The following is a 230686-nucleotide window of genomic DNA, read 5'->3' on the forward strand; positions in this document are numbered from 1 at the left end:
ATCTGCGCAGAAGCGTTGAGCAATGACTGCACACGCATTGCCGAGTTCGACCTGCCGGTGCGTGACGCCGGTGAGGAGGACTATCGCAAGGGTGTGGACGATTGGCACGATGCGATCGCCGCGACGTGGTCGCAGGAAATCGCGCGCCATCTCGGCGGGGAGGGACGCGTCGCCCTGCTGATCTGGGGCGATCCCTCGCTCTACGATTCGAGCCTGCGGATTGCGAGACGGCTCGATCCGTTGCCATCGATCGAGGTGATCCCGGGCATCACGTCGATCCAGGCGCTGTGCGCGGCGCATGCGCTGCCGCTCAATGAGATCGGCGAGCCGTTCCTCGTGACGACCGGCCGGCGGCTGCGCGATGGCGGCTGGCCGCCCGGCCTCGACACCGTGGTCGTGATGCTCGACGGCGGCGCCGCCTTCCAGACGCTGGATCCTGCCGGACTGCAAATCTGGTGGGGCGCCTATCTCGGCATGCCCGATCAGATCATCATGGCGGGGGAACTGGCAGAGGTGGGCCCTCGCATCGTCGCCGCGCGACGAGAGGCACGTGAGCGGCACGGCTGGATCATGGACAGCTATGTCCTGAAGCGGAGATCGTGATCCAGATTTTGCTCCGGCGGCATTCCATCCAGCGGGGCCGCTAGGTCTTCAACCCGCGAATCGAGGGCTGGATGGTCAGGCGGTAAGCGACAAGCTTGTCGCCATCGAACTGCTCGAGGGGCGTCTCGCAAACCGGGCAGCGATACTCGCCCTCGCTTCCTGACCCGGATGCCAGCTCAAGGCGTCGGAATCCAGCCCCGCAACGCGGGCATGTGACGTCGTCCTTCTTCATCAACTCACCCCAGAACAACACCGGCGCTCCTTTTAGCCCAGACCGCGCGGCGGAACTATGTTCATGGCCGGAGAGCTACCGGATCATTCGTGCATGGAAGCGGCGGTGCGTCGTCGAGCGGGCGACAGCGCAGCCGATCGCGCGGAGCCGATTTTCAACGCGTTATGCAAGTTCGGCAATGGGTTATGGCTCGGCTCTTAAAGAGCATGGGCCGCTGGACCGTGCAGCAATAGTGACTGCCATGTCGTTGTGTTCGAGAGAAATGCTGCGTCTGCTCAATACCACGCGCGATCGCCGGCACGCCCGAGGCCCACCGGCGATCAATCGCGATCAGCTATTGCCTGATCAGACGAACCACGTCCTGTCGCAGCAGGTAGAGCGAGACGGCGAGCAGGACGACGTCCTTCATCAGGAAGGGCACGTTACCGGTCATCGCGGGGAAGCCACCGGCGGCAACGTCCCAGCCATCGGGCATGAACGGAATGATGGTGACCGTCGCGATGAAGGTGCCTGTCGAGCCGAGGGCGCCGAGCACGCCGAGCCGCTTGTCCCAGAAGCCCGCGAGCAGCAGCGAACCGAACGTCCACTCAGAGGCGCCAAGGAAGTAGCTGGCGCCGGCGTGGCCGAACGCTGGATACAGCCACCAGATCAGCGGCCCGTTGCTGATGAACGGGACCAGCCGTTCGAACTCGTACGGAAACCACTTCTGGTAACCGAAGAACAGGAACATGATCACCATCGCAGCCCGGACGACGTGATAGTCGAGATCTTCCGCGAGCAGGCCGGACCTATGAAGCGCGCGGACAAGCGGATTTTGTGTGGTGTTGGCAAGCGTGGTCATGGTCGTGATCCTTTTCGCATGACATCGCCCGGTCGCTTCACGCGACTGCCGGGAAGTCGATGTCGGTGTCGTTGATGCGGTTGAAGACGTTGGTGAAGACCGTGGTCGCAAACGCCAGGCTGATCTCGACCAGTTGCGCGTCGCTGTAGCCGGCGGACTTGATCGCGGCGAAATCCTCGTCGCTGACGGTGCCGCTCGACTGCGCGAGCTTGCGCACGAAATGCACAAGCGCATCGCGCTTGGCGTCACCGGTCGGCGCGCCGTCGCGGATCTGCTTGAGCACATCGGCATTCACGCCGGCGAGCCTGGCGAGATGCGAGTGCGCGGCGACACAATAATCGCAGCCGCTGGCAGCGCTGATCACGAGCTTGACGATCTCCAGGTCGCGCCGGGGCAGGCTGCCGCCAGTCAGGACGGCATCGGCCGCGAGGATCGATTTGAGCGCGGCCGGACCGTGGGCGGCAATCGCCGCGTAGGTGTTCGGGACGGCGCCGATCGCCTTCTTGATCTGGGCGTAGATCTGGCCGGACGGGCCGGTAGCGGTTTCGAGATTGGGGGTTGAGAGGCGAGACATGGTGGCACTCCTTGTTTGGGGTGGTGAACGATTGCGGAGTGACAATAGGATCGAGATTTGAGACATTGAATGTTAATATTGCTCGTTTATATGCTCCATCGTCTCATGAACTGCTTCAGGGGAATTTGGCTATGGATTGGCTGAGCCGGCTGTTCGAGATGATGCCGGTGCGCGGGCGGCTCGACCTGCGCTGCAGCTACAGCGTGCCCTGGCGTATCGAGCAGGGACCGGGTGTAACCAGCGAAATCCCCTATCATGCGGTGCTTGCCGGCTCGGCGATCCTGGACGACGCCGCGGGCGGACGGCCGTTGCTGCTGAAGCCCGGCGACATCCTCCTGCTTCCCGGCAACCCGCGACACGTGATGCACGACGGAAGCGGGGCGACACCGCTGCCGGCGCGCAACCGGGCGGCGGAGAATTTCACGATCAGCGAAAACCTCGGATCGGACGAACGGCTTGACCTGTTGTGCGGGCACTTCGCGATTGCACCGCCACACGACCGTCTGTTGCGCGGTTATCTTCCGCCGCGCCTTGTCGTGCATGCCGGCACGCGTGCGGGAAAGGGAACGGCTGCACAGCTCGCCGGGCTCGTGTCGCTGATGCGCAGCGAAACGGCCGACGATCATCTGGGCGGCCACGCCATGCTGAATGCGCTATCCACGGCAATGTTCGCGCTTGTGCTGCGGCTTGCCAGCGAGACCGATGCAACGTCACGGGGACTTCTCGCCCTGGTCGGTGATCCCAGGCTCGCGCCGGCCGTGGTCGCCATGTTCAAGGAGCCCGCGCGCGCGTGGTCGCTGCCGGAGCTCGCACGGCTTTGCAACATGTCGCGCGCGACGCTGGCACGGCAGTTCCAGGACAAGCTCGGGCGATCGGCCAGCGATCTGCTCACCGATATCAGGATGACACTTGCGGCGAACGAGTTGAAGGGATCATCGCTTTCGACGGGCGCCGTGGCAGAGATGGTCGGGTATCAATCGGAGGCTGCCTTTCAGCGCGCCTTCAAGAGCCACATGGGCGTGACGCCGGCGCAGTGGCGAAAGACGCAGCCGCCGGAACAGGACGTGTCGTCGGAATCTGCCGTGCCGGCTGATCGGAAAGGCAGTTCGCCGACTGTGGATGCTTAGCGTCCTCCGTGCCTCGCGTACGTTTCGGTGCGCGAGGCGCAGAGGGCGCTCGATCAAGACTTGCGATGCCTTGCGTTGACCGCGATCGCGGCGGCGGCGGTGCGGTTCTCGACCCCGAGCTTGGCGTAGATCTGCTCGAGGTGCTTGTCGACGGTGCGCGGGCTGAGGCCGAGGATCTGCGCGATGTCGCGGTTGGTCTTGCCCTTGGACAGCCAGGACAGCACCTCGCCCTCGCGGGTGGTCAGGCCGAGCTCGCTGGAGAACTCGGCCGGCATGTCGCCGCTGGTGTCCTTGGCGAGCCGCAGCAGGAATTCGTTGGGCCCGAGCTTGCCCATATATTGCAGCCGAAGCTGTTCGTTGCCGGGGAACGACGCCACGGTCGCTGTCTTCTTTCCCGTGCCGCCCTTCTGCGCCTGCTCGAGCCATTGCGGCATCGGGTCCGGCAGCGCGAAATTGTCGGCGGCGTCGGCGAGCGTATCCGACAGCAGTCGCTGTGCCTGCGGCGTCGCCCACAGCAGCGCGCCGGCGCTGTTCACGGCGAGCAGATAGCGGCCGGAGACGTCGAGCGCCGCGCGGGCGCTTTGCGTCATCCGCGCATTGGCGAGATGGACCCGGATGCGCGCGAGCATCTCCTCGACCACGATCGGCTTCGTGACATAGTCGACGCCGCCGGCCTCCAGCCCGCGCACGATATGCTCGGTTTCGGCGAGGCCCGTCATGAAGATGATCGGCACGCCGTCGAGCCCTGCGTCGCGCTTCAGCCGCCGGCAGGTTTCGAAACCGTCCATGCCGGGCATCACGGCATCGAGCAACACGATATCGGGCGTGATCTGTTCGACGATGCGCATCGCCGAGGCGCCGTCGAGCGCGACCATCACGGTCATGCCAGCGCCGTCGAGCGCATCGGTCAAGAGACGCAACGTCTCGGGTGAGTCGTCGACGACGAGCGCGACGTCGCGCTTCTTCTGTTCAATGGTCATAGCTGTGCAATGTCTTCAACGTCGCCATATATTGATCGAGATCGAACCGGTCGATCAGTGTGCGCATCTGGCCGACGAAATCGGCATGTTCGGGACACTCATTGCCGATCTCGTCGAGCTTGAGCTGGATCGCCCTGACATAGCCGAGCTGGCCGAGGCTGATCAGCTCTTCGACATATTTCACCGGCGGCCGCGAACCGCTCTCGGGCTTCCATTGCGGAGGCGGGGCCGGCTCGGCCTCATACTGCCACTCGATCTTGAGCAACTGGCGGATGGTCTCGAGCAGCCGCGGGATGTCGATCGGCTTCATCAGGTAGCCGTCATGGAATGGCTGCGCCAGCGGCGCGCCATGAGCCTCCAGCGCGCTGGCCGAGATCATCAGGATCCGCGCCTGGTGATGGCCTTCGGAGCGCAGGGTTTCGGCGACCGTCCAGCCGTCCATGCCCGCCATCGAGATGTCGAGCAGAAATAAGTCCGGCCGGCAATGCTGTGCGAGGGCAAGGCAGCCCGGTCCGTCCGGCGCGCTGAGCAGGATGAAGCCGAGCGGCGTCAGGATCTCGCGCAACAGGTCGCGGTGGGTCGGGTCGTCGTCGGTGATCAGGATGGTCTTGCGCGGACCGTGATAGCCGTACACGGGAGCATCGACCGGTGCATCGCGCCGCGGATTGGTGACCTCCGACAGCAGCAGCTTGACGCGGAAGGTGCTGCCGGTGCCGACCGTGCTCAGGACCTTGATGTCGCCGCCCATCACGCCCGCGAGCAGGCGGCTGATGGTCAGGCCAAGCCCGGTGCCGGTCTGCGGCTGGGTGACGCCGAGCGCACCGCGCTCGAACGGCGCGAAGATCCGCTCGAGGTCGTCGGGCTGGATGCCCGGCCCGGTATCGATCACCTCGAACTCTGCGACCGGGCTGCGGTAATGCACCACGAACTGGACCTGGCCGGATTGCGTGAACTTGATCGCGTTCGACAGCAGGTTGATCAGGATCTGACGCAGCCGCTTCTCGTCGGCATAGACCACGACGGGCAGCACGGCAGGCCGTTTGAACACGAAGTCGATGCCTTTTGCTGCGGCTTGCAGGCGGAACATGCCGACCAGCTGCTCGAGGAAATCGTTCAGCCGCACTTCGTCGCGCGACAGGTAGAGCCGGCCGGCCTCGATCTTGGAGATATCGAGGATGCCGTCGATCAGCCCAGACAGATGATCGGCGCTGCGGCGGACGACGCGCACCTGCTCGCGCGGCCGCACCTGCAGGCTGTCGTCCTGCTCCAATAGCTGCGCGTAGCCGGAGATCGCATTCAGCGGCGAGCGAAGCTCGTGGCTGAGGCCCACGACGTAGCGGCTTTTGGCGAGATTGGCTGACTCGGCGACTTCCTTGGCGCGCTGCAGTTCGGCGTCGGTGCGCTTGTGGGCGTCGATCTCCTGGATTAGCAGCGTGGTCTGGCGGCGTGTTTCCGCTTCCGCGGCGCGCCGGCTTTGTTGCGCCAGCACGAACAGCCAGGCGACCACGCCGATGATGAGGGTCAGCGCAAAGAACACCTTCCAGAGCACGTCGGCCAGCAATTCATTGGCATGCACGGCCGCCGTGGTCTGCAGGTAGATCAGGCCGAGCACCAGCGCCACGAGGCCGGCTGAGACGGCGAACACGCCGAGGTAATGCCCGAGCTGTGAATTGATGCGGGCGTAGATCGGCTGCGGCATCACCTTGCCCAGCGCGTCCGAGACCTGTGCGCCGATCCGGCCATGCGGCTTGCAGAGGTCATGGCAGCGTGCGTCGAGCGAGCAGCACAGTGAGCAGATCGGGCCTGCATAGGCCGGGCAGGAAGCCATGTCCTCGGGCTCGAACGCATGCTCGCAGATGCAGCACTGGATCGACTCGATGTTCTGCCAGCTCCGCTTCGGCTTGCGGGCGATGTAGTACTTGCCGTCGGTGGCCCAGGCGATCAGGGGAGCCGTGACGAACGCGACCGCAAGCGCAACGAAGGCCGACAGCGCCTTCGCGGTCGGGCCGAACAGGCCGTAGAACGCGCTGATCGAGACCACGGTGGCGATCGTCATCGCGCCGACGCCGACCGGATTGATATCGCAGAGATGGGCGCGCTTGAACTCGATGTGCTGCGGCCGCAGGCCGAGCGGCTTGTTGACGACGAGATCGGCGACCAGCGCGCCGACCCAGGCGATCGCGACGTTGGAGTAGAGCGCGAGCGTCTGCTCCAGCGCCTTGTAGACACCGATCTCCATCAGCAGCAGCGCGACGACGACATTGAACACCAGCCACACCACGCGGCCCGGATGCGAGTGGGTGAGGCGGGAGAAGAAATTCGACCAGGCGATCGAGCCGGCATAGGCGTTGGTGACGTTGATCTTGACCTGCGACAGGATCACAAATGTCCCGGTCAGCGCCATTGCCAGATCCGGCTGCGACAGCACGTAGCGGAAGGCTTCGAGATACATGTTGGCCGGCTCGGCCGCGTGCTCGGCCGAGACGCCGTGGCTGAGCGCGAAGAAGGCCAGGAACGAACCGGCCAGCAGCTTGAGCGCGCCGAGCACGATCCAGCCGGGACCGGCGCTCAGCAGCGCGATCCACCAGGCCTTGCGCGAGGTGCGGCGGTCGCGCGGCAGAAAGCGCAGGAAGTCGACCTGCTCGCCGATCTGCGCCACCAGCGCGAACACGACGGAGGCGGCGGTGCCGAACAGCAGCAGGTCGAGAGTCCCTGCGGGATCGCCGTGATCGCCGGCGAATTTGCGCCACTCGGTGAAGGAATGCGGATTGGCCCAGGCGATCGCCGCGAACGGCATGATGTGGAGGATGATCCACAGCGGCTGGGTCCAGAGCTGGAAGCGGCTGATCAGCGTGATGCCGTAGATGACCAGCGGAATGATCACGACTGCGCTGATCAAATAGCCGATCGGTCGCGGGATGCCGAAGCACATGTCGAGCGCGCTGGCCAGGATCACCGCCTCGATCGCGAAGAAGATGAAGGTGAAGGAGGCGTAGATCAGCGAGGTGATGGTCGAGCCAATATAGCCGAAGCCGGCGCCGCGGGTCAGCAGGTCGATGTCGATGCCGCTTTTCGCGGCATGGTAGGCGATCGGCAGCCCGCAGAGGAAGATGATGACGCTGACGACCAGGATCGCGGCGGAGGCGTTCATCGCGCCGTAATTCAGCGTGATGGTGCCGCCGATCGCCTCCAGCGCGAGGAAGGAGATCGCGCCGAGCGCGGTGTTGGCGACGCGGGCGGCGGACCAGCGCCGCGCGCTCTTGGCGGTGAAGCGCAGCGCGTAGTCTTCCAGCGTCTGGTTGGCGACCCATTGATTGTACTGGCGCCTGACGCGGTCTATCCGCTGCCGCCCTGCCACTCGTTTGAACTCCTGGTCCACGATGCGCTGATCGCGGGCAAATCCCGTACCAAAAACCTACGTCGCTATTTTGCGGTGCAGTATACGCGATCTCACGTATCAGTGCGCTGCACAAAAGTGAGCAATCCTCGCCTGATCAATAAGCGTTCTCGAACCAGATGGGGTGCTCATGTCAGACGAACCAAAACCAGGCCTGAAGTCTCCGCTCCGACGCAAGCTCTTGATGGGAATGGCGGCATTGCCGGCCGTTTCGATGCTGGGCCGTCCGGCATTTGCCGACGTTCCTGCAACCTCTGCGGTCAATACCACGGGTCTTGCAGTCACCGATAGCGAAGTCACGGTCGGCATCCTGCATTCCGTCACCGGCACCATGGCGATCTCCGAGACCGGGTCGGTCGAGGCCGAGAAGCTCGCGATCGAGCAGATCAATGCCGCCGGCGGCGTGCTCGGCCGCAAGATCAAGTTCATCCAGGAAGACGGCGCCAGCGACTGGCCGACCTTCGCGGAAAAGGCCAAGAAGCTGCTGGTCAACGACAAATGCGCGGCCGTAATGGGCTGCTGGACCTCGGCCTCGCGCAAGGCGGTGCTGCCGGTGTTCGAGCAGTACAACGGCATGCTGTACTACCCGACCTTCTATGAAGGCCTCGAGCAGTCCAAGAACGTGATCTACACCGGGCAGGAGGCGACCCAGCAGATCATCGCCGGCCTCGACTGGGTCAACAAGACCAAGGGCGCCAAGAGCTTCTACCTGCTCGGCTCGGACTACATCTGGCCGCGCACCTCGAACAAGATCGCGCGCAAGCACATCGAGAACCATCTGCAGGGCTGCAAGGTGGTCGGCGAGGAATACTTCCCGCTCGGCTCGACCCAGTTCAACTCGGTCATCAACAAGATCAAGCTGACCAAGCCGGACGTGATCTACGCGATCATCGTCGGCGGCTCCAACGTCGCATTCTACAAGCAGCTCAAGGCGGCCGGCATCGACTTGTCCAAGCAGACGCTGCTCACGATCTCGGTCACCGAGGACGAGATCGACGGCATCGGCGGCGAGAACATCGCCGGCGCCTATGCCTGCATGAAATACTTCCAGTCGCTCGACAATCCGAACAACAAGGCCTTCGTGCCCGCCTTCAAGAAGATGTGGGGCGAGAAGACCGTGATCGGAGACGTCACCCAGGCTGCCTATCTCGGTCCGTGGCTGTGGAAGTTGACGGTGGAGAAGGCCGGCTCCTTCGACATCGACAAGGTGGCGGCCGCGTCGCCCGGCGTCGAGTTCAAGGGCGCGCCGGAAGGTTACGTCCGGATCCACGAGAATCATCACCTCTGGTCGAAGACCCGCGTCGGACGCGCCAAGGCCGACGGCCAGTACGAGCTGATCTACGAGACCGCCGATCTCGTCGAGCCGGATCCGTTCCCCAAGGGCTACCAGTGAGCCTGTAGCCCGCATGAGCGGGGCGATATGCGGGACCGTCCCGGGTATCGCACCCGCTCACCCGGGCTACGAAGCTCCACAACGCATCGTGGCGTGGACGTCATCGTCCACGCCGCGGAACGAGCGTCGCTTGACCGGCGGCGCGTGCCCCTTGGAATGACGGAGGACCAGATGTTCGGCGACTATTCGATCAGCGATCTCGGCGCCATCCTTGCGATGCAGGGATTTGCCGGGCTCATCCTGTTCTCCGTCTATGTGCTGATGGCGCTGGGGCTTGCCATCATCTTCGGCCAGATGGGCGTCATCAACATGGCCCATGGCGAGTTCATGATCCTGGGGGCGTACGTCACCTGGATGACGTCGAACGCCGTGCAGCACGTCGCGCCCTGGCTGTTCCCCGGTTACTTCTTCATCGCAATGATCCTCGCGTTCATTGCGTCAGGCGCGCTCGGCATGCTGGTCGAGTGGGCGCTGATACGCCATCTCTACAAGCGTCCGCTCGACACGCTGCTGGCGACCTGGGGCCTCAGCCTGATCCTGCAGCAGGCCTATCGTTCGGTCTTCGGCGCGCGCGAGGTCGGCGTCGAACTGCCGGAATGGATGATGGGCTCCTGGCAGGCGACCGACTCCATCCAGATTCCGATCAACGGCATGTTCGTGATGGCGCTGACCATCCTGATCACGATCGCGGTCGCCTATGTGCTGTTCTGGTCAAGCTGGGGCAAGCAGGTACGCGCCGTGGTGCAGAACCGCGTGATGGCGGGCGCCGTCGGCATCAACACCGAGAAGGTCGATCGTTACACCTTTGGCCTCGGCTGCGGCATCGCCGGGATCGCCGGCTCGGCCTTCACCATGATCGGCTCGACCGGACCGACCGCCGGCCAGCTCTACATCGTCGACACCTTCCTGGTCGTCGTGTTCGGCGGTGCGGCTTCGCTGTTCGGCACCATCGCCTCCGCCTTCTCGATCTCGCAGACCCAATCGACGCTGGAATTCTTCCTGTCGGGATCGATGGCCAAGGTGATCACGCTGCTGACGATCGTCGCGATCCTGATGGTGCGTCCGCAGGGGCTCTTCGCGCTCAAGGTCCGCAAATAAGAACAAGCAGGCTGGTCATGATCATCAACTCGCGCTTTTTCAATCGCTCCGAACTGCTCGGCTTCCTTGCGCTCGCAGTGCTGTTGTTTGTCATCCTGCCGCTGTCGCTGGATATCTTCCGCCTCAACCTCGTCGCCAAATATTTGACCTACGCCTTCGTCGGGATCGGCCTCGTGCTGTGCTGGGGCTATGGCGGCATCCTGAGCCTGGGGCAGGGCGTGTTCTTCGGCCTCGGCGGCTACTGCATGGCGATGTACCTCAAGCTCGAGGCGTCGTCGGTCGCGAACACCAAGATCCAGTCGACGCCGGGCATCCCCGACTTCATGGACTGGAACCAGCTCACCTCGCTGCCTTTCTTCTGGAAGCCGTTCCACAGCTTCCCGGTCACGCTGCTTGCGATCTTGCTGGTTCCCGCGGTCTTCGCGCTGATCATCGGTGCCGCGATGTTCAAGCGTCGGGTCGGCGGCGTGTACTTTGCCATCATCACGCAAGCGATCGCCGCGATCCTCACTATTCTGATTGTCGGGCAGCAAGGCTACACCGGTGGCATCAACGGCATTACCGACTTACGCACGCTGCACGGCTGGGACATCCGCACCGATCACGCCAAGTTCATTCTGTATTTCGTCGAGGTTGTGCTGCTGTTCGGCTGCATCTGCGTCGCGCAGTTCATCCGCCTGACAAAACTCGGGCGCATCCTGGTGGCAATGCGGGAGCAGGAGGATCGCGTGCGCTTCTCCGGTTACAGCGTCGCCAACTTCAAGATCTTCGCATTCTGCGCCGCGGCGGTGTTTGCTGCGATCGGCGGCGCCATGTTCACGCTCGAGGTCGGCTTCATGTCGCCGTCCTTCGTCGGCATCGTGCCGTCGATCGAGATGGTGATCTACACCGCGGTCGGCGGCCGGATGTCGATCTTCGGCGCAGTCTGGGGCGCGCTCCTGGTCAATTTCGCCAAGACCAGCCTCTCGGAGTCCTTCCCGCAGCTCTGGCTGTTCGGCCTCGGCGCGCTGTTCATCGCGGTCGTGCTCGCCTTCCCGAACGGGCTCTCCGGCATCTGGGCGGACCACGTCCAGCCGCGCATCGATCGCCTGCTGGCATCACGCAAATCGAAATCGGCGGCCGGCCTGATCGCCGACGGCGCACCGGCCGAGTGAGGAGGGATCATCATGCTCGTCGGCCATCAGCCCAAGGACTTCCTGCTCGCGGTCTCCGGTCTCACTGTGTCGTTCGATGGCTTCAAGGCCGTGAACGATCTCTCCTTCTATGTTGAGGAGAACGAGATCCGCGTCATCATCGGCCCGAACGGCGCCGGCAAGACCACGGTGCTCGACCTGATCTGCGGCAAGACCAGGGCGACGTCAGGCTCGATCCAGTTCCGTGGCCAGGAGCTGACCAGGTTGCGCGAGAACGAGATCGTGCAGGCCGGGGTGGGACGCAAGTTCCAGACGCCGTCGGTGTTCGAGGATCTCACCGTGTTCGAGAACCTCGAGATTTCCTTCCCGCGCGGCCGGACCGTGTTCGGCTCGTTGACCTTCCAGCGCGACGATACCGTCAGGCAGCGGGTCGAGGAGGTCGCCGAGATGATCTTCCTGAAGGACAAGCTCAACACCTATGCCGACCAGTTGAGCCATGGCCAGAAGCAGTGGCTCGAGATCGGCATGCTGCTGATCCAGGATCCGGACCTCTTGATGCTCGACGAGCCGGTCGCCGGCATGAGCGTGTCCGAGCGCGCCAAGACGGCCGAGCTGCTCAACCGCATCATCAAGGACCGTTCGGTGCTGGTGATCGAGCACGACATGAAGTTCGTCGAGGACATCGCGCACAAGGTCACGGTGCTGCACCAGGGACAGATCCTGTCCGAGGGAACGATGGAGCACGTCAAGAACGATCCGAAAGTCATCGAAGTGTATTTGGGCCACTGAGGAACCGGGACGATGCTGGCAATCAATGATCTTCACGTCGCCTATGGCCAGAGCGAGGTGCTGCACGGCCTCAACGTCTCGGTCGCGCCCAACGAGATCGTCGCGATCATGGGCCGCAACGGCATGGGCAAGACCACGCTGATGAAGTCGCTGATGGGCATCCTGCCGGCCAAGAGCGGCAAGGTGACCATGGACGGCACCGAGCTCGGCGCGATGAAGAGCTACGAGCGGGTCGCGAAGGGGCTCGCCTATGTGCCGCAGGGTCGCATGATCTTCTCCACGATGACGGTGAAGGAGAACATCGAGACCGGGCTCGTGGTGTCAGGCGGCTCCGAGGTACCGGGCGACATCTATGAGCTGTTTCCGGTGCTGCTCGAGATGAAGGGCCGCCGCGGCGGCAATCTCTCGGGTGGACAGCAGCAGCAGCTCGCGATCGCCCGCGCTCTGGCGACCAAGCCGAAGGTGCTGCTGCTGGACGAGCCGACCGAAGGCATCCAGCCGTCGATCATCAAGGACATGGCGCGCACCCTGAAGCGGATCCGCGACGAGCGCGGGCTGTCGATTGTGGTCTCCGAACAGGTCCTGAGCTTCGCGCTCGACATCGCCGACCGGGTGCTCGTCATCGAGAATGGCGAGATCGTCCGCGACGATCCGCGCGCCAGCGTCGATGCCGCGCAGATTTCCAAGTACCTGTCCGTCTAACTATCAGTAACCCAAGGGGAGCAATGCGATGCCAGATACACTGATCAAGGTCGATCTCAGCAAGTCGGCCTACGAAAACGACAAGATCCACAACCGCTGGCATCCGGAGGTTCCGATCGTCGAGTGGGTCAGCCCCGGCGAGGACTTCATCATCGAGACCGTCGACTGGACTGGTGGCTTCATCAAGAACAACGATTCGGCCGACGACGTGCGCGATATCGATCTGTCGATCGTGCACTTCCTGTCCGGCCCGATCGGCGTCAAGGGCGCCGAGCCTGGCGACCTCCTCGTCGTCGACCTGCTCGACGTCGGTCCCTTGAAGGAGAGCCTGTGGGGCTTCAACGGCTTCTTCTCCAAGCAGAATGGCGGCGGCTTCCTTACCGACCATTTCCCGCTGGCGCAGAAGTCGATCTGGGACATCAAGGGCCTCTACACCTCGTCGCGCCACGTCCCCGGCGTGAACTTCGCCGGCTTGATCCATCCCGGCCTGATCGGCTGTCTGCCCGACGCCAAGATGCTTGCCGCATGGAACGCGCGCGAAGCCGAACTGATCGCGACCAACCCGACCCGCGTGCCGGGCCTCGCCAACCCGCCGTTCGCGCCGACCGCCCATGCGGGCCAGGCCAAGGGCGACGTCAAGGCCAAGATCGGCCTCGAGGGCGCCCGCACCGTGCCGCCGCGCGAGCATGGCGGCAATTGCGACATCAAGGATCTGTCGCGCGGCTCGAAGATCTACTTCCCGGTTTATGTGCCGGGCGGCGGGCTCTCGATGGGCGATCTGCATTTCAGCCAGGGCGACGGCGAGATCACCTTCTGCGGCGCGATCGAAATGGCCGGCTGGCTGCACATCAAGGTCGACGTCATCAAGGACGGCGTCTCGAAATACGGCATCAAGAACCCCGTGTTCAAGCCGTCGCCGATCACGCCGAACTACAAGGATTACCTGATTTTCGAGGGCATCTCGGTCGACGAGGCCGGCAAGCAGCATTATCTCGACGTCCACATCGCCTATCGCCAGGCTTGCCTCAACGCGATCGAGTATCTGAAGAAGTTCGGCTACTCCGGCGCCCAGGCCTATTCGATCCTCGGCACCGCGCCGTGCCAGGGTCACATCTCCGGCGTCGTCGACGTGCCGAATGCCTGCGCCACGTTGTGGCTGCCGACGGAGATCTTCGACTTCGACGTCATGCCGTCGTCGGCGGGACCGATCAAGCACATCACGGGCGACGTGCAGATGCCAATCTCGCCGGACAAGTGATCCTTTTGGTGATCCCTGCGCGAAGGGTGCGGGACGGCTGCGTATTGGCCGCCCCGCATCCATCGCCGGATGTCACGCACGATTGCGCAAGGATGAAGGAAATGCCGATCTACGAATATCTCTGCAACGACTGCGGCCCGTTCACCGACATGCGGCCGATGGCGGAATGCGACCTGCCGCAGGACTGCCCGCAATGCGAGACGACGTCGCCGCGCGTGATCCTGACCGCGCCGGCGTTCTTCTGCATGCCCTCCGACAAGCGCAAGGCCCACGCCACCAACGAGCAGAGCCGCCACGCGCCGAAGACGCTCGATCAATACAAGGCGGCGCACGGCCCGGGCTGCGGCTGCTGCTCGACGGGAAGGAAGAAGCCGGCACGGCTGATGACCAAGACCAAGAGCGGCGCCAAGGGCTTTCCGACCGCGCGGCCCTGGATGATCAGCCATTAGAGCGTTTTCGAGCGAAGTGGATACCGGTTCGCGTTAAGAAAACGCGTCAAAACAAGAGTCTGGAGCCCGTCCCGATTCACTCGGAACGGGAAGGGCTCTAGAAGCGTGGCTGATCATCAGGCCTGTTCGGCGACCTTCAGGGCTTCGGTGCGGATTTCCTCGACCAGCCGTTCCTTCAGGGCGACGAATTCGGGCGTGGTCTTGATCTTGTAGGACCGGGGATGCGGCAGGTCGACTGCGATCTCGGCCTTGATGCGGCCCGGACGCGCGCTCATGACGATGACGCGGCTGCCGAGGAAGATCGCTTCCTCGATGTCGTGGGTGACGAACAGCACCGTTTTCTGGTCGCGCTCCCAGATCCCCAGCAGCATCTCCTGCATCAGCGCGCGCGTCTGGTTGTCCAGCGCGCCGAACGGCTCGTCGAGCAGCAGGATCTTCGGATCGTTGGCCAGCGCACGGGCAATCGCGGTGCGCTGCTGCATGCCGCCCGACAGCTGCTTGGGCCAGTGATTTTCGAAGCCCGATAGCCCGACCCGGCGAATGAACGCATCGGCGATCTCGTGGCGCTCCGCTTGCGACACGCCGCGCTCGCGCAGGCCGAAGGCGATATTCTCCCGCACCGTCAGCCACGGAAACAATGTGTAGGACTGAAACACCATGCCGCGATCGGCGCCGGGGCCGGTGATTTCGCGCCCGTCGAGCGTGACCCGTCCGCTGGTCGGCCGGTCGAGCCCGGCGATGATCCGGAGCAAAGTGGACTTTCCGCATCCGGAGGGGCCGAGGATGGTGACGAAGTCGTTGTTGCCGACGTCGAGCGTGGTCGGCTCGAGCGCTCTCGTCGGCGCGTTGCCGGCGCGGGCGGGGAAGGTTCGCGAGACCTGATCGATCCTGAGCGCGGTCATGCGAGCTTCCACGGGAACAGCCAGGCGTTGAAGGCCTTGAACAGGAAATCGGAGATCAGGCCGATCAGCCCGATCACGATGATGCCGAAGATGATCTGGCCCGTGTTGAGCAGCGCCTGGCTGTCGGTGATCATGTGTCCGATGCCGGATGATGAGCCGATCAATTCGGCCACGATGACGTAGGTCCAGGCCCAGCCCAGCACCAGCCGGAGGATTTCGGCAATCTCGGGCGCGGCGGAGGGCAGCAGCACGCGGCGGATGATGCCGCGGTCGCGGGCGCCGAGCGTGTAGGCGGCCTCCACCAGGTCGCGCCGTGTGGCACCGACGGTGACGGCGACCATCAGGATGATCTGAAATACTGCGCCGATGAAGATCACAAGCAGCTTCTGCAACTCACCGATGCCCGCCCACAGGATCAGCAGCGGGATGAAGGCGGATGCCGGCAGATAGCGCGCAAAGGACACAAAGGGCTCGAGAAAGGCCTCGATCGGCTTGTAAGCGCCCATCAGAACGCCGAGCGGCACCGCGATGACGGCAGCAAGCACAAACCCGCCGATCACGCGCCAGATCGTCATCCCGATGTCGAACAGAAAGCCCTGCTTTGCGAGCAGCTCATAGCCCTCCTGCACCATGGTCAGCGGGTTGGCGAGGAAGGTCCTCGACACATGGCCGCCGAACGTTGCCCAGGACCAGAGGGCGACGAACAGCACGAAGAAGGCGAGGCCATAGGCCACGCGCTGCTTCGATGTCGTGGGCTCGAGAGGACGCATCAAATGATCCGGAAGTAGCTTATGCGCCGGTCCCGCCCGCTGTGTCGCGAGGTGGGACCGGTCCAAATGGTTGCTGCGTTACTTGATGAAGCTTGCGTCGTAGATGTCTTCGACCTTCGGCGCGGCCTTGATGATGCCGACCTCGAGCAGGAGCTCGGCAGCGTCCTTGTTGAAGGTCAGGAAGTCGCCGGCGAAGAATTTCTGGTTGGCGGCCTTGTCCTGCCAGCGCAGGTACTTTGCCGAGTTGCCGAACTGCTCGCCGGTCTGCTTCACGTCAGCGCCCATGATCTCGTAGGACTTGGCCTGGTCCTTGGCGATCATGTCGAGCGCCTCGAAATAGCTGTTGGCAAGCGCCTGCGCCGCCTTCGGATTGTCGGTCAGGAATTTCGGCGTGCAGCCGAACGTATCCATCACGATCGGGTAGTCGAGCGTGGTCGCGATGATCTTGCCCTTGTCGGGAGCGGCGCGCACCGTCGACAGATAAGGCTCGTAGGTCATCGCGGCATCGTTCTGGCCGGAGACGAAGGCCTGCGCTGCGGCGGCCGGCTCCAGATTCACCACGGTGACGTCTTTCACCGTGAGGCCGTTCTTCTTCAGCATCCAGGCCAGCGCGAAATACGGAGAGGTGCCGGGCGCCGACGCCGCGACGGTCTTGCCCTTGAGGTCCTTGATCGCGGCGATGTCGTTGCGCACGGCCATGCCGTCGGCGCCATAGCTCTTGTCGAGTTGGAAGATTTGCTTGGTCGCGACGCCATTGGCGTTCCAGGAGATCCAGGTCTCGACCGTGGTGGCCGCGCACTGGATGTCGCCCGAGGCGATCGCGAGATGGCGGTCCTTCTGCGGAATCTTCTTCAGGGTCACGTCGAGGCCGTTCTTCTTGAAGATGCCGGCCTCCTTGGCGAGCGTCAGCGGCGCGAAGCCGGTCCATCCGGAGATGCCGACGCCGACCTTGACGTCATCCGCGAACGCGCCCGTGGACGCGAGCAACACTGCGATTGCGGGCAATAGCTTGAAGGAACGCATGATTGTCGACCCCTTGAACGATGGATTGAACCCAGTTGATGTCTTCACGTCAGTCGCGGCGGATTGCCGCATGAAGCATGTCGGCGGACGATGGCCCATGATGCATTGCATGAAATATGCCGCGCAAGCTGTCCTCAGCCTCCCTTGAAGCGGGCCACCAGGCGATGCGTCTCGCCTGGATAATGCAGCCGCACCGCCGTCAGCGTGCGCGCGCTGCGCCAGGTGTAGCGGTCGATCACGAGGCAGGGCGCCCCGACCGCGATGTCGAGCGCCTTTGCCGTGCGGTCGTCGGCGATGACGGCGCTGATCGTATGCTCGGCTTCGGTCCACGGCACATGGTGCAGCAGCCATGACCCCGGCGGTTCGCGGGCGAAGTCCGCGGTTGCAGCTTCCGGCACCGTGGAGAGATCGATCAGCCTGTCCTCGACGGCGAACGGCACATTGTCGGCGCTGTGCCGGCAGGCGATCGCGACTATCTTGCCGGCCGTGCTGACGCCGAGCCGGGCGCGATCGGCCGATGTCGCGGTACGGCGCCGGCATTCGATCAGCTGATAGCCGTAGCTGCGGCCGAGCGCGGTGATCTCGGCGCGGATGTCGGCGATCTTGAGCACCGCCGACAGATGCTGCGGACGGCGCACGAAGGTGCCGGCACGGCGCCGCCGCTCGATCAGGTCGGCCTGCGCCAGTTCCGACAACGCCTTGTTCACCGTCATGCGCGAGCAGCGATAGCGCGCCATCAGCTGGTGCTCGAACGGGATGCGATGCCCGGGCGGCCATTCGCCGGTCAGGATCCGCGTCTCGATGTCGAGCCGGATGCGCTTGTAGAGTGTCGGCTTGTTCGCCGCGCCGGGCTTGGCCTGGTCGGAGGCGAGGCTCATGCGACGAGCCTCCGCACGCTTGCATTGAACTGCTCGCGCGCCTTGTCGCGCAGCCGATGCCGTCCGCCCGCCACCACCTTGTCGCCGGCGGCCCAGACGCAATCGATCGCGTCGCTGCCGGTTGCAAACAGCCAGCCGTCGAGAACCGCATCGCCCGATCGTCCCGCGAGGGACGGATGCGCGGTGTCGAGGCTGACGATGTCGGCGCGCGCGCCGGGCGCAAGCCCGGCCTTGGTCCGTGCCAGAGCCTGCGCGCCGCCAGCGAGCGCCTGGTCGAACAGGGCGCGGCCGGTGGATGTGCCGGGACGCCCCGAGAGTACATTGCGCTCGCGGTGTTTCAGCCGCTGACCGTATTCGAGCTGGCGCAGCTCGTCGGCGACGCCGACCAGCACATTGGAATCGGTGCCGATGCCGAACCGGCCGCCCGCGGCGAGGAATTCGCGCGCCGAAAAGATGCCGTCGCCGAGACTTGCTTCGGTGACGGGGCAAAGGCCGGCAACCGCGCCGCTGCCGGCGAGTGCATTGACTTCCTGCTCCGTCATGTGGGTCGCGTGAATGAGGCACCAGCGCTGATCGACGGGCGCATGTTCGAGCAGCCATTGCACCGGCCGCTGTCCTGACCAGGCAAGGCAATCCTCCACCTCGCGCACCTGTTCGGCGGCGTGGATGTGGATCGGGTCCGCCCCGGCAAGCGGGATGATCGCCGCCAGCTCATCCGGCGCCACGGCGCGCAGGCTATGCGGAGCGATGCCGATGTTGGCGCCGGGAAGTTTTCGGATTGCCTCGCGCGAGGCGGCCATCAGCGCGGCGAACTGATCGACCGAGCAGATGAAGCGACGTTGCCCGGCATGCGGTGCGGCGCCGCCGAACGTGCTGTGAGCATAGAAACTTGGCAGCAGCGTGAGCCCGATGCCGGAGGCGTCGGCGGCCTCTGCGATGCGTATGGCCATCTCGGCGAGATTGGCGTAGGGCGCGCCGTCTCGATCATGATGCAGATAGTGAAACTCGCCGACACGGGTAAAGCCGCGCTCGAGCATCTCGACATAGAGCAGGGTCGCGACGGCTGTGACGTCGTCCGGCGTCATGGTCAGCGTGAAGCGATACATCGTCTCACGCCAGGTCCAGAACGTATCGGTCGTGTCGCCGCGCAGTTCGGCAAGGCCGGCCATGCCGCGCTGAAAGGCGTGGCTGTGCAGGCTCGCCAATCCCGGAACCGCCATTTGGTGACGTTCGTCGCCGGCGCCAGGCGCAACGCCCGCCGTCACCGAGGCGATCGCGCCATCGACAACGACGACTTGCACGTCATTGGCCCAGCCCGAAGGCAGCAGCGCGAATGCGAAATGCAGTCGTGTCATTTTTCCACGCCGGCTGGACAGAACCCGGACACGATTATATGTCTAGACATATAAGTCAAGCATCCCACCTCGAGGGGACGATCGCATGGCAGAGCGCTTCGACCGTATCTGGCACAACGCCCGGCTCGCCACGATGCGCAGCGACCGCACTGATCTCGGCGAGATCGAGCGGGGCCTGATCGCGGCGCGCGACGGCCGCATCGTCTATGCCGGCGTGCAGTCGGACTTTCCTGTGGATGCGGACGCCGTTGATCGGATCGATTGTGCCGGCCGCTGGATCACGCCTGGGCTCGTCGATTGCCACACCCATCTCGTCTTCGGCGGCGACCGCGCGCACGAGTTCGAGCTGCGCCTGAAGGGCGCGAGCTATGAGGAGATCGCGCGCGCCGGCGGCGGCATCGTCTCGACCGTTGCGGCGACGCGCAAGGCGACCGAGGCGGAGCTCGTCGCCGGCGCGCTGCCGCGGCTCGACGCGCTGATCGGCGAGGGCGCAACCACCGTCGAGATCAAGTCCGGCTATGGCCTCAATGCCGAGACCGAGATGCGGCAGCTTGCGGCGGCACGCAGCCTCGCCCGCCTGCGGCAGGTCGCGATCCGCACCTCTTTCCTCGGAGCGCATGCGCTGCCGCTGGAGGCCAATGGCGACAAGGACGGTTACATCGATCTGGTCTGCAACGAGATGCTGCCGGCCGTGGCCAAGGCCGGCCTTGCCGATGCCGTCGACGGCTTCATGGAGGGGATCGCGTTTTCCGGAGAGCAGACGGCACGGGTGTTCGAGGCGGCGCGTGCGCTCGGACTGCCGGTCAAGCTGCATGCGGATCAGCTGTCCAATCTCGGCGGCGCGGCGCTGGCCGCGAAATTCTCGGCGCTCTCGGCCGATCATCTCGAGCACACCGACGAAGCCGGCGCGGTGGCGATGGCGATGGCCGGCACCGTCGCGGTCCTGCTGCCCGGCGCGTTCTATTTCATTCGTGAAACGCACAAGCCGCCGGTCGAGCTGTTCCGTAGCCACGGTGTGAACATGGCGCTGGCGACCGATTGCAATCCTGGCAGCTCGCCGCTCACCTCGCTCCTGCTGGCGATGAACATGAGCGCAACGCTGTTCCGGATGACGGTCGCCGAATGCCTCACAGGGGTGACGCGGGAAGGGGCGCGCGCGCTCGGCATGCTCGCCGAGACCGGTACGTTAGAGGCCGGCAAGTGGTGCGATCTGGCGATCTGGGACATCGAGCGTCCGGCCGAACTGGTCTACCGCATCGGCTTCAACCCGCTGCACAGCCGGGTGTGGAGGGGGCAATGAGCGATCGGGATGCGCCTGTCGTCGTGACTCCCGGAACCGTCGGCCTCGACGTCCTGGTGCGCGTGCTCGCGGGCGCGCCCATCATGCTCGATCTATCGTGCTGGCCGCGCGTCGAGGCGGCCGCGGAGATCGTGGCGAAGGCGGCGCTTATCGACGTTCCCGTCTACGGCATCAATACCGGTTTCGGGAAGCTGGCATCGACGCGCATTGCGCCCGATCAAACCGCGCTGCTTCAGCGCAACCTCATCTTGTCGCACTGCTGTGGAGTCGGTCCGAACACGCCCGAGCCGATCGTGCGTTTGATGATGGCGTTGAAAGTGATTTCGCTCGGTCGCGGCGCATCCGGCGTGCGCCGCGAGGTGATCGAGCAGTTGCAGGGCATGCTGGCGCGCGGCGTTTATCCGCTGGTGCCGCAGCAGGGCTCGGTCGGTGCCTCCGGCGATCTCGCGCCGCTCGCTCACATGACCGCGGTCATGATCGGGGAGGGACAGGCAATCCTTGATGGCAAAGTCGTGCCGGGCCGCGAAGCGCTTGCGGTTGCCGGCCTCGCGCCCTTGACGCTCGGCCCGAAGGAGGGGCTCGCGCTGATCAACGGCACGCAGTTTTCCTCCGCCTACGCCATCTCCGGTCTGCTGCGTGCGCATCGCCTGGCGTGCGCCGCGCTGGTGACCGGTGCGCTGTCGGTCGATGCGGCGATGGCGTCGACGGTGCCGTTTCGTCCCGAGATTCAATCTTTGCGTGGCCATGACGGGCAGATCGCTGCGGCCGCCGCCCTGACCGCGCTGCTTGACGGCAGCGACATCAGGCAATCGCATCTCGAAGGCGACGAGCGCGTGCAGGATCCCTATTGCCTGCGCTGCCAGCCGCAGGTCGCGGGTGCTGTGCTCGACCTGCTCGCGCAAGCCGCCCGCGGGCTGACCGTTGAGGCCAATGCCGTCACCGACAATCCACTCGTCCTGGTCGAGACCGGCGAAATCGTGTCAGGCGGCAATTTCCACGCCGAGCCGGTGGCGTTCGCCGCCGACCAGATTGCGCTCGCGCTTTCGGAGATCGGGGCGACCAGCGAGCGGCGGATCGCGACCCTCGTCGATCCCGCCCTGAACTTCGGCCTGCCGCCGTTCCTGACGCCCGAACCCGGCATCAATTCCGGCTTCATGATCGCCGAGGTGACGGCGGCGGCGCTCTATGCCGAGAACAAGCAGCGTGCGATGCCGTGCTCGATCGATTCGACGCCGACCAGCGCCAACCAGGAAGATCACGTCTCGATGGCCGCGCATGCTGCGCGCCGGCTGTCCGATATGGCCGACAATCTCGCCGCCATCCTCGGCATCGAACTGCTGGTCGCCGCGCAGGGCATCACGCTGCGCGCGCCGCACTCAACGAGCGCGCCGCTCGCTGCGGTCATTGCCGCGCTCCGAGAGCAGGTTCCGGCGCTCGCCGCCGACCGCTACATGGCTGACGATCTCGCCAGGGCGGCCGCTCTGATCGAAGCCGACGCGCTGCCCGCCGCTGCGATCGCGGTGCTTCCGACCGATCCATTTCCAAGACTGACTTAGAAGACTTGCTTAGCAGGAACATCCGTCATGAACCGCCGACTGGATAACGAACGCATCATCCGTGCTCCCCGCGGCACCGACATCAGCGCCAAGAGCTGGCTGACGGAAGCACCGCTGCGCATGCTGATGAACAATCTGGACCCTGATGTCGCCGAGCGCCCGAGCGAGCTCGTGGTTTATGGCGGCATCGGCCGTGCGGCGCGCGACTGGGAGAGCTTTGATCGGATTGCCGCGTCCTTGCGCAAGCTCGAAGGCGACCAGACCCTGCTGGTGCAGTCCGGCAAGCCGGTCGGCATTTTCCGGACCCATGCCGACGCGCCGCGCGTACTGATCGCGAATTCCAACCTGGTGCCGCATTGGGCAACGCTCGATCATTTCAACGAGCTCGACCGGCAGGGCCTGATGATGTTCGGCCAGATGACGGCAGGCTCATGGATCTATATCGGCAGCCAGGGTATCGTGCAGGGGACCTATGAGACGTTCGTCGAGGTCGGCCGCCGGCATTATAGCGGCAGTCTCGCCGGCAAATGGATCCTGACGGCGGGCCTCGGCGGCATGGGCGGTGCCCAGCCGCTGGCCGCGACGATGGCCGGCGCCTCGATGCTCGCGGTCGAATGCCAGCCGAGCCGCATCGAGATGCGGCTGCGGACGGGCTACCTCGACCGCCAGGCGGCGACGCTCGATGACGCGCTCGCAATCATTGCTGAGGCGGTCAAGAGCCAGAAGCCGGTGTCGGTCGGCCTGCTCGGCAATGCGGCCGAGATCTTTCCCGAACTGGTGCACCGCGGCGTGCGCCCGGACATCGTCACCGACCAGACCAGCGCGCATGATCCGATCAACGGTTATTTGCCGAAGGGATGGACACTCGCCGATTGGGAAACCAAACGCGCGGGCGACCCGAAGGCCGTTGAGACGGCAGCCAAGACCTCGATGGTCGATCACGTCCAGGCCATGCTGGATTTTCACGCGCAGGGAATCCCGACGCTCGATTACGGCAACAACATCCGCCAGATGGCCAAGGACATGGGCCTGAAGCAGGCGTTCGATTTTCCAGGCTTCGTTCCGGCCTATATCCGTCCGCTGTTCTGCCGCGGCGTCGGGCCGTTCCGCTGGGCGGCGCTGTCGGGCGATCCCGAGGACATCTTCAAGACCGATGCAAAGGTCAAGGAGCTGATGCCCAACGACAGCCACCTGCACAACTGGCTCGACATGGCCAAGGCGCGCATCAAGTTTCAGGGACTGCCTGCGCGAATTTGCTGGGTCGGGCTCGGCGACCGCCATCGGCTTGGCCTTGCCTTCAACGAGATGGTGGCGCGCGGCGAGCTCAAGGCGCCGATCGTGATCGGCCGCGATCATCTCGACAGCGGCTCGGTGGCGAGCCCGAACCGCGAGACCGAGGCGATGCGCGACGGCTCCGACGCGGTGTCCGACTGGCCGCTGCTCAATGCACTGCTCAACTGCGCGAGCGGCGCCACCTGGGTGTCGCTGCATCACGGCGGCGGCGTCGGCATCGGCTATTCGCAGCACGCCGGCATGGTGATCGTCGCTGACGGCACGCCGGAGGCCGCGCGCCGGCTCGAGCGTGTGCTATGGAACGACCCGGCGACAGGCGTGATGCGCCACGCCGACGCCGGCTATGACACGGCGGTCGAATGCGCGCGCGCCAACCGGCTCGATCTGCCTAGCCTGCGCTGATAGGACCTCCTCGATCGGGAGTTGCGGCATCTCCCGACCGGGGCGCAGCTTAACGAGCAATCCCGTTGCAGCTCTCAACCTTCCGGTTGATGTACGCGAGGTGACCGGCCGGACATGCCTTGATACGGGAAATCGGCGGTGCAGCTACCGGAGATAGGTGGTCCGTGGAGCGCTGCGTCTGTGACCCGTCGCGGGTGACACATTAGTCTGCCTGCTTTCGCGTCAGCTTCGCTGACAGGATGAGCGGCCAGGGTCCTTGTCTCGCGGCAGATGGCATGCAAATCTTCCGCAGCCGGCAATGCTGTTCGAGAGCAACAAGAACAATAATCCCTCTCGTCCCTCCAATTCTGTCGAGGGCCTGATCATGTCGAACCTTACCCAAACGACATCCGCTCCGTGGCGGATAGGAGTGCTGTTCTCGCGAACCGGCTTCATGTCGGTCATCGAGGAGACCCAGTATCAGGGCACGCAACTCGCGATCGAAGAGGTGAATGAAGCGGGCGGCGTCTGCGGCCGCGAGCTGGTTCCCGTTGCCTATGACCCCGGATCGGACTCGGCCGCCTATGGTCATTACGCCAAGCGGCTGATGATCGAGGATCAGGTCAGCACGATCTTCGGCTGCTACACCTCGTCGAGCCGCAAGGCGGTGCTGCCGGTAGTCGAACGGCTGAACGGTCTGCTCTGGTATCCGACGCTTTACGAAGGGTTCGAGGCGTCGCCCAACGTCATCTACACCGGCGCCTCGCCGAACCAGAACAGCCTCGCGCTGTGCCGCTATTTGATGGATACGTTCGGAACGCGGTTCTATTTCGTGGGGTCCGACTACATCTATCCGCGCGAGTCCAACCGGGTGATGCGGGAGCTGCTCAAGAGCAACGGCGGCTCGGTGGTCGGCGAGCGCTATGTCAATGTTTACGCGCGCTGGCAGGATTTTGTGCCGATCATCCAGGATATCAAGCGTGTCAGGCCCGACGTGATCTTCTCGACCGTCGTTGGCGAGGGCACGGTGTTCCTTTATCAGGCCTATGCGAATGTCGGGCTCGATCCAAAGCAGGTGCCGATCGCCAGCCTGACCACGACGGAAGCGGAAATTGCCGCCATGGGCTTCGACGTCGGCGAGGGACACGTCACGGCCGCATCGTATTTCCAGGGCGTCGAGGGCAGCGCTAATAATGCGTTTGTGCAGCGCTTCAAGAAGCGGTTCGGCGCCGATATCTCAACCAACATGTGCGCCGAAGCATCCTATTTCCAGCTGCATTTGTTCGCGAAAGCGCTCGAGCAGGTCAATTCACTCGACACCGAAGTTCTCCGCTCGATGGTGTTCGGCACCAGCTTTGATGCACCGCAAGGTGCCGTCACCGTCAACCCGATGTCGGGTCATACCGACCTCTGGACCCGCATCGGGCGCGCCAACCGCCAGGGGCAGTTCGATGTCGTCAGCCAGTCGAAGGAGCCGGTGCATGCGGATCCGTTCCTGATCGGATATGGTCGTGCAACGCAAACAGGAAGCGTCCAATGAACGAAATGTCGCGTAAGCCGTCGCTGAGCCGAGACGTCGGCGGACGCAAGACCATGGTTCAGGAACTTGCCGATCTGTCGGCGGTGGTGGTCGCGCCGGTCGACGATCAGGTCGGCATGTTGCTGCGCGAGTTGCAGCGGTTCCGGATGCGGGTGAGGCAGGTCTGGCCGATGCCGGAGAGCGTGCCCGCCGATGCCGACGTGGTGTACTGCGAATATTCCCCTGACCTGGCGCGGCGCCTGCCATGGATTCCCGGCGACGCGCGCTCGGCGCTGGTTGTGATCCTGCCGGCGACGGAAACCGTTCACGCCGATGCGCTGTGTCATGCGACGCCGAACGCCGTGCTGCCGCGGCCGTTCACGCAGAATGCCGTGCTGTCCAGTCTCGTGCTGGCGCGCAGTCAATTTGGTTATGAACGGCGGCTTCGCAGCAAGATCGAGAAGCTCGATGACAATCTGCGCTCGATGCGCACGGTGGAGCGCGCCAAGGCGATCCTGATGGCGACGCGGCAGATGCCGGAAACCGAAGCCTATGGCTTCATCAGACGACAGGCGATGGATCGTCGCGTGTCGGCAAGTGCAGTCGCCGCGGCGATTGTTGACTCGTTCGAACTGCTTGGCTACGATCATCAACAGTAAGCCCCAATAGCGGGGCCGGCGGCGACAGCGCCGCCTTCGACACAACCGGCAACAAAGCCCTCCCAATGCTCGCGTAAGCGCGCATCGGGAGGGCTTTTTGTTTTTTCAGTCCTGAAGGGAGCTAGGGATGAGCATTTCACGGCGGACTTTGCTGAGGAATACCGCGGCGCTGGGCGCGTTTGCCGGCGCCGGACTGCCGCACATCTGGATCAAGAACGCCGACCTCGCTTACGCCGCCGGCGGCGAGATCAAGGTCGGCGTGCTGTTCTCGCTGACGGGAACGACCGCGATCATCGAGGAATCGCTCAACAAGGCGACGCTGCTCGCCATCGAGGAGATCAACGCCGCAGGCGGCATCAAGGGCAGCAAGATCGTGCCGATCGTCGAGGACCCCGCGTCCGATCCGGCGACCTTCTCGGAGAAGGCTCGCAAGCTCGTCGTCGGCGACAAATGCGTCAGTGTGTTCGGTTCCTACACCTCGGCAAGCCGCAAGGCGGTGCTGCCGGTGTTCGAGCGGCAGAACAATCTCTATTGGTATCCGACGCTCTATGAAGGCCGCGAGTGCTCGAAGAACGTCATCTACACCGGCGCGGTGCCGAACCAGCAGCAGGACGAGTTCGTGCCCTGGCTGGTCAAGAAGTTCGGCAAGAAGTTCTACCTGATCGGCTCCAACTACATCTATCCGAAGGAAGAGAACAACTACTGCAAGAAGCTGCTTGAGAAACTCAGCGGCGAGGTCGTGGCGGAAGAATATGTGCCGCTCGGCCATTCCGAATTCTCTTCCGTCATCAACAAGATCCGCTCGACTCAGCCGAACGTGATCTTTTCTACCGTGGTCGGCGATTCCGTGGTCGCGCTGCATCGTCAGTACAAGGCGGCCGGCCTCGATCCCGAGAAGATGCCGATGGCGAGTCTCACGACCTCCGAGAACGAAGTCGCTGCGATGGGCGGCGAGGCGGCCGCCGGTCACTTCACCTCGGCGCCTTACTTCATGGTGCACAAGTCGCCGGAGAACGAGAAGTTCGTCGAGGCTTACAAGAAGCGTTGGGGCGCCGACAAGGTGACGCATTTCGTGTCGGAGGCCTGCTACTTCCAGACCTACCTGTTCAAGCAGGCGGTCGAGAAGCTCGCGACCAGCGATCTCACGCCGCCGAACATCCGCGACGCGGTCAAGGGCCAGGAAGTGATTGCACCGCAGGGCAAGGTCCGGATCGAGCCGGAGAACCTGCACACCTGGCTGTGGCCCAAGATCGCGCAGGCGAAGTCGAACGGACAGTTCGAGATTCTCGTCGAGGCCAAGGAGTGGCTGAAGCCGGTGCCTTACGCGGCCTATCCCGGACAGTCATGCACCGAGAAGGGCTTGGTCGAGAAGAGCTGACGACGGGGGCTGACGAAGGCCGTCGGCGTGCGGCGCCGGCGGCCAGCGTCCCGAAACGAATGCTGCCTCTCGCACGAACGGGGGCGAGGGGCAGGGCGCACAACGCGAACATCGAAAGCGGATCCCGACGTGGACCAATTCATCGAACAAATCGTCACCGGCCTCAGCATCGGATCGATCCTGCTGCTGGTCGCGCTGGGCCTGTCGATCATCTACGGCTCGATGGGCATCATCAATCTCGCCCATGGCGAGTTCGTGATGCTGGGCGCTTACGCGGCCTGGGTGTTCCATACCTATCTCGGGCTCGGCCTGCTCGCGAGCCTGGTGCCGATCTTCTTCGTGGTCGCCGCGTTCGGCTGGGTCATTGAGCGTTACGTCCTGAGCCTGCTCAACAACCGGCCGCTGGACACGATCCTTGCGACCTGGGGCGTCGGCATCATGCTGCAGCAGGCGGTGCGGCTGATGGTCGGCAGCGAACTGCGCTACGTGCAGCTGCCGCCGGCGCTGTCCGACAGCATGGACGTGTTCGGCATCTCGGTATCATCCTATCGGGTGTTCCTGTTCGTGGTGTCGATCGCACTGTTCGTGGCGACCTGGTTGCTGATGAACCGCACCACGGTCGGAATGAAGCTACGCGCGATCATCCAGGACCGTTCCGTCGCTGCCTCGTTCGGCATCAACGCCAAACGGGTCTATGCGCTGACCTTCGCCTACGGTGCGGGCCTTGCGGGACTGGCTGGCGCGCTGGTGTCGCCGCTGAAGAGCGTGTCGCCCGATATGGGCACCGGCTATGTAGTCGATGCCTTCATGGTGGTGGTGCTCGGCGGCGTGCAGAGCCTCGCCGGCACCGTGGCGAGCGCCTTCATCCTCGGCGAGCTCTCCGGCGGCATTGCCTTCCTGCAGAACGACACGGTGGCCAAGGCAATCGTGCTGCTCGCCATCGTCGTGCTCATCCGTTTCCGCCCCGAGGGGCTTTTCACCGCACGCGTGCGGGCCTGAGACAGATCGCTCATCTATGCCGTCGCATGTTCCTAACTCCAGCGGATTGCAGCGCCTGATCGCGCAGCTTGCACCGTTGCTCATTGTCTCTGCCGTGGTGTTCGCGCTGCCGGTGCTGCTCAACAACGACTTCCTGCTCAACAAGGTCGCGCGTTATCTGGTGCTGGGCATCCTTACTGTGTCGCTCGGGCTGTCCTGGGGATTCGGCGGCATCCTGAATCTCGGCCAGGCGATGAGCTTCGGGCTCGGCTCCTACGCAATGGCAATGGCGCTCAAGCTCAAGACCGTCCCGGTGCACACCGGAGCGAGCGGACTGCCGGACTTCATGGTCTGGAATAATGTCCAGCATTTGCCGTGGTTCTGGGAGCCGTTCCGCTCGCTGACCTTCGCGATCGCCGCGGGCCTGATCGTGCCGGCGCTGGTTGCGGCGGCGCTCGGCTGGTTCATGTTCCGGGGCCGCGTCACCGGCGTCTATGTCTCGATCATCACGCTCGCCACCATGGTGGTGATCAATCTCGTGATCATCGACCAGCAGAGCTACACCGGCGGCTTCAACGGCATCACCGATCTCGCCCAGCTCGAGATCTTCGGCGTCGCGTTCGATGCCTATGGCCGGGCTACCTATTATCTCGTGGCCAGCTGTGTCCTGCTCAGCCTGCTTGTCGCCTTTGCCTTCACGAGAACCAAGGCCGGACTGATCGTGCAGGCGATCCGCGACCATGAGAGCAGGGTGCGCTACTTCGGCTACGACGTCGCGCTCTACCAGATCTTCGTGTTCGCGCTGTCGGCGGCGATCGCGGGCCTTGCCGGCATGCTCTACACGGTGGTGATGGAGTTTGCCTCGCCGACCTTCCTCGGCGTGCAGCTCTCTCTTTCGGTGGTGGTGTGGTGCGCGGTCGGCGGCCGGCAGAGCCTGGTCGGTGCGTTCCTTGGCGCAGTGCTGGTGGCGGGCATGCAGGGCGCGCTGTCGGAGTCAGCGGCGTTCCTGGAAACCTGGACGCTGGTGATGGGCGCGCTGTTCGTGCTCGTGGTGCTGTTTTTGCCGAAGGGGCTCGCCGGCCTTGCGCAGGTCGTGCTGCGCTGGATCGTGCAGCGCCGCCATGCGGCCGCGGGCGGGGTGGCGCAAGGCGTCGGCCAGACGGAGGGCAGCACATGAGCTCCCATCTCGATCTCCGCGACGTGTCGGTCAGCTTCAACGGTTTCAAGGCGCTCAATTCACTCAACATGAGCGTGCGCAAGGGCGAGCTGCGCTGCCTGATCGGGCCGAACGGCGCGGGCAAGACCACCGCGCTGGACATCATCTGCGGCAAGGTCAAGCCGAGCGCCGGCACGGTGAGCTTCGATGGCACCGCGCTGCAGGATCTTGAGGAATACGAAATCGCCCGCGCCGGCGTCGGCCGCAAATTCCAGGTGCCGAGCGTGTTCCGCGAGCTGTCGGTCTCCGAGAACCTCGAAGTGGCGCGGGCGCGTCGCACCTCCGTGCTTGGCAATTTGCGCTGGAACATCGGCAATTCAGGACGCGAGCATGTCGAGCGTCTGGCCGAGCTGGTCGGGCTCACCGAGCAGCTCGACCGGCCGGCCGCCTATCTGTCGCACGGTCAGACCCAGTGGCTGGAGATCGGCATGCTGGTCGCCCAGGACGCCGAGCTGATCCTGATGGACGAGCCTACCGCGGGCATGACGGCGCAGGAAACCCGCAAGACCGCCGAACTGTTCGCACGGCTGAAGGGCAAGCACACGCTGATCGTGGTCGAGCACGACATGGGCTTCGTCAAGGCGATCGGCGACATCATCTCCGTGATGCATATGGGCCAGATGCTGGCCGAGGGCACCGCGGCGGAAGTGGAGGCGCATCCGGAAGTGCGCCGCGCCTATCTCGGATCGGGAGGCATCAGCCATGCTTGAGCTGACCGACGTCGACGCCTTCTACGGCAACAGCCGCGCCCTGCAGGGCATCAACCTGATGGTTGGCAATGGCGAATTCCTCTCGGTGCTCGGCCGCAACGGCGTCGGCAAGACCACGCTGATGCGCAGCATCCTCGGCCTGATGGACCGGTGCACCGGACGGCTATCGCTCGACGGTGCCGACATCTCGCCGCTGCGGACCTATCAGCGCGCCAAGGCCGGTATTGCCTACGTGCCGCAGGGCCGCGGGATTTTGCCGCGCTTCACCGTGCGGGAGAACCTGACGCTCGGAACCTTCGCGGCGAAATCGGCCAACGGAATCGAGGAGTGGGTGCTCGAGCTGTTTCCGGTACTCAAGGACTTTCTCAATCGCTATGGCGGCAATCTCTCCGGCGGCCAGCAGCAGCAGCTTGCGATCGCGCGGGCGCTGCTGGCCAAGCCCAAGGTCATCCTGCTGGACGAGCCGACCGAGGGCATCCAGCCGAACATCGTCGAGCAGATCGAGGACGTGATCGTCAGTCTCAATCGCGAGCGCGGCATCACGGTCGTGCTGGTCGAACAGAATGTCGCGTTCGCGCGGCGCGCGTCTCACCGCTTCGCGCTGCTCGAAAAGGGACGCGTCGTCGCCAAGGGCGCGATCGGTGAGCTCACCGATGATCTCATCCAGCTGCACATGGCCGTGTAGCGGGAATTATCGCTCAGGAAAGGGAGTCGAGACATGTTGCATGGAGACATATCGAGCAGCAAGGACACGGTCGGCGTTGCCGTGGTGAACTACAAGATGCCGCGCCTGCACACCAAGGCCGAGGTGCTGGATAACGCGCGCAACATCGCCAAGATGGTCGAGGGCATGAAGCTCGGCCTTCCGGGCATGGACCTTGTGATCTTCCCGGAATACTCGACCCACGGCATCATGTACGACTCCAAGGAGATGTACGAGACGGCGTCGTCCGTGCCGGGCGAGGAGACCCGCATCTTCGCCGACGCCTGCCGCAAGGCGAAGGTCTGGGGCGTGTTCTCGCTGACCGGCGAGCGCCATGAGGAGCACCCCAACAAGGCGCCGTACAACACCCTGATCCTGATGAACGACAAGGGCGAGATCGTCCAGAAGTATCGCAAGATCATGCCGTGGGTGCCGATCGAGGGCTGGTATCCCGGCGATTGCACCTACGTCTCGGACGGGCCGAAGGGGCTGAAGATCAGCCTGATCATCTGCGACGACGGCAACTATCCGGAGATCTGGCGTGACTGCGCGATGCGCGGTGCCGAGCTGATCGTGCGCTGCCAGGGCTACATGTATCCGGCCAAGGAGCAGCAGATCCAGATATCGAAGTCGATGGCCTGGGCCAACAACTGCTACGTCGCGGTCGCCAACGCCTCTGGCTTCGACGGCGTCTATTCCTACTTCGGCCATTCCGCGCTCATCGGTTTCGACGGAAGGACGCTCGGCGAGTGCGGCACGGAGGAGAACGGCATCCAGTACGCGCAGCTCTCGGTGTCGCTGATCCGCGACGCCCGCCGCAACATGCAGTCGCAGAACCATCTCTTCAAGCTGATGCACCGCGGCTATACCGGCCTGATCAACTCCGGCGACGGCGATCGGGGGCACGCGGTCTGCCCCTACACCTTCTACAAGAACTGGATCACGGACCCCGAGGGCACCCGGGAAATGGTCGAGGCCATGACCCGTCCGACTGTCGGAACCGACGAATGCCCGATCGAGGGCATTCCGAACCAGAAAGTCGCACATCGTTGAGTGACATCGATAATCGGCGCCGGCGCGATGTTTCGCGCCGGCGTGGTTCGATGCAACGGCGGACACTTCCTCGCGGAGGAAACAGGGGGGACATCATGAGCGGTCAATCGAATAGCGGGCTGGTTCAGCAGACCGAAGGGCAGATCGACGACCTTCTCGGCCATGAATTCGAGCACGAGCCGGTACCGATGAGCGCTCGGCGCAGCGCCTTCTCGGTCACGATGGTGTGGCTGGGCTTTCCGATGATCATCACCGGCGCGATGACCGGATCGCTGCTGGTGCTGGGCATGGGGTTCAAGAATGCGCTGGTGGCGATGATCGTCGGCAATCTGATCATGTTCGCCTATGTCGGCGCGCTCGGCCTGATCGGCACGAGGCGAGGCATGAACTTCGCGCTGATCGCGAGTATCGTGTTCGGAAAGAAGGGCTATGTGCTGGCATCGGGTCTGCTGTCGACCCTGCTGCTCGGCTGGTATGCGGTGCAGACCGGCATCACCGGCGCATTGATCTCCTCAACCTACGGCCTCAACTATGTGGCGATGACCATCGTTGCCGGCGTGCTCTATATCGGGATCACCTTCGTCGGCGTGAAGGGACTGCACTGGATCGGGTTGGCGTCGGTGCCGCTGTTTGTCGTGCTCGGCCTCTGGGTCGCGGCCGATGCCGCCTCGACCACGACGTCAGCGGCGATCTTTGGCTATGCCGGCAATAATGGCGTCGCCAGCATGTCGATGGGCGTCGGGCTTACGGTGGTGCTCGCGCTGTTCATCGACGCAGGCACGGTGACGGCGGACTTCAATCGCTGGGCGCCGAGCACGCGGTCCTCGCTGTTTGCCACGTTCAGCGCGTTTCCGTTCGCCAATCTGGTCGCGATGCTGGTCGGCGGCGTGATGACGGCGGCGCTCGCCGTGCCGAACGCCAACCCGTTCGGTGTCGACAACATGTTTGGCTACATGAACGGCAAGCAGCTCACCTGGCTCAGCATCCTCGCATTCATCTTCCTCTATGCCAATCTCGGCTCGGTCTGCTCGCATTGCCTGTACAACGCGGCCACCGGCTGGTCGCGCATCCTCGGGACCAATATGCGGCTGATGGCGGTGGTGCTCGGCGCGCTTGGCATCCTGGTCGCTGCCGGCAATGTCTGGGCGTTCTTCATCCAGTGGCTGTCGCTGCTCGGCATCCTCGTGCCGCCGATCGGTGCGATCATTCTGGTCGATCAGTATCTGCTACGGGCCGAGGCGCGCGCGGACGTCGACTGGCGTGCGAAGCCGTTCATCGCCTGGGGCATCGGGTCGCTGTTTGCCTTTGCGGTTGAAAACCTGATGCCGGGACTGTCCACTGCGATCTCCGCCGCAGTGGTCGCAGGCATCGTGTACGGTGCGATCGCACGGGTGGATTCTCCGACTGAAAAGGTGGCGCGTCCGGCGTAAGCGATCAGCTCGATCAAGCAAGAAGGGTACATCAATGAGCGTCGACTATCAGATCCATGATCTCGGCAATTTGACCTTGCAGCGCGGCGCGACCATTCGCGACTGCAAGCTCGCCTACAAGACCTATGGCCAGCTCAACGCAGCCAAGGACAACGTCATCGTCTATCCGACCTGGTACTCCGGCCAGCACTACGACAATGAATGGCTGATCGGACCGGGCAGGGCGCTCGACCCGGCAAAGTACTTCATTATCATTCCGAACATGCTCGGCAACGGGCTGTCGTCGTCGCCGAGCAACACGCCGGAACCGTATAATGGACCGCGTTTCCCGCAGGTGACGGCCTATGACAATGTGCGCGCCCAGCATCGGCTGGTGACCGAGAAATTCGGCATCAAGCACATCTGTCTCGTGGTCGGCTGGTCGATGGGCGCGCTGCAGACGTTCCATTGGGGCGCGCTCTATCCGGATATGATGGATCTGTTGGCGCCGTTCTGCGGCTCGGCCAAATGCTCGCGGCACAACTTCGTGTTCCTCGAAGGCGTCAAGGCGGCACTCACGGCGGATGCTGCGTGGAAGGAAGGCTGGTACACCGACAAGCCGGCCCGCGGCCTGCGCGCCGCCGCGCGTGTCTATGCCGGCTGGGGCTTTTCGCAGGCCTTCTATCGCGAGCAGCTCGACATCAAGACGCTGGGCTATTCGTCGCTGGAGGATTTCCTGGTGGCATTCTGGGAAGGCTTCTTCCTGCCGAAGGATCCCAACAACCTGCTGACCATGCTGTGGACCTGGCAGCACGGCGACATCAGCGACAACGAAATCTACAACGGCGACTTCAAGGCCGCGCTGCGGGCGATCAAGGCCAAGGCCTATGTCATGCCGGGTCAGACCGATCTCTATTTCCCGCCGGAGGACAGCGCGTTCGAGGTCGAGAACATGCCGAACGCCAAGCTCGTGCCGGTACCGTCGATCTGGGGCCACTTCGCCGGCGGGCCGGGGACCAATCCGGTCGATGTCGACTTCATCGACAGCAAGCTCAAGGAGCTGCTCGCATCGTGATATCGACCGGTTGCGAACGGCTGCCTGCGCGATCATGGGAGGCGTGAGCTTGTCCAATCCCGCTTTGCTGCTTGATCAATACCGCATCCGGGAAGAGCCGTATTACCGGCCGCTCAAGGATGAGGTCGAACTGTTCGGTGCGGCCTATGCCAACCGCATGCCGGTGATGCTGAAAGGGCCCACCGGCTGCGGCAAGACCCGCTTCATCGAATATATGGCGTGGCGGCTCGGCCGCCCGCTGATCACGGTGGCCTGCCACGAGGACATGACGGCGGCGGATCTGGTGGGGCGCTGGCTGCTCGACGCAGAGGGCACGGTGTGGAGCGACGGGCCGCTCACCACAGCGGTGCGCCTTGGCGCGATCTGTTACCTCGACGAGATCGTCGAGGCGCGCCAGGACACGACGGTCGTGATCCATCCCTTGACCGACGATCGTCGTGTGCTGCCGCTGGAAAAGCGCGGTGAATTGATCCACGCCCATTCCGACTTCCAGCTCGTGATTTCCTACAATCCGGGCTACCAGAGCGCGATCAAGGACCTCAAGGAATCCACCAAGCAGCGCTTCGCGGCGCTGGATTTCGGCTATCCTGATCGGCCGGCCGAAACCGAGGTGGTGTCGCGCGAAGCCGGTATCGAGCCGAACCTCGCCGATCTCCTGGTGAAGATCGCCCAGCACAGCCGCAACCTGAAAGGCCAGGGGCTCGACGAAGGTGCCTCGACCCGGATGCTGGTCAATGCCGGCCGACTGATCGGATGCGGCATCAGCCTCGAAAAGGCCTGCGAGACCACGATCGTCGTTCCCCTGACCGATGATGCGGACACCAGGAACACGTTGCGCGACGTGATCTCGGCCTGTGGGTAAGTGGAAGATTGCAGGTGGCGGTCGCGCAAATCAGTTCGCTCGATAGCTTCCGGTCCGGACGTCGGCTTGCGGCACTCTTGCGCGGCCATGACGATGTAGCTGCGGCGGTGCAGACAGCGCGTACCGCTCTGCAGCGAACTGGTTGGTTCGATCACCTGGCGGTCTGGGACGAGGCCGTGCACGCCCTGTTCGAGGCCAATCTCGGTCAAGCCGTGGTGCAGGGTTTTCTGCGTCTATCGGAGCAATGGCCGGCGCAGCGATCGGCCGATGATCTGATCGCGATCGGCCGCGCGGTCAGGGACATCGGCTGCGGTGCCGGAAGCCGCGTCGCCCATGCCTTGCTGACCGAATTGTCCAAGGTGCTGCCCCGGCTTGCGGGTGCAGGAGAACTCACCGCGGTTCTCGCCGCGCTCGACGAACTCGCAGCCACCGGGCCGGAGTCGGCGGGGCTCGCGATCGGCCGGCTGGGGCAGTTTCTGACGCATGCCGGCGGCGAGGAGTTTGCGGCGTGGGTCTCCGCTGGCTTGCGCGCCAGTGGCAGTCGCGCATCGCGCCGCCGCGCCTATTTCGCGCTCGACGATCAGCTTTCGGCGCAGCTGTTCGCAGCCGGTCGGAGCGGGGATGATTTCGCGCGGCTGGAGAAGCGCCTCGCTGCAACCACGATCGCGTTGTGGAACAGAAAGCCGCGTTTCCGCAAACTTGCCGTTGCACCGACGCCGGTGCCGCGGCGGACCTCGCTCGCCGCCGGCCTCGTCGGTCTTCCGCAGACCTTTCCCGGCTTCGAGGGCGAGGCGGCCGACGCCGTCTATCTCGCGGCGGTCGCGCATGCCGGCGCGCATCTGGTGCATTCCACCGTCCGCTTTCCGGTGCGACGACTGAAGGCGCTGCAGATCGTGCTGGTCTCGCTGATCGAGGATGCCCGGGTCGAGGCGCTGGCGCTCTACCAGATGCCGGGGCTGCGCCGGCTGTGGCTGCCATTTCACAGCGCGACGCCAGCCGGCCAGGCAACCGCAGCCGGACTGATGATGCGGCTGGCGCGGGCGCTGATCGATCCCGATTATCAGGATCCGGATGCGTGGGTGACCAAGGGGCGGACGCTGTTTGCCGCTGCCGCCGGCCGCTGGACCGATCCCGCCATCAGCCGCGAGATCGGTGGTTTGCTCGGCAACGACATCGGGCAGATGCGGCTGCAGTTCAACGCCAAGAGCTACGTCGTCGAACCTGCCTATCGCGACGACAATCTGGCGCTGTGGGATTTCGGCGACCAGCGGGACAGTCCGGCCGAGACGATCGAACTTGCCGTCGATTCCGTCCGGATCGAGCGGCGCGACGATGCGGGTGGTCAGCCGGCCGACGACAACGCCAGGCCGGACGAGACGCTGCGCGCGAAGGCCAGCGCGGTAACGCTGCTGGACGGGTTTCCGGTCGCGACCTACCCGGAATGGGACTATGCGGCGCGTACCGAGCGGCCGGACTGGACCACGATTCTGGAAGCCGATGCCGCCGTTTCCGCACAGCCCTTCGATTCCTCGACGGACGCCGACGCGATGCGCTGGATCACGGAGTTGACCCGCGACGCGTCGATCGGCCGCCGGATCAGACACAAGGGCCAGCGCGACGGCGACGCGCTCGACATCGACGCGGCGATCGCCCTGACAATCGAGCGGCGCACCGGCAATATCAGCGAGCCCAGGGTCTACCAGCGCGATGCGCCGGGACCGCGCGATCTCGCCATCCTGCTGCTCTTGGACCTGTCGCAATCGACCGCCGACCGTGACCGCCGCGGCCGGACGGTCCTCGACGTCGAACGCAAGGCGGCTGCGATCATGGCGGCGGCGGTCGAGGCCGCCAATGATGCGATCGCGGTGCATGGTTTCAGCTCCGACGGCCGCGAGCGCGTGCGCTATCTGCGCATCAAGGGCTTTGCGGAGCCGATGGATGCCGTGGTTCGCGCGCGTCTAGCCGGCCTTGGTAGCAGCCATTCCACCCGGCTGGGCGCGGCATTGCGCCATGCCGGGGGCTACCTCGCGGAACGACGCGCGTTCCGGAAAGTGCTGCTGGTTCTGACCGACGGCGAGCCGTCCGACGTCGACGTGCCGGATGCGCAATATCTCGTCGAGGACGCCCGCCGGGCCGCGCAGCAGCTGCGGCGGCGCGGCACCGATATCTTTGCCTTCGGCATCGGTGAGCACAGATTTCCCCAGCTCGATCGGATTTTCGGCGAGCGCTATGCGCTCCGGGTGCCGCGCATCGAGGTGTTGCCGCAACGGGTGATGCAGCTCTACGCGGAACTGAAGAAATAGACGACCGGCTCTAGCCCGTTGCCCGGGGCAGGGAGCCCTTTGCGGTGATCTCCGCCGAGAGTTCCTCGATCGTCTTGCGCTGCTCCATGGCGGCGCGGCGGATCAGCGCAAAGGCCGCCGGCTCGGCCAGCGCATGGCTGTGCATGACCTGAAGGACCGCGGCAAGCACGACGCGGCGGGATCGCAGCCGCTGCTCCAGCTTGAGCACCTGCTGCTTGAGCTCGCTGGTGCGCTCGCTTCGCTCGAAAGCCAGGACGAGCGCGGCATAGATGCCGGCCGATCGCAGCGGCTTCACCAGGAATGACGCCGGATCGAGGTCGAGCACCAGCTTCAGACGGCTTGGCGTCTCGGTGCCGAGCAGGGCGATGACCGGGCTTCGTCCAAGCGACGTCTGCTGTGCCGGCGAGGTGAGCGGCAGGAACTCGTCATCGATCAGCGTCACGTCGGGACGGCAGTCGATACTGGCACCGGGCTCCCATATGACGATCTCGATCCCGAGGCGCTCGAACTGCCGCCTGACGATCGAGGCATCGCGCTCATCCTTGATGGCGACGAGCGCCTTGCGGCCCCGCAGCGAAAATGAAGACGGTTTGCTCATTTCACAACCCGCAAATGCGGCGCATTCGGCAACGTTCCATCCCTTGCCGGGCTGGCGGCGATGTCGAGCTGCGTCAGATAGGGATCCGGTCTAACCGGCGCTTCAGCTTCCCAGAAGATGTCAAACTGTCCTTCGGCGTTCGAGACGGCCAGCCGCGGCGTCAGGACGCAGTGGTTGTTGCTGCCGTCGATCCAGACCGGACCTTGCGGCGAATTGTAGCGATGGCCGGCCGCGGCGCGCCGCACCTCGCCGATATCGGATGTGCCCGCGCGCTGCAGCGCCCGGGCCAGCAGATAGACCGCGACATAGGCGGATTGCCCGTCGACGGACGGGCTGCTGTGCTCGCCGTGGCGCGCCTTCCAGCGCGCCACGAAGGCCCGGTTCTCGGGCAGGCGAATGCTCTCGAAATAGGCCGACGATGTGATGCATCCGGCCGATGCAGGACCCGCGATCTTGAGCTCGGGCTCGCACAGGCTGCAGCTCAGCATCGGGATCTCGAGGCCAGCCGCGGCGGTCGCCGCATGAAAGGCGCGGATGAAGTCGTAACTCGAACTGCCGACCAAGGTGTTGAAGACGACCGGCGGCCGGCGCCGCACGATCTCGTCCACGATGTGCGTGACCGCGCTTTCACCAAGTTCGAGCAGGCGTTCGGCGAGAATGCGTCCTTTGGCCGCCGTCACCAGCTCGCGGGTGACGCGATTGGTTTCCCAGGTCCAGACGTAGTTGGAGCCGACACAGAAGATCTCGCGCGACAGATTATCGAGCACGTAACGCACCAGCGGCAGTACGTTGTGATTGGGTGAGGCGCCTACATAGATGACATTGTCGGAGCATTCGAACCCCTCGTAGCGCGCCGGATACCAGAGCAGGCGGTCGGTACGCTCGACGATCGGCAGCACCTGCTTGCGCGAGGCCGAGGTGTAGCAGCCGATGATATGCTCGACGCCGACGTTGCGAATGAGGTCGTCGCAGACCGTGTGGTACTCCGAAATGATTCCGCGGGGATCGCGGACATGCGCCGATATCGCGAAGTCGAATTCGTCCTGATTGTTGATTTCGTCGACCGCCATCATGGCGCTCTTCAGGATCTCGCGTCCCATGGCCTGATAGGGCCCGTGCTGCGAGCAGATGATGCCGACTGGAATGGAGGGCTTGGTCATTGAGTACTTTCGGCCGCGCAACGCATCAAGGAAATCATCTTCGCAGAGGTCGGTGCAAGAGGTCATGCCGATTTGCTGCGCATGCACCTCGCGAAATTTGTGCAGCCAGCCTCGTTGACAACGCGCTGCACACCTCCTTAGAATTTTCTCCTACAGGGCTTCCTGTCGAACCTTGCGTGCGTCGATCTGGCCGATGACGTCCCGATCGCCGCGCAGAGTGCTCCGTTCGACCCCGGACCCATGCGATAGTTCATAGCTGCGGCATTTGGGCCATTCGTCACCTTCGTTTCGGAGGGGCGGGTGGCTTTTTGCTTTTGCCGCTAAACAAATTGGCGACACGTCCGTGCCGCCAAGCCGGAGGCGCATGCGCGGTGATGGGCAGTGCCTGCGCTTGCGTCATGTCAAGTGCGGGGATGAGAAACGATGCCGACGACGGATCTTCACTATCTCGGGCTCATTGAGATCGGGCAGCAAATCCAGGCCAAAAAGCTCTCGCCGGTCGAGGTGACGAAGGCGATGCTCGGGCGGATCGAGCAGCTCGACGGCAAGCTCAAGAGCTACGCCTATGTGATGGGCGAGGCGGCGCTGGCCGAAGCGGCCGCAGCCGAGAAGGACATCGCATCCGGCAAGATCAAGGGACCGCTCCACGGCGTGCCGATCGCCGTCAAGGATTTGTGCTGGGCCAAGGGCGCTCCGGCCGCGCATGGCATGACCATTCACCGGGACTTCCGGCCGAGCGAGGATGCCACGGTCGTCGCGAGATTGAAGGATGCCGGCGCTGTCATCCTCGGCAAGCTGCAGCAGACCGAGGGCGCCTATGCCGACCATCACCCGAAGATCGATCCGCCGAAGAATCCGTGGAATGCGGATTTGTGGTCGGGCGCATCGTCGAGCGGTTCCGGCGTCGCCACCGCCGCGGGGCTTTGCTTCGGCTCGCTTGGCACCGATACGGGCGGCTCGATCCGTTTTCCATCGGCCGCCAACGGCATCACCGGGCTGAAGCCGACCTGGGGACGCGTGAGCCGTTATGGCGCGTTCGAACTCGCGGCAACGCTCGATCACATCGGGCCGATGGCGCGCAGCGCGGCCGATTGCGGCGCGATCCTCGCCGTGATTGCCGGCCAGGATCCCAAGGACACCACCTCCGTGCCGCTGCCTGTGCCGAACTATCTCGCCGGCCTGTCCGGCGATTTGCGCGGCGTGACGATCGGGGTTGATCGGCGCTGGACCATCGAAGGCACCGACGAGGCTGCCGGCAAGGTGCGCAGCGAAGGGCTGCGCGTTGCTGCCGATCTGGGCGCGAAGATCAAGGACATCACGTTTCCTGATCCCAAGGCCGTCATCGAGGACTGGTTCCCCTTGTGCGGCATCGAAGTGGCGGTCGCGCACGAAGAGACCTATCCCGCACGCAAGGACGAATATGGTCCGGCGCTCGCCGGCCTGCTCGATCTCGGCCGGGCGCAATCCGGCATGAATTACCAGAAGATCGTGCTGCGGCGCGAAGCGTTCCGCGGCGCGGTGCGGCTGTTGTTCGAGACGGTCGATCTGATCGCCGTTCCGGCCCAGGCGTTCGCTGCGCCGACATTGGCCAAGATGGCGGCGCTGGGTGAGGATCCGTCGCTGATTACCGGGCTGCTGCGCTTCACCTGTCCGTTCGACATGACCGGCAGCCCAACCGTGACGCTTCCCGGTGGCTTCGCGCCGAACGGCGGGCCCGTCGCCTTCCAGTTCGTGGGCCGTCACTTCGACGAAACAAGCCTCGTTCGCGCGGGCGATGCCTTCCAGCGCGTCACCGACTGGCACAAGCGCCATCCCGCGATCTGAATTGAGGAGCCGACCGCATGACCGAAGATTGGTTGAAGAGTTCCATCATGGCCAAGCGCGCCCTTGCCAAGGGCGCGACCGGTACGACCCATAGCCTGACGATCGAGCAGCAGGGCGGCTTTCATTACGTCTATGGACCCTATGCCAAGCCGACCCTGTCGATCGATCCGGGCGGGGTCGTCGTTGTCGAAACCGAAGACGCCTTCGGCGGCGTGCTCACCAGCGAAAGCGACAGCCCTACGGCGAAGCTGAACTTCCCCTATCTGAACCCGCAATGCGGGCCGATCGCGGTCAAGGGCGCCAAGAAGGGCGATTGCCTCGCCGTCTATATCCGCGACGTCGAGACCCGCGGCGCGCAGCCGGCCGGAACGACCTGCATCATTCCGGAGTTCGGCGGCCTGGTCGGGACCGCATCCACGGCGCTGCTCAACCCGCCGCTGCCGGAACGCGTCAGGAAGCTGCATGTCGACCGCAACGGCGTGCGTTGGAACGACAAGATCACGCTGCCCTATGAACCGTTCATCGGCACGATCGGCGTCTCGCCAGAGATCGAGGCGATCTCCTCGCTGCAGCCCGATTATCACGGCGGCAACATGGACCTGCCCGACGTTGCACCGGGCGCGATCATCTATCTGCCGGTGCATGCCGAAGGCGGGCTGCTCTATGTCGGCGACTGCCACGCCACGCAGGGCGATGGCGAGCTCTCGGGCGTCGCGCTGGAGCAGCGCGCGACGGTGACGCTGCAGATCGATCTGATCAAGAACTGGAGCTTCGCCTGGCCGCGGCTCGAGACGCGCGACTTCATCATGACGATCGGCAGCGCGCGCCCGCTCGAGGACGCGGCGCGCATCGCCTATCGCGAGCTCGTGCGCTGGATGAACGCCGATTACGGCTTCGACGAGATCGACGCCTACATGCTGCTCAGCCAGGCCGGCCGCATGCGGCTCGGCAACATGGTCGATCCCAAATATACGATGGGGGCGTCGATCCTGAAGAATTACCTCAAGGCGTGACTTCAAACATCCTTCAACGACAGAGGACATCGCGATGTATTCGGGGCGTATAGTCGGAATGGCTTTGCTTGGTGCAATGCTCGGGACCGCGGCAATAGGTGCCGCCCAGGCGGCGGAGCCGCCGCTGAAGGTCGGCTTGCTGGAGGACGTCTCCGGCGATCTCGCCTTCATGGGCATGCCGAAGCTGCACGGCTCGCAGCTGGCGGTCGAGGAGATCAACAAGAGCGGCGGCATTCTCGGCCGGCAGATCGAGCTGATTCATCTCGATCCCCAGGGTGACAATGCCCGCTATCAGGAGTTCGGCCGCCGGCTGCTCAATCGCGACAAGGTCGACGTGCTGATCGGTGGCATCACCTCGGCATCGCGCGAGGCATTGCGCCCGATCGTCGATCGCACCACCACGCCGTACTTCTATACGAACCAGTATGAAGGCGGTGTCTGCGATGCCAGCATGATCAGCATGGGTGCGGTACCGGAGCAGCAGTTCTCGACCCTGATCCCCTGGATGGTCCAGAAGTTCGGCAAGAAGGTCTACGTCATCGCAGCCGACTACAATTTCGGCCAGATCTCCGCGGAGTGGAACCGCAAGATCATGAAGGACCTCGGCGGCGAGGTCGTGGGCGAGGAATTCATCCCGCTCGGCGTGTCGCAGTTCGCGCAGACGATCCAGAACATCCAGAAGGCGAAGCCGGACTGGCTGCTGACGATCAATGTCGGCGCGGCGCAGGACTCGTTCTTCGAACAGGCAGCCGCGGCCAACCTCAACCTGCCGATGGGCTCTTCGATCAAGATCATGCTCGGCTTCGAGCATAAGCGGTTCAAGCCGCCGGCGCTCAACAACATGCATGCGACCGCGAACTGGTTCGAGGAGATCGATACCCCCGAAGCCAACGACTTCAAGAAGCGCTGGCACGCAAAATTCCCCGATGAGCTTTACATCAACGACATGGGCTACAACGCCTACAACGCGCTCTACATGTACAAGGCGCTGGTCGAGAAGGCCAAGTCGACCAAGCTCGAGGACATGCGCAAGGTGATCGCAACGGGTGATGCCTGCATCGAGGCTCCCGAGGGCAAGGTCTGCATCGACCCGAAGAGCCAGCATACGTCGCACCGCATGCGCCTGATCTCGGTCGGGCCCAAGCATGAGGTGACGGTGGAGAAGGACTACGGCACGATCCAGCCATACTGGCTTGGCGAGATCGGCTGCGACCTCACCAAGAAGAACGACAAGGACCAGTACACGCCGAGTCATCTCCCCAGCAAATCGTGACGCGCGCAGGCACGAATCTTGCTCGTGTTGTGCATCACGACTTCGAAACCGAAACCGGCGCCGCAATGATGCGGCGCCGCGATCAGGGAGACCGGAATGTCGGCTGAACTCTTCTCGGTATTCTATCAGTTCGCCGATGTCTTCGCGTTCCTCATCCTGTCGGCGGCGGGCCTGGCCATCGTGTTCGGCATGATGGGCGTCATCAACATGGCGCATGGTGAGTTCATCATGTGCGGCGCCTACGTCACCGTAGGGCTCGTGAATCTCGGCGTCCCGCTTCCGATCGCGCAGATCATGGCCGCGCTGACGGCGGGGATCATCGGCATGATCGTCGAGTACCTCGTCGTGCGGCGCTTCTACAAGCGACCGCTCGACTCGTTGCTCGCGACCTGGGGCCTCAGTCTGATCGTGACGCAGTCGATGCTGCTGATCGTCGGCTCCGCGGTGCGCGGTATCGGTACGCCGGAAGGAAGCTTTGCGATCGGCGGCTACACGTTTTCGACCTACCGGCTGGTGCTGTTTGCCTGTGCGGTAGCGGTCCTGGCGGGCCTCTACATCATCTTCATGAAGACGCGCTTTGGCGTGATCGCCCGCGCCACGATGCAGAATGCGGCGATGGCCAAGGCGCTCGGCGCGCGCACCGGGCGGATCTATTCCATCAGCTTCGGTATCGGCACCGCGCTCGCGGGGCTCTGCGGCGCGCTCTACGCGCCGACCATGACGCTGATCCCGACCATGGGCGCGACCTTTGTGGTCGAGAGCTTCGTCACCGTGGTGATCGGCGGCGCCAATGTCCTGCTTGGAACTGCGCCGGCCGCGGTGTTCCTGGCGATGATCCGAATGGCATTGAATGCCAGCTACGGGCAGATCATCGGCCAGATCGGCATGCTGTTTGCTGTCATTCTGATCATACGTGTGCTGCCCGAGGGACTATCCAGCGTGCTGGTTCGTCGTGGGCGCTAGACGGGAATTTCTGATGCTGAAGCTGCTCGAGGGCCCGCAGACGCTCGGACGCGGGAAGATTTTCTGGTCCTGTTTCCTCGCCGTGCTGGCGGGGGCGCTGATCTATCCGCTGTTCGCCGATTCCTATGACGTCGGCAATTTCGCCTACTTCCTGATCTGGATATTCATGGCGCTCGGTCTCTGCCTGATGTGGGGATACGGCGGCATGCTGTCGTTCGGCCAGACCTTCTTCTTTGGCATCGCCGGCTACGGCTATGGCGTGCTCGCCATCAATATGGGCGGGGGAACGACCACGATCGCCGCGCTGGTTCTCTCCGTGGTCATCGCGATGATCGCGGCCGGGATCCTCGGTTACTTCATGATCTGGGGCGGCATCAGCGGGATTTTCTTCGGCATCGTGACGTTGTCGGCGACGCTAGTGCTTGCCTTCTTCCTCGGGCAGACCGCGGGGCCCGAATGGCATATCGGTCCGGCCCGGCTGAACGGCTTCAACGGCATGAAGGGAATGGACCCGCTCACGGTCGGCGACTTCGACATCGAGGGCTCGGCGCTCTATTACGTCATGATCGCGCTGATCGTGATCGTCTACATCGCGCTGCGCATGCTGGTGAACTCGAGCGTCGGCAACGTGATCGTGGCCACGCGGGAAAATCCGCAGCGCGCCGAGATGCTCGGCTATGACGTCCGCAAGTATCAGCTTCTGACCTTCGTGATCGGCAGCGGCCTCGCAGGGTTGAGCGGCGCACTGTACACGTCGTGGGGGCAGTTCATCACGCCATCCAGCATCGGCCTGCCGGCGGCGGCGATGCCGATCGTGTGGGTGGCGTTCTCCGGACGCAACGATCTGACCGCGACCTTGGTCGGATCGTTCCTGCTGCTGTTCGGCTTTCAGACCATCACGGTCTACAGCCAGCAGGCGGCGTTGGTGCTGATGGGCGTGCTGCTGCTCGCCACCGTGATGCTGGCGCCGCAGGGCTTTGTGCTCGGCATCGGCAAGCTCGTCGTCGATTGGTGGACCAGGCGTCGGCGCCGCGACGAAGCCCCCGCGCTGGCCGATACCGCCCGCCTGCAATCGGATGAGACCTGAATCATGGCGCTGGTCGATGTGAAAGGTGTCTCCAAGCGTTTCGGTGGTTTGACCGCCGTCTCCGACGTCGACCTGACGGTCAATGCCGGCGAGGTGCACTGCCTGATCGGGCCCAACGGGGCCGGGAAGAGCACGCTGTTCAAATTGATCGTCGGGCTCTATCCGCCGACCACGGGCAGCATCTTCTTCGACTCGATCGATATCACCGCCGAGCGGCCCTACGCGCGGGTGCAGCGCGGCATGAGCATCAAGATGCAGGCGCCGAGCGTGTTCAAGGAGCTGCCGGTGCGGCAGAACATCCAGATCGCGCTGCAGGAACGCATTTCGGGCGCGGAATGCCGTGCTGAAGAGGAGCGGCTGCTCGCATTGCTCAATCTGGCTGACGATAGCGGCAAGCTCGCCGGTGCGCTTTCGCACGGCCAGCAGCAATGGCTGGAGATCGGGATGGCGCTGGCGCTGCAGCCGCAGCTGCTGCTGCTGGACGAGCCGACCGCCGGCATGTCGCCGGAAGAGACTTTCAAGACCGGCGAGCTGATCAAGTCGTTCAATGCCGAGGGCATGACCGTCCTGGTCGTCGAGCACGACATGGCGTTCGTGCGTCAGGTCGCCCAGCGCGTTACCGTTCTGCATCTTGGCAAGATCTTCGCGCGCGGCAGCTTGGAGGCGATTTTGGAAGACGAGAAGGTCGCGGAAATCTATCTGGGTAAGACTCATGCCCACTGATCGCATCCTGGAGGTGTCGGGGCTTTGGGCGGGCTACGGCGCGACGCCGATCCTGCAAGGCGTCAGCATGTCGGTCTCGCGCGGCGAGATCGTCGGCGTGATCGGCCGCAACGGCGTCGGCAAGTCGACCCTGATGCGGTGCCTGATCGGTCTGCTGCAGACCTGGCGCGGCACCATCAGCTTCATGGATCAGGATGTCACGCAGCTCGAGGCCGATGCGCGGGCGCGCGCCGGCTTCGGCTACATCCCGCAGGGTCGCGACGTGTTTCCGCAAATGAGCGTCGAGGAGAATTTGCAGGTCGGCGAGTTGATCGGCGGGCCCGAAGGCAAGAAGCTGCCCGAGCTCGTCTACGAGTATTTTCCACGCCTGAGGGAGCGCCGGCGCCAGATCGCGGGCACCATGTCGGGCGGCGAGCAGCAGCAGCTTGCGATCGGCCGCGCGCTGATCGGCAATCCGGCGCTGATGATCCTCGACGAGCCGTCGGAGGGCATCCAGCCGTCGATCGTGCAGCATATTTGCGAGGCGCTGAAATCGTTCCGAGCGGAGCTCGGGACCACGATCGTGTTCGTGGAGCAGAACCTCGACACCATCCTGGAGATCGCGCAGCGCTGCTACATCATGGAGAAGGGCAAGATCACGCGATCGCTGGCCGGTGAGGAGGTCAACGCGGACAACGTTCGCGCGCAGCTGTTACTGTGATCGACCGCGCGATGCGGTGAAGATCAGTGCGTTGCATAATTGATAATAATGGAGGGAATGGACATGGATCTCGGACTCAAGGGAGCAAAGGTTCTCGTTACCGGCAGCACCAAGGGCATCGGCAGGGCGATCGCCGACACGTTCGCCGCCGAGGGCGCCAATGTCGGCATCTGTGCGCGCAACCAGGGCGACGTCGACGCTGCGGTCACAGCGCTCAAGGCCAAGGGCGTTTCGGCGTTCGGTAGTGCCGTCGACGTCTCTAACGGGCCGGCCCTGAAGGCCTGGGTCGCCGACATGGCGTCCAAGCTCGGCGGCATCGATGTCGTGGTCGCGAATGTCAGCGCGCTGTCGATCGGGCAGGACGAGGAGAGCTGGGAGAAGGAATTCTCCACCGACATGATGGGGACGGTGCGCCTCGTCAACGCGGCGATGCCGTATCTGGAGAAGAGCGGCGCCGCCGCGATCGTCACCATCTCGAGCGTGTCGGGACGCGAGGTCGATTTTGCCAGCGGTCCCTACGGTACGTTCAAGGCGGCGATCATCCACTACACGCAGGGCCTTGCCTACCAGCTCGCGGCCAAGGGCATCCGGGCCAATTCGGTATCACCGGGCAACACCTACTTCGAGGGTGGTGTCTGGAACATGATCAAGGACGGCAATCCCGAACTGTACAAGACCGCACTGGCGCTCAACCCGACCGGCCGCATGGGCACGCCGCAGGAGATGGCGAACGCCGCTGTGTTCCTGGCCAGCAAGGCGGCGAGCTTCATCACCGGGACCAACCTCGTGGTGGACGGCGCGTTGACGCGCGGCGTCCAGTTCTAGGCGGGGCGCGCCGTCAGCAGAGCCGCGAGATCGCCGCCCGCGGCGGCGGTCCGGACAGGCATATTCCGATAACAGCAGGGCATCAGATGTCAGCGGATTCATTGCACTACAAATCCATCACCGAAATCTCCGAGCTCATTCGCCGCAAGGAGGCGAAGCCGTCGGAGATCACCGAGGCAATGCTGGGCCGGATTGCGAAGCTGGATGGACAGTTTCACGGCTATGCGCTGGTCCTTGCGGAGCGGGCGATGGCCCAGGCCAAGCAGTACGATGCGGAGATCGCCAAGGGTGTCTGGCGCGGCCCGCTGCATGGCGTTCCGATCGGGCTGAAGGACCTCTGTTACACCTCGTTTGCGCCGACCGCGGGTGGCACGACGATCCACGCCAAGTTCGTGCCGTCCTTCAATGCCACGATCGTGGATCGGCTCGAAGTCGCCGGCGCGGTGACGCTCGGCAAGCTGAAGATGACGGAGGGCGCCTATACCAGCCATCATCCTGCAATCCAGGCCCCGCTCAACCCGTGGAATGTGAACTACTGGGTTGGCTCCTCCTCGACCGGATCGGGCGTCGCGACCTCAGCGGGGCTCTGCTACGGCTCGATCGGCAGCGACACCGGCGGCTCGATCCGCTTTCCGTCGGCGACCTGCGGGTTGACCGGGATCAAGCCGACCTGGGGGCGGGTCAGCCGGCACGGCGTCTTCCCGCTGGCCGACTCGCTCGATCACGTCGGGCCGATGTGCCGCAGCGCTGCGGATGCCGCGGCGATGCTCGGCGTCATCGCGGGCGCTGATATCAACGACCCGACCGCCTTGCGGGCTCCGGTGCCGAACTATCTGGCTGGAGCGGGCGACGGCATCAGGGGCCTCAGGATCGGTGTTGACCGCAGGTACACCCAGGAGGGCATCGATCGGCAGGTCGTCGCCGCGCTGGTGCAAGCCGAGCGCACGCTCGCCGATCTCGGCGCCGACATCCGCGAGGTGCATTTCCCGCCTTACCAGAAGCTCGTCAGCCAGTGGATTGCGATGTGCTCGGTCGAGACGGCTGAGGCGCATCTGGACACCTACCCGTCGCGCAAGTCGGAATACGGACCCGATCTCGCGCAGCTGATCGAGCAGGGCCGGGCGACGAGCGGCGTCGATATTGCGGCCATCCATCATGAACGGTTGAAGTTCAGCGGCAGCCTCGCCGCGATGTTCGAGGATATCGACCAGCTGCTGATCCCGACGATGCCGGTGCCGATCCCGACGCTCACCAAGATGAGCGAATACGGTGCCGACCCCAACGTCCTCCTGAGCATTCTGCGCTTCACGGCGGTGTTCGATTTCTCGGGCAGCCCGACCATCACGCTGCCGATGGGCATGGCCTCGGACCAGATGCCGCTCAGCATGCAACTGGTCGGCCCGCATCTGTCCGAGGACGTGCTGGTCCGCGCCGGCGCCGCGTTCCAGTCGGCGACGGATTGGCACACGCGGCGGCCGCCGATCGAATAAGGGCCCTCAACCGGTCTTGTCGACATTCCAGAACAGCGGCACCGGCGCCCGGACGATGTCCTTCAGCGCCTTGCGCGTCGCGGCCGGTTGATTGTACTGCCCGGTCGGGACGTGGGTGACCATCTCGTAGGCGCGTGCCTGGATCTTGTCGGCCAGCGCCTTCTGGTCCGGCGGCGCCGCGGCGCGGGCAAAGCTGTCGCGCAGCCGCTCGAGCTCGGCGTCCTCGACCCAGCCGAAGAAGCCGCCGTTCTTGCCCTTGCCGTTAACGCAGGCGTTGCCGATCGGATTGACAAGGTCGGCGCTGGCCCAGGTCGAATGGTAGAGTGACCAGCCGCCCTCGGCCGGCATCGACTGCTTGGCGCGCCGCGCCACCACCGAACCCCAATCCATCGCGAGCAGGTTGACGTTCATGCCGATCGAACGCAGCGCATCGGCGGTGACCGTGCCGAGCGCGGTGATGATCGGGGCGTCGGTCGCGTGCAGGATCGTGATCGGCTCGCCCTTGTAGCCGCCCTGCTTGAGCAGCTCCCTGGCTTTCGCGGTGTCCGCCTTGGTCGACCATCCGACCGCGCTTTCGAACGGCGTGCCGGCGACGAAGATTGCCGGCGTGATCTTGTAGTAATCGGGATTGCCGATCTGGGTGTCGAGCCAGTCCTTCTGGTTCACCGCGTGCAGCACGGCCTGGCGGATCTCCGGCCGGTCGAACGGCGGCACCAGCCAGTTCATCCGGCACATGCCGGAGAAGCCGAGCGTGTTGTAATCGGTCAGCTCGACATTGGAGGCGCGAGCAAGCATCGGATGATGGTCGTGCGGCGGCACCTCGAAATAGTCGATCTCGTCGTTGACAAGCGCGTTGGTCGCGATCTGGAAATCCGGCACGCTGATCCATTCGTAGCGGCCGATCTTGACGACCTTGCCGCCGCCGGTGCCGTCGGACGGCTCGTCGCGGGAAACGTAGTCGGGGTTTTTCTCATAGGCGGCCTTGACGCCGGGCTGGAATTCCGCCGTCACGAAGCGGAACGGTCCGGAGCCGAGATGATCTGATATGGCCTGGTCGGCGGGCGTCGCGGCGATCCGCGCCGGCACGATGAAGGGCACGTTGGCGGTTGGCTTGCCGAGCGCCGCCAGCACGAAGCCGCATGGCTCCCTCAGCACCATGCGGAAGCTGCGCTCGTCGACCGCCTTCAGTTCGGCAACGAATTCGAACAGTTTCTGGCCCATCGTGTCGCGCTTGGCCCAGCGCTGCAGCGAAGGGATGACGTCGACCGACGTCACCGCGCTGCCGTCATGGAATTTGAGGCCGGGCCGCAGGCGGAAAGTGTAGGTCACGCCGTCGGCGGAGACCTCCCAGGCCTCGACCATCTGCGGCTTGATCTCGAATTTCGAATTGGTCGAGAACAGCGTGTCGTAGATCATGTAGCCGTGGTTGCGCGCGGTCCACGCCGTCGTCATGATCGGATCGGTGACGCGCGGCGGCGCGTGCATGACGGCCGTGATCGTCTTCGAACTGGCCCGCGCGATGCGCGGCATCGCAATGCCGAGGCTTGCTCCCGCACTGATCTGCAACAGACGGCGGCGGTTGATCGGTGGTCCCATGGTGTCCCCCTGTCGCAATCGGTCAGCTCTTGCCGGCAAGCCTGGCCGCGATCGCGCGATAGCCGCGCATCCACATGTGATCGAGATCGAGATCCATCGGCAGCGGCTGCGAGGAGACGCGTGCGATCACGGTCTCATTGGCCGGATCGATGTAGATCCACTGGCCATGGATGCCGACCGCGGCAAACGGCGTTTCGCGTCGATCGAGCGTGTACCACTTGTTGCTGTAATTGCCGTTTGGAAACACTTTCGTCAGGTCGCCGCGCGACCAGGCCTCGGCATTGCCGTTCTGCCTGATGTCGTCGATCCACCAGCCGGGGACGACCTGTCGTCCGTTGCTGATGCCGTGATTGCGCATCATCTCGCCGAACCGGGTGAGATCCCGCAGTGTCGCGCAGATGCCGCCGGCGACGCGGCCGGCACCGCGTGAATCGACCGTGATGTAAGCGTCGTGCTCGGCGCCCATCGGCTGCCACAGATAGTGGGAGAGGATCTTTGCGTAGGACATGCCGCAGGCGCGCTCATAAACCCAGCCGAGCACGTCGGTGTTGGTCGAGACGTAGTGGAAGGTCTCTCCATGCGGTGCGCCGTTCGGCCGCAGCGTGCGCAGATAGTCGCGCAGATTGCTCGGCGGAATCGCCGGATCGGGCAGCTCCCAGCCGGTCGAGCGCCGGTAGTTGATGACGTCGCCGTCGCGCGCCATGTAATCCTCGTCGAAGCGGATGCCGACGGTCATGTCGAGCAGATGCCGCACCGTGCAGCTGCCGCCATAGACCGAGCCCTCCATCTCCGGGATGTAGCGCGTCACCGGCGCGTCGGGGTCGAGCTTGCCGTGATCGGCGAGGATGCCGCCGAGCGTTCCGGCGACCGACTTGCTGACAGAGAAGATCAGGTGCGGGGCATCGGGCGTCAGGCCATGGGCGTACCATTCGAACACGACCTGTCCGCGATGCGACACCACGATGCCGTCGGTGTGACTGGCGCGCAGCGCCTCGCCGACGCCGACCGTCTCGCCGCGCGGGTTGGCGAAGCTGACATCGTCGAGATAGCGCGGCGCAAAGGACAGCGGCGCCGGCGCTGCGGCGCGCGCGATGTTCGCGGTGGGCAGCAATTCGCGGACATTGCGGAATGCCCACTCGTTGAAGGGATGTTGGCGCCAGTTGGCGAGCGTGACCTGTTCGTCGGCCGCCGACGGGAAGGCGGCCATGATGCGACGCGAATTCATTCTTGATCCAGCAATGACATCGGATGATGCGCGAAAGTTCCGCATGGCTCGCGTCGCTCGCAATCAACCGGATGGTGGAGGGGGCCGTTGGGTTACTTCGGCGTAACCGTTTCCCCGGATGTGCGCTTCGTGCGTTTGGCCCGCAATTTGCTTGACTATGGCTCGCGCGTGCCTCAGCGTGACGGTTACGCGACGCGCAGACGTTCGCCATCGGGAAACATCGGGAGGTAGGTCATGATCGCGCTTCTGGGCCGACCGGATCCGGCAACCACGCAGGCCATTCAGTTCGCGCGCGGCATTCTCGAGGGGTCGGCGACCGCGTTCTACGAGGTCGACGGCAATTTGACCCTCAACCGCTTCGTGCTCTCTAGCAACGTGCCGCCGAGTTTTCACGACCAGTATCTTGCCGGCATGAACCGGCTCGATCCGTTGCATCCGCGCTCGGCGAGCAACCGGCCGATTGCGCGGCTGAGCACGGCGCTCGACCAATGCGCGACCCAGGAGGCGGCGACCTACCGCGCCTTCGCCGGCCAATGCGGCGTCGCCGACATGATCGAGTTCTTCTTCCGCCGCAACGACCGCATCGTCGCCGGAATGAGCGTGCTGTGGGCGCCGGGCTGCGCGATCCCCGACGGCAGCATGCACATTGCGGAGAAGATCCACGACTATCTCGAGTTCAACCTGACCAGTCGCCTGTCGTCGAATGCCGACGAGCCGGCGCGCTTTGGCCTGACCTCGCGCGAGATGGAAGTCGTCGAGCTGTTGTGCTGCGGCCGAACCAACCGCGAGATCGGCGAGTGCCTGAACATCGGCCTCGCGACGGTGAAGACGCATCTGATCCATATCTTCGAAAAGCTCGGCGTCGAGACCCGCTCCGCCGTCGTGGCGATGATGTCGCGGCCGCATTGAGGCGCGGGCTGTCGATTAGAGCCCGCGGCTCTTCCAGCACGTCGTCCCTGCGAAAGCAGCGACTCATACGCCGCGGCGGATTGTGAACGGGATTCGTTACTCCAGCGTCGTGAAACGATAAACATCGGTGGTTATGGGGCCCTGCTTTCGCAGGGACGACGATGAGGATGAATCGCAATTCAAGATGTCAAACGGCGCGGTGTCATCACCCGCGAATGCGCGCATGCGGGGGATCCAGTATTCCAGAGATGCCTGTGCTTGAATCGAGAGGCCGCGGCACACTGAATCGCCAGGTCGAGCCGGGCGATGACACCGAAGAATATGCCAGCACACAGCTCCCTCCACGTGTCGTCCCGGCGAAGGCCGGGACCCATAACCACAGGACTGGGTTGGTGAGGAAAGCCGTGGCCCCAGCGTCGCACAACAATCATCTTCAGTGGTTATGGGTCCCGGCCTGCGCCGGGACGACGATGAGGATGCTTCTCGCGCGAGACAATGCACCGCTACTGCGCACCCTTCTTCGGTGTCATCACCCGCGCATGCGCATGCGGGTGATCGAGTGGCGCTTCTGACAATGCGAAATATTCTTCGCGTGAAGGTTTGACAGGATTTGCTGAGTTGCCCGTCGAACTGATCTGTCGCTTCCGGAATTGGGCGGGACCGTCGCTCCGTGGGCCGAAGCGGCGATCCCTGATCGCGCGAGGTGCATGGTCGGGTGTGGGCAAAATGTCGGCCAATCCGCACGACTGGGGACATGATAGATCGACAAGCGCACGCGGCAATTGCCATTCTGGACTAGCCCCGAGTAACAGATTCAGCGGCAAGCATGCTCCACAGCGCAGAAGTAGTAGCGCGGCGCAGCAATCGCGGTTCCTGGTAGATGAGAGTCCGGAGAGAGGCATAACGTCATGGGTGGAGGCTGGCCGCTACTGCCTCCGAAGCCGCCGTCAGCCCCAGCTCACCCCCTGAGCTGGGGCGCCGGAGCGCACGAAGCGCAGGAGGGGTAGGCCAATCAGAGGCGCGAGCTGAGTTTCGTCGTCGCGGCCTTCGACGCTGCCTTTGACTTTGCGCGCGTCGTCACGCCATGTCTGGAAGATGCTGCGATTCGGGTATGTCGCTTGCCGGCCAGCTTTGTGTGCCTTGATACCGTACGATGAGCAGCATACTCCCGACCATCGACCGGTGCGAGATGCGCTGGGTCTCCATTCAAGTATGGACGTCCGACTCCGAACTGCTTTTCGTGCTCGTCGATCCATTTCCATAATCGCTTGGTCTCGGTTGCACGCTCCTCCTTGCTCCCGCCATTCATGCTGACGACGTCTGCGGCGAGCCCGTGACCATTGCCTCCACGCGAGCTGCCGCCGTGATAGGACTTGTCATTTGCGGCCTTCAGCCCGCTTGCAATCGATTGGCGGTAGTCATCGCGAAATCCGCTTGTGATCCCGGGTGCCAGTCCGGCCTGCTCCGCTGCGTGGAGCATATAGAACAGCTTTTGCTTGAAGGCTCGATCCATCCCTCCGATCACGTAATCCATCAGAGGCATGCGGGCTCTTTCTGCCGCCCTGGGGTCCTTCCATCCGAAGTCATTTTCGACCCGCTTCGGGATGCTGCGCGTGACCGTGATCAGCTTGCGCTTCCGTTTGATGATCACGTCCTTTTTTTCGTACACGACGATCCAGTCGGTCTTCGGCGCTCGCGTGTAGAGCGCGCCAAGGAACCGGTCGATGCACGCCTCGGCAACAAAGCATTCGTCCAGGACCAGAACTGTATCAATATTGTCCGGGGCGACCTTGAACGAGCCGGCAACGTTGGCCGTGGATACCTGCTCAGGTTGCTTCTCGCCTGGCGTCGTCGACGGAGCCTCGGGCGACGCTCGGTCCGCGTCCGGCAAGACACCTCCGTCGGCATCGGATTGAGCCGACGGTTCGGATGCCGTCACGGGTCGGCTCGACTCCTCATTGGGCGACGCCGCACGCACGTCGTGAACGACGGCGCAGCATGACAGTGAGACCAGAGACGAGGCAATGCGTAACCAACCAGCCCCCCAACCGAACCGACTTCGCCTGGCGCCATGAAGCTCTCTGAGAGATGACATCGGCATTGGCAATCGACATGAGCTAAATTGATCGTGGCAGCGTGCCATCGCGCTCCGGGCTTGGCAACCAGTTACCCACCACAGAATTGCCGCCGAGCACGCAACTATTCAGATAGGCCGAAAGAATTCCTCACGCGCAGGTTTGACAGGTTTTGCCCGGTTGCCGCCGGATCAATCCGCCGCGTCCGAGAGGTGTGACAACCCTCGTCCGTATTCACCGATCCACCGTTGGGTGGATTGCTGCCTGCCCGGTGGCCAAACGAGAGTCCTCCGCGAGGACCGGTGTCGTTTTCGACAATGTGGCGAGCGGCGGCCGCTCACAACATTGAAGGAAACGACATGCGCGATTTCATGGCCATCGGCCGTTCGGTGGCGGTTGCGGAGCGTGGCATGGCCGCGACCTCGCACCCGCAGGCGACGCTGGCCGCGGTCGAGATGCTGAAGGCCGGCGGCAATGCCGTCGATGCCGCGGTGGCGGCGGTCGCGGTGCAGGGCGTCGTCGAGCCGCAGATGACCGGGATCGGCGGCGACTGCTTCGCGCTGTATTCGCCTGACGCCGGCGAGCCGATCGCGCTGAACGGCTCGGGCCGCACGCCGGCCGCAACCGATGCCGAGAAATTTGCCGCGAGCGGCGCGCGCGACATTCCGCCGACCGCGCCCGAGGCCGTCACCGTGCCCGGCGCGATCGATGCGTGGTGCCGGCTGGTCGCCGATCATGGCAGCAGGTCCCTGGAGGAGATCTTCCGACCGGCGATCGCGGCTGCCGAGCGGGGCTTTTGCGTGACGCCCCGCGTCGCGGAGGACTGGCGCCGCTTCCGGGCCCGGATCCAGATCGACGGCAATGCGGCGGCGCAGTTCCTGCCCGGCGGCAAGGCGCCTGAGGTCGGCGACATCCGTACGCAACCCGCGCTCGGCCGCACCCTTCGCCGGATCGCGCAGCACGGACGCAACGCGTTCTACACGGGCGAGGCTGCCGACGAGATGGTGGCTATCTTGCGTGCCCTGGGCGGCGCCCACAGCACCGACGATTTCGCCGCCCAAGCCTCCGACTATGTGCACCCGATCTCGGCGCGCTACCACGACCACGACGTGGTCGAGTGCCCGCCGAACGGGCAGGGCCTGGCCGCACTGATGATCCTGCGGACGCTTGCAGGCTTCGATGTCGGCAAGCTCGGAGAGGCCGATCGCATCCATCTGCTGGCTGAAGCCACCAAGGCGGCCTACCGCGCGCGCGACGCCTTCTTTTGCGATCCCGCCACCAGCAAGGTCGATCCGGCCGCATTCCTTGCCGACGACTATATCGGGAGAATCCGTGGCAAGATCGACATGGGCCGCTCATCCGCGCCCGTGGCCTGGGACGATATCGAGCATCGCGACACCGTCTATGTCACGGTGGTCGACCGCGATCTCAACGCCGTATCGCTGATCAACTCGCTGTTCTATCCGTTCGGCAGCGGCATCTACGCCCCGAAATCGGGCATCCTGCTGCACAACCGCGGCTGGAGTTTTCGCGCCAAACCGGGACATCTCAATTCGCTCGGGCCGCGCAAGCGGCCGATGCATACGATCATTCCGGGCCTGCTGCGCAAGGACGGCAAGACCGTGATGTCGTTCGGCGTGATGGGCGGGCATTACCAGGCCGCGGGCCACGCCAATCTGCTGTCGAACATCTTCGACATGAAGATGAACATCCAGGCCGCGGCCGAGGCGCCGCGCTCCTTTGCCTTCGACGGCGCGCTGTCGCTGGAGACGACCGTTTCTCCCGGGATACGCGACGACCTTCGCGCCCGCGGCCACGATGCGCGGTTCTCGGAGGAGCCGATCGGCGGCTGTCAGGCGATCCGCATCGACCACGCCCGCGGCGTCCTGTTCGGCGCTTCGGACCACCGCAAGGACGGACTGGCGCTAGGGTTCTGAGGCGCGTCGCGCGGTTTCGGAATAATAGAATAGTAACGCTGATTTGCCCGACATGTCAAGTCGCCATGTCGAGTGCCGGCACGCCGCCGGCTACTGTGCATGGGGTTGTTTTCGATGTTTTGGCAGTGCGCCCCTGCGGAGGCAGGCAATACGCAATAGCCCTGCGCTCGCGGGGAAGCGGCGGAGCATCCACCGGACGGTGGATTGTTCCAAATGCCGACATGCCGAACGTTTGGCCATCATGCCGGCGTCGTGCGCGGTTCAGCCTTGTGCACCGCACGGTGAGAGGCTGATCGCTCCAGGCTTTCCCAATCGAGAAGTTTGATCTGTATGAACAGGACATTCGCCGACACGGTCTTCCGCAACGGCCGGATCTACACGTCGAACCGCGGGCAGCCCTGGGCAAGCTGCGCAGCCGTCAAGGCCGGCCGGTTCATCGCGGTGGGCGAGGAACGCGACGTCGCGGCGCTCATCGGCGAGGAAACGACGACCGTCGATCTCGGCGGACGCATGGCGATGCCGGGGATCGTCGACATCCACAATCACATCATGATGGGTGGACAGGCCGATCTTTACGAGCTGCGCTTCTCCAACGCCGACAGCATTCCAAGGATCGCCGAAACCCTGCACAAGGCCGCGTCAGCGGCTGCGCCGGGCGCCTGGATCGTCGGCGGGCAGTTCGGCAATAATCTCCTGAACGAGATGAACACCGCGGAGTCCTGCGCGCTGCTGGACGCTGCCTGCCTCGGGCATCCCGTCGTATTGCGCGACGACACCTATCATAATCGCTGGGCGAGCTCGGCGGCGCTGCGGCTGGCCGGCGTTGCGGCCGACACGGCTGATCCGACCGACGGCGAAATCGGCCGCGACCTCAAGACCGGAACGCTGACCGGTATCATGATCGAGGCCGCCTCCGGCCTGGTCGAGCGGGCGCTCGCGGCCTCCGGCCACTACACGGCCGAGATGGACCGCGCGGCGGTGGCGCGCTCGATCTCGGTGCTGAACGCCTATGGCGTCACCGCCTTCATCGACGCTGCCAGCATGCAGCCGATCATGGCGGCGCTGAAGGGGCTCGACGACCGCGGCGAGCTGACCGCCTGGGCGGTGTGCGCGATGCCGGTGGTCGAGCCGGGCTTCATGTTCGGCAAGGCTGGCGAGGAGCTGTTCGCGCTGCGCGAGGATTACCGCGGTGCGCATGTGAAGCCCGATTATGTCAAGGTGTTCCTCGACGGCGTGCCGGGCGCCAAGACCGCGGCCTTCCACGAGCCGTATGTGGCCGACCCGGTGCGCGGCTGCTGCTTCCGCGGCTCCACCATGCTGACCGTGCCGGACCTGATCCGTTGGCTCGGGCGCTGCGAGAAGCTCGGCCTTGCCGCGAAGATCCATTGCGCGGGCGACGCCGCGGTGACGCAGGCGCTCGACGCCATCGATGTCGTGCGCAGCTTCAACGGCCCGACCCATCTGATCCATCAGATCGCGCATGCGAGCTATATCGCGCCCGACGATGTCAAGCGCTTCGCCGAGCTCGGCGTCGCCGCCGACCTGTCGCCGATCATCTGGTATCCGACCATCTTCCTCGAGGCGCACAAGGCCGCGATGGGCGAGGAGCGCGCGCAGCGCTTCTGGCCGAACAAGGATTTGAAGGAAGCCGGCGCACTGATGGCCGGCGGCTCGGACTGGCCGGTGATCCCGATCCCCGACCCCTGGCAGGGCATCGAGGGCATGGTGACGCGGCAGAATCCGACCGGAGATTTTCCGGGCAAGTCGCTGTGGGCGGAGCAGGCGCTCGACCTCAAAACCGTGATCGACATCTACACAATCGACGCCGCGCGCGCGGCCGGCCTCGGCCAGTCGATCGGCTCGATCGAGGTCGGCAAATCCGCCGACCTCATCGTGCTCGACCAGATGATCTTCGACATCCCGCCGGATCAACTGGCCGATACGCGGGTCGAGCTGACCTTCTTCGAGGGCCGCAAGGTTTACGAGCGGGGCTCGTGATGGGCACGGCGGATCAGATCCCGGTCACGGTGCTGACCGGTTTCCTCGGCAGCGGCAAGACCACGGTGCTGAACCATTTGCTGCGCCAGCCAGAGCTCAATGGCGTCGTCGCCATCATCAACGAGTTCGGCGAGGTGGCGTTGGATCACCTTTTGGTCGAGAGCAGCGAGGACCGCCTGGCGCTGCTCGACAATGGCTGCATCTGCTGCTCGGTGCGCGAGGACCTGATCGAGACGCTGGCCGACCTCGCATCGCGCCGCGCTGACGGCACGATCCCGCCATTCCACCGGGTGCTGGTCGAGACCACCGGGCTCGCCGATCCCGTGCCCGTGCTGCACACGCTGATGACGGCGTCCGATATCGTCGGCCGCTACCGGATCGACGGCGTGGTCGCGACCGTCGATGCGGTTAATGGTACGCACACTCTTGCGGCGCACAGCGAAGCCGTCAGGCAGATCGCCGTCGCCGACCGGCTGCTCGTGACCAAGACCGACCTTGCCGCCGATGATGCACTGGCGCGGCTCGATGCGCAGCTTGCGGCGATCAATCCGGTCGCAACGCGCTCACACGTGCGGAACGGGATCGTCGATCCGGCAAAAGTCCTCGATGCCGGGCTGTTCGATCCGGCGGCGCGCTCCGCTGATGTGGTGCGCTGGTTCGATCTGGCAGCGCAGGCGGCGAACACGCCGCACCATCACGGGGATCACCATTGCGACGGCGAGGCGTGCAGCCACCACAGTCACCACGCGCACGACACCGGCGTATCGTCCTACAGCCTGATCATCGACGAGCCGATCCAGCGGGAGGCGTTCGCGCGCTGGCTCGATTATGTCGCGGCGCTTAGAGGCGAGGACCTGCTGCGCTTCAAGGCGATCGTGCATGTCGCCGGGCAGCCCGACGCGCCCATGGTGGTGCACGGCGTGCAGCACGTGTTCCATCCGCCGATCGCGCTTGCCGGCTGGCCGTCGGCGGACCGGCGCTCGCGGCTCGTCTTCATCGTGCGCGGCATCCCGCGCCAGATCATCGAAAACACCTTGTGCAAATTCGCCGCGGTGAGCCGTGCGGCGATCCAGCGATCTGCTGCGTGAGCCGCGGTCAGGCATTTTCATTGGTTGTGGAGGGAGAGGGACATGACTGAGACAAAGAACAATACGGCATCCGGCCGGCTCAATCGGCGCACGCTCTTGAAAGCGGCCGGTGCCACCGGTCTGGCATCGGCGATGAACGTGCCGCTGGTCAATGTCGCGCGGGCTGCCGGCAACACCATCAAGATCGGCTGGGTCGGCTGCCTCTCCGGCGTCCGCGCGCAGTTCGCCGAGCCCGATCCCTGGATCCATGAGCGCATCAAGGCGCGGCTGAAGGATGGTCTGAAGATCGGCGGCAAGACCTATCAGGTCGAGCTGGTGTTCAAGGACAATCAATCCGATCCGAACCGCTCGTCGGTGATCGCGAGCGAGCTGGTGCTGCGTGAGAAGTGCGACCTGATCCTGATCGAGGACGGCGACGCCCAGCCGCCGGTGCAGGAGCTCGCCGACGCCCGCGGCATTCCCACCATCTCGACCATGGTGCCGTGGCAGGGCTGGATGTTCCCGCGCAAGTCGACGCCGGACAAGGGTTTTCCCTACAGCTACCATTTCTTCTGGGGCGCCGACGACGTTGCGAAAAATTTCTTGGGCATGTGGCAGTCGGTCGACACCAACAAGAAGGTCGGCACGCTCTACATCGACAACCCGCCGGGCCAGGCGTTCTCCGATCCGAAGCTCGGCCTGCCGGCGGGCATCTCGGGAGCGGGCTATCAGGAGTTCTCGGCCGGCAAATTCCAGATCGCGACCGACGACTTCACCAACCAGATCGCGCTGTTCAAGAACAACGGCGTCGACATCGTCTCCGGCTTCACCTTCAGCAATCACTGGGTGACGCTGTGGAATCAGGCGGCGCAGGCCGGTTTCAAGCCGCAGATCTGCACGGTGGCGGCGGCCTTCCTGTTCCCGGCTGCGGTGAATGCGCTCGGCGATCGCGGCGACGGCATGTCGACCGAGGTGTGGTGGACGCCGGCCTATCCGTTCAAGTCCTCGCTGACCGGGCAGAGCGCTGGCGAGCTCGCCGCGGAGTGGGAGAAGACGACAGGCAAGCAGTGGACCCAGCCGATCGGCTACGCCCATGCGCTGTGGGAGGTCGGGCTCGCGGCGTTGCAGAACAGCGATCCCAAGGACAAGAACTCATTGCGAGATGCGATCGCCGGCCTCGACATGGAGACCGTGGTCGGCCGGGTCAAGTTCAAGGACAGCCCGATCAAGAACGTCGCGGTGACCTCGCTGTCGGGCGGGCAATGGCGCAAGGCCAAGGGCGGCAAGTCGAAATACGAGCTCCTGATCGTGCACAACGGAACGGCACCGTTCATCCCGAAGCAGGCCGATCTCCAGCTGCTCTCCAAGCTGGCCTGAGATGGCACCGCTTCTGCGCGTCAGCGGGCTGTCCAAGCGCTTCGGCGAGATCGTGGTCGCCGACAATGTCAGCTTCGCGCTGGCGCGCGGCGAGTGCCTCGGCGTGATCGGCCCGAACGGCGCCGGCAAGAGTTCGCTGCTCAACCTGATCGTCGGCCTGCTCACGGCCGACGGCGGCTCGATCATGCTCGACGACAGGGAGATATCAGGCCTGCCGCCGCACCGCCGGGCGCGGATGGGGCTCGGGCGAGCGTTCCAGATTCCGCAGCCGTTCCCGCATCTGTCGGTCTATGAGAACGCGCTGGTCGCGGCATCCTACGGCGCCGGCCTCACCGGCGAGGCGGCATCGAGCTGGACCATGGAGGTGCTGCAGCGCACCGGGCTCGACGCCAAGGCGGACAAGCTCGCCGGCGCATTGCCGCTGATCGACCGCAAGCGGCTGGAATTCGCCAAGGCGCTGGCCTCGAAGCCGAAACTGATCCTGCTCGACGAGATCGCGGCCGGTCTCACGGAGCCCGAGGTCGAGCGCCTCGTTGCCATCATCCAGTCGGTGAAGGCCGACCATGCCACGATCTGGATCGAGCACATTCCGCACGCGCTGCGCGCGGTGTCGGATCGCATCCTGGTGCTCGACTTCGGCCGCAAGGTGCTGGAGGGACCGCCGGCCGAGGTCATGGACAGCGCCGTGGTGCGCGAGATCTACATGGGATTGAAGGCCGATGGCGTTGCTTAATGTGAACGGCCTGCAAATCTTCTACGGCGACCTGCAAGCCGTGTTCGACATGAACTTCACCGTCGCGGACGGCGAGGCGGTGGCGCTGGTCGGCGCCAACGGCGCCGGCAAGTCGACGTTCCTGAAGGCGCTGGTCGGTCTCAACGAGGAGCGGCGCGGGGCCGTGCAGTTCGACGGCATCGATATCTCGCAGATGCCGGCCGAAGATGTGTCGCGGCTCGGCCTCATCATGGTGCCCGAGGGCCGCCTGCTGTTCGACTCGCTGACGATCGAGGAGAACCTCTTGATGGGCAGCGTCAATCGGCGCAAAGGCAGCTGGACCCTGCGGCGGGTGTTCGACCTGTTCCCGATCCTCGAGGAGCGGCGGCGGATGTTTCCCGGCCAGCTCTCCGGCGGCCAGCAACAAATGGCGGCGATCGGCCGCGCGCTGATGTCGAACCCGCGGCTCCTGCTGTGCGACGAGATCTCGCTCGGGCTCGCGCCGGTCGTAGTCGAGCAGATCTACCGCTCCTTTGCCGACATCCGCCGCGAGGGCACCGCGGTCGTGCTGGTCGAGCAGGACGTCAAGCGTGCGCTCGCGACCTCGGAGCGGATCTATTGCCTGTTGAAGGGGCGGGTGTCGCTGACCGGCCCGGCGCAAGGGTTGCAGCCGGAGCAGCTAACGCACGCCTATTTCGGTAACTAGCCAGGATTGGCACGACATGATCTGGGTTGAGACATTGATCAACGGGGCTCTGCTCGGCGGGCTCTATGGGCTGCTCGGCATCGGGCTCGCGCTGGTGTTCGGCGTGATGCGCGTCGTCAATATCGCCCATGGCGAGTTCATGGTGCTGAGCGCGTTCTGCGCCGTGCTGCTGGCCAACCTGTTTCCGCAGGTCTCGCCCCTCTTGATGCTGATCCCAGTGATCGCGCTGTCCTTTGCGGTCGGATGGCTCTACCAGGCCGCCATCGTCAACCGGGTGGTGACCTCGCCCGATCCGCTATCGCCGCTGCTGCTGACCTTCGGCGTTTCTGTCATTCTGCGTAACGTGATGGTCGAGGTGTTCGGCGCCGACGTGCGCAGCCTCCAGGTCGGCGAGCTCTCGCGCGCCAGCCTCGAGATCGCGGGCCTCAATATCGGCATCATGCCGCTGCTGACACTGGTGCTGGCCGCGCTGCTGTTCATGGCGCTGCAGCTCGTGTTGCGTCATACCGAGTTCGGCCGGATCGTGCGCGCCACCGCCGACCGCCGCGATATCGTTCGGCTGTCCGGCGTCAAGCCGGACCGGGTCTATAACTATGTCATGGGCCTGTCGCTCGCGCTCGGCGCGATCGGCGGCGTGCTGCTGGCGGTGCGCTCGAGCTTCACGCCGTTCTCGGGTGCCGAGCGGCTCCTGATCGCGTTCGAGGTCGTGGTGCTGGGCGGGCTCGGCTCGTTCTGGGGCGCGCTGCTCGGCGGCATCGCGCTCGGCATGGCGCAATTGATCGGGCTGAAAATCGATCCGAATGCCGGGCTGCTCTATGCGCACCTCCTGTTCTTCATCATGCTGCTGATCCGCCCGTCGGGTCTCGTGTCGAGCAGGGTGTGATGCCGATGCCGACACGTACCATTCTTGCGGCCTCTGCCATCGTGCTCGTCGCGGTGATTGCCGGCGCGCCCTTCGTGCTGAACGAGGGATTCCTGCGGCTCGCGACCGAGTGCCTACTCTTGCTGACGATGGCGCAGATGTGGAACCTGCTGGCGGGTTATGCCGGGCTGGTCTCGCTTGGCCACCAGGTCTTCATCGCCTTCGGCGCTTATGCGCTGTTCCTGACCTCGGGCTGGCTCGAGGTTACGCCGATCTGGGTGCTGCCGGTCGCGCCGCTGGTGGCGGGCGCCGTTGCAGCGATCATCGCCTTTCCGCTGTTTCGGCTTCGCGACGCCTATTTCTCGATTGCGATCTGGGTGTTCGCCGAGATCATCGGCGCGTTTACGATGAAGTCGCAGGCCGTCGGCGGCACGTCGGGCGTGCCGCTCGCGACCAGCAAGCTGATCGATTTCGACTGGTTCGAGCCGACGATGTTCTGGCTCGCCGGCGGCCTGACGCTCGTGACCATCGCGGCGCTGTACAGGATGATGACGTCGAGCTTCGGGCTCGGGCTGATGAGCGTGCGCGACAATGATCTTGCCGCGATGAGCGTCGGCGTTGACGTCCGGCACAATCGTTTCGTCGCCTTCGTGCTCTCGGCGGCGGGATGCGGGCTAGCCGGCGCGCTCAGCTTCATGGGCAATCTGTTCATCGCGCCGCTGGCGGCCTTCGACGTCAACTGGTCCGTCTACATGATGTTCATCGTGATCATCGGCGGTATCGGAACCCTGGAAGGCCCTATCCTCGGCGTCATCATCTTCTTCGGCCTGCGTGAGCTGATGACCGGCCCACTCGGCCTGTCCGGCGGCTGGTATCTGGTGGGGCTCGGCATCATCGCCGTCGTGGTGATGATCGTGGCGCCGCGCGGCCTCTGGCCGGCCTTGCGCGATCGCTTCGGCGTGCGGCTGCTCGATGTACACCGCGCCGCGCCACGCCCGGCCGCCGCCGCGATCCTGCCGGCGGCGTCGGAACAGGTTACCGGATGAAGAAGCGGGCCTTCACGTCGCCACCGTTGCTTGTATTCTGACAGTTCTGGCTTTGAGTGGAGGGCGGAATGGCTCTGATATCCCGGCATGGCGTGTGGGCAGTGGCCGGTCTGATGGTCGCGACATTGGCGGCGCCGCTGCCGGCGCAGGCCGAGCGGCGGATGTGGCCGCAAGCGGCCGCAACGCACCCGATGGACGGGCTCACCACCGACGAAATCCGCTCGGTCTCCGATATCCTGCGCGGCGCCGGCAAGCTCGACGATTCGGCGCGGGTCGTCTCGATGTCGGTCGAGGAGGATCCCAAGGACGAGGTACGGGCGTGGAAGCCCGGACAGCCCTTCACGCGGCGGGCCAGCGCGACGCTGCTGAGCGGCGCGCATCTCTACGAGGCCCATGTCGATCTCGCCGCGCGCAGCCTGCTCGGCTGGCAGGAAGTCAGGGATCACGAGGCTGCGCTGACCATCGATGAGCTGATCTCCGCCGGCGACCTGCCGAAGCAGGACCCGCGCTGGATCGCCGCGATGGCCAAGCGCGGCATCACCGATTTCCGCAACGTCATGTGTCTGCCGCTGACGGTCGGTCCGGTGAGCGACCCGGTCCTGAAAGGCCGCCGCCTGCTCAACGTTCCCTGTGTCGACACCACGGGCGCCGCCAACAATCTCTGGGGCAAGCCGATCGAGAACCTGTTCGCTCAGGTCGATCTCAAGAGCAAAACGGTGCTGTCGGTGACCGATCTCGGCGTGGTGCCGCCACCGCCGCAGACGCCCTCGCACGCCTATGCCGACTCCGGAACATATCGCAAGCCACCGAAGCCGATCGAAATCACCGCGCCTGAAGGCAGCAACGTGAAGGTGGAGGGCGGCCAGGTCCACTGGGACAACTGGTTGTTCCATGTCCGTCTCGAGCCGCGCGTCGGCGCCGTGCTGTCGCTGATCCGCTACGACGACCACGGCACGCTTCGCGACATCGCCTACCAGATTTCGGCGAGCGAGATGTTCGTGCCCTATATGGATCCGGCGCCGACCTGGTCGTTCCGCGCCTATATGGACATCGGTGAGTATGGCTTTGGCGTGCTCTCCAGCGAATTGCAGCGCGGCGCGGATTGTCCCGAAGGCGCGCATTATCTCGACCTGACGATCTCGGATACCAAGGGTGCGCCGGTCGTTTCCAAGGGCGCGGTCTGCATCTTCGAGCGCCCGACCGGCGATCCGATCTGGCGCCACAGCGAGCTGATCAACAACACCGCCGAGGTGCGGCCGAACAACGAGCTGGTGGTGCGGATGGCGCCGGTGGTCGGCAATTACGACTATCTGGTGGACTACGTGTTCGACCGTGCCGGCAATATCGATGTGCGGCTCGGTGCCTACGGCATCGATGCGACCAAGGGCGTCGCGAGCAAGACACTGAGCGACCCGACGGCGGCGCAAGATACCGCCTTTGGGACGCTGGTCGACGAACGGCTGCTCGCGGTCAATCACGATCACTACATGACGTTCCGGATCGACATGGACGTCGACGGCACCTCGAACCGGCTGGTCGAGGATCGCTTCAATGTCCGCAGGCTGGAGCAGGGTCAGCGCAAGAGCCTCTGGCAGGTCGACACCAGGCCGGTTGCGACCGAAGGGCCGATCACCATGCCGCTGAACGCGGCACAGTTCAGGATCGAGAGCACAGGCAAGACCAACAGCCGCGGCTATCGCACGAGCTATCAGCTGATGCCCGGTCACTCCGACGTCTCGCTGCTCGCCAAGGACGATCCGATCCAGCTGCGCGCGGGTTTCAGCGCCTACACGCTATGGACCTCGGCCTACGCCAAGGACGAGCGCTACGCCGCGGGCATGTATCCGAACGGAAACCCCGAGGTCGACGGCCTGCCGAAATGGACGGCGGCGAAGCGGCCGATCGAGGACCGCGACCTCGTGCTGTGGTACACGGTCGGCTTCCGCCACGTGCCGCGCGCCGAGGATTGGCCGGTTATGCCCGGCCTGTGGCATGGCTTCCGGCTGCGTCCGTTCAACTTCTTCGATCGCAATCCCGCGCTCGACGTGCCGCCGATGGTGAATGCCAGGGAGACGAAATGAGCGGCCGCGCGCATCGCATCGGAGCGGTGGCCGGCGCGCTGCTGGCGCTATTGGCGACCGGACCGGTCGCGCGTGGCGTGGCGGCTGAAAGCAGCGTTGACGATGCGTCCTTGCTCTATCTGAGCAGCAACGATTGGGAGCGCCAATCCGAGCCGCGCAAGGTCGCGCTGGCGGCCGATTTCATGCGCATCTTCTGCACCGACCAGAGTATGTCGGCCGCGTCGCTGGCCGATTGCCTCGACCGCGACAAGGCGGATGGCGCGCTGTTTGAGCGCGCCATGGCTTGCGTCAGCGTGCTGTCAACCGGCCGCTGAGAGGCCGGCGTCGATTCCTTCGGCGATCCGCCGCACGTCGGCCGACGTCAGGATCAGGGGCGGGGACAGGATCAGGTTGTTGCCGGAGACGCGCAGCATCACCCCGGCCTCGTAGGCCGCATCGGCGACCTTCGCCATCGTCTTCTTGTCGGCGGCCTTCTTGCTGTCGCGATCGGCGACCAGCTCGAGTGCGGCCATCAAACCCTTGCCTCTGACGTCGCCGACCAGCGCGTGCTTCGCCTTGAGCGCGGCAAGTGCCCGCGCAAGGTCCTCGCCGCGTGCGGCGGCATTCTCGTCCAGCTTGAGGCGGCGGGTCTCGGCGAGCGCCGCAAGGCCCGCGGCGCAGCCGACCGGATGGCCGGAATAGGTGTAGCCGTGGCCGATCGAGCCGAACGTGGTCGTGTCGGCCTCGAAAGCTTCCGCAACCTGCTCGCCGATCAGCGTCGCGCCGAGTGGGAAATAGCCCGAGGTGATCGCCTTGGCCATCGTCATCATGTCGGGTTTCACGCCCCAGAGCCGCGAACCCGACCATGCGCCGGTGCGCCCGAAACCGGTGACGACCTCGTCCGCGATCATCAGGATGCCGTGACGGTTGCAGATCTCACGGGCCAGCTTCATGAAGCTGTCCGGCGGCACGATCACGCCGCCGGCCCCGAGCACCGGCTCCATGATGAGGGCCGCGATGGTGTCGGCGCCCTGGAACGCGATCTCCTCTTCCATCGTCGCCCCGCACAGCTGCGCGAGTTTTGCGGGATCGGTCTCGTTGAAGGGATTGCGATAGGTCGACGGCGCGGGGATATGGAACACGCCGGGCAGCATCGGCTCGTAGTTGCGGCGGAAATTGGCGTTGCCGTTGACGGAGGCACCGCCGAAATGGGTGCCGTGATAGCCCTTCTTCAACGCCAGGAACTTGGTGCGATCAGCCTGGCCCTTGATCTTCCAGTATTGCCGCGCGAGCCGTAGCGCGGTCTCGACTGAGTCCGATCCGCCCGAGGTGAAGAAAGCGCGCACCATGCCTTCCGGCTTGAACCATTCGGTGAGCTCGTAGGCGAGCTCGATCGAGGGGCCGGATGAGGTGCCGCGGAAGCCCGAATAATACGGCAGCGCGCTGAGCTGGTCCGCGATCGCCTGCTTGATCGGATCGCAGCTGTAGCCGAGATTGACATTCCACAATCCACCGACCGCATCGATCACGGTCTTGCCGTCGATATCGGTGACTTCGACGCCTTCGCCCTTCATCACGATCCGCGGCGGCTGCGCCCGCATCTCGGCGGGATGAGCCATCGGGTGCCAGATCGGCTTGGCGTTGTTCTCAACCAGGAAGTTTCTGTCGCGCATGATCGTTCCCTGTCCGGTTGGAGCCTTTTTCGTTCCGATGGAATCGGGACCGAGCTCCAGATTCTGGTCTTGACGCGTTTTCTTCACGCGAACCGGTACCCGCTTCGCTCGAAAGCGCTTTAGTCGAACTGCAGCCCGAAATGCCGCAGCGCCTCGCTGTAGGACGTGGCAGGATTGCGCACATCGAACAGCACCGTGCGCATGTTGCATGCGGCGGCGCCTGCGATGTTGCGGCGCTGGTCGTCGACGAAGACGCAATTGTCTGCCTCCAGCGCCAGTTCGTCCAGCACGCTTTGATAAGCGCGGGGGTCGGGCTTCAGGATGCCGGTATGCGTGGCATCGACGATGGTATCGAAGCGCTTGAGGATGGAGAGGCGGCTGCGGAAATCGGTGCCGTAAAACAGGTCGAGCTCGTTCGAGAGGATAGCGAGCCGGAACCCGGCATCGGCGGCGAGGGTGATCGCGCGCGCTGCCTCAGGGCGGATCACGGTGTCGGGATCGGCGCCGCGCGCGCGTTTCACGAAGGTCTCCATGTCGCGCCAGTCCTCGCCGACCAAGCGCCCGACCTCGCGGCTGCGGGTCAGCCAGTAGTCGCGTTCCGAAATCTCGCCGAGCTGCATGCTCGTCCAGAGCGGATCGCTGTCGGGCGCGAACGGTCCGAGCCATTTCAGTGTGCAGGGGGCGAGTCCGAGCGTGCGCTCGGTCAGGTCGTGGGTCTCGAACAATGTCTTCGAGATTACCCCGCCGAAGTCGAGCACCAGCGCCTGGGCAAGCGGCCTCCTCATGCGGCAACCGTGGTGCGGCCGCGAGGAACAATGCCGGCAGCGACCCATCGGTCGAAGACGCCGAGCACCGTTTCGTTGAATGCGGCGCTGTTGATGTGATCCGTGATCTCGTGCAGCTCGACCGGCGCCTTGATCGCCGATCGCATGGCGTCGACGAAGGCGGCGAGAGCGTCAGGATCGTGCAACGCTTCGCCTTCGCGATCCCATTGCTGGATGCCGCCGGCGGGCAGCACGAAGGCAACGGGAGCGTTGGCCTGGGACAGTTTCCCGGCAATCGCGCGGGCGATCCGTTGGCGATCGGTGGATCCCGACGTTGCCGACGCAAGCAGCCGGTTATGCGCGTGGAATGGACGATCCGACAGCTCGCTCGGAACCCCAAGCCATGCCGGGAAGTCGACCATGTCGATCGCCCCCGGCGCGACGATCTGTGGAATGCCGGCTCTGCCCGCATTCTCCAGCCTGTCAGCGCCGGAATTGACCACCGAGCCGGTGAGCTGGTTGGCGACCTCCTGCAGGCTGAGGTCCAGCACCGCGGCAAAGCCGCCTTGCGCGGCGATCGATTCCATCGCGCGGCCGCCCATGCCGGTGGTGTGGAAGACGACCACCTCGTAGCCGCGCCGCTCGAGCTGCGGCTTGAGCTCGACCATATAGCGTAGGCAGCTCTTGCCGAGCGAGGTGATCGCAACGACCGGCCGGTCTTTGCGCGGCCTGATTGCGCTTCTGGCGGCGCCGACGATCGCGCCGCAGGCTTGCGACAGCACGGCGGTGCAGGTGCCGTTGAGGCCGTAGAGACCGCCGGCCCATAGGATCATCATCAGATCGGCGGCGACGCGCTCGGGCGGGATCAGATGTGAGAAGGCGACGGTCGAGACGATCAGCTTCGGCAGGCCGAGCGGCAGCGCCTGCGCGACGTCGAGCGCAAGGTCGGTGCCCATCGTGCCACCGATCGCGATCACGCCGTCGATGGTATCGCGCTCCGCGAGCGCGCGCGCCAGATTGGCGGCGCCAACCGCCATCAGTGACATCGCGGAATTCTCGTCGCCGCTCGATGCGATCGCCTCGATCGTGGTCTGTGCGGCGGCCGCCACCGCGTGCTTGTCATGTGCCGCCTGGTACGGCGGATCGCCGAGCACGCTGATGTCCATCATGATGGTTCGGCCACCGGCGCGGGCGATGCACTCGCTCATGAACAGCAGTTCGTCGGCCTTGGTGTCTCCCGTTCCGATCAGGAGAATGCGGGGCTGCGTCATCTCAGGCATGACCTTCGGCTCGCCGGCAGGCGTAAGGGATGGTGACAACCGGTTTGGATAACGCAGGCGGAGCGCTCGGCCATCGTGCGATCACGCTATTGGGGCGTGCCTTGCCGTGACATCCACCTATCGGTTGATTGCTGCCAAAGCCTTGATTTGGCGAGGATTGCGCGGTGCCAGCGGTCTCGCTCGGAAGCCGCTTTTGTCATCGTCATAATTGTCTCGCATGCAGCAAGCCCAGATCGATCGACTACGCGCGGCCATCATTCCGGCCCAGCAGCTCTTCATCGGCGGCCGGCCGACACCGGCGATCAGCGAGGCACGGCTTGATGTCGTGTCGCCGATCGACGGCAAGGTATTGACCAGCATAGCTGACGGCGACGTGGCCGATGTCGACGCCGCGGTCAGACATGCGCGGCAGGCATTCGATCAGGGCAGCTGGTCGCGCGCCGCGCCGGCGCAACGCAAGAAAGTGTTGCTTCGGTTCGCCGATCTCATCGAGCGGCACGCGCTCGAGATTGCGGTGCTCGGCGTGCGCGACAACGGCACCGAGATCAGCATGGCCTACAAGGCCGAGCCGCTCTCGGCCGCCGGCACCATCCGGTACTACGCCGAGGCGATCGACAAGGTCTATGGCGAGATCGCGCCGACCTCAGGCGATGTGCTCGGGCTCGTGCATCGCGAGCCGCTTGGTGTCGTCGGCGTGATCGTGCCGTGGAATTTCCCGCTGATGATCGGAGCGTGGAAGATCGGCCCGGCGCTCGCCGCCGGAAATTCGGTCGTGGTCAAGCCGCCGGAGCTTGCCTCGCTGACGCTGTTGCGGTTTGCCGAGCTCGCGACCGAGGCGGGGTTGCCCGACGGCGTGCTCAACGTCGTCACCGGCCGCGGCGCATCGGCCGGCGAGGCGCTTGCGCTGCACATGGATGTCGATGTGCTTGCCTTCACCGGCTCGGGTGCGGTGGGCCGTCGTCTCCTGGAATGCTCGGCGCGATCGAACTTGAAGCGCGTCCATCTGGAGCTTGGCGGCAAGTCGCCCAACATCGTGTTCGCCGATGTGCCTGACATCAAGCATGCGGCCAAGGTCTCCGCGAGCGGGATCTTCCGAAACTCCGGCCAGGTCTGCGTGGCCGGATCGCGGCTCTTGGTGCAGTCCTCGATCTATGATCGCTTCATGGCCGAACTGCGCGACGCCACCGCGAAGCTCCGCGTCGGCGATCCCCTCGAACTGACCTCGGATATCGGCGCCATCGCGAGCAAGCCGCAGTTGCGCAAGAACCTGGATGCCGTTGCCGGCGCGGAAGCGCAGGGCGCGACGCGGCTGATCGGCGGCGAGCAGATCCGCGTCGAGAGCGGCGGCAATTTCATGGCGCCCGCGATCCTCACCGACGTGACGCCGTCGATGCAGGTCTGGCGCGATGAGGTGTTCGGCCCGGTGCTGGCAGTGACGCGGTTCGAGGGCGAGGAAGATGCCACAGCGCTCGCCAATGCGACCCCCTATGGACTTGCGTCGGCGGTGTGGACCGCAAGTCTGTCGACGGCGCATCGTATGGTGCGCGCCATCAAGGCCGGCGTCGTGCACGTCAACGCCTATGGCGGCGCCAACATCACGGTGCCGCTCGGCGGCTTCAAGCAATCCGGCTTCGGACGCGACAAGTCACTGCACGCCCTCGACGCCTATACCGACCTCAAGACCGCCTGGATCGCGCTATGACAGCTGCAACTGCCGAACGCACGGGCGTTCTGAACCGATTGCTCGATGCCGAGCAGGAGCGCTTTCGCGCGCTGCACCCGCGCTCGGCCGCGGCCTGGCAGGAGGGAAGGCAGCATTATCTTTATGGCGGCCCGTCGCACTGGATGCGGCGCTGGGCCGGCGGCTTCCCTGTCTATGCCGAGGAGGCGCAGGGCGCGCATATCAGGGATATCGACGGACGCGACTACATCGATTTCTGCCTTGGCGACACCGGCGGCATGTGTGGGCACGCGCCCGAGGCGGTGACCGAGGCGGCGCTCGCTCAGCTCAAGCGTGGCGCGACCATGATGCTGCCGACGGAAGACAGTATCTGGGTCGGCGCCGAGCTGTCGCGGCGCTTCGGCCCGAAATACTGGACGCTGACGACGTCGGCGACCGACGCCAACCGTGCCGCGATCCGCATCTCGCGTATGATCACCGGCCGGCGCAAGGTGCTGGTGTTCTCCGGCTGCTATCATGGCGGCGTCGAGGAGGCGCATGTCGAGATCCGCGACGGCCGGGTCGGCCTGCGCAACATGATCCATCCCAACGGCATCGATCATGATGCCGTGAGCCGGGTCGTTGAATTCAACGATGTTGCGGGCCTCGAGGCGGCGCTTGCGCATGGCGACGTCGCCTGCGTGCTGACCGAGCCGCTGATGACGAATTTCGGCATGATCCCGGTCGATCCCGGTTTTCACCATGCGTTGCGTGACCTGACCCGCCGCGCCGGCACCGTCCTCATCATCGACGAGACCCACACACTGTCCTGCGGACCGGGCGGCTACACGAGGAGCCATGGACTTGAGTCCGACATCTTCGTCGCGGGCAAGGCGATCGCGGGCGGCATCCCTGCCGGCGTGTTCGGGCTCAGCCAGGAGATCGTCGAGCGGCTCTGGAAACTCGTTCCCCACGTCAATCCGCGCGAGCGGCAGTCGGCGCATCTCGGCTTCGGCGGCACGCTCGCCGGCAACGCGCTGACGGTCGCGACCATGCGCGCGGTGCTGGAGAAGGTGCTGACCTCTGCGAATTACGAGCGGATGATCGGAACCGCGACCTGGCTCGCGCAGGAAGCGCGCCGCCTGATCGCGGCGGCCGGTCTGCCCTGGCACGTGACGCAGATCGGCGCGCGCGCCGAGATCATGTTCATGCCGCACCCGCCACGCAACGGCGCCGACGTCATTGCCGGCCGGCAACCCGATCTCGAGACCCTGCTGCATGCCTTCTACATCAACGAGGGCATTCTGGTGACCCCGTTCCACACCATGCTGCTGATGTGTCCGGCGACGTCCGCGCGCGACGTCGACACGCACACGGCGGTGTTGGCGCGGTTCATCGACTTGCTGCGCGGCGCGGGAGCGATTTGATGCAGGCGCCTCCGTTCAATCTTGGCGGCCGCATCGCCATCGTCACCGGCGGGGGCAGGGGGATCGGCGCCGCCATCGTGAGACGGCTCGCGCAGGCGGGCGCGACCGTGGTGATCGCCAACCGGACTCTTGATGTGGCCGAGGCGTTGGCGCGCGAATTCGTGGCCGATGGACGGGCGGCGCATTGCGTTCCGTTCGACAGGCTCGATCGCGGCAGCTTGCGGGCGATGATCGACGGTGTCGTCGCCAAATTCGGCCGGCTCGATATCGTCGTGCACAATGCCGGCGGTTGCCCGTGGTCCTCGCTTGAGGAGCTCGATGAAGCGAAGCTCGAGGATACGCTGGCGCTGAACCTCAACGCCAGCATCTGGCTCGCGCAGGCCGCAATTCCGCACATGCGTGCCGTCAGGTTCGGGCGCATCCTCGTGACATCCTCGGTCTCCGCGCGCGTCGCGATGGGCGGCGGCGCGCATTACTCGGCGGCGAAAGCCGGCGTCAACGCATTCATCCGCGGCGTCGCCTTCGAGCTCGCGCGCGACGGCATCACGGTCAACGGCGTCGAGGCCGGCTTCATCGAAAAGCCGGGCCGCGGCACCATGAGCGCGCCGGAGAACAAGGCGAAGCTCGAGCGCTTCATTCCGATGGGGCACATGGGCAGCGCCGACGACATCGCTTGCGCGATGCTCTACCTCGCCTCCACCGAGGCCAAATACGTCACCGGGCAGACCATCGTCGTCGACGGCGGCTCGACGCTGCCGGAGACCGGATTTGCCGTCGAGCGGCAGTGGGGAGTCTAGACGAGCATGATCTTCTCGGAAAACCGGTTTCCACTTTTCCGGATCATGCCCTGATGCCGCGGCTCGACGGAAAGACGGCGCTGGTGACCGGCGCAGCCACGGGGATCGGCCGGGCGACGGCGGCGCTGCTGGCGTTGAGCGGCGCGCGCGTCGTGCTGTTCGGCCTCGGCGACGCCGAGCTGCAGGCCGCAGCAGTGGAGTGCGGCGGGCAGGCGGTCCATGGCGACGTCACGCGTCCGGACGACATTGCCAACGCCGTCGCCGCCTGCGGGGCGTGGCTCGACATCGTGGTCAACGCCGCCGGCCTGATCGTGCCGGATCAGCCCGCCAGCGTCTCCGACGAGGTCTGGGCCAGGACGCTCGATGTCAACCTCACGGGGACCATGCGTGTCTGTCGCGCGTCCCTGCCGCTGCTCCGGCAGCGCGGCGGCGCGATCGTGAACGTCGCCTCGGTTGCCGCGTTCAATGCCAGCCCGGACAGCGCAAGCTACGCCGCCAGCAAGGCGGCCGTCGTCGCCTATACGCGCTCGCTGGCCTATGCGCACGGCGCCGACGGCATCCGCGCCAATGCGGTGGCGCCGGGTTGGGTGCGCACGCCGATGAGCGCCCATGAAATGCAGCTGCTTGCGGACCAGAACGGCACCACGGTCAATGCCGAGATTCGCGGCGTCGAACGACGCATTGCCCTGGGACGGATGGCCGAGCCCGCCGAGATCGCCGCGTGCTGCCTGTTTCTGGCCTCCGACGAGGCGTCCTTCGTGACCGGCGCGGTGCTGGTCGCCGACGGCGGCGGCCGCGCGCCGACGCAGAATCGCGCGGTGTAGGCGGCCGGTTGGCGTCTCGGGCAGGCGGCCGGCACCTTGATAACGACCGGCGGATTTGGCACTCTCGTGCGGTCACGTCATTCGATCGAGGGGCGTTATGAACAAGTCATTTTCCGTGATCATTGCCGCGGCCGCTTCAATCGTCGTTCTGTCTTCGACGGCGGCGCGATGCGGCGACTACTATCCGTTTGGCGATCCGCCGTATCGGCTGGACTACGTGCAAGAGCCCCAGATCGTATCGGGCTGCTGGAAATGGAATTGGCAGCTGTACCAGTGGCAGGACTACTGCCCGGTCTACGTCAATCCGAAGGCGTATATGTTCTCGCGCTCGTCGCGCGTCGTGCTCCGCACCAAGGGGTGAGGAGAGTTCGGCTGCTTGAGGTGCTCTGCGTCACGCCCATTGCAGCGACGCAGAGCGCGCCCTCATGAATGCGCGATGGTGCACGCCACCTGGTGGCGCTTGCCGAAGTTGAGCAGCGCGTTTTCCCGGAAGCCGTCCAGCCAGACGCCGCGGCCCGCATAGCGATAGCCGACGCCCATCGGAACGTGCCGCACATGGATGCCGCCACGGCCGGTGAGCAGGGAGGCCGTGACCACTTCGCCCTCGACCGACACAGCGCGCGGGCACAGCGGATATTGATGGCCGTTCTCGCAGGTGAAGACGATCTCGGTGCAGGTGCCGACCGGTGCTTTTGTGACCAGGCCAAGGTCCGCTGCCGCCGCCGGCCCGGAGTTGCCGAACAACGTTGCACCCAACGCCAAAATGCCTGCGACCGTGTAGCCAAACCGAATACGCATCAGTGCCCCCTCGTCCAGCGATAGGCTAAGTAATTGAAGAAAATATCTCGCGCTAAATGAGCAAAAAAAACCTCTGAGGTCAAACCTCTCTGCCCAATGCGGTGCGGGGGAGATCGGCCGGCGCCATCGCGAATGGCGTGTCAGGTGTTGCAAGTTTGCTGCAGTAAGTCTGAATTCGGCTGCAAGCTGCCCGGTAGCGTTAATGCGCCTTTACTGGCCACAATTCGCCCTGCAAGTGGTGTGATGTATTGAGTCGTGTTCCGGAGATTGCTTCAATGCGCTGACCGGATCGCATCACGAACGCATTCGGGCGGACATCGGGGGTGGGAATGGACTTCCGTGGTGGCATTGCACGTTCGCTACTGACCCTGATGATTGTCTCATTGCCTGCGCTGGCAGCTCATGCACAGACTCAGGCTCCTCAACCGGCGAACGGCCGGGCAGCGGCGGCGCAGCCGGCTCAGGGCGATCAAGCCTTTTCTGGCCCGAGCTTCCGCAAAGGTCTGTGGCGCTTCGTGCGAACGCTCGATGTGGTCAGGACGGCCAACAAGAACTTCAAGTATCGGATGGTCAACGCTGAGACGACGCGCTGCGTCGACCCGACCCACGCCATGAAGGCGACCTTTGCCTCGGGATCGATCGGAAGCTGCGTCTCGGACAAGCCGGAGAAGGTCGGTAATCAATACACCTTCGGACACCGCTGCGATTACATGGGGACGGTCAGCACCGTCATCACCGTGCGCAGCGACGAGGCCTATACCGAGCTGAACGAGATCAGCACCGGAGAGCATCCCCGGACCGACACGGTCGTCGCGACAAGGATCGGCGACTGCGACGACGGTAGCGCGGCCAAGATTGAGGCCAAGTCCGAGGCCAAGACTGACAAGTCCGCTGCGGCGGCTTTGCAGCACTAGCTGGCAATCAAACGGCAGTGGCGGCGGACGAGGCGTCCATTTGTCCCCGACGACGCAGACGCTGCGCTTCCTTTCGCGCCGAAGCTGCCCGGCCTGAAGCAACCGGGCATTCACCGTGTTTGGCGCAAGAGCTCGTGAGAGCGTCGAGGAAAGGCCAAGCATTTACGGGGTCTTAACACGAAATGCTCCTGAATGATGTGAGGTTGGACGTGCTTCAAGCGAAGTCACGCGATCCGCGTCAATCGGCCGGTTAGGGATTCAATAAATGACATCGCGTGAGGGCTTCGCCCCGTCGAAGATCTTCGCATCCGCGCTTGGCGTCGTGACCGCGCTTTCCGTGTTCGCGCTCGCCTCCCCGAGCGCCATGGCGGAGGAGGGATTCAGCGGGCCGACCTTCCGAAAGGGAATGTGGCGCTTCGTGCGGACGCTGGAAATCGCCACGTCCTCGAACGTCCGGCAAACGCTGCTCGAGCGCGAAATGACGCGCTGTGTCGATCCAACCCAGGCGATGAAGGCGACCTTCTCATCTCCGTCCGTTGGAAATTGCCACTCTTCGCGGCCGGAGAAGATCAACAACAAATACGTCTTCTCCAACCGCTGCGACTATCTCGGGCCGGTCAGCACCGTCATCACGGTTCTCAGCGACGAGGCCTATACCGAGGTCAACAAGACCAATGTTGGTCAGGCGCCGCGGACCGACCGGGTGGTTGCCCGCCGAATCAGCGATTGCCACGAGGATAGAGCTTCGCTCAGGCAGCCGGCCTCCGCACCGAGCGAGGTGTCGTTGCAGCTGGACGAAGCCGAGGGCGAGCCGCTGTAAGGCGATTGGTCGGCGCGCGGGCCTCAGATCGCCGGCAACACCCATCAGATCTTCTGCTGCCCGCCTGGTGCACTCACCTTGACGGTGATCTTCTGAATTTCGGTTCGACCGCCCTGGTACTTGACCTCGATGGTCAGCGCGTCATCGCCGAGAAATTCCGGCGGCGCCTTGTAGAAGGCGACATAGGCCGGCACCTCGAGCGCCAAACAGGCCTTGTAATTGGTGGCCTTCGCCTTCGCCGACTTCACCACAACCTTTCCGGCAGCCGGCGCGGCGACCAGGCGGATGGTCGGCAGCGGGCCCGACGTGCAATCAGGTAACACGTTGAGATAGAGGCCAATCTGGGTGTCCCGGTTGGCCAGGGCGCGAACCTGGCGCTCGATCGTGGTCTCCTGGGGGACAGGTTGTGCGGGGGCTTGCGCGGCCGCCGCGCCGAAACATCCCCAAATCAGGACAGCGGCACACGCCTGAAGAATCACCCGCATCGACTGCTGCTCCAAATCGCCGGGAAGGACGAACGGGGCCGGGGAAATACTGCCTTTGGCCAAGTTAATCCGGCTAAGCCGTTGTTCTTTCAGCTTCGACCTGTCCGATCTTTACCACACTTCCACGGAAAGCATTGATTAACCAAATACATTTCTTGACCGCGGGGAGGGTTAACAATAGCCTAAAACTAAATTTTTCTACAACTTTTCCTCTAATCGCATTTTGCGGAGTTGATAATGCAGGGTTCGTTTCAGGTCGCTCAGGCAACCGGCACCGGCAATTCCACCAATTCGGCTCCCGTACGAATTTACAAGCTGACCAAGCCGCTGACCGATCAGGCGGTGGTCGTCAATCTTGGATACGACCAGAAGGTGAAGGTCGACTTTTCGTCGATCGCCAATGAAAAGATCACGCTGGTTCACGTCGGCGAAAAGCTGATCATCCTGTTCGACAACCAGTCGACCGTCACGGTTGAGCCGTTCTTCGACTCCCGTGCGGATGGACTGAAGAATGTCACGATCGAGATGGCGCCGGGGCGCGAGGTCTCGGTCCAGGAGTTCGCGACCCTTTTTCCGATCAGCACGGACGCCTCCGTGTTGCCGGCGGCCGACAATGGCGGCAACTCGAACGGCAACGCGCAGGCGAGCGGCGCGAATTTCAGTCCGTTCGCGATTGATCCGTTAGCTCCTGTGCCGACCAACGTGTTGGCGCCGCAGGAAGAGTTGCCGAACCTCGTGACCCCTGTGCCGCCGACCGGCTTCGTGCTGGGCGTTGCTCCGCCTCCGACCATTTCCGGCAACCCCCTGTCGGCGCTGATTGTCGACGAGAGCTTCCTGACCGCGGCCACCAACCATGGTGTCGCCGGTTCGGGGCTCGGACCCGCAGGGGCAACGGTCGCGTCTGTGCAGGTGTCGTTCAACGTCACGGTACCGGGCGGCCAGCAGTCGCTGACCTATGCGCTGTCGGTCACGACCCCGAACGAAGATTCCGGTCTGATCGATTCGGCGACCGGTCAGCACGTTCTGCTGACGGTCAACGCGGCCGGCGTCGTGGAGGGGCGCACGGCGATCAGTGGCGATCTGGTCCTCACGGTCTCGGTTGACGCCGCGGGTCATGTGACGCTGACCGATCTGCGCGCGGTTCATGAGGCAACACCGGGCAACTTCAATGAAGGGATCACGCTGGCATCGGGTCTGATCACGCTGACCGCCACCGTGACTGACAACAACAGCCAGTCGGCAAGCGCGAGCGTCGATGTCGGCTCGCATCTGACGATCCTTGACGATGGTCCGGCGATCACGATGACGGCAACGGCGCCGGCGGATGCGCTGGTGGTTGACGAGACCAACCTGGCGATCAACGCGTCGGCGAACTTTGCCGACAACTTCACGGTGACCAGCAGCTATGGCGCGGACGGTGCGGGCACGACGGCGTCGGCCTACACGCTCGGCATCAAGTCGGCGGGCGTGGACTCCGGGCTGATCGACGTTGCGACCGGCCAGCATGTCTATCTGTATGTCAACGGCAACGTGGTCGAGGGTCGGGTTGGCGCCGGCGGGGCTGCGGATCCGGCGGGCGTGATCGACTTCACGGTGAGCGTGAGCGCGGCCGGCGTTGTGACGTTGGATCAGGTGCACGCGCTGCAGCATCCCAACGCGGCCAATCCGGACGACGTGGTGACGCTGTCGGCAACCGACCTGATCACGCTGACGCGGACCGACACCATCACGGATCGCGACGGTGACACGACCTCGGGCTCGGCCAGCATCAACATCGGCCAGGCGCTGTCGTTCCACGACGACGGCCCGACGCTGGGAACGCCGACGGCAGCGGTTGCGGGTCAGCTGACGCTGGACGAGACCAATCTGACGGGTGCGCCGATCAGCACCAGCGCCAACTTTGCCGGCAACTTCGACGGCGGCACGCCGCATTACGGCACCGACGGTCCCGGCCATGTCGACTATGCGCTGGCGCTGTCGGCCAACGGCACCGGCTCGGGGCTGTATGCGCTGGATCCGGCCGACGTCACGACGGCGGACAATGACGGCATCGGACAGGGCAGCCAGATCCTGCTGTACCAGCTTGCGGACGGCTCGATCGTCGGCAAGGTGGGTGCGGCAGCGGACGGCAGCGGCGGCACGCTGTACTTCACGATCAGCGTGGCGGCGAACGGCGACGTGACGTTCACCCAGGACAAGAACATCTGGCACAGCAACACCGGCAACAATGACGAGCTGGCGAGCCTGACGACGGCGGCGAACACGCTGCTGCTGAACCAGACGGTGACCGACGCCGACGGCGATCACGTCACCAAGGGCATCGACCTCGGCAGCGGGGTGTTTGCGATCCACGACGACGGCCCGTCGCTGGGAACGCCGACGGCAGCGGTTGCGGGTCAGCTGACGCTGGACGAGACCAATCTGACGGGTGCGCCGATCAGCACCAGCGCCAACTTTGCCGGCAACTTCGACGGCGGCACGCCGCATTACGGCACCGATGGTCCCGGCCATGTCGACTATGCGCTGGCGCTGTCGGCCAACGGCACCGGCTCGGGGCTGTATGCGCTGGATCCGGCCGACGTCACGACGGCGGACAATGACGGCATCGGACAGGGCAGCCAGATCCTGCTGTACCAGCTTGCGGACGGCTCGATCGTCGGCAAGGTGGGTGCGGCAGCGGACGGCAGCGGCGGCACGCTGTACTTCACGATCAGCGTGGCGGCGAACGGCGACGTGACGTTCACCCAGGACAAGAACATCTGGCACAGCAACACCGGCAACAATGACGAGCTGGCGAGCCTGACGACGGCGGCGAACACGCTGCTGCTGAACCAGACGGTGACCGACGCCGACGGCGATCACGTCACCAAGGGCATCGACCTCGGCAGCGGGGTGTTTGCGATCCACGACGACGGCCCGTCGCTGGGAACGCCGACGGCAGCGGTTGCGGGTCAGCTGACGCTGGACGAGACCAATCTGACGGGTGCGCCGATCAGCACCAGCGCCAACTTTGCCGGCAACTTCGACGGCGGCACGCCGCATTACGGCACCGACGGTCCCGGCCATGTCGACTATGCGCTGGCGCTGTCGGCCAACGGCCTCGGCTCGGGGCTGTATGCGCTGGATCCGGCCGACGTCACGACGGCGGACAATGACGGCATCGGACAGGGCAGCCAGATCCTGCTGTACCAGCTTGCGGACGGCTCGATCGTCGGCAAGGTGGGTGCGGCAGCGGACGGCAGCGGCGGCACGCTGTACTTCACGATCAGCGTGGCGGCGAACGGCGACGTGACGTTCACCCAGGACAAGAACATCTGGCACAGCAACACCGGCAACAATGACGAGCTGGCGAGCCTGACGACGGCGGCGAACACGCTGCTGCTGAACCAGACGGTGACCGACGCCGACGGCGATCACGTCACCAAGGGCATCGACCTCGGCAGCGGGGTGTTTGCGATCCACGACGACGGCCCGTCGCTGGGAACGCCGACGGCAGCGGTTGCGGGTCAGCTGACGCTGGACGAGACCAATCTGACGGGTGCGCCGATCAGCACCAGCGCCAACTTTGCCGGCAACTTCGACGGCGGCACGCCGCATTACGGCACCGACGGTCCCGGCCATGTCGACTATGCGCTGGCGCTGTCGGCCAACGGCCTCGGCTCGGGGCTGTATGCGCTGGATCCGGCCGACGTCACGACGGCGGACAATGACGGCATCGGACAGGGCAGCCAGATCCTGCTGTACCAGCTTGCGGACGGCTCGATCGTCGGCAAGGTGGGTGCGGCAGCGGACGGCAGCGGCGGCACGCTGTACTTCACGATCAGCGTGGCGGCGAACGGCGACGTGACGTTCACCCAGGACAAGAACATCTGGCACAGCAACACCGGCAACAATGACGAGCTGGCGAGCCTGACGACGGCGGCGAACACGCTGCTGCTGAACCAGACGGTGACCGACGCCGACGGCGATCACGTCACCAAGGGCATCGACCTCGGCAGCGGGGTGTTTGCGATCCACGACGACGGCCCGTCGCTGGGAACGCCGACGGCAGCGGTTGCGGGTCAGCTGACGCTGGACGAGACCAATCTGACGGGTGCGCCGATCAGCACCAGCGCCAACTTTGCCGGCAACTTCGACGGCGGCACGCCGCATTACGGCACCGACGGTCCCGGCCATGTCGACTATGCGCTGGCGCTGTCGGCCAACGGCACCGGCTCGGGGCTGTATGCGCTGGATCCGGCCGACGTCACGACGGCGGACAATGACGGCATCGGACAGGGCAGCCAGATCCTGCTGTACCAGCTTGCGGACGGCTCGATCGTCGGCAAGGTGGGTGCGGCAGCGGACGGCAGCGGCGGCACGCTGTACTTCACGATCAGCGTGGCGGCGAACGGCGACGTGACGTTCACCCAGGACAAGAACATCTGGCACAGCAACACCGGCAACAATGACGAGCTGGCGAGCCTGACGACGGCGGCGAACACGCTGCTGCTGAACCAGACGGTGACCGACGCCGACGGCGATCACGTCACCAAGGGCATCGACCTCGGCAGCGGGGTGTTTGCGATCCACGACGACGGCCCGTCGCTGGGAACGCCGACGGCAGCGGTTGCGGGTCAGCTGACGCTGGACGAGACCAATCTGACGGGTGCGCCGATCAGCACCAGCGCCAACTTTGCCGGCAACTTCGACGGCGGCACGCCGCATTACGGCACCGACGGTCCCGGCCATGTCGACTATGCGCTGGCGCTGTCGGCCAACGGCCTCGGCTCGGGGCTGTATGCGCTGGATCCGGCCGACGTCACGACGGCGGACAATGACGGCATCGGACAGGGCAGCCAGATCCTGCTGTACCAGCTTGCGGACGGCTCGATCGTCGGCAAGGTGGGTGCGGCAGCGGACGGCAGCGGCGGCACGCTGTACTTCACGATCAGCGTGGCGGCGAACGGCGACGTGACGTTCACCCAGGACAAGAACATCTGGCACAGCAACACCGGCAACAATGACGAGCTGGCGAGCCTGACGACGGCGGCGAACACGCTGCTGCTGAACCAGACGGTGACCGACGCCGACGGCGATCACGTCACCAAGGGCATCGACCTCGGCAGCGGGGTGTTTGCGATCCACGACGACGGCCCGTCGCTGGGAACGCCGACGGCAGCGGTTGCGGGTCAGCTGACGCTGGACGAGACCAATCTGACGGGTGCGCCGATCAGCACCAGCGCCAACTTTGCCGGCAACTTCGACGGCGGCACGCCGCATTACGGCACCGACGGTCCCGGCCATGTCGACTATGCGCTGGCGCTGTCGGCCAACGGCCTCGGCTCGGGGCTGTATGCGCTGGATCCGGCCGACGTCACGACGGCGGACAATGACGGCATCGGACAGGGCAGCCAGATCCTGCTGTACCAGCTTGCGGACGGCTCGATCGTCGGCAAGGTGGGTGCGGCAGCGGACGGCAGCGGCGGCACGCTGTACTTCACGATCAGCGTGGCGGCGAACGGCGACGTGACGTTCACCCAGGACAAGAACATCTGGCACAGCAACACCGGCAACAATGACGAGCTGGCGAGCCTGACGACGGCGGCGAACACGCTGCTGCTGAACCAGACGGTGACCGACGCCGACGGCGATCACGTCACCAAGGGCATCGACCTCGGCAGCGGGGTGTTTGCGATCCACGACGACGGCCCGTCGCTGGGAACGCCGACGGCAGCGGTTGCGGGTCAGCTGACGCTGGACGAGACCAATCTGACGGGTGCGCCGATCAGCACCAGCGCCAACTTTGCCGGCAACTTCGACGGCGGCACGCCGCATTACGGCACCGACGGTCCCGGCCATGTCGACTATGCGCTGGCGCTGTCGGCCAACGGCCTCGGCTCGGGGCTGTATGCGCTGGATCCGGCCGACGTCACGACGGCGGACAATGACGGCATCGGACAGGGCAGCCAGATCCTGCTGTACCAGCTTGCGGACGGCTCGATCGTCGGCAAGGTGGGTGCGGCAGCGGACGGCAGCGGCGGCACGCTGTACTTCACGATCAGCGTGGCGGCGAACGGCGACGTGACGTTCACCCAGGACAAGAACATCTGGCACAGCAACACCGGCAACAATGACGAGCTGGCGAGCCTGACGACGGCGGCGAACACGCTGCTGCTGAACCAGACGGTGACCGACGCCGACGGCGATCACGTCACCAAGGGCATCGACCTCGGCAGCGGGGTGTTTGCGATCCACGACGACGGCCCGTCGCTGGGAACGCCGACGGCAGCGGTTGCGGGTCAGCTGACGCTGGACGAGACCAATCTGACGGGTGCGCCGATCAGCACCAGCGCCAACTTTGCCGGCAACTTCGACGGCGGCACGCCGCATTACGGCACCGACGGTCCCGGCCATGTCGACTATGCGCTGGCGCTGTCGGCCAACGGCCTCGGCTCGGGGCTGTATGCGCTGGATCCGGCCGACGTCACGACGGCGGACAATGACGGCATCGGACAGGGCAGCCAGATCCTGCTGTACCAGCTTGCGGACGGCTCGATCGTCGGCAAGGTGGGTGCGGCAGCGGACGGCAGCGGCGGCACGCTGTACTTCACGATCAGCGTGGCGGCGAACGGCGACGTGACGTTCACCCAGGACAAGAACATCTGGCACAGCAACACCGGCAACAATGACGAGCTGGCGAGCCTGACGACGGCGGCGAACACGCTGCTGCTGAACCAGACGGTGACCGACGCCGACGGCGATCACGTCACCAAGGGCATCGACCTCGGCAGCGGGGTGTTTGCGATCCACGACGACGGCCCGTCGCTGGGAACGCCGACGGCAGCGGTTGCGGGTCAGCTGACGCTGGACGAGACCAATCTGACGGGTGCGCCGATCAGCACCAGCGCCAACTTTGCCGGCAACTTCGACGGCGGCACGCCGCATTACGGCACCGATGGTCCCGGCCATGTCGACTATGCGCTGGCGCTGTCGGCCAACGGCACCGGCTCGGGGCTGTATGCGCTGGATCCGGCCGACGTCACGACGGCGGACAATGACGGCATCGGACAGGGCAGCCAGATCCTGCTGTACCAGCTTGCGGACGGCTCGATCGTCGGCAAGGTGGGTGCGGCAGCGGACGGCAGCGGCGGCACGCTGTACTTCACGATCAGCGTGGCGGCGAACGGCGACGTGACGTTCACCCAGGACAAGAACATCTGGCACAGCAACACCGGCAACAATGACGAGCTGGCGAGCCTGACGACGGCGGCGAACACGCTGCTGCTGAACCAGACGGTGACCGACGCCGACGGCGATCACGTCACCAAGGGCATCGACCTCGGCAGCGGGGTGTTTGCGATCCACGACGACGGTCCGACGGCGCCGACAGCGACGGTCAGCGCAGCTAAGATCGGCGTGGACGAGACGCCCGGCGCGCAGACCACCGGCGGCGCGAGCGACGTGCTCGGCTCCACTGCGATCACGTTCAACGGTGCCGCCAGCACTGTCGCCGCGCTGTTCAGCACGGTTGCGAACAAGGGCGTCGACACCGACGTGTCGGCAGCGTCACTTGACAACGGTGCGCTCAGCTTTGCCTCGACGGGCGCGAGCAGCATCCTGACGGTGGCCGGCGGCAGCTTCGGCTCTGACGGCGCGGGGTCTACCACCTATGCGTTGAGCGTCCTCAGCGCTGCGTCAGGCCTGACATTGACGGATGGCACAGGGATCGCGCTGTCGCTGGATGCCAGCGGCCGGATCATCGGTACTGTGGGCAACGATGCCGCCAACCCCAGCCTGACGGGCCAAACGGCCTTCGCGATCGCCATCGATCCGATCACCGGTCAGCTCTATGTGGCGGACTATCTCTCGCTCCACCACAACAGCACCGCCAGTCCGAACGATCTGCTGACGATGACGGCTGGCAAGATCGGCGCGACGGTCACGTTGACGGACGCCGATGGCGATCATGTGACGGCCACCGCCGACATCAGCACTCATATCAGCTTCCTCGACGACGGCCCGAGTTTCGGCACGATCGAGCATGGAATCATTGCCGATTACGCGGGAATGTCCGTGCTAGGTAACCTACCCGTGTTCTCCGGCGCCGATGGTTTTGGCGCATATGACTTCACCTTGACTGGAAACACGGCGCCGGCCGGCCTGACGTTCAATGGCCAGGCCGTGCACTATTCCATCGACGCATTTGGACAGAATTTGACGGCCTATATCGGTGCGGCCCCATCAGCAGCGAACAATATCTTCACGCTGACTCTGGATGACACAACCGGTCACTACCTATTCACATTGCTTCAGCCATTCACGGAGACAACGATCCAGGATGTCGGCAGTTCATCCGCCTTCGGCTCGGGACCCTCGCAAGAGCAGATGCTTTCCTCGAGCACCGATCAGCTGGCGGTTATTTCGGGCACGGCCTCCGGCGGTGCTCAAGGCAGCGTGAACGGATCGACCAACGGTTGGGGCGTCGGCAACAATAACTTCGATCCCAACGAAAAGCTGCTGTTTGACTTCACGGACGGCGCAAGCGCCAGCCCCGCCGGCAACGCGGGGTTCCATCCTCCAGCACACGAATCGGTAGCGAACTACACGTTCAGCGGTTACAAAGCCGGCGACGACATTCACTACGTCGTCTCCTATTGGGACGGAGTGCACGCCGCCTCCATCACATCGGTATCCGGTGATTTCGATCCTTCAACCCACACCACGGTCGCCACCGAATGGTCGACGCCCACAGCGCCGGCCGGCCTGCAGCTCTACACTGTCCAGTTCACGGACGTGACAGGTAGCGGCAAGGTCGACCTGGTTGGCGTCGGAATTTCGTCGACAAAGAACGTCTCCGAGGATCTGAGCTTCAACGTGTCGACGATTGACGGTGACGGCGACACGGCGTCGAGCACCATCAATATCAACATCAATGGCACCACGACCCTGCTGGGCACGGCCGGCAATGATGTCATTGTCGCCGGACCAACCAACGAGACGCTCACTGGCAATGGTGGGGACGACAAGTTTGTTCTCAATCTCAGCGCCCACGATATCATCAGTGATTTCAACAGCGGTGATACACTCCTTCTCGACGTGGCCGGTCTGAGCCTGCCGACGGGCGTTTCAAACGCCCTTACGGCTGGTCAGTTCACGTCATCGGCCGTCACCGGCCAGACCGAAAACAACGCCAGCGCCTGGAACGAAAGTGCAAGCACGAACAAGTTCTTCTTCAACAATACGACCCAGGAGCTCTGGTACTCGGCAAATGGCACAGGCTCCGACAAGGTGGACCTCGCACATGTGAGCACCGGCTTGCCGGCGGCTACGAACGTTCATATTTTCTAGGCCAGGCCCGCAGCAAAATCGAAAATCCGCGGAGACCTCTCCGCGGATTTTTATTGATTGAATTGTCGCCTTTCTCGCGCGCAATCACATCAGCACGGGCAGGAAGCCCAAGAGCGGGCTTGCCGCGTCCAGCGCTTCCACGCCGGTCCATTCGGTCTCCGCCGCATTGGCGGCCGCCGGCGCCGCGTCGAGTTCATCGCCGAGCGGGAGCCGCTTGGCGTAAGGTGCCGCAAACAACTGCACGCCGCGGTCGTTGATCGCGAACATAGGCGTGAAGTTGCCGAACTCGCCGTCATCAATCAGTTCGGAGCTGCGGCTGTCCAGGATCAACCAATGGCCGTCCAGCCGCGCCGCCAGCACGGCATGATCCTGGCGGATGGCGCGATCGCGACCCAGCACCAGGCGCAGATCCTCGTGCGGGAAGCCGGCTTCGCTGAGCGCGATGTATTTTGCGATCGCATAGTCCTCGCAGTCGCCCTTGCCGGTCGCGAAGGTGGCGAGCGGCGCAGTCCAGCGGTCGGCCTCGCCGTGCTGGGCGAAGTCGCTGACATAGCGGATCGCCTGGTTGACGGCGCGGTTGGCCTCATCCAGCCGGTCGCGTCCGGATTTGGACTTGACCGCGCCGATCAGGCGAAGGAATTGCGCGGCCTGCGACGGGCAGGCGGTCGCGTTCTCGCGGCATTGCTCGAGAACGCTCTGCTCCCTTGCGAGATCGGTTTCGAGGCCGCGCCATTTGCGCCACAGGCCGTTTTCCGGTGCGCGGAAGGTGAACAGGCCAAACGGCTCGGCGCCGACAGGCGGAAGCGGCTTTGCCGCGGGCACCGCGTCGGTCGCGGTATTTGGCGGCGTGAGCGAGGCGGTACGGATGGCGTTCGGACCCCGACCGCGCTGCCGGTCCAGCTTGGCCAGGACGTCGGCGATGGTGAAGAAGGTGGCAGGCGGGCGGTTCGACGCGGCGTCCGCTGCGGGCGCGAGCTCGCCGGCGGGTTTTCCGAGAGAGAGCTCGTCCGCGGCAAACGCGGCAGGCGTGGCGCAAACACCGATTGTCAGTGCAGCCGCGGCCATGACCGCCGACGAAGCAAACTTCAGCGACTTCATATGACGTCCCCAATATCGGGGACCGTCAACGTCTGTGCGTCGATCTGCGTCCCCGCTGTTATCGGGACGCAGACTGGCGCTTTGGCCGCTTAAGCGGAGTTAAGTGGAGGGGGTGCCGCCTCGAATGTCGAAAAGGCAGTCAATCCGGGGTTTGCCGGTTCGTTCGAAATTGAACGAACCGAGGTCACGACCGGTTAACCACGGTCACCGTGGTCCCGATCAGCGTTCGCGCAGGGCCTCGTCACGCAGCAGGCGGGCAGGCTTCACGATGTAGTCCAGCACGGATTTCTCGCCGGTCAGGACCTCGACCTTGGTCACCATGCCCGGAATGATCGGCAGCGGATGCTGCTCGGTGCCGAGATGGTTCTTATCGGTACGCACCATGACCCGGTAGAAGGTCTCCTGGCGTTCGGTCTTTTCCGCCTTGTCGTCGACGATGGTGTCGGCGCTGATGCGTTCGACCTTGCCCTTCAGCGATCCGTAGACCGAGGAATCATAGGCGCTGATCTTCACCACCGCGTCCTGGTCGGGACGGATAAACGCGATGTCCTGCGGACGAATCCGGCCCTCCACCAGCAACGTGTCGTCCAGCGGCACGATGTCCATCAGGTTGGCGCCCGGCTGTACGACGGCACCGATGGTACTGATGTTCAGTTTGTTGACGATGCCGTGGACCGGCGCCTTCAGATCCGTGCGGCGCACCCGGTCCTGGGCGGACTTGATATTCTCGTCGAGCACGGCGAGGTCGGCGCGCGATTTGGCCAGGTCCTCGTCGGCCTGTGAACGGAACGACGCGGTGATGTTCGCGATCTTCGACTGCGCTTCGGCCAGCTGTCCCTTCATCTCGGTTGCCTGCCGATCAAGTCGCAGCATCTCGATCTCGGGCACGACCTTCTGCTCATACAGCCTGCGCGTCAGGGTCTGCTCGCGCTCCAGGAGTTTGAGGGAGCCGGTGAGGCGAGTGACCTGCTGGTTGAGGACGTCGATGTCCTGCGCGACCTTCTGACCCCGCATCTTGAACACGCTGGTCTCGGTCGCGACGGCGGCGGGAACCATCTTGTCGAGATCATCCGGGAAGGCGATCTCGGCTCGGCCGCGCGCCTCGGCGTCGAGGCGGGCCACCCGCGCCGCCATCGCCGCACGGCGCTCGCGGATTTCGCCGAACTCGGAAGCGAATTTCGTATCATCGATCCGCATCAGGGACTGGCCCTGCTGCACGATGTCGCCTTCCCGGATCAGGATGTCGCCGACGATCCCGCCTTCGAGCGATTGAACCACCTGCATCTGCCGCGACGGCACGACGCGGCCGCTGCCGCGCTTGACCTCGTCCAGCACGGCAAAATGAGCCCAGATCAAGAACGTCGCAAGGAGCGCGCACGACGTCCACAACAGCATGCGGGAGGTGCGCGGCGTGCGCAGCAGCGCCGCGGACCGGATATCATTTGCAAATGTGAAATCGGAAGACGCCATAATGTATTTGCTCGTTATGCGGATTTCGGCTGAATCGTATTCTCCGGCGACGGGGCCGCGGACGCCGGCCGGCCCTGGAGCAAAGCGAGCACCTTGTCGCGCGGGCCGTCGGCAACCAGGCGGCCATTGTCGAACAGCAGCAAGCGATCGACCATGTTCAGCAATGACAGGCGGTGGGTCGAAATGATGATGGTCATGCGATCATCATCGAGGCCCTTGAGCCGCTCAAGGAACTCCTGTTCGCTGCGAATATCGAAGTGCGCCGTCGGCTCGTCGAGAAAGAGCACGCGAGGCTTGCGGATCAGAACGCGCGCGAGTCCGATGGCCTGCTTCTGGCCGCCCGACAGGCTGCGGCCGCCTTCCGAGATGGGCATGTCATAGCCCATCGGGTGACCGGCGATGAAGCTTTCGACGCCCGAAAGCCGCGCGGCAAGCAGGACTTCCTCGTCGGTCGCTTCCGGTTTGCCAAGGGCGATGTTGTCGCGCAGCTTGCCGAAGAACAGGTCGGTATCCTGCATCGCAAAGCCGATGCCGGCGCGCAGGTCCGAGGGATCGTATTGGCGCGAGTCGACGCCATCGACCAGGATGCGGCCCTCCTTCGGCTCGTAAAATCCGAGCAGCAACCTGCCGACCGTGGTCTTGCCAGATCCCACCCTGCCGATGATGCCGACCCTTTCTCCGCCCTCGATCTTGAAGCTGACCTTTTCGAGCGCGTTACCCGGCGCGTTGGGGTAGGCGAACGATACGTTCTCGAAGGCGACCTTGCCGTCTTCGATTCGTCTTGCGACGTAGGACCGGGTCGGCGAGCGTTCCCGCTCGATCGACATGATGCGATCGATCGCCTTGAGGGCCGTGATCGTCTGCGTACCCTTGGTGATCACCGCGGCGATCCCGGCGATCGGCGCCAGAACGCGCCCGGCGAGCATGTTTGCGGCGACCAGCGCGCCGACGCTCAGCTTGCCGTCGAGGATCAGGAAAATGCCGACGATGACGAGGAGCAGGCTCGTGATCTGCTGGGCCGTGCTCGCGCTCGTCAGCGACATCGACGACCAGAAGTGAACGTCCTCGCCGGATCGGGCGGTCGCGGCAACCGAGCGTTCCCACAAGGTCTGCATGCGGGCCTCGGCGCCGGTCGCACGGACGGTTTCGAGGCCGGACAGCGACTCGACCAGCACGCCGTGCCGTGCGGCGGATTCGGCCTGCAGCCGCTTGATGGCCCGATCAAGCGGGCGCTGCAGCAGGAAGCCGATCAGCATGACCAGCGGCAGCATGACCAGCGGGATCCAGGCCAGCGGTCCGGCGATGAGGAACAGCACCCCAACGAAGAGGATGGCGAACAGCAGATCGGTTGCCGAAACCACGCTTCCGGAGGTGAAGAACTCGCGCACCGAGTCGAAGTCGCGGAGCTGATTGGCCAGGATGCCAACCGAAGTCGGCCGCTGCGCCATCTTCACCGACATCACGTGCTCGAAGATGTTTGCGGCCAGCACGACGTCGATCGTCTTGCCGGTCACGTCGATCATGCGGCTGCGGACCATGCGGAAGATGAAATCGAACACGATGCCGAGCCCCATGCCGATCGAGAGCGCGATCAGGGAGGGGATTGCCCCGTTGGGGATGACGCGGTCATAGACGCTCATCGTGAACAGCGGCGTCGCGAGCGCGAGGATGTTGGTCAGAAAAGCCGCGACCGCGATGTGCCCGTAGCTGCGCCAATGCGTCTTCACCACCGACCAGAACCAGTGGCTCTTGGGGATGTCGCCTGCGGCGGCGGCGCGCGCATCGGCCTGCGGCGCGCTTCTCACCAGGAACGCATAGCCGGTATAGTCCGTGGCGAGCGAGGCGATGTCGGCGACGCGCGGGCTGTTCGGCGTCGCCGGATCAACGACCTTGATCGACTTGTTCGCCGGGTCCACACCCAGAAGGATCAGCGCAGAGCCGTTCTTCATGACGAGGACGGCCGGCAGGACCAGCGCGGGAATGTCTGAAATGTCGCGCTTGACGGCCTCGGTCTCCAGACCCGCGCGCCTGGCGGCGCGGTCGTAGAGCGAAACGGACAAGCGTCCGTCCGTGATCGGAAGTCCGCCGAGCAGAGCTTCGCGGCTCACCGCGCGGCCATGATGGGCGGCGAGATAAGTCAACGACGCGGTGAGGGGATCGTCGCCCAGCGCGCGTGGCCTGTTTGTCGCGGCAGGCTTTGAGGTTGAGTCATCCGGCGAGGGGCGGACGGCGTCGGCCGCCGCGCTGGGGGTGCGAAACAACAACTGAAACCTCGACAAGCAAAATGGAAATGCAGCAATCGCATTAGATTTCGGGCAGACTACAACAAACAGCGAACAAATTCAGCGAAACTTATCTTAACGATTAATAAGGAATCGAAAGGGCCCCGACTTGGGGCCCTTCCGGCAGTCCTGTCCTGAGCTTGTTGGCGGTCACTATCGAGCGGAACTCGGGAAGGCCGACAGCAGCCAGTGGGGCTTGGTCGACGCATAGGAGCTCGCGTTCGCCGTGACCGACGGATCCGCGTAAATGACGTTCGGGCCGTCCGCAGCCGTCTTTTGCTGCTGCATCCATTCCGTTGAACCAGGCACCGCTGCGGTCGTCGTCGCGCCGGTGAAGCGGTCCGCAAAGCCAACGTCCTTCGGCTGGGCTGCCGCATAGGTCTTGGCAGGACGGGCGACAGGCGCCGGAACGGCGACGTGCAGCGGCTCGGACCCGGTTTGCGGGAGGTTCACGCGAAGAGTCGGGAACGAGTAGCGGGGCAGGCCGATCGAAAGCATGTCCGTCGGCGCAGCATCGACCGGCGGCGGAGCCTTCAGGTACTCGATCAGGGTCCCCATCGCGGCCAGCAGCTGGTAGTCGGCGAAAACGACGACGCTGCGGGCGGAGGTGAGCGAGACCGATGCGTTGAAGAACTGGTTCTGCGCGTTCAGGAGATCGATCAGCGAACGCTGGCCGAGTTCATATTCCTTCTGGAACGCCGTGATGGTCTTCCTGGCTGCTTCCAGCTCACGGGTCAGAGCACCGATGCGGGTAGCCGTAATTGTACGGGCATTCCACGCCTTGTCGATCGACTCATACGCGTCGCGCTGTAGGCGGGCGTGGCGCATGGTGGCTTCGGTATAGCGCTCGGCCTTCTCTGACCTGTTCCAGGCATCCTGGCCGCCGCGGAAGATGTCCCACGACATGACGACCTTGCCGCTGTAGTCCTCATGCGTGATGGAGGGAGTCCCGGGGGTCGCCACGTAGGGGTAGGAGTTGTCGTAATGGGTTGCCCGTCCCTCGAGATAGAATTTCGGGCCGAACGTGCCGTCGGTGGCCTTGAACGCATGCTTGGCGGCGTCGGCGTCGGACTGGGCCGCCGCGATCGTCGAATTGAATCGGAGGGTGGTCGCCAGCGCTTCGTCGCGGCTGTGCGGCAATCCTGCGAGAGGGGCGGGGAAGCGAACATTGATCGGCTCAAGGCCAACAACCTTGCGGTACTTTGCCCGGGCGTCATCGAGGCTGCGCTGGAATTCGGCGAGTGCCGCACGGGCAGCTTCGACGCGCTCCCGCGCTTGCTCCAGGTCGCCTTCGCCGGCCCGGCCACCCGAGAAGCGGGAGTTCACGTTTGCAAAGATCTTCTCGTGGTTGGCGACGTTCTGCTGGGCGAGGCTGACCAACCGGATGTAGCGGACGACGTCCATGTAGCCTTCGGCGGCGTCGAGGGCCAAGAGCTCGGTTCTCTCCTTGACGCGGGAGGCGGCGGCATTGACCCGCGCGGTCTGGCGCCAGACGTCATAGATCGACGAAAAACCGTCCCACAGCAGCTGGCGCACCACGACCGATTCCTGGCTGCCATTGCGCCATGGTCCTGAGCCCACGGTCGGTGCCGCCTGAATGTTCGGGGTGATGAAGCCCGGCGATTGATCGAATTTTTCCGGGCCGTAGCTGGCGTCAATGCGCACCTGCGGCAGCAGTGTGCTTTGGGTTTGCCGCAGCTCGCTTTCCGTCGCCCGCCGGTTCGCCGAAGCCTCGCCGATACCCGGGTTGGTCTGCATGGCCTGGCGCAAAGCATCATTAATAGAAAAAACCTCGGCACATGCTGGCGTTGCCGCCAGACATAGGCACGCGATGACCGTGTATGCCGACTTCATAATCTCAGCCCCTACTCACAAAAATATTATGTAGAATCCTCCAAAGGGTAACAAAGGACAGTTCCGCGACCTATGACATTTCAGCCACACAGGCGCCCTAAGTGGGGGCCGAACCATCCGAGGTCCAGTGCGCGCAAATCTAAACATTTTTATTAAAATTCAGTGATTTATATGATGTTCTGTGATCGCGCGAACTGGTGCCGAGCCGCAACACCGGGGACCGGAACATGAAAGATCAGTTAAGCCCATCTTAAGGTTGGCGGCAGCCGGCTACTGCTGACGACAGGTCGCCAGGTAGGTTGCAACGAAGGGCGCGGCCTTGGTGTCCGCGGAGGGGCCTCCCAGTCGGCTCGTTAGTTTGTAGAGCGACTTGTCGCCAAAATAGAACCGGAAGATCTCGGCCGTGGTGTCGTCCGTGCGGGTCGCAAAGATCGACGCGGCGGTACGGCGGGCGGCCGCAAAGACGTAGGTCGTGAGCTTGGCTCCTCCCCTGCCTTCTGGCGCGACAGATGTCCCCCAGGTGACCGTGAAGGTGTCGCCATCGATCACGACGGCGGGCCGGACCGTATCGAGATCGTCATCGATCCACTGGGCGTCACCGCCTTTGCCTGACGGGCCGAGCTCGACCCGTTTGCCCCGCGGCGTGTCGCAGGTGAACCGGGAAGGTTCGGCGACCGCGGCGCTCGTCGCCGCCAAGAACAGCAACAGGCAGCCGACCGACCTCCGCATGGGCGTTACCCTCTGTTTCGTTGTTTGGGGGATAGTGATGTCAGCGCCCGACTCGCGCAACTCGGTGATTTACGGACAAGCAGAGCTGCTTTGCTTCCTCGCCGGAAGAGGCGCCCGCGATTTCACTCGGGCGCGATCGGGTGCGCTGGACGTTCGATCGATGCCCTGAGGCTTTCGAGTTCGAGGAAGACGTCAGCTTGCCTGCGAAGCTCATCGGCGATCATGGGAGGCTTGGTTCGGATGCTGGAAACGACCGTCACGCGGACGCCAGCCCGCCTGACGGCTTCGACGACGGCGCGCAGATCACCGTCGCCAGAGAACAGGTACGCGTGGTCGATGCGGTGCGCGATTTCCAATGCGTCGACCGCGAGCTCGATGCCGATGCTGCGCTTCATTCGCCGCCGCCCTTCGCCGTCATCGTGCGTTTTGGCTAACTTTCTCCTGACCGCATATCCGTTGTAATCGAGCCAATCCACCAGCGGCCGAAGGCTGCTGAACTCGTCGTCGTCTCTCACGACCGTGTAGAAGTAGGCGCGAACGATCTGTCCATGCTTGCCGAACTCCGAGAGCAGTCGCCGGAAGTCGATTTCGAAGCCGAGGTTCTTGACAGTGGTGTGGAGGTTCGCACCATCAATGAAAAGTGCAATGCGATCGGCCATCTCAAATCCCCATGACGCCCGGATCAGTGCTGTACGCTTCGGTTCTGAAAATTCCTCGAGCGCATCGTGGGTGAGCGCCAAAACTGAAATGACTGATCCTAGAGCAAGGACTCGCCCTGGAAAAAGTGAAAATTTTCGCCAACCCGGATGCCATACGAATCGTGCGCCTGTTGATAACATAACGGTCGAAAGCGCGCGGCTGGCCGCCCACGCAAACAAAACGATTGTCGTTGAACAACGATGCGGCCGTTCGCGCCGACGAAGCACGAAGGCGCATTCGCCAGCGCAGAAAAATTGGCCGCCATGGCGATTCGATGGCATCGGCGGTTCGAGCACGTGCGCAACGCCGATTCTGATCTCTGCAGCGTCAGAAACGAACGCCCGCCGTCGATGCCGAGCAAAGGTGCAGCGCGGCCGTGCCGCCGCGCCGCTACTCACAAGGCGATTGTTGCGTCACCGACAAAACTACATCTAAAATCAATCTAGTGTAGCGGCATCATTTCGTGCCAGCGCGATATTTCGAGATACCACTTTTTTGCAGATGCAGGTTTTGGTCGATACCAATTTCGCCGCAGGAAGGACGGCCTTGCGTGCCCACATTACGCAGATGGTTATTCTAGCGGGCGGGTGTGGATGCACGGCGGCGTGTCTGTCGCGCCGCCTCAACCAGTCGCTCGCATGCATTGGTAACGAGCCGTCGCGATCGACCCATTGCTCGATGTTCCGATCAGCAGGAGGCAGGGTGGGGCGCTCGCGATGGGGCTTGCCGTGATCGATGTGGCAATCGGGCGTCCGATCGAGGCGGGCGGCAGGGAGTGTTGGGCAAGGCGCGCGAGATGCCTGGTCTTTCTCTCGTTCTGCATCATGCTATCCTGTTGCGGGGCCGCTCGCCAGGCCATCGAGAAGGAGGCGGGACCGGCACCGGATCCAATAACGGAGACCGCAATAGCGGCGACAACGACACCTACGCTGGAGGCGACAGGGACGCCGGTACCGGCGGCGGAACCGGTCAACCTGAACGGCGCACTCGCGGAATGCCGGAACGCGTTTCCGGATCAGATCGCGCAGGCGGTCGCGAGAGCGTCGTGTGTGATCAAGGCGACCGAGCTCGTCCGACCGCTATTGCCGTTTCCCGAACTGCTCGATCGCGAGAATGCGCTGCGCAAGGCGCTGGCCGAGCAGGTTCAGACAAGAACGATGTCCCTGCTCGAGCGCAACATCCAGATTCAGAAGCTGCATTCGCAGCTGCTCGAAGAGGAGCGCAGCAGGCTATCAGCCGCGCCCGCGGACGGGAGCAAGCCGCCGCTGGCGGTCACTCAGTGGCGGCAATCCAATGGTGAGAGTTGCGGCCGGCTCGGAGGCGACTCCGGGACGTGTTATTGAGTGGAAGGTCATATGTCCGCCTCTTGCCGAGAGGCGGCTCGCCTATCGGAGCCCACACTGAATATGCGGGCCGTTGCGGAGAGGCGAAAGTCTAGGGTTGCACGGCGCCGATCTTGGCGACTGGCTTGCGCGCCACGGGCTCGCATTGGATTGGCCGTCTTAGAGTCGTGGCTGTATCGTAAGAGACGTGGCTGTATCGTACGCGTATTCAAGCAGACGGAAGAGTCGGCTGGCTGTTCGGATGACGCGAACGCGCATCTTAAAAGGGGAGCGGCAATGATCGACGTGGAGATGAGCCGAGCGAGCTATCGTGCGAACCAAATTACCACGCTGTTTGTCGGCGAGAGCGCTCCCGCCAGTGGCGATTTCTTTTACTACGGCGACAGTGCCATGCTGCGGCACATGCAACGCGCCACAGAGGCGGTACTCGGCCAGAGCGACGAGGATTTTTTGGACCGCTTCAAAAGCTACGGCTGGTTTCTCGATGATCTCGTGCTCACGCCGGTGGACAAATTGTCTCCTTCCGAACGCCGGAGCGCATGTCTCAGTGCAGCGGATAGCCTCAGCAATCGAATTGCAGCCTACCGTCCCCTAGCAATCGTCTCTGTTCTTGTCAGCATCAGGAGCATCGTTGAAGGAGCGGCAAGAGCTGCCGGAAGCGACGCGCGGCTGTTTGGCGTGCCATTCCCCGGCATGGGCCAGCAAGCACGCTTCCACAATGAGATGGTCCAGATCATCCCACTGTTTCCACGGAACGGGGCCGACTAAGGGGACGCCCACTTCTTCGGCGACAGCCCATAGCGAGCCAAACGCCGAGAACCGAAAGAACCGACGCCAAGGCGTAGGGGGCGCGGCTCAAATACCGAACGAGTGCCTCATCCGGCTCAGCATCGTCATGGCGGCGTTGGTGTGCCGACCGTGGTGTACCGACCGTACGTAAGATACTGATCAACCTGTGATGCACCAAGCCGACCTAGGTAACCTAGCAGGCTGTTGAAAAAAGGCGGTCGCCGCCGACCGAGGATCATGATTCATTGGCTCCGACGAGATTCGGAGATGGTGCGTGCGCGGCGGCGACAATCGAACGGGCGAGCTGTTCAGCTACGTCGACCTGGAAGCAAGGGTGCGGCGTGATCATCCGCTGCGAGGGATCCGGACGATCGTGAACGAGGCGCTGGCGGCGCTGGAGCACGAGTTCGCCGCCCTTTATTCGCCGATTGGACGGCCGTCGATCCCGCCGGAGAAGCTGCTGCGGGCGATGCTGTTGCAGGCGTTTTATTCGATCCGCTCGGAGCGACTTCTGATGGAGCGGTTGGAATATGATTTGCTGTTCCGCTGGTTCGTCGGAATCGGCGTCGACGATGCAGCCTGGGACCATTCGGTATTCTCGAAGAACCGCGACCGGCTTCTGGAAGGCGACATCGCGGCGAAGTTCCTTGCGGCGGTGCTGGCGCAGCCCAGGGTGAAGAAGCTTCTGTCGAGCGATCACTTCTCGGTCGACGGCACGCTGATCGAGGCCTGGGCCTCGATGAAGAGCGTCAAACCGAAGGATAGCTCCGGCGAGCCGCCGGCCCAAGGCGGCGGGCGCAATGCTGAAGCGAACTTCCATGGCCAGAAGCGCTCCAACGACACCCATGCTTCGACCACCGATCCGGAGGCCAGGCTCTACCGCAAGGGGAAAGGCAAGGAGACGAAGCTGTGCTTCATCGGGCACGGGCTGATGGAGAACCGCCACGGCTTGCTGGTCGACGCCTGCCTGACGCAGGCCGGTGGGCATGCCGAACGGGTGGCCGCGCTGCACATGATCGAGCCTCGTGCCGATCGACCGACAGCGATCACGCTTGGTGCCGACAAAGCCTACGATGCAGAAGACTTCGTCAACGAGCTGCGCTCGATGAACGTGACGCCGCATGTTGCGCAGAATACCGGCGGCCGTAGCTCTGCGATCGACGGGCGTACGACCCGGCACGGCGGTTATGCTGTCAGCCAGCGCATCCGCAAGCGGATTGAGGAGGCATTCGGCTGGATCAAGACGGTCGCCGGGCAAGAGAAGACCAGATTCCGTGGCCGTGATCGGGTCGGATGGGCCTTTACCTTCGCTGCGGCCGCCTACAATCTGGTGCGGCTGCCCAAGTTGATCGCGGAGACCGGTTGATGGCCAAGGTGCCCGGCTTTGCCAAGGCCTTTGCCGGCCGCTGGCGCATCGTCGAAATGGACAACTGGGACAGCGACTTCCTCGATCTTGTCGGAGAGGCGCATCTCACCTTCCGTGGCAAGTCCGATGGCGAAATAGCGTTTGGGGCTCTCAAGGGCTTCCTGGATGCTCGCTACGGCACCCGCGACGGATCGGCCTGCGCCGAGTTCTCATGGGAGGGGCACGACGAGAATGATCCGTCCTGTGGTCGCGGATGGGCCATGATCGGCACTGCGGGCAGGCTCGTTGGCCACTTCTACATCCACAATGGCGACGATTCAGCCTTCGTTTGCGAACGCGGCTGAGTTCTTCAACGGCCTGCTAGGTCAAGCGGGCTACCGTGGTCGGGTTGTGGACCCAACTGCGACATAGATGCCGGGTGGTCGCACGCTTGGGCTGTTAGAGCGCTGCGCGTGCTGCGCGAAGCGCCCACAGGCCGACGCACTTTGATCTGCATCAAGGTCTAGGCTGGCGATCACGGACTAAGCAAGCGATGGAGGCGGGCCTCCGCCTCCATCCCTGAGGCTTCAACAGAGGGAAGAACATTATGCGCAAATTATCCGGAGCAGTATGTTTCTCACTGTTACTTTCTGCAGTTCCTGCAAATGCATTCGATCAAAGTCAGAAGGACGAACTCGGGAAGATTAGCACCGCCTATGAGCAGTATTTCAACAAGCAGGATGCTGCAGGCATTACTTCACTTTTTGCGAAAAATTACCTGCGCGTTACGCCAATGGGGATTGTTGACAACACGAAATACTATGAAGGAGCGTTCAAGGCCGGGATGAATCACTTGGAAATAAGAACAACCGACGTTCAGCTCTTGTCGGAGAACATGGCTATGCGAACCGGCGAGGCCCGCGTAACCGGCAAGAGTGAGAAAGGTGATCCTCTGGAATTGAACGCTTTCTGGACCAGTCTCGATGTTCGTGAGAACCCCAGTGGAAAATTCGTATGCTGACGTCGATGCCCAAGGCACCGCCGCAGCCGCAAGAGGAAGCAGCCAAATAACCTGAGGCCTCGGCGAACTTCGGGGCGGCAACTGCCGCCCCCGCATTCCGTGCTGCAACTCCGGGGATCCTTGTGGCCCGTGGCTTGGGTCTCGGCGGGCTTGATCCCGGGGTACGCCGCCATGCGGCGCGTCGGAGACGAGAATGCGCCGGGTCGTTGAAGGGATCGCCAGCCGTTTTGTCGGTGTGCAGCTCTGTTACGAAGCTGTCCGACTGGCTACGGCCTTTATCGTCTGATCCTATTGCTCGGCCTTGAATACGCAACCCTGATGCGAGGAAGATGGGGATCTGGTGAAGACTGACCGCCGAGGCGCCCATCAACCTGATCATGCGCGAGCCCAGAACGCGTCTGGCGGATCGAGAGCGAGCTTGGCGCGCCTTCGGCCTTCACCTGGGCGCAAACCAAGTGCTCGGCAACACCAAGGCGCACCTCGCGTCTTACGTCGCTGGCAAATGGAAGTACCTGCGAGGCTGCGTCGGCATGCCCGGCGCCCCAGGTTCTTCTCGTCAAAGCCTGCGGATTGCATCGCGTTCCGGGCTCCCAAGAGGACACCTTCATATTCGTCCCATGATCCACGGTTCGTCCCAAGCGATAAGCACTGCGTCGGAGCCCGCGGCGCCCAAACCGGTTGCGCCCGGATACGACGTTTGGGGCGGCCCGTAAATCAACGGGGCATTGTTGAAGACAGGAGGGAACTCGATGGCGGCACGGCGTTAATCGTTAAGGTAGAGCAAATCGCACGGCTCTAGACGGCTGCGCAAATTTGCGGCAAATTGCATTCAATTAGGTTTAGAGATTTGGTCGCCCGCAGTCTTGCGGATCACGCGGCGAAGCCTCTCGAAACTGAAATATTGAAGACAAGAAAAAATTGCGAGCGTGCGGAGTGCAGGACCGCACGCGAAAACGGGCAGGCTAGTGGCGGTCGGAGTCTTTTCACGGTAGGCGGTTTAATAGCACATGCGCGGCTTCGCCGCGCGTCCCACGAATATTGCCGATGGGCATCGTGCGCGTGTTGTTGTGAATTGATTTTCGGGTGCGATCACACCTGCTCTGCGTCGGCAGAGTTTTGAGGAGTGTGTATTGCGTCGCACTAGTTTCATCCGAAAGGCCGAACCACTCATCAACTGGTCCGAAGCTGGATCGGGCCTCCACCGAATTTCAATTTCATCCGCCTCATTGTCAGCCGATCTTTCGATCGAGCACTTACTTATCCCGGCTGGCGATTCGCCGGCACTGATTGATCGGCTGGCTCCAGGCCCCGTGGGATCAATTGATGCACTTTCGAAAGCGCCGCCGCTGAGCGCCGCGCACGATCCACTGGCCGTTCTGGCCAAGCGAAGGCGCTGTTTCACTCGTCAGTCCATCACGCCGTCATTCCGGAATTCAAGCCAGTTAGTCCGGCATTCGTTGATCAAATAGCTGAATCTGTAATTACGCGCGAATTGTAGAAAAGAATATTGGAGCATCTCTAATGGCAAGCGCCAGCGGCGACACCACCATTATCATGACGGGAGCCACCAACGACAATCTGGTCGGGGGCTCTGGCAACGACACGCTGTACGGAGGTGCAGGCAATGATCGTCTCAACGGTGGTTCCGGAGATGACACCCTTAACGGCGGCAGCGGCTTTGATACCGTTTTGGGCGGATCAGGATCCGATACCCTGATATATAAGGCCTATGAAAATCAGTACATCTTGGGATCGACCGGCTTCACCGCCACCAACCAGCAAATCAGCGGCGGGACTATTTATTCAGGAACCGATCAGACGAGTCTCGGCATTGTTGGCGCATCTACGGTCGTCTCAGGTACAACATTTCAGGGCTACGACTCCTACGACGGCGGAAATGGTGCTGTGCAGCTCGGCAAGGCGGGCGCGACGCCGGATGTCGATACGCTCCAGATCTGGCTGAGCGCCGCGCAGTTAGCCGATGCAGATATTCGGGCCGAGATTTCGTATTATAAGAACGTCTGGGTTCCTGCGCACATCAGTGCTCAAACCGGACAGGCCGACGGTACCATCTATACCTTCAAAACTCTCAATTTGCAGGTTTCTGCGATCGAGAAAGTTGAAGTACGTGATGCCTCGGGCAATCTTACTATCGCAGCCACTGCCGATACAGCATCGGCGACAGAAGCGGGCGGTATTAATAACGGCACTGCTGGCGTCAATCCGACCGGCAACGTCCTAACGAACGATTTCGATTTCAGTGCAGCTTCCAAGACGGTTGCGGGCGTTGCGGCGGGAACCACCAGCGCCTCGTTGAGTTCTGGCGCCGGGACCGATGTGGTCGGTGCGCACGGCACCCTGCATCTCAATACCGACGGCTCCTATACCTACACCGTGAACAACGGCCAGGGCGCGGTCGAGGCGCTGCGCACGTTCAGTGACACGCTGACGGATACGTTCTCCTATACGGTGAAGGATAGTGCAGGGGCGACGGCCACCACGACGCTGACGGTAACGATCCACGGCAGCAACGACAACGCGACCATCACGGCCTCGGCCGCCGAGGACACCTCGGTGACCGAAGCCGGTGGCGTGGCCAACGCCACCACCAATGATCCGAGCGCCTCGGGTCAGCTCACCGTGCATGACGTCGACAGCGGCGAAGACCATTTCGCCACCCCGACCGCGGCCTCGCTGGTCGGCACCTACGGCAATTTCACCTTCGACCCGGCCACCGGGGCCTGGACCTACACGCTCGACCAGAGCAAGGCCGACCACCTGACCGACGGCCAGCACGTCACCGACACGCTGACCGTGGCCTCGTTCGACGGCACCGCCTCGCAGCCGATCGTCGTCAACATCACCGGCTCCAACGACTTCGCCAGCATCACGGCCTCGGCCGCCGAGGACACCTCGGTGACCGAAGCCGGTGGCGTGGCCAACGCCACCACCAATGATCCGAGCGCCTCGGGTCAGCTCACCGTGCATGACGTCGACAGCGGCGAAGACCATTTCGCCACCCCGACCGCGGCCTCGCTGGTCGGCACCTACGGCAATTTCACCTTCGACCCGGCCACCGGGGCCTGGACCTACACGCTCGACCAGAGCAAGGCCGACCACCTGACCGACGGCCAGCACGTCACCGACACGCTGACCGTGGCCTCGTTCGACGGCACCGCCTCGCAGCCGATCGTCGTCAACATCACCGGCTCCAACGACTTCGCCAGCATCACGGCCTCGGCCGCCGAGGACACCTCGGTGACCGAAGCCGGTGGCGTGGCCAACGCCACCACCAATGATCCGAGCGCCTCGGGTCAGCTCACCGTGCATGACGTCGACAGCGGCGAAGACCATTTCGCCACCCCGACCGCGGCCTCGCTGGTCGGCACCTACGGCAATTTCACCTTCGACCCGGCCACCGGGGCCTGGACCTACACGCTCGACCAGAGCAAGGCCGACCACCTGACCGACGGCCAGCACGTCACCGACACGCTGACCGTGGCCTCGTTCGACGGCACCGCCTCGCAGCCGATCGCCGTCAACATCACCGGCTCCAATGACTTCGCCAGCATCACGGCCTCGGCCGCCGAGGACACCTCGGTGACCGAAGCCGGTGGCGTGGCCAACGCCACCACCAATGATCCGAGCGCCTCGGGTCAGCTCACCGTGCATGACGTCGACAGCGGCGAAGACCATTTCGCCACCCCGACCGCGGCCTCGCTGGTCGGCACCTACGGCAATTTCACCTTCGACCCGGCCACCGGGGCCTGGACCTACACGCTCGACCAGAGCAAGGCCGACCACCTGACCGACGGCCAGCACGTCACCGACACGCTGACCGTGGCCTCGTTCGACGGCACCGCCTCGCAGCCGATCGTCGTCAACATCACCGGCTCCAATGACTTCGCCAGCATCACGGCCTCGGCCGCCGAGGACACCTCGGTGACCGAAGCCGGTGGCGTGGCCAACGCCACCACCAATGATCCGAGCGCCTCGGGTCAGCTCACCGTGCATGACGTCGACAGCGGCGAAGACCATTTCGCCACCCCGACCGCGGCCTCGCTGGTCGGCACCTACGGCAATTTCACCTTCGACCCGGCCACCGGGGCCTGGACCTACACGCTCGACCAGAGCAAGGCCGACCACCTGACCGACGGCCAGCACGTCACCGACACGCTGACCGTGGCCTCGTTCGACGGCACCGCCTCGCAGCCGATCGTCGTCAACATCACCGGCTCCAACGACTTCGCCAGCATCACGGCCTCGGCCGCCGAGGACACCTCGGTGACCGAAGCCGGTGGCGTGGCCAACGCCACCACCAATGATCCGAGCGCCTCGGGTCAGCTCACCGTGCATGACGTCGACAGCGGCGAAGACCATTTCGCCACCCCGACCGCGGCCTCGCTGGTCGGCACCTACGGCAATTTCACCTTCGACCCGGCCACCGGGGCCTGGACCTACACGCTCGACCAGAGCAAGGCCGACCACCTGACCGACGGCCAGCACGTCACCGACACGCTGACCGTGGCCTCGTTCGACGGCACCGCCTCGCAGCCGATCGTCGTCAACATCACCGGCTCCAATGACTTCGCCAGCATCACGGCCTCGGCCGCCGAGGACACCTCGGTGACCGAAGCCGGTGGCGTGGCCAACGCCACCACCAATGATCCGAGCGCCTCGGGTCAGCTCACCGTGCATGACGTCGACAGCGGCGAAGACCATTTCGCCACCCCGACCGCGGCCTCGCTGGTCGGCACCTACGGCAATTTCACCTTCGACCCGGCCACCGGGGCCTGGACCTACACGCTCGACCAGAGCAAGGCCGACCACCTGACCGACGGCCAGCACGTCACCGACACGCTGACCGTGGCCTCGTTCGACGGCACCGCCTCGCAGCCGATCGTCGTCAACATCACCGGCTCCAACGACTTCGCCAGCATCACGGCCTCGGCCGCCGAGGACACCTCGGTGACCGAAGCCGGTGGCGTGGCCAACGCCACCACCAATGATCCGAGCGCCTCGGGTCAGCTCACCGTGCATGACGTCGACAGCGGCGAAGACCATTTCGCCACCCCGACCGCGGCCTCGCTGGTCGGCACCTACGGCAATTTCACCTTCGACCCGGCCACCGGGGCCTGGACCTACACGCTCGACCAGAGCAAGGCCGACCACCTGACCGACGGCCAGCACGTCACCGACACGCTGACCGTGGCCTCGTTCGACGGCACCGCCTCGCAGCCGATCGTCGTCAACATCACCGGCTCCAACGACTTCGCCAGCATCACGGCCTCGGCCGCCGAGGACACCTCGGTGACCGAAGCCGGTGGCGTGGCCAACGCCACCACCAATGATCCGAGCGCCTCGGGTCAGCTCACCGTGCATGACGTCGACAGCGGCGAAGACCATTTCGCCACCCCGACCGCGGCCTCGCTGGTCGGCACCTACGGCAATTTCACCTTCGACCCGGCCACCGGGGCCTGGACCTACACGCTCGACCAGAGCAAGGCCGACCACCTGACCGACGGCCAGCACGTCACCGACACGCTGACCGTGGCCTCGTTCGACGGCACCGCCTCGCAGCCGATCGTCGTCAACATCACCGGCTCCAACGACTTCGCCAGCATCACGGCCTCGGCCGCCGAGGACACCTCGGTGACCGAAGCCGGTGGCGTGGCCAACGCCACCACCAATGATCCGAGCGCCTCGGGTCAGCTCACCGTGCATGACGTCGACAGCGGCGAAGACCATTTCGCCACCCCGACCGCGGCCTCGCTGGTCGGCACCTACGGCAATTTCACCTTCGACCCGGCCACCGGGGCCTGGACCTACACGCTCGACCAGAGCAAGGCCGACCACCTGACCGACGGCCAGCACGTCACCGACACGCTGACCGTGGCCTCGTTCGACGGCACCGCCTCGCAGCCGATCGTCGTCAACATCACCGGCTCCAACGACTTCGCCAGCATCACGGCCTCGGCCGCCGAGGACACCTCGGTGACCGAAGCCGGTGGCGTGGCCAACGCCACCACCAATGATCCGAGCGCCTCGGGTCAGCTCACCGTGCATGACGTCGACAGCGGCGAAGACCATTTCGCCACCCCGACCGCGGCCTCGCTGGTCGGCACCTACGGCAATTTCACCTTCGACCCGGCCACCGGGGCCTGGACCTACACGCTCGACCAGAGCAAGGCCGACCACCTGACCGACGGCCAGCACGTCACCGACACGCTGACCGTGGCCTCGTTCGACGGCACCGCCTCGCAGCCGATCGTCGTCAACATCACCGGCTCCAACGACTTCGCCAGCATCACGGCCTCGGCCGCCGAGGACACCTCGGTGACCGAAGCCGGTGGCGTGGCCAACGCCACCACCAATGATCCGAGCGCCTCGGGTCAGCTCACCGTGCATGACGTCGACAGCGGCGAAGACCATTTCGCCACCCCGACCGCGGCCTCGCTGGTCGGCACCTACGGCAATTTCACCTTCGACCCGGCCACCGGGGCCTGGACCTACACGCTCGACCAGAGCAAGGCCGACCACCTGACCGACGGCCAGCACGTCACCGACACGCTGACCGTGGCCTCGTTCGACGGCACCGCCTCGCAGCCGATCGTCGTCAACATCACCGGCTCCAATGACTTCGCCAGCATCACGGCCTCGGCCGCCGAGGACACCTCGGTGACCGAAGCCGGTGGCGTGGCCAACGCCACCACCAATGATCCGAGCGCCTCGGGTCAGCTCACCGTGCATGACGTCGACAGCGGCGAAGACCATTTCGCCACCCCGACCGCGGCCTCGCTGGTCGGCACCTACGGCAATTTCACCTTCGACCCGGCCACCGGGGCCTGGACCTACACGCTCGACCAGAGCAAGGCCGACCACCTGACCGACGGCCAGCACGTCACCGACACGCTGACCGTGGCCTCGTTCGACGGCACCGCCTCGCAGCCGATCGTCGTCAACATCACCGGCTCCAACGACTTCGCCAGCATCACGGCCTCGGCCGCCGAGGACACCTCGGTGACCGAAGCCGGTGGCGTGGCCAACGCCACCACCAATGATCCGAGCGCCTCGGGTCAGCTCACCGTGCATGACGTCGACAGCGGCGAAGACCATTTCGCCACCCCGACCGCGGCCTCGCTGGTCGGCACCTACGGCAATTTCACCTTCGACCCGGCCACCGGGGCCTGGACCTACACGCTCGACCAGAGCAAGGCCGACCACCTGACCGACGGCCAGCACGTCACCGACACGCTGACCGTGGCCTCGTTCGACGGCACCGCCTCGCAGCCGATCGTCGTCAACATCACCGGCTCCAATGACTTCGCCAGCATCACGGCCTCGGCCGCCGAGGACACCTCGGTGACCGAAGCCGGTGGCGTGGCCAACGCCACCACCAATGATCCGAGCGCCTCGGGTCAGCTCACCGTGCATGACGTCGACAGCGGCGAAGACCATTTCGCCACCCCGACCGCGGCCTCGCTGGTCGGCACCTACGGCAATTTCACCTTCGACCCGGCCACCGGGGCCTGGACCTACACGCTCGACCAGAGCAAGGCCGACCACCTGACCGACGGCCAGCACGTCACCGACACGCTGACCGTGGCCTCGTTCGACGGCACCGCCTCGCAGCCGATCGTCGTCAACATCACCGGCTCCAACGACTTCGCCAGCATCACGGCCTCGGCCGCCGAGGACACCTCGGTGACCGAAGCCGGTGGCGTGGCCAACGCCACCACCAATGATCCGAGCGCCTCGGGTCAGCTCACCGTGCATGACGTCGACAGCGGCGAAGACCATTTCGCCACCCCGACCGCGGCCTCGCTGGTCGGCACCTACGGCAATTTCACCTTCGACCCGGCCACCGGGGCCTGGACCTACACGCTCGACCAGAGCAAGGCCGACCACCTGACCGACGGCCAGCACGTCACCGACACGCTGACCGTGGCCTCGTTCGACGGCACCGCCTCGCAGCCGATCGTCGTCAACATCACCGGCTCCAATGACTTCGCCAGCATCACGGCCTCGGCCGCCGAGGACACCTCGGTGACCGAAGCCGGTGGCGTGGCCAACGCCACCACCAATGATCCGAGCGCCTCGGGTCAGCTCACCGTGCATGACGTCGACAGCGGCGAAGACCATTTCGCCACCCCGACCGCGGCCTCGCTGGTCGGCACCTACGGCAATTTCACCTTCGACCCGGCCACCGGGGCCTGGACCTACACGCTCGACCAGAGCAAGGCCGACCACCTGACCGACGGCCAGCACGTCACCGACACGCTGACCGTGGCCTCGTTCGACGGCACCGCCTCGCAGCCGATCGTCGTCAACATCACCGGCTCCAACGACTTCGCCAGCATCACGGCCTCGGCCGCCGAGGACACCTCGGTGACCGAAGCCGGTGGCGTGGCCAACGCCACCACCAATGATCCGAGCGCCTCGGGTCAGCTCACCGTGCATGACGTCGACAGCGGCGAAGACCATTTCGCCACCCCGACCGCGGCCTCGCTGGTCGGCACCTACGGCAATTTCACCTTCGACCCGGCCACCGGGGCCTGGACCTACACGCTCGACCAGAGCAAGGCCGACCACCTGACCGACGGCCAGCACGTCACCGACACGCTGACCGTGGCCTCGTTCGACGGCACCGCCTCGCAGCCGATCGCCGTCAACATCACCGGCTCCAATGACTTCGCCAGCATCACCGGGACGGCGACGGGCTCGGTGACGGAGGACGGCACCTTGACGGCGGGTAACACGCTGACCGTCAATGACGTGGACAGCAGCGAGAACCATTTCCAGATGCTAGGCTCGCTCGCCGGGACCTACGGCACCTTTACGTTCAATGCGACGAGCGGGGTGTGGGGCTACACGCTGGCCAACAACCAGGCCAATGTTCAGGCGCTGGCAGGCGGCACCCAGGTGCATGACACGCTGACCGTGAAGTCGTTCGACGGCACCGCCACGCAGACCATCGATGTCACTATCACCGGCACCAATGACGCCGCCACCATCACCGGGACAGCGACGGGCTCGGTGACGGAGGACGGCACCTTGACGGCGGGTAACACGCTGACCGTCAATGACGTGGACAGCGGCCAGAACCATTTCCAGACGCCAGGCTCGCTCGCCGGGACCTACGGCACCTTTACGTTCAATGCGACGAGCGGGGTGTGGGGCTACATGCTGGCCAATAACCAGGCCAATGTTCAGGCGCTGGCAGGCGGCACCCAGGTGCATGACACGCTGACCGTGAAGTCGTTCGACGGCACTGCCACGCAGACCATCGATGTCACCATCACCGGCACCAACGATGCGCCGATCCTGGACGCATCTAAAACGCCGGTTCTCGCTTCCGAGAACCAGGGCGCCGGAGCGCCCGTCGGCGCTGTCGGGACGCTGGTATCGGCGCTGGTCGATCTCAACCCCCCGGCCGGCGGTCTGGATAACGTCACCGACGCCGACACCGGTGCCGTGACCGGCATCGCACTGGTTGGCACCGATACGAGCCACGGCAGCTGGTTCTTCTCCACCAACAACGGTGGAACATGGACGGCCGTAGGCGCAGTGTCGAACACGCAGGCCCTGCTGCTCTCGGCCGACGCCAACACGCGGCTCTACTTCCAACCAAGCGCCGGCTTTGCCGGGACAGATACGAACGCCGTCACCTTCCGCGCTTGGGATCAGACCAGCGGCTCGAACGGGGCCAAGGTGGATACCTCGTTAAATGGCGGTACTACGGCATTTTCGACCACCACTGATACTGCGAACCTCACTATCAATGCGACCGATACTACTCCGCCTACGGTGATATCGATTACGGGTGGCACCTCGTTGCCGGCGGGCAACAGCGAAACGATCACGTTTACATTCAGCGAAAAAGTTGCAAATCTGACGCTTGGAGATATATCGCTAAACGATAGCTCAAATGGGACTAGTTTGAGCAATCTTCAGACCGCCGATGGCGGCCTCACTTGGACAGCGACGTTCACCAAGGGCAGCTCCAATAGTACAACAATCACTGTTTTTAACAGTGGCACCTCGGCTGCTACGGATCCCTATTGGACTGACCTTGCGGGAAATGCCGGAGTAGGTGGTGGATCCCTGACTATTTCGAAAAAGGCTCCCGCGGGTGTCTCGGGTCAGCAAATCAACCTCGGCTTGGAGCAACCGGAAGGAAATGACACCGCTGTATCGTTGACGATAACAAATCTCCCGACGGCGTGGATCGTACCAAACGGCTCCAAGCTTAGTGACGGTTCCTGGGCCGTAACCGAGACCGACATAAGCGCGCTTACAATTGTGACGCCCGTTGAGTTTGTCGGAGCTGCGGTTATCACGGTTTCCGCCACCTGGGCGAATCCCGATGGCAGCTTCGGCACACTTCTGGTCGGCGACAATGTCGAAGCGTACGCCCCAGGATCCCCAATTTTTGCGTGGTCCGGCGACGATCACCTGACCGGCTCGAGCGGCCACGATACCTTCGTGTTCTCGCAGCCGATCGGCAACGACGTGGTACACAGCTTCGAGGTATCCTCCGACGTCATCGACCTGATCAGCTATGGCTGGCAGAGCTTCGCGGACGTTCAGGCTCATACCGCCGATAATGCGAGTGGTAATGCTGTGATCACGTTGGCCGACGGCCAAACGATCACGCTCGATGACGTACACGCGTCGGATCTCACCGCCGCGAACTTCGAATTCGACGTAACACCGACGGTCGAAAACCCGGGTCCAATGACCATCGGCGATGGCGCGATGCTGCCGCTGTCGGGTATCATGCACAATACCGGAACGATCGAGCTGCAGGCCTCTGGCGATGACACGCTGCTGCAAATCATCCAGACCGGGATCACGCTCAACGGCGGCGGCCACGTGGTCCTGTCCGACGATGATCACAACATCATCGCTGGCACGGCCTCGAACGTCACGCTGGACAACGTCGACAATGTGATCTCCGGTGCCGGCCAAATCGGCCAAGGCAGCTTGACGCTGAGCAATGAGGGCACCATCGATGCCACCGGCAGCCATGCCCTGGTGATCGATACCGGCGCCAACGTGATTTCGAATGCTGGCACGCTGGAAGCGACCGGCACGGGTGGGCTGATGCTCGCTAGTGCGGTGGCCAACAGCGGCCTGATCTGGGCCAATGGCGGCACGGTCACAGCACAGGGCGAGGTTACCGGCAACGGCGGCGCTCTGATCAGCGGGGCCGGCACTATCGAGTTTGGGGCGGCCTCGGCGGCAGGCGTCATTTTCGACACAACTGCTGCCGGCCACCTGATCCTGGATGATGCCTTCCACTTCTCCGGTACGGTGAGCGGCCTGGATGGCAACGACGACATCGACATCAGGGGCATCAGCTTCGGCGCTGGCACCACGTTGAGCTTCACGGAGAACCAGGAGGGGACCGGCGGCACTCTGACGGTGTCGGATGGCGCTCACACGGCCAACATCGTTCTCCTCGGTCAATACGACCCGACCGGCTTTGCCGAGAAGGCCGACGCCACGAACGGCACGGTGATCACCTATGACCCGCACCACATCGCCTGAGGGGCGTGAACTTCACGGGGGAAGAGAAATGATCGGGGGAGAAGCCGAACCCCGTAAGTTTACCCTCCTGCCGTTTTTGCGCCGGCAGCGGCTTTGGCTCAGCTGCCGGCTATGCTAGTTAGGATAGATTGGATGATTGGATTTACTTGGACCTTTTGGCTGCCAACTGTTGGCTGCCGCTCATCATTTTTAGGGGATGGCTCCGGCCAGGTTCCGCGTGAGTATCCTTCGTAAAAGAGCGGATGAATTCCGGCAGGCGCTCCAAGCCGGCCAAGGTTATTTTGTCACTGCAGCGATATTCAGCCTGGCCATCAACCTGCTCTTTTTGGCCGGCCCGCTGTACATGCTGCAGGTTTACGATCGCGTAATCTCGAGCGCCAGCGAGATCACACTGTTGATGCTGACGCTGGCGCTGTTGCTGGCGTTCATGGCGCTCGCGGGTCTCGATGCAGTACGTGCGCGTGTGTTGACACGCACCAGCATCCGCCTCGATCGGAAGATCGCGCCACGGGTGATGACCGCCATCATTGAGCATTCGTCGAAAATAGGCGGCGCGCGCAGCCAGCTGTTACGCGATTTTGACACGTTCCGCCAGTTCATCACCGGGTCGGGAATTCATGCGATCTTCGATCTGCCGTGGGCGCCGATCTATATCGCTGTGATTTTCGCTTTGCACCCGCTCCTGGGGGCATTTGCGCTGGGGTGCTCGATCATTCTGGTGCTGATGGCCCTCCTCAATGAATGGATCGTCAAACCTCCGCTCTCCGAATCCGGCGAGGCGGCAAGTCGAAATTATGGTTTCACCGAGATGAGCCTGCGCAATACCGAAGTGGTGCGCGCAATGGGGATGACCGCAGGCCTTCTAAAGCGCTGGAGCCGAGATCGTGACCGGATGATCGAGCGCCAAGTCGCCGCGAGCGATCGCGCAGCAATGATGCAGAGCATGATCCGCTTCCTGCGGCTTTCGATGCAATCCTTGATCCTTGGCCTTGGCGCCTATCTCGTGATCGAGCGACTCACCACCGCCGGCGCGATGTTCGCCGCCAGCATCCTGCTTGGCCGTGCGTTGCAACCGATCGAACAGATTGTTGGATCATGGCGGAGCCTCGTCTCGGCCCGGGGGGCATTCTTGAGGGTGCGCGAGCTGTTGGCTACGAATCCGCAGCGTCAATCCGAATTGACGCTGCCGCGACCCGAAGGCCATATATCTGTCGAAGCGCTATCCTTTGCCGCCCCTGGCACATCGAAGCCTATTCTGCGGGGAGTTACATTCCAGATTGCCCCGGGTGAAGTGCTCGGAATTATCGGCCCCTCGGGTGCCGGGAAATCAACGTTGGCCCGCCATATCGTGGGCGTTCAGGCGCCATCCGCGGGGGCCGTTCGGCTCGATGGATCCGATGTTTCGACCTGGATCAGGTCGTCGCTCGGCCAGTATCTTGGCTATCTTCCGCAGGATATCGAGCTGTTTGCCGACAGCATCGCCGCCAATATCTGCCGGTTCGATCGGAAAGAGGACAGGGAGATTATCTCGGCGGCCCGGACGGCCGGTGTGCATGACATGATCCTGCGTCTGCCGGAGGGGTATGACACTCAAGTCGGGGAGGGTGGCGCGATCCTGTCGGGAGGCATTCGCCAGCGGATCGCGCTGGCGCGCGCGGCTTACGGCAACCCGAGCCTCGTTGTGCTCGATGAGCCAAGTTCGAATCTCGACTCCGAAGGCGACTCAGCGTTGGCCGACTGCATTAGCGAATTGAAGAGGCGTGGAACAACCGTGGTGATCATTTCGCATCGGCCTGCCACCATCGGCGTCGTCGACAAGATATTGGTGTTGCGCGAGGGCGTGGCCGAGATGTTCGGACCACGCAGCGAAATCCTCTCGCGCCTGACGCGACCTGTGCCCGTACCGGCAGTTCGGGAAGCGGCTGGCTAGGAGAGATCATGGCGTTGCTTGATGTTGCAAATCTGTCGATGCGCCCTGGAGCCGCACCGCGCGGCACAAAGCGCACGAACAAGGATGGCGCGCCGAACGATTCCATTCGCAATATCGCCATCACGGGGTGGCTGATCATCGCCGTCTTCTTCGGCGGGATCGGCACCTGGGCGGTGACGGCTCCCCTCAATGGGGCCGTTGTCGCCAATGCGGTCGTCAAGGTCGATGGCAACCGCAAGAGCCTTCAGCACCTCGATGGCGGCATCGTCAAGGAATTGCACGTCAGGGAAGGCGACCGGGTGCTCGCAGGCGATCTGCTGATCGTCCTGGACGAGACCCAAGCTCGCGCCGAACATGAGGTGCTGACGCAGCAATATGCCGTGCTGCGCGCAACGGAAGTCCGGCTGCTGACCGAGCTTGACCATGGCTTCCAGCTTGTCATGCCGCCAGATCTGAAGGCGCGCTCTGACGATCCCTATTTCAAAAGCGTCTGGAACGGGCAGCTCAGTCAGTTTGACAGCCGCCGGGCGTCGCTCGAAGGACAAAGGAGCGTCGTCCGTGAGAAGATCAACCAGCTGGGGTCCCAGATCGTTGGCGGGGAAGCGCAGGTGAAATCGTTCACCAATCAGATCGACTCTGTGCGCAAGGAGGCCAAGGATATCGCTCCACTCGTTGAGCGAGGACTGATCGCCCGTCCCCGCATCCTGCAGTTGGAGCGGACGGCGTACGGCCTCGAAGGCCAGATTGCCGATGCAAACGCCAGCATTGCCAAGGCGCGACAGGCGATCGCCGAGCAGGAGCAGCAGATCGCCCAGTTCGACAACGATCGGATGACCGACGTCACGAAGGATTTGCGCGATACGCAAGCCAAGCTCCTGGAGGTCATCCCGAAGGCGACGAATGCCAAGGCTGTACTGGGCCGGATGGAAATTCGTGCTCCCTATACCGGACGCGTGGTTGGGCTCAGCGTGTTTTCGGTGGGCGGCGTGATCCAGCGCGGTGACAAAATCCTGGACATCGTGCCCGACGAGGATTCGCTGACCATCGAGGCGCAGGTGGCAGTCGAGGATATCAGCGACGTGCATCCGAACACGCGTGCGGAAGTTCACCTAACCGCCTACAAGCAGCGGATCGTCCCGATCATCCATGGCGACGTCATTCAGGTTTCGGCGGACCGCTTGACGGATCCCAAAACCAACAATCCGTATTACACGGCGTTTGTTCGGATCGACCAGAACGAGCTGGCGGCCCTGCCCAACATTCATCTTTACCCGGGAATGCCTGCAACGGTGATGATTCCGACGGTTCAGCGAACTGCATTTGATTATATCGTCGGGCCGCTCATTATGTCATTCAACCATGCGTTCCGGCAGAAGTGACGGCTGATCGCGTCTGAACCGGACAGCGATGAGTGCCATGAGCGCACGGTCACGGTCGCGGCGGTAAGCCCATGACGGACGGCACTGGCCCCGACGCTCCTCGTTACCCGCGGAACGCTTCTGCGAGGCGCTCATATTCGTTGAATTGATTATAGGCCTGCGCCGATAGGCGTACCCAGAGTGAGCCCCTAAATGGGATGACCGCAGCATCGATTCGGTGTTTCTCAGTAAGCGCGATTTTCCGCGCACGTTGTCGGCCGCGATTTGACGGATGGCCTTCGTATCGGGGCGATGCTGAGCCGTTCAGGCAGTGGCCGCTTTGGGGAAGTTGAAGGGCAACAGGTCAGCGATATCGGCGTTGTCCACGCGCTGAGGCAACTCGGTGAGCACATGGCGCAGCCATGTTAACGGCTCGACACGTGAGGCGCGGCAGGTCAGCATTAGGCTGTAGACGACGGCGCTGGCCCTGGCTCCGTCGACGGTGTCGCTGAACAGCCAGCTTTTTCGGCCGGTGGCAAAAACCCTGATGTCGCGCTCCAGAAGATTGTTGTCGATCGGCATCCTGCCATCTTCGGTGTAACGCGTCAGATAGTCCCATTGGTTCCGGGTGTAAGATACGGCGTCGCCAAGCTTGCTGTCCGGCAGGACCTTCGGGGCGATTTGATCGAGCCATTCCTTGAGGGCGTTCAGGACAGGAATGCTGTGTTGCTGGCGGAAGCGACGGATGCATTGATCCGGCGTTTCGTCTCTGTCCGGTTTCTCGTCCCGCGCCTGCCTTTCAACCCGGTAGAGCTGCTCGAAGAACCGCAGCGCCTGCTCGGGCGGCCCGCCGCCCTTCTTTCTCGCTTTGAGGGCGTCGACAAAACGCCGCCGGGAGTGGGCCATGCATCCAATGTGGGTGGCCCCTTCCAGCGTGCGCCATGCGCTATAGCCGTCACTCATCACGATGCCACGGTAATCGCCGAGGAAGACCTGCGGGTGGATTTGGCCGCGGCCCGGCTGATAATCCAGAAGAACGATCGGCTCGTGACTATCCTTGCCGCTGCGATACGCCCACATGTACGATGTGCTGGTGGCCGCTTTGTCCTTCTCCTTGAGGACCTGAACCGTCGTCTCGTCGCCATGGATGAGAGGCTGCGATCTGAGCCGCAGCTTCAGGGCGTCATAAATGCGATGCAGATGCTTCTCGCTCGAGCCGATCACCCAGTGGCCCAAAGCGCCGCGGCTGACAGGAACGCCTGCGCGTTCGAAGGCCTGCGCCAAGCGGTAGAGCGGCGTGCCGTCGACATATTTGTGAACCAGCGCGAACGCCAGCGTCGAGGCCGTGGCAACGCTGCCCGGCAACGGCTGCGTCGGCATCGGCGCGGTCACGACAGGGGCGTTGATCCCGGTGCGATCGCAATGGCGGCAGGCATATTTGAAGCGCACATTCTGTAAAACCTTCGCCTTCACCTCGATATGAAGTTGCTCGGTGACAGCCTCGCCCATGCGATGCATCTGGCCACGGCAGCAAGGACACGCCTTCTGATCGTCGGGCAGGTCATACTCGACGCGCTCGCGCGGCAGGTTTGCCGGCAGCGGCCTGCGGCCGCGCTTCTTTCCCGTCGTGCTTTCGACCGATGGCAGACCCGTGTCCGGAAGTTCGGCGGTATCGTTCGTTTCGCTGCCGGCGTCATCCTCATCGGCGGCCTGCTCGGCTTCATTGAAGAGACGGTCGACGTGCTTTTCGCTGCGCGGCGCAAAACGATGCAGGCGTGCCAGCGCCAGTTCTTCCTCCAGCTTGACGACGCGCTCCGTGAGCTGACGATTCTCCGCCTCCAGCGCGGCAATGCGCGCCAACAGCACCTCGACACTCGGATTGCCGGTTCGATTCATCGGATTCTTGAATCTGAACCGTTCCGACGCGTCAACCGCTCAACTCAAGAGCTCAGCCGGCAACCTGATATTGCCGCACCGGATGACGGACCATCGCATCGATATCGATGCCGTCGAGGATCCAGTGCAACTGCTCGGTCGTAAGCCGGACGACCGCCTCCTGGCGGCGCGGCCATCGGAACTTGTCCTCGGTCAGCCGCTTCAGGACCAGCACAAAGCCGGACCGGTCGAAGAACAGCAACTTCATCCGGTCGCAACGGCGATTGCAGAACGCAAAAACCGCCGGCACAAACGGATCGAGCGCCATCGTCTCCTGAACCAGAACCGCAAGGCTGTTGATGCCAGCTCGGAAGTCGATCGGCTCACGGTGCAGATAGACCTGCAGGTCACCGCCCAGTCTGAACATGGCCCAGGGCTCCAATGATCGCCGTCAATGCATCCACATCCCCGCATTCCAGCGCGAGCTTCACGCCATTCGGCAGCGACGCGCTCACTTTGGCCGGAGAACAAAAAGCTGGAGACCCCTTGGATTCCGACCCACCCACTTCATCGCAGGTCGCCGGCAAATCCACCGCCTCCACACTGCCTTGCCGCGACAAACCCCGCTCGGCGGCCCCCTCAAGGTGAACCGGGATGAACGCCGAGGGTGACGACGACGGCGCCGACCTGGCCGCGGCGTCCTTCTTGATCCACTTCCGAAGCAGGTTCGCGTTGACCCCATGTTCGAGTGCAAGTCTCGAGACCGAAACGCCAGGCTCAAGGCAGGCCGCCACAAGACGCTCCTTCGATGTCGTCTCAAAGCGCCGGCGACCGTTCCGACCAACAAGCCTGACACGCAGTTTCTGACCATCGTCGCTCATCATGAGGTGTCCACCTATTTAAGTGGACACCTCATGCATCAGAGCACTCAAAACCAAAAGGTGCGGGGAAATTCGCGCTTACGTTTCTCACGCAAAGCGCCACGGATCACGAGAGCCCGCCCGTCGGTCGCCTCCCCGGCGAGCGGAAGACGCACAGTGGACATTGATCCGGTTAAGGCATCGTCTGAACCGCGTTCGGTGTTCCAATGCTTTGCAAGCAAGTTCGCGGCTTGCCGCGCGAGCTGGATATTTCGTTCGCGTAGCAGTTGGCCGCCGATGCGCAAATGGTAGTCGATAGCTGCCGGCATCGTGAGCCATGCCGTAGGGTCACGCGTCCCGGTCCAATCGAATTCCGCCGCAAGACCTTGGCCGTAGCCGTGGGAAATCACCAGCGGATGGGTTTCGGCCTGGTTAGCTGGTGAGGCCCACAGAAATCCGCTTCCCTTCGGGGCCATTAGCCATTTGTGGCAATTGCCGACGTACCAATCGGCTCCAATTGAGGGAATATCGAGCGACAGCATCCCCGGGGCGTGTGCACCGTCGATCAGGACCTTTGCGCCCGCTTCACGACATAGCGCGGTGAGTTCGCGAACCGGAAAAACGGTGGCCGTCGGCGAACTGACGTGGTCAAGAATGACCAGCCGGGTGCGGGGACTGATCGCGCGGCGACCGCGTTGACGATCTCAACCGGGTCACTGATGGGAAATGGCACCGCGGCCTCCAGGACGACCGCACCGGCGCGTGAAGCGTGATATTCGGCGGCCTTTCGGATCGCTGGATAACCGTGATCTGTCAGCAGAATTTCATCGCCCGGCGACAGCCTGATCGAACTTAATACCATGTTGCAGCCGGCTGTCGCGTTCTCGATGAAGATGAGATCAGAGCCGGTCGCCTCGACAAACATCGCAAGACGGTCGGCGCCAGTCCGTAGCGCCTGCGACAATTCGAGCGCGAGGAACCTGGTCGGATCGCGCTCCATTCGATCCTGCAAGCGGCGCTGCTCGTCCAACACGATGCGAGGCACGGCACCGTACGAGCCATGATTGAGGAATGACATATCGGGATCGAGCAGCCATTCTCTGCGCGGTACCAACGCATTTGAAAGGTCAGACAACTGGACTCCCGGCAAGCTCGTTCAGACGCATTCGCAAAACCTGCTGCGGTCGAGACCTTCTCCCATCACTTCGCCTCGACGGGTGCGATGAGATCGGCAATCCGTAGCAGGCCTTGGCAAACCCGCCAGATAAAATTGGCACGCAGGAACAATTCAGTCGCATTATTCATGTTGCCGAATTGAAAATGATATCCGTTGGCGACGATGTTATGCGATGCCGATAGTCGCGACAATCTGGGTACGCGCGCAGTGAACGGCCTCGATCAACCGCCGACCGAATTCTCTGGCGTCTTCAAGATCGAGCGCAATCAGCCGGGGAGGGGTATGGGATTGATTAAAGGGATAAATCGCTTCAACGAAGATCATTTGCCGTCTGACAAAAGGACCAGTTGGTTGATGGATTTTTCCGCGGGAAATAAAAACGAACGATCGTCAGGGGCGACCTTGACTTCGTGCTTTGGTTTGAAGTCGACGACGAACCTGGGCGCTGGGGTGATCGGCATCGGCAAGCCCTTATCGAATGGTCTCAATCAAAACGAAAAAATCCTAAACAAATCAAAGGGAAGTCGCAAGTCGTCAGCTTTCGCACACGTCGCTTGCGAGAGGCGTAAGCCTTTGCTCGCATCGGGACAGCGTTTACGCGTTGTCGGCTCGGTAAATGGTTATACTGTCTGCCAATCTGTTGGGAGACCACGTCGGCGCGTTCGGACCTTCATGATGTCCCACGGTCGTCGATCCAGGCACTGTAGCGTGAACAGGATCCAGAAGCTTCATTCGCAGCTTCTCGACGAAGAGCGCAGCAGGCAATCGGCCGCGCCGGCCGATGCGGGCAAGCCGCCGCTGCCGGTCGTGTAGTGGGGACAATCGAACCCGGAGAGTTGCGGCCGGCTCGGACGGGATTCGGCAACTGCTCTTGAGGCGACACGAAGTCCGCCAAGGCCGCTCTTCTTGGAACCGAGCGTTTGGGCAGTATCGACCATCGTCGTTGTCAAATTAGACTATTGCAACGCGACAGATCGATCCTTGGCCTGCTGGATGCCACCGGCAAGCGCCTTTGCGTATAGCTCGCGTGCCTTCGTCACATCGCCGCGTGTTCCGTAGGTCTTCCACGTGGAAAGAACGAGAGGATCATAAGTCTCCGCGAGCATGAAGCTCGCCCGTGCGCTACCCGTCTCGACAGCGTGTTCGAGTACGATACGCGCTCCACTGATATCCCCCTGGCCGAGCAGGGTGCTGGCGCGCGCCAGCAATCTAGCCGCTTCCGGACCGCCTTGCGCCTCAGCGACGGCTGCGGGCTCTGTCGGAGCTGCCTCAGCGGCATGAGTCGGCCTGGCTTCGCGGCCCAATGCCGGCGCCTCGGCCCTGTCGCGCTCCTTCCTCAGAGACTGCCGCAGCTCTGCCCTCGCGCTCTCAGTGGCCTTCTTCGCGTGCATCGCCGCGTCGCCGGCCTTGGTTGACAGCGCCAGCTGGGTCTCGAGGTCTCGCCGCGCTCTCGCAAGCTCGCCAGTCAGCGTCTCGGCCCTGTCGTGCTCCGTCTTCAAAGACTGTCGCAGCTCCGCCGTCGCGGTCTCGGCGGCGTTCTTCGCCTGCGACGCCTCGTCGCTGGCCTTGCTTGACAGCGCCAGCTGGGTCGCGAGATCCCGTCGCGCCTTCGCAAGTTCGCCCGCCAGCGCCTCGACCCTGTCGTGTTCCTTCTGCAGAGACTGTCGCAGCTCCGCTATCCCGCTTTCCGCGGCTTGACCGAGCAGCGTCGCCTGATCGCGCGCCTTGTTCGCCTGCGCTATCTGCATCTCAATGACCTGCTGCGCCCTCGCCAGTTCATTTGCCAGGGCCTCTGTGCGGCGCCGCTCCTTTTCAGATGACTGTTGCACTTCCGGCTGCATTGCCTCCGCAGCTTGTTTGCCCCGTGCAGTATCCCGCGGTGGCGGTGCGATCGCCCGGCCGGCTTGCTGACGAAGAGCCGGATCCCGCGCCGATGAATCGGCTTTCTGCAGGTCCTGGCTTGGGACTGTCTCTTGCTTGACGGCCTCCAAACCAGCTGTGCCCGGCCTGATGTTATCCTCCTCACCAATGTATCGCGTCACATAGGAGCCGAGCTCGGCGTGGAAATACCAGCCGATGAGCGACGTCCCGACCATCACCGCGGCGATCGAGGCGATGGCGCGCCGCGCGGTCGGTCCGCGCTCCTGTTTGCTCTGCGCGGCCCGCGCTTCAGCCAGGACGCCATTGACCGGGTCCGCGTTCGTAACCAGACGAGTTAATTCCGCCACCCTCGCGCGTTCGGCCAGGCCCGAGGGGAAACAAAAAGAGCGCGGCCCCGGCGACGCCGGGGGGGCGATCGATCCAGTTTCCTTTGGCGGAATAAATTCATCTTGCAGGATAAATTCATCACCTTCCTTTGGAAGATGCATTGTTTGCCAATGCGTCGGCGTGATCTCGCTTGGCTCGCCATTTTCCTGGATCCAGCCACGGCCATCAGCCGACCACTGAGCTGATTCAAAGCGTCCGCTTACGTCATCCTCGAGAATGACGAATGTCCCATCCTTTGGAGCGGTGTCGATCACGCGGCGCATGTAAAAGACGCCTATTCGATGCGGTTATCCAATTTTTCAAAACGACTTTGCCAATACACAGATTCTACTACGCCCCACCAAAGGTCTCAAGAAATAGTCATTTAGGTTTGTGGCGGTAGTCCGACCGCAGCACGGCGGCGGACATCTACCAGGCTGCGCGCGCCATGGCCGCAGGCCGAACTTGTCCGCCACCGCGGCGGTTTTCAGGCGGCTGAAGGAGTCAAATCCGTAATTTTTGCGGGTCCTCCCGTGCCAAAGCAGATCACTCCTTATGCGCGTGGACGCCCTGTGACTGCGCCAGAGCCCTTTCGGCCTCGGTTATCGCCGCGTCCGTTGAGCGGAACCAACCGTTGTCACTGCTGGCGCTGGTGCGCAAGGCGTTGGCTGGGCAGGTCTAGGCAAGGACAATGTCCCTGATCGAGCGAAATGTGCAGGTCCAAAAGCTTCATTCGCAGCGGCTCGAGGAAGAGCGCAGTAGGCAATCGACCGCGCCGGCCGACGCAACCAAGCCGCTGGCGGTCACACAGTGGCGGCAATCCAACCCGGAGAGGTACTAGTGTCCTGAATCAAAAGTTCGGCGGACTCCAAATCGACTCGATGATAGCGGACTCTCCTGATTTGGGGAGGATTGGCGATGGGTCGGCGCTTTGCTCCGCTGGAGCTTGATGAGGTGGAACGTGCTGAGTTGACATCGTTGGCGTCGCGTCGAAGCACTGCTCAGGCGTTGGCACTGCGGGCTCGGATCGTCGTGGCCTGTGCTGAGGGCGAGCAGAGCAAGGTCGTGGCGGCCCGTTTGGCTGTCGATCCCGACACGGTCGGCAAATGGCGGCGGCGGTTCTCCGAGCATCGGCTTGAAGGTCTTTGGGACGAGCCGCGATCGGGGACGCCACGCACGATTGAGGATGCCCGGATCGAGGCGGTGATCGTTCGCACCCTTGAGACTCAGCCTCCCGGGGCCACCCACTGGAGTTCGCGCAGCATGGCGCGGGCCAGCGGGCTGTCAGTCTCAACAGTACAGCGTATATGGCGCGCTTTCGGCTTGCAGCCGCATCGGTTGGAGACCTTCAAGCTCTCAACCGACCCCGACTTCGTCGCCAAGGTTCGCGACATCGTCGGCCTTTACGTAGCTCCGCCCGAGCGCGCCATCGTACTGTGTGTCGATGAGAAGTCGCAAATCCAGGCGCTGGATCGCAGCCAGCCCATGCTGCCCATGCGACCTGGCCAGCCGGCGCGCCGTAGTCACGACTACAAACGCCATGGCGTCACCTCGCTGTTTGCCGCCCTCGACGTCGCAACCGGCCGGGTCATTGGCAAATGCTATGGACGCCATCGTGCCAAAGAGTTCCGCAAGTTTCTCGATGAGATCGAAGCTGCGGTTCCAGACGATCTGGACGTCCACCTCGTCATGGACAATTACGCAACCCACAAGACGCCGTTGATCCGCAACTGGCTGGCAAAGAGGCCGCGCTGGCACGTCCACCTGACGCCAACCAGCTCATCCTGGCTCAATCAGGTCGAACGCTTCTTTGCACTCATCACCGAGCGTAAGATTAGGCGCGGCATCTATCGCAGTGTGGCGGCGCTACGGGCCGAGATTGCCTCCTTCATCGACCATCACAACGCTGACCCAATGCCGTTCCGATGGACCAAATCAGCTGACGACATTCTCGGCTCAATCGAACGCTTCTGCGCTTACAATCTGCCCGCCAAGGCATAAAATGCCATGAACTTTTGGTTCAGGACACTAGCGGCTGAGAGGGGATTCCGGAAACTGCTTTTGAAAAGGGCGATTTTTAGGGATTGCTGGGTTGCACCCATCGGTCCGAGTCGAAGATGATCGGCAGCGAGGGACAGAAAATTCAAGCAATAACTCACTTCAGTCGAATAAACGGACGGGGCCGGAAGTGAATTCTGGGCGCAGCGATTACCTTCGGCCTTGGTTGCCGCTCTTGCTCGCGGCTACTGCCTATCTCGCGATCATCGCCAGAGGCAATTTCCTGCTGAAGGATGCCGACATTTATTGGCATATCGCGGTCGGCCAGTGGATCGTCGATCATCGTGCCGTGCCTCACGTCGATATGCTCTCCTTCACGATGCGCGGTGAACCCTGGATAACCAGTGAGTGGCTATCCGAAGTCCTTTATTTCGTTGCCTACGAACTGGCCGGATGGACGGGACCCGTGATGTTGGCGGCGCTGGCATCGTCGCTCGCGTACTACCTGCTTGCGCTCCTGCTCCTGAAAAGACTGCCGAACATACCGGCCACGATCTTGGCGTCGGCTGCAATCGTAATGACGTCGTTCCACGTGTTCACCCGCCCGCATGTCCTGGTCTTTCCCCTGATGGTGGTGTGGGCAGATGCGCTGGTCAGAGCGAGCGAAGAGCGACGGGCTCCTTCCTTGGTATATCTTCCACTCGTCACGCTTTGGGCCAACCTCCACGGAAGCTTCACGCTGGCCTTGGCGCTGATTGGGCCGTTCGCCCTGGAGACGCTCTGGACGTCGGATAAATCGGACCGCGCCAGGATTGCAGTCCAATGGATTCGATTTGGGGTGCTGGCGCTTGGGGCCGCATGCATCAACCCATATGGGCCGGAAGCTATCCTGGTCATCGTGCGCATTTTGCACCTGGGAGACGCTCTCTCACATATCAGCGAGTGGCAACCCCTGGACTTCAGTTCCGTCCATGCTGTCACACCATGCCTTATCGCTGGGCTTGCCTACCTGCTTTACAGCGGGCTCAAGCTCCCTCCGATCAGGATCGCCACGCTCCTGGCGGTAGTTTATCAGATGCTCGTCCACGTGCGGTATGTCGACGTTTTTGCACTGGTTGCGCCATTCTTCATTGCCAGTCCGTTGGCGCAACACCTGTCGTGGCCCCAGTTGCAGCACAACCGGAAAGTGGTCGCCCCAACGCGGTCAACGGTGATCGCAGCGATCGCCGCTCTCGTCGTCGCCAGCGGGGCGATGATCGCGGTAAAGGACCTCACGCCACCACTCGCGCCGCGTGCCGCGGTCGAGAAACTAAGGGAGCAAAGGGCAGATCGCGTACTCAACGCCTACTTCTTCTGCGGATACCTAATGCTCCAGAACATTCCGGTGTTCATTGATTCACGCGCAGAACTGTACGGAGCGAGCTTTCTCAATCGCTACGTGCGTGCCATCTCGCTCTTTGACGTAGCGGATTTCGTTAGATTGCTCGATGAATACAAGATCGACGCAACGCTCCTGTCTCCGTCGACTCCGGCGGTGGGTCTGCTCGATCGGCTGCCGGAGTGGGAGCGGGTCTATGCCGATGACGTGGCCGTCGTCCATCTTAGGCGAGCGCAGAGGGACAATACGGAGCTCCGCAACTAGCCTTTGCTCGCCACTTCCGACTGTTCGTAGGCAGGTCGCCTTTGGCTGCTTCGAGAACTCCAAGATGCCGAGTGTTGTGGCTGGCCTGGAGGGCTGCGCAAATCTGCGGGCGCCAGGACCGTATTCGCACGGAGCCGCCAAACTGAAATGTCGTGAAATGTCGAAATGCCTATTATTCAACAGGTTTTTCACGCTTAGCTTCGAAGCGCCGCGCAAAAAGGGGCAGCCAGCCTATACGCCAGTAGGGTTAATAAACGATTACCAATCGACAGCTTTCTCGCGACGCATTATAAGAAAATCCTAGTTGGCACCAGACTTTGCCCCGCCAACATGTTGCGTAAATTTCATTCCTAAAAGGGATATATTCCTATGCTCAAGATTTACATCCAGACCACCGAAGCCTTCAAGCGTCTCGCCTCGGACAAGGACGGCGTTGTGTCGTTCGAATACGTGATCGTCGCCGCTTGCATCGTCGCTGCGGTCGCCGCCGCGTTCGGTACCTCGACTTCGTCCGGCGTCGGCTCGGCGTTGAGCTCTGCGATCGGTAAGATCACCACCGCGGTTAACAACGCTGTTTCTGCCTAAGCCGAAACGCTGACTGCGGTTGGCAGAGCTTTTCCGCCAACAGCGGCCAACGGGACTGCGATGTCGGCAAGGTCGAAGGAGGCTTGCTCCATGTTGCGTTGTTACATCAAGGCCAGAGACACGTTCCTGCGTTTGCGCACGGACAAGGACGGTGTCGTGTCGTTCGAATACGTGATCGTTGCCGCTTGTATCGTCGCCGCGGTTGCCGCTGCGTTTGGTACCTCGACGTCGTCCGGTGTCGGCTCGGCGCTGAGTTCAGCGATTACCAGTATCTCGACCGCTGTGATCAACGCGGCCTCTGCCTGAGGAGGCCGCGCTTTTGGGGGGGCATTTTTTTATGCCCCCCCGACATTTCTGAGGCATATATTTCATGAATTGGATTGCGACCACGACCTCGTGTCTGGAAATCGCATTGTTGTTTTATGTCGCAACGATCGATATCGCGACACGTTTGATCCGAAACGAAATTTGTCTGGCGCTGGCGTTCCTTGGGATCGTTGGTCAATTGGCCGGCCCGATGCAGATTGGCCAGTCGCTGATCGTTGCTGCGATCCTGTTTCTGGTGCTTTTCGTGATCTACCAGCGCGGAATGATCGGCGGCGGCGACGTCAAATTGCTGGTTGCCCTGGCGGTCGGCCTCCCGCTGGCCGGCGTGATTGAGCTGTTGACCGTAACTGCATTGGCTGGTGGCGCTCTGGCCGCAGTGCATTTGATGATGCGCCGCCTGCCATATCCGCGGCTGGCGCCCGCCGGATCGTCGCTTGCGCGAAGGGTCTATGCAGTCGAGCGCTGGCGCCATTTGAGGCATGCACCGCTGCCCTACGGGGTCGCCATCGCATGCGGCGGTATCTGGACTATTTTGAGCAAAGGATTTTGACATGTCGTCCGCTTTGCGCGTCTCAATCATCATGGTGCTGTTGCTTGCGGCTACGGCACTCGGGATCATTGCCTATAATGTGAACCAGGCGAAAGACCCGGTCGTTGCCCAGGCGGTCGCGGAAAAGCCGGCGGCGCCGGCGCCAGCGACCGTCGGCTACTTTGTCGCGACGCGTCCGCTGTCGAAGGGGACATTGGCGCGAGACGAGGATTTCGCCGTGCGCCAGGCGGCGCCGAACCGTGTCCCCGCCGGGGCGATCCTCGAAACGCCTGATTCCAAGGCCGGACTTCCCGGTTCTCTGGTTCGCAAGTTCGTCGACGCCGGCAGCGCCATCACCTTGGAGGATATCCTGCGTCCGAAGGATCGGGGTTTCCTCGCCAGCGTTCTGGCACCTGACAGCCGGGCAATCAGCATCAGGGTTGACGAGGAGACAGGCGTGTCCGGTCTGATCCGGCCGGGCGACAATGTCGATGTGGTGTTGACCCAGGTGTTCGAGAAGGCGGATCCGGTAAAGCGAGCCGTCAGCGAAACCGTTCTGTCCAACGTGCGGGTCATCGCGATCGACCAGGAGATTGCACAAGGCGGGCGCCCTGTCAGCAATGCTGTCGTAGGCAAGACGGCGCAAACCGTCTCGTTGGAGCTCAAGCCCGAGCAGGTCAAGAAGGTCGCCGTTGCAAAGCAGCTTGGAACGCTCTCGCTCGTCGTTCGAGCCGCGGCCGAGCAGTGGACCAAGGCCGACACGGGTGCGACATCAAGCTGCGATGTATCGCCCGAACTGGCGCGCCAGAGTGCGGTTGCCGGCCAGAGCACGACGGTTGCGATCTATAGCGGCAGCGGGGTCAAGCAATACTCCGTCAGGAAGCAGGATGCAGACTATGACCCCCGTGCGGCTTGTGACGGGCCATCCGGGATCGACTCTCAGACGACGGCTGCGGCCGTGGACGTTGGCAAGGCGCCGGAGAAACGTTGATGAGTGTGAACATGGCAGTGGTGGACCCACCCGAAGAGACGACGTCCCTTGTTGCGCGTAATCGCATCGTCTGCTTCGTGAACGACGAGTTGAGCGCTGCGGCGCTTCGCAAGGGTCTTGACGGCAGCAACCTGGTGATCCGGCGTGGCACCGTCCGTCATGCGACGCGCATGCTCGAGACCGACACCGATCTGTACGCGCTGGTAACCGACATCAGCGGGATCGATGATCCCTTTACCGAACTGGAGCGTCTGGCCAGCGTCTGTCCACCTGATGTCAAGGTGTGCCTGATCGGCGACAACCGGGAAATCACCTTTTACCGCGAGTTGATGGAGATCGGGCTTACCGAGTACCTGCCGACGCCGATCACCCGCGACATGGTGCTGGACCAGCTCCGGCCGAAGCTGCTTGGAGAGGCCGCCCCCGCCCAAAATGATCGCGGCGGGCATGTGGTCTCGATCTGTGGTGCGCAGGGTGGCGCAGGTGCAACGAGCATAGCGATCAACCTCGCACTGCAACTGGCAGAGACCACAAAGGCCAAGGTTGCGCTGCTCGACCTGCATCTGCAGAACGGCGAGACCGCGGTGATGCTAGGTGTCCGTCCGGGACCCGGCTTGCGCATTGCCCTTGAAAATCCGATGCGGGCCGACACGCTGTTTCTGGAGCGGACGGCAATCGACGTGAACGATCGGGTTGCCCTGATCTCCGGCGACGAAGATCTCGATGCCAAGCTCGATATCACCGAAGCGGGCGTACGACACGTGCTGGGCCTGCTTCGTCAGCGCTTCAACTACGTGGTCGTCGATGTGCCGGTGCCGTTCCCGGCTTCGATCTATCCGGTCATCCAGATGTCCCGTCATGTGCTGGTGCTGCTGGAAGCCGAGGTGACTGGGCTGCGCAACGCGCATGCGCTACGTACCGCTGTCACCAACATCGCCGGCAAGGATCGGGTCTTTACCCTGCTCAATCGTGCTGACCGGCCCGGTGGCCTTCCCAGGGGGACGATCGTCAAGGCACTTGGCGCTGAGCCTGATATGGTGATCCCTGACCTCGGCAAGGGAATGACCCAGGCGGTCAACCTCGGCATTCCCGCGCTGAAGCACGTATCCAGACTGCGGCGTCACCTCGCCCCGATCGTACGGGAGATCACTGGCGTCGGCTCCATGAAAAAGGGCGGCTGGAAGAGGTGGCTCGGGCTATGAAAAAGTTCGGCAGGCGAGCAGACGAAATGCCAGTGCGGATGCCTGGCGCGGTGCTGGTCGCGCCGCCCGCGGCACCAAGCGTGCAGCCGGTCCCGCCGCCGTTGCTGCCGGCGGAGCCAAGCACGGCGTCATCGGCACCGAGCCTGTTTGCGCCGGCGCCGAAGCATGGAGAGCCTTCGCACCACCCGGTGATGCCGGCGTCGCTGCGCGAACGGGTGATCGAACAGATCGAGCCGGGGATTGCCACGACGGTCTCCCGCGACGTCCTGCGGCGGCAGATCGAGGAAATCATCCACGGCATCGCCAACCAGGAGCGGCTCGAGCTGTCGGGCCGCGAGCAGCTCTACCTCGCGGAGGAAATCGCCGACGACATGACCGGCTACGGACCGCTTCGTCCGCTTCTGCTCGACGAGTCGATCAACGATATTATGATCAACGGACCGAGCAACGTCTACGTCGAGCGGGCCGGAAAGCTCGAGCGGGTCGCGGTTCGGTTTCGCGACAATGACCACATCGCCTCCGTCGCCCAGAAAATCGCCTCGCAGGTCGGCCGCCGCGTCGACGAATCCAGCCCGATGGTGGACTGCCGTCTGCCTGACGGCAGCCGCGTCAACATCATCCTGCCGCCGCTGGCAATTCATAGCCCCTGTATCTCGATCCGAAAGTTCCCGAGTCGGCGTTTCAATATCGCTGGGATGATCGAAAACGGAACGATGAACGCGGCCCTCGGGCAGTTGCTTGAGCTAGCCTCTCGCTGCCGGCTCAATGTGCTGGTCTCCGGCGGCACCGGCTCGGGCAAGACGACTCTGCTGAACGCCTTGAGTCAATTTATCGACCATAGCGAACGCATCGTCACGATCGAGGACGCGGCCGAACTGCAACTGCAGCAACCGCACGTGATAAGCCTGGAGACCCGGCCGCCCAGCCTCGAGGGCACGGGCCAGGTGACGCAGCGCGATCTGCTATGGAACGCGCTGCGCATGCGGCCAGACCGCATCGTCGTGGGCGAGGTGCGCGGCGCCGAGGCATTCGATATGCTGCAGGCGATGAACACCGGCCACGATGGATCAATCTCTACCGTGCATGCTAACAGCACGCGCGATGCTCTGACCCGTGTGGAAAACATGGTGCAGATGGGACAGGTTAATCTGCCGTCGCGTGCGATCCGTGCTCAGATCGTCGCCGCCTTGGATCTTATCGTGCAGGTCGAGCGCATGCGGGACGGCCAGCGCCGCATCGTGCAGGTCAGCGAGGTGATCGGCCTCGAGGGCGACGTGATCACCACCAATGACATTGCGCTCTTCGAGTACAAGGACGAGGACGTTCATGGGCGCATATCGGGCACCTACCGGTCCACCAACGCGGTCCCGAAATTCAAGAGCCGCCTCGTCTATTATGGGCTTGATCGAGCCTGGGCCGAGGCGATGAGGCAGATCTGATGTCGACGCCCTTGGTCATCGTTCTGGTGCTTCTGCTGTGTGCCACGGCAAACACGCTGTGGCTTGACTCGCGACAGCGGCGTATGGACCGCCAGCTTGAGATTGCGCTGCCGACAGCTGAAGCGGCGACCCTGGTGTCAATCCGTCGTGCCGCCAAGGCTTCACGTTGGAATTTACTCGATCGTCTGGTCAATTACCGTCCTGAGATGGTGTACGCTGTGCGCCCGGTCTATGTGCTTCTTGCCGGGGGATTCGCTGCGGCTGGAATTCTCTTCCTCAATGAGTTGTTCAAATTCTCGGGCCTAAAAGCGGGTACTGCGGCTGCGATCGTCGCCATCATGGTCGTGCGCGGTCTGTTTGGTTGGCAGCAACGGCGCGTCGCAAATCAACTGTTCCAGCAACTTCCGGACGCGATCCAGCTGGTGACGAGTACCGTCCGATCGGGGCTGCCTGTCCACGAAGCATTCCGCACCATCGCACGCGAGATGCCGCAACCGACATCCGGGCAGTTTGCCATCGTCTGTAGCGAATTGAATCTCGGCAGGTCGCCCGAGGAAGCCGTCGAAGACATCTATCGGCGAACGCAAGTGCCGGAATATGCGATGTTTGCGGTCACGCTCGCAGTGCAATTGAAGACCGGCGGCAGCCTGGCGGAAACGCTACAGACGCTGGCCGAAACCGTAAGTCAGCGGGTTGCGCTTGCGGCCCGTGCGAGGGCGCTGGCGGGAGAGGTCATCTTTTCCTCGCGCGCCCTCACAATGGCGCCGGTGATAGTTGGCGCGCTGCTCTACTGGATCAATCCGCATCTGGTCGATCTGCTGTTGTTCGATCCGGAAGGAAACGTGTTGCTCGCGTACGCCGCGTGTTCGGTCCTGATGGGACATTTCGTGATCCGTTGGATGGTCAGAAGGGAAACCTCGCTATGACGGCCGGTCTCGGTTTGGCGGCTCTCGCTATAGCAGCCGCGGCTGCGACCTTCCTGTTGATCATCCGCGAGCTCCATCTCCGCGCGTTGAACACGCGGGTGTCGAACGCAGTGTTGGGCATTCCCGACCGATCGGCTTCGTCCAAGGACCTGATCGGCTGGCTTTCATCGGTCGGCACGCGCTACAGGCGTTTCTACGGTCAGGAAAATCTGGACCAGTTGCGGGCGGTCCTGCAATCGGCAGGATTCAATCACTATCGAACGCTGCCGATTTGGATCGGCTTTAAGACGGTCAGCAGTTTTGCGCTTCCGATCGCAGGGTTCTCTATCGCGCAAATTCTGGGAAGGCCGTTCAGCGACGTGATGATCTTCACGTTTCTCGGCCTGGCGTTCGGAATTATTGGCCCACGCGTGATTCTGATGGTCCTGAAGCGGCGCTTCGATACGGCCGTTCGGGCAGGCACACCCGATATGATCGATCTGCTCGTTGTCTGCAGCGAAGCGGGCATGGGCCTGGAGAGCGCGCTGGAACGCGTGGCGGAAGAGATGGGGGAGACCAATCCCTCAATCGCCTATGTGTTGCACGGTCTTCTTGATGATCTCCGGATCTTGCCGAGCCGCGCTGACGCGTTCGAGAAGCTCGCTTCAACCTCGGAAGGTCTGCGTCGCTTCGGAACCATGGTCAGCCAAAGCCTGCAATACGGCACGCCGCTGAGCCAGGCCCTGCGCAGCATCGCGACCGACTTGCGCCGCGAACGCATCACCAAGCTGGAAGAAAGAGCGCACAAGCTGGGCGCCAAGCTCACCGTTCCGATGGTGCTGTTCCTCCTCCCGGCGATGTTCATCATTCTGGGCGCGAGCCCGTTCCTCCACCTCATGCGAACATTCGCCAACAGCGGTCACTAAGCCATGAGTGCAAGTACAATGACGCTGCCGACAAGTCTGGCTTACGACCGTATCATCCGGGTCTTGGGCAGCGCGTGGTTTCTTCTCCTGGCACTTGTCGTCGCATTCAAGCTCGGAACATCGGCTGGCGAGCTTTGGCCGTCGCTCGTGTCGAGTCTTTGCGTGGCGGTGTTTTACCTGATGCTGGCACTGCTGGTCCTCACCCGGGCGCCCGCCAAGGCGCAGGCGGAAGGCCTTCCGCCGAGAATAGCGGCATTTGTCGGCACTTATTGGCCATGGACGATCACGTTCTTCGACAAGACGGAAGGGGCACTGCCGAACCTGGCGTCAACGGTTTGCGTGCTGACCGGCATGATCATGATACTCGTCACCATCCGGCATCTGGGACGATCATTCAGTCTGGTGCCCCAGGCGCGTTCGGTGGTGCAGACCGGTCCTTACCGCTGGATCAAGCATCCTCTCTATCTGTCGGAGGAGATCGTGTTCCTCGGTGTCGTGCTGCAGCATTTGAGCTTGATGACCGTAGCCTTGCTGATCCTGCACATCGGCATCCAGGTCAGCCGAATCCTCTACGAGGAGGACGTGCTTCGGCGCAATCTTCCCGAGTATTCCAGCTACGAAGCGTCGCGCTGGAGATTGATCCCCTACGTTTGGTGAAAGCGGACATGCCTTGCAGGGAAACTCGTGCTAGCCTCAAGCGTTCGCTGATCGCGGATCAGCGCGGCGCCGTCGCGCTCGAAGTGCCGATCGTCTACGTTTTCCTGCTCTTGATCGTTCTTCTGCCGCTCGCCGATGTTGCGCTCGCCGGCTTCCAGTACATATCGGCGTTCGCGGCATTGCGCGGGTTCGGGCAAGCCATCCTGTATTCCCCGCCACCGGATGTGACCAACGCGTCCAGTTGGGCGTCGGCCGCGCTCGCCAAGGCCGATAGCCGTTATCCGATTCCCAGCATCACGCTGATTTGCGGCGAGAGCAATGCTGTCTGCTCTTCATCCAACTCTGATCCCTCCCAACCGAAGTACTATTCGTATACGACAACGATCACGCTGGCGCCGATGGTGCTGAGGTCCGTGCTGTGCGTTAGCGGCAATACCAATCCCTGTTCTTTCACGCTGTATTACTCGGAACGGTTTCAATAGGTGTTCCATGCGCAACATCCTCCATTGCCGCCGGGGCTCGGCCGCATTCGCAACCGTGATTGCAATGGTGCCGTTGATCGGAGTGATGGCGCTCGGCGGAGAGGCCGGGACGTGGTACGTCACCCAGCAGCGCGCCCAGGGCGCGGCGGATGCGGCCGCCTACGCGGGCGCCTTGCGATTGGCGTGCGACGCTTCTCCACAGCCTGGCGTAAGCTGCAATAACTCACAGACATACGATTACCGCGGCAAGCAGGTCGCTGCTCAGAACGCGTTCTGCAATGCTTCGGGCGACCCGACCTATCCAGGCTCCAAATGTGTGAGCACAAGCGCAATTACGCAGACTGTCCAGGTCGCTTCGCTGACCTCGTGGAACGGGACGGCGGGAACTTACGTCCAGGCCACCATTGGCCAGCAGCAGCCGGCATATCTGGCCAGGATCCTTGGCTTGTCGACGGTCAATGTGGGTGCGACGGCGATCGCCCAGGTTGCGAGTGGATTAGCGCAGCCTCCATGTGTGTTGGCCGTGACGGGTTCGGTTACCTTTCAGGGCAGCGCTACCGTGTCGTCGCCGACCTGCGGTATTTCGTCGAACAGCAACGCGTCTAACGCGATCGGATTCATCGGCAATTCAGGCATCTCAGTGGATGCGCCGAGCTACACGGTCGGCGGCTGCTCCCAGACGGGCGGAACCCAATGTACGGGCGTGAAAACGTATCAGCAGCCGATCCCCGATCCGTTGAGTGCGGTGAACACGGCGCTGTCCGCGTTGAAGACATCGGCTTTTCTGAACAACAATAGCAGCACTACACCCCAACCGTATGAGACGTGCTCCTGCTATAACAGCAACAACAATCCGACGTTCACTTACCCGCCCGCATTAAGTGGGACGTATTATTTTTCGGGGAAAGTCAAAATCAATGGGAATCCGACCGTAAAGGGTACGGCTACGCTCATATTTTTCGCAGGAGCAACGCTTACCTTTACTGGTACGCCAATCATTCAGCTTACGGGAATGAGCGCGCCTTCGGGACCTCTTTCGTCAACGGTATTGGCCCAGATGTCCAAGCTCGTCATCTATGATGGTGAATCGACGCCGGGCAACCAAACTGTAAATATCAGCGGCGACTCGACCAGCTACTTCAACGGCATTGTCTATGCACCCAACGCTAACCTCACTTATTCCGGTAACAGTAGCTCATCTGCCCCGGCAACTGGTTGCTACGAGGTTATTGCCGCCGCAGTTACCTTTCAGGGCAACACGAAGCTGGATAACTCTCAATGTCCAAATTCTTCGACCAGTCCTGGCTCGGGGGCAGAGCCTAATGTTCAAACCGTGCGTTTGGTGCAGTGATGAAACGGCTAGACCAGCGCGGTGTGGCAGCCCTGGAATTTTGCCTCATTGCCGTGCCCCTGTTCACCCTGATCTTCGCCATTTTTGATTTCGGGCGCTATGCGATCACGATGCAGTCGTTGCGCGCGCTTGCCGATGCTGGCGCCCGGGCGAACATGATCCAGTGCTACACACCCGCTCTCATTGCGGGTACATCACCGTCCGCTTGTACCACCGACTATCTGTCGGCCGCACAAAAGCAGGCGGTTGCGCCGTTCCTATATAACACCAGCCTCGGTCTCTCGCCGACAGTGACCACGACCGCTGGGACCAACGCGCTTACCGTGACGGCATCCCAGACAGGCTTCAAGATGTTGATGCCGATCTGGAGCACAACAACGTTCAACGCGCCGAGCGCGTCCACCAAGATTCCCTTCTGAGGAGAGCCCGAATCGCGGGGCCTGACCGAGCGGGTTTCGCGGCCGATAGCCGCCCGATCGGCGGTTGCCCGTTGGGCAGGCGGGGATTAGCCCAAGCGGGTTACGGAAGTGGTGCGCGCTGGCAACATCCGGGAGTTTTCTCAGGCGTCGGCCCCCCCCCGGCAGGGCTCTTTCCTTGCAATCAGGGCGCGCGGCGGGGGATTATCTGGAGCCGCCATTTGCGGCCTGGCGAGTGGGGATACGACAGCTCAGCGCGCCAGGGAATGGGAATTTCGCGAGTAACCATTTGTAGTCGGACAAACTGTAAGCTCTACGGCGTGGTGCACGAACTGGAGTGATCGGGACGTCGAGGCCGTAGGTTTACGGGGGATCGTCGTGGAGACACGGCGAAGGGGATAGGCATGGTTGGAAGGCGCGTTTCGGATGATGCGGGACGGAGGCTCGTCGCCCTGAGCGCGATGGCGCTCGGTGCTGTAGTCAGCCTGTTTCATTCTACCGATCCTGCCGCAGCCGCGGACCGGAGGGCTCCATCGTCAAGCGGCGTCTTCGTCAGCGAAATGAACGACGTCCAGCGCGTCAGGGTGACCATCAACAAGTCACGCACCTTCAGGGTCGATACCGCGTTTGCCTCGATCGTCGCGGGCTCGCCTGATATCGCGGACGTGAAGTCGCTGAGCGATCACCTAATCTACGTCCAGGGCAAGAAGACCGGCACGACCAACGTCATCCTGTTCGACAGCTCGATGAAGCAGATCGGCATTCTCGATGTCGAGGTGACCGTCGATATCGGCAACCTGCAGCAGAACATCCAATCCGGCACGGGCACGCGCGGCATTCGCGTGTCTGCGTCCGAAGGCCAGGTCGTGCTGAGCGGAATGGCGGCCGATGCAGTCTCCGCGGAGCGGGCGCTGACGATTGCAAAGGGTAGCGTTCCCGAGGGCGGCATTGTCGTCAATGCGATGAGCGTCGCTGCGCCGCAGCAGGTGATGCTCGAGGTGCGCTTCCTCGAGGTCAACCGGCAGGCGGGACGTGATCTCGGCGTGAACCTCATGGCGGCCAACGCCAATGGAACCAACATCGGCATTTCGGGGCAGGGTGGCGTTGTAGCGGCTGGTCGAACTCCCATTGGCGGTATCAACACCAGCAATGGCACCTTCGGTGCCGGGGGCGGTCCAGTCGGCGCCGCTCCCACAGGCAGCCTTCCTGTGCTGGGAACGATCGGAACGCTTGTCGGTTCTGCCGGCGGTGTTTCTCCGGCCCCGTTCGGAAGCTTGTTGACCAGCATCCTGAGGACCAGCAACGGCAGTTCGGTGGATCTTCTGATTACGGCGCTGGAAACCAAAGGGCTCGCGCGCCGGCTGGCGGAACCGAATCTGACCACGCTTTCCGGTGATGCCGCGCGCTTCCTGGCCGGTGGCGAATTCCCGGTGCCGGTCCCAAGCCAGTCGACAGCCGGCTTTCCGACCGTGTCGATCGACTACAAGAAGTTCGGCGTCGAGCTCGCCTTCGTGCCAACTGTGCTCTCGCGCGGCTTGATCAATCTCCGCGTCGAGCCCTCGGTCAGCGAGCTCGACTTCACCAATTCGGTGACGATCCAGGGCACCAGCGTTCCGTCACTGACCCGCCGCGACGCGCGCACCACGGTCGAGTTGCGTGACGGCCAGAGCTTTGCCATCGCCGGTCTCTTGCAGACACGCAACCAGCAGGACGTTTCGCAATTGCCCTGGATCGGCTCGGTGCCCGTGCTTGGAGCCTTGTTCAGTAGCAAATCCTACCAGCAGCAGGAAACCGACTTGGTCATCATCGTGACGCCGCGCCTGGTTGCGCCAGCGGCACCCGGTCAGCAACTAGCGTCGCCGCTCGACTCCCGCCTGCCGGCCAACGATGTCGATTTCTTCCTCAACGGTCAGACGGAAGTTCGCAAGCGTTACGACGACTACGTCAATTCGGGCGGCGAGGTGAAGGGACCCTATGGTCACATCATAGCGCCGAACGCGATTGTGCCCGCTTCGCCACCGGCCGTTGGTGCGAACCAGCCGGTCGTGAAAACCCTGAACTAGAGGAGGCGAGGGATGACCATCAGGTATCTGGCTCTGCTCGCGCCGGTCCTGCTCGGCGGCTGCTACGGCGTCTACGGACATGACGAGATGGACCGCTACGTCCGGCGTTCCGACACTATCACGATGAGTGCCGGCAACGCCAAGGAAGTCAACGCCGCCACCCACACGATTCACCCATGGCCGGCCTATGTCGGTGACCGCAGGATCGCGTACGACGCGCGGCGTGTGACAGAATCCGTGAAACGTTACGGCACCACGTCGCGGCCAGTCGATCAGCTGCCCGACATAAGCGCTCCGACGACGGCGATGGGCCAGGCACCGCCGGTCACTACGATTCAGAATGTCAACACAACCGGATTGGGAGCGGGCACCGGAGGATCGGTGTCCGTCGGGGTGGGGGGCAATAGGTAAACCTGCTCCGCCGCACGCTCTGTTTTCCGTAGGTAGTTTTACGATGGTTTTTCGAATGATGCTGGTAAGTTGCTGGGATCGGGCTATGGGACGAGGTTTTCGGCGTCTCATTCCGGCGCTTGCCTGCTGCTGGCTGGCGGTGGGCCTTGGCGCCTGCGACTACACAACGCGGGAGGCCGCGATCGTCGCGCCCGTGGATCCGCCGGGCGGCGATCCGGTGCAGGAGCCGACCGACGTCAAATACTATCCCTCCGACGAGCCGGTTCGGATGGGGCTCGAGCAATACAACCGCGGCAACTACGGCATCGCCCAGCGATATTTCAAGGACGCCGTCGAGAAATCGCCAAAGGACGTGACGGCTTGGGTCGGGCTTGCGGCGAGCTATGACCGGATACGCCGCTTCGATCTTGCCGACCAGGCCTATGCGTCAGCGATCCGGCTGGGTGGCGAGACCGTGCAGATTCTCAATGACCAGGGCTATTCCTACATGCTGCGCGGCAATCTGAGCGCGGCGCGAAAGAAGTTCGAGAAGGCGTATTCGCTCGATCCGGGCAACCCGGTCATCGCCAATAACCTCGAGCTTCTCAACGGCAGCCGAAAGTTCATCGAGCGGCCGCCAAACAATCAGCCGTAGGCTCACGGCCGCGCGACTGTCGACTGATTTTCGGACCGAGCCATCAATTCAGCGGTCCGGCATCAAAGCCGCGCCGACGACCCGATTCGGCCCAGAGCCAACCCTTGCGAATCGTCTTTTTGCATAGCCGATGAGCGGGGCCTCGATCACGCGCCAGCTTGTCTCCGCAAGGACGCACGTTGTCAAAAGGGCGATGAACGCGGATAATGGAGCATCAAGTCTAAGAACTACCGCGTACACGAGCATATGGAATAGATAGAGCGCATAGCAGCGGCGCCCCATCCAGATCAGCGGACGAAGCATCACCGGTCGTTCCGTGATGGCGGCCGACCAGACCGCAACGCAGCACGTAAATCCCACGACCGAGAGAGCCGCGATGGAGCCAACCAGCGCGAAATGAACAAGGTCGCAAACCGGTGCAATGAAGGCCAGGATGGCCCATGTGGTGCGGGAGCGGCAATAGGCGCGCGTCAAACAGGCAATCAACACGCCGCCGAACAGCTCATCCAGGCGACCGGGCAGCAGGGACAGCCAGGATGGGTGAGGCAAATAGGCATCAAAGATCCAGCGCCAGACCGGAGCCAGCAGTACGCCGCCCCACAGCACACGGATCAGCCATGGCCGCGGCAGGCAGAAAATCAGGATCGGCAGGATCAGATAAAACTGCTCTTCGACGGCGAGCGACCAAGTGACGAAGATCGGCTCGTGTACCGGAAAGCCGAACTGCAGCCACGCCGCTTGCTGGATGAATAACAGGTAATAGCCCCAGTGATCCGGCGACGCCATTATCAGCAGGAGCCAATACAACGGCAGGATGCGAAACGCGCGCCGTCCATAGAACGATGAGAAATAGCCGGGCTGTTTGCGGCTATCCAGGAGAATGCCGCCGATCAGAAAACCGCTGAGGACGAAGAACAGGTTAACGCCGAAAATTCCGTACTTGAACCCGAAGTAGTGGTAGGCGATGACCATCGAAATGGCCAAGCCGCGGAGCGCGTCCAGCGGTTCGGATCGTGCGTCCCGCCCAACCTTGGTATCGGTCATGAAAAAATTGGCCGAAGTTGAAATGGCAACAATATACCACCGCACTTCTGGGCTGAGCAACCGGGAGGCACCCCATGGTTTAGCGGATGATCGCGTTTTGCCGGGCAGGGCGCTACGGGGCGTGAGGACAGTTTGAAGCCAGCTGATGCTGAAGATCAATCGAGCTTCCTATCGCACTTCCTGCAGCGACGTCCGCGGACCGAATTCCCATTCGTGATGCTCAGCGTCGTGTCTGACAGTACGGACTTGTGTGCTTGGTCGTGCGCTTAACACATCAAAATCTGATCACCCGCAGCAGATCTGCTCGTTGGTCGGTCCAAAGATATTGGGATGGTGCAGTCGGCAGCACTTCCCAACCGTCTTCCTTTGACAGGAAGTCAAGGTCACCCTCGCGTTTGGCGATGACGGCCACTTGCGTTGCAGAGCGCCTGAATGTGGATGTCCCTGCCGGCGGAATGTCAAAAAGGGTTCGCGCCGGCATGCCCGCATCTGCTGCCAGAGCTCCGACCACCCGCGCAAGATCGAGTTTCCTGCTGCTGATGTGGAATAGGAGGCGGCCGCCTGGCGCCAGCTTTCGCTGGTAAAGCGTCAGGGCTTCGCGGGTCAGCAGATGCATCGGGATGCTATCCGAGCTGAACGCGTCGACGACGAGTACGTCATAGCTACCGTCAGACGCATCGGCGATGGTTATCCGCGCGTCGCCGAGAACGACGTGTGCACCTGGGGCGCAATTTTCGAGGAACTTGAAATGCTCTCTTGCCAGCCGCTCGACGGCGGGATCGATCTCGTAAAAGGTCCAGCTCTGTCCGGCTTCGGCGTAGCAGGCGAGGGCGCCGCTGCCCAACCCGATCACCGCAAAGCGGCGTGTCGCGTCCTGAGGCAGTGCGCGGATGAAGCGGCCGAATGGGCCTTCCGGGCTGTAATACGTCATCGGCAGCGTTGATTCGTTCGGCAGCAGGCTCTTTGCGCCGTGCATCGTGGTGCCGCTCATGAGGACGAGGGTCGGCGTGCCCGCATCGGAAACCTGCTCGACCCGGTAGACGCCGAAGAAGCTCCGCTTGGCGACGATTTGCTGCCCCGTGGTCTGTGGCAATACCGGAAGAAACAGCAGAAGTGCGACAGCGAGCGCGAAACGCCAACGTCGTTTTGAGAAATTCACGAGTGCCAATGCCGGCAGGACATATAGCGCGTAGAGCAGGGTAACCGCCGCTGGCCCGGAACCAAGCGACGTAAGCGCGTGCTGGCCGATCATCAGGGCTGCCGACAACAGCAGCGGCAATGCAAGGTCCATTGGCAGGCTGCGCCGCGCGTCCGAGACCATCCGAGGCCGCATCAGGCAGGCCGCAACCAGCGCCAGCGGATATTCCCATACACCATTGAAGATGAGCGGCGCGATCAGCGCGTTGAAGACGCCGCCCATGACGCCTCCTAGCGAGAGAAAAAAATAGAACTCGGTCAGTTGCGCGGCGGGTGGCCGTCGTTTCGCAAGCTCGCCATGGCAGACGATGCCAACGACGAAAAAGCATCCAAGATGGAACGCCAGTGCCATTGGAAGCGGGAGCAAATTGCCGCTGGTGCCACTGGTCATTACGACCAGGATCAGCATGATCGGAAGCGCGCGCAGCATCGCCCCATGTGGCAATGGCGGCCGGCGCGCGAAGGCTAGAATGAAGGTCAGAAGGTAGAGCGTCAGTGGAATCACCCATAGCAGCGGCGCCGACACCACGTCGGTCGTGATGTACTGGGTGACGCCGAGAAGCAGGGATGAGGGGATGAAGGCGAGCGCCGTCCACGTTAGGCGATCTCGTGTGCCCGCTGTCGTGGCAGCTTCAGCGGTTGGCTCCGGCGCGTCCGTCGTACGCCTCTGCGACAGCATGATCGCCGCGCACGCGACGAGGCCGAAAGCCAACGCGGCGAACCCAGCCGACCAGAGCCATGACTGCCGATCGAGCGTCAGCTCGGGCTCGATCATCAAAGGGTATGCCAGCAGCGCCAGCAGGCTGCCGGCGTTGCTCACAGCATAGAGGAAATAGGGATCGCGCGCTTCCTTGTGACCTCCATCCGCAAACCAGTGCTGGAGGAGCGGTGCGGTCGTCGAAATCACGAACACCGGGATTCCGCAGGCCAACGTGAGACGCAGCAAGAGCCACAGGACGGGGGATTGCTCTGCCGACGGGGCGTCGGCGCCGAGCGACAAGGGCAATACGGTGGCCGCAAGCGGCAGCAGAATGCAAAAGTGAACAATGATCTGGGCAGTGCGCGAGAACCTTGTCAGCAGATGGGCGTAAGCGTAGCCGAGAAGCAGCATGGCCTGAAAGAAAACAAGGCATGTGGTCCAGACGGCTGCTGCGCCGCCCAGCTTTGGCAGCACCATTTTGGCCACCATCGGTTCGACGAAGAACATCAGGCTGGCGCTGAGGAACAAAGTGGCTGCAAACGTCGGTATCGCGATCGACGTGCGAACGGGCCATGAATTGGTGACGGTCAAATTGCTCACAAAAAATTGGTTCCAAGCCCGAAATGGCGCAATCTAGCACTGCAATTCTTGGTCGAGCAATGGAACAGGTATCCATTAGTTAACGGGATGATCGTCTTGCCGGGCCGTGATACTACGGGGGTGTAAACGGGTTCACAAACGCACGAATGCCCGGCACGATGGTTGCTGGTGCATCGTGCGCTAGGGATTTCAGAGATCCAAGGAGTAGGGCGTCCGCCGGGACACGAACTCGACGGCGAAGGTTCTTAAAGGGGGACGCGCGTTCATGACGGCCCTGGACTTTTCCCCCGCTGCCACGCGCGCGGGCCTGTCGGCAAGAACAAAGACTCTCTGCTTTCTGTTTTTCTTTTCCGGCTTTCCGGCGCTAATCTATCAGTTGACTTGGCAGAGGGTACTGTTCCGTATTTTTGGCGTGAATTCGGAGTCGGTGACCATCGTGGTTTCCGCCTTCATGCTTGGCCTTGGGCTGGGGAGCCTTGCCGGCGGATGGATTTCGAAACGCCGGAGCATCAGCCTGCTGCCACTGCTGGCGATGATCGAAGCCGTCACGGCGATATTTGGAATCGTCTCGCTTGGCGCATTCGAACGGGTCGGAGCACTTGTCGTTGATTGGTCTTTGCCTGCGGTCGCCGCGGTCAATCTGCTGTTGGTGCTCATTCCAACGTTGTTGATGGGGGCTACGCTGCCAATCCTGGTCGCGCATCTTGTTCGCTCCTCAGGAGAGGTAGGCCGCACGGTCGGCCTGCTTTACTACGTCAATACCTTGGGAGCAGGGGCGGCCTGCGTGTTGTGCAGCTTCTTGCTGTTTCCGTTCCTCGGCGCGCATCGCGCGGTGCTAGTGGCTGTCGCGCTCAATGTCGCTGTTGCACTGTGCGCCGTCGTCGTTCATCTGTTCCGCGGCAGTCAGGCACCATCGAGAGACGCTGCTGTTATCAGACCTGCGTCTGAAGCCGTCACTATCCCGATTGCGATCATTCTCATCTCAGCGCTGGGCGGCTTTATATCTCTGTCTTATGAGATCTACCTATTCCGGATCGTCTCCTACGCGTCGGGATCGAGTGCAACCGCCTTTGCGCTGACGCTCGCGTGCTTTCTCTTCGGGATCGCCGGTGGGGCGCGCAAGGCTGGCGAAAGTTGCGAAGGTAGCTCGCTTCCCAGTGTCATACGCAAGGCCATCGACGAAATCATCATCGGCAATCTAATCGGACTGATGTTTTTGCCAGTCTTGGCACAGTCGGCATTGTTTGGCCGTGGCACGATCGGGATAGCCTTGCTTTTGGTCTATCTCATCGCCCGCCGGTGGGGGGCGCTACTGCCCTATCTCGCTCAAGTTGGAATCCCGGCCGACGAAGCGGCGGGGATGGGGATGTCGCTCTTATACTTTGCCAACATCCTAGGGTCCGCGACGGGCGCGATCCTCACTGGTTTCATCTTGACGGATTATTTGACCTCCGTGCAATTGGCCCTCGCTCTGGTTTTCGCGGGCACCCTCTGTGTCCTAATTCTTCTGGCACGATCGAAGGGCCCGCGCGGCGAGCGCCGACAACACTTTTTGAGGGCTGTTGCCGTGCTGGCGCTGGCGTGCGTCGCCATCCCGGCGATGTCGCACCGCGTATTCGAAAACCTGCTTGGCAAGGGCCAAGCCGCCTACGATTTTACCGACGTCGTCGAAAATCGCAGCGGCATTATCACCGTCGATAAGGATGGCACCGTATTTGGAAATGGCATGTATGACGGCCGCTTCAACACTCGCCTCGCCGGTGACCCGAATGGCATTATCCGTCCCTACGCGCTCAGCCTATTTCGTGACGCGTCGCGCGATGTCCTGATGATTGGCCTCTCGTCGGGCTCGTGGGCGCAAGTCATAGCGAATAATCCCGCGGTGCGCTCGCTTACGATCGTAGAGATCAATTCCGGCTATTCGAGTCTCGTCGGACGGCAGCTGGAGGTGGCTTCGGTATTAAAAAATCCCAAGGTCAAGATCGTTATCGACGACGGCCGGCGTTGGTTGAGCCATCATCCGGATCAACACTTTGACGCGATTGTCTCCAACACGACTTGGCATTTTCGTGCCAACTCAACCAATCTACTGTCAACGGAATTTCTTGAGCTTGCGAAGCATCACCTCAATTCCGGCGGTATCCTCTTTTACAACACGACCGACTCCGATCGGGTCCAGCGGACGGCTTGTCTCGCCTTTCCTTATGGCGCACGGTTCACCAATCATATGATTGTATCGGATGCGCCGATTGATTGGGATTTCGGGCGCTGGCGCCAGACGCTGGAGTCCTACGTTATCGACGGAGAGCGACAGCTCGGGCCCGAAAGCTCCGAGGATCGTATGCTGCTTGATGCGATCACATCGCCGGACTATGCACGGACTGTCATTGAGGAATGTCCGCAGCTTCTCGCTCGGACGGAAGGTAAGAGCCCGATTACTGATGACAATATGGGAACGGAGTGGCGTTATCCCATCGGCCTTGAGTGAGAATGTCGACGGGTTGAAGAGTAAGTTTGTGAGGGGAGAGAGGGAGAGGATGAAGTGATGGAACAATAAAGAGTTTGGCAGCCTGCTGATGATGGGGGCACTGAATCAATGTGGCGCCGCAGGAACCGTCCTAAAGACAGGGTTCTCCGTTAACTAACGGATACCCGCTCAGTTGCCGCGCCAGAAAATGCAGTGGTAGATTGCGCTGTTGGCGAAATCGCGCGATTTTTTATGACTTGGGCCATTTCACACGAGGACGGCGAGGATAGAGCGCTGGCAATTGCCTGTCTCGTCGTGCTCAGCATAACGATGCTGGCCTTGGCCCTGATGTTTATCAGTGGGGCCGGTCATCCAGGCATCGACTTCTCATGTTTTTGGGCCGCCGGCTCTATGGCTCTAAAGGGCCATGGTGCGACCGCCTATGATTGGGACCAACTGCGTCAGATGCTTATTCAGATGCAGCCGGCAGATCATGCGTAAGCGCGATTTTCCCCGCACGTTGACGCCGGCGGTTTTGAAGGATTGCCCTAGTATCGGGCGATACCGGGCCGTTCAGGCAGTGGCGGCTTTGTGGAAGTTGAAGGGCAGCAGGTCGGTAATATCGGCGTCGCCGGCGCGCTGAGGCAATTCGGTGAGGACGTGGCGCAACCACGCTAACGGCTCGACACGTGAGGCGCGGCAGGTCAGCATCAGGCTGTAGACGACGGCACTGGCCTTGGCTCCGTCCACGGTATCGCTGAACAACCAACTCTTCCTGCCAGTTGCAAAAACCCTGATGTCGCGCTCCAGAAGATTGTTGTCGATCAGCATGCAGCCGTCCCCGGTGTAGCGCGTCAGATATTTCCATTGGTTTCGGGTGTAGGATACGGCGTCGCCGAGCTTGCTGTCAGGCAAGACCTTCGGGGCCATGTCATCGAGCCATACCTTGAGAGCATTGAGGGTGGGAACACTATGTTGCTGGCGGAAGCGGCGAATGCAGTCGGCCTGTGTTTCACCCTTCTCCGGTATTCCGTCCCGCGCCTGCCTTTCAACCCGGTAGAGCTGGTCGAAGAACCGCAGCGCCTGCTCGGGCGGACCGCCGCCCTTCTTCCTCGCCCTGAGGGCATCGACAAAGCGCCGCCGGGAGTGGGCCATGCAGCCGATGTGGGTGGCCCGTTCCAGCGTGCGCCATGCGGTATAGCCGTCACTCATCACGATGCCGCGGTAATCGCCGAGGAAGGCCTGGGGGTGGATTTGGCCGCGGCCCGGCTGATAATCCAGAAGAACGATGGGCTCGTGACTGCCCTTGCCGCTGCGATAAGCCCACATATACGATGTGCTGGTGGCCTTTTTGTCCTTCTCCTTGAGGACCTGAACCGTCGTCTCGTCGCCATGGATGAGAGGCTGCGATCTGAGCCGCAGCTTCAGGGCGTCATAGATGCGGGAGAGATGTTTCTCGCTCGAGCCGATCACCCAGCGACCCAAAGCGCCGCGGCTGACCGGAACGCCGGCGCGTTCGAAGGCCTGCGCCAGGCGGTAGAGCGGCGTGCCATCGACATATTTATGAACCAGCGCGAACGCCAGTGTTGAGGCCGTGGCAACGCTGCCCGGCAGCGGCTGCGTCGGCATCGGCGCGGTCACGACAGGGGCGTTGATCCCGGTGCGATCGCAATGGCGGCACGCATATTTGAAGCGTACGTTCTGTAAAACCTTCGCCTTCACCTCGATATGAAGTTGCTCGGTGACAGCCTCGCCCATGCGATGCATCTGGCCACGGCAGCAAGGACACGCCTTCTGATCGTCGGGCAGGTCATACTCGACGCGCTCACGCGGCAGGTTCGCCGGCAGCGGCCTGCTGCCGCGCTTCTTTCCCGTTGTGTTTTCGACGGGTGGCAAGCCCGTGTCCGGAAGTTCGGCGATATTGTTCGTTTCACTGCCGGCGTCATCCTCATCGGCGGCCTGCTCGGCTTCATTGAAGAGACGATCGACGTGCTTTTCGCTGCGTGGCGCAAAACGATGCAGGCGTGCCAGCGCCAGTTCTTCCTCGAGTTTGACGACGCGGTCGGCGAGTTGATGGTTCTCCGCCTGCAGCGCAGCAATGCGCGCCAACAGCACTTCAACACTCGGATCGCCGGTTCGATTCATCGGATTCTTGAATCTGAACCGTACCGACGCGTCAACCGCTCAACTCGAGAGCTCAGCCAGCAACCTGATATTGCCGCACCGGATGGCGGACCATCGCATCGATATCGATGCCATCAAGGATCCAGTGCAATTGCTCGGTCGTAAGCCGGACGACCGCCTCCTGGCGGCGCGGCCATCGGAACTTGTCCTCGGTCAGCCGCTTGAGGACCAGCACAAAGCCGGACCGGTCGAAGAACAGCAACTTCATCCGGTCGCAACGGCGATTGCAGAACGCAAAAACCGCCGGCGTGAATGGATCGAGCGTAAGCGAGGCGTTGAGGCCCTTGAGAATTTTTGTACTCAGTCCTGAGAGGACCGCTAGAAGAGTCATCTTCTGCAAGGGTGCTCACAATGGACGACCATTCGGACGACATAAGACGACCGTTGTCACCGCGTATCGAAGTGTACGCAGGCGCAGGTCGAAAGCGCTGGCCGGACGATTTGAAGGCACAGATTGCCGCGGAAAGCCTTGAGCCGGGGGCGATTGTCACAGATGTCGCGCGTCGCCATGGGTGCCGGCCCCAACAGGTGCACGACTGGCGGCGCCGGGCGCGTTTGGGCCAGTTGGTGCTGCCGGCTTCGGCGGACACGCTGTCGTTCGTGCCGGTGGTATCGGAATCGGCGCTACCGGCGGCCGCAGAGCCCACCGGGTCGCCGGAAGCAGCCGTTGTGACGGTTGAACTCCAGGGGGCACGCGTGGAGGTGCGAGGGACGCCTGGCCTTGCTGTGTTGAGTGATGTGTTCTTGGCGCTTCGACGGACACGTTCATGCTGACGCCGCCCGCGAGCCTCATGATTTACGTGGCGACGCAACCTGTGGACTTCAGAAAAGGTGCGGAGGGCTTGGCGCTGTTGGCGAAGGAGACGCTGGGCCATGACCCGATGAAGGGCGTGGCGGTGGTGTTCCGTGCGAAGCGCGCCGATCGGGTGAAGATTGTCGTCTGGGATGGCAGCGGCCTTGTGATGTATTGGAAGCGGCTCGATGGCAGCGGCTTCAAATGGCCTCCTATCGTGGCCGGCGTGATGCAGATGAATGCCGCCCAGCTGTCCGCGCTTCTGGCCGGCATGGATTGGACGCGGATGCACGCGCCTCGGATCCTGCAGCCGAAAGCGCTTGCGTAGGACATAAAATCTTCGCTGCATCGAGGCGCGAAGCATGGCAGACTCGGGCCCGTGAGTGATTTGCCTGATGAGCTGCCGAGCGATCCCGCCGAGTTGCGTGCCTTTGCCGCGGCTCTGCTGGATCGCTGCGCCAGGCTCGAGCGGTTGCTCAAGCTTGCGAAGGATGCGCAGTTCGGTCGGTCCTCGGAAAAGCTGGACGCTGATCAGCTACAGCTTGTTCTGGAGGACATCGAAGAGGCCGTCGCGGCTCTCGAAGCAGCTGAGGATCGCGCCAATCCCAGAGCCCGCGAGAAGAGAACTGCCAAGCGCAGAGCCAACCGTGGTCAGCTTCCGGAGCATTTGCCACGCATTGTCGAAACGCTGATGCCGGCTGCAACCTGCTGCCCGTGCTGCAAAGGCGATCTCGTTGAGATTGGTCACGATGAGAGCCAGAGGCTCGACGTCGTTCCGGTGCAATACAGGGTGATCGTCACCCGCCGGCCCAAGCTTGCCTGCCGCGCCTGTCATGGCGTCGTCCTCCAGCACGCTGCGCCCGAGCGATTGATCAAGGGGGGACTGCCCACCGAGCGTCTCGTCGCGCATGTAATTGACGCCAAGTATCATTGGCATTTGCCGCTCTATCGTCAGGCGCAGATGCTGGCGACCCACGGTATCGCCATCGACCGTTCCACGCTCGCCTTTTGGGTCGGCTACGCCGCCCAGGAATTGAAGCCCTTGTGGCATCGTCTGCGCCAGCTTCTGCTCGCCTCTTCGAAGCTCTGTGTCGATGAGACCCCGGCGCCGGTGCTGGATCCAGGGCGCGGCAGGACCAAAACCGGCTACTTCTGGGCGCTGTCACGCGATGACAGGCCCTGGGCCGGACCTGATCCACCTGGCGTGGTTTACGCCTATGCACCGGGCCGTGGGGCCGTTCATGGCTTGAGGCTGCTCGAGGGCTATCGCGGCATCATCCACTGCGACGGCTATCAGGCTTACAAGACCATGACCCGAGAGACGCGTGCGGACGCCCTGTCCGGGACGCTCGCCTTCTGCTGGTCGCATCTGCGGCGCCAGTTTGTGAAGATCGAGCGGGAGGCTGCGCCGGCGCCAGCTCCGGTTGCCCGCGAGGCCCTTGAGCGCATCGCCCTGCTTTACGCGGTCGAGAAGGCACTCCGCGGCCGATCTGCGGACGAGCGCCGCGCGGGGCGACAAGCGCATGCCCGGCCTCTGGCTACAGCCTTGAAGCAGTGGTTTGAGGCCAAGCTTGCTCACCTTGCGCAGAAGAGCGACACGGCGAAGGCCCTGCGTTACGCGCTGCGTCATTGGGACGGCCTAACGTTCTACCTTGATGACGGGCGCATCGAGATGGACACCAATGCGGTCGAGCGAGCGATGCGGCCAATCAAGCTCAATGCCAAGAACTCCCTTTTTGCCGGTTGCGACGAAGGTGCCGAGAATTGGGCATTGCTGGCTTCGCTCATTGAGACCTGTAAGCTCAATGGCGTCAGTGCCGAGCACTGGCTCGCTGACGTTCTCGCCAAGCTCGTCAATGGTTGGCCTGCGGCGCGACTGGACGAACTGCTTCCCTGGGCGTCGACCTATACGATGCATACACACGATCCGAGGCTGGCGGCATGAGCCTGAACACGACCGCGGTCCGGATCAAGGTGACCCTCAAGGATGTGAAGCCGGAGGTGATGCGTCGCCTTGTCGTACCCGTCACCCTGCGCCTTGATCGGCTGCATCTGACGCTTCAGGCGGCGTTTGGCTGGACGAACAGCCATCTCTTCGAGTTCCTGGCCGGCGAAGGACGTTGGGGTATACCTGATCCCGATGGAGATTTTGGCCCTCAGCCCATCGATGCCCGCAAGACGCGGCTCTCTAATATCGTTCAGGAGACCGGCGCGAAGACGATCCATTATCTCTACGACTTCGGCGACAGCTGGGATCACGTGATCAAGCTTGAAAAGTGGTTCGACAACACGACAACGGATGGACTTCCGTTCTTGCTCGAGGCCGCCGGCCGTTGTCCTCCGGAAGATGTCGGCGGTGCGCCAGGCTATGCTGAATACCTCGACGCCATCAGCGACCCCACCCATCCGGAGCACGAACATATGCGCCTCTGGGGCCCGGAGCAGTTCGATCCCAACGTCGTCGACCGGAAGGCGCTTGAGGCCGCTGTCAATGCGTTGTCCGACATATGGAAGCCGCGCCGGCGCACCACGCGCTCAAAATAGACGTCAAGCGCCAATCAAATGGGCCTCAGAGCTACGCTTACGATCGAGCGCCATCGTCTCCTGGACCAGGACCGCAAGGCTGTTGATGCCAGCCCGGAAGTCGATCGGCTCACGGTGCAGATAGACCTGCAGGTCACCGCCCAGTCTGAACATGGCCCAGTGCTCCGATGATCGCCGTCAATACATCCACATCGCCGCATTCCAGCGCGAGCTTCACGCCGTTCGGCAGCGACACGCTCACTTTGGCCGGAGAACAAAAAGCTGGAGTCCCTTTGGGTTCCGAACCACGCACTTCATCGCAAGTCGCCGGCAAATCCACCGTCGCCACGCTGTCTTGCCGCGACAGGGCTCGATCGGCGGCCCCCTCAAGCTGAACCGGGATGAACGCCGGGCGTGAGGACGGCGGCAGCGACCTGGTGGCGGTGTGCTTCTTGATCCACTTCCGAAGCAGGTTCGCGTTGACCCCATCGCGCTCTTGCCTTTTACGGCGGCGTTCTGGGTTTGGAGCGCGGCAAAGCTGTTTTGCTGGCTGTTCGTCGTCTACTCCATTCGGCCGCGTTCAGGCGCGCTCCTGCTTGCACTGTCAGCACCGCCCGTCGTCTACGATTTCCTTGCCGGTCAAAGCTCGCTGCTTGCAGCGGCGCTATTCGGAGGCGCCCTGGTGCTATTGGATCGGCGCCCGATCATCAGTGGTTTCTTGGTAGCGCTGCTCATCTTCAAGCCTCAATATGGCGTCCTTCTTCCTCTCGTATTGATCGCCACTGGACGTTGGAATGTCGTCATAATGGCCTCCCTGGTGGCGCCCGCTCTCCTGCTGCTGTCTGGGACCATCTTCGGCTGGGATACGTGCACGGGATTTCGTGAAGCAGCAACCTTCGCGACGACGCAATTCCATCTCACTGGCGCGCTGCCGTGGTACAAGTTGCAGAGCATCTATGGCCTGTTTCGGCTTGCCGGTTTTGGTTACGGGTTGGCTATGTCGCTGCAGATACTTGTCGCGTCCGCCGCCGCGGTCTGGGCGCTGATCATGTGGAGGCGCAACGTGGGCTTCGTCGTGAAAGCCGCCTGCCTGCTTGCGGCAACGCCTCTGATTTCCCCTTACTTCGCCATCTACGATATGCAAATCCTGGTGATCGCGTTGGTATTCGTCACGGGCGCTGACGGGATCACCTCGCCATCAAACCAACGATCCTTCCGATTCGCCGTCTGCATTATGTTCCTGCTGGGATATGCCTTCCCGATCACGCTTGTGCCCGTAGGTCCATTCATGTGCGCCACACTGATCGCGGTCATCTGGATGAGATTGCGGCAACTCGACGCTAGCGGGACAATTCCGGTACGTTCCTGATCCGGATCAGGTTGCCAAAAATCGGACCGGCCCATGCAATATGAATAATCGATCATAATTTCATGGGATCGGAAGCTGACGATCGGACGTGCGGCCCGCTAGTCGCAGCACAAGAATCGCGACTGGCACCGTCGCAAGTCCAAACGCGACATCTGTCAGGTAGTGCCCGCCGGCGGTTAGTGCCGAGAAGATCATTAGGACATTCAGAGGAAGATAAACGGGAAACAGGAATGTTCCTCTGCTTAAAAGGATCAAGATCAAGGCAAGAGCGGCGTGAAACGAAGGAAACTGTATGATGCCTGTAGGCTTGGTCATGTCGATGACATGTATCGATCCCGAACGGATGGCGTAGAAGTCGGGCAGGTAGTAGTTGCTCGTCAGATGTGCCACGCCATAGTGCGCCCAGGCGCCTTCCGCGGGGAGCACCATCGATATCGGGATGATGATGAGCAGAGTTGCGGCGAACAGCCAACTGAATGCCCGGGCCTGCAAGAGCCTTTTGGTGGAGTATAGCACGATGAGCAGTATGAAAGATTGAATGATCATGGTGTCGTAAATCAGATCGAACATCCAGCCGATCGTCGGATGCTCGATCTTCAACCACGTAAATAGCGCTAGCCAGTTGAACCCGACCGCATCATCCATGGCTACCAGTGCATTGTCGACCAAGGAAAGGCGTCGAGCGGCGGCAAGGTAACTCAGAACTATCGCTACGTTGGTGAATGCAACCAATTGCGCGCACGTGAGGGCAATTGATGCAAAAAGAGGGTTCTTCCTTACCCTCGTGTAAAACAAATTGAGGCCAACCAGCGCGAGGAAGCCGAAGATGATCGGGAAGCCGAGCGAGACCTTCATGTTCGACAAATAAAGGCCTAACGCAGCGACCGCTGTCATCGCTCCGATGATTAGCCAAAAGTGCGTCGCTTCGGCGGATTCTTGGCCAGCAGTTCGCGCCAAACTTAACGCTTTGCGCTCAACGCATTCCGTATAACTCATTGAAACCAGCCTGCCTGAAAATGGCAATAGCCTATCATCACAACCTATAATCTCTCAATAGAGCAGTCCGCTATAAGGTGCGAACGTTAACGGGCTTGCGCTGGGCTCAGGGCAGTGCGCTAAACCGCGCCTACGATACCTAGTGGGCTCGATCCGGTACCGGCAAATCTTCTTTTTGCGTAGCCGATGAGGGGCGCCTCGATCATGCGCCAGCTTATCTCCGCGGCGCAACACACAATCGGAAGAGCGACGAAGGCGGAGAATGGAACGCCGAGGTTAATGACCATGCCATACACAAACATATGGAATAGGTAGAGCGCATAGCAGCGGCGCCCCATCCAGATCAGCGGACGAAGCACCACCGGCCTCTTCGTTGTGGCGCCCGACCACACCGCAACGCAGCAGATCAATGCGACGACCGAGAGCGGGGGGAAGGGGGCAACCGTCACGAAATAGGCAACGTCGCAAAGTGGCGCCAGGCAGGCCAGGACCGCCCAAATGATACGGGAGCGGCAATAACCGCGCATAAAGCAGGCAAGCAGAACGCCACCGAATAGTTCATCCAAACGGCCGGGCAGGAGATACTCCCAGGACTGGTCATGCAAACCGGCGTCAAGCAGCCAGCGCCAGACCGGAGCGAGCAGCACGCCGATCCAAAGGACCCGGATCAGCCATTGGCGTGGCAGCCAATAAATGAGCACCGGCAGGAATAGGTAGAATTGCTCTTCGATGGCCAGCGACCACGTGATGAACGCTGGCTCCTGCAGAGGATAGCCGAATTGCAACCACGGCACTGCCTGAGCGAAGAACAGGTAGTAACCCCAGTGATCCGGAGGAGCGAGCACCAAGAGGAGCCAGTACAGCGGCAGAATCCGGAACGCGCGCCGTCCGTAGAAGGATGAGAAATAGCCGGGATGCTCACGGCCATCCAGTAGAATGCCGCCGATCAAGAAGCCGCTGAGGACGAAGAACAGGTCAACGCCGAACACGCCGAACGTGAACCCGAAGTAGTGGCGGGCGATGACAAGCGAAATCGCCAGTCCGCGGAGTGCGTCAAGCGGCTCAGAGCGATTCTGATGCTTGGTAAATTCTGGTTCCAAATTGCTCATCAAAAATTGGCCAGAACGTCGCGCAATAGCTGAAAATACCACTGTATTTCCGGGGTATGCAACTGCCAAGCCAACCGCTTGCTGCGGGATGACCGGCGCAAGCTATCTTGCAACTCTTGGCATGCGGTTCTTAACCTTGATCCAGTATTTCGAGCGGCCTGTGGGCTCCTTAAGCCAATTCATTCTCGGACTTTCGATGCCTCAAATGTCGGATTGGCCAAATCACACTGTTGATGACGTCCACTCGTTCAGCGGGCACGAGTCCCGTTGCAGGATACTCGTCTGGCTTCGGCACGAACGCCGTACCAAAAAGAATGTCCCAGAGTGGAAAAAAGGCAGCAAAGTTTTTGTCTCGATGCTCCGTCAGGACGGAATGATGGATGCGATGCCATTGCGGATTGTTGATCCAGGTAACAAACCGACCCAACGGGATACGCACGTTCAGGTGAGCGCAAGCGTCGGGAACAAAGAAAATAAAGGCAGCGGTAATTGCCATATCTGGCGGGACCCGAAGCAAGATCGCCAGAATTGGAAGAAAGGCGTCAGCCAGCACTCGCTCAAGCCAAAAATGTCGAGCACCGGTGATGAAGGTAACGGCGTTTGCGCTATGATGGAACGAATGCATCGACCAAAGGAACGGGATCGCATGCTGGAGGCGATGGAAAGTGTACTTGTAGAGATCCATTGCAACGACGACGAATCCAAGAGAGGCGTACCACCAGTAACCTTCGGTCGGTAATCGAAGCCAGCCAATCCCAGTATAGCTAGCTATCTTGCCAGCAATTATTGCTGCAATCGGCGCGAGCAAGCTTGCCAATCCGACATTCACAATAACCGCGAGCCAATCATCACGAAACTCGGAGTAGAGGACGTCCGCAATGGGCCACCTCGTCTCCAAGATGCGACTGCCGTAGATGACACCTACAAACACCGCCGCGAGAAACGCGACATTTGCGATCTCACTCGACATGAGGAACGACTCGCCAATTCAATCTGAGTCTCTGATCGGTAAGGCAGCCTGTTAAAATTCGCCTGCAGAAAATCAATTCCAATAAAAAGAGCGGTACGTAGAGAAAACGACTCCTCATAGATATTGAAGGCTATTTTTCCTTAAACTTTGGGTGAGCGCAAGAAGCGACCCTTGCAGGAATTGGCCCTGTTTTGGAGCGGAGAAAATTAACCCGACGCCCGGCGCTCCGGCCGATGGAGAGGCTCGAGCCGCCTGTTTTAACCATACGGGCTTGACGCAGGTTCGCCGAACCGGGCCGGTGCGAAGAGAAGTTTCGGCAAACCTTGGTAATGTTCTTTGTTTGTTCCGATCGGCGCGCCTGACGTTAACCAACGTTGTGTCTAGGTCGGCGCGTTAACTGATCCTTGCTTGCCTTGCATACCGCGATGAAACCCGGTCTCCGCGGACCGCGCTGAACCGCGGTCAAAATCCAGGGCGGCATTCTCGCCGGCCGCCTCAACGTGAGCTGCGAAATTCCGCGTAACCCGAAAACGCTGTTCAGGAGCGATTACCGAAGCGGCGGAGCCGCGGAGCCGCGGAAGCGGAGGGCGGGACGTCGTTCGCTCCACCGCAATCGGCCCAAGCCGGCTTTTTGGGGCAGGGACAATCCCGAGGGCGCGTCTTAAGCCATCCGGCCCGGAAAGCGACCTCAGCCGAAGCTTGCGAAAATATAAAGGTTTTTGGCTTAGACACCCTCCGATTGCGTCCTCGCTGATCCTTTTAACTCCGCCATTGCCGCAGGATCCTTTGATATGACCTCGCCAGGCATCTTCGGCACCGAAGGCCTAAAGGGGAATCGGGTCAAAGCACTCTTGGTGCTGTCCTGCTTGCTCCTGGGTTGCGCCGATCTCGTGACGACGAATGTGATCCTGGATCTGGGAATGGGCGAACTGAACCCATTCATGAGGCTGGCACAGACATGGCTCGGCGCCTGGTGGCTTATTCCCAAGCTCGGTCTAACGCTTCTGGTGACGGGGCTGCTTTGGCGCAGCAAGAACGTTTACAACGTGGCCCTTGTGGTGGCCTTCTGCTCTACGCCTGTACTGAACAATCTGCTCCTCATCGCTGGCACGAACTGACCCCGGCGCTTCGCCGATTGCAGCACAATGTCCGTAGCGGGTGAAGATGTCGTGTTTTTGTAGCTCGTGATCTGTCGCCTTCGTTTCTGATTTGCAGGGGAGCCGGAAGGCGCGGACGGCTCGGCCGATTTGGTCATGCCAGGGATATTGTTGGTGGGGACTTTGTCAGTTTCTTTGTTCGACTTGAAGCCCGTTTCTCCGCCCCGACCCGCACGATCTTGACGGCGGCGCGCGCAGGAGCGGTCAAGGACGCGCGCTTGCGCGCCCGCCAGGGCTTGTCCTTGACGGCTCCGAGCACGCCGCCAGGCTGAGGCGCGTCGGGGCTGATCTGCTGTCCGTCAGGCGCAAACCTCGCCAATCGATGCGGTCCAAGGAACACGCTGACGGTGCCATCGGGATACCCGCTGTACCTCGTCACGCTACTTATCGCCAGAGCATGCATAGTCTGGCCATTTCAGATCAATCCAAAAACATATCCGGTTAGCGCTGCAATTTCGGATGCTTCGCTCCAGACGGCCATGCTTAACGCGTGGCCCGTGATCGGCTCCGGCGTTCATTGGAACGCGCCAGCGTGGTCTATCTCCGTCGAATGGTTTTGCTACCTATTCCTGTTTCCACTGCTGCTACGGCTGGGAGCACCGAGATCCACACCCATTAGGCTGCTGTGCATCGTCCTGCTATCGTCTGCATCATACTCTATGTTCGTTCGCCACTTCGATGGCGAGTTAAGCGCCGCACAGCTACATCAGTCCGCCGATAAACTTAGCTATTGGGTAGACTTGATTCGCGGTGCATTTGGCTTCACTGCGGGATGGATCGTCTTTCTGTGCTACGAGCGGCGCGATGCGCTCTACACATTCTGCACAAAGTCACCGTCACTGATTTGGTCTGTGATCGCAATAATCATTGCGGTAGCCTATTGCGGCCGCATCAACCTGCAAGCTTTGGTTTTTGTGTATCCATTCGCAATTCTGGCGGCGACCGACCGAGCATCGATCGCGTCCCGGCTCCTTGGGTCAAGGCCATTGCACTTTCTCGGCGTGATCTCGTACTCGATCTATATGACGCACTTCATTCTGTTTATCGGGCTTATGGTCCTGTTCGGATCGCCTGACATCTGGCGATGGTTCGCATATCCTGCCGCGATCTTGATTTCATTTGCTGTCTTCTGGTTTAGCTATTTCTTGATCGAAAGGCCGGCACGCGAAGCCATACGACACATCCAAACAACCTCGACGTCGATCGTCAGCGCACCACCATAGCCGCAACCAGACATACCGACGCAATCGTGCTCAACGTCATGAGGCCGGGCATCATGGACGGGATTTGATCCGCCATAGCGATGTTGTGGGGATTGTTGCTCCAAAGCAGCCACATCCACCGCCTCATTTTCGCTCCGCGGGGGCGCTGCGGGCGCTTCTTTAGCAAGCTGACGCAGGCGATCTGACAAATGCCGCGCTCCGGCTGCACCGCAAGGGTGCGGAGGGTTGTGCGGCTATCGACACTCGCTGTCCGATCTATTCCTTGATGGCCTAGCTCGCGCAGATATCAGTCTGGCCCTGATCCCTGAAAGGGGCGGGCCCATTTGCAGTTGAAGCATCGGGAGGTTCACTTTCCGATGCTCCGATGCCGCCCGGAGGCAAGGCTAATTCCATTTCGCGCCCCTTCGGGCAAATCGTTTTCTTTGAAAGAGCGATAGCCCAACGCGTGAAATGATTCTGTGCGTAGATACTTCGATACTTCTGCGCAGATCTAGTTCGGCATCAGCACGGCATCGACGCAGCGGCTGTTTCGTGCGCTGATGATGATCGCGCCATTGCGAGGCGCCAATTTCGCGCCGAGCAGTCGCGGCACCTCGTCCTGGCCAAGACGAACTGAACTCGCGAGAACGGTCGCGCTAGGCCTGAAAGCGCTGCTTCTTAATCTCTCTGATGAGCACCAGTCGCCTGGCCTGCGCGGCATTGAGCAGGCCCTCGAACAAGACGAAGACTTCGCGCGCCTGGATGTAGACGTCGGTGTTGATGGCGTGCTGATCGAAGCCGTACGATGTCAGACGCGCCTCGATTTCGGTCGTGGCGACAGGATCGAGCCGCCAACTCAGCGCGTTTTGACGTATGTAGTACTCGGCCTCATATTCACTTTTGAATTGCTGGTAGACATCGGCAGCCCAGGGCGGGGGACCGACGTGTTTGACAAGCCGCACGGCGAGGTGCATCGGCGTGCCATGCGGTACTTCGATGACGGAACAGCTTACGATGTCAGGCGGTGGATCGAGCAATTTGGCGCGCTTGCATTCCGGCAGAAACAGCTTGATCGCGGGGATTTTGCCCGCGACCACACGCTTGAACAGCCCGTGCAGCATCGCCTGGTGCGGATGCAGTTTGGTGATTTTGCCATCGATGCGAGCCTCGATCGACCGCTCCAGCAGCGCCGCAATATCAGGCGAGCGCTGTTTGCTTGCACGCCGGTTCGGCTGCGCCCGTACCCCAAAGCGGGTCGCCTTGGGCGGTTTGCCGTAACCAACCTCGTAGGCCTCGCTGCGCGGCTCGCCGGGCGCCTCATCGCCGTCTTTGCTCATTGCGCCGCTCCATCTTTCGCACCGCGGACGCGAGCGACACCTTGGGGCACAGCCCAAGAGCCAACGCACGCCGAAGCGCGGTTAACCGCGTTCAGTTGTGATCATCATCGATTTGGTTTCTGGGGGGCTACCGGTTAGGATCGGCCGGGCGGCTCAAAATTAGATATAGGCCCGGATTTTTGATCGTCAAACATATTTGGCGATGAGGTTAATATGCAAGGCGGCGGCGCCCTGCGGCAGGCACCTTGGGGCAGGAGGTTTGCCGCGCCCGCAGCGAAATTTCCCGTACCGCGAACGCCAATTTTCCAGCGACGCGTTTGTCGGGAATCGCCCGAAAAAATCCCAATCTCCCAGTGGCTTGGCGCAAGAGATTGGGAGCGAATGGGTCACATTCTTCGAACTTGCCCTGTTAATTCCCGTAAGGTGCTAGTTCGGCATCAGCACGGCATCGATGCGGCGGCTGTTTCGTGTGCTGATGACGATGGCGCCGTTGCGGGTCGCGAATCTCGCGCCGACAAGACGCGGCACCTTCTCCGTTAGCGATGAAGGCAGCGGAATCATTCCGCCGGTGACGGGATCGCCGACATTGATCGGCGCGACGGCTGCGCCGGCCGAAGGCGCGGCCTTGATGTACTCCCTGATCAACTGAATCTCTTCACGCGAGAGGTTGAGCGCGGCCTGTTCGCCTGCGCCGTCAGGCAGCTTCTTTTCCGCCTCGGCCTTGTCTTGCGCATCTTGCTGCTGGGCAGCCTCGCGTTTTGCGACTTCGACCTGTTCGAGTCTGGTGAGGCGTTCCCTCAGCGGCGCGATCTCCCGCCGCAACGCGGCAATGTCCGACTTCAGCGAAGAGAGCTGACCAAGCGCAATCGCGGCGGCAACGCAAGCGACGACCGAGATCAGGCTGAGGCACGCCACCGCCAGCCCCGTCAATCCGCCTCGACGATCGGCACGACGATCCCCGACATCCTCCGCGGGTCGCCGTCGCCGCGCGGCGGCGAATTTCGGCCTGATCGTGCCGAGCAAGCTGACCAGACCGGACAGCCGCGCAGCCACCACCCGGTTCGCCTCTTGAAAGGCGCCGAATGCAGGCGCAGGGACGACCGGAGAGTGCGCCGAGGGGATGCCGGGAGCGGTAGCCGAACGGCCCGCGCCGGATGGCTGGCGGTCGTCGTGGTCCTCGCGCGTCATACCGGGGAGCTCGAGATCAACGTCGTCGGGGCGGTCGATCGCAGTATCTGCAACGTAATGGCGCGTGTCGGCCGCAGCGGCGTCCAATCGCTCCGTTTCCTGTTGATCGGGTCCTTGTTCGATGCGGGCGGTTTCAAGCGAGCGCCACAGCGAGAGTCCCGAATCGGTGATCTGCAGGCCCGCGTCGTTGATCGATGCCCATCCCGATTGGAAGACGTCGGCATCGCCAAGCTCGGACGGCCGCTTCGACTGCGTGGCTTCATCGCCGGCCGCGATCATACGCTTGACCTCCCGGCTGACCTCGTCGATCGCGATCCGCTGCCCGGGCTTTGCGGCCAGCACACTCAGGATCGCCAGATTGAACCTCATGCGGCGCCTCGCGATGCCCCATCAACCGGCCGTGCCGCCGTTCCGCTCCCGTGCAGGCGACGTGCGAGCCTCAGCGGGGTCGAAGCGGATCAATCATGCCGGCGCGGACGTCGGTCAGTCAGGGAGTCAAGCAAGTGTACCGGCTCGCCAAGGGGCAAACAATCCGGCACCAGACCTACGACAGATGGATAAGTCGGCCCGCAAACGCGACGCGTCGGGATCGCGTTCGTTGCGCGCCTCAGAGAAACTCGCGAAGCCTGGAAAGCTCGATCACATGCTCGGGCGACAGCACGTCGGGGACGAGGGGAGGCTGCGACTTGGTCCGGATCTCGTAAAGATGTCGCGTCTTCTCGGGCTTGCCCATGAAATCCCGAATGCATTGGTCGAGCGTTCCATTGACGACCATATAGGGCGCGCGATCCTCTCGCCTCGAGTTGTTGAGAGAAGGCCATTTGTAAAGGTGGGCCGCAGCTTGGAAGTCCACCTGATGGGATTGGTCGGTCATTGCAAAATATCTACCCGAAAAAGCCCTGCGCGGCAAAGTCAGCCGGCTGATGAGCGAGCTGGTGCGGCAATACGCGCAAGCTGCGGTCGTGCATCGCAGAAGCCGCCGTCATGCATCTCGAACGATCCGCCGATGTGCCTCGCGTCGATGCCTCGCAGCAACTCCCGCTTCGATCTCCTGCGGACCGAGATCGGGGGCGATCGGGCGAAGCCGGCTGAAGGGAGCGCCGGCAGATCCTCTCGCGCGGCAAGCGCGCGCGCAGCGTGGCAACGCGCGTTGACGACCCGGCGTCGTTCGCGGCGCCAGCGGCCGCAATGACATGCTGGATTGACTCGATTTCAGATTGTTCCTATTTTGTTCTATTGTCAATTTCCACGTCCGGAGACGGGCGGCTTCGGTCAGGTCAGGGATGAACGGGTCGAGATGGCAGCCGCAGCCACCATCCTTCATGCGGACCTGGATGCATTTTACGCATCGGTCGAGCAGCTGCTCGAGCCGTCGCTGCGCGGCAAGCCGATCGCCGTCGGGGGCGGGGTTGTGCTGGCGGCGTCCTATGAGGCCAAGGCCTTCGGAGTGCATGGCGGCATGTCGGGGCGGGAAGCGCGCCAACTGTGCCCGCAACTGGTTTTCGTCGGCGGCCATTTCAGCGATTACCAGCGGTTGGGTGACGCGGCCATCAAGGTGATCGGCGACTTCACGCCGCTGGTCGAGCGAATTTCGATCGACGAGGCGTTTGCGGACGTTGCCGGCTGCACTCACCTGTTCGGAACGCCTGCCGAAATAGCCGCGTCGATCCGGTGGCGCGTACGCAGCGAGCTCGGCCTTCCGATCTCGGTCGGCGTCGCCCGCACCAAGCATCTGGCGAAGATCGCCTCGCAGGTCGCAAAGCCCGACGGACTTGTCGTCGTTGATCCCGACGCCGAGCTGAGCTTCCTTCACGAATTGCCGGTTGAGTTGATGTGGGGAGTAGGGCCGGTCACGAGGACCCGGTTGGACGCGATCGGCGTAGCGACGATCGGTCAGCTCGCCAAATTGTCGGAACGGTCGCTGACGCACTTGCTCGGTCCGGCAGCGGGCGAGAAACTCGCCGCGCTGGCCTGGAATCGCGATCCGCGACAGCTCAAGCCACACCGGCGCGCGCGATCGGCGGGGGCACAATCGGCGCTTGGCCGAAAGCCTGCGATCGAGCAAGTCATCCGGCCCACGCTGCTTCATCTCGCCGACCGCGTCGCCACGCGGCTTCGGGCGAAATCACGGCCTGGACGAACCGTGACGGTGCGCGTCCGTTTCGCCGACCTGAAGTCGGTGACGCGCTCGATGACGATCGATGCGCCGGTGTGCACGACCATCGTCCTGGCCCGGCTCGCCGAGAATCTCGTGCGCGCTGCTCTTGCCGACCATCCCGGCGAGAAGATCATCTCGCTGCTGGCGATCTCGGTTTCGCATCTCGAGGAGCATTGGGATCTTGCACTGGAGCTTCCACTCGGACTGGAGGACGAAGCGCTTCGGCCTGGAAGTCCGACAGGGATGGCCCGCTGGGCGGCGGACCGTGCGATCGACAAGATCCGCGATCGCTTTGGCTGGGAGGCGATCGGATATGGTTCAGCGGCGCTGGAGGCGGTTCATTCGGTGCCCGACGCGTTTCGCAAGCTTGCCGAGAGAGATCTCTAGCGTTCGCCGGTTCACGTATCCGTCACTGCATTAAGAAAAGGCAATTTGGAATCGCGCGCTTGTGAGTGGCGACCCCGTACGGTCGGCTTATTTTGAGCCCGCGGAGGGACAGCCATGAAGTACAGCGCCGAACTGATCCAGACGATGCGCGAAGCGTTGGATGCGGTCATGGCAAGCGTGCCGGCGGATCAATCCGTGTTCGGTCTCAAGGCCGCTGTTGCGGAATGCATTCTGCGAGCCGCAGCTCACGGCCAGACATCGTTCGACGGGCTCGTGACGTCGGCATCCGATCAGCTTCAGTCGATCATCTCGATGCTGACCTAGGCGATCGGGATGCGCGCGACCGTCGCGTTCACCTCGCCGCGCGGTGCGCTGATGATGCAATCGCTCGGGCCGACGGTTCTCTCAGGGCAGCGATACGACCCGTAGATTGTTGGTTGTTCCCGCTTGTCCAAAGGGAATGCCGGCGACCACGACCAGCAGATCGCGACTCGATGCAAACTGCTCTGCATGCGCGAATGTTGTTGCGCGCTCGACCATCTCCTCATAGCTCTGAACGTCGTCGGAAAGCACGCTGTGAGCCCCCCAAAGCAGGCACAGGCGGCGGGACACTTCGCGGCTTGGGGTGATGGCGAGGATCGGGCGGCTCGGCCGCTTCCGCGCGACGCGTGCGGCCGTGGTGCCGCTCGACGTATAGGCCACAATGGCTGCGGCGTGAACCACGGAGGCGAGATCGGCCGCCGCCGTTGCCACGGCATGCGGTGGCGTTTGCTCTTCGCCGGGCTGGGTCGCCTCGACGATCGAGCGGTACATCTTGTGTTGTTCGGTGCTGCGGATAATGCGGTCCATCATCTCGACCGCCTCGCGCGGATATCGGCCTGTCGCGGACTCCGCCGACAGCATCACGGCGTCTGCGCCATCATAGATGGCGGTCGCAACATCGGAGACTTCCGCACGTGTCGGCGTCGGGGCCGCGACCATCGAGTCCAGCATTTGCGTGGCGACGATCACGGGCTTCACCGCGAGACGGCAGGCCCGCACCAGCTCCTTCTGGCGCCCCGGCACGTCCTCATGCGGGATTTCGACGCCGAGATCTCCCCGCGCAACCATGATGGCGTCGCACAGCTGGATGATATCGTCGATCCGTTCGAGCGCTGCCGGCTTCTCGATCTTGGCCATCAGGCCAGCGCGGTCCCCGACGAGGCCTCTCGCCTCGATGATATCCGAGGGCTTCTGCACGAACGACAGCGCAACCCAATCCACGCCAAGTTTCAGGCCGAACTCCAGATCGAGGCGATCCTTCGCGGTCAGCGGTGAAAGATCGAGGACCGTACCCGGCAGATTGACGCCCTTGTGATTCGAGATCGTGCCGCCGACGATCACCTTGGCTTCGATGAAATCGTCACCGAGCCCGGTAACGCGAACGCGGACCCTGCCGTCGTCGATCAGAAGGTCATGGCCGGGGGCAACGGCGGCAAAGATCTCCCGATGCGGGAGGGGAATTGCGGTTCGGTCGCCTTCCGATCCGGACAAGACGAACCGAATGGTCTCTCCGGCCATTGCGGCGATCTTTCCATCGCGCAAGGTGCCGACGCGGATCTTCGGGCCCTGGAGGTCCATCAGGATGCCGATCGGCCGGCCGACGTCCTGTTCCAGCTTTCGGATCGCCGCGTGAATGCGTGCGTGATCGCTCTGTGTTCCGTGACTGAAGTTCAGGCGGAACGTATCGACGCCCGCCAGCAGCAGTGCCTCGAGCATCTCGGGGGAACTGCTTGCTGGACCAACGGTTGCAACGATCTTGGCTCGTCGATGACGACGCATGAATCACCTCGTCGGTGGCTGGCCGGCTGCGATCAGCACGGCACGGATATCATTGACGTTCGTAAGCGTCGGCCCGGTGCGCACGAGGTCTCCAAGGCGGTCGAAGAACGTGTAGCTGTCATGAGCAGCCAGGTACGCTCGTGCGTCAAGCAGATTCGCGGCGGCGCGCCGCAGCGTATCCGGACCGATCAAAGCGCCAGCCGCATCTTCCGTTCCATCAATTCCATCGCTGTCGCCCGCAACGGCCCAGATATCGGATGCGCCGGACAGGGCGACGGCAAGCCCCAGCAGGAATTCGGTGTTGCGGCCGCCGTGTCCCGCCGGTCCGCGCCCGATCGTCACCGTCGTCTCGCCTCCGGACAGCAGCACCGCGGGGGCAGGGCCCGGCTGCGCATATCTCGCGACCGACCGGGCGATGCCGGCCATCACGGTTCCGAGTTCCCATGCCTCGCCCTCGATCGCGTCTCCAAGGATGATCGGCGTCAGGCCTTCGTCCCGGGCGGCGCTGGCCGCAGCGTCAAGTGCATGGAATGGAGCGGCAAGGATGCGGACATCAGCATCGATCTCGCCGGGCTTGGGTGTCTCGTCCGCTTGTTCGAGCACAAGCCGCGCCGCTTCCGGCAGGTCGATTGCAAAGCGGCCAACGATCTCCAGCGCAGCGGCTTTCGTGCTGCTGTCCGGCAGCGAGGGACCGGAGGCAATCGCCGCGGGATCGTCGCCGGGAATGTCTGAGATCACAAGGGTCGTGACGCGGGCGGGACGGGCGGCCAGCGCCAGCCGACCGCCCTTGATCGCGGACAGATGTTTGCGGACGACGTTCATCTCGGCAATCGTCGCGCCGCTTGCAAGGAGTGCCCGGTTGACCGCCTGCTTGTCGGCGAGAGTCATCGGAGATGCCGGCAGGGTCATCAGCGCCGAGCCACCGCCGGACATCAGGGCGATGACGAGATCGTCTGCAGAAAGCCCCTCGACGGCGCGCAGCATGCGAAGGGCCGCGGTCCTGCTCGTGTCATCCGGCACGGGGTGAGACGCTTCGAGCACTTCGATACGGCCGGCTGGAACCGAATGGCCGTGGCGCGTGACGACGACGCCGGAAAGCGCGACGTCAGGCCATGCCGCGTCGAGGCCCGCAGCCATTGCCGCCGACGCCTTACCCGCGCCGACGACGATGCATCTGCCCCTCGGCTTTGCCGGCAGGGCGTCGGCAATCGTGATCCTCGGATCGGCGCTCGCGATGGCGGCGTCGAAGATTCGCCGCAGGGCGGTCCGAGCCCGCACATCCGTCCATCTGTCGTTCAATCGCTTGCGCTCCGGCCGATAGGTCTCTTGTTATGGCGCCTTCTCGAGACGGTCGTAAGACATGGGTGCCTCAAGTCGACCGCCTTCACCGGGAAAGACCTTTGCGCGAGCGATTGCGGCACTTGCCGTCGCTTCACTGCCGAGAATGAACGCGCGCCGCATCGGCTTGATCAGGAACAACGCGGTGAGGGCAGCGGTCGCATTGAGTGCAACCGCGACGATGAACACGGCCTGCCAGCCGAGCTGGGAAGAGATGATGCTCGCGAGCGGCACGAGCAGCGCCGCCGTGCCCTTCGCCGTATAGAGCATGCCGTTGTTGGTGGTTGCATATTTGGCGCCGAACGTGTCGCCCGACGTCGCGGGAAACAGGCTGTAGATTTCGCCGAAGACGCCGAAGTAGATCGCCGTGGCCAGCACGAAGACAACCGGAATGTGACCGTAGGTGGACAGCGTCAGCAACATCAGCGCCGCTGTCGCGAACGCGATGAACATCGTGTGCTCGCGCCCGATATTGTCGGAGACCCAGCCAAAGAGCGGACGGCCGAAACCGTCGAAGACGCGATCGAGCGAGATGGCAAACGTCAGTGCCGCCATCTGGAAGCCCGCCAGGGTGACCGGCGTGTCCGCGATCTTGAAGTCATGGGCGATCGGCCCGATTTGCGCGGCGGTCATCAAGCCGCCGGAAGCCACCATGACGAACACCACGTACATGACCCAGAAGACCGGGGTGCGCAACACCTGGGGCGGAGTGTAGTCGATCGCACTCTGCGGCAGATTGAGACGCTTTTTCCTGGGTGCTTCGACGCCATGCGGTGGCCGGACGAACCAGGCCAGCAGGATGACGATGAGGCCTTGTCCGATCCCGAAGGTCAGGAAGGTGCTCTGGTAGCCGCTGGCGGCAATCATGTTGGCAATCGGTACGACGGTGAGGGCCGCACCGGCGCCAAACCCGGCGGCGGTTGCTCCTGCGGCCAGGCCGCGCCGGTCCGGAAACCATTTCAGGGCATTGCCGACGCAAGTGCCGTAGACGGCGCCGGCACCGATGCCCGCGACGACAGCTGCCGCATAAAGCGTGACGAGAGAGGAGGCGTATGAGTTCATGATCCAGGCCAACCCGATCATCAGCCCGCCGAACATGATGACGATGCGGGGGCCGTATTTGTCCACGAACCAGGCCTCCACCGGCACAAGCCATGTCTCCGTCATCACGAAAATCGTGAAGGCGAGCTGGATGGCCGGACGGCCCCAGTGAAACTTCGCGTCGATCGGATCAACGAACAGCGTCCAGCCATATTGCAGGTTGGCGATCATCGCCATGCAGACGATGCCGATCGCCAGTTGCAGCCAGCGGAAGCCGCCGGGCGATGATGCCGGGTTGGTGGAGATCATGTACGCTCCTAAGGCAGATAATCGTCGTTTGGGCCGGCTGCGTCGGGTTGTCGTCCCGCCGCAGCCTACTGACGGAATTCGTTGGTCAACTCGCCGATTCCGTCGATCGCGACGGTGACCGTGTTGACGGGCTCCTTCATCACCCCGACGCCAATCGATGTCCCGCAGCAGATCAGGTCGCCCGGCAACAGCGTCATGTCGTGCGAGATCTTGCTGACCAGCGTCTGTGCGCTGAAGATCATGTCCGCGATCGGGTAGTTCTGGCGCTCGACGCCGTTCAGAATGGTGCGCACCACGAGGCGTGCGGGGTCGAGGCCTGACGCAATCACGGGGCCGAACGGGCCGTATCCATCGAAGCCCTTGGCCCGCGCCCATTGCGGGAAGGTCGGGTCGCGATTGAGGATGTCCGCGGCGGTGACGTCGTTGGTGCAGGTGTAGCCGAAGATGAAGGCGTCGGCCTGCTCGGGCGCGACCGCCGTGCAGCTCCTGCCGATGACGATGCCGAGTTCACCTTCGTAGGTCGTCTTGCCATCATAGCCCAAGGGACGCCTGATGACGGCACCAGGCGCGGTGACGCTGGTCGGCGCCTTCAACAGGTACAGCGGTTCGGCAGGCTCAGGTGATTTCAGCTTCTCCGCAAGCGCGTGAAAATTGTTCCAGAGCGCGATGACCTTGCTCGGTTGCGTCGGGGCGAGCAGCTCGACGTTGTCCAGCGCCAGCGTTTGTCCAGTCGGTCGCATGTCGCCGAACATGTCCCCTTCGTGCACGGAGATGCCGGATGGAATGAGTTGCCCGAAGCCGATTTCGGCATGGTGGCGGAAGCGGACCCAGCGCGTAACATTGGCCATCGGGATCACGCCACCGCCAGCGTTTCTGCTGCTGCGGCGCCGGCCGCCCCGTCATAGAGGCCGGCCAGCCTGGTGCGCTGCGCGACCAGGGCCAGCACCGCATCGAGGGCGGGCGTCGCGATTCCTGTCATCCGGCCCATCTCCTGCACCACGGTGATCAACGGATCGATCTCGACCGGACGTCCGCGCTCGAGATCCTGCAGCATCGAGGTCTTGTGCGCGCCGACCTTGCGCGCACCTTCGATGCGGCGTTCGACATCGACCCGAAACTTGACGCCGAGGCTTTCCGCGATCGCCTGCGCCTCCAGCATGATCGCCCGGGACAGCGCGCGCGTGCCCGGATTGCTGCAGATCACGTCGAGCGTCGCGTGGGTGAGGGCGCTGATCGGGTTGAAACAGACGTTGCCCCAAAGCTTGAGCCAGATCTCGTCACGGATACGGTCGAGGACCGGAGCTTTCATGCCCGCGGCCACGAACAGCTCGGAAAGTTTCTGGACGTCGGATGTGATCTCGCCGGAGGGCTCGCCCAGCGGAAAGTTGTTGCCGTAGACATGGCGGATCACGCCGGGCGCCTCGATCTCGGTGGCGGGGTACACCACACAGCCGATCGCGCGCTCGGGGCCGAGCTCGTTCCACTGCTGACCGCCAGGATCGATGCTCTCGAGCGTCGATCCTTCGTGCCGACCACCGTGCTTGTGGAAATACCAATAGGGAATGCCGTTGACGGCGGTGACGATGCGGGTCCGATCGCCCAGCAGCGGCCGCATGGGCTCGATGACACCGGTGATCGAATGCGCCTTGAGGCAAATGATGACGTAATCCTGCTCGCCGAGTTCGGCGGGGTTATCGGTGCAGCGAGGATGCACGACGCGCTCCTCGTCGCCGATCAGGAGTTTCAGGCCGTTCTGCCGCATTGCGGCGAGATGCGCACCCCGCGCGACCAGGCTGACATCGGCACCAGCACGCATAAATTCGACACCGAGATAGCCGCCGATCGCGCCGGCGCCGTAGATGCAGATTCTCATTCGATCCTCGCAAGCAGAGTGGGGACACAGCAGGAGCCGCAGCGGCTCGAACCGAGTAGCGTGGCAATGGCCTTGGGCAAGTCTGTCAGGCCGCGCAGGCGGCTTCCTCGAAAGCAAGGGTGATGTCCCGCATGCTCACGACGCCGACGAGCCGGCCGTTGTCGATGACGGGGACATGGCGGATTCCATGACGGGCCATGAGGCGCTCGACATCCGTGAGCGCATCTTGCGAATTGCAGGACAGCAGCGGCCGCGGCGAGATGAATTGCGCGACTTTCATCGCAAGACCATTAGTGCCGCGCTCGGCGATCACAGCGACGACGTCGCGCTCGCTGAACATCCCGATCACGGCGGCGTCCTTGCTGCGCGAGGCGTTCCTGACCACGAGGGCGCCGACATTGCTCGCGTACATCAGGTTCGCCGCAATGCTCACGGTTTCGTTCGAGCCGATCGTCAGCACGTGCGCATTGTTGGCGCGAAGGATGTCCCCGACGTACATGGCATCGTCCTCCCGGTTGCTTGATTTGGTTGTTGTGAAGCGATCGTGGTATACATTATCCCAGAAGTCAAACAAAAGAATCGAGCCATTTGCCAAGAAGAATGGCAAAAATACTGACCTATTCGTGAGTATTGTCGCCTTGACTCCATGGCCTTTTGGTATGCCATATGCCAATTCTGAAGCTCGCTCTCGACGAGCAATTTCGTTCTGAACCGCAACCGGTTAGGGGCAGGTCGTGATGAAAAGAGAGCCGATCCGGCGCAAGCCGTCCGATCCCGATCTTCGCGCGCAGCCGGAGCTGGACGCGCGCGACGGCGGTGTTCAGTCCGTTGATCGCGCCATGCAAATCCTGGAGACACTTGCAGAGGATGATGAAGGCTATCGGCTGACCGATCTGGCGATCCGCACCGGCCTGTCTCCCTCGACCGTACATCGGCTGCTGACCACGCTCGAGAACCGCAGGTTCGTTCAATTCGACCGCGACGAATCCAAGTGGCACATCGGCGCGCAAAGCTTCGTGGTCGGCTCGACCTTCGTGCGCCGGCGGAATTTTGCCGCGCAGGCACTGCCTTATCTGCGCAAGCTGCGCGACCAGACCCGGGAAACGGCCAATCTTGCCGTGGTCGACGATGAATCCATCATCGTCGTGTCCCGCATTGAAAGCCGTGAGATCATGCGCTCGCTGACCAAGGTCGGCGGACGCGTCGCGATGATCGCCTCGGGAGTGGGCAAGGCGGTGCTGGCTACCTATTCCGATGCAGACGTCAACGCGATCATTCGCCGTCAGGGCATGCCGCGGCTGACGGAAAAATCGATCGTGCGGCCCGGCGAGTTGTTCAAGGAATTGGAGAGCGTGCGGCGTCAGGGTTATGCGGTGGATGATGAAGAGGCGCGCATCGGCCTGCGCTGCGTGGCCGCGGTCGTCTTCAACGATTGCAACGAGCCATATGCCGCAATCTCGGTATCCGGCATGGCGGACAGGCTGACGAACGAACGCTTGCCCGAGATCGGTACGATCGTGCATCGGATCGCAGCCGAACTCACGGCCGAACTTCGCGGGAACCGCACGCAGCAAGCGCAGGCGTAGGGCGGGCTGCAATTCCGTCCGCAACAATTTCCATTTCTACGCTGACGCTAATCGTTTGAAGACGCGCAAGAAATCGCGAGCGTTGCCACAGCGCGGAAATTCCAATCGATTGCGTTGAGATCGATGCTCGCGGGCCTGATGATCCTGCTCAGGCCAACTCATAGCGAAGCGGGATCATTACATGAAGATGCGAGCAGTCGATGCAGCAGTGCGCATTCTCCAACGCGAAGGGATCACGTGCGCATTCGGCGTTCCCGGCGCAGCGATCAATCCGCTTTACTCCGCACTGAAGCGCAACGGCTCGATCCAGCATATTCTGGCGCGGCACGTCGAAGGCGCCTCGCATATGGCGGAAGGCTATACCAGGGCGAAGGCGGGCAATATCGGCGTCTGCATCGGCACATCGGGTCCGGCCGGCACCGACATGATCACCGGCCTCTACTCGGCGATCGCTGATTCCATTCCGATCCTCTGCATCACCGGTCAGGCGCCGCGGGCGCGGCTCTACAAGGAGGATTTCCAGGCCGTCGACATCGAGTCGATCGCAAAACCAGTGACGAAATGGGCCGTCACCGTGCGCGAGCCGGCGCTGGTGCCGCGCGTGTTCAGCCAGGCTTTCCATGTCATGCGGTCGGGGCGGCCGGGACCGGTGCTGATCGACCTTCCGCTCGATGTGCAACTGGCCGAGATCGAGTTCGACGACGAGACCTATTCACCGTTGTCGGTCTACAAGCCGACGGCGACGCGCAAGCAGATCGAGAAGGCACTCGAGATGCTGAACGCCGCGGAGCGGCCGCTGATTGTGGCCGGCGGCGGCGTGATCAACGCCGATGCATCCGAGCTGCTGGTCGCCTTTGCCGAAGCGGTCAACGTTCCGGTCGTTCCGACGCTGATGGCCTGGGGCGCTATTCCTGACGATCATGCGCTGATGGCAGGCATGGTCGGCTTGCAGACCAGCCATCGCTACGCCAACGCCACGATGCTCGAATCCGATTTCGTGCTCGGCATCGGAAATCGCTGGGCCAACCGGCATACCGGCTCGATCGAGACCTACACGAAGGGCCGCAAATTCGTGCATGTCGACATCGAGCCGACGCAGATCGGGCGGGTCTTCAATCCGGACCTCGGTATCGTCTCCGACGCCAAGGCCGCGCTGGAAATGTTCGTGAGCGTCGCCAGGGAGTGGCGGAAGTCCGGGAGGCTGCGCGATCGGCAGGCCTGGCCCGCCGCCTGTCGCGACCGCAAGCGTTCGATGCTGCGCAAGAGCCACTTCGAAAACATCCCGATCAAGCCCCAGCGCGTCTACGAGGAAATGAACAAGGCCTTTGGCCGCGACACCTGCTACGTGACCGTGATCGGATTGTCGCAGATCGCTGGGGCCCAGTTCCTCAACGTCTACAATGCGCGCAACTGGATCAACGCCGGGCAGGCCGGTCCTCTCGGCTGGACACTGCCGGCCGCGCTTGGCGTGCGTGCCGCCGATCCCGACCGCGACATCGTCGCGCTGTCGGGTGACTACGACTTCCAGTTCCTGATCGAGGAGCTCGCGGTCGGGGCGCAGTTCAATCTGCCCTACATCCACGTCGTTGTGAACAATTCATATCTCGGCCTGATCCGGCAGGCGCAGCGCGGCTTCGACATGGACTATCACGTCCAGCTCTCGTTCGAGAACATCAACGCGCCCGAGATCGGCGGTTACGGCGTCGACCATGTGGCCGTCGCAGAGGGTTTGGGCTGCAAGGCGATCCGGGTCACCGATCCGAACGACGCGCAGGCGGCGTTCGCGACCGCACGCGAGCTGATGGCGAAGCATCGCGTGCCCGTGGTCGTGGAGTTCATTCTCGAGCGAGTCACCAATATCGCGATGGGAACGGAGATCGACAACATCGTCGAGTTCGAAGAGGTGCTCGATCTTCCGCTCGATGACGTGCCGAGCGCATCACGATCCGGCACGCTGTTGCCGGCCTGACCACATCTTTCATCGCTTCAAGCGGAGATACGACCCGTGCCTCAATTTGCCGCCAATCTCACCATGCTCTTCAACGAGCTGCCGTTCCTCGATCGGTTCGCGGCCGCCAAGGCGGCCGGCTTCAACGCAGTCGAGTATCTTTTTCCTTATGACTTCGAAAAGGGCGCGTTGCGGGAGGAATTGGCGCGCTGTGGGCTGACCCAGGTGCTGCACAATCTTCCAGCCGGCAACTGGGCCGCCGGTGAGCGTGGCATTGCGATCCTGCGCAATCGGGTCGATGAATTTCGCGACGGGGTGGTGCGCGCAATCGACTACGCAAAGGCGCTGGATTGCCGGCAGCTGAACTGCCTGGTCGGCATCGCTCCAGCCGATACGGATAGGGCAGACCTGCAGGAAGTCCTCGTGTCCAACCTGCGCTTCGCCGCAGGCGCGCTCGCCCAGCATGGCATCAAGCTCCTGGTCGAACCGATCAACACGCTCGATATTCCCGGCTTCTTCCTGAGCCGTACGGAACAGGCGGTGCAGCTCATTTCCGAGGTTGGCTCATCCAATCTGTTCATCCAGTACGACATCTATCACATGCAGATCATGGAAGGTGATATCGCGCGGACCCTGCAGAAGCATCTCGGCCGGATCGCGCATGTCCAGCTCGCCGACAATCCGGGCCGTTATGAACCGGGAACCGGCGAAATCAACTACTCCTATCTGTTCAAGCATCTCGACAGCATCGGGTATCGGGGCTGGATCGGGTGCGAATACAAGCCGCGGACGACCACGCTCGAGAGCCTGGGCTGGCACGCCGCACAGACTTTCGTGACCTAGAGCCTGTTCCGTTCCGATTGAATCGGGACGGAGCTCTGGAATTTTATTTAACGCGGTTTCTTCACGCGAGGCGAGAGTCGCTCGCCGAAAAAACGCCTTCATCCGGCTGACAGGGAGCAACGACAATGAAAGACATCGGATTCATCGGACTTGGCACCATGGGACGTCCGATGGCCGGCCACCTCCTGGCTGCCGGCTATCGTCTGTTCCTGCACGACGTCGTACCTGTTGCGCCTGAGTTGATCGCGGCCGGCGGTATCGCTTGCGAGTCCGCCAAGCAGGTGGCGCAGGAGGCGGACGCCGTGATCATCATGGTACCGGACACTCCGCATGTCGAAGCCGTGCTGTTCGGTCAAGGCGGCGTCGCGGAGGGCATCTCCAAAGGCATGATCGTGACGGATATGAGCTCGATCTCTCCGCTGGCGACGAAGGAGTTTGCACGCTGGATCGATGCGCTCGGGGCCGATTATCTCGACGCGCCGGTCTCCGGCGGCGAAGTAGGTGCAAAGGCGGCCAGCCTGACCATCATGGTTGGCGGGCGGGAGCGGGCGTTCAATGCGATGAAGCCCCTGTTTGAAACGATGGGGAAGAATGTCACGCATGTCGGCGGCAACGGCGACGGCCAGACCACCAAGGTTGCGAACCAGATCATCGTGGCGCTGACCATCGAGGCGGTGAGCGAGGCGTTGCTGTTCGCCTCCAAGGCCGGGGCCGACCCCGCATTGGTGCGCCAGGCGTTGATGGGCGGCTTCGCGTCGTCCCGGATCCTCGAAGTGCACGGCGATCGCATGCTGAAGCGCAATTTTGATCCGGGCTTCCGCATTGAGCTGCATCAGAAGGACCTCAACCTCGCGCTGGAAGGGGCGCGCGCGCTTGGCTTGTCGCTGCCAGGCACTGCCGCAGCCCAGCAGCTGTTCAACGCCTGTACCGCCCTCGGCGGCAAAAGCTGGGACCATTCCGGCATTCTGAGAGCGCTGGAGGTCATGGCGGGCCACGAGGTCGCGGCTGCCTGAGCGCCGCGGAGGGGAATGGACGAAAATATCGTGGGCCTGGTCGGTGCGGGGACGGTAGCGCCTAACTGCCACGGATCAGGCGCCTGGCGCCCAAGTCGGTCGCTCAGCGTTCGGATTGTTTGCTGGGCATTCTCTGATGTCCCTAGGGCCACTGGTGAGGACGAACAAGGTTGTCCGCCCACACCTCGGCAATGTGAGACAGTGCCAGACCCGGCTTGCGCTCGAGCAGAAGCTCGAGCACGCGCGGCGGCGTTAGGGGTAATTCCTGCACCCGCTTTCCTGTCGCGTTGGCAACGGCGCAGGCGACGGTGGCGCCGACATTGAGGATCGGCACCTCGCCGGCGCCCTTGGTGCCGAGCGGCCCCACCGACGCCGCACCCTCATAGAGGCTGATCTCCACCGGTACGACGTCGAGCGCAAGCGGTACGCGGTAAGTCTCAAAGCCGCTTTGACTGACACGGCCATTGCTGCCGATCGTCACCTCCTCGTGCAGGGCGTAGCCCAGGCCCTGCGCGACGCCGCCCTGGATCTGGCCGTGGATTGCGCGTGGATTCAGCGCACGGCCGACGTCCTGGACCACGCGATAGCTTAGCACCTCGACATGCCCGGTCTCCGGATCGACGGCGACCTCGCAGTCGTGGACGGCGAAGACGGGGATGTCGATCGCGTCGATGAAATGACCGGCAACGCAACCGGGCATCGCCGGCACGCCGGCGCCCGTGAAGGCGCCGGTGCCGGCGACCGGTCCGCCCAGCGCTTGAGCGCGGGTCGCGACCTCCGCGACGGTGCGGCCGGAGCCCGGCGCACCCGCGATCTCGATCCGACCATCGCGCATGACGAGATCGCCGGGCGCGGCCTCGATCATCTCGGAGGCGATCCTCAAAAGCTTCGTGCGCACCTCCTGTGCCGCCGACAGACTGGCGGCGCCGAGCGAGACGGTGGTGCGGCCGCCACCGACGCCGACATCATAACCGGCCGCATCGGTATCGGCGGCGCGGACGATCACTTGCTCGGGCGCGATGCCGAGCGTGCTGGCAACGATCTGCGGCAGACTCTGCATCATCGAGCCGGATCCGATCTCGACACCCGACGTGACCAGGGTCGCCGTGCCGTCGGCATTCATGTTCACCGTCGCGGCCGATGGGCCGACGAAGACGAACCAGGTGCCGACGGTGGTCGCGCGTCCAAGGAGCTTGCCGTCGGTGCGCGCCGGCAGCGGCGCTGCCGCGTCGCGCAACGTATCCATCCGGTCGAGCATCGGGCCGAGCACATCGCCTTCGAATACCTGGCCGGTGGCGCCGAGATCCTTGTCGCCGAGCACGTTGCGGCGCCGGAAAGCAAGCGGATTCATTCCGATCCGCGCTGCGATCTCGTCGGTGTGCCGCTCGAGCGCGAAGGTGTTGTAGACGCCATTGCAGCAGCGGAACGCGCCGTTCGGCGCCGTGTTGGTATAGACCGCGCGCGAGACCATGCGCACGCTGCCAAGCCTGTAGTTTCCGCCGAGCGTGTGTGCGGTCATGGTGGTCAGGAAGATCTGTTCGCCGCCATAGGCGCCGCAGTCCATCAGCACGACCGCCTCGCGGCCCACGATTTCTCCGTCGCGCGTCACCGCCGAGCGGATGCGAATATCGGCGTTCTCGCGGAACAGGCAGGTCAGCATCTCGTCCTCGCGGGAATTGACGAGGCGAACCCGCCGGCCGCTGGCGCGGGCGAGGAGGGCGGCGAAGGGCTCAACCGCCAGATCGAATTTGAGACCGAAGCCGCCGCCGACCGGCGGCACAGTGACGCGCACTTGCGATGCCGGCACGCCCAACGCGCGCGCGGTTGCATTGCGGACGCTCCAGGGAACCTGCGTCGACGTCTCGATATGGAAGCGGCCGTCCTCGTAGCTTGCGACGACCGCACGCGGCTCGAAGGCCACGTGGTTCTGCCGGCCGACGCGATAGAAACTTTCGACGATCTCGACGTCAGGCCGCGCAAAGGCGGCGTCGACGTCGCCGCGAACGACGGTCGCCTCCCAGGCGACATTGCCCGCACGCGCGCCGCCTTCGACCAGGACCTCATAGCCGCGCCAGTCCGGATGAACCAGCCGCGCATCTGGTGCCAGCGCCTCCGCCATGGTCAATATTGCGGGGAGTTGCTCGATTTCCACGTCGATCGCCGCGAGCGCGGCCTGCGCCTGCGCCAACGTGACGGCAGCGACCGCGGCAAGCGGTTCGCCGTCGTAGCGAATGACATCGCGGGCGAACAGCGGGTGATCGGCGATGCCGATGCCGATCATGCCGGGCGCATCCGACGCCGTCACGATCGCACGTACCCCCGGCATGCGGGCAGCCCTCGACGTGTCGAGGCGAATGATCCGGCCCGAAGGCAGGCCGGCACGCAGCACCGCGGCGTGCAGCATGCCGGGCAGATATCGATCGATGGTGTAGCGCGTACGGCCACGCAGCTTGTCGGCGGCGTCCCGCCGCCGCAAATCCATCGTCGCGGAAACGTCGGACATGCTTGCGCCTCCCGATTATGCGTTGGCCAAGGCGAGCAGCGTCGCCTCGACGATGCGTTCGTATCCCGTGCAGCGGCAGATGTTCCCGGTCAGTGCGGCCCGGATATCGTCACGGGTGGCGTCAGGCCGGGTCGTCAAGAGATGCGTCAGGCTCACCACCATGCCGGGAAAGCACATGCCGCATTGGACCGCATCGCTGGCCTCGAGGGCCGCCTGGATGCGGTTCAGTTCGCCGTGAGGCGCAAGGCCTTCGACGGTGCGGATCTCGCGGCCATCGGCGAGCGCGGCGGGCAACAGGCACGATGGCGTCGGCTCGCCGTCGACCAGCACCATGCAGGCACCGCAAAAGCCTTCGCGACAGACCGGTTTCGCGCCGGTCAGATGCATCTCCTCACGCAGAATGTCGATCAGCGGCGTGGCGGGGTCGGCCACGGAAGAGAGGCGATCACCGTTCACTGTCAAGTTGAATCCCATGTCGATCCCCACCGGTTCAGGAGCCAAGCGCTGCGATCGCAGCGCGGCGGACGAGACCGGGTAGCACGCTGACCCGATACCAGGCCGGGGCATCGACGCTGTCGCGGCCGACGAACTCATCCGCCAACGCGGCCGCACTCTGCGCCGCCTCCGCCGCATCGAGCGGGCGTCCGATCAGAGCTGCCTCGAGCCGCTCCCAGCGGCGCGCCACCGGCTCGACTGAACCGACCGCGACGCGCGCCGCCTGGACACGGTTCGCTGCATCGATGCTGACCGACAGGCTGACGATGGCGACCGGGTAGTCACCCGATTTGCGCAGCGGCAGGCGGGCATGGGCGCTTCTGCGCGCCGCCCGCGGCAAGATGATCCGCGTCACCAGATGACCGCGCGGAAGGGACGATCGGATCTTCAGGAAATGCGACAGGCCGATGCGCTCGCGGCCGTCGCGGTCCGACATTTCCACTTGGGCATCGAGGCAGAGCAGCGCCGGTACGCAATCCGCGGCGGCGAATTCCGACGTCGCGAGGTTGCCGCCGATCGTTGCCATCGCGCGGATCGCAGGATTGGCGGAGCGGCCGGCGGCGTCGACCAGGACCGCGAATTCCGCAAGATCGGCCAGGGCCGCCGCGAGTGCCGCATGCGTAACCGCCGCGCCGATCTCGATTGCATCGCTGCCGATACGAACCGCGGTCAGCTCGGCGATCTTGCCGATCGCGACATAGTGCGGCTTCAACCGCTCGTGGCGGATCGGTGACCGCATGATCCACGTGCCGCCGGCAAAGGCAGCGCCGGCCGCGCCGAATTCGCTCAGTGCGTCGAGTGCGGAAGCGAGCGAGGGCGCAACGTAGATCGAGGCAGGTGCATCGTGCATCTCGCCCGCGACGCTCTGCATGGGAGAACCCGTCGTCATTGGCGCCGCTCCAGTCGCAGGCGATCGAGCAGAACGCCGACGATGACGATCGCGCCGAGCACGACCATCTGGACGTATCCGTCGATCCGGGTGAGGTTCATGCCGTTGGACAGAATGGTGATGAACAGGGCGCCGAGCACCGCGGTGCCGACCCCACCGCGCCCGCCCGCCAGGCTTGTTCCGCCGACTACGGCGCCGGCAATCGCCTGCAGTGAAAGCGCCCCGCCGAGGTTCGGCTCGCCCGATCCGGTCCGCGCCGTCATCATGATCGCGCCGAGCGCCGCAAGCCCGGAGCACAGCACATAGGTCGCGATCAGCGTGCGCTTGACCGGCAGGCCGGCGACCGCCGCTGCGCGCGGGTTGGTACCGATGAGGTAAAGCGAACGGCCGAACACCGTCCGCGTCAGGGTCCAATGGAGCACGGCGCCGACCCCGATCGTGATCGCGATGGCCGCCGGAATACCGAAGACGCTGCCGCCGTAGAAGATCTGCGAGAACGGCGCCGGCACGCCTTGAACGGGCCTTCCCGATGACAGCGTGGTGGCAATCCCGATCGCGATATTGTAGCTGCCGAGCGTTGCGACGAAGGGGTTGACCCCGAGCAGCGCAATAACCACGCCGTTGAAGAGGCCGCACGCGGTGCCGAGTACGAAGCCGGCAGCAAGCCCGGCGAGCAGCACGGCGCCTGTACCATGGCCCGACGCCGTCGCGCCGGCCATCGCCAGCGCGGTGCCGACGCTCACCATCGATACGGTCGGGCCGAGTGCGAGGTCGAAGCCGCGCGTCAGGATCACCACGGTCTGGGCCATCGCGAACAGGGCCAGATAGCTGGTCTGCTGCGCGATGTTGAGCAGGTTACCCGGCGACAACACGCCGCGGTCGACCGCGGCGAAGCCGAGCAACAGGGCCGCCAACGCGACCGGCAGCACTGCGCTCCAGAGCCAGCGACCCGGCGCCAATTTCGGGCGATCCGCGTTCTTGGCGGCGACGGACAATTCGAGGTCAGACACGAGCTTTGCTCCGTCGGCTGAGTTCGTCCAGCGCCACGGCCGCGACCATGATGACGCCGAGAAAGACCGGCTGCAGCCGGGAGTCGACGTGCAGGAGGTTGAGCGCATTGCCCAGGATGGTCAGGAACAGGGCGCTGATGGCGACGATTTCGATGCGCCCGACGCCGCCGCGCAAGCTCACCCCGCCGATCACGGCGGCTGCGATCGATTGCAGCATCATCCGGTCGCCGCCGAAGCTGGCCTGGCCGGAGCCGACCTGCGCGGTCAGCAGGATGCCCGTCAACGCCGCGAGCATGCTCGAGACAACGTAGGTGCCGACGACGTGGCGCTGGATCGATACGCCCGACACGATGGCCGCATCGACATTGCCGCCGATCGCGTAGACGTAACGGCCGAACAGCGTGCGCCGCTGCGCAAACACCATCACGATGATGATGACCAGCGCGACGTGGACGGCGGTCGGCAGGCCGAGCGCCTGGGCGCGCCCAAAGCCCTTCACGAAGATATCGGGCATGCCGTAAACCGGGATTCCGTTAGTGATCATCAGGCCGACGCCCGCAGTCGCCGACATCGTGCCCAGGGTCACCACGAAGCCGGATACCTTGAGCTTCGCCACGCAGAAGCCGTTGACGAGCCCGACCACGGCTCCGGAGCCGAGTCCGGCCGCCATCCCGCTGGCAATGATGAGGGCGTTGTTGTCGGGAAACGCGGTGGCTGCGGCGGCCATGGTCTTGGCGGTGACGACGCTCGCGAGCGCCACGACGGCGCCGACTGAGAGATCGAAGCCACCCGCGATGATGACCAGCGCCTGACCGCAGGCGACGATCGCGAGCAGCGACGCGTTGCGCAGGATGTTGAGGATGTTGATGATGCCGTAGAACTGCGGATCGATCGCCGACATGCCGGCGACGAGCAAGGCCAGCAGGGCCGGCAGGAACCCGACACGGCCTGCGATCGATCGCAGGCCGATCGCGCCTTGCGGGTTTGCGCTGACCAGCGCGGTGTTCACGCGACCTCCGCGGCGAGATGGTCGCGGAAGAAGCTGGACAGCACGTTCTGCTCGGTCTTCTCGGAGTCCGTCAGTTCGGCGGCGATGCGGCCGTGATGCATGACGTAGAGCCGGTTCGACAGCGCCAGAACCTCCGGCAATTCCGACGACACCACGATCACGGCGGCGCCGGCCTCGACCAGCCGCTTCATGAACTGGTAGACCTCGAGCTTGGCGCCGACGTCGATCCCGACGCTCGGCTCGTCGAACAGGAACACGGTCAGCTCACGCGTGAGCGCGCGTGCCAGCATCACTTTTTGACGGTTGCCGCCGGACAGCGCGCCGGCGCTCCGTTCGATGTTCGGCGGCCTCAGCTGCAACCGCTCCATGATGTCCGCGATCGTGGCGCGTTCGGCGGCCTGCCGCAGCACGCCGAAGCGCGCGAACGCGGGCAGGTCGAGCACCGTCATCGATGCGTTCTCGCGGATCGGACGGGACAGCGCGAGCCCTTCGGCAACCCGATTGGCAGGGAAATAGGCGATGCCGCGCTTGAGGCTTTGCCTCGGGGTCGGGAATTCGTAAGGCAGACCGTCGATCCGGATCACGCCTGATGCCGCGGCCTCGATGCCGTAGACCGCGCGGATCAGCTCCGATTTGCCGCAGCCGACGAGACCGGCGATGCCGGTGATCTCGCCGGCGCGGGCATGGAAATTCACCTCCTGAACGCTGCCGTCCGCGAGCGTCAGGTTTTCGATGTCGACCATCACCTTGTCAGGCCGGTGGGCGATGGCCGGGAACAGCAGGTCGATCCTGCGGCCGGTCATCAGCTCCACCAGCTCGCCGTCGGTCGAGCCGGCGGCGTCGAGGGTCTGGATGTGGCGGCCGTCGCGCAGCGCCGTCACACGGTCGGCAAGGGCGCGGATTTCGCGCATGCGATGCGAGACATAGATCAGCCCGACATTCTGGCTCTTCAGGCGCGCGATCAGCTCGAACAGCCGCCCGGTCTCGCGCTCGGTCAACGAGGCAGTCGGCTCGTCAAGGATCAAAAGGCGGACGCGGCCGAGCAGGGCCTTGGCGATTTCGGCCATCTGCTGGTGCGCGCGGGAAAGGTCGTCGATCCGCTGCGCCGGATCGAGATCGAAGCCGAGCTCGTCGATCAGCGCCCTGGCGCGCTTGCGCATCTCGCGCGAGCGCAGCACGCCGCCATGGGTGACCTCGCGGCCGAGGAACAGGTTCTCTTCCACCGTGAGGCTCGGGATCAGCGAGAACTCCTGAAAGACCGGGCTGATGCCGATCGTACGGGCCCGCTGCGGCGTGAGATGATGGATCTCCTCGTCGCCAAAATGGAACGTGCCTTCGTCCGGCGGAAACGTTCCCGAGATGACATTGATCAGGGTCGATTTGCCGGCGCCGTTCTCGCCGAACAGGACATGAAGCTCGCCGGCACGAACGTCGAGGTCGACCCGGTCGAGCGCGCGAACGCCGGTGAAGCGCTTTGATATCCCCCGCAATCGAAGCAGAGGCTCGGCAGGCTTCGGGTCAATCTCGACATCCATCCGCGTCTCCGTTGGGCCGTGAGCAAGACGGGTGGGAGCAGGTGCTCCCACCCGGCACCATTCGCGAGCGGCTTACTTGGCCTTGACCGAATAGACCGGTGTCCAACTCGCCGGAGCCAGCACGAGGTCCATCTGCAATTTCGGTACGGTGGTCTTGTCGATGACAGCGGCGATCGGCTGGACAAGGCTCATGACCGGCTTCTTCTCGATGAGACGCACTGCCTGATCGATCGCGACGGCGCCTTCTCCGACCGGATACTGGGTTGCGAAGGCGAGGATGTCGCCGCGGTTGAGCGCGTCAAGCATGGCCTGGTTTTCGTAAGACGATACGATCTTCAGGTCGCTTCGGCCGGCCTCGGCAACGGCGCCGATGGCGGCTTCAGCGGTGGGGGCGGTGCCCCAGATCACGTTCATGCCGGGATAGGCCTGCAAGGCGTCCTGAATGAGCTGAAGCTGCACGGCGACGCCGGAGTCGCCGAATTTCTCGGCCAGAATCTCGGCGTTCGGGTTCTTGGCAACGGCCTTCTTGAAGCCTTCGTTGAACGACTCCGCCCAGCCAGAGCCGGCCGGACCGGGGAACGTCACGATGTTGAGCTTGTCGTCGGGCTTGGATTGCGCCAGCAGGCCGGCGCCGGTGACTTCGCCCATGGCGACGAAGTCGACGTAGTTGGCCGCGGGCAGCGCGTTCGGCGGCAGCGGGTTGGTGACACCGACGACCGGCACGCCCTTGGCCTTGGCTTCCTCGAACTTCTTGCTGAGGCCTGCGCCGGAGATGGCGCCGACGATGATGGCGTCCGGCCCGCTCGCCATGCAGTCATCGAATTGCGACAGCTGTTTCGGCAGGTTCTCGTAACCTCCGGCCTCGTAGAGGTTCATGTTGACGTTCATCGCCTCGGCCTGTTTGACGATGCCATAGGCGACGGCGACCCAGAAACTGTCCTTCATGTGCGGAAACAGCACGCAGAGCCTGTACGGCTTCTCGGCCTTCGGCAGCGGCGTGTACTCGGCCGGCTTCGGTGTGCCGGACGACGCGTCGTAGACCTTCATCGGAAACCACGGCGTCTCGGCCGCGGCCGGCGCGACCGCAGCGGCAAGGGCGAGGCCGGCGGCAAGGCCGAGCGCGGGGCGGATCGGCCAAACTCGATTGGGGGAAAGGCACGTCGTACTCGTCATAGCACAATCCTCATGGCTCGAATGAAAGTGGAGGGGCGGTGTCGGATCCAGTTTTTCGTGAACGCTCTGTGCGGTCTGCCGACGTCGCGGCCGGCGATGGCATTCAGCCTGCTTTCCACGTTGCGACCGAGCGCCGCTCAAACACCTCGCGGAACTGGCGCGTGGATTCGGGAAGCAAGGCACCGGTGCCCCAATCGAGGATCACCGCGTGCTTGCGGATCGCGTCGAGCGCGTCGATTGCTCCGCTGCGATAGCGTTGCGCCACCAGCTCCGGATCGAGCCGGACATTGGCGACACGCTCGGAGCGGATCTTCGCACGGAGCGCCTCGGTCGCGACCTTGTCGACCTCGTAGCTACAGAGCTCGGCGTCGATGGTGTGCACTACGACGCCATAGTCCTTGGCGGCACGCTCGACCGAGACATAGTCGTCCTTGATATCCTCGACGACGAGGTTCGGATCGCGCTCCAGCGGATCGCCAAATCCGCCGCCGCCGGCGGTCGGACGCGAGAAAGTGTCGCCTTCGCCGATCGGGACGTCCGAGAAGATCGAGCCGAGCCGCTCCGCGGCCGTGCTGCCGGCGCGCTTCAGGGTCAGGCCGTGCGGCATCGACGGCAGGCCGCCCTCGATGCCCCACACGATCGCGCGCTCGCGGTCGCAGATATAGGAGATCACGGTTTTCTCGGCCTGCAGCATCCGCGACGTCTTCACCACGCCGGCGCCGCCGCGCCACTTGCCGGGGCCGGGCGAGTCCTTGAGGATCTCGCATTCGGTGGTCAGGATCGGGTTGGCGCGCTCCTGGCCTTCGACCGGCTGCGACATCAAGCCGGTGCCGAAGCAGGCGGTTGTGACATTGCTGCCATCCTTGCCGTTGCGCCCGCCCCAGCCGCCGGGCAGCCAGTCATAGAACATGAAGATCGGCTTGTCGGAGCTGCGGGCATCGAGCCCGCCGGTGAGCAGATATTCGAGATTGAACGCGCAAGCGAGCGCGCGCTCCGGCATCAGCTTCGACCACATTTCGTAGATCGAGTTCATGATCTTCTCGAACGGCATCAGAAAGCCGGTGACCGCGATCGGCCATTTGGCGTCGACGATCGATCCTTCGGGGGCGATGATCTCGAAGCAGCGGTAGAAACCGGAATTGAGTGGCAGGTCGGGGAAGAAAGTCTTCATGCCGGCGGCGACGGCAGAGAAGGTTGCACCGAACGCCGAATTGTAGATCGAGCCGATGGTCGGATGGCTGCCGGTGAAGTCGTAGATTGCGCGATCGCCCTTGATCGTCATCTTGATGCGGATCGGGATCATGCCTTCGCCGCCGGCCGGATCGCGGTCGATGAAGTCGACGGTTTCCCATTCGCCGTCGGGGAGCGCCGCGATGCGCTGGCGCGCCGAACGCTCCACATAGTCCTGGACGGCGGCAAGCCCGGTCTCGACGGTATCACGGCCATATTTGCCGACCAGGCGCAGGATCTCCCGTTCGCAGACGGCGGTGGCTTCGGCCTGTGCCTGGATGTCGCCGATGATCGAGGCCGGATCGCGCGTATTCGACGCGATCAGATGCGCGACGTCCTTGCGCAGGCCGTTCTTGTCGAACAGCCGGACTGGCGTGATGCGCAGGGCCCTCGCGGAACATCTCGCGGGCGGCGACGTCGAACGATCCCGGCACGCTGCCGCCGACGTCGGACCAGTGTCCGTTGGACTGGCTGAAAGCGATGATCTTGCCGTCGGCGAAGATCGGACGGATCAGCCGGACATCGGAGAAGTGCGTGCCGCCGGCATAGGGATCGTTGATGGCGAAAACGTCGCCCTCATGCATGTCGCCTTCGAAATGGCGCATGACATCCTTGCAGGTGAAATGCAGCGTGCCGACGTGGACGGCAATATCCTGGTTGCCCTGCGCCGCGCATTCACCGTTGGCGTCGTGCAGCGCGCTCGAGAAGTCGCGATTGTAGATGACGAAGGAGTAGCAGGTCCTCAGGACCTGCTCGCCCATCTGGTCGACGCTGGTGATGAAGGAGTTCTTCAAAACCTCGAAGGTCACGGGGTCGAGCGGGAGAGCTCCGGCCATGGTTTACTCCTTCACGCGGATGATGATGTTGAGATATCTGTCGACCTCGGCGGCGGCGCCGGGCGGAACGACGGTGGTGGCATCGACCTGCTCGATGATCGCGGGGCCTTGAAAGGAGAAGCCGCAGGGCAGGTTGTCGCGCCGATAGACGGGTGTATCGAGCCCGCTGCCCTCGAACCAGACCCTGCGGCGGCTGACCGGCTCGGGGCTAGCGCCGGTCGGCTCATGGACGGCAAACTCGGCCTTGGGGACCACGCCCACTGCCTTCAGATTGAGACGGAAGAAGCTGACCGGCGCGCTGTCGCGGCGGAAATTGTATTCGCGCTGATGCTCGGCATGGAAGCTCTGCACCAGATCGGCGATCGCGCCGATCGGCCGCGGCGCGTTGACGGCAAGCGAACGCCACTGGCCGCGATACATCATGTCGATCGAGCGCTGCAGCACGATGTCCTGCTGCGCGACGCCCTCATGGATCAACCGTGCGAGCGCAGCCTTCTCGAGCTCGGCGAACTGTGCCTCGATCTCGGTGGCGTCGGCCTCGGCGGCGTCGACCATGCAGCTCTGCGAAAAATCGTGCTGCATGTCGACGAGCAGGCAACCGAGCGCTGAGGTCACGCCGGGATTGAGCGGAACGATCACGACGGGAATCGCCAGCTCACGTGCGACGTCGACCCCATGCAGGGCACCGGCGCCGCCGAACGCCACCAGCGCAAAGTCGCGCGGATCGTAGCCGCGACTGATCGAGATCAGGCGCACCGCATCCGACATGTTGGCATTGGCGACCTTGACGATTGCATCTGCGGCTTCGTGCAGGCCGAGGCCGAACGGCTTGGCGACGCCGCCCTCGACCGCTTGCCGCGCCAGCTCGGGGTCGAGCTTGACCTTGCCGCCGGCGAGATCGGTGCCAAGCCGGCCGAGCGTCACATTGGCATCGGTGTTGGTCGGCTGCGTATTGCCGTTGCCGTAGCAGGCCGGTCCCGGATAGGCGCCGGCCGATTGCGGGCCGTTGCGCAGCGAGCCGGCCGGATCGGTCCAGGCCAGCGAGCCGCCGCCGGCACCGATGGTGAGCACCTCGATCGATGCGAAGCGGATCGGATAGCCGAACTCGATGTGCCAGTCCTTGGTGATCCGCGACTGGCCCTCATAGGCGAGCGACACGTCGGTCGACGTGCCGCCCATGTCGAGGCCGATCGAATTGGGGAAACCGCAAAGACCGGCGATATGGCGGCTGGCTATGGCCCCGGCGGCGATGCCGGAGCCGGCAAGGCGCGCCGCGAAATCCTTCACGCTCGCCGGCGTCATCACGCCGCCGCCGGTGTGCAGCAGCAAAAGATCACGGGTGTAGCCCTCGTCCGAGAGTCGTTCGCCGAGCCGGCTCGTGTAGTTGACGACGACCGGGCTCACCACGGCGTTGGCGACCGTCGTCGAGAACCGCTCGTGCTCGAAGATTTCGGGAAGCACCTGCGAGGAGATCGAGACCGGAATATCGGGCATCTCGGCCAGCAGAATATCGCGCATGGCGCGCTCATTGGTGCCGTTGAGATAGGCGTTCATGAAGCACACCGCGACCGCGGCGACGCCGCGACGCTTGAGGATGCGTGCGACGCTGCGCGCAGCTTCGACGTCGAGCGGCTCGATCACTGTGCCGGCAGCATCGACGCGTTCGGGCACGGTGAGGCGGTCGCGCCGTGGCACATAGGGCCGGACCACGTCCTTGTAGGTGTCCCAGAGGTCTTCCTTGTTGGCGCGCCGGATCTCGATGACGTCGCGGAACCCCTTGGTCGTGACCACCGCGGTGCGCGGCAGGCGGCGCGTGATCAGCGCGTTGGTGGCAATCGTGGTGCCGTGCGAGAACAGCGCCACCTTGGACAGGTCGATGCCGGCCTTGGATACGCCACCCATGATCCCTTCGATCGGATCGCGCGTGGAGGAGGTCTTCTCGATGCGCACGAGACCGGTCGTCTCGTCCATGATGCAGATGTCGGTGAAGGTGCCACCGACATCGACGGCCACACGAAGGTTCTGCGCCATGCCTCTTCCTTTCGAACGAGCGTTTCGCCGATCTTAGGCAGAGCGGCAGCCTTCGTTCTTGACGCTGAGCGCAGGAAGGTTTGTGCGAGAGAGCGAACCGTGCCGGTGCTCATACATGCCCAGGCCGGCGGCGGTGTGCCTAAGAATCCATCAGCAGGCCAGTCTTCAGGAGCTGGCTGTGCGCGAAATGGCGCGGGCCTCGCTCGGGGTGCATCCGAACCGGCCGCGATAATTGCGGCTGAACTGCGCCTGGTCGGCAAAGCCCCATTGATAGGCGATTTCCGAAATGCTCTTGCGGCAGTTCGCATCGCGCAGCAGGGCGTCGCACATTGAAAGGCGCTGGTTGCGGATGTAGGCGCAGACGGTCAGACCTTCGCCCTCGAAGATCTGGTGCAAATAGCGCAGCGAGATGCCGCAGCCGTCGGCAATCATCTGCGGCGTGAGCCGCATATCGTCGAGACGGGCCCGGATGAATTGCTCGCAACGCAGCAAATGGCCGTTGCGCACGGAGGACGAGTGACCGGTCAACACACGGTCGTCGGATTCAATGGCCATCGCAAGCAGCTCGATCAGGTGCTTGCCCATCATCGTGCGCGCCGTCTCGTCCATTTCCTCGATCCGTTCACCGGACAGGCGCAGCGTGTCGACGAACAGCGCGCCGACGCTGCGGCTGGCGTCGAATTGCAGCGTCGCGAGGCGCTCGGGCCGGGAAATGCGGGCGCGCAGCACCGCGCTCGGGATCTTCAGACACCACAGCGCCGTCGGATCCTGATGGCTGAACTCGTAGGGTAGGTGGCTGCGCTCGATCAGGAACGCGCCCGGGCGGCAATGCACCACCTTGCCGTCCTGCTCGAAACGGATTTCGGCGAGTTCGGGCACCGTGATCAGGAAGGATTCCTCCCGCTCGCTCAGGAGATGCCGCTCATGCCGCTTGTACAGCAGGCCATTGGCGATGTTGCGGGACACCGAGACAGGGCCCATCGACCAAGCGCCAAGGCGCGCATTGAAGTCGCGCGTGCTCGGGAAGCGCAGGTCGAGCGAGTAATAGGTCTTCGAGACGACCTCCTGCCAGTACTGGCGGCGGGTCTGCAACGGGATGTCGTTGGTCGTGTAGGTGACTTGCATGTCTCACTCCCGCCGCCGGCTGTGCCTCCGGTCGTCGTGTCCCCGGGCAAAGTTTGGCGAGGACAGCCGGACGGCGTCAAGTCGAATAAAACGGAAACTGATATTCTAGATTTCGATGGCCTCCTCGGCCTGATGTCGGTGGTCCATGCTGACCGGCGGCCGGGCCGGCCCGACGCCGGCAACCGCAAAGCGCATGAAATCGCGAAAAGCCATCGCAGCCTCCGATGGCTTGGTGTCGCGACGCCAGGCAAGACCGATGTCCATGCTGGGCACCTCGTCCTCGATGACGCGGGTCTCGATCCGCTGTCCTTCCAGCGACCAGGGCCGGTAGATCAGGTCGGACAGAATGGCGATCCCCATGCCGCCGGCGACCATGGAGCGGACGGCTTCGACCGAGGAGGTACGGAACACCGTCTTCGGTTCGAGTGAGGCGTTGTTCCAATAGCGCATCGAGGTGTGCTTGGCCTCGTCGACCGTGAGCATGACATAGGGATAGGTCGCGATGTCAGCGAGGTGGACCCGCTCGGCGCGGGTCAGGGGATGCTCGGGCGCAAGCCACAGCCGGCGCGGCGATCGCAGCAAGGTCTCGCTGGTGAGCATGGCGTTGTCGCGCAGGTTCGAGACCAGCATCACCGCGAGGTCGAGCGCACCATCGACGAGTGCGCGCTCGAGCACGTCGCGCGGCGCCTCGAACAGCTCGATCGTGATCCCGGGGAAACTCGCCTTGAAGCGCATCTGATGACGCGGCAGGAAGTAGCCCGACACGGTGTAGGTGACGCCGACGCGGATCGTCCCGAACAGGGGGCCGGCGGACATCTGCGTGTCGCGCACCGCCTCGGCGACGGCGGCGAGGATATGACGGCCCTGGGAGAGGAAGCGGCTGCCCTCCATGGTGACGGTTACGCCGTTCGGCGTGCGCTCCAGCAAGCGGGCGCAGACGGTGGCCTCGAGCTGCTGGATCGCCGCGGTGACCGCTGATTGCGAGACGTTGAGATCGATGGCCGCCTGGCTGATCCGCCCGGTCTCGGCGGCGGCGACGAAGTAGCGGATCTGTTTCAGAGAAACGGACATCGCGGTTGTTCCGATGTTTGCACAACTCATGAGCAGTGTTTCTCAGCCCGAATGTGTCCGCTGCAACTCTCGTGCCGCCCGGCGGACAGCGCGCCGTGGCACAGACCTCAGATGTGCGAGCGCGCAATCGACAGCCACAGGTTTAGACGTGACCATGCGCGAACGCTCCGGCGCCGGCGGCCGAGCTCCGTTGGCAAATGCGGCGGTCCCCTCGCGATTACGCCATGGCGCTGCGAAGCTTGCCCAGCAGCTCGGTCCGGCTCTTGCGTGCCGCAAGCGCCTGATCCATGTCGACCTTGACGAACTTCACCGGCGTGTTGGGCTGGAGCTGACCGATCAGATCCATGTCGGCGGCGATCACGGTGCCGACCATGAAGTAGCCGCCGCCGGATACGGCGTCGCGATGCAGCACGATCGGCTCGGTGCCGCCGGGAACCTGGATCGAGCCGTAGGGATAGCAGGCGTCGGTGATGTTGGACGGGTCAGAGCCGGCGCCGAACGGCGGTTCGCGCGGAACGAATTCGAGCGCCTTGCCACCCTTGAAGCGGTAGCCGATCCGGTCGGCTTCCGGCGCGACCTTCCAGGTGTCGGAGAAGAAGCCGTTGCCGGCGGCCTCGGTAATGCGGTGCCAATAGAGGCCGGGCATGGCGCGCAGCTCTGTCGGCATTCCCGCCGGTTGTCCGCGTAAATCGTTGGCGACGGTGCGGCCGTCCTTGACCGTCACGCTGGCATGGCCGACCGGCAATTCGTCGCCGGCCTCGAGCTTGCGGCCCTTGAAGCCGCCGAGCGCGCCGAGTGCGTAGGTCGATCGCGAGCCGAGCACCACGGGCACATCGATGCCGCCGGCGACCGCGATGTAGCCGCGTGCGCCTCGCTTGAGGAAGTCGAAGGAGAGAATCTGGCCACGCTTCACCTTGAAGCTGGTCCAGGTCTCGCGCGGCTCGCCGTCGAGTTTCGGCGGCAGCTCCGCGCCGGTGACGGCGACCGTGGCGTCTTCGGTGAATTCGAGCTCGGGCCCCATGAACACCGCCTCAAGCACGGCTGCGCCTGCATCATTGCCGACGAGCAGATTTGCGGCGACCAGCGCGTGACGGTCCATGCCGCCGGAGAGCGGGATGCCGATGTGATAATAGCCGGGACGTCCGAGGTCCTGGACGGTGGTCGCAAGACCCGGCTTCAAAACCCTAACGGCCATGGAGAACTCCATCGAGCTTGCTGTTGTAGCCATCAATGTCGCGGTTGAACTCGGTCAACGAGAACGAGACGTCGCGGATCACGGGCGCAAACCGGCCGGCGTCGACGTCGGCGACCGCGGCGTCATAGGCTGCCCGGTCGATCGGTTTCCATTTCACGATGTCGCCCGGTTTGAACAGGCACATGAAGTCGCGCAAATAGCTGATGGTCTGGTTGGGATCATAGATCGGCATCGGCGTGATGCCGAACATCTGGTAACCGCCGGCGCCGCGCACCGAATAGATGCAGCTGAAACAGCCGCCATGTCCGACGGTGAGCTTCGGCGTATCCGTGCGCGGGCGCAGATATTTCGGGGCCTGAAGCTGCCGCTTGCGCTCGACCATCTGGTAGAGGAAGGGCAGGCCGGCGACGAAGCCGACCATCGAGACGAACCAGGGCGCGCTGGAATGCGCCTTGATGAAGGCATCGACGCTGTCGAGGCCGTTGATCCGCGCGGCGTATTCGAGGTCGGTGCCGTCAGGATCCTGGTGACGCTCGCGGAAGCGCATCAAGGTCTCACGGGTCCAGGGGTCGTTGTAGAGCACGGGAATCTCGATGATCCGCGTCTTGATCACCGGTTCCGATTTCTCGGATGCGGAATCCAGCCGCTTCAGCTCGGCGAGGAGATCGTCGGGCTTGATCCGCTCTGGATCGAACTTGACCTGATAGGACGCGTTCGCCGGGCAGATCTCGGTGACACCCTTGATCCTGGCATCGCGCACCGCATTGGTGATGAACAGGCTCTTGAAAAAGGCCTCGAGCGACATCGCTTCGCCGACCTCGGCGAAAATGTGCTCATCGCCGCCGAAGGAAAATCGAGTTTGCATGCTAGCGGCCTCCTGTTGCTGACGGGGCGGATTCTCTCGCCATCATGAGGCGACCTTCGCGGCTGATGGCGGCTGAGCGGTGGCAAGCGTGGCGGCATGGGACTCAAGCCAGGATTCGAGCCATGCCGTATGGAAGCGCCCAGCCTGGACGTCGGCGTCGCGCGCCAGCGCCTGGTGTAGGGTCTTGGTCGTGAAAATGCCTTCGACGCTGAGCTCGGCGAGCGCGCGCTTGAGTTTCTTCATGGCGCTCGGCCGATCCTTGTCGTGCACGATCAGCTTGCCGAGCAGGCTGTCGTAGAAGGGCGGCACCGTGTATCCCTCATAGAGCATGCTGTCGAAGCGAACGCCGTCGCCGACGGGCAGGTTGAGCGCGCTCACCGTGCCCGGGTTGGGCAGGAAGTTTCTGGCGGGATCCTCGGCGTTGATACGGACCTCGATCGAATGGCCGCTGACGCACATCTCGTTCTGGCTGATGCGCAAATGTTCGCCGCCGGCGATCCGGATCATCTCGCGGACGAGGTCGATGCCGGTGATCATCTCCGTGACCGGATGCTCGACCTGGATGCGGGTGTTCATCTCCAGGAAGTAGAATTCACCGGTGGCGTCGTCGTAGAGATATTCGAGCGTGCCGGCGCCGCGATAATTGACCGCTCGGGCGAGTGCCACAGCCGAGGTGCAGAGCCTCTCCCGCACGGCCTGGGTGAGCGAGGGCGAGGGGGCTTCTTCCCAGACCTTCTGGCGGCGGCGCTGCAATGAGCATTCGCGTTCGAAGCAATGGATCACGTCGTGTCCGTCGCCGAGCACCTGCACCTCGATATGCCGCGCGCCTTCGATCAGCTTTTCGACGTAAAGCCCGCCGTCGCCAAAGGCCGCGAGTGCCTCGGCCTGTGCCTGCGGCATCAGATGCTGAAACTCCCCGGGGGACCGCGCGATGCGGATGCCGCGTCCGCCACCCCCGGCGGCGGCCTTGATCATCACTGGGAAGCCGGTCTTCTCGACCAGCGCGAAGGCCGCTTCGGCCGATTCCAGCCGCCCCTGGCTGCCAGGGACGGTCGGCACGCCGGCCGCGGCGGCGGCCTCGCGTGCCGCGACCTTGTCGCCCATCAGCCGGATCGATTGCGCGGTCGGGCCGACAAAGATCAATTCCGCCGCTTCGACTGCGGCGGCGAACTCGGCGTTCTCGGCCAGGAAGCCGTAGCCGGGATGGATAGCGTCGGCACCAGTGCTCCGCGCTGCGGCGAGGATCGCCGCCTGGTTGAGATAGGATTTCGACGCCTGCGGCGGACCGATATCGACCGCTTCGTCGGCGAGCCTGACCGCAAGCGAGGCCTGGTCGGCCTTGCTGTAGACCTGCACGGTTGCAATGCCGAGATCGCGCGCTGCGCGGATGATGCGCACCGCGATCTCGCCGCGATTGGCTATGAGGAGCTTCTTGATCGCCATGGCTGGTCGAAGAGCCCTAAACGTCGATTTCGGCGATCGGCTGGCCGGCCATCACGGCATCTTCATTCTCGGCCAGGAAGCGGACGATCTTGCCGGCGATGCCGGCTTTCACCTCGTTGAACGATTTCATCACCTCGATAAGCCCGATCGTGTCGCTCTCGGCGACGGCGTCGCCGTCGTTCTTGTAGACCGGCTTGTCGGGTGCGGGCTTGCGATAAAAGATGCCTGGGAGCGGCGAGAAGATCTGCTGCGTTGCCATTGTTTCCTCTTGAGAGTCTTTGGTTCGTTGCCGCGACGGTTCAGCGCGCGGTGAGATAGGGGCGCACCGCCTCGCGGACGGCTTCGGCGATGGCGACGGCGTTCGGCGTGTCGGAGTGGATGCAGATCGAATCGGAGCCGACCACGATGTCGTTTCCGGCCACCGTGCGCGTCTTGCCTTCATTGACCGCCCTTGCGCATCGGGTTGCGGCGTCGGCCGGATCCTTCGCCTCGTGCTCGCGGGTGATGATCAGGCTGCCGTCGGCATTGTAGTCGAGGTCGGCATAGTATTCGGCGACGAAGGCATGACCGCGCCGCTCGTAGACCTTCTGGTGCAACGTTCCCTTCATGCCGAGCAACGGCACCTTGTAGACGTCAGCGGCATCAGCCACGGCTTCGGCGATCTCCTCGTTGCGCGATGCCATGCCGTAAAGTGCGCCGTGCGGCTTGATGTGATTGAGCGCCATGCCTTCGGCATCCAGGAAGGCCTTGAGTGCGCCGATCTGATAGAGCAGGCAATTGGCCAGCTCCTCGCGGTCGATCTTCATCTCCCGGCGACCAAATCCCTGCAGATCGGGCAGCGACGGGTGTGCCCCGACCTTGACGCCAAATTGCTTGGCGAGCTGCACGGTCTTGCGCATGTGATTGAAGTCGGAGGCATGAAAGCCGCAGGCGACGTTCGCGACGTCGATATGAGGCATCAATGCCTTGTCGTCGCCCATCTTGTAGAGGCCGTAGGCCTCGCCCATGTCGCAGTTGATCACGACCATCTCCTGATTTCCTTCCAACTGGCTTTGCATATGACCGGCGAAGGCCGCCCCGGGTATGACTGGCGCACCCAGGGCGGTGCATTGCCGGGTTACTTGGACACCAGATAGTCGAGCGGGATCTTCTCCGAGATCGTCCACTGGTCGATCACCTGCGGCTTGCCGGCCTCGGTGTCGACGATCAGGTAACGACCCTGGTTCTGGTGGTGGATGTCCTTGGTGAAGGTGCGCGGCCCGAACAGCGTGGACTCGTTGTTCATCTTCTCGAGCTCGGCCACGACGGCTGCCGCATCGGTCGACTTGGCGCGATCGACCGCCTTGGCCCAGACGTCGATCAGGACGTAGCCCGGATAGACGTACTGGCTGGAGGGGTCACCGCCGGTGACCTCCTTGTACTTCTTGTTGAACTCGTTGACCTTCGGGTTCGGATCGTCGCCATAGACCGAGCCCTGCACCGGGACGTAGAAGTTCGAGAGGTCAGGAACGGCGTTCATCCAGTAGCTGCCGTCGACACCTGACCCGTTGAGGATCATCGACTTGATGCCGGCGGCGCGGATCTGCTTGATGGCGGAGACAGCGCCCGGCATCATCGTGCAGAGCATGATGGCGTCAGGCTCCTTCGGCAGGCTCTTGATGCGCGTGATCTGCGAAGCGATCGAGGCATCGTCGTTCTTGAAGGTGTCGCTGCCGACCAGCTTGGCCTCCTTCAGGCGCGGCAGCATCCAGTCGAAGCCGTCGCAGATGCCCTTGTTGTAGACGGTCCAGCTGTCGAGCAGCCGATAGAAGCTGCGCGCGTTCTTCTTGGTGTAAGCCCATTCGGACATGGTCGCTCCCTGCACCGGTGCCAGCACCGAGGCCGAGAACGAGAACGGGCCGACGCCGGGGATGCCGGCCTTGATCGATTCGGCGCAGAGGAAGAAGGAAACCTTGCCGGCAGCCTGCGCCTGCAGCGCCGCGGGCGCGCCGAAATCGTAGTCGCAGGAGACGATGACGAGGTCGGCACCCTGGTCGAGCACCGCAAGGCCGGCCTTGGCACCCTCGGCCTGATCGGTCTTGGTGTCGGCAAAGACGGGCTTGATCTTCTTGCCGAGCAGGCCGCCGGCCTTGTTGATCTCCTCGATCCGGATCAGCGCCGCGTCCTGCGCCGGCTTGTCATAGGCTTGCATAAATCCGGATGCCGCGGTCGCAAATCCAACAACGATCTCGTTGGCTGCCCGGGCAGGCGTGAACCAGAGCGCGGATGCTCCGGCCAAGATGCTGAGTAATGTCGTAAAGCGCATATCCCCACTCCTCCAATTGTACAAACAAGCGTCAGTGCAGTTCCTTCAGCGCGGTCTGGACCGGTGGCGTCAGGCGGCGCTGCAACGGCCATCGACGCCAGGAGAATTCCTGGTTGCGGGTCAGTCCCGTCGGCAAGTACATCAGGATCGCGATGGTGATGATGCCGATCGCGATTTCCTGGACACCGTTCGGTAGGCCGACGGTGTGACCGCCGAGGCTGATGCCCTTCTCGAGATTGCGGAACAGCTCGATCAACACGGAGATCGCGACCACGCCCGAGACGGCTCCGCTGAGGCTGTACATGCCGCCGACCACCAGCATCGACAGCGTGATGAACGTCGTCCGCAGATAGAATGCGCCGGGATTGACGATGCTCAGGAAATGCGCGTACAGCGCGCCGGCGAGCCCGATGATGAACGCGCTGACGACGAAGGCGATCAGCCGTTCGCGGACAATGTCGATGCCGGAGGCGCTGGCCGCGACCGCTTCGTCTCGCGTGGCGCGAAGTGCCAGTCCGGAGCGCGAAATCGAGTAGAGATAGGCGATCGCGATGGCCACGGCGCCGCCGATCCATCCGGTCCAGACATTCATGGTGGGCGGAATGCCGACGATCGAACCCTGTCCGCCCGTCACCGAATCCCAGTTCGAATAGACATTGTTGATGACGCCGAGCAGGCCGAAGGTCGCGATCGAGGCGGCGATGCCCGAAAGGCGCATGATGACGCGCCCGACGATCAGCGCGAACAGTGCCGCAAACAGTCCGGATATCGGCGTCGCTACCCACATCGGCAGTTGCGCGTGGAGCAGCCATGCCGGCAGGCCCTTGAGCGTGATCGACTTCATCACCGGTGGAATCGTGAGCCAGGCGGTCATGTAGGCGCCGAGGCACATGAAGCTGATATGGCCGAACGACAGCAGGCCCGAATTGCCGACGAAGACGTAGAGCCCGACCACCACCATGATGTTGATGAACATCTCGACCACGGTGCGGTTGAAGGCCCGGCTGCCGAATTGATAGGAGAGGGCCGCCATGATGAGCAGCGCCACGATCAGCACGATCGGCGTGATGATCGTTTGCCGGATGACGGACGGCCGCTGCGACATCGATCAGACCCTCTGCTTGGCGGATTTCGGTGCGAACAGGCCCTGCGGCCGCACCAGAAGGACGACGATGACGGCGCCGTAGACGAAGGCGTCGCGGAATACCCTGGCGTCATGCGGCAGGGTCGCCTGGAACACGACGCTGGCCGCACCGATCAGGAAGCCGGCGGCAACGGCGCCGGGAATGCTGCCGAGGCCGCCGATCACGGTCGCGATGAACGCGATCAGCATCACATTGGCGCCCATGCCGATGTCGGCGGTGCCGGAATTGGTCGCCAGGATCAGGCCGATCGCCGCCGCCAGCATGCCGCTGATAGCGAAGGCCAGCAGGATCACGCCGTTGGCGCGGACCCCGAGCATGCGCGCCATGGTGAAATTGTCGGCGGCCGCGCGCATCTCGAGCCCGTAGCGCGTGCGCTTGAGGAACAGGACGAGGACCACCAGCACGGCCAGCGTGATGATGATGGTCACGACCTGGAGCATCGGGATGTGAGCGCCGAGGAATTCGACCGGCAGGCCGAGGCTCGGCCACAGCGTGATCGACTTCGGCCGGCTGGAAAACAGCATCAGCAGGAGATGCCGGATCACGAAGCCGAGTGCGAAGGATGCGATCATCATCGTCGCCGGATTGGCATTGCGGAAGCGGCGGAAGACGACGATCTCCGACAGGATCGACAGCGCGGCGCCGATCAAGAGCAGCAGCGGGATCAGCAGATAGAACGGTAGCTGCCCGGCAAAGACGATCGCCGCCGCATCGATCGACGGCCACAGCATGGCGAAGACGCAAAACGCGATGAAATCGCCGTGCGCGAAGTTGACGAGCCGCATCACGCCGAAGATCAGGGCGATACCGAGCGCGCCAAGGGCGTAGAGGCTGCCGAGGCTGAGGGCATCGAAGATGATCTGGAGCAACTCGCGCATCTCAATGATCTCCGAAGCCGAAATAGGACTGCTTCAGACGATCATCCCTGACCATATCGGCCGCTGGGCCCTCGAGCACGATGCGGCCGCCGCGGATCAGGACCATCCGTCCGCCCGTCATCATGGCGCGTGTCGAGCTCTGCTCGACGATCAGGAGTGTGAGTTTGCGCTGTGTCCGCAGCCGCACCAGGATCTCGTAGACCTGGTCGATGATCTTTGGCGCAAGGCCGAGCGACGGCTCGTCGATCGCCATGATGCGGGGCGCGGCCATCAAGGCGCGGCCAATGACGAGCATCTGCTGCTGGCCGCCGGAGAGCATGCCCGCCGGGGTGTGGCGGCGCTCGGCAAGCATCGGGAATTCCTCGTAGACCTGATCCAGGTCGTCGGCGATCTTCTTGCGGTCGGTGCGCATGCCGGTTCCGACCTTCAGATTCTCCTCGATCGTCAGCGCGCCAAAGACATTGCGTCCCTCGGGAACCAGGGAGAATCCGCGCCGGGCGATGTCTTCGGGTGCGGCACCCGTGATCTTTGCGCCATCGATCATGATGGACCCGGAGCCCGGTGGCACGACGCCTGCGATGGCGTTGAGCAAGGTCGACTTGCCGGCGCCGTTCGGGCCGGTCACGAACAGGATTTCGCCTTCATCGATCTTCAGCGTCAGGCCGCGGAGAGCCGTCAGGCGGCCATAGCTGACGGTGATGTCGTCGACGGCAAGCAGCGTCATGACGCGACGGCCTGTTCGGCGGCGACCGGAAGCAGCTCGTCGCGCTGCGTGCCCATATAGGCGTGCCTGACCGCGTCGCTGTCACGGATCTGAGCGGGCGGGCCGGCTTCGATGACCTCGCCGGAATCGAGGACGTAGATGCGCTCGCAGAGCTCGAGCACGAGGCCGATGTTGTGCTCGATCAGCAGCACCCCGACATTGAGCTCGCCAGCGATCCGCCGGATGATGGCGGCAAGTTCGTGGCTTTCGTGCTCCGACATTCCAGCCGCCGGTTCATCGAGCAGCAGATAGCGCGGTGTGCACATGATCGCGCGGCCGATCGCGACGCGGCGCTCGTCGGTATAGGGCAGGGCGCCGGCGATGGTGTTGGACAGATGCGAAATGCCGAGCCAAGCCATGACGCGCTCGGCTTCACCGATCGCCTCCGGACGGGATTGGCCCAGGCCGACGCCGGTGACCTCAAGGTTGTCCATCACCGGCAGGTCGCGGAAAAGTCGGCCCGACTGGAAGGTTCGCGCCACGCCTTTGCGGCGCAACTTGTGCGCTGCAATGCCACTCAGCGTCTCGCCTTCCAGTTCCACGGTTCCGGCGCCAACCGGCTGGAAACCCGTCAGCACATTAATAAGGGTGGTCTTGCCGGCTCCGTTCGGACCAATCAGTCCGGCGATACGTCCCCGCGGTACGGTCAAGGTCACGTTGGACAGCGCCTTCAGGCCTTCGAATTGGACGCTGATATCGCGAGCGACCAACTCCAAACCATCGGACATGACCTCAATGCCTCTCACTCGCGAACCGATGGATTGATTTTTCCGGTCCGCCGGGGGATTGTAAAATTCGAAATATCGTTCGCTGATATCGGAAATTTTTATGTCTCTGACGTTCCGTCAGGTTCGGCATTTCATCGCAACCGCCGAGACCGGGCGCGTTTCGGCTGCCGCGGCGGCGCTCAGCGTGACGCAGTCTGCGGTCACCGCGTCCATCAAGGCGCTCGAGGCCGAGCTCGGCCACAAGCTGTTCGACCGTCACTCGAACGGCGTGACGCTGACCTTTGACGGACGGGAGTTTTTGCAGCGTGCCCGCGCCATCGAGGCCAGCGTATCGGATGCGATACGCGGGCCGCATCGCTGGGGAATGCAGGTGGATGGCACCGTCGATGTCGCCGTCAGCTACACCATCGCTGGATATTTCCTGCCGCCCTTGTTGTCGCGCTTCTGGCGGTCATTCCCGGGCATCACGGTGCGTCTTCACGAGTTTCCGCGCGACGCGATCGAGCAGAGCTTGATCAGCGGTAGCGTCGATGCAGCCATCATGCTGGTTGCAAACTTGCATGACCGGCACTCCATTCGCTCGCGGCTCTTGTTGCGCTCGCCGCGTCGCTTGTGGACTTGCGTCAATCATCCGCTGCTTCGCAAGGACAGCATCAAGCTGGCAGACCTGGCGAGCGAGCCCTATCTGATGTTGACCGTCGATGAAGCCGAACGCTCCGCGATGCGTTACTGGCAGCATACCGCGTACGTGCCGAACGTCATCTTCCGGACCCTGTCGGTCGAAGCGGTTCGCAGCATGGTCGCAACCGGCATGGGAATTACAATCCTGTCCGACATGGTCTACCGTCCCTGGTCGCTCGAAGGACATCGCATCGATCTCAAGACGCTCGATGACGACGTCCACACCATGGATGTCGGGCTTGCCTGGAAGGACAAGGCGAAGCTTTCTCCGGCGGCTCGCGCGTTCTGCGAGTTCGTCGCTCATTCCTATCCTGGATCCGAGCCGGTCCAATTTGAATAGCGGACTTGCCCTGCCAAGACGGGGCTTGAGCTTCTACCTCAGCGCCTTTCCTAGGCCGGAGCCTGGTCAAACCGGTCCATGATGGATTGGGCCGAAGGTTGCCGACACGTGCCTCTGCTCCAGCGTCGAACAGGGCAAAGGCGGCGCAGGACGTCAGGAGGTACCTGTCGGCTTGGACATTGCTGAAAGCGCGCGTCTCAGGGCGGTGGCGGCGACAACGCCTGCGCAACAGCCGGCGCCTTTGACGAATATGTCTTTTATGTAGCCATGCCTGCCGGCTAGCAGCTTTTGAATGAGTTCGAAGCCGACAATGACGGCGAGCAGTGCCAGCAGGATTGGCAGGACATGCTTCGGATAGGCGAGCGAAAAGACGGCTCCGACAACGAAGAGCGCGGCAAAGCGATCGGCGTTTGGCGATATCAACGTGTGGGGACGAAATGCCAGCGTCATATCGGTGACGATGAAGAGGCCGAGGATCAAACCCCAAGCCAAAAATCGGAATGCGGTTTGGGGCATTTCTGAGCTCAACGGGCCATGCTGCCGGGCGCGGCATTGAGCGGTGCGCCGCCAATCGAAACGGGACCTGAAGGCCTGGCGGCCCGAGGCGGCGGCTTTCTCGGCTGCGGGGTAGTTGGCGCGATCGGGGCACGCGGCACCTCGGCCGTAACAGGTGGCGGCGGCGCTACCGGCGGGGGCAGATGCTGCAACTCTTCGACCTTCGAGGTCAGGACCGCCAACTGGTCGGTAATGGCCTTCAACTGCGCCTGCCCGTCGGCTACCGACCGATCGAGTGCGGCGAGGTCTTCCTCGAGCTTCTGCTGGGCCGCGAGGAGAGTTGGCAATGCCTCCTTGTCGCTCGTCGTCGTCGCCCCGCCGGACGATTCGTGGCTTATGGCGGGGACCAATGCCGCGACTTCAGGCCAGGCGTAGACGCTGCCGGCGCCGACAAGGGCGACGACGACGATCAGAAGAAACCACGGCCAGCGGCGGCGACCGGCGGGCAGGGGGCTGTTCGGCGCATGGCCGTGCCACGCCTGGTCGGAATCGTTGTCCATCAATGCTTCCTAGGCGCCTCTGGCATTCGTTGCAATCGATACGGAGTTCGACCATGTTACCGGGTAATGCTTCATTTGCTTGTTCCCCGCTCAGCGCCTGCCCGTACTTCCCAGCTCCTCGAAGAACTCGTCGCGCAAGCACCTGACGGCCCCGTCGACCTCGAATGGCTCCTCAGCCATCTGGACAGGCGCTCGTTCGGGCTGCTCCTGCTGTTGCTGGGGCTGCTTGTGATCGTCCCCGGCGTGGCCACAATTGCGACGCTGGCCCTCCTGTTTCCGGCGGTCGAGATGATGTTGGGGCACAGTGCTCCATCTTTTCCTCGCTTCCTGTCGAAGCGGCCGTTCGACTTCAAGCGATTCAAGCGGTTCACCGTCAGGGCGGGCCCGCTGCTGCGCGCGATCGAGAGCATCAGCCGGCCGCGCTGGAACGCGCGCCATGACGTGACTGACCGGCTTGTTGGGTTGGTCGTGTTCCTGCTGGGTCTGTTGGCGGGCTGGCCCCTGCCTCTGGTCAATGTCATTCCCGGGATTGTGGTCGTCCTGATCGCGATCGCTTACCTGCAGGAAGATGGTCTGCTGCTGGCCGTAGCAATGGCGGCCGCGGTGATGTCCCTGCTTGGCCTTGGATGGACGCTCTGGACGTCGGCCGCGGCCGTGATCAGCTGGATCGCGTTCTGAAATACCGCGGCAAGCCGCGGGATAGATGCGCTACAGGAACCGATGAAGCTTAAGACATTGGTTATCACTTTGCTTTCATTTTCACCGCCTCATTCAACAAAGAGGCACCATGTCTGACATCACCATTCCCGGCGGAAAAATTCGTTCTTTCATCGAGCGGATCGAGAATCTGGACGCTGAACTGCAGGAACTGAACGAGCAGAAGAAGGAAGTTTTTTCGGAAGCCAAGGGTGAGGGTTTCGACGTGAAGATCCTCAAGGAGATCGTCAAACTGCGAAAGCAGGATCAGGATGAGCGCGACGAGCGCGAATCGCTGCTCGATCTCTATATGCGCGCCATGGAAACGGCACCGGCCGACAAGGCTGCTGCGAAAGCGGCGTGAGACGCCCGCTGCGTTCCCCGCGATCGACACTCCGGGGGCGCGCGATCTCTCGGCGGACGAACTTCCCAAGTTCGTCCGCCCCCGTCCCATCAACCATTCGCGCGGCGTTGGTCGCACCTTCCGCTCATGATTGCGTCTTCCGATCGGATCGAAGTAGCGCTCGATCAGGGTTGATGCGGCGATGCGCAGCGGAGCGCTGGAACCGGCAATCCAAGGTTATCGCGACGCTTTGGCGCCCCGCACCGTTTCGACCATGGTTCGGAAGGTGATCGAGTATCTGGGGGCCTCGACCGGCGGAATGCTGTGCTCCCATATCTGCCGTGCATCACCGGCCATCAGGTAGAGTGATCGGGGCGCCGCATCGAGCGTGAACCGCTCCCATCCGTTTTCCGTCCGACAACGAAAACGGAACTTGCATGCGGATCCCAGGGACAGTCCAAAGATCCGGTCGAAATGCGGCTTGTCGCGGTGCCAGCCGATACCGACGCCGCGATCATACTCGGTGCACAGGATCTGCCCGATCTCGGTCGACGCGCCGCCGAAGGATTGGATCGCGGCGACGATGCCGTTTAACCAGGACGGGATCGGTTCGGCACATTCCAGTCGGCGCGACCCATAGTCGTACCGGTAACCGAACGAAGCCACGCGGCGCTTGCCTTCGAACTGTCCGAACTGGAAGGGGGCAAGCGGAAGTGCCCGGATGTGGCGGATGAGTTCGCCCTCGGCCGCTTTGGAGATGAAATCCGGCGCGTAGTGCAGACCTGCCGGTCCTGCGGCGGGCGCATCGAACATCGACAGTTGCTCGGACAAATCTGGTACCGTCAGTGTTTGCGAACCTGTCACGAATATGGGCGCGCCGAGACAGAATTCAAACCGGCCGTCAGTTCGCTCGGGCTTGCACCTGGCGCGGCTTCGATGGGCGAAAGGCGGCGTCAAAGCTCGGTCTCGGCATTCTCTTTCGCCACGATCTTCAGGCCTTGGCCAGGAGCGATTGCCGCAACGTCGTCGGCTTCGTTCCATCGCCGCGGGTGACGGCGCTATGAGGACCATTGGCCTTAGGGACAGGCTCTCAAGCCGAATGTATCCAATACAACAATGTCGGCTTCAAAAGGACCGATCGAACTCGGAAAATGCGCTTCGATCGCGGACGCCAGAACATACATATATCCATTTAAATATAGATAGTTATGGAGGGCTTCAGGTGTGAATATATCCTCCGTCAAACCAGCTGCTGTCCAAAATTTGGATACGGAGATTGACTTCTGGATACATTCTGTTCAATTTCCGCTCACAATAAAATCAATCCTGGGAGGACCCGGTGACCGGCAGTTCGGGCGCGCGCGGGGCGAAATTGACGCAGACGACGGCCGTGCTGGTGATGTGCGCGGTCCTGATCGTCATTTTTTCGATCTTCCTGAAGGGCTTCCTGACGCTGGGCAATCTGTTCGCGCTGGCGCGCAACATTTCGATACTCGGCATTCTCGCGCTCGGCATGGCGGTGGTCGTGATTGGGCGTGGACTGGATCTGTCGCAAGTCGCCTCCTTTGCCGCTTCCACCGCGATCGCGATCATCCTGATGAACTCGGGCTACGCGACGCCGGTCGCGCTGCTGATCGGCTTCGTGATGGCGATCGCCATCGGCGTCCTGAACGGGTTTCTGATCTCGGTGATCGAGATGCCGCCGCTGCTGACGACGCTGGCGTCGAGCCTTGCGGTGCTGGGGATCGTGCGCACCACAGCGGTGCAGCACTATGTCGTCTATCTTTCCAAGGGGCATGACGAATTCCTGCGGCTCGGCGGCAACATCTGGGGTGGCGTTCCGATCTCGATCCTGATCTTCGCGGCCACCGCGGTCGTCGTGCATCTTTTCCTGTCGCGCACCGTGATCGGGCGCTTCGTCTATGCCCATGGCGACAATCCCGACGCCGCGCGTCAGACCGGTCTGCCGACCCGCCCGCTGACCATGATCGAGTACGCGCTGTGCGCCGCGATCGGGTATGTCGGCGGTGTCGTGATGGTCGCGCAGACGGCGCTGATGCATCTCCAGGTCGCGGAATCGACGATCATTTTCGACGTCATCATGGTTGTGGTGCTCGGCGGCGTCAGCCTCGTCGGCGGCCGCGGCAACGTGATGAGCGTCATCGCCGGAACGCTGCTGATCGGCGTGCTGCTGAACGGCATGACCATCATGGACATGGACGTGCAGACCCAGAACATCGTCAAGGGTGTCGTGCTGCTGATCGCGATCCTGCTCGATTCCCGGCTGCATCCGCGCGACGAGGAGACGTCGAAGCAGGGCGATTAAAGCTCTGCATCAACCAACGGGCCGCAACAGTCGGCCGACATAACAGGGGAGGAATTGACATGACGAAAGCTGTGCACAGGAGGGCGTTTGCCGGCATCGGGCTGGCGGCGATGGTGGCAACCGCCGCGCTGGTGGCTGCGCCATCGCAGGCGGCCGGGCCGCGCGACCAGCTGCGCGAGAAATTCGACAAGTCGCTCAAGGGCAAGACGGTGGCCTGGTCGCCGGTCTGGATGGGTGTTCTGGAATCCGAATGGACGCGCGTGATGAAGGATCGTTTCGACGATTACGGCATCAAGCTCGTCACCCGCGACGCCAACATGAAGTCCGACATCCAGCTTCAGACCGTCAGCGACTATATCAACGACAAGCCCGACGTGATCGTGGTGCAAAATCCGAACGTCACGCTGCTCGCCAAGGAGCTCAAGCGTGCGATGGACGCGGGCATCTATGTCGTGCAGGTCAACATGGCATCGAACACCCTGACCGACGCCTATGTCGGCGTCGATGCCAAGGATCTCGGCACCAAGATCGCGCGCGAGGTCATCAATCAGTGTGGCGGCGGCAAGGGCTCCGGCGAGGTTGCGATCCTCGAAGGTGAGGCGACCGCGGCCTATTCGCTCGACATGAAGAATGGCGCTATGGAGGTGTTCAAGACCGACCCGTCGATCAAGGTCGTGTCGTCGCAGCCGACCAGCTGGGACGCCAACAAGGCCGGCGACATCACGACCACCGTGTTGCAGCAGCATCCCAAGCTGTGCGGGATCCTCAGCGTCTGGGGACCGCAAACCGCGGGCGCGGCGCAGGCGATCAAGGCCGCCAACATGGGCGACAAGGTGAAGGTGTTCGTCGCCAGCGACGGCCAACCTGCGGATTGCGATCTGCTCGAGCAAGGCGCGTTCTCCGCGAACCTGTCGTATCGCGCCGACGTGCAGGGCCAGACCATCGCCGACGCGGTGATTGCGCTGTTGCAGAGCGGCGACAAGCCGGGCGCGAAGAACATCGCCTATTACACGACCCCCGCCTGGGTGAAGTCGAAGGACGATCGCATGTACTGCTTCAGCATCCCGAAGGGCGCGAAGTAAGTCGTTCCGGCGCCCGCGCCCACCGCGGCGCGGGCAGGCCGGAGCTGTCGATCCCAATCCCCCGCGTCGTCCCGCCGTTCGGCCGCTGCTGCGCCGAGCCCGCCGGAGTCTGTTGATGAAGAGCCTGCAACGAGCCTGGCACCGCCATTCGCCCCAGTTGTTCCTGGGCGAACTGCTTGAGAAGCGCTGGATGGAGCCGATCATTCCATTCACGCTGACGATCGCGGTTTTCCTGGCCTTCGCGATCATGATCCCGCGCTACCTGACGGCGGGCAGCCTGCAGGAATTGATGCGGAATTTCGCGGAGCAGGGCATGGTCGCGGTCGCGATGGCCTTCTCCGTGCTGTCGGGCGGCATCGACCTGTCGGTCGGCGCGGTGTTCGCGATGTCGAACTTCCTCGCGCTCTATCTGTATCTCATCCTCGGGCTGCCGCTGCCCGTGACCATCGTGCTTGTGGTCCTGTTCGGTGCGGCGATGGGCGCGATCAACGGCGGCCTGATTGCCTACGGCAAGACCCGGCCGTTCCTGACGACGCTCGTCGTCCTCATCATCGTCCGCGCCGCCTACAACAAGGTGACGGTTGCGTTCACGAACGAACTCGCGAGCATCGACAGCGGGTCCAGTACGTGGGACTTCATGGGTTCGGGGAGGGTTCTCGGCATTCCCTTCAACATGCTGGTGCTGATCTTGCTTGCGGTCGGAACCCACTTCTTCCTCACCCGCATCAAGCCCGGCGTCCACATCATGGCGGTCGGGTCGAGCCGCAAGGCGGCCCGCCACGCCGGCGTCAACGTCAAGCGCGTGCTGTTCTCCGCCTATGTGATGTCGGGCGCGATCGCGGCGCTGGCGGGGATCCTCTATGCCGCGCGGCAGAGCAGCTCGGGCACCGACACCGGCGTCGGCTGGGAGATCAACGCGCTGGCCGCGGTGGTTCTCGGCGGCATCAGCCTGGCCGGTGGCCGCGGTACCATCGCGCGCGCCGTCATGGGCGCGGCGATCATCTTCATGCTCACCAGCGGCATGGTCCGGCTCGGCATCTCCGGCAACCTGACCACCGCCATCATCGGCATCATCCTGCTGCTCGCGGTCGGCTTCAACGTGAAGTGGGTCAAGAACAAGGGCAAGGTGCTGCAGAAGGTCTACGTCACCCCAAGCTGGGTTGATTTCGAGCCGCCGCCGTCGGTCGAGCGGGGCAGCGGCACGCCGTTCGCGGAGAACGATCGCCTGAAGAACGCGGAAGCGATCGCGCTCGACATGATCGAGGGCCCGGAAGACATCATCCTTGACCGCAAGGACAACCTCTACACCGTCAACCGCAACGGCTCGATCATCCGCTTTCTCGCGCCGGACTATACCGTGCGCGAAGAGTTCGCGCGCATCGGCGGCCGGCCGCTCGGGTTGGCGTTCGATCGGGATCAGAACCTCCTCGTCTGCATCGCGGGCATGGGCGTTTACGGCGTGAAGCCCGATCGCTCGGTCTTCAAGGTCACCGACCGCACCACGCGCACGCGTACGCGCCTCAAGGACGACTCGCGGCTCTATCTCGCTGACGATCTCGACGTCGCGCCAGACGGCAAGATCTATTTCAGCGAGGCCTCGACCCGCTATGAACTCACCGACTGGGCGCTCGACGGCTTCGAGGGGCGCGGCAACGGCCGGCTGATCTGCCACGATCCGAAGACCGGCACCACCAGGACGGTCCTCAAGAACTTGACGTTCCCGAACGGCATCTGCATTTCGCATGACGGTCAGTCGGTGCTGTGGGCCAGCACCTGGCTATGCCAGATCAACCGCTTCTGGATCGCCGGCCCGAAGGCGGGCACCAGCGAAATCCTGATCGACAACCTTCCGGGCTATTGCGACAACATCAACCGCGCCTCCGACGGCAAGTACTGGCTCGCCTTCGTCGGCCTGCGCACGCCGGTCTACGACCTTGCGATGCGCAACCCTGTTTTCCGCACCCGCATGGTCAAGCAGATCCCGCCGGACGAATGGCTGTGTCCGGGCATCAACTACGGCTGCGTGGTCAAGTTCGACGACAACGGCGTGGTGACGGAATCGCTCTGGGATCCCGGCGGGCTTTCGCATCCGACCATCACGTCGGTCCGTGAACACAAGGGCTATCTCTATATCGGGGGTCTGGAGAACAACCGCATCGGCCGCATCCGCCTGCAGGACGCCGACCCGACCTGGGAAGCGCACAAGTCCTATTGGGGAAGGGCCTGAGCCATGTCTCTGCTTGGCGATATCATCGATCGCGTGCTGTCCCCGAACCGGGAAATTCACGGCATTCCGGTGCTCGACGGCGCCTTCTCCCCGAACCAGCGGCTCGATCAGGCGCGCCAGCTCGGCGACGAGATCGAGCGACCGGACGACATTGCGCTCGGGCAGGACGGTGCGCTCTACGTCTCGACCGGCAACCACGTCCTGCGTTGCACGGGAGACGACTTCAACACGCGCACGGAGTTCGCGACGCTCGACGGCCCGGTCGGCGGGCTTGCCTGCACGCCGGACGGCCGGCTGCTCGCCTGCGTCTCCGGCGTGGGGCTGGTGGCGCTTTCGCCGGCTGGCGAGATCATCGGCAAGCTCGAAAGCGTCGGCGGTGAAAAGATTGCCTGTCCGCTGTCGGTGACGGTCGCGCCGGACGGGGCGATCTACCTGACCGACGGCTCGCGAAACAATCGGCCAGAGCATTGGCTGACCGACCTGATGCAGAACCGCGCCCCCTCGGGCCGGCTCATCGCCTGCAATTCCTCGCTCGGCAGTGCGAGCGTGCGTGCGGACAAGCTCGCATGGCCGCTCGGCTTGGTCGTATCCGGCGACGGCAAGGAGGTCTGGGTCGCCGAATCCTGGACCCACCGCCTGACCGCTTTTTCACGCACGGGTGACGACAGGCGCGTGATCGTCAAGAATCATACCGGCTACCCGGCGCGTCTTGCCCGAGGCGCGAACGGTGAGGTCTGGATGGCCTTCCTCGCGCTGCGCACGCAATTGACCGAATTCGTCCTGCGCGAGCGGGCATTCTGCGAAGAGATGATGCGGACGGTGCCACCTGAGCTTTGGATCGGGCCGGCGCTGGATGGCCGCCTCAATCCGCGCGAACCGACCCAGATCGGCCGCATCAAGAAACTCGGTATCCAGAAGCCGTGGGCGCCGCCGCGTTCCTATGGTCTCGTCGCCCGGCTCGACGACAAGGGCGCGGCGACCGAGACGCTGCACAGCCGGGTCGATGGTCGGGTTCATGGAATCACCGCCGTCCGCCCGATCGGCTCGCGCGTGCTGGCGGTGTCCAAGGGACGCGATTGCCTCGTCGAACTGCCGCCTGGTCGCGGCATGCAGGAAGGATGAACGCCATGCCGGCGGAACAACAGGCAGGGACCCCGCTGCTTCAGATCGTCAATGGCAGCAAGGTCTATGGCGGTCTGAACGCCATCGATGGTGTCAATTTCGATCTGCGGCCGGGCGAAATCCACGCGCTGCTAGGAGAGAACGGCGCGGGGAAATCGACGCTCTGCAAGGCGATTGCCGGTGCGATCGTGCTGACCTCCGGCGACTACCTGATCCAGGGACGCAAGGTTTCGTTCGCCTCGCCAAAGGAAGCGCTCGAGGGTGGGGTCGCGATGGTCTACCAGGAATCCAGCCTGGTCCCGTCGATGACGGTGGCGCAGAACCTTGAACTCGGCATGGAGAAATGGGTCACGGTCTACAGCAAGATCAACATCGCGGCGATCCAGTCGCTGCAGTCGATGAACTTCAACGTCGACCCGCTGGTGCTGGTGGAGAATCTCGGAACCGCCAAGCGGCAGATGGTCGAAATCGTGCGTGCGGTTCGCCACAACGCCCAGGTCTTCATCTTCGATGAGCCGACCGCATCGCTGACCCCTGAAGAGACCCAGCACCTGTTCCATCTTCTCAACACCCTGAAGGAGAAGGGCGCCGGGATCATCTTCATCTCGCATGCGCTGGAAGAAGCATTGAACATCGCGGATCGCATCACCGTGCTGCGCGATGGCAAGCTGGTCGCCACCGTACCGGCGAAGGACGTCACGCGTGACGCCCTGGTGCGGATGATGGTTGGCCGTGAGGAAACCGCAGCGCAGTACGCGACCCACGGGGCTGATCCGGATGCGCCGAAGCCGCATGCCTCCCGCGGTGAGAAGGTGCTTTCGGTCGAGAACGTGACGATGGGCAGCATCGTCAAGAACATGTCGTTCTCGGTGTTCAATGGAGAAGTCGTCGGCATCTTCGGGCTGGTCGGGGCAGGACGCTCCGAGATCGCGCAGATCGTCAGCGGCGCGCGCAAGCGCAACTTCCTGCGCGGCGGGATGATCTATCTGCGGGACAAGCCGATCCGCTACCGGGTGCCGCGGCAGGCGGTGCGCGACGGAATCGCCTACATCACCGAGGATCGCAAGGTCGACGGTTTCTTCGAGACGATGACGGTGGATCAGAATATCTATCTTGGCTATCTGTCGTCGCCGCGCGTCAAGCGGTTCCTTTACTCCGCGCGCGAGATGAAACGGATCGCCGATCAATGGATCTCGGCGCTCTCGATCTCTGCATTGAAGCGGACGCTGAAGATTGTCGAATATTCCGGCGGCAACCAACAGAAAGTCGTGGTGGGAAAGTCTCTGGCCCAGGAGCCTACGGTGGTCATCTTCGACGAACCGACGCGTGGTGTCGATGTGAGCGCCATTCCACAAATTCACGAGGCGATTCGCAGGCTGGCGCGCGAGAACAAGGCGGTTGTCGTTATTTCTTCCTATCTGCCGGAGATTCTGGCTATCTCGGATCGGATCCTGGTCGCTCGCGGCGGACGTATCGTCGAGGAAATGGCACGGGCTGATGCGACCGAGGACAAGATCATGTACGCGGCCATTCATTGAAGGAGGGCCTTTCATGAGTCCTTATCAGCGGCCTCCCCATTGGAAGGACATGACGCGGGACGGCAATGAGGACGATCCGGAGTCCCGTCGCCTGATGAGCGAGAGGATCGCAAGCGAGATTCGCAGCGCGGTGCTGAGCGGCGAGATGCGGCCAGGCACGCGGATTCGGCAGGAGCTTCTTGCGGCCCATTTCGGAGCCAGCCGCATTCCCGTGCGCGAGGCGCTGAAGCAGCTCGAGAACGAGGGGCTCGTCGTGATGGCGCCGAACCGTGGCGCCTGGATTGCGGACGTCAATTCGGAAGAATCGATCGAGATCTACAAGATCCGTGAAGCGGTCGAGCCGCTTGCCATCGGCGAAAGCGTTCCAAATCTGACCGACGAGGATATCGAGACTCTTGACCGCATTGTGCGCGAACTTGAGCAGGTCACCACGCTCGAGGAGTACATCCAGCTTGATCGGGAGTTTCATCTACGGACCTATTCGCGGGCGCGGATGCCGCAACTGCTCGCGATGGTCGAACGCTTCTGGAACAGCACGCAGCATTTCCGGCGACAGTTTGTGAGCGAGACCTATGCCAAGGACGGGTTTCCGTTCTCCGATCCCCAGCATGTCCTGATCATGGACGCGATCCGGGCGCGCGATGTCGAAGCTGCACAGGTGTTGGTGCGTCTCCACATCCGGCGCACGCGCGTTGTCATTCAAGCAAAAGAGAGTGGGGCGGCCCAGCCGCCCCTTGCAAGCCGTGCCGCGCTTCCGCATGCGCGTCTCGGCTCGGTCTATCGAGGAAAAAGTGCCAATGAGTAGTGGCGGCGAACGCCTTTTGCCACGGTTCCTGCTGCGCCAGGTGGCGGCGGGCTATAGCGGCCGCCGGCCCGGACGGGGCTGCCATCGTTGCGACAGTGGTGGCAAGCGGCGATGACTGTCGACCTGGAGTCCGTGTCGCGTGCACGCGCTTACGAGGAAGCCGCGGGCCGGCTGCGCGCGCGGCTCGGGGAATCGATCGCTCCGCCCGATCCCGGAAGGCGGACGGCGCTTGATCTGTTTCGAGCCGCGCCGCGCGAGGCGCCGGCCGTGTTCTATTTCGATGCGACGCAGACCTATGCCGATATCGATCGGCTCAGCGACCGGCTCGCCGCCCGCTTTGCGCAAAAAGGAGTCGGGCGCGGCGATCGGGTCGCCGTCATTCTTCAGAATGTGCCGCAGTTCGTCATCGTCAGCGTAGCGGCCTGGAAGGTCGGGGCCATCGTCGTCAGCCTCAACCCGATGTACCGCACGCCAGAGCTTCGCAAGCTGTTCGGGGATTGCGAGCCGAAGGCGGTGATCTGCCACGACGATCAATGGGAGAACGTTTTCCTGGCCGCCGGTTCGGTCGATTCCGAGCTGGTGTTCTGGACCGGCGCTCGGGAATTCCAGCTGCGAAACGATGTCCGGGTGCTGCCGGTGCCGGGCGCAGCTCCGCAGGCCCGGGCGCTGGCGACGGTTTTCGCCGAAAATGCAGCCGCACCACCGGCACCGGTTCTGACGTCCGACGACATCGCCCTTCTCTTGTATACCTCCGGAACCACGGGCGTTCCAAAGGGCGCCATGCTCACGCATCGCAATCTGGTGGCGACCGCGTTGATCTGTTGCGATCATTTCGAATTGAACGGCACGTCGTGCATCTTTGGGGTCGCGCCGCTCTTCCACATCACCGGCTTTGAAATCCAGATGGTCGCGGCGTTTGCCGCGCGTGCAGCGATGGTGCTGACCTATCGCTTCCAGCCCCAGGTCGCGCTCGATGCCTTCCTTGAATGGCGGCCGACATTCATCGTCGGTGCCATCACCGCGTACATCGCGCTGATGAACCAGGCTGACGCAACGAGCCGGCATTTCGAGAGCTTCGTACATATCTATTCCGGCGGCGCGCCGATCGCGCCCTCGGTCATCGATGCCTTTGCGAAACGGTTTGGACGGGCGATCCGCAGTTCCTATGGAATGACCGAACTGACCTCTGCAAGCCATCTTGCGCCCAACGAAGGTCGGATTCCGGTCGATCCCGACTCAGGCGCGCTGTCGATCGGCAGGCCGACTTCGGGCGTCGATGCGATCGTCGTCGACGACGAGCGCCGCCCGCTCGGACCCGGCGCGCATGGCGAGGTGGTTGTGCGTGGCTCAGGTGTGATGGCCGGCTACTGGAGGAAGCCGGCGGAAACCGACGAGGTGCTGACCAACGGCTGGCTGCATAGCGGCGACGTCGGCTTCTTTGACGAGAGCGGCTGGTTCTACCTCGTGGACCGCAAGAAGGACATGATCTCCGCCTCCGGCTTCAAGGTCTGGCCGCGCGAAGTCGAAGACGTGATCTATGGCTTTCCGGGCGTGCGCGAAGCAGCCGTCGTCGGCGCCGCCGATCCCTATCGCGGCGAGACGGTGGTCGCCTTCGTCTCCGCTCAACCCGGCACCGTGATCGATGTTGCCGCGCTCTCGCGCTTCTGCCGCGAGCGACTGGCGGCCTACAAGTGCCCGGTCGACATTCGCGTGCTGGACGATCTGCCGAAGACGGAATCCGGAAAAATCACCCGAAACACGCTCAGGGACGGCCTACGCGGCCGGTAAGGAGAATCTACATGGATATCACCCAAAGCGAGCGCAGCCAGCAACTGGCCGCGCGTCTCCAGCGCTTCATGATGGAGCACATCTATCCGAATGAGCGCCGATACTATCAGGAGGCCGAGCGGCTCGGGCCCTGGGCTGTGCACCCGGTTGTCGAGGAACTGAAGCCGCTCGCACAACAGGCCGGCCTGTGGAACCTGTTTCTACCCGCTCACGAGGACGGGCTGACCAATCTCGAATATGCCCCGCTGTGCGAGATCATGGGACGTTCGCATCTTGCTCCCGAGGTCTTCAATTGCAGCGCCCCTGACACGGGCAACATGGAGACCATCCTGCGCTACGGAACGGAGGCGCAGAAGGAACGCTGGCTGAAGCCCTTGCTGGCCGGCGAGATCCGTTCTTCCTTTGCGATGACGGAGCCCGACGTTGCCTCGTCCGACGCGACCAATGTGGCCAGCTCGATCGTCCGTGATGGCGACGATTACGTGATCAACGGTCGCAAATGGTACACCACCGGCGCCACCGATCCGCGATGCAAGATCATCATCTTCATGGGGCAGACCGATCCGCAGAATCCGGATCGTCACAAGCGTCAGTCGATGATCCTCGTGCCGAAGGAGACGCCCGGCGTGCATGTCGTCCGTTCGCTGCCCGTGCTCGGCTTCTACGGCGTCCCGGATCGTGCATCCGAGGTGATATTCACCAATGTACGCGTGCCGGCCGCCAACATGCTGCTCGGCGAGGGGCGTGGGTTCGAGATCGCGCAGGGTCGGCTCGGGCCCGGACGCATTCATCATTGCATGCGGCTGATCGGCCTCTCCGAGCGCGTGCTCGAGCGCATGTGCCGACGCGCGCTGAAACGCGTCGCCTTCGGCAAGCCTCTCGCCGAGCAAACCGTGACGCTCGAGCGCGTGGCCGAAGCGCGCATGAAGATCGACCAGGCGCGGCTGCTGACGCTCAGAGCGGCCTACATGATGGACACGGTCGGCAACAAGGCAGCGCGGCAGGAAATCGCGATGATCAAGGTCGTCGCGCCGAACATGGCGCAGACCATTGTTGACTGGGCGATCCAGGCGTTCGGGGGAGGCGGCACCAACAACGACCATTTCCTTTCGGCAGCGCTCGCGACGACTCGCTTGTTGCGACTGGCCGACGGCCCCGACGAGGTCCACCGCAACCAGATCGGCAAGCTCGAATTGCGCCGATGGCTCAACGTCGATCCCGCACGGACCGGCGGTGGCGCGGATCCGTTGTCGCCCGATGAATCCGAATCCTGGTCCGAAGGCGGCTTGTGGCCGCGCCCGAAAGATTTGCCATAGGCGGGTTGGGAAGGGGCTGGAGCCGGAGCGCATCGGCTCCAGCGCTGATCAACAAAAGGAGAGTTGTGAGCGATCTCACAGGGGGACGTCGAATCCTGCACTAGTCAGGACTCTCCCAGAACCAACGGAGGTTCGCATGAAGCTCCTGATGATCGCCGGCCTGACCGCCATCGCGCTTTTTCTGGCTGCGACGAATGTCCCGAGATCGCATCCATCGTCCGTGAGCCACACATCGGTGGCAGGGATGCCCGCTGTGCAAGAACAAGACAAGCTGCCGGTTGAAGATTTCGACGATCGATCGCTGGTGTTTCCGAGGGGAACTCAGCAATAGAGAGAATGGTGCCGTCGCATCCGAACGCATTCGGTTCGGGATGAGCGGGCTGGAAATCGTCTGGCGTTGAACAGCGCGACGCGTCGGACGGCTTGTTCGCTTGCGCAGCCCCCGTCGCGCGCTGTGTTTCAAAAACTCATGAAGATCGGGTTGATCTCAGCGGTATCGCCGACATGTTCTGGGAGTTGAAACGGCGCACCGTGGCGATCGACTATCAGAATTGCCAGTAGCAGCGCCAACACCGCAGCGATGTAGATGAGCAGTGGCGACGCGTCCCGGCTGGTGGGATTGCGATCCCGCGGCGGCAACACGCGAGAATGCCAAATGCGCGAGATGAACTGCAGATATGCTTTCGGATGTATTTGCATGTTCGACCTCGATTGTGAGGCGCCTTTACCAAGACTGCGACCGCGTGGGCCGCTCTTCAAGGCGCCGCTTGTCGCACCCCAAACCGAATACGAGCTCCCTTGTTGATTACTGGTGAAATGGGCACGTTGTTGCCAAGGGCCAAGCCCGTCGCCCATGGACACGCCAGATTTCCAGAATGATCGCCGGCGGGGCCGATGGACGCCAGGGGAGCACTTTGGCCGGGCAGCAAAAACGGGCAGAATGGCTTGGGGGCTGCGCTGCGAGTGTCTCCGACGGCCATGGATTTGATCTTGCGTCTCGCCACGTTCCTTGTAACAGCATCGCTGCTTCTTGCGCTGCAACCCGCGCAAGCGCAATTGGCCGGACACGGCGGACCTGTCCGCGCGATCGCCGTTTCAGGCGATGGCAGGACGATTCTGTCGGGCAGCTTCGACACTGCGGCGATCCGATGGTCGCTGGCAACCGAGTCCGCGGATCAGGTCCTTCGCTTCCATTCGGGTGCGGTGAACGCGGTCGCCTTCCTCGGCGATGGAAGAATGGCAACGGCGGGTGCGGATGGCCGGATTGCCATCTGGACGTCGGGCCGGCCGCAGCCGGACCGGGTTTTCGCGGACCATACGGGACCCATCGTCGGGCTCGCCGTTTCGCCCGATGCATCCAAGCTCGCATCCGCCTCGTGGGACCATACCGTGCGGCTCTCGTCGTTGTCCGACGGGGGCTCGCGCGTGCTGCAAGGTCACTCGCAAAACGTGAATGGCGTGGCCTTTGCCCCCGACGGACAGTCGCTGGTGAGCGTGGGCTACGATCTGACGGTGCGGATCTGGCGCCTGCCGGACGGCAGCGCCGAGGTCGTCACGGTGCCGTTGCCGCTGAATGCCGTGGCCATCTCGCCTGACGGCGAAATCGTCACCGGCGCAGCGGACGGCAAGCTGCGCATGATGACGGCCGACGGCAAGGCAAGCGGCGAGGTCACGGCCGGCGCCACGCCGATCGTCGCCTTGGCAGTCTCGCATGACGGCGCCTTGATCGCCGCGGCGGCAATTGACGGCACGGTGGCGATCGTCGATCGCAAGGCGCGCAGCGTGCTGCGCACGCTCGCCGGGCTGGGCGGGCCGGTTTGGTCGGTGGCATTCCTGCCCGATGGCGTGACGCTCCTGACCGGCGGCGCCGACGGCAAGATCAGGCGCTGGAATGCACTGACTGGCGCGGCGGCCGGATCGAACGTGGTGGGCACGCCGAGGGACCCGCTCGCCGCCTATGCCGACGACCACGGTGCCGAAATCTTCAGGGCCTGCGTCGCCTGCCACACATTGTCGGAGACGGAGGTGCAGCGCGCCGGTCCCACCCTTGCCGGACTGTTCGGTCGGAGGATCGCCTCGCTGCCGGGCTATCGCTTCTCCGACGCACTCAAGACGATGGACATCGTCTGGACGCCGGAGACCGTCTCAAAATTGTTCGAGATCGGGCCGAACGCCTATACGCCCGGCACGAAGATGCCGGAGCAGCAGATCGGCTCGGCCGAAGATCGCCGCGCGCTCACGGACTTCCTGGCGCGTGCGACGTCGAAATAGCCCGAGTTGGCGCTAGCCGCTTTGCGCATACTCAAGCGAAGGCGTCAAGCCGCGATATGAGACTTTAATACCCCGGCCATTGCTCCACCGGAATTTTCGTCAGCTCCGGGTTCTCCTTGAGCATGCGGGCGATACTAATGCTGGGATGTTCCTTGAGCGCCGCCACGACGCACTGGTTGACGTATTTGCGGCGGGACAGCCACTTGATCTTCTTGCCCTTCGCCTCGGCCTTGCAGGCGACGACCGCCTGCTTGAGTGCAACCTTTTCCGCTTTGGTAAGGGCGGCGGCCTCGACGGCTGTGCCGCCAAGGACCGTGGTGACAAGGCACGTCGACAGAACCTTCATGAATCGAGGCATGCGGCTAGTCCTTGTTCTCGCGTTGACGCAGGTAGTCATCCGTCGTTCGTGGCGGCGCGCGTTCCGGCACGTCCTGGATCGGATCGAACTGCTGTTCGCTCATGACGATGACCCGGCAATCGGCGCACATCCGCAAGGCCTCGGTCCGGCGGTCCCCGGCAGGGTACATCCAATGCCGTCCCTCGAGTTTGGTCGCGATCCGATCGATCGTGCTCTTGACGCCGAACGGCGTGCCACAGCGAATACACAGGGCAGGTTCTTCTTCCTTGATCACCCGCGCCGGCGCGCGTCTTGCCCGGAAATCGATCTGCGGGGCGAGCCTGATGACTTTTTCAGGACAGGTGCTCTGACACAAACCGCACTGCACGCAGGCGTCCTCCACGAATTTGAGGACAGGGCGGTCGGGATCGGCGCGGAGCGCGCCGGTTGGGCAGGCCGAAACACAGGACAGGCACAGCGTGCAACCGGCGACGTCGACGGTGATCGCACCGATAGGTGCACCCTCAGGCAAGGCGATCACGTCAACCGGCTTGGGGGCGAGGCGATGCAGTTCGCTCAAGCCGAAGCGAAGCAGATCGCCGCGTTTGCCGACCGTCAGGAAAGTCGCGGGATTTTCGAGGCCGGCGAGGGGGCCAATCCCCGTCAGTTGCTCGGCCAGAGTGTCGGGATCGTCGGTTTCGATCGTGCTCACGCGGCGGCCGTCAAATCCGAGTCCGGCGAGAATGGTCTCGGCCATCCGGATCGTCAGCAACGATCCGGTCACGTCGTGTCGTGGCTTGGCGCGCAGCAGGAGCCGCACGGCAGCCGCGCCATAGCCGAAGGCGCCGATGATGGCTTCCAGGCCGACCTGCGTCAGCTCGTTGACGGCGAGGGGAAGCACATTGGCCGGCAATCCGTCGCCATGGCGGGCGAGCGCATCGATCAGCGGCGTGCCGTGCTGGCTGTCATGCAGCAGCAGGACCGGATGTGTGCCGCCGGCCTCGCGATAGGCGCGCAACATGGCGCGGAGGATCTGCAACTGGGTATCGGCGGGTGGCAGCGCGTAGGATGCCGCTCCGGTGGGGCAGGCGGCCGCACATTGCCCGCAGCCTGCGCACACCTCCGCGTTGACTGCGACATGGTCGCCGTCCGGCGTGATCGCGCCGGTCGGGCACAAATCGAGGCAGCGATGGCATCCGATCAGCTTCGAGCGGGAATGCGCGCAGAGGCTGGGTGTGAAGTCGACATATCTCGGCTTGTCGAAGCTTCCGACGAGATCGCGGGCGGCGAGCACCGCACGCAGCATGGCCGCGGGATCTCTCGGATCCGCGCGGAGATAGCCGTCTCGCAGATCGTGTGCGGGAAACAGAGGCGGCTCGCCGGAGAGGTCGAGCACGAGATCGCAGCGCGAGATCGCGCCGTTGCGCGGGGCTTCGAACTCGAAGCGGGCGCGTGAGGACGGGCGTGGCTGCGCGTAGTCGTCGATCGCGAGCTCGAAGCCGCCAAAGTGCCCCCGCGCATTGCGGATCGTGCCCTGCACGATCGGGAACACGGCCGCGGCAGGCGGCACGACGTCCGCCGGCTTCCTGAGCATGACCGTGACGTCGAGATGGTCCGCCAGCAGCCGGCCAGCCTCGATCGCGGTCTCGTCGCGCCCATAGATCAGGATGATGCCATCGCTCGACAATGTGACCAGCGGATAGTCCGGCGCGGGAACCGCGGCCGCTGCAAGCAGCGCCGCCATCTTCGGGCCCGCCTTCGCGCCGTCGCGCGACCAGCCCGCCGTCTCGCGGATGTTGACGAAGCTGATCGGGCCGGCGCGTTCGCCCATCTCATTGGTGAACTGGCCGGCCTGCTGCGTGCAGGCGACGGTCAGCGGGCCGTCGGCTTTCGCGGCGTTGCGGAAATCTTCGAGCTCGGCGCCGCAGAGATGACGATGGCTCCTGATCTCGCAGTTGGGACATCCACGCTGGATCGCGGCCACGTCAAGGCGCATCGTGTCTTCACACGAGCAGATCAGGACGGTCTTCGCTGGCTGCTCCAGGTCGATCCCTCCGCGGGTGCGGCGCCGTCTTGCGGACTCGCGCCATTCCTTCACCTCGTATAGATATTCACTATCGGAAGGAAAAGGAAAGTGGAGGACGGCCCTTGCGGTCGACCCCGACCAGCCGCGTCTCCGTGACGGAAGCGATCCATCTGCCGCCGCCATTCACGCTCGTCCGGTTGCGTGAGAGCGGAGACGCCTTTGCTCACGCTTGCCGCATTGCACCTAAAAGCGGTGCCGGCACGCTGGTGTATGTCGGGCGGTTCGATCTTGCCGAATTCGCCGTGGTGCTCGAGCCGGGCGAGCCCTTGGCCACCGCGCGGCGCGCCTTCTATGCCGGCATGGTCGCGCTCACCGACGCCCTGCGCGCCTATGCGCCGCCGCACAAGACGGTCGCGATCGGCTGGCCCGACACCGTCGCGATCGACGGTGGGCTGGTCGGCGGCGGACGGATGGGATGGCCGACGTCAGCGCGCGAGGACGAGCCGCCTGCCTGGCTGGTGTTCGGCGCCATGATCCGGACGGTCGCAATGGCCGATCAGGGACCGGGCGTCCATCCGCTCGCGTCCGCGCTGGATGAGGAGGGGTTTGGCGAAGCGGGAGCCGTGCAGGTGACCGAGAGCTTTGCGCGGCACCTGATGCGGGCGATCGATAGCTGGCAGACCGACGGCTTTGGCAGCCTCGCGCGCGACTATCTCAGCCGGATCCCCCGCGAGCGGCGAACCGTGCTGCGGATCGATGACGGCGGCGATCTCCTCACGCGCCGCGTCGGTGCCGACAGGATTGAACGCAGCGTACTCGTCAAGGCACTCGGAACGCCGTCCTGGTTCGATCCGAAGCTCGGAGGGCCGCGGCTATGAAACTGCTCCGCAGCATCGCGCTCGATCCCTCCGACACCTTCGTATTCGATGTGGCGGCCGAGCCGGGCGAATGGGCCGTCTCCGGCGCCTTCCGCTTCTGCGATCAGGATCCGACGAAGCTGACCGGCAAGGCCCGCGTCGCGTTCCGCAGTGGCTTCCTTGGGGTGCAGTCCTGGGGCTGGTCGACGCTGGTGCAGATCGTGCCTGCCACCGAGAACGATTGCAGCGCGCTGATCGACCGCCTCGCGAGGCAATTGATCGATCGCTTCGGTGCGCCGGATCTGGCGACCGCGCGGGTGGCGGCGGAAGAGGAGGTCGCCTTCGCGCAGTCGCTCTGCAACCATCCGGTCAGCTCGCTCATTGCCGTTCACCGTTCGGTGAGCGACGGCGAAGTCCGGGAGTCGTTCCGCAGGCTGCAACTGCGCCAGGGTCAGGGACACAGCAAGGCGTTCTCGTTCATGGAAGTCGAAGACGATGTCGAGCCTGACGGTGATCTCAAGCTTGCCGATATGAGTGGGGAGTCGCGGCACCGATGAATGATTTCTGGATCGCGTGCGGCCACCATCTGCTCGATCGCGACGAGAGCGGGGGGCTTTGCGTCACCGACGAGTTCCTGAAGGCCTATTTTGTTCGTCCGGAGCTGGTTCCGCCGGACGAAGCATGCCCGGTCGAGCGGCGGCTGCACCGCGCGCTGCTCGCGGCTCCCCGCAGGCCGGTCGGCGCGGAAGAGATTGACGCGATCGTCGATGCGGATGCTCGGGAGAACTGGCGGCTCGTGCTTGCCTTCCGCGATCTCCTCCTGCGGCATCCGACGCTGGAGCAGGCCTATCTTGCAACCGTCCGGTCCGGGACGAGCGATTTGCCGCCGCTGTTTGTCAATCAGCTCGTGCACGTGATCCTGCGCAATGCGCTCGATGGCTGCGATGATCCGTTCGTGCTGCGCGCAGCCGAGCTGTTCTTCCGCCCGCAGCGCATCCTGCCGCAGGAGCAGGCCCTGCTGCTCGGTGATGAAGAGGTCGTCGGGGGACAGACTCCGACCCCGGTGCTCTCGCTGATGTCGATGCTGGGGGCGTTGACCGATGCCGAGCTCGACGTCTTGCGCGAGGACAATGCCGGCGATTACTGGCGCCGGAGCGATCAATTCGACATGGCATTCGACCTCACCGCAGGCGGCCGCGGGCCGGCGGCGCTGGCGCAGGCGATGGCGGGCTGGATCTCCCATCTGCTCGGGATCGACGTCAGCATTGAGCCGCTGCGCGAACTGCGTGATGCACGTCTCACCTGGTATGTCGGGCTCGACGCCGATGCGACCAGGCTCGGCGACCGTCTCTGGCATGGCGAGCAGCTCGACGACCGCAGCGCCGGACGCGTGCTCTCATTGTTCCGCCTGACGTTTGCGGACGCCAGCGTGGCCGCAGACGAGATGCGGGGCGAGCCGGTCCATCTCATTCTGTCGATGAACGCCGATCAGAAGCTGCGGATGAAGCCGCAGAACTTGCTGACGGGGCTGCCGGTCAAACATCTGGAGATGGCGACATGAGTCGGGCCGCGCTGCCACTTGTGCGTGTTCCCGTCGGCGTCGTGGTGGAACGGCACCAGGCGGACTCGCCGTGGACCGATTTCGTCTGGCGCGCGGTTGCCGTTCTGCCCGACGAGCCGGACACCAAACCCTGGACGGTGCTTCGCGACGAGAACGGGACGACGCTGTTTTATGCCGGCAGCGCCACGGTCGATCTCTATGGTTCCGAGACGGCGCGCTATCGCGACAATCTCGCCTCGGGCAGTCCGGCCATCTGGGCCGTCTTGTCGCCGGCGGAAGGCGCCTGGCCCTACTCGGTGGCTGCCGCGACCGCCGATCCTTCGGAGGGCGAGGCGTTCACGGAGGCCGGTGCGAATCTGGTCGAGGCCGTCCCCATGCCGGAGATGCTGCGTGAGCAGATTGAAAGCTTCGTGGCCGAGCACCACGTCGAACGTGAGTTCTTCAAGCGCAAGCGACGGCGGGCCGATCCCGAGGCGCTCGCGCGCCGGCAGCATGAAGGCGGACACGAATGAGTGAGGACAAGTTCCTGACGCGCTGGTCCCGCCGCAAGCAGGAGGCAAAGGCGAACGCCACGCCACCGGATCCGGCAATGCGCGACGACATGCAGTCGCCGCCGCCAGCCGTCAAAGACGACGACGCGGAGTTCGACCTTGCGAGCCTGCCTTCGATTGACACGATTACCTCGACGACCGACATCACCGCGTTCCTGCGCAAGGGAATCCCGCAGGAGCTGACGCGTGCGGCGCTTCGTCGCGCCTGGAGCGCCGATCCCGTCATTCGCGACTTTGTCGGGCTTGCCGAGAATGCCTGGGACTTCAACGACCCGACCGCGATGCCGGGCTTTGGCCCGCTGGATTGCTCCGAGGCTGAGCTCACCGCACTCATCGACAGAATCGTCGGCGGCCTCGGCAAGCCGGCCGAGGCACCGCCCGAGCGTTCGGTTGAAGTCGCGGATTCTTCGCAGGAATTGCGCGAGGTCGAGTTGCCGGGCATCGGCGCCGAAGAAGCCGCGACCACGGGAACCGCACCTGATCCTGCTGCAACGCAACGAACGCTCACCGAAAGCTCCGACGGCGAACAGGTGCCGGTTGAGCGCCGCACGCACGGCAGCGCGCTGCCTCGCTAGGGACCGCGACGAAAGGCCATAGCCTCAGACTATGCAGCTGATTGACCCCCCGTTGGGCTGGGACTAGGCTTCGCTAGCGCTTTGTAAGAAAAGCAAAATCAGCACCCGGGACTTGGATGGAGGTCCACGTGCGCGATGCTGGCCTTGAGCGAGCCATTGACGCTGCCGGCGGCGTTGCAGAGCTTGCGCGCAAAATCGGCATCAGCCAGCCCTCTGTTTCGAACTGGAACAAGGTGCCCGCGCAACGGGTGATCGCCGTCGAAGCCGCCACAGGCATCTCGCGCGATCATTTGCGGCCTGATCTGTACAGCGAGCCGTTTTTCTCCGAAGAGCCGATCGATTCTGTCGATGTCGCGCGTGCGCAGGAATATCTGCTGCTCGCGACACTGTTGTCCGCCGCACCATCGAAGAAACTGCTCGATCAACTGGCTGCGTTGACCGCCGATGCCACGCCGCTTGGGCGCGCGCATGCCGCGCTGGCCGAATCCGCCGCCAATGCAGTCGCGGCGACGGTCGAACGCGAATATTTCGATCTGTTCACAGGTCTCGGCCGCGGCGAACTCTTGCCCTACGCCTCCTACTATCTGACCGGCTTTCTCAACGAGCGGCCGCTGTCGAGGCTGCGCGCCGACCTCGCTGCGTCCGGGATCGAGCGCATAGCGAACAATTCCGAGCCGGAAGATCACGCGGCTATCCTGTGCGAGATCATGGCAGGCTTCGCGGGAGGGCGTTTCCCGGCGCCGTTCGACACGCAGCGTGCCTTCTTCGGCAAACACGTCGCGCCCTGGATGGGGCGGCTGTTCGTCGACATCGAGCGCGCGGAGAGCGCCGTCTTCTATCGTGCGGTCGGTGCGCTTGGTCGCGCCCTTGTCGAGATCGAGACAGAAGCATTCACGTTCGCGAACTGACCTGCATCCGCAGGTCCAGGAGAGATGCGATGAGTGAAGACAGGACAACCACAGTCGGGCGCCGCGATTTCTTGCGCAAGGTCGGCGTCGGCACGGTGGGCGCGACCCTCGCAACGCCGCTGGTCGGGGCTGCGCAGGCTGACAGCGAAACCAACGATGAGAAGCGCAAGGCGCGCTACAAGGAAACCGATCACGTCAAGGCGTTCTACCGCGTCAATCGTTATCCGGCCAAGGGAGGTTGACCGTGCTGATCAAGCGAACAAACCAGCGTTCCCTGCGCCAAGGCTCCGCCGCCAGCTCCCTTGCAGATCAGGCCGGTGGCCTCGACCGCCGCAGCTTCCTGCGCAAATCCGGTCTTGCCGGCGGCGCGCTTGCCGCATTCGGCAGCTTGCCGCTCGGCAGCGTGCGCAAGGCGGAAGCCGCGGCGGCCGGTCCGCTCACGGCGGGAGCGACCGTGCGCAAGAGCATCTGCACGCATTGCTCGGTTGGGTGCACGGTGACGGCCGAGGTCTTGAACGGGGTATGGATCGGCCAGGAGCCGAGCTGGGATTCTCCGATCAATCGCGGCTCGCATTGCGCCAAGGGCGCCTCCGTGCGTGAGCTCGTGCACAGCGAGCGGCGGCTGCGCTATCCGATGAAGCTGGTGGGCGGGCAGTGGACCCGCGTCTCCTGGGACACCGCGATCAATGAGATCGGCGACAAGATTCAGGCGGTACGTGAGAAGTCGGGTCCCGATTCCGTCTATTGGCTCGGCTCAGCCAAGATGACCAACGAAGGCGCCTACCTGTTCCGCAAGCTCGGCGCGTTCTGGGGCACCAACAATACCGATCACCAGGCCCGCATCTGCCATTCAACCACCGTCACCGGCGTCGCCAACACCTGGGGCTACGGCGCGATGACCAACAGCTACAATGACATCCGCAATGCGAAGACGCAGGTCATCCTGGGCGGCAATCCGGCCGAGGCGCATCCCGTCTCGCTGCAGCATCTGCTCGAGGGCAAGGAGCTGCAAAGGGCCAACTTCATCGTCATCGACCCGCGGCTGACGCGCACCGCCGCGCACGCGACCGAATATGTGCGGATGCGGCCGGGTACCGACATTCCGGTGCTCTACGGCATGATGTGGCACATCCTGCAGAACGGCTGGGAGGACAAGGAGTTCATCCGGCAGCGCGTCTACGGTTTCGACGACCTCAAGAAGGAGGTCGAGAAATGGCCTCCTGAGGAAGTCGAGCGCGTCACCGGCATTCCCGGCGAGCAGCTCAAGCGCGTCGCCAAGATGTTCGCCACCGAGAAGCCGGCAACGTTGATCTGGGCCATGGGCCAGACGCAGAAGACCGTCGGCACCGCCAATGTGCGGGCGAGCTGCATCGCGCTGCTGATGACCGGCAATGTCGGCAAGGCCGGCGCCGGCGCCAACATCTTCCGAGGCCACGACAACGTGCAGGGCGCGACCGATGTCGGGCTCGATATCGTCACGCTGCCGTTCTACTACGGCCTTGCCGAAGGCGCCTGGAAGCACTGGTCGCGGGTCTGGGAGGTCGACTATGACTTCCTGAAAACGCGGTTCGATTCCAAGCAGATCATGGAAACCCCCGGCATTCCGCTGACCCGCTGGTTCGAGGCGGTGACGTTGCCGAAGGAGCAGGTTGCGCAGAAGGACAACGTGAAGGCGGTGTTCGTGCAGGGACACGCCTCCAACAGCATCACCCGTATCCCTGAATCCCTCAACGGCCTGAAGGCGCTCGAGCTGCTCGTCATCGCCGATCCGCATCCGACGACCTGGGCCTCGCTCGCGGTCGAGGCGGGACGCACCGAAGGCGTCTACATTCTCCCGGTCGCCACCCAGTTCGAGTGCAAGGGGTCGCGCGTCGCTTCCAACCGCTCGCTGCAATGGGGCGAGCAGATCGTGAATCCGATCTTCGAGTCGAAGGACGATCTCGAAATCATCTATCTGATGGCGAAGAAGCTCGGCTTCGCCGATCAGATGTTCAAGAAGATCAAGGTCGAGAACAACCTGCCCGAGGCCGAGGACGTGCTGCGCGAGATGAACCGCGGTAGCTGGTCGACCGGCTATTGCGGACAATCGCCCGAGCGCCTCAAGGCGCACATGAAGAACCAGGCGAAGTTCGACATGCTGACGATGCGGGCGCCAAAGGATGATCCCGAGGTTGGCGGCGACTATTACGGCCTGCCTTGGCCGTGCTGGGGATCACCCGAGGTCAGGCACCCCGGCACGCCACTGCTCTACAACACCAATCTGCACGTGATGGACGGCGGCGGCACGTTCCGGCCGCGGTTCGGCGTCGAGCGTGAGGAGAAGCTGCCGGACGGCACGACGCGGAAGGTAAGCCTGCTCGCGGACGGCTCGTATTCGTTGGGGTCGGGAATCCAGGATGGCTATCCGGAATTCACGCTGGCGAGCCTGAAGAAGCTCGGCTGGGACAGCGAGCTCACCGAAGCGGAAATGGCCGTGATCAACAAGATCAATCCGGCCAATCCGGACACGGTGTCGTGGTCGCTCGATCTGTCGGGCGGCATTCAGCGCGTCGCGCTGGCGCACGGCTGCGTACCCTACGGCAACGGCAAGGCGCGCATGAATGCCTTCGGCTTGCCGGATCCGATCCCGGTTCACCGCGAGCCGATCTATACGCCACGCGTCGATCTCGTCGCCAAATACCCGACGCTGCCCGACGCCAAGCAGTTCCGGATGCCCAATATCGGATTCTCGGTGCAGAAGGCCGCGGTGGAGAAGGGCATTGCAAAGCAGTTTCCGCTCATCCTCTCGTCCGGCCGTCTGGTCGAATATGAGGGCGGCGGCGAGGAGACGCGCACAAACCCGTGGCTCGCCGAGTTGCAGCAGGACATGTTCATCGAGATCAACCCTGTTGATGCCGCCGATCGCGGTGTCAAGGACGGCGGCTGGGTCTGGGTCACCGGCGCCGAGAACAATTCCAGGGCAAGGATGAAGGCGCTCGTCACCGAGCGGGTCGGCAAGGGCGTCGCCTGGATGCCCTTCCATTTCGGCGGCTGGCTTGCGGGCAAGGATCTTCGCGGCAACTACCCGAAGGGCACCGATCCGATCGTGCTCGGCGAAAGCGCGAACACGATCACCACCTACGGATACGATCCCGCGACGGGCATGCAGGAGCCCAAGGTCACTCTCTGCCAGATCGCGGCGGCATAAGGGAGCAACGACGATGGCACGTATGAAGTTTCTCTGCGACGCCGACCGTTGCATCGAGTGCAACGCCTGCGTTACGGCCTGCAAGAACGAGCACGAGGTGCCTTGGGGCATCAACCGCCGCCGGGTCGTCACCATCGCCGACGGCAAGCCGGGCGAACGCTCGGTCTCGATGGCCTGCATGCACTGTACGGACGCGCCCTGTGCGGCGGTGTGCCCGGTGAATTGTTTCTATACCACCGCCGACGGCGTGGTTCTGCACTCCAAGGATCTCTGCATCGGCTGCGGCTACTGCTTCTACGCCTGTCCGTTCGGCGCGCCGCAATATCCGAAGGTCGGCAATTTCGGCTCGCGCGGAAAAATGGACAAATGCACCTATTGTGCCGGCGGTCCCGAGGCCGATGGCAGCAAGGAAGAGTACGAGAAATACGGCGCGAACCGGCTTGCCGAAGGCAAGCTGCCGCTGTGCGCGGAGATGTGCTCGACCAAGTCGCTGCTCGCCGGCGACGGCGAGATCATTGCCCAGATCTATAAAGAGCGCGTGCTGAAGCGCGGCTACGGCTCAGGCGCATGGGGCTGGAAGACCGCCTATCGCGAGACGATCGAGTCCTGACGACGACCTGGCGCGGGTCGCGTCGATATCGGGAGGACCTTATGGCGTGTTTTGCACGATGTGTTCGGCTCGTCATTGGCGTGGCTGGACTCCTGCTGCTCGTCTCCGCGGCTTCCCCGTCCGTAGCCCAGCAGGTCAACCCGACCGCAAGCGCGGTCAAGGAGCAACAGCTCCTGCAGGAACTGAACCGGGTGCAGGGACGCGTCAGCATACCCGACCAGCGCTCGGGCGTTCTCGAACAGCCGGCCGGCCGTGAATGGCGCGAGTTCCGGAACGTGACGCTGCGCTGGATCGGCGGCATCGCCATTCTTGGCATGCTCGCGGCGCTGGTCATCTTCTATCTCAGCCGCGGGATGGTGCGGCTGCAGAGCGGTCGTTCCGGCCGGACCATCGTGCGCTTTTCCGCATTCGAGCGCTTCGTGCACTGGATGACGGCGACTTGCTTCATCATTCTGGCGATCTCGGGGTTGAACGTCACTTTTGGACGTCCATTGCTGCTGCCGTTGATCGGCCACGAAGCGTTTTCCGAATGGTCGCAATGGGCGAAATATGTTCACAACTATCTCAGCTTCCCGTTCACCATCGGCGTCGTGCTGATCTTCCTGATGTGGATCGCCGGCAATATCCCGAACAAGGCGGATGTCGACTGGATCAAGCGCGGCGGCGGCATCGTCGGGCACGATCATCCGCCGGCCTATCGTTTCAACGCCGGCCAGAAGGCGATCTACTGGATCGTGGTCATCGGCGGAGGTCTGGTGGCAGCGACGGGATATGCGCTGATGTTCCCCTTCTACCTGTCAGGCATCGAAGGGATGCAGCTCGCGCAGATCGTCCACTCCATCGTAGCGATGCTCTTCACGGCAGTGATGTTGGCGCACATCTATATTGGAACGATCGGCATGGAAGGCGCGTTCGAGGCGATGGGAAGCGGCACCGTCGATGTCAATTGGGCCAGGGAGCACCACAGCCTCTGGCTGGAAGAGGAGAATGCGCGCGATGCTCGACCCCAGCCCTCCGTCACCGCGGCGGAGTAGGGGGGCGCGCAGCCGTTGAACGCGAACTTGCTACAGCCGTACGCCCGTCGTTGCAAAGGCCTGTGCGACCGGTTCTTGCACCCGGTTTAGCGCCAGGGCCCCGAATGCCGACACGACGACGGCGGCCACGCAGGCGAGCAAGAAGACTTTCATTGTCGTTCTCCCAAATCGATCGGGATGCAGTGGGAGTTTACACAAGATGACGCGTCGCGGACAGCGTTGTCCGGCGCGTGTGGGCGGCCATCGCTCAAGCCATGGGGCGCAAGCGGCGGCTTTCGGGACGCTGCACCATCGAGACGCCGCATCCCGCGTTAGGTTGCCTTGGCGACCAGCAGGTCGCGTGGAGCGTGGATTGATCGCGCATGTCGAGCTTTAATGGGATTCCTCAGGCGGTCCGGTCCCCTCAAGGATCGGGGGCAAAAAGAAAGAAATGAAATGAATGACTTAAGGTAGAGATTGTCGGTGACCCCGATGCTGGATTGGACTGGCTGATCCCAGGGTCACGGTAGATGATGTGTGCTCTCGGCACAGAGCGTGCGCTTCTAGACGTCAAAATGGCGCTCCCGCCTGCGCGCTTGCTGAATTGGGTTTGATTCAGATCAACCCACGATGCGCGTCGATGCTCTGTCTATCGTGTGAGGTACCGGGTCCAATGGGGAGCGCCGTGGCAGCCTGGAAGCACGCTTTGAGGGTCCTCCGCGCGACATTTATCGATGGCGACGCAAACAGCCGGAGCGCCACGCATGGGTCGATGCGGATTGCAGGATGCGTTTTGAGCATCGCGGTCGTGCTGACCTCGACGAACTGTCTCGCGATGGAGTTTTCCCGTGTCCAGGGGTGCTTTGGAGATGTCTTGAAGCTCAGTGGAGATATCAGGGATGGGGACTTTGTCCGCTTTCGCGGATATCTGGCGACTGAGCGTCGGGTCGTTGGCCTCGATCTCGATTCCCGAGGTGGGTCACTCTACGAAGGCTTCCGAATCGCCATGCTCGCGCACCAGAGGCAAATCGCCAGTTACGTTTCCGGAGAATGCGACTCGGCATGCGCTTTCATTTTCCTGGCGAGCAGGAAGCGTTATGTGGCGCCAAATGCCAAGATCGGCGTCCATTCGGTTTCCAATTTACACGGCAACGAGGACAGTCGAACGATTCGTGACACGATCAAGCTTGCGAGGTTGTCGGCCAAGCTCCGTATTCCTCCGTCGGCCATCGGCAGGATGGTCATGACTCCGCCGGGAAAGATCTCCTATTTGAACAAGGAGGAACTCGCTTCGCTGAAGGTCATGGAGCGGAATCCGTTTGATCGCACGGCGACCGCGGAATCAAGGAGTGGCTCCATGTGCGGCGCGGCGCCCTCGAAGAGCGCGTCGGAGGAGCAACGTCCGATGCGGAACGCCGCCGGCTCGAAGGGAAGCTAGGGCGCTGGTTGAGCGGGCTTTGGCGCCGAACCGGCTCGTATAGCCCAATTGGGTCAGTCAAGCCGTCGCACGTGACCCTGACTGCTTGGCACAAGCTGCACTGGTCTCTCCATTCCACCGCGATCTACAATCGCAGCCATGGGGTATACCAGCGACAGATTTCGGCGAGTGCGTGGCGCAAGCCAGCCGGCTGGCGCTCGCAATTGGCTGCGTCGCTGGCTTGAAGAGGCCGACGGCGATATTGCCTTCAAGGTCGTGGTCGTGACGGCCGGGATGCTGTCGACCGCGGCGATCGCCTTTGGATTGCTATCGTCCTGAGCGCGCCTCTTGTTTGCCGCGCGTGATGCTGGAATTGTCGTTCTGAGGTGCTCCGCCCGTGAAGCTCTGACAAGATGAGATATCGTCTTCAGCACGACACGGATCATTCCCGGCGGCAATGAATGCACTTCGAATTAGCTGAAAAATCGAGCGGACGTCGAGACCGTCTGGCGGCCAAGTTGGGCGTCGGGACCTGCGCCGCGACCTTCCTGTTTTGCTGCGCGCAACAGACGGCCGCGCTGCCGCTGACGCCTTTCCGCTATGAAGCCCAGGCTCAGCGGCATTGCCCCGGCGATAGCGTGGTCTGGCTCGATTTTCGGCGCGGACGCTACTACCTCAAAGGGCAAAGCCGCTATGCCAGGGGCTTCGATGGCGGCTTCGTGTGCAGGAATGAAGCGCGCGAGAGCGGCTATCGGCGTTCGCTGCTCGGCCTTCGGTGACATCACCGAAGGCCGGCCTGTCACGTAAAGCCGGCACTACCATCCGTCATAGTAGCGTGGCCGAGCGTAATAGCCGTAGCCTCCGCCCGGCGGGCAATAGTCGTAGCCATAGCCGCCGCCATAGCCGTATCCACCGCCATAGTAGGGATACCCGCCATAGTAGGCCGAGCTTGCGATGGCTCCGCCAACGATCGCACCGGCGGCTGCAGCGCCCCAGCCTCGATAGCCCCATCCACGATAGCCTCCCCAGCCGCCGGTGCCGCGCCAACCGCGATAGCCCCAGCCGCCGCCGCGCCAGCCGCCCCAGCCGCCCCAGCGCACCTGAAGGGCGGTGTTGCTCTCGACCATGCCCTTCATGGCCGCGACGTTGGTCGGCAACGGGGCCGCCTGGCTCGCGCCAATGCCGACCATGCTCGCAAGCAGGATCAAGGCCGGCAGGGTCTTGGTGTTCTTCATGACGTCCTCCACATCGGGGTGACACAGGCAGTCGCGACCGAAAGGCAGCCAAATCGAGAGCGGCTTTCCGATCCATGAGGACGCCGAGCCTGTCAGCCGCGGCCGGCCCGAAGCTTGATTTGAATCAAAGTGGCAAGAGGGCGGTGCGGACGATTGATCCTGCGCCTGGGACAATTGCCGCGGATAGGCAGGACGCCGCCTGATGGGGCGCGATCGCGCTCGTGATCCCGAGCGCGAATGCATCCCGGCGAAGTCGGAGCGGCCCCCGATTCCTGCCCCCGAACCGGGCCGCTTCCTCGGTGAAAGTCCGGACGCGTCACGCTTGATCTGAATCAAGCCGTGCGCAGCAAGGCGATGGCATCGCTTCCCGCGTAGCTGCTGATGCTCGATTCGAAAGCACGCTCTTGAAAACCCTTCGCCAGCTCGTGACCGGAGACGAGTTCGTCCAGCTCGCAATTCGCCTCGGATTGCTGGCACTGTTGATCTACTGGTCGTTCGTTCTGGTCAGCCCGTTCGTGCCGATCCTGGCCTGGAGCGTCGTGCTCGCGGTCGCGCTCTATCCCGTCTTCACCTGGCTCGCAGCAATGCTCGGCGGCCATACCGGCGTCGCGGCGCTCGTGCTGACCTTGATCTCTCTGGGAGTCGTCATCGGGCCGGCGACCTGGCTCGGAATTGGAGCGGTAGAGGGGGTGAGGGAGCTCGCCGAACAACTCGGCGCCGGCCACGTTGTCGTGCCGTCGCCGCCGCCCGAGATCAAGGATTGGCCGCTGATCGGCGGCCCACTCCATGAGATCTGGGATCGGGCGTCGACCAATCTGCGTGCCGTGCTGCGCGAGGTCGTGCCGCAACTGAAGCCGTTGGCCGGGACCCTGTTTGCATTTGCCAGCGATGCCGGGATCGGGATGCTGAAGTTTCTGCTGGCGGTCGTCGTGGCAGGGTTTCTGTTTCCCTATGGCTTGCAGCTTGCGGCGGCGTGCCGGAGCTTCCTGTCCCGCATCGTGCCGGAGCAGAGCGAGCACTTCCTCGACCTTGCAGGTGCGACCATCCGGGCGGTTTCCCGCGGCGTCATCGGCGTCGCCGTCCTGCAATCGCTGCTGGCCGGCATTGGCTTCAAGCTGGCGGGGATCCCGAGCGCGGGGCTGCTGGCGTTTGTCGTGATGCTGCTCGCGATCGTGCAGATCGGGGCGGCAATTGTGCTGTTTCCGGTCATCATCTGGCTATGGTCGGCCAAGGATTTCACGACCGCACTCGCCCTCACGTTCTTCTTCCTGGTCGTCGGCGTCCTCGACAATGTGCTGAAGCCGCTGGTGATGGGGCGGGGCCTGACCACGCCGGCGCTCGTCATCTTTGTC

At 63.3% G+C, this 230686-nt stretch carries 197 protein-coding genes and 1 pseudogene (2 of these 198 cut by a window edge); 119 read left to right on the plus strand and 79 right to left on the minus strand.

The window, feature by feature from the left end; genetic code table 11:
* Positions 1-603: the 3' portion of a precorrin-6A synthase (deacetylating) gene (gene cobF, locus ACVMDN_RS11140; RefSeq protein ID WP_456835218.1), read on the plus strand. Its footprint begins 147 nt before the window's first position; 603 of the gene's 750 nt are visible here — the last part of the coding sequence; the start codon falls outside the window, past its left edge; the stop codon is at positions 601-603.
* Positions 604-1169: 566 nt separating this feature from the next.
* On the opposite strand, the gene ACVMDN_RS11145 is transcribed toward cobF, so the two are convergent.
* Together ACVMDN_RS11145 and ACVMDN_RS11150 are read right to left on the minus strand one after the other, a co-directional pair.
* Entirely contained in the window at positions 1170-1676 is a 507-nt protein-coding gene (locus tag ACVMDN_RS11145; protein ID WP_057015903.1) for a YkgB family protein, read from the minus strand.
* 37 nt (positions 1677-1713) lie between these two features.
* Entirely contained in the window at positions 1714-2250 is a 537-nt protein-coding gene (locus tag ACVMDN_RS11150) for a carboxymuconolactone decarboxylase family protein (RefSeq protein ID WP_057015904.1), read from the minus strand.
* A 131-nt stretch (positions 2251-2381) separates the two neighbouring features.
* Between ACVMDN_RS11150 and ACVMDN_RS11155 the strand changes: the two genes are divergently transcribed.
* Positions 2382-3377, plus strand: coding sequence for an AraC family transcriptional regulator (locus ACVMDN_RS11155; RefSeq protein ID WP_057015905.1), 996 nt, complete (start codon positions 2382-2384; stop codon positions 3375-3377).
* Between the two features lie 53 nt (positions 3378-3430).
* Here the strand turns inward: ACVMDN_RS11155 and ACVMDN_RS11160 are convergent, their stop codons facing one another.
* Both ACVMDN_RS11160 and ACVMDN_RS11165 read right to left on the minus strand, forming a co-directional pair.
* The gene (locus ACVMDN_RS11160; RefSeq protein WP_076833513.1) at positions 3431-4357 is read right to left on the minus strand and encodes a response regulator transcription factor; all 927 of its coding nucleotides are present in this window, start codon (positions 4355-4357) and stop codon (positions 3431-3433) included.
* On the minus strand, positions 4347-7715 hold the full coding sequence (locus tag ACVMDN_RS11165; protein WP_076833515.1) for a hybrid sensor histidine kinase/response regulator: 3369 nt from the start codon (positions 7713-7715) through the stop codon (positions 4347-4349). Before ACVMDN_RS11165 ends, ACVMDN_RS11160 begins: the two co-directional genes overlap by 11 nt.
* Before the next feature lie 169 nt (positions 7716-7884).
* On the opposite strand from ACVMDN_RS11165, the gene urtA reads away from it, so the two are divergent.
* The 7 genes from urtA (at position 7885) to ACVMDN_RS11200 (ending at position 14576) form a co-directional block, all read left to right on the plus strand.
* Complete coding sequence (gene urtA / locus ACVMDN_RS11170; protein ID WP_057015907.1) at positions 7885-9147, plus strand: urea ABC transporter substrate-binding protein; 1263 nt, start codon at positions 7885-7887, stop codon at positions 9145-9147.
* 171 nt (positions 9148-9318) lie between these two features.
* The gene (gene urtB, locus ACVMDN_RS11175; RefSeq protein ID WP_076833517.1) at positions 9319-10245 is read left to right on the plus strand and encodes an urea ABC transporter permease subunit UrtB; all 927 of its coding nucleotides are present in this window, start codon (positions 9319-9321) and stop codon (positions 10243-10245) included.
* Positions 10246-10262: 17 nt separating this feature from the next.
* Positions 10263-11399 (plus strand): urea ABC transporter permease subunit UrtC, encoded by a 1137-nt coding sequence (gene urtC / locus ACVMDN_RS11180; RefSeq protein ID WP_057015908.1) that lies wholly within the window; start codon positions 10263-10265, stop codon positions 11397-11399.
* A 12-nt stretch (positions 11400-11411) separates the two neighbouring features.
* Positions 11412-12167, plus strand: coding sequence for an urea ABC transporter ATP-binding protein UrtD (urtD, locus tag ACVMDN_RS11185; RefSeq protein WP_057015909.1), 756 nt, complete (start codon positions 11412-11414; stop codon positions 12165-12167).
* Between the two features lie 12 nt (positions 12168-12179).
* A complete protein-coding gene (gene urtE / locus ACVMDN_RS11190) occupies positions 12180-12869 on the plus strand; it encodes an urea ABC transporter ATP-binding subunit UrtE (RefSeq protein WP_050400072.1) in 690 nt (229 codons plus the stop codon).
* A 28-nt stretch (positions 12870-12897) separates the two neighbouring features.
* Positions 12898-14127 carry a formamidase gene (fmdA, locus tag ACVMDN_RS11195; RefSeq protein ID WP_141339904.1) on the plus strand — a complete coding sequence of 410 codons (1230 nt, stop codon included), beginning with the start codon at positions 12898-12900 and terminating at the stop codon, positions 14125-14127.
* Between the two features lie 101 nt (positions 14128-14228).
* The gene (locus tag ACVMDN_RS11200) at positions 14229-14576 is read left to right on the plus strand and encodes an FmdB family zinc ribbon protein (protein WP_057015943.1); all 348 of its coding nucleotides are present in this window, start codon (positions 14229-14231) and stop codon (positions 14574-14576) included.
* 116 nt (positions 14577-14692) lie between these two features.
* Here ACVMDN_RS11200 and ACVMDN_RS11205 read toward each other — a convergent pair whose 3' ends face one another.
* The 5 genes from ACVMDN_RS11205 to ACVMDN_RS11225 all read right to left on the minus strand — a co-directional run bounded on the left by ACVMDN_RS11205 (position 14693) and on the right by ACVMDN_RS11225 (position 19504).
* Entirely contained in the window at positions 14693-15478 is a 786-nt protein-coding gene (locus tag ACVMDN_RS11205; protein WP_168857084.1) for an ABC transporter ATP-binding protein, read from the minus strand.
* Positions 15475-16248, minus strand: a complete 774-nt coding sequence (locus ACVMDN_RS11210) for an ABC transporter permease (RefSeq protein ID WP_057015911.1) — start codon at positions 16246-16248, stop codon at positions 15475-15477. The genes ACVMDN_RS11205 and ACVMDN_RS11210 overlap by 4 nt, the downstream gene beginning before the upstream one ends.
* A 78-nt stretch (positions 16249-16326) precedes the next feature.
* Positions 16327-17271: an ABC transporter substrate-binding protein gene (locus tag ACVMDN_RS11215; RefSeq protein ID WP_057015912.1), complete on the minus strand. Its 945-nt coding sequence runs from the start codon at positions 17269-17271 to the stop codon at positions 16327-16329.
* Positions 17272-17405: 134 nt separating this feature from the next.
* Positions 17406-18149 carry a histidine utilization repressor gene (gene hutC / locus ACVMDN_RS11220; protein WP_076833523.1) on the minus strand — a complete coding sequence of 248 codons (744 nt, stop codon included), beginning with the start codon at positions 18147-18149 and terminating at the stop codon, positions 17406-17408.
* A complete protein-coding gene (locus ACVMDN_RS11225) occupies positions 18146-19504 on the minus strand; it encodes a formimidoylglutamate deiminase (RefSeq protein WP_076833525.1) in 1359 nt (452 codons plus the stop codon). The genes hutC and ACVMDN_RS11225 overlap by 4 nt, the downstream gene beginning before the upstream one ends.
* A gap of 85 nt (positions 19505-19589) precedes the next feature.
* Between ACVMDN_RS11225 and hutI the strand changes: the two genes are divergently transcribed.
* From hutI to ACVMDN_RS11300, 15 genes are all read left to right on the plus strand, one after another.
* Positions 19590-20804 carry an imidazolonepropionase gene (hutI, locus tag ACVMDN_RS11230; RefSeq protein ID WP_076833527.1) on the plus strand — a complete coding sequence of 405 codons (1215 nt, stop codon included), beginning with the start codon at positions 19590-19592 and terminating at the stop codon, positions 20802-20804.
* A complete protein-coding gene (gene hutH, locus ACVMDN_RS11235; RefSeq protein ID WP_076833529.1) occupies positions 20801-22360 on the plus strand; it encodes a histidine ammonia-lyase in 1560 nt (519 codons plus the stop codon). The genes hutI and hutH overlap by 4 nt, the downstream gene beginning before the upstream one ends.
* A 27-nt stretch (positions 22361-22387) precedes the next feature.
* On the plus strand, positions 22388-24055 hold the full coding sequence (gene hutU, locus ACVMDN_RS11240; RefSeq protein WP_076833531.1) for a urocanate hydratase: 1668 nt from the start codon (positions 22388-22390) through the stop codon (positions 24053-24055).
* A gap of 364 nt (positions 24056-24419) precedes the next feature.
* On the plus strand, positions 24420-25574 hold the full coding sequence (locus tag ACVMDN_RS11245) for a transporter substrate-binding domain-containing protein (RefSeq protein ID WP_028331424.1): 1155 nt from the start codon (positions 24420-24422) through the stop codon (positions 25572-25574).
* Positions 25571-26212 carry an ANTAR domain-containing response regulator gene (locus ACVMDN_RS11250; RefSeq protein WP_016845707.1) on the plus strand — a complete coding sequence of 214 codons (642 nt, stop codon included), beginning with the start codon at positions 25571-25573 and terminating at the stop codon, positions 26210-26212. The genes ACVMDN_RS11245 and ACVMDN_RS11250 overlap by 4 nt, the downstream gene beginning before the upstream one ends.
* Positions 26213-26339: 127 nt before the next feature.
* On the plus strand, positions 26340-27590 hold the full coding sequence (locus ACVMDN_RS11255) for a transporter substrate-binding domain-containing protein (RefSeq protein ID WP_456814224.1): 1251 nt from the start codon (positions 26340-26342) through the stop codon (positions 27588-27590).
* 129 nt (positions 27591-27719) lie between these two features.
* The gene (gene urtB / locus ACVMDN_RS11260; protein WP_057015920.1) at positions 27720-28589 is read left to right on the plus strand and encodes an urea ABC transporter permease subunit UrtB; all 870 of its coding nucleotides are present in this window, start codon (positions 27720-27722) and stop codon (positions 28587-28589) included.
* A 16-nt stretch (positions 28590-28605) separates the two neighbouring features.
* On the plus strand, positions 28606-29745 hold the full coding sequence (gene urtC, locus ACVMDN_RS11265) for an urea ABC transporter permease subunit UrtC (RefSeq protein ID WP_076833533.1): 1140 nt from the start codon (positions 28606-28608) through the stop codon (positions 29743-29745).
* Positions 29742-30494 (plus strand): urea ABC transporter ATP-binding protein UrtD, encoded by a 753-nt coding sequence (gene urtD, locus ACVMDN_RS11270; RefSeq protein ID WP_057015922.1) that lies wholly within the window; start codon positions 29742-29744, stop codon positions 30492-30494. Before urtC (ACVMDN_RS11265) ends, urtD (ACVMDN_RS11270) begins: the two co-directional genes overlap by 4 nt.
* A complete protein-coding gene (gene urtE, locus ACVMDN_RS11275; RefSeq protein WP_050386944.1) occupies positions 30487-31179 on the plus strand; it encodes an urea ABC transporter ATP-binding subunit UrtE in 693 nt (230 codons plus the stop codon). The genes urtD (ACVMDN_RS11270) and urtE (ACVMDN_RS11275) overlap by 8 nt, the downstream gene beginning before the upstream one ends.
* A 33-nt stretch (positions 31180-31212) precedes the next feature.
* Entirely contained in the window at positions 31213-32250 is a 1038-nt protein-coding gene (locus ACVMDN_RS11280) for an aliphatic amidase (protein ID WP_028331418.1), read from the plus strand.
* Positions 32251-32345: 95 nt separating this feature from the next.
* Complete coding sequence (locus ACVMDN_RS11285) at positions 32346-33680, plus strand: purine-cytosine permease family protein (RefSeq protein ID WP_076833534.1); 1335 nt, start codon at positions 32346-32348, stop codon at positions 33678-33680.
* Between the two features lie 34 nt (positions 33681-33714).
* Positions 33715-34734, plus strand: a complete 1020-nt coding sequence (locus ACVMDN_RS11290; protein ID WP_076833536.1) for an alpha/beta fold hydrolase — start codon at positions 33715-33717, stop codon at positions 34732-34734.
* A 34-nt stretch (positions 34735-34768) separates the two neighbouring features.
* Positions 34769-35596, plus strand: a complete 828-nt coding sequence (locus tag ACVMDN_RS11295; RefSeq protein WP_051002629.1) for a CbbQ/NirQ/NorQ/GpvN family protein — start codon at positions 34769-34771, stop codon at positions 35594-35596.
* A 14-nt stretch (positions 35597-35610) separates the two neighbouring features.
* Entirely contained in the window at positions 35611-37899 is a 2289-nt protein-coding gene (locus tag ACVMDN_RS11300; protein WP_456835217.1) for a VWA domain-containing protein, read from the plus strand.
* 10 nt (positions 37900-37909) lie between these two features.
* Here ACVMDN_RS11300 and ACVMDN_RS11305 read toward each other — a convergent pair whose 3' ends face one another.
* Together ACVMDN_RS11305 and ACVMDN_RS11310 are read right to left on the minus strand one after the other, a co-directional pair.
* Entirely contained in the window at positions 37910-38497 is a 588-nt protein-coding gene (locus ACVMDN_RS11305; protein ID WP_076833540.1) for an ANTAR domain-containing response regulator, read from the minus strand.
* Complete coding sequence (locus tag ACVMDN_RS11310; protein WP_057015928.1) at positions 38494-39657, minus strand: transporter substrate-binding domain-containing protein; 1164 nt, start codon at positions 39655-39657, stop codon at positions 38494-38496. Before ACVMDN_RS11310 ends, ACVMDN_RS11305 begins: the two co-directional genes overlap by 4 nt.
* Positions 39658-40080: 423 nt before the next feature.
* Here ACVMDN_RS11310 and ACVMDN_RS11315 point away from each other — a divergent pair, with 423 nt between their 5' ends.
* The 9 genes from ACVMDN_RS11315 to ACVMDN_RS11355 all read left to right on the plus strand — a co-directional run bounded on the left by ACVMDN_RS11315 (position 40081) and on the right by ACVMDN_RS11355 (position 49555).
* Entirely contained in the window at positions 40081-41481 is a 1401-nt protein-coding gene (locus tag ACVMDN_RS11315) for an amidase (protein ID WP_456835216.1), read from the plus strand.
* 17 nt (positions 41482-41498) lie between these two features.
* The gene (locus ACVMDN_RS11320) at positions 41499-42494 is read left to right on the plus strand and encodes an acetamidase/formamidase family protein (protein WP_076833544.1); all 996 of its coding nucleotides are present in this window, start codon (positions 41499-41501) and stop codon (positions 42492-42494) included.
* A gap of 58 nt (positions 42495-42552) precedes the next feature.
* On the plus strand, positions 42553-43767 hold the full coding sequence (locus ACVMDN_RS11325) for an urea ABC transporter substrate-binding protein (RefSeq protein WP_141339913.1): 1215 nt from the start codon (positions 42553-42555) through the stop codon (positions 43765-43767).
* 96 nt (positions 43768-43863) lie between these two features.
* A complete protein-coding gene (locus ACVMDN_RS11330) occupies positions 43864-44730 on the plus strand; it encodes an ABC transporter permease subunit (protein ID WP_076833547.1) in 867 nt (288 codons plus the stop codon).
* Between the two features lie 13 nt (positions 44731-44743).
* The gene (locus ACVMDN_RS11335) at positions 44744-45817 is read left to right on the plus strand and encodes a branched-chain amino acid ABC transporter permease (RefSeq protein ID WP_057015931.1); all 1074 of its coding nucleotides are present in this window, start codon (positions 44744-44746) and stop codon (positions 45815-45817) included.
* A 3-nt stretch (positions 45818-45820) separates the two neighbouring features.
* Complete coding sequence (locus tag ACVMDN_RS11340; RefSeq protein WP_018270850.1) at positions 45821-46540, plus strand: ATP-binding cassette domain-containing protein; 720 nt, start codon at positions 45821-45823, stop codon at positions 46538-46540.
* Positions 46530-47240: an ABC transporter ATP-binding protein gene (locus ACVMDN_RS11345; protein ID WP_016845725.1), complete on the plus strand. Its 711-nt coding sequence runs from the start codon at positions 46530-46532 to the stop codon at positions 47238-47240. The genes ACVMDN_RS11340 and ACVMDN_RS11345 overlap by 11 nt, the downstream gene beginning before the upstream one ends.
* A gap of 63 nt (positions 47241-47303) precedes the next feature.
* Positions 47304-48065 carry an SDR family NAD(P)-dependent oxidoreductase gene (locus ACVMDN_RS11350; RefSeq protein WP_225647396.1) on the plus strand — a complete coding sequence of 254 codons (762 nt, stop codon included), beginning with the start codon at positions 47304-47306 and terminating at the stop codon, positions 48063-48065.
* A gap of 86 nt (positions 48066-48151) precedes the next feature.
* Complete coding sequence (locus tag ACVMDN_RS11355; protein WP_456835215.1) at positions 48152-49555, plus strand: amidase; 1404 nt, start codon at positions 48152-48154, stop codon at positions 49553-49555.
* A 6-nt stretch (positions 49556-49561) separates the two neighbouring features.
* On the opposite strand, the gene ACVMDN_RS11360 is transcribed toward ACVMDN_RS11355, so the two are convergent.
* Both ACVMDN_RS11360 and ACVMDN_RS11365 read right to left on the minus strand, forming a co-directional pair.
* A complete protein-coding gene (locus ACVMDN_RS11360) occupies positions 49562-51151 on the minus strand; it encodes an ABC transporter substrate-binding protein (protein ID WP_456835214.1) in 1590 nt (529 codons plus the stop codon).
* 22 nt (positions 51152-51173) lie between these two features.
* Positions 51174-52376: a serine hydrolase domain-containing protein gene (locus ACVMDN_RS11365; protein WP_456835213.1), complete on the minus strand. Its 1203-nt coding sequence runs from the start codon at positions 52374-52376 to the stop codon at positions 51174-51176.
* A 234-nt stretch (positions 52377-52610) separates the two neighbouring features.
* Here ACVMDN_RS11365 and ACVMDN_RS11370 point away from each other — a divergent pair, with 234 nt between their 5' ends.
* Positions 52611-53285, plus strand: coding sequence for a helix-turn-helix transcriptional regulator (locus tag ACVMDN_RS11370; protein ID WP_028345120.1), 675 nt, complete (start codon positions 52611-52613; stop codon positions 53283-53285).
* 1012 nt (positions 53286-54297) lie between these two features.
* On the opposite strand, the gene ACVMDN_RS11375 is transcribed toward ACVMDN_RS11370, so the two are convergent.
* Positions 54298-55224, minus strand: a complete 927-nt coding sequence (locus ACVMDN_RS11375; protein ID WP_456814233.1) for a D-alanyl-D-alanine carboxypeptidase family protein — start codon at positions 55222-55224, stop codon at positions 54298-54300.
* A gap of 495 nt (positions 55225-55719) precedes the next feature.
* Here ACVMDN_RS11375 and ACVMDN_RS11380 point away from each other — a divergent pair, with 495 nt between their 5' ends.
* The 10 genes from ACVMDN_RS11380 (at position 55720) to ACVMDN_RS11425 (ending at position 67460) form a co-directional block, all read left to right on the plus strand.
* Positions 55720-57297 carry a gamma-glutamyltransferase family protein gene (locus ACVMDN_RS11380; protein WP_456835212.1) on the plus strand — a complete coding sequence of 526 codons (1578 nt, stop codon included), beginning with the start codon at positions 55720-55722 and terminating at the stop codon, positions 57295-57297.
* A gap of 330 nt (positions 57298-57627) precedes the next feature.
* Positions 57628-59295 (plus strand): amidohydrolase, encoded by a 1668-nt coding sequence (locus tag ACVMDN_RS11385; RefSeq protein ID WP_456814235.1) that lies wholly within the window; start codon positions 57628-57630, stop codon positions 59293-59295.
* A complete protein-coding gene (locus ACVMDN_RS11390) occupies positions 59295-60383 on the plus strand; it encodes a CobW family GTP-binding protein (RefSeq protein WP_076826157.1) in 1089 nt (362 codons plus the stop codon). Before ACVMDN_RS11385 ends, ACVMDN_RS11390 begins: the two co-directional genes overlap by 1 nt.
* Positions 60384-60425: 42 nt before the next feature.
* Positions 60426-61739 (plus strand): ABC transporter substrate-binding protein, encoded by a 1314-nt coding sequence (locus ACVMDN_RS11395; RefSeq protein WP_310884971.1) that lies wholly within the window; start codon positions 60426-60428, stop codon positions 61737-61739.
* 1 nt (position 61740) lies between these two features.
* On the plus strand, positions 61741-62472 hold the full coding sequence (locus ACVMDN_RS11400) for an ABC transporter ATP-binding protein (protein ID WP_076826160.1): 732 nt from the start codon (positions 61741-61743) through the stop codon (positions 62470-62472).
* Positions 62459-63157, plus strand: coding sequence for an ABC transporter ATP-binding protein (locus ACVMDN_RS11405; protein WP_076826162.1), 699 nt, complete (start codon positions 62459-62461; stop codon positions 63155-63157). Before ACVMDN_RS11400 ends, ACVMDN_RS11405 begins: the two co-directional genes overlap by 14 nt.
* A 16-nt stretch (positions 63158-63173) precedes the next feature.
* Positions 63174-64040, plus strand: a complete 867-nt coding sequence (locus ACVMDN_RS11410; RefSeq protein ID WP_057017060.1) for a branched-chain amino acid ABC transporter permease — start codon at positions 63174-63176, stop codon at positions 64038-64040.
* A gap of 5 nt (positions 64041-64045) precedes the next feature.
* A complete protein-coding gene (locus tag ACVMDN_RS11415; RefSeq protein ID WP_076826677.1) occupies positions 64046-65065 on the plus strand; it encodes a branched-chain amino acid ABC transporter permease in 1020 nt (339 codons plus the stop codon).
* Between the two features lie 68 nt (positions 65066-65133).
* On the plus strand, positions 65134-67146 hold the full coding sequence (locus tag ACVMDN_RS11420) for a copper amine oxidase (protein WP_083714929.1): 2013 nt from the start codon (positions 65134-65136) through the stop codon (positions 67144-67146).
* Positions 67143-67460, plus strand: coding sequence for a hypothetical protein (locus tag ACVMDN_RS11425; RefSeq protein WP_076826167.1), 318 nt, complete (start codon positions 67143-67145; stop codon positions 67458-67460). The genes ACVMDN_RS11420 and ACVMDN_RS11425 overlap by 4 nt, the downstream gene beginning before the upstream one ends.
* On the opposite strand, the gene ACVMDN_RS11430 is transcribed toward ACVMDN_RS11425, so the two are convergent.
* From ACVMDN_RS11430 to ACVMDN_RS11440, 3 genes are all read right to left on the minus strand, one after another.
* Positions 67446-68798, minus strand: coding sequence for an aminotransferase class III-fold pyridoxal phosphate-dependent enzyme (locus ACVMDN_RS11430; RefSeq protein ID WP_076826168.1), 1353 nt, complete (start codon positions 68796-68798; stop codon positions 67446-67448). The two genes, ACVMDN_RS11425 and ACVMDN_RS11430, sit on opposite strands and share 15 nt — an antisense overlap.
* 119 nt (positions 68799-68917) lie before the next feature.
* Complete coding sequence (locus ACVMDN_RS11435; protein WP_456835211.1) at positions 68918-69583, minus strand: HAD family hydrolase; 666 nt, start codon at positions 69581-69583, stop codon at positions 68918-68920.
* A complete protein-coding gene (locus ACVMDN_RS11440; RefSeq protein ID WP_076826172.1) occupies positions 69580-70842 on the minus strand; it encodes a Tm-1-like ATP-binding domain-containing protein in 1263 nt (420 codons plus the stop codon). Before ACVMDN_RS11440 ends, ACVMDN_RS11435 begins: the two co-directional genes overlap by 4 nt.
* A 217-nt stretch (positions 70843-71059) precedes the next feature.
* On the opposite strand from ACVMDN_RS11440, the gene ACVMDN_RS11445 reads away from it, so the two are divergent.
* From ACVMDN_RS11445 to ACVMDN_RS11465, 5 genes are all read left to right on the plus strand, one after another.
* Positions 71060-72544 carry an aldehyde dehydrogenase gene (locus ACVMDN_RS11445; RefSeq protein ID WP_456814237.1) on the plus strand — a complete coding sequence of 495 codons (1485 nt, stop codon included), beginning with the start codon at positions 71060-71062 and terminating at the stop codon, positions 72542-72544.
* A complete protein-coding gene (locus ACVMDN_RS11450; protein WP_456814238.1) occupies positions 72541-73929 on the plus strand; it encodes a transaminase in 1389 nt (462 codons plus the stop codon). The genes ACVMDN_RS11445 and ACVMDN_RS11450 overlap by 4 nt, the downstream gene beginning before the upstream one ends.
* Complete coding sequence (locus tag ACVMDN_RS11455; RefSeq protein ID WP_456835210.1) at positions 73929-74726, plus strand: SDR family oxidoreductase; 798 nt, start codon at positions 73929-73931, stop codon at positions 74724-74726. Before ACVMDN_RS11450 ends, ACVMDN_RS11455 begins: the two co-directional genes overlap by 1 nt.
* A 53-nt stretch (positions 74727-74779) precedes the next feature.
* Positions 74780-75550 carry an SDR family NAD(P)-dependent oxidoreductase gene (locus tag ACVMDN_RS11460; RefSeq protein ID WP_076826180.1) on the plus strand — a complete coding sequence of 257 codons (771 nt, stop codon included), beginning with the start codon at positions 74780-74782 and terminating at the stop codon, positions 75548-75550.
* A gap of 97 nt (positions 75551-75647) precedes the next feature.
* Positions 75648-75911 carry a hypothetical protein gene (locus ACVMDN_RS11465; protein WP_076826182.1) on the plus strand — a complete coding sequence of 88 codons (264 nt, stop codon included), beginning with the start codon at positions 75648-75650 and terminating at the stop codon, positions 75909-75911.
* A 62-nt stretch (positions 75912-75973) separates the two neighbouring features.
* Here ACVMDN_RS11465 and ACVMDN_RS11470 read toward each other — a convergent pair whose 3' ends face one another.
* A complete protein-coding gene (locus tag ACVMDN_RS11470; RefSeq protein WP_016845748.1) occupies positions 75974-76348 on the minus strand; it encodes a hypothetical protein in 375 nt (124 codons plus the stop codon).
* Positions 76349-76677: 329 nt separating this feature from the next.
* Here ACVMDN_RS11470 and ACVMDN_RS11475 point away from each other — a divergent pair, with 329 nt between their 5' ends.
* A complete protein-coding gene (locus tag ACVMDN_RS11475) occupies positions 76678-77262 on the plus strand; it encodes a DUF3617 family protein (protein WP_158074169.1) in 585 nt (194 codons plus the stop codon).
* 265 nt (positions 77263-77527) lie between these two features.
* The gene (locus tag ACVMDN_RS11480) at positions 77528-78082 is read left to right on the plus strand and encodes a DUF3617 domain-containing protein (RefSeq protein ID WP_076826186.1); all 555 of its coding nucleotides are present in this window, start codon (positions 77528-77530) and stop codon (positions 78080-78082) included.
* Positions 78083-78126: 44 nt separating this feature from the next.
* Here ACVMDN_RS11480 and ACVMDN_RS11485 read toward each other — a convergent pair whose 3' ends face one another.
* Complete coding sequence (locus ACVMDN_RS11485; RefSeq protein WP_244558723.1) at positions 78127-78630, minus strand: hypothetical protein; 504 nt, start codon at positions 78628-78630, stop codon at positions 78127-78129.
* A 174-nt stretch (positions 78631-78804) separates the two neighbouring features.
* Between ACVMDN_RS11485 and ACVMDN_RS11490 the strand changes: the two genes are divergently transcribed.
* Positions 78805-87897, plus strand: coding sequence for a DUF5801 repeats-in-toxin domain-containing protein (locus ACVMDN_RS11490; RefSeq protein ID WP_456843638.1), 9093 nt, complete (start codon positions 78805-78807; stop codon positions 87895-87897).
* An 84-nt stretch (positions 87898-87981) separates the two neighbouring features.
* Here the strand turns inward: ACVMDN_RS11490 and ACVMDN_RS11495 are convergent, their stop codons facing one another.
* From ACVMDN_RS11495 to ACVMDN_RS11520, 6 genes are all read right to left on the minus strand, one after another.
* Entirely contained in the window at positions 87982-88995 is a 1014-nt protein-coding gene (locus ACVMDN_RS11495; protein WP_456814242.1) for a transglutaminase-like cysteine peptidase, read from the minus strand.
* Positions 88996-89214: 219 nt separating this feature from the next.
* Complete coding sequence (locus ACVMDN_RS11500) at positions 89215-90465, minus strand: HlyD family type I secretion periplasmic adaptor subunit (RefSeq protein WP_456835207.1); 1251 nt, start codon at positions 90463-90465, stop codon at positions 89215-89217.
* Positions 90466-90479: 14 nt separating this feature from the next.
* A complete protein-coding gene (locus ACVMDN_RS11505) occupies positions 90480-92633 on the minus strand; it encodes a type I secretion system permease/ATPase (RefSeq protein ID WP_274612733.1) in 2154 nt (717 codons plus the stop codon).
* Between the two features lie 267 nt (positions 92634-92900).
* Positions 92901-94601 carry a TolC family outer membrane protein gene (locus ACVMDN_RS11510; RefSeq protein ID WP_076826194.1) on the minus strand — a complete coding sequence of 567 codons (1701 nt, stop codon included), beginning with the start codon at positions 94599-94601 and terminating at the stop codon, positions 92901-92903.
* Between the two features lie 270 nt (positions 94602-94871).
* A complete protein-coding gene (locus ACVMDN_RS11515; protein WP_456814243.1) occupies positions 94872-95330 on the minus strand; it encodes a hypothetical protein in 459 nt (152 codons plus the stop codon).
* Between the two features lie 122 nt (positions 95331-95452).
* On the minus strand, positions 95453-95989 hold the full coding sequence (locus tag ACVMDN_RS11520; RefSeq protein ID WP_038377452.1) for a LabA-like NYN domain-containing protein: 537 nt from the start codon (positions 95987-95989) through the stop codon (positions 95453-95455).
* Between the two features lie 1089 nt (positions 95990-97078).
* On the opposite strand from ACVMDN_RS11520, the gene ACVMDN_RS11525 reads away from it, so the two are divergent.
* The 8 genes from ACVMDN_RS11525 to ACVMDN_RS11560 all read left to right on the plus strand — a co-directional run bounded on the left by ACVMDN_RS11525 (position 97079) and on the right by ACVMDN_RS11560 (position 115389).
* Positions 97079-97372: a hypothetical protein gene (locus ACVMDN_RS11525; RefSeq protein WP_456814244.1), complete on the plus strand. Its 294-nt coding sequence runs from the start codon at positions 97079-97081 to the stop codon at positions 97370-97372.
* A 276-nt stretch (positions 97373-97648) separates the two neighbouring features.
* On the plus strand, positions 97649-98140 hold the full coding sequence (locus tag ACVMDN_RS11530; RefSeq protein ID WP_456814245.1) for a hypothetical protein: 492 nt from the start codon (positions 97649-97651) through the stop codon (positions 98138-98140).
* 295 nt (positions 98141-98435) lie between these two features.
* Complete coding sequence (locus tag ACVMDN_RS11535) at positions 98436-99527, plus strand: IS5 family transposase (protein WP_069276043.1); 1092 nt, start codon at positions 98436-98438, stop codon at positions 99525-99527.
* Positions 99527-99871 carry a hypothetical protein gene (locus ACVMDN_RS11540; RefSeq protein ID WP_057019377.1) on the plus strand — a complete coding sequence of 115 codons (345 nt, stop codon included), beginning with the start codon at positions 99527-99529 and terminating at the stop codon, positions 99869-99871. The genes ACVMDN_RS11535 and ACVMDN_RS11540 overlap by 1 nt, the downstream gene beginning before the upstream one ends.
* A gap of 242 nt (positions 99872-100113) precedes the next feature.
* Complete coding sequence (locus ACVMDN_RS11545; protein ID WP_456835206.1) at positions 100114-100527, plus strand: DUF4440 domain-containing protein; 414 nt, start codon at positions 100114-100116, stop codon at positions 100525-100527.
* A 1521-nt stretch (positions 100528-102048) separates the two neighbouring features.
* Positions 102049-112080 (plus strand): beta strand repeat-containing protein, encoded by a 10032-nt coding sequence (locus tag ACVMDN_RS11550; protein WP_456835205.1) that lies wholly within the window; start codon positions 102049-102051, stop codon positions 112078-112080.
* Between the two features lie 196 nt (positions 112081-112276).
* The gene (locus ACVMDN_RS11555; protein WP_456814247.1) at positions 112277-114010 is read left to right on the plus strand and encodes a type I secretion system permease/ATPase; all 1734 of its coding nucleotides are present in this window, start codon (positions 112277-112279) and stop codon (positions 114008-114010) included.
* Between the two features lie 8 nt (positions 114011-114018).
* Positions 114019-115389 (plus strand): HlyD family type I secretion periplasmic adaptor subunit, encoded by a 1371-nt coding sequence (locus ACVMDN_RS11560; protein ID WP_456814248.1) that lies wholly within the window; start codon positions 114019-114021, stop codon positions 115387-115389.
* Positions 115390-115692: 303 nt separating this feature from the next.
* On the opposite strand, the gene tnpC (ACVMDN_RS11565) is transcribed toward ACVMDN_RS11560, so the two are convergent.
* From tnpC (ACVMDN_RS11565) to ACVMDN_RS11585, 5 genes are read right to left on the minus strand one after another with little or no spacing between them, the layout of a single operon-like run.
* Positions 115693-117264, minus strand: coding sequence for an IS66 family transposase (gene tnpC / locus ACVMDN_RS11565; RefSeq protein ID WP_141343446.1), 1572 nt, complete (start codon positions 117262-117264; stop codon positions 115693-115695).
* A gap of 52 nt (positions 117265-117316) precedes the next feature.
* A complete protein-coding gene (gene tnpB, locus ACVMDN_RS11570) occupies positions 117317-117670 on the minus strand; it encodes an IS66 family insertion sequence element accessory protein TnpB (protein WP_076834308.1) in 354 nt (117 codons plus the stop codon).
* Positions 117651-118124, minus strand: a complete 474-nt coding sequence (gene tnpA, locus ACVMDN_RS11575) for an IS66-like element accessory protein TnpA (protein ID WP_253610664.1) — start codon at positions 118122-118124, stop codon at positions 117651-117653. Before tnpA (ACVMDN_RS11575) ends, tnpB (ACVMDN_RS11570) begins: the two co-directional genes overlap by 20 nt.
* Before the next feature lie 47 nt (positions 118125-118171).
* Positions 118172-118783 carry an aminotransferase class V-fold PLP-dependent enzyme gene (locus ACVMDN_RS11580; protein WP_456843689.1) on the minus strand — a complete coding sequence of 204 codons (612 nt, stop codon included), beginning with the start codon at positions 118781-118783 and terminating at the stop codon, positions 118172-118174.
* Positions 118669-119238, minus strand: coding sequence for an aminotransferase class V-fold PLP-dependent enzyme (locus ACVMDN_RS11585; protein ID WP_456814249.1), 570 nt, complete (start codon positions 119236-119238; stop codon positions 118669-118671). The genes ACVMDN_RS11580 and ACVMDN_RS11585 overlap by 115 nt, the downstream gene beginning before the upstream one ends.
* A gap of 195 nt (positions 119239-119433) precedes the next feature.
* Here ACVMDN_RS11585 and ACVMDN_RS11590 point away from each other — a divergent pair, with 195 nt between their 5' ends.
* Positions 119434-120093, plus strand: coding sequence for a hypothetical protein (locus tag ACVMDN_RS11590; protein WP_456814250.1), 660 nt, complete (start codon positions 119434-119436; stop codon positions 120091-120093).
* A gap of 143 nt (positions 120094-120236) precedes the next feature.
* On the opposite strand, the gene ACVMDN_RS11595 is transcribed toward ACVMDN_RS11590, so the two are convergent.
* A complete protein-coding gene (locus ACVMDN_RS11595; protein ID WP_456814251.1) occupies positions 120237-121811 on the minus strand; it encodes a hypothetical protein in 1575 nt (524 codons plus the stop codon).
* 634 nt (positions 121812-122445) lie between these two features.
* Here ACVMDN_RS11595 and ACVMDN_RS11600 point away from each other — a divergent pair.
* The 17 genes from ACVMDN_RS11600 (at position 122446) to ACVMDN_RS11680 (ending at position 138085) form a co-directional block, all read left to right on the plus strand.
* Entirely contained in the window at positions 122446-123528 is a 1083-nt protein-coding gene (locus tag ACVMDN_RS11600; RefSeq protein ID WP_456814252.1) for an IS630 family transposase, read from the plus strand.
* 232 nt (positions 123529-123760) lie between these two features.
* The gene (locus tag ACVMDN_RS11605) at positions 123761-125167 is read left to right on the plus strand and encodes a hypothetical protein (protein ID WP_456814253.1); all 1407 of its coding nucleotides are present in this window, start codon (positions 123761-123763) and stop codon (positions 125165-125167) included.
* 369 nt (positions 125168-125536) lie between these two features.
* On the plus strand, positions 125537-125752 hold the full coding sequence (locus ACVMDN_RS11610) for a hypothetical protein (RefSeq protein ID WP_456814254.1): 216 nt from the start codon (positions 125537-125539) through the stop codon (positions 125750-125752).
* Positions 125753-125842: 90 nt separating this feature from the next.
* Entirely contained in the window at positions 125843-126058 is a 216-nt protein-coding gene (locus ACVMDN_RS11615; RefSeq protein WP_456814255.1) for a hypothetical protein, read from the plus strand.
* Positions 126059-126122: 64 nt separating this feature from the next.
* Positions 126123-126629, plus strand: a complete 507-nt coding sequence (locus ACVMDN_RS11620; protein ID WP_456814256.1) for an A24 family peptidase — start codon at positions 126123-126125, stop codon at positions 126627-126629.
* A 31-nt stretch (positions 126630-126660) separates the two neighbouring features.
* Positions 126661-127599: a Flp pilus assembly protein CpaB gene (gene cpaB, locus ACVMDN_RS11625; protein ID WP_456814257.1), complete on the plus strand. Its 939-nt coding sequence runs from the start codon at positions 126661-126663 to the stop codon at positions 127597-127599.
* Positions 127599-128801 (plus strand): AAA family ATPase, encoded by a 1203-nt coding sequence (locus ACVMDN_RS11630; RefSeq protein WP_456814258.1) that lies wholly within the window; start codon positions 127599-127601, stop codon positions 128799-128801. The genes cpaB and ACVMDN_RS11630 overlap by 1 nt, the downstream gene beginning before the upstream one ends.
* Positions 128798-130240 (plus strand): CpaF family protein, encoded by a 1443-nt coding sequence (locus ACVMDN_RS11635; RefSeq protein ID WP_456814259.1) that lies wholly within the window; start codon positions 128798-128800, stop codon positions 130238-130240. Before ACVMDN_RS11630 ends, ACVMDN_RS11635 begins: the two co-directional genes overlap by 4 nt.
* The gene (locus ACVMDN_RS11640) at positions 130240-131166 is read left to right on the plus strand and encodes a type II secretion system F family protein (protein WP_456814260.1); all 927 of its coding nucleotides are present in this window, start codon (positions 130240-130242) and stop codon (positions 131164-131166) included. The genes ACVMDN_RS11635 and ACVMDN_RS11640 overlap by 1 nt, the downstream gene beginning before the upstream one ends.
* Positions 131163-132071 carry a type II secretion system F family protein gene (locus ACVMDN_RS11645; protein ID WP_456814261.1) on the plus strand — a complete coding sequence of 303 codons (909 nt, stop codon included), beginning with the start codon at positions 131163-131165 and terminating at the stop codon, positions 132069-132071. Before ACVMDN_RS11640 ends, ACVMDN_RS11645 begins: the two co-directional genes overlap by 4 nt.
* An 18-nt stretch (positions 132072-132089) precedes the next feature.
* Positions 132090-132728 carry a methyltransferase family protein gene (locus ACVMDN_RS11650; RefSeq protein ID WP_456814262.1) on the plus strand — a complete coding sequence of 213 codons (639 nt, stop codon included), beginning with the start codon at positions 132090-132092 and terminating at the stop codon, positions 132726-132728.
* A complete protein-coding gene (locus ACVMDN_RS11655) occupies positions 132725-133210 on the plus strand; it encodes a hypothetical protein (protein ID WP_456815237.1) in 486 nt (161 codons plus the stop codon). Before ACVMDN_RS11650 ends, ACVMDN_RS11655 begins: the two co-directional genes overlap by 4 nt.
* 7 nt (positions 133211-133217) lie before the next feature.
* A complete protein-coding gene (locus ACVMDN_RS11660) occupies positions 133218-134561 on the plus strand; it encodes a pilus assembly protein TadG-related protein (protein ID WP_456814263.1) in 1344 nt (447 codons plus the stop codon).
* Positions 134561-134980 carry a TadE/TadG family type IV pilus assembly protein gene (locus tag ACVMDN_RS11665; RefSeq protein ID WP_456814264.1) on the plus strand — a complete coding sequence of 140 codons (420 nt, stop codon included), beginning with the start codon at positions 134561-134563 and terminating at the stop codon, positions 134978-134980. Before ACVMDN_RS11660 ends, ACVMDN_RS11665 begins: the two co-directional genes overlap by 1 nt.
* A 401-nt stretch (positions 134981-135381) precedes the next feature.
* On the plus strand, positions 135382-137040 hold the full coding sequence (locus tag ACVMDN_RS11670; protein ID WP_456814265.1) for a type II and III secretion system protein family protein: 1659 nt from the start codon (positions 135382-135384) through the stop codon (positions 137038-137040).
* Positions 137041-137052: 12 nt separating this feature from the next.
* Entirely contained in the window at positions 137053-137451 is a 399-nt protein-coding gene (locus ACVMDN_RS11675; RefSeq protein ID WP_456814266.1) for a hypothetical protein, read from the plus strand.
* 85 nt (positions 137452-137536) lie between these two features.
* Positions 137537-138085, plus strand: coding sequence for a tetratricopeptide repeat protein (locus ACVMDN_RS11680; RefSeq protein ID WP_456814267.1), 549 nt, complete (start codon positions 137537-137539; stop codon positions 138083-138085).
* Positions 138086-138133: 48 nt separating this feature from the next.
* Here ACVMDN_RS11680 and ACVMDN_RS11685 read toward each other — a convergent pair whose 3' ends face one another.
* Positions 138134-139288 (minus strand): acyltransferase family protein, encoded by a 1155-nt coding sequence (locus ACVMDN_RS11685; protein ID WP_456814268.1) that lies wholly within the window; start codon positions 139286-139288, stop codon positions 138134-138136.
* Between the two features lie 115 nt (positions 139289-139403).
* A complete protein-coding gene (locus tag ACVMDN_RS11690; RefSeq protein ID WP_456835202.1) occupies positions 139404-141626 on the minus strand; it encodes a spermidine synthase in 2223 nt (740 codons plus the stop codon).
* Between the two features lie 265 nt (positions 141627-141891).
* On the opposite strand from ACVMDN_RS11690, the gene ACVMDN_RS11695 reads away from it, so the two are divergent.
* Both ACVMDN_RS11695 and ACVMDN_RS11700 read left to right on the plus strand, forming a co-directional pair.
* Complete coding sequence (locus ACVMDN_RS11695) at positions 141892-144114, plus strand: fused MFS/spermidine synthase (RefSeq protein ID WP_456814271.1); 2223 nt, start codon at positions 141892-141894, stop codon at positions 144112-144114.
* 231 nt (positions 144115-144345) lie between these two features.
* Positions 144346-144594, plus strand: coding sequence for a hypothetical protein (locus ACVMDN_RS11700; RefSeq protein WP_456814272.1), 249 nt, complete (start codon positions 144346-144348; stop codon positions 144592-144594).
* 72 nt (positions 144595-144666) lie between these two features.
* Here the strand turns inward: ACVMDN_RS11700 and tnpC (ACVMDN_RS11705) are convergent, their stop codons facing one another.
* Together tnpC (ACVMDN_RS11705) and tnpB (ACVMDN_RS11710) are read right to left on the minus strand one after the other, a co-directional pair.
* Positions 144667-146238, minus strand: coding sequence for an IS66 family transposase (tnpC, locus tag ACVMDN_RS11705; protein ID WP_456835201.1), 1572 nt, complete (start codon positions 146236-146238; stop codon positions 144667-144669).
* A 52-nt stretch (positions 146239-146290) separates the two neighbouring features.
* The gene (gene tnpB, locus ACVMDN_RS11710) at positions 146291-146608 is read right to left on the minus strand and encodes an IS66 family insertion sequence element accessory protein TnpB (protein WP_456815238.1); all 318 of its coding nucleotides are present in this window, start codon (positions 146606-146608) and stop codon (positions 146291-146293) included.
* A gap of 20 nt (positions 146609-146628) precedes the next feature.
* Here tnpB (ACVMDN_RS11710) and tnpA (ACVMDN_RS11715) point away from each other — a divergent pair, with 20 nt between their 5' ends.
* Genes tnpA (ACVMDN_RS11715) through ACVMDN_RS11730 form a run of 4 tightly spaced genes read left to right on the plus strand, consistent with a single transcriptional unit; the run spans position 146629 to position 149614 of the window.
* Positions 146629-147051: an IS66-like element accessory protein TnpA gene (gene tnpA / locus ACVMDN_RS11715; protein WP_247280258.1), complete on the plus strand. Its 423-nt coding sequence runs from the start codon at positions 146629-146631 to the stop codon at positions 147049-147051.
* Positions 147045-147398, plus strand: a complete 354-nt coding sequence (gene tnpB / locus ACVMDN_RS11720; RefSeq protein WP_456814273.1) for an IS66 family insertion sequence element accessory protein TnpB — start codon at positions 147045-147047, stop codon at positions 147396-147398. Before tnpA (ACVMDN_RS11715) ends, tnpB (ACVMDN_RS11720) begins: the two co-directional genes overlap by 7 nt.
* Before the next feature lie 51 nt (positions 147399-147449).
* Complete coding sequence (gene tnpC / locus ACVMDN_RS11725) at positions 147450-149015, plus strand: IS66 family transposase (RefSeq protein ID WP_253625024.1); 1566 nt, start codon at positions 147450-147452, stop codon at positions 149013-149015.
* On the plus strand, positions 149012-149614 hold the full coding sequence (locus tag ACVMDN_RS11730; protein ID WP_456814901.1) for a plasmid pRiA4b ORF-3 family protein: 603 nt from the start codon (positions 149012-149014) through the stop codon (positions 149612-149614). The genes tnpC (ACVMDN_RS11725) and ACVMDN_RS11730 overlap by 4 nt, the downstream gene beginning before the upstream one ends.
* A gap of 3 nt (positions 149615-149617) precedes the next feature.
* Here the strand turns inward: ACVMDN_RS11730 and tnpB (ACVMDN_RS11735) are convergent, their stop codons facing one another.
* Together tnpB (ACVMDN_RS11735) and ACVMDN_RS11740 are read right to left on the minus strand one after the other, a co-directional pair.
* Positions 149618-149767, minus strand: a complete 150-nt coding sequence (gene tnpB, locus ACVMDN_RS11735) for an IS66 family insertion sequence element accessory protein TnpB (RefSeq protein ID WP_456814275.1) — start codon at positions 149765-149767, stop codon at positions 149618-149620.
* Positions 149748-150080: pseudogene (locus ACVMDN_RS11740) on the minus strand (IS66-like element accessory protein TnpA); the annotation flags it as partial. The gene tnpB (ACVMDN_RS11735) and the pseudogene ACVMDN_RS11740, both read right to left, overlap by 20 nt.
* Between ACVMDN_RS11740 and ACVMDN_RS11745 the strand changes: the two are divergent.
* A complete protein-coding gene (locus ACVMDN_RS11745; protein ID WP_456814276.1) occupies positions 150039-150962 on the plus strand; it encodes a glycosyltransferase family 87 protein in 924 nt (307 codons plus the stop codon). The pseudogene ACVMDN_RS11740 and the gene ACVMDN_RS11745 overlap by 42 nt on opposite strands.
* A gap of 60 nt (positions 150963-151022) precedes the next feature.
* On the opposite strand, the gene ACVMDN_RS11750 is transcribed toward ACVMDN_RS11745, so the two are convergent.
* From ACVMDN_RS11750 to ACVMDN_RS11760, 3 genes are all read right to left on the minus strand, one after another.
* Positions 151023-151958, minus strand: a complete 936-nt coding sequence (locus ACVMDN_RS11750) for a phosphatase PAP2 family protein (protein WP_456835200.1) — start codon at positions 151956-151958, stop codon at positions 151023-151025.
* A gap of 119 nt (positions 151959-152077) precedes the next feature.
* Positions 152078-153067 (minus strand): acyltransferase family protein, encoded by a 990-nt coding sequence (locus ACVMDN_RS11755; RefSeq protein WP_456814278.1) that lies wholly within the window; start codon positions 153065-153067, stop codon positions 152078-152080.
* Between the two features lie 169 nt (positions 153068-153236).
* Positions 153237-154037: a sterol desaturase family protein gene (locus tag ACVMDN_RS11760; RefSeq protein WP_456814279.1), complete on the minus strand. Its 801-nt coding sequence runs from the start codon at positions 154035-154037 to the stop codon at positions 153237-153239.
* 791 nt (positions 154038-154828) lie between these two features.
* Here ACVMDN_RS11760 and ACVMDN_RS11765 point away from each other — a divergent pair.
* A complete protein-coding gene (locus ACVMDN_RS11765; RefSeq protein ID WP_456814280.1) occupies positions 154829-155155 on the plus strand; it encodes a DUF5658 family protein in 327 nt (108 codons plus the stop codon).
* A 386-nt stretch (positions 155156-155541) separates the two neighbouring features.
* Positions 155542-156417 carry an acyltransferase family protein gene (locus tag ACVMDN_RS11770; protein ID WP_456835199.1) on the plus strand — a complete coding sequence of 292 codons (876 nt, stop codon included), beginning with the start codon at positions 155542-155544 and terminating at the stop codon, positions 156415-156417.
* Between the two features lie 635 nt (positions 156418-157052).
* On the opposite strand, the gene ACVMDN_RS11775 is transcribed toward ACVMDN_RS11770, so the two are convergent.
* From ACVMDN_RS11775 to ACVMDN_RS11785, 3 genes are all read right to left on the minus strand, one after another.
* Entirely contained in the window at positions 157053-157733 is a 681-nt protein-coding gene (locus ACVMDN_RS11775; protein WP_456814282.1) for a hypothetical protein, read from the minus strand.
* A 426-nt stretch (positions 157734-158159) separates the two neighbouring features.
* Positions 158160-159200, minus strand: a complete 1041-nt coding sequence (locus ACVMDN_RS11780) for a hypothetical protein (RefSeq protein ID WP_456835198.1) — start codon at positions 159198-159200, stop codon at positions 158160-158162.
* 328 nt (positions 159201-159528) lie between these two features.
* A complete protein-coding gene (locus ACVMDN_RS11785) occupies positions 159529-159795 on the minus strand; it encodes a hypothetical protein (RefSeq protein ID WP_016846025.1) in 267 nt (88 codons plus the stop codon).
* A 423-nt stretch (positions 159796-160218) separates the two neighbouring features.
* On the opposite strand from ACVMDN_RS11785, the gene dinB reads away from it, so the two are divergent.
* Together dinB and ACVMDN_RS11795 are read left to right on the plus strand one after the other, a co-directional pair.
* Positions 160219-161466 carry a DNA polymerase IV gene (dinB, locus tag ACVMDN_RS11790; protein ID WP_456814284.1) on the plus strand — a complete coding sequence of 416 codons (1248 nt, stop codon included), beginning with the start codon at positions 160219-160221 and terminating at the stop codon, positions 161464-161466.
* 114 nt (positions 161467-161580) lie between these two features.
* Positions 161581-161790, plus strand: a complete 210-nt coding sequence (locus ACVMDN_RS11795) for a hypothetical protein (RefSeq protein ID WP_057017092.1) — start codon at positions 161581-161583, stop codon at positions 161788-161790.
* A gap of 81 nt (positions 161791-161871) precedes the next feature.
* Here ACVMDN_RS11795 and pyk read toward each other — a convergent pair whose 3' ends face one another.
* The 6 genes from pyk to ACVMDN_RS11825 form a co-directional block, all read right to left on the minus strand.
* A complete protein-coding gene (gene pyk / locus ACVMDN_RS11800; protein WP_057017093.1) occupies positions 161872-163287 on the minus strand; it encodes a pyruvate kinase in 1416 nt (471 codons plus the stop codon).
* A 3-nt stretch (positions 163288-163290) separates the two neighbouring features.
* On the minus strand, positions 163291-164586 hold the full coding sequence (locus tag ACVMDN_RS11805; RefSeq protein ID WP_456814285.1) for a glycerate kinase type-2 family protein: 1296 nt from the start codon (positions 164584-164586) through the stop codon (positions 163291-163293).
* A 30-nt stretch (positions 164587-164616) separates the two neighbouring features.
* On the minus strand, positions 164617-165975 hold the full coding sequence (oxlT, locus tag ACVMDN_RS11810) for an oxalate/formate MFS antiporter (protein WP_229190205.1): 1359 nt from the start codon (positions 165973-165975) through the stop codon (positions 164617-164619).
* 65 nt (positions 165976-166040) lie between these two features.
* Positions 166041-166823: a fumarylacetoacetate hydrolase family protein gene (locus tag ACVMDN_RS11815; protein ID WP_456814286.1), complete on the minus strand. Its 783-nt coding sequence runs from the start codon at positions 166821-166823 to the stop codon at positions 166041-166043.
* A gap of 5 nt (positions 166824-166828) precedes the next feature.
* Positions 166829-167848: a 2-dehydropantoate 2-reductase gene (locus ACVMDN_RS11820; protein WP_057017096.1), complete on the minus strand. Its 1020-nt coding sequence runs from the start codon at positions 167846-167848 to the stop codon at positions 166829-166831.
* An 85-nt stretch (positions 167849-167933) separates the two neighbouring features.
* A complete protein-coding gene (locus ACVMDN_RS11825; protein WP_456815239.1) occupies positions 167934-168347 on the minus strand; it encodes a CBS domain-containing protein in 414 nt (137 codons plus the stop codon).
* A 238-nt stretch (positions 168348-168585) separates the two neighbouring features.
* Here ACVMDN_RS11825 and ACVMDN_RS11830 point away from each other — a divergent pair, with 238 nt between their 5' ends.
* The 4 genes from ACVMDN_RS11830 to ACVMDN_RS11845 all read left to right on the plus strand — a co-directional run bounded on the left by ACVMDN_RS11830 (position 168586) and on the right by ACVMDN_RS11845 (position 173238).
* Positions 168586-169434: an IclR family transcriptional regulator gene (locus ACVMDN_RS11830; protein WP_076826252.1), complete on the plus strand. Its 849-nt coding sequence runs from the start codon at positions 168586-168588 to the stop codon at positions 169432-169434.
* Positions 169435-169615: 181 nt separating this feature from the next.
* A complete protein-coding gene (gcl, locus tag ACVMDN_RS11835) occupies positions 169616-171403 on the plus strand; it encodes a glyoxylate carboligase (RefSeq protein WP_168856846.1) in 1788 nt (595 codons plus the stop codon).
* Between the two features lie 36 nt (positions 171404-171439).
* Entirely contained in the window at positions 171440-172225 is a 786-nt protein-coding gene (hyi, locus tag ACVMDN_RS11840; protein ID WP_057017099.1) for a hydroxypyruvate isomerase, read from the plus strand.
* Positions 172226-172350: 125 nt separating this feature from the next.
* Positions 172351-173238 carry a 2-hydroxy-3-oxopropionate reductase gene (locus ACVMDN_RS11845; protein WP_168856845.1) on the plus strand — a complete coding sequence of 296 codons (888 nt, stop codon included), beginning with the start codon at positions 172351-172353 and terminating at the stop codon, positions 173236-173238.
* A gap of 142 nt (positions 173239-173380) precedes the next feature.
* Here ACVMDN_RS11845 and ACVMDN_RS11850 read toward each other — a convergent pair whose 3' ends face one another.
* From ACVMDN_RS11850 to ACVMDN_RS11955, 22 genes are all read right to left on the minus strand, one after another.
* Complete coding sequence (locus tag ACVMDN_RS11850) at positions 173381-175741, minus strand: xanthine dehydrogenase family protein molybdopterin-binding subunit (RefSeq protein WP_456814287.1); 2361 nt, start codon at positions 175739-175741, stop codon at positions 173381-173383.
* Between the two features lie 15 nt (positions 175742-175756).
* The gene (locus tag ACVMDN_RS11855) at positions 175757-176215 is read right to left on the minus strand and encodes a (2Fe-2S)-binding protein (RefSeq protein ID WP_076826263.1); all 459 of its coding nucleotides are present in this window, start codon (positions 176213-176215) and stop codon (positions 175757-175759) included.
* 16 nt (positions 176216-176231) lie between these two features.
* Complete coding sequence (locus ACVMDN_RS11860) at positions 176232-177125, minus strand: FAD binding domain-containing protein (RefSeq protein ID WP_456814288.1); 894 nt, start codon at positions 177123-177125, stop codon at positions 176232-176234.
* On the minus strand, positions 177122-178135 hold the full coding sequence (locus ACVMDN_RS11865) for an ABC transporter permease (protein ID WP_229189490.1): 1014 nt from the start codon (positions 178133-178135) through the stop codon (positions 177122-177124). The genes ACVMDN_RS11860 and ACVMDN_RS11865 overlap by 4 nt, the downstream gene beginning before the upstream one ends.
* The gene (locus tag ACVMDN_RS11870) at positions 178128-179144 is read right to left on the minus strand and encodes an ABC transporter permease (RefSeq protein WP_456835197.1); all 1017 of its coding nucleotides are present in this window, start codon (positions 179142-179144) and stop codon (positions 178128-178130) included. Before ACVMDN_RS11870 ends, ACVMDN_RS11865 begins: the two co-directional genes overlap by 8 nt.
* Entirely contained in the window at positions 179141-180679 is a 1539-nt protein-coding gene (locus ACVMDN_RS11875) for a sugar ABC transporter ATP-binding protein (protein ID WP_456814289.1), read from the minus strand. The genes ACVMDN_RS11870 and ACVMDN_RS11875 overlap by 4 nt, the downstream gene beginning before the upstream one ends.
* Before the next feature lie 72 nt (positions 180680-180751).
* Complete coding sequence (gene torT, locus ACVMDN_RS11880) at positions 180752-181852, minus strand: TMAO reductase system periplasmic protein TorT (RefSeq protein WP_456814290.1); 1101 nt, start codon at positions 181850-181852, stop codon at positions 180752-180754.
* A gap of 103 nt (positions 181853-181955) precedes the next feature.
* Positions 181956-183407, minus strand: a complete 1452-nt coding sequence (locus ACVMDN_RS11885; protein ID WP_456843690.1) for a hydantoinase B/oxoprolinase family protein — start codon at positions 183405-183407, stop codon at positions 181956-181958.
* Entirely contained in the window at positions 183289-183918 is a 630-nt protein-coding gene (locus ACVMDN_RS11890; protein ID WP_456843639.1) for a hydantoinase B/oxoprolinase family protein, read from the minus strand. The genes ACVMDN_RS11885 and ACVMDN_RS11890 overlap by 119 nt, the downstream gene beginning before the upstream one ends.
* A gap of 3 nt (positions 183919-183921) precedes the next feature.
* The gene (locus ACVMDN_RS11895; RefSeq protein WP_253587231.1) at positions 183922-185949 is read right to left on the minus strand and encodes a hydantoinase/oxoprolinase family protein; all 2028 of its coding nucleotides are present in this window, start codon (positions 185947-185949) and stop codon (positions 183922-183924) included.
* Between the two features lie 165 nt (positions 185950-186114).
* Positions 186115-187074 (minus strand): AraC-like ligand-binding domain-containing protein, encoded by a 960-nt coding sequence (locus ACVMDN_RS11900; protein ID WP_456814293.1) that lies wholly within the window; start codon positions 187072-187074, stop codon positions 186115-186117.
* A 105-nt stretch (positions 187075-187179) separates the two neighbouring features.
* The gene (locus ACVMDN_RS11905) at positions 187180-188145 is read right to left on the minus strand and encodes a LysR family transcriptional regulator (protein ID WP_057017111.1); all 966 of its coding nucleotides are present in this window, start codon (positions 188143-188145) and stop codon (positions 187180-187182) included.
* Positions 188146-188362: 217 nt separating this feature from the next.
* Complete coding sequence (locus ACVMDN_RS11910; protein WP_229189496.1) at positions 188363-189340, minus strand: 5-oxoprolinase subunit C family protein; 978 nt, start codon at positions 189338-189340, stop codon at positions 188363-188365.
* Positions 189330-190205 carry a 5-oxoprolinase subunit B family protein gene (locus ACVMDN_RS11915; RefSeq protein ID WP_225646064.1) on the minus strand — a complete coding sequence of 292 codons (876 nt, stop codon included), beginning with the start codon at positions 190203-190205 and terminating at the stop codon, positions 189330-189332. The genes ACVMDN_RS11910 and ACVMDN_RS11915 overlap by 11 nt, the downstream gene beginning before the upstream one ends.
* A 42-nt stretch (positions 190206-190247) precedes the next feature.
* Positions 190248-191648 carry an acetyl-CoA carboxylase biotin carboxylase subunit gene (locus tag ACVMDN_RS11920; RefSeq protein ID WP_456835196.1) on the minus strand — a complete coding sequence of 467 codons (1401 nt, stop codon included), beginning with the start codon at positions 191646-191648 and terminating at the stop codon, positions 190248-190250.
* Between the two features lie 16 nt (positions 191649-191664).
* Positions 191665-191907 (minus strand): acetyl-CoA carboxylase, encoded by a 243-nt coding sequence (locus ACVMDN_RS11925; RefSeq protein ID WP_018270951.1) that lies wholly within the window; start codon positions 191905-191907, stop codon positions 191665-191667.
* A gap of 40 nt (positions 191908-191947) precedes the next feature.
* Positions 191948-192676, minus strand: a complete 729-nt coding sequence (gene pxpA, locus ACVMDN_RS11930; protein ID WP_028345053.1) for a 5-oxoprolinase subunit PxpA — start codon at positions 192674-192676, stop codon at positions 191948-191950.
* An 89-nt stretch (positions 192677-192765) separates the two neighbouring features.
* On the minus strand, positions 192766-193953 hold the full coding sequence (locus ACVMDN_RS11935) for an ABC transporter substrate-binding protein (protein ID WP_076826281.1): 1188 nt from the start codon (positions 193951-193953) through the stop codon (positions 192766-192768).
* 31 nt (positions 193954-193984) lie between these two features.
* Positions 193985-195058: a branched-chain amino acid ABC transporter permease gene (locus tag ACVMDN_RS11940; protein ID WP_016846056.1), complete on the minus strand. Its 1074-nt coding sequence runs from the start codon at positions 195056-195058 to the stop codon at positions 193985-193987.
* 3 nt (positions 195059-195061) lie between these two features.
* On the minus strand, positions 195062-195976 hold the full coding sequence (locus ACVMDN_RS11945; protein ID WP_057017115.1) for a branched-chain amino acid ABC transporter permease: 915 nt from the start codon (positions 195974-195976) through the stop codon (positions 195062-195064).
* Between the two features lies 1 nt (position 195977).
* A complete protein-coding gene (locus ACVMDN_RS11950) occupies positions 195978-196700 on the minus strand; it encodes an ABC transporter ATP-binding protein (RefSeq protein WP_057017116.1) in 723 nt (240 codons plus the stop codon).
* A complete protein-coding gene (locus ACVMDN_RS11955) occupies positions 196697-197467 on the minus strand; it encodes an ABC transporter ATP-binding protein (protein ID WP_076826283.1) in 771 nt (256 codons plus the stop codon). The genes ACVMDN_RS11950 and ACVMDN_RS11955 overlap by 4 nt, the downstream gene beginning before the upstream one ends.
* A 100-nt stretch (positions 197468-197567) precedes the next feature.
* Here ACVMDN_RS11955 and ACVMDN_RS11960 point away from each other — a divergent pair, with 100 nt between their 5' ends.
* The gene (locus ACVMDN_RS11960) at positions 197568-198488 is read left to right on the plus strand and encodes a LysR substrate-binding domain-containing protein (RefSeq protein WP_076826285.1); all 921 of its coding nucleotides are present in this window, start codon (positions 197568-197570) and stop codon (positions 198486-198488) included.
* 153 nt (positions 198489-198641) lie between these two features.
* Here the strand turns inward: ACVMDN_RS11960 and ACVMDN_RS11965 are convergent, their stop codons facing one another.
* Positions 198642-199004 carry a hypothetical protein gene (locus ACVMDN_RS11965; protein WP_244558736.1) on the minus strand — a complete coding sequence of 121 codons (363 nt, stop codon included), beginning with the start codon at positions 199002-199004 and terminating at the stop codon, positions 198642-198644.
* Positions 199005-199012: 8 nt separating this feature from the next.
* Positions 199013-199543 carry a hypothetical protein gene (locus tag ACVMDN_RS11970; protein ID WP_158074171.1) on the minus strand — a complete coding sequence of 177 codons (531 nt, stop codon included), beginning with the start codon at positions 199541-199543 and terminating at the stop codon, positions 199013-199015.
* A 66-nt stretch (positions 199544-199609) separates the two neighbouring features.
* Between ACVMDN_RS11970 and ACVMDN_RS11975 the strand changes: the two genes are divergently transcribed.
* On the plus strand, positions 199610-200221 hold the full coding sequence (locus tag ACVMDN_RS11975; RefSeq protein ID WP_456835195.1) for an exopolysaccharide biosynthesis protein: 612 nt from the start codon (positions 199610-199612) through the stop codon (positions 200219-200221).
* Between the two features lie 109 nt (positions 200222-200330).
* Positions 200331-200603 (plus strand): DUF2312 domain-containing protein, encoded by a 273-nt coding sequence (locus ACVMDN_RS11980; RefSeq protein ID WP_016842183.1) that lies wholly within the window; start codon positions 200331-200333, stop codon positions 200601-200603.
* Positions 200604-200819: 216 nt separating this feature from the next.
* Here ACVMDN_RS11980 and ACVMDN_RS11985 read toward each other — a convergent pair whose 3' ends face one another.
* Positions 200820-201413, minus strand: a complete 594-nt coding sequence (locus ACVMDN_RS11985) for an alpha-ketoglutarate-dependent dioxygenase AlkB (protein WP_307720382.1) — start codon at positions 201411-201413, stop codon at positions 200820-200822.
* A 508-nt stretch (positions 201414-201921) separates the two neighbouring features.
* Here ACVMDN_RS11985 and ACVMDN_RS11990 point away from each other — a divergent pair.
* From ACVMDN_RS11990 to ACVMDN_RS12030, 9 genes are all read left to right on the plus strand, one after another.
* On the plus strand, positions 201922-202908 hold the full coding sequence (locus tag ACVMDN_RS11990; RefSeq protein WP_083714936.1) for an ABC transporter permease: 987 nt from the start codon (positions 201922-201924) through the stop codon (positions 202906-202908).
* A gap of 59 nt (positions 202909-202967) precedes the next feature.
* A complete protein-coding gene (locus tag ACVMDN_RS11995) occupies positions 202968-203990 on the plus strand; it encodes a sugar ABC transporter substrate-binding protein (protein WP_028334112.1) in 1023 nt (340 codons plus the stop codon).
* A gap of 115 nt (positions 203991-204105) precedes the next feature.
* Complete coding sequence (locus ACVMDN_RS12000; RefSeq protein ID WP_076826289.1) at positions 204106-206217, plus strand: ABC transporter permease; 2112 nt, start codon at positions 204106-204108, stop codon at positions 206215-206217.
* A 3-nt stretch (positions 206218-206220) separates the two neighbouring features.
* Complete coding sequence (locus ACVMDN_RS12005; protein WP_057017124.1) at positions 206221-207339, plus strand: SMP-30/gluconolactonase/LRE family protein; 1119 nt, start codon at positions 206221-206223, stop codon at positions 207337-207339.
* The gene (locus tag ACVMDN_RS12010; RefSeq protein WP_456835877.1) at positions 207336-208877 is read left to right on the plus strand and encodes a sugar ABC transporter ATP-binding protein; all 1542 of its coding nucleotides are present in this window, start codon (positions 207336-207338) and stop codon (positions 208875-208877) included. Before ACVMDN_RS12005 ends, ACVMDN_RS12010 begins: the two co-directional genes overlap by 4 nt.
* Positions 208878-208926: 49 nt before the next feature.
* Positions 208927-209682 carry a GntR family transcriptional regulator gene (locus ACVMDN_RS12015; RefSeq protein ID WP_028345041.1) on the plus strand — a complete coding sequence of 252 codons (756 nt, stop codon included), beginning with the start codon at positions 208927-208929 and terminating at the stop codon, positions 209680-209682.
* A gap of 111 nt (positions 209683-209793) precedes the next feature.
* A complete protein-coding gene (locus ACVMDN_RS12020) occupies positions 209794-211470 on the plus strand; it encodes an AMP-binding protein (RefSeq protein ID WP_456835194.1) in 1677 nt (558 codons plus the stop codon).
* Between the two features lie 11 nt (positions 211471-211481).
* The gene (locus ACVMDN_RS12025; RefSeq protein WP_057017126.1) at positions 211482-212786 is read left to right on the plus strand and encodes an acyl-CoA dehydrogenase family protein; all 1305 of its coding nucleotides are present in this window, start codon (positions 211482-211484) and stop codon (positions 212784-212786) included.
* 136 nt (positions 212787-212922) lie between these two features.
* Positions 212923-213117: a hypothetical protein gene (locus ACVMDN_RS12030; protein ID WP_456835193.1), complete on the plus strand. Its 195-nt coding sequence runs from the start codon at positions 212923-212925 to the stop codon at positions 213115-213117.
* A 128-nt stretch (positions 213118-213245) separates the two neighbouring features.
* Here ACVMDN_RS12030 and ACVMDN_RS12035 read toward each other — a convergent pair whose 3' ends face one another.
* Positions 213246-213647: a hypothetical protein gene (locus ACVMDN_RS12035; RefSeq protein WP_456814296.1), complete on the minus strand. Its 402-nt coding sequence runs from the start codon at positions 213645-213647 to the stop codon at positions 213246-213248.
* Between the two features lie 117 nt (positions 213648-213764).
* On the opposite strand from ACVMDN_RS12035, the gene ACVMDN_RS12040 reads away from it, so the two are divergent.
* Entirely contained in the window at positions 213765-215057 is a 1293-nt protein-coding gene (locus ACVMDN_RS12040; protein ID WP_057017129.1) for a c-type cytochrome, read from the plus strand.
* Positions 215058-215121: 64 nt separating this feature from the next.
* Here the strand turns inward: ACVMDN_RS12040 and ACVMDN_RS12045 are convergent, their stop codons facing one another.
* Together ACVMDN_RS12045 and ACVMDN_RS12050 are read right to left on the minus strand one after the other, a co-directional pair.
* The gene (locus tag ACVMDN_RS12045; protein ID WP_229189508.1) at positions 215122-215415 is read right to left on the minus strand and encodes a hypothetical protein; all 294 of its coding nucleotides are present in this window, start codon (positions 215413-215415) and stop codon (positions 215122-215124) included.
* 4 nt (positions 215416-215419) lie between these two features.
* The gene (locus ACVMDN_RS12050) at positions 215420-217390 is read right to left on the minus strand and encodes a 4Fe-4S binding protein (RefSeq protein ID WP_456835192.1); all 1971 of its coding nucleotides are present in this window, start codon (positions 217388-217390) and stop codon (positions 215420-215422) included.
* Between the two features lie 152 nt (positions 217391-217542).
* On the opposite strand from ACVMDN_RS12050, the gene ACVMDN_RS12055 reads away from it, so the two are divergent.
* The 10 genes from ACVMDN_RS12055 (at position 217543) to ACVMDN_RS12100 (ending at position 226703) form a co-directional block, all read left to right on the plus strand.
* Positions 217543-218298: a biotin/lipoate--protein ligase family protein gene (locus tag ACVMDN_RS12055; RefSeq protein WP_229189510.1), complete on the plus strand. Its 756-nt coding sequence runs from the start codon at positions 217543-217545 to the stop codon at positions 218296-218298.
* Positions 218295-218834 (plus strand): DUF6505 family protein, encoded by a 540-nt coding sequence (locus tag ACVMDN_RS12060; RefSeq protein WP_076826297.1) that lies wholly within the window; start codon positions 218295-218297, stop codon positions 218832-218834. The genes ACVMDN_RS12055 and ACVMDN_RS12060 overlap by 4 nt, the downstream gene beginning before the upstream one ends.
* Positions 218831-219838 (plus strand): DUF6352 family protein, encoded by a 1008-nt coding sequence (locus tag ACVMDN_RS12065; protein ID WP_253640145.1) that lies wholly within the window; start codon positions 218831-218833, stop codon positions 219836-219838. The genes ACVMDN_RS12060 and ACVMDN_RS12065 overlap by 4 nt, the downstream gene beginning before the upstream one ends.
* A complete protein-coding gene (locus tag ACVMDN_RS12070; RefSeq protein WP_076826300.1) occupies positions 219835-220350 on the plus strand; it encodes a DUF3305 domain-containing protein in 516 nt (171 codons plus the stop codon). The genes ACVMDN_RS12065 and ACVMDN_RS12070 overlap by 4 nt, the downstream gene beginning before the upstream one ends.
* Positions 220347-220964, plus strand: coding sequence for a DUF3306 domain-containing protein (locus ACVMDN_RS12075; protein ID WP_076826302.1), 618 nt, complete (start codon positions 220347-220349; stop codon positions 220962-220964). The genes ACVMDN_RS12070 and ACVMDN_RS12075 overlap by 4 nt, the downstream gene beginning before the upstream one ends.
* Positions 220965-221092: 128 nt before the next feature.
* Positions 221093-221872 carry a Cro/CI family transcriptional regulator gene (locus ACVMDN_RS12080; RefSeq protein ID WP_143270780.1) on the plus strand — a complete coding sequence of 260 codons (780 nt, stop codon included), beginning with the start codon at positions 221093-221095 and terminating at the stop codon, positions 221870-221872.
* A gap of 29 nt (positions 221873-221901) precedes the next feature.
* Positions 221902-222114, plus strand: a complete 213-nt coding sequence (locus ACVMDN_RS12085) for a twin-arginine translocation signal domain-containing protein (RefSeq protein WP_076826306.1) — start codon at positions 221902-221904, stop codon at positions 222112-222114.
* Between the two features lie 2 nt (positions 222115-222116).
* Positions 222117-225059: a formate dehydrogenase subunit alpha gene (locus tag ACVMDN_RS12090; RefSeq protein WP_253640144.1), complete on the plus strand. Its 2943-nt coding sequence runs from the start codon at positions 222117-222119 to the stop codon at positions 225057-225059.
* A 13-nt stretch (positions 225060-225072) separates the two neighbouring features.
* A complete protein-coding gene (gene fdh3B / locus ACVMDN_RS12095) occupies positions 225073-225669 on the plus strand; it encodes a formate dehydrogenase FDH3 subunit beta (protein ID WP_011088224.1) in 597 nt (198 codons plus the stop codon).
* A 41-nt stretch (positions 225670-225710) separates the two neighbouring features.
* Positions 225711-226703 (plus strand): formate dehydrogenase subunit gamma, encoded by a 993-nt coding sequence (locus tag ACVMDN_RS12100; RefSeq protein ID WP_057017138.1) that lies wholly within the window; start codon positions 225711-225713, stop codon positions 226701-226703.
* A 30-nt stretch (positions 226704-226733) separates the two neighbouring features.
* Here ACVMDN_RS12100 and ACVMDN_RS12105 read toward each other — a convergent pair whose 3' ends face one another.
* Positions 226734-226856 (minus strand): hypothetical protein, encoded by a 123-nt coding sequence (locus tag ACVMDN_RS12105; RefSeq protein ID WP_256520575.1) that lies wholly within the window; start codon positions 226854-226856, stop codon positions 226734-226736.
* Between the two features lie 619 nt (positions 226857-227475).
* On the opposite strand from ACVMDN_RS12105, the gene ACVMDN_RS12110 reads away from it, so the two are divergent.
* Both ACVMDN_RS12110 and ACVMDN_RS12115 read left to right on the plus strand, forming a co-directional pair.
* Positions 227476-228120 (plus strand): ATP-dependent Clp protease proteolytic subunit, encoded by a 645-nt coding sequence (locus ACVMDN_RS12110; protein ID WP_141342514.1) that lies wholly within the window; start codon positions 227476-227478, stop codon positions 228118-228120.
* A 440-nt stretch (positions 228121-228560) separates the two neighbouring features.
* The gene (locus tag ACVMDN_RS12115) at positions 228561-228878 is read left to right on the plus strand and encodes a hypothetical protein (protein ID WP_253640143.1); all 318 of its coding nucleotides are present in this window, start codon (positions 228561-228563) and stop codon (positions 228876-228878) included.
* A gap of 36 nt (positions 228879-228914) precedes the next feature.
* Here the strand turns inward: ACVMDN_RS12115 and ACVMDN_RS12120 are convergent, their stop codons facing one another.
* Complete coding sequence (locus ACVMDN_RS12120) at positions 228915-229334, minus strand: hypothetical protein (RefSeq protein ID WP_057017141.1); 420 nt, start codon at positions 229332-229334, stop codon at positions 228915-228917.
* Positions 229335-229738: 404 nt separating this feature from the next.
* Between ACVMDN_RS12120 and ACVMDN_RS12125 the strand changes: the two genes are divergently transcribed.
* Positions 229739-230686, plus strand: partial view of an AI-2E family transporter gene (locus ACVMDN_RS12125; RefSeq protein ID WP_076826310.1) — the 5' portion only. 132 nt of this gene lie beyond the right edge of the window; the window shows 948 of its 1080 coding nt (coding positions 1-948); its start codon is at positions 229739-229741; its stop codon lies off the right edge, out of view.

This window comes from Bradyrhizobium sp. USDA 4510 (assembly GCF_054059095.1).

Bases quoted from the DNA above. Each gene is read 5' to 3' on its own strand.
- ACVMDN_RS11145 (WP_057015903.1), bottom strand. From the start codon at position 1,676: ATGACCACGCTTGCCAACACCACACAAAATCCGCTTGTCCGCGCGCTT.
- ACVMDN_RS11150 (WP_057015904.1), bottom strand. From the start codon at position 2,250: ATGTCTCGCCTCTCAACCCCCAATCTCGAAACCGCTACCGGCCCGTCC.
- ACVMDN_RS11155 (WP_057015905.1), top strand. From the start codon at position 2,382: ATGGATTGGCTGAGCCGGCTGTTCGAGATGATGCCGGTGCGCGGGCGG.
- ACVMDN_RS11160 (WP_076833513.1), bottom strand. From the start codon at position 4,357: ATGACCATTGAACAGAAGAAGCGCGACGTCGCGCTCGTCGTCGACGAC.
- urtA (WP_057015907.1), top strand. From the start codon at position 7,885: ATGTCAGACGAACCAAAACCAGGCCTGAAGTCTCCGCTCCGACGCAAG.
- urtB (WP_076833517.1), top strand. From the start codon at position 9,319: ATGTTCGGCGACTATTCGATCAGCGATCTCGGCGCCATCCTTGCGATG.
- urtC (WP_057015908.1), top strand. From the start codon at position 10,263: ATGATCATCAACTCGCGCTTTTTCAATCGCTCCGAACTGCTCGGCTTC.
- urtD (WP_057015909.1), top strand. From the start codon at position 11,412: ATGCTCGTCGGCCATCAGCCCAAGGACTTCCTGCTCGCGGTCTCCGGT.
- urtE (WP_050400072.1), top strand. From the start codon at position 12,180: ATGCTGGCAATCAATGATCTTCACGTCGCCTATGGCCAGAGCGAGGTG.
- fmdA (WP_141339904.1), top strand. From the start codon at position 12,898: ATGCCAGATACACTGATCAAGGTCGATCTCAGCAAGTCGGCCTACGAA.
- ACVMDN_RS11200 (WP_057015943.1), top strand. From the start codon at position 14,229: ATGCCGATCTACGAATATCTCTGCAACGACTGCGGCCCGTTCACCGAC.
- ACVMDN_RS11205 (WP_168857084.1), bottom strand. From the start codon at position 15,478: ATGACCGCGCTCAGGATCGATCAGGTCTCGCGAACCTTCCCCGCCCGC.
- ACVMDN_RS11210 (WP_057015911.1), bottom strand. From the start codon at position 16,248: ATGCGTCCTCTCGAGCCCACGACATCGAAGCAGCGCGTGGCCTATGGC.
- ACVMDN_RS11215 (WP_057015912.1), bottom strand. From the start codon at position 17,271: ATGCGTTCCTTCAAGCTATTGCCCGCAATCGCAGTGTTGCTCGCGTCC.
- hutC (WP_076833523.1), bottom strand. From the start codon at position 18,149: ATGAGCCTCGCCTCCGACCAGGCCAAGCCCGGCGCGGCGAACAAGCCG.
- ACVMDN_RS11225 (WP_076833525.1), bottom strand. From the start codon at position 19,504: ATGACACGACTGCATTTCGCATTCGCGCTGCTGCCTTCGGGCTGGGCC.
- hutI (WP_076833527.1), top strand. From the start codon at position 19,590: ATGGCAGAGCGCTTCGACCGTATCTGGCACAACGCCCGGCTCGCCACG.
- hutH (WP_076833529.1), top strand. From the start codon at position 20,801: ATGAGCGATCGGGATGCGCCTGTCGTCGTGACTCCCGGAACCGTCGGC.
- hutU (WP_076833531.1), top strand. From the start codon at position 22,388: ATGAACCGCCGACTGGATAACGAACGCATCATCCGTGCTCCCCGCGGC.
- ACVMDN_RS11245 (WP_028331424.1), top strand. From the start codon at position 24,420: ATGTCGAACCTTACCCAAACGACATCCGCTCCGTGGCGGATAGGAGTG.
- ACVMDN_RS11250 (WP_016845707.1), top strand. From the start codon at position 25,571: ATGAACGAAATGTCGCGTAAGCCGTCGCTGAGCCGAGACGTCGGCGGA.
- ACVMDN_RS11255 (WP_456814224.1), top strand. From the start codon at position 26,340: ATGAGCATTTCACGGCGGACTTTGCTGAGGAATACCGCGGCGCTGGGC.
- urtC (WP_076833533.1), top strand. From the start codon at position 28,606: ATGCCGTCGCATGTTCCTAACTCCAGCGGATTGCAGCGCCTGATCGCG.
- urtD (WP_057015922.1), top strand. From the start codon at position 29,742: ATGAGCTCCCATCTCGATCTCCGCGACGTGTCGGTCAGCTTCAACGGT.
- urtE (WP_050386944.1), top strand. From the start codon at position 30,487: ATGCTTGAGCTGACCGACGTCGACGCCTTCTACGGCAACAGCCGCGCC.
- ACVMDN_RS11280 (WP_028331418.1), top strand. From the start codon at position 31,213: ATGTTGCATGGAGACATATCGAGCAGCAAGGACACGGTCGGCGTTGCC.
- ACVMDN_RS11285 (WP_076833534.1), top strand. From the start codon at position 32,346: ATGAGCGGTCAATCGAATAGCGGGCTGGTTCAGCAGACCGAAGGGCAG.
- ACVMDN_RS11290 (WP_076833536.1), top strand. From the start codon at position 33,715: ATGAGCGTCGACTATCAGATCCATGATCTCGGCAATTTGACCTTGCAG.
- ACVMDN_RS11295 (WP_051002629.1), top strand. From the start codon at position 34,769: ATGGGAGGCGTGAGCTTGTCCAATCCCGCTTTGCTGCTTGATCAATAC.
- ACVMDN_RS11305 (WP_076833540.1), bottom strand. From the start codon at position 38,497: ATGAGCAAACCGTCTTCATTTTCGCTGCGGGGCCGCAAGGCGCTCGTC.
- ACVMDN_RS11310 (WP_057015928.1), bottom strand. From the start codon at position 39,657: ATGACCAAGCCCTCCATTCCAGTCGGCATCATCTGCTCGCAGCACGGG.
- ACVMDN_RS11315 (WP_456835216.1), top strand. From the start codon at position 40,081: ATGCCGACGACGGATCTTCACTATCTCGGGCTCATTGAGATCGGGCAG.
- ACVMDN_RS11320 (WP_076833544.1), top strand. From the start codon at position 41,499: ATGACCGAAGATTGGTTGAAGAGTTCCATCATGGCCAAGCGCGCCCTT.
- ACVMDN_RS11325 (WP_141339913.1), top strand. From the start codon at position 42,553: ATGGCTTTGCTTGGTGCAATGCTCGGGACCGCGGCAATAGGTGCCGCC.
- ACVMDN_RS11330 (WP_076833547.1), top strand. From the start codon at position 43,864: ATGTCGGCTGAACTCTTCTCGGTATTCTATCAGTTCGCCGATGTCTTC.
- ACVMDN_RS11335 (WP_057015931.1), top strand. From the start codon at position 44,744: ATGCTGAAGCTGCTCGAGGGCCCGCAGACGCTCGGACGCGGGAAGATT.
- ACVMDN_RS11340 (WP_018270850.1), top strand. From the start codon at position 45,821: ATGGCGCTGGTCGATGTGAAAGGTGTCTCCAAGCGTTTCGGTGGTTTG.
- ACVMDN_RS11345 (WP_016845725.1), top strand. From the start codon at position 46,530: ATGCCCACTGATCGCATCCTGGAGGTGTCGGGGCTTTGGGCGGGCTAC.
- ACVMDN_RS11350 (WP_225647396.1), top strand. From the start codon at position 47,304: ATGGATCTCGGACTCAAGGGAGCAAAGGTTCTCGTTACCGGCAGCACC.
- ACVMDN_RS11355 (WP_456835215.1), top strand. From the start codon at position 48,152: ATGTCAGCGGATTCATTGCACTACAAATCCATCACCGAAATCTCCGAG.
- ACVMDN_RS11360 (WP_456835214.1), bottom strand. From the start codon at position 51,151: ATGGGACCACCGATCAACCGCCGCCGTCTGTTGCAGATCAGTGCGGGA.
- ACVMDN_RS11365 (WP_456835213.1), bottom strand. From the start codon at position 52,376: ATGAATTCGCGTCGCATCATGGCCGCCTTCCCGTCGGCGGCCGACGAA.
- ACVMDN_RS11370 (WP_028345120.1), top strand. From the start codon at position 52,611: ATGATCGCGCTTCTGGGCCGACCGGATCCGGCAACCACGCAGGCCATT.
- ACVMDN_RS11380 (WP_456835212.1), top strand. From the start codon at position 55,720: ATGCGCGATTTCATGGCCATCGGCCGTTCGGTGGCGGTTGCGGAGCGT.
- ACVMDN_RS11385 (WP_456814235.1), top strand. From the start codon at position 57,628: ATGAACAGGACATTCGCCGACACGGTCTTCCGCAACGGCCGGATCTAC.
- ACVMDN_RS11390 (WP_076826157.1), top strand. From the start codon at position 59,295: ATGGGCACGGCGGATCAGATCCCGGTCACGGTGCTGACCGGTTTCCTC.
- ACVMDN_RS11395 (WP_310884971.1), top strand. From the start codon at position 60,426: ATGACTGAGACAAAGAACAATACGGCATCCGGCCGGCTCAATCGGCGC.
- ACVMDN_RS11400 (WP_076826160.1), top strand. From the start codon at position 61,741: ATGGCACCGCTTCTGCGCGTCAGCGGGCTGTCCAAGCGCTTCGGCGAG.
- ACVMDN_RS11405 (WP_076826162.1), top strand. From the start codon at position 62,459: ATGGCGTTGCTTAATGTGAACGGCCTGCAAATCTTCTACGGCGACCTG.
- ACVMDN_RS11410 (WP_057017060.1), top strand. From the start codon at position 63,174: ATGATCTGGGTTGAGACATTGATCAACGGGGCTCTGCTCGGCGGGCTC.
- ACVMDN_RS11415 (WP_076826677.1), top strand. From the start codon at position 64,046: ATGCCGACACGTACCATTCTTGCGGCCTCTGCCATCGTGCTCGTCGCG.
- ACVMDN_RS11420 (WP_083714929.1), top strand. From the start codon at position 65,134: ATGGCTCTGATATCCCGGCATGGCGTGTGGGCAGTGGCCGGTCTGATG.
- ACVMDN_RS11425 (WP_076826167.1), top strand. From the start codon at position 67,143: ATGAGCGGCCGCGCGCATCGCATCGGAGCGGTGGCCGGCGCGCTGCTG.
- ACVMDN_RS11430 (WP_076826168.1), bottom strand. From the start codon at position 68,798: ATGCGCGACAGAAACTTCCTGGTTGAGAACAACGCCAAGCCGATCTGG.
- ACVMDN_RS11435 (WP_456835211.1), bottom strand. From the start codon at position 69,583: ATGAGGAGGCCGCTTGCCCAGGCGCTGGTGCTCGACTTCGGCGGGGTA.
- ACVMDN_RS11440 (WP_076826172.1), bottom strand. From the start codon at position 70,842: ATGCCTGAGATGACGCAGCCCCGCATTCTCCTGATCGGAACGGGAGAC.
- ACVMDN_RS11445 (WP_456814237.1), top strand. From the start codon at position 71,060: ATGCAGCAAGCCCAGATCGATCGACTACGCGCGGCCATCATTCCGGCC.
- ACVMDN_RS11450 (WP_456814238.1), top strand. From the start codon at position 72,541: ATGACAGCTGCAACTGCCGAACGCACGGGCGTTCTGAACCGATTGCTC.
- ACVMDN_RS11455 (WP_456835210.1), top strand. From the start codon at position 73,929: ATGCAGGCGCCTCCGTTCAATCTTGGCGGCCGCATCGCCATCGTCACC.
- ACVMDN_RS11460 (WP_076826180.1), top strand. From the start codon at position 74,780: ATGCCGCGGCTCGACGGAAAGACGGCGCTGGTGACCGGCGCAGCCACG.
- ACVMDN_RS11465 (WP_076826182.1), top strand. From the start codon at position 75,648: ATGAACAAGTCATTTTCCGTGATCATTGCCGCGGCCGCTTCAATCGTC.
- ACVMDN_RS11470 (WP_016845748.1), bottom strand. From the start codon at position 76,348: ATGCGTATTCGGTTTGGCTACACGGTCGCAGGCATTTTGGCGTTGGGT.
- ACVMDN_RS11475 (WP_158074169.1), top strand. From the start codon at position 76,678: ATGGACTTCCGTGGTGGCATTGCACGTTCGCTACTGACCCTGATGATT.
- ACVMDN_RS11480 (WP_076826186.1), top strand. From the start codon at position 77,528: ATGACATCGCGTGAGGGCTTCGCCCCGTCGAAGATCTTCGCATCCGCG.
- ACVMDN_RS11490 (WP_456843638.1), top strand. From the start codon at position 78,805: ATGCAGGGTTCGTTTCAGGTCGCTCAGGCAACCGGCACCGGCAATTCC.
- ACVMDN_RS11495 (WP_456814242.1), bottom strand. From the start codon at position 88,995: ATGAAGTCGCTGAAGTTTGCTTCGTCGGCGGTCATGGCCGCGGCTGCA.
- ACVMDN_RS11500 (WP_456835207.1), bottom strand. From the start codon at position 90,465: ATGGCGTCTTCCGATTTCACATTTGCAAATGATATCCGGTCCGCGGCG.
- ACVMDN_RS11510 (WP_076826194.1), bottom strand. From the start codon at position 94,601: ATGAAGTCGGCATACACGGTCATCGCGTGCCTATGTCTGGCGGCAACG.
- ACVMDN_RS11515 (WP_456814243.1), bottom strand. From the start codon at position 95,330: ATGCGGAGGTCGGTCGGCTGCCTGTTGCTGTTCTTGGCGGCGACGAGC.
- ACVMDN_RS11520 (WP_038377452.1), bottom strand. From the start codon at position 95,989: ATGGCCGATCGCATTGCACTTTTCATTGATGGTGCGAACCTCCACACC.
- ACVMDN_RS11530 (WP_456814245.1), top strand. From the start codon at position 97,649: ATGATCGACGTGGAGATGAGCCGAGCGAGCTATCGTGCGAACCAAATT.
- ACVMDN_RS11540 (WP_057019377.1), top strand. From the start codon at position 99,527: ATGGCCAAGGTGCCCGGCTTTGCCAAGGCCTTTGCCGGCCGCTGGCGC.
- ACVMDN_RS11545 (WP_456835206.1), top strand. From the start codon at position 100,114: ATGCGCAAATTATCCGGAGCAGTATGTTTCTCACTGTTACTTTCTGCA.
- ACVMDN_RS11550 (WP_456835205.1), top strand. From the start codon at position 102,049: ATGGCAAGCGCCAGCGGCGACACCACCATTATCATGACGGGAGCCACC.
- ACVMDN_RS11555 (WP_456814247.1), top strand. From the start codon at position 112,277: ATGGCTCCGGCCAGGTTCCGCGTGAGTATCCTTCGTAAAAGAGCGGAT.
- ACVMDN_RS11560 (WP_456814248.1), top strand. From the start codon at position 114,019: ATGGCGTTGCTTGATGTTGCAAATCTGTCGATGCGCCCTGGAGCCGCA.
- tnpC (WP_141343446.1), bottom strand. From the start codon at position 117,264: ATGAATCGAACCGGCAATCCGAGTGTCGAGGTGCTGTTGGCGCGCATT.
- tnpB (WP_076834308.1), bottom strand. From the start codon at position 117,670: ATGTTCAGACTGGGCGGTGACCTGCAGGTCTATCTGCACCGTGAGCCG.
- tnpA (WP_253610664.1), bottom strand. From the start codon at position 118,124: ATGAGCGACGATGGTCAGAAACTGCGTGTCAGGCTTGTTGGTCGGAAC.
- ACVMDN_RS11595 (WP_456814251.1), bottom strand. From the start codon at position 121,811: ATGCGCCGCGTGATCGACACCGCTCCAAAGGATGGGACATTCGTCATT.
- ACVMDN_RS11600 (WP_456814252.1), top strand. From the start codon at position 122,446: ATGGGTCGGCGCTTTGCTCCGCTGGAGCTTGATGAGGTGGAACGTGCT.
- ACVMDN_RS11610 (WP_456814254.1), top strand. From the start codon at position 125,537: ATGCTCAAGATTTACATCCAGACCACCGAAGCCTTCAAGCGTCTCGCC.
- ACVMDN_RS11615 (WP_456814255.1), top strand. From the start codon at position 125,843: ATGTTGCGTTGTTACATCAAGGCCAGAGACACGTTCCTGCGTTTGCGC.
- ACVMDN_RS11620 (WP_456814256.1), top strand. From the start codon at position 126,123: ATGAATTGGATTGCGACCACGACCTCGTGTCTGGAAATCGCATTGTTG.
- cpaB (WP_456814257.1), top strand. From the start codon at position 126,661: ATGGTGCTGTTGCTTGCGGCTACGGCACTCGGGATCATTGCCTATAAT.
- ACVMDN_RS11630 (WP_456814258.1), top strand. From the start codon at position 127,599: ATGAGTGTGAACATGGCAGTGGTGGACCCACCCGAAGAGACGACGTCC.
- ACVMDN_RS11635 (WP_456814259.1), top strand. From the start codon at position 128,798: ATGAAAAAGTTCGGCAGGCGAGCAGACGAAATGCCAGTGCGGATGCCT.
- ACVMDN_RS11640 (WP_456814260.1), top strand. From the start codon at position 130,240: ATGTCGACGCCCTTGGTCATCGTTCTGGTGCTTCTGCTGTGTGCCACG.
- ACVMDN_RS11645 (WP_456814261.1), top strand. From the start codon at position 131,163: ATGACGGCCGGTCTCGGTTTGGCGGCTCTCGCTATAGCAGCCGCGGCT.
- ACVMDN_RS11650 (WP_456814262.1), top strand. From the start codon at position 132,090: ATGACGCTGCCGACAAGTCTGGCTTACGACCGTATCATCCGGGTCTTG.
- ACVMDN_RS11660 (WP_456814263.1), top strand. From the start codon at position 133,218: ATGCGCAACATCCTCCATTGCCGCCGGGGCTCGGCCGCATTCGCAACC.
- ACVMDN_RS11665 (WP_456814264.1), top strand. From the start codon at position 134,561: ATGAAACGGCTAGACCAGCGCGGTGTGGCAGCCCTGGAATTTTGCCTC.
- ACVMDN_RS11670 (WP_456814265.1), top strand. From the start codon at position 135,382: ATGGTTGGAAGGCGCGTTTCGGATGATGCGGGACGGAGGCTCGTCGCC.
- ACVMDN_RS11675 (WP_456814266.1), top strand. From the start codon at position 137,053: ATGACCATCAGGTATCTGGCTCTGCTCGCGCCGGTCCTGCTCGGCGGC.
- ACVMDN_RS11680 (WP_456814267.1), top strand. From the start codon at position 137,537: ATGGGACGAGGTTTTCGGCGTCTCATTCCGGCGCTTGCCTGCTGCTGG.
- ACVMDN_RS11695 (WP_456814271.1), top strand. From the start codon at position 141,892: ATGACGGCCCTGGACTTTTCCCCCGCTGCCACGCGCGCGGGCCTGTCG.
- ACVMDN_RS11700 (WP_456814272.1), top strand. From the start codon at position 144,346: ATGACTTGGGCCATTTCACACGAGGACGGCGAGGATAGAGCGCTGGCA.
- tnpC (WP_456835201.1), bottom strand. From the start codon at position 146,238: ATGAATCGAACCGGCGATCCGAGTGTTGAAGTGCTGTTGGCGCGCATT.
- tnpB (WP_456815238.1), bottom strand. From the start codon at position 146,608: ATGACTCTTCTAGCGGTCCTCTCAGGACTGAGTACAAAAATTCTCAAG.
- tnpA (WP_247280258.1), top strand. From the start codon at position 146,629: ATGGACGACCATTCGGACGACATAAGACGACCGTTGTCACCGCGTATC.
- tnpB (WP_456814273.1), top strand. From the start codon at position 147,045: ATGCTGACGCCGCCCGCGAGCCTCATGATTTACGTGGCGACGCAACCT.
- ACVMDN_RS11730 (WP_456814901.1), top strand. From the start codon at position 149,012: ATGAGCCTGAACACGACCGCGGTCCGGATCAAGGTGACCCTCAAGGAT.
- tnpB (WP_456814275.1), bottom strand. From the start codon at position 149,767: ATGTTCAGACTGGGCGGTGACCTGCAGGTCTATCTGCACCGTGAGCCG.
- ACVMDN_RS11750 (WP_456835200.1), bottom strand. From the start codon at position 151,958: ATGAGTTATACGGAATGCGTTGAGCGCAAAGCGTTAAGTTTGGCGCGA.
- ACVMDN_RS11755 (WP_456814278.1), bottom strand. From the start codon at position 153,067: ATGAGCAATTTGGAACCAGAATTTACCAAGCATCAGAATCGCTCTGAG.
- ACVMDN_RS11760 (WP_456814279.1), bottom strand. From the start codon at position 154,037: ATGTCGAGTGAGATCGCAAATGTCGCGTTTCTCGCGGCGGTGTTTGTA.
- ACVMDN_RS11765 (WP_456814280.1), top strand. From the start codon at position 154,829: ATGACCTCGCCAGGCATCTTCGGCACCGAAGGCCTAAAGGGGAATCGG.
- ACVMDN_RS11775 (WP_456814282.1), bottom strand. From the start codon at position 157,733: ATGAGCAAAGACGGCGATGAGGCGCCCGGCGAGCCGCGCAGCGAGGCC.
- ACVMDN_RS11780 (WP_456835198.1), bottom strand. From the start codon at position 159,200: ATGATCGCGGCCGGCGATGAAGCCACGCAGTCGAAGCGGCCGTCCGAG.
- ACVMDN_RS11785 (WP_016846025.1), bottom strand. From the start codon at position 159,795: ATGACCGACCAATCCCATCAGGTGGACTTCCAAGCTGCGGCCCACCTT.
- dinB (WP_456814284.1), top strand. From the start codon at position 160,219: ATGGCAGCCGCAGCCACCATCCTTCATGCGGACCTGGATGCATTTTAC.
- ACVMDN_RS11795 (WP_057017092.1), top strand. From the start codon at position 161,581: ATGAAGTACAGCGCCGAACTGATCCAGACGATGCGCGAAGCGTTGGAT.
- pyk (WP_057017093.1), bottom strand. From the start codon at position 163,287: ATGCGTCGTCATCGACGAGCCAAGATCGTTGCAACCGTTGGTCCAGCA.
- oxlT (WP_229190205.1), bottom strand. From the start codon at position 165,975: ATGATCTCCACCAACCCGGCATCATCGCCCGGCGGCTTCCGCTGGCTG.
- ACVMDN_RS11815 (WP_456814286.1), bottom strand. From the start codon at position 166,823: ATGGCCAATGTTACGCGCTGGGTCCGCTTCCGCCACCATGCCGAAATC.
- ACVMDN_RS11820 (WP_057017096.1), bottom strand. From the start codon at position 167,848: ATGAGAATCTGCATCTACGGCGCCGGCGCGATCGGCGGCTATCTCGGT.
- ACVMDN_RS11825 (WP_456815239.1), bottom strand. From the start codon at position 168,347: ATGTACGTCGGGGACATCCTTCGCGCCAACAATGCGCACGTGCTGACG.
- ACVMDN_RS11830 (WP_076826252.1), top strand. From the start codon at position 168,586: ATGAAAAGAGAGCCGATCCGGCGCAAGCCGTCCGATCCCGATCTTCGC.
- gcl (WP_168856846.1), top strand. From the start codon at position 169,616: ATGAAGATGCGAGCAGTCGATGCAGCAGTGCGCATTCTCCAACGCGAA.
- ACVMDN_RS11845 (WP_168856845.1), top strand. From the start codon at position 172,351: ATGAAAGACATCGGATTCATCGGACTTGGCACCATGGGACGTCCGATG.
- ACVMDN_RS11850 (WP_456814287.1), bottom strand. From the start codon at position 175,741: ATGTCCGACGTTTCCGCGACGATGGATTTGCGGCGGCGGGACGCCGCC.
- ACVMDN_RS11855 (WP_076826263.1), bottom strand. From the start codon at position 176,215: ATGGGATTCAACTTGACAGTGAACGGTGATCGCCTCTCTTCCGTGGCC.
- ACVMDN_RS11860 (WP_456814288.1), bottom strand. From the start codon at position 177,125: ATGACGACGGGTTCTCCCATGCAGAGCGTCGCGGGCGAGATGCACGAT.
- ACVMDN_RS11875 (WP_456814289.1), bottom strand. From the start codon at position 180,679: ATGGATGTCGAGATTGACCCGAAGCCTGCCGAGCCTCTGCTTCGATTG.
- torT (WP_456814290.1), bottom strand. From the start codon at position 181,852: ATGACGAGTACGACGTGCCTTTCCCCCAATCGAGTTTGGCCGATCCGC.
- ACVMDN_RS11890 (WP_456843639.1), bottom strand. From the start codon at position 183,918: ATGGCCGGAGCTCTCCCGCTCGACCCCGTGACCTTCGAGGTTTTGAAG.
- ACVMDN_RS11895 (WP_253587231.1), bottom strand. From the start codon at position 185,949: ATGGCGCAGAACCTTCGTGTGGCCGTCGATGTCGGTGGCACCTTCACC.
- ACVMDN_RS11900 (WP_456814293.1), bottom strand. From the start codon at position 187,074: ATGCAAGTCACCTACACGACCAACGACATCCCGTTGCAGACCCGCCGC.
- ACVMDN_RS11905 (WP_057017111.1), bottom strand. From the start codon at position 188,145: ATGTCCGTTTCTCTGAAACAGATCCGCTACTTCGTCGCCGCCGCCGAG.
- ACVMDN_RS11910 (WP_229189496.1), bottom strand. From the start codon at position 189,340: ATGGCCGTTAGGGTTTTGAAGCCGGGTCTTGCGACCACCGTCCAGGAC.
- ACVMDN_RS11915 (WP_225646064.1), bottom strand. From the start codon at position 190,205: ATGCAAACTCGATTTTCCTTCGGCGGCGATGAGCACATTTTCGCCGAG.
- ACVMDN_RS11920 (WP_456835196.1), bottom strand. From the start codon at position 191,648: ATGGCGATCAAGAAGCTCCTCATAGCCAATCGCGGCGAGATCGCGGTG.
- ACVMDN_RS11925 (WP_018270951.1), bottom strand. From the start codon at position 191,907: ATGGCAACGCAGCAGATCTTCTCGCCGCTCCCAGGCATCTTTTATCGC.
- pxpA (WP_028345053.1), bottom strand. From the start codon at position 192,676: ATGGTCGTGATCAACTGCGACATGGGCGAGGCCTACGGCCTCTACAAG.
- ACVMDN_RS11935 (WP_076826281.1), bottom strand. From the start codon at position 193,953: ATGCGCTTTACGACATTACTCAGCATCTTGGCCGGAGCATCCGCGCTC.
- ACVMDN_RS11940 (WP_016846056.1), bottom strand. From the start codon at position 195,058: ATGTCGCAGCGGCCGTCCGTCATCCGGCAAACGATCATCACGCCGATC.
- ACVMDN_RS11945 (WP_057017115.1), bottom strand. From the start codon at position 195,976: ATGCGCGAGTTGCTCCAGATCATCTTCGATGCCCTCAGCCTCGGCAGC.
- ACVMDN_RS11950 (WP_057017116.1), bottom strand. From the start codon at position 196,700: ATGACGCTGCTTGCCGTCGACGACATCACCGTCAGCTATGGCCGCCTG.
- ACVMDN_RS11955 (WP_076826283.1), bottom strand. From the start codon at position 197,467: ATGTCCGATGGTTTGGAGTTGGTCGCTCGCGATATCAGCGTCCAATTC.
- ACVMDN_RS11960 (WP_076826285.1), top strand. From the start codon at position 197,568: ATGTCTCTGACGTTCCGTCAGGTTCGGCATTTCATCGCAACCGCCGAG.
- ACVMDN_RS11965 (WP_244558736.1), bottom strand. From the start codon at position 199,004: ATGCCCCAAACCGCATTCCGATTTTTGGCTTGGGGTTTGATCCTCGGC.
- ACVMDN_RS11970 (WP_158074171.1), bottom strand. From the start codon at position 199,543: ATGGACAACGATTCCGACCAGGCGTGGCACGGCCATGCGCCGAACAGC.
- ACVMDN_RS11975 (WP_456835195.1), top strand. From the start codon at position 199,610: ATGCTTCATTTGCTTGTTCCCCGCTCAGCGCCTGCCCGTACTTCCCAG.
- ACVMDN_RS11980 (WP_016842183.1), top strand. From the start codon at position 200,331: ATGTCTGACATCACCATTCCCGGCGGAAAAATTCGTTCTTTCATCGAG.
- ACVMDN_RS11995 (WP_028334112.1), top strand. From the start codon at position 202,968: ATGACGAAAGCTGTGCACAGGAGGGCGTTTGCCGGCATCGGGCTGGCG.
- ACVMDN_RS12000 (WP_076826289.1), top strand. From the start codon at position 204,106: ATGAAGAGCCTGCAACGAGCCTGGCACCGCCATTCGCCCCAGTTGTTC.
- ACVMDN_RS12005 (WP_057017124.1), top strand. From the start codon at position 206,221: ATGTCTCTGCTTGGCGATATCATCGATCGCGTGCTGTCCCCGAACCGG.
- ACVMDN_RS12010 (WP_456835877.1), top strand. From the start codon at position 207,336: ATGAACGCCATGCCGGCGGAACAACAGGCAGGGACCCCGCTGCTTCAG.
- ACVMDN_RS12015 (WP_028345041.1), top strand. From the start codon at position 208,927: ATGACGCGGGACGGCAATGAGGACGATCCGGAGTCCCGTCGCCTGATG.
- ACVMDN_RS12020 (WP_456835194.1), top strand. From the start codon at position 209,794: ATGACTGTCGACCTGGAGTCCGTGTCGCGTGCACGCGCTTACGAGGAA.
- ACVMDN_RS12025 (WP_057017126.1), top strand. From the start codon at position 211,482: ATGGATATCACCCAAAGCGAGCGCAGCCAGCAACTGGCCGCGCGTCTC.
- ACVMDN_RS12030 (WP_456835193.1), top strand. From the start codon at position 212,923: ATGAAGCTCCTGATGATCGCCGGCCTGACCGCCATCGCGCTTTTTCTG.
- ACVMDN_RS12040 (WP_057017129.1), top strand. From the start codon at position 213,765: ATGGATTTGATCTTGCGTCTCGCCACGTTCCTTGTAACAGCATCGCTG.
- ACVMDN_RS12045 (WP_229189508.1), bottom strand. From the start codon at position 215,415: ATGCCTCGATTCATGAAGGTTCTGTCGACGTGCCTTGTCACCACGGTC.
- ACVMDN_RS12050 (WP_456835192.1), bottom strand. From the start codon at position 217,390: ATGCGCCTTGACGTGGCCGCGATCCAGCGTGGATGTCCCAACTGCGAG.
- ACVMDN_RS12060 (WP_076826297.1), top strand. From the start codon at position 218,295: ATGAAACTGCTCCGCAGCATCGCGCTCGATCCCTCCGACACCTTCGTA.
- ACVMDN_RS12065 (WP_253640145.1), top strand. From the start codon at position 218,831: ATGAATGATTTCTGGATCGCGTGCGGCCACCATCTGCTCGATCGCGAC.
- ACVMDN_RS12070 (WP_076826300.1), top strand. From the start codon at position 219,835: ATGAGTCGGGCCGCGCTGCCACTTGTGCGTGTTCCCGTCGGCGTCGTG.
- ACVMDN_RS12075 (WP_076826302.1), top strand. From the start codon at position 220,347: ATGAGTGAGGACAAGTTCCTGACGCGCTGGTCCCGCCGCAAGCAGGAG.
- ACVMDN_RS12085 (WP_076826306.1), top strand. From the start codon at position 221,902: ATGAGTGAAGACAGGACAACCACAGTCGGGCGCCGCGATTTCTTGCGC.
- fdh3B (WP_011088224.1), top strand. From the start codon at position 225,073: ATGGCACGTATGAAGTTTCTCTGCGACGCCGACCGTTGCATCGAGTGC.
- ACVMDN_RS12100 (WP_057017138.1), top strand. From the start codon at position 225,711: ATGGCGTGTTTTGCACGATGTGTTCGGCTCGTCATTGGCGTGGCTGGA.
- ACVMDN_RS12105 (WP_256520575.1), bottom strand. From the start codon at position 226,856: ATGAAAGTCTTCTTGCTCGCCTGCGTGGCCGCCGTCGTCGTGTCGGCA.
- ACVMDN_RS12115 (WP_253640143.1), top strand. From the start codon at position 228,561: ATGCACTTCGAATTAGCTGAAAAATCGAGCGGACGTCGAGACCGTCTG.
- ACVMDN_RS12120 (WP_057017141.1), bottom strand. From the start codon at position 229,334: ATGAAGAACACCAAGACCCTGCCGGCCTTGATCCTGCTTGCGAGCATG.